Origin of the sequence: Helicobacter cetorum MIT 99-5656 (assembly GCF_000259275.1) — a bacterium.
Lineage (GTDB): Bacteria > Campylobacterota > Campylobacteria > Campylobacterales > Helicobacteraceae > Helicobacter > Helicobacter cetorum.
The window spans coordinates 1,036,909-1,267,594 of record NC_017735.1; the positions used below are offsets into that span (position 1 = coordinate 1,036,909).

Genomic DNA, 230,686 nt, shown 5'->3' on the forward strand with positions numbered 1-230,686 from the left:
GCAGGTAAATTTGATGAACTGATTATGATGCTCAAAGAGAGTTTGCAGCTTACGGTAGTGATGATTACGCATGATTTAGACACTGTGCATGATTGTGTGGATAGATTTATCATGCTTAAAGATGGGTTATTAGAATTTAATGGAAATTTAGAAGAATTTGTTAAAAAAGCCCAAAGTGAAGGGCTAGATGAAGGAAATTTATTCAATTCAACACGAGGAGAGAAATTTTGGAAAGACATGTAAATTATACTTTAATCGGTGGACTCTTCTTTTTATGCTTAATTTGTATGGTAGGTTTTATTTTATGGCTAGGTCATGTGGGCTTAGAAGATGGAAAATACCAAAAATATGTAGTCTATACAGACAAAGACTTAGGAGGGATTGCAGCCAACTCGCCCATAAATTACAAGGGCATTCAAGTAGGCAATGTTGTCAAGGTAGGTTTTGCAAAGGGAAGAGTAGGAGTGGTGCGTTTGGATTTAATGATTGATTCTAGCGTTAAAATTCGTAAAGATTCAAAAGTGGCTGTTTCTTCTCAGGGGCTTATGGGGTTAAAGTATTTAGCCTTAGAGCAAAGTAAAAATGAAGCGTTTTATAGCGGTAATGACAAAGAAGAAAGGGTTTTAATCTTTAAAGAAGGGCTTATGGGTCGCTTAGCTGGGGACGCTAATCAAGTGGTTCAAGAAGTGGTGAAAGTGATTAAGAATATAGATAAAATGCTAGATAATGAAAATGTGGAAAAGGTTAAGCACATCATTGCTTCAGTGGATAATGTGATGGCTAATTTGGAAGCGAGAAAATCTCAGTTTGATTTGTTGATTAAGAATGCTAACGACCTAGTTTTAAATGTGGGGAATGTGGCTTTTAATGTGGATAAACGCCTAAAAGAAGGGCAATATGACTTTAAGGCGATGTTTACCCCTTTGATTACACAAGCAGAATTGAGCTTGAGAAATATTGATAATTTTGTTCAAAAGGGTTCTATATTGATAGATAAATTTGAAGCTGACCCTTACAAAACCATTTTTGGAGAAAGGAAATAACATGAGAGCTGCAATGATAAAGGGGATTTTACTCTCATTAGTTTTAGCGGTAGTGCTTGGGGGTTGCTTAAACTTAAATTTAAGGCAAGTGTTACCTGAAATTAAAATCTATGATTTGAATGCAAGTTCTTTTGAAAGCACGCCATGTTCAAAGCCCCTTGCTGAAGTGGGGTTAGTGAGCATTTTGAGCGTGGATTTATTCAATACTAAAGAAGTTGTTTTTAAAGCTAAAGATGGGCAAATCACTTATGGGAAGCATCAAAAATGGGTGGATTTACCCCGCAACATGCTAAGAACCATGTTTATGCAAGAAGCACAAAAAGCGTGTTTAAGCGTAGCACTACCCCCATATGGCATGAACGCTCCACCTTATGCGGTGCGTTTTACGATTTTGTCTTTCACACTTTTAGAGGGTTCTCATAAAGCGGAGTTTGTGTTAGGCTATGATATTAGTGTGAAAGGCCATTCGCATTCTGGGGTTATCATTAAGCATGAAGATGTTTCTCATTTGGGGAATAAACAGGCGGGTGCGAGCAATAAGCAGGAGTTTCAAGAGGGTGTTATGCAATCGCTTCAGCATGCCAGTGAGCAAGCCATGCAAGAAGCCCTTTCTTTAATCAAGAATACTATTGAAGCACAAGTTATAGACTAAGGCGTTTTTGGAGCGTTTAAGGAATGTTGTTTTGAATTTAAGACTGATGGTGATGAGTGTTGCGGGGGCTTTTGTTTTTTCAGGGTGTTTTTTCTTAAAATGGTTTGATAAAAAAATTTCTAGTAATAATTGGCACATTCAAAAAGTAGAAATGGGTAACAGAACTTATGATATTGATACCATGCTGGCTGATAGCGCTTTTAGAGAAAATGAAGAAGAGCAAGACTCACTTGTTAACACCGCCTTACCCAAAGATAAGGCTATAAGTGATGCTAAAGAGTTAGAAAGAAAGGAAAAAAGAAGGCATTGGTATGAACTCTTTAAAAAGAAGTCCAAACCTAAAAATGCTATGGGGGAGTTTGTATTTGACCAAAAGGAAAATCGTATTTATGGAAAGGGCTATTGCAACCGGTATTTTGCAAGCTATTCGTGGTATGGGACTCATCATATTGAAATTGAAGATAGCGGCATTTCAAGGAAAGTGTGTAAAGATGAGGTTTTAATGGCGTTTGAATTGAAGTTTATGGAAAATTTTAAAGGTAGCTTTATAGTAACTAAGGATAAAAACACACTCATTTTAGACAACGAAAAAATGAAAATTTACTTAGTAACGCCATAAGGATTATAGAAGATTTTATTCGTATAATCCTAATTATAATTTAATGTTTTTAACAGGGCTAAACTTAAAAAATCAAACTAGGATAGATTGCCTATCTATGTTATTATATTATAAAAAATAATTTATACTACAAAAATATTTTTCACGCTATTTTCTATCATTTCTAATAAGTTAAAGCGTTTTCTATAAAAGGAGCGTTTTTTTGAAGGATAGTCATTCAAATCTTTATGCGTGTGCAATAAATTAAAATAGGTTTTCTTGCCAATAGTAATGTATTCAGCTTTGCACTCTTTAAAAAAGGCGTCGTAGTCTTTTATGTAGCGGGTATCGTTTTCTTGTCTGTGTTGCTCATTGCTCGCTTGAAATTCATTTAAAATACCTAGAGTTTTATCGCATTTAAAAAGCCTTGTGAATATCTTTTGTAACTCTATGAGTAAGAAATGCGGTTGCATATAACAATTTTTGGTCAAAAATTTAATGTGCTCTTCATATGCATAGTGTTTATTGCCTTGCACGCTAGTGATAAGCCAATGATTTTCAAATAAGCACATACTAGAGCGACAAATAATATTTCTCTGTTCGTTTTTGATATGACAAATAGTTGTTTCTATAAAACCTTCTGTAAAGGTTCTGTTGTAAGCGATTTGAAAATAAAAACGATATACATCATCGTTGTTGCCTTTTGTCTCAAAAAAGCAAACTTCTCTAGCGCTTGTTAGTGATTTAGGCTGTTTATCTATTTTGATAAAAATGTTTTGCAAAAACAATAAATTTTTCAAAATCAAATCACGGCGTTCATCAATAGTGAGCCTTGAATCACAAAAATACTTTTGGGCTATCAAAAAGCGTGATGTATTATTGTAAGGCATATATTTTTGATTGATAAGTTGGTAGATGGTGTGCTTTTTGAGTTGTTTGAATGAGCGGTTTTTGGATAATATTTTTTTACAAATTAAGTAACAAAAAATCTTCTCAATATATATATATATATATATATCTGTTTATAAATAATTTTTCATAACAATATTGCAAGCTTTTGAGAATAAAAAACATTTTACGCTCCGATTAATGGGTGTTTTAAGGTTTAAGAATGAAAATATTTTATCAAAAAAGATAAAATATTTTATTAAAAATAAGACTAATAAACAGGTTTTGGGGTTTTATCTGTTATTGCAGGAAGCTCTGGGTAGGTGATTTTTGGTTTTTTGCCCTTTAAGGCACCAAAGAAAACTTCAATTTTTTTAGCTTCTTCATCACTAATTTGAATGCCTAACTGAATGGAACCCATCTCCTTAATCGCATCTTTGACATCCCAAAATTGTCCGTTATGGAAATAGGGCATGGTTTCTGTGATATTTCTTAGAGTCGGCACTTTAACAAGCCCATTTTTATCGCCTTTGAAATCGCCCACATTAGCGAATTTATAAGGTTTAACCACGCCAAAGGCTTGCATAGAACCACCTAAATTAATACCATTATGACAACCCACACAACCCTTTTCAATAAATACTTCTAAGCCCTCTTGTTCTGCTTTGCTTAAGGCTTTTGCATTGCCTCTTAAGAAATCATCATAGCGGCTTGGGGTTATTAAAGTCGCTTCAAACATGGCGATGCTATCAGCAATAAGCTTGAAATCAATTTTTACTTTGGAGCCATAAGCTTTTTTAAAGAGTTTCACATAGCCGGGCATAGAATTAATTTTTTCTACTACCACTTTGGGGTCAGCACCCATTTCAAAAGGGGCTTGAATAGGTCCTTGAGCTTGCTCGCCTAAGCGTGTAACTCTGCCATCCCAAAATTGCACATCATTAAAGACTGAGTTATACACGGTTGGAGAGTTTAAAAAGTGAGGATTACTCTTCCATTGAGTGCCTACAGCTTTAGGGGCTAAATCCACGCCACCAAGCCCTAGATTGTGGCAAGTGTTACAAGATACTAAGTAAGAAGTAGAAATTCTTGGGTCAAAATAAAGCATTTTGCCCAATTCAATTTGAGCTTCTGTCATTATTTCTGCGTTTTTAGTGCCAATACCCACATCTTTAGTTTTTTTGATTTGATATTCTCTAAGCGCTTTACCTATAGGCATAGGCTCTAAATGATTTTCTCTAGCCTTCTTAATCAATCCCAAATCACTGATTGCATGCACACAAGAAAGTGCCACGCAAAACGCTGTAACACCAAACAAAAGTGATTTTTTCACTATAAACTCCTTAAAATAACTTGAAATAAGAAAAACTTTCTTATTATGGGCATCATTATACAACAAGCCATAACTAAAACACCTTATAAAGGGTTTTTTAAAGAGCTATAAGTATAATGATTGAAGTATTAAATCCAAATAGGGGTTACAAGATGAAAGAAACTAAAGCGTTCACGCATTTACACTTACACACTGAATATTCGCTTTTAGATGGGGCTAATAAGATTAAAGTCTTAGCCAAACGCATTAAAGAGCTAGGCATGAAAAGTGTGAGTATGACCGACCATGGGAATATGTTTGGAGTGATTGATTTTTATACGAGCATGAAAAAAGAGGGCATTAAGCCTATTATAGGCATGGAAGCCTATATTCATAATGATGAAAATCTCTCTAGCAAAGAGAACAAACAGCGTTTCCATTTGTGCTTGTTCGCTAAAAATCAAGAGGGTTATGAAAACTTGATGTATTTAAGCTCTATGGCATATTTAGAGGGGTTTTATTATTTTCCACGCATTAATAAAAAGCTTTTAAGAGAGCATTCTAAGGGGATTATTGCTTCTAGTGCGTGTTTGCAAGGCGAAATCAACATTCATTTAAGAATTAATAATAATGAAGTAATTCGCAAGTATGGGGCTAAAGGCTATGATGAGGCTAAAAGAATTGCTTGTGAATACCAAGAGATTTTTGAAGAGGATTTTTATTTAGAGATTATGCGTCATGGTATATTAGACCAGCGCTTTATTGATGAACAAGTGATTAGAATGTCCTTAGAAACGGGGCTAAAAATCATTGCTACAAACGACACCCACTACACCATGCCAAATGACGCTAAGGCTCAAGAAATTGCGATGTGTGTGGCTATGGGTAAAATTTTAAACGATAAGGGGCGTTTAAAGCACTCTGTGCATGAGTTTTACATTAAATCGCCTGAAGAAATGGCGAAATTATTTGCTGATATTCCAGAAGCTCTAGCTAACACGCAAGAAATTGCTGAAAAATGCACCTTAGAAATTGATTTAAAAGATGATAAATTTAACCCCCCAACCCCCCCAAGCTTTAAATTCACCAAAACTTACGCTCAAAATGAGGGGTTAGATTTTGAAGATGATGCGAGCTATTTTGCTTACAAGGCTAGAGAGGGCTTAAAAGAGCGTCTAAAATTAGTGCCAGAAACGGAGCATAAAAAATATCAAGAGCGTTTGGAAAAAGAAATTGAAGTTATTACTAACATGAAGTTTCCGGGCTATATGCTAATTGTGTGGGACTTTATCCGCCATGCTAAAGAAGTGGGCATTCCTGTGGGACCGGGTAGGGGGAGTGCGGCAGGAAGTCTAGTCGCCTTTGCTTTAAAAATCACTAATATTGACCCCTTAAAATACGATTTGCTCTTTGAAAGGTTTCTCAACCCTGAAAGAATAAGCATGCCTGATATTGATACGGATTTTTGTCAGCGTAGGCGTAAAGAAATCATAGAATACATGATTGAAAAGTATGGCAAATACAATGTGGCTCAAGTAATCACTTTTAACAAGATGTTGGCTAAGGGCGTGATTAGAGATGTCGCAAGGGTTTTGGATATGCCCTATAAGGAGGCTGATGATTTTGCCAAACTCATTCCTAATCGCTTAGGCATTACGCTTAAAGGCTATGAAAAAAATGGCGAGTTTGTGGAAGGAGCGTGGGAATTAGAGCCTAAAATCAAAGAATTAGTAGAGAGTAATGACTTAGCCAGACAAGTATGGGAGTATTCGCTTAATTTAGAGAATTTAAATCGTAATGCTGGCGTGCATGCTGCAGCGTTAGTGGTAGATAGCGAGAAAGAGTTATGGCATAAAACCCCTTTATTTGCGTCTGAAAAAACCGGCGGTATTGTTACGCAATATTCTATGAAGTATTTAGAACCGGTGGATTTGATTAAGTTTGACTTCTTAGGGCTTAAAACCTTGACCGTGATAGATGACGCTCTTAAAATCATTAAAACTCAGCATAAAATTGATTTGGATTTCTTATCGCTAGATATGGACGACCCCAAAGTTTATAAAACCATTCAAAGTGGCGACACGGTGGGGATATTCCAAATTGAATCGGGCATGTTTCAGGGGCTTAACAAACGCTTAAGACCATCAAGTTTTGAAGATATTATTGCAATTATCGCACTTGGAAGACCCGGGCCTATGGAATCAGGCATGGTAGATGACTTTGTTAATAGAAAGCATGGCATTGAGCCAATTACTTATGCATTTAAGGATTTAGAGCCGATTTTAAAGCCCACTTATGGCACGATAGTCTATCAAGAACAAGTTATGCAAATCGTGCAAACGATTGGAGGGTTTAGCTTAGGTGAGGCGGATTTAATTAGAAGGGCTATGGGTAAAAAAGACGCTCAAATTATGGCGGACAATAAGGCGAAGTTTGTAGAAGGAGCTAAGAATTTAGGGCATGATAGTAAAAAGGCGGCTGATTTGTGGGATTTGATTGTTAAATTTGCCGGCTATGGGTTTAATAAATCACACTCCGCAGCCTATGCGATGATAACTTTCCAAACAGCGTATCTAAAGACTTACTACAAGCATGAATTTATGGCAGCCATGCTTACAAGCGAATCTAATAAGATTGAATCTGTGGCTAGATATATTGATGAGGTTAGGGCTTTAGAAATTGAAGTTATGCCCCCCCATGTTAACACTTCTATGCAAGATTTCAGCGTTACAGAATTTGAGAATGAAAAGGGCGCACTAGAAAAGAAAATCGTGTTTGGATTAGGAGCGATTAAAGGGGCTGGGGGTGAGCCGATTAAAAATATTATTGAAGAGAGAGCTAAGGGGGATTATAAGAGTTTAGAAGATTTTATTTCACGAGTGGATTTTTCTAAAATCACTAAAAAATCCTTAGAACCCTTAGTCAAATCAGGGAGCTTGGATAATCTAGGCTACACCCGAAAAACCATGCTCGCTAACTTAGATTTAATCTGTGATGCAGGGCGTGCTAAAGACAAAGCTAATGAGATGATGCAAGGAAGCAATTCGCTCTTTGGAGCTATGGAGAGCGAAGAAAAAGAACAAGTCGTTTTGAATATGACTGATTTAGGCGAACATGACGCTAAAACACTTTTAGAATATGAATATGAGATTTTAGGAATCCATGTTTCAGGAAATCCTTTAGATGAGTTTAAAGAAGAGATTAAGGGCTTTAAAAACTTAGTCAAAAGCATTGACATTGAAGAATTAGAAATTGGCTCGCAAGCTTATTTGCTCGGTAAGATTATGGAAGTTAAAAAGAAAATTGGCAAACGAAGCGGTAAGCCTTATGGCACAGCAGATATTTTAGACAGATATGGCAAGTTTGAGCTTATGCTTTTTGAAAAGCAATTAAACGCCCTAGAAGAGTTGGATATTAATAAACCCTTAGTGTTTAAATGCAAGATTGAAGAGCAAGAAGAAGTCGCACGACTAAGGCTTTTTGAAATCTTGGATTTAGAGAGTGCTAGAGAAGTTAAAATTCCAAAAGCTCGTTATAAAGACCCTAACAAGGAAAAAGAAGATGTGCGTGAAATACCGCCTGTTGAGATGTTAGCATCTAGTTCTTGTTCTTTGGCGATTGTGCTAGAAAATGATGTGAAAAAAGAGTTTTTAAAGCAAATCAAAGAAAGCGCTTTAAAGCATCAAGGCAAGCATCCTTTGTGCTTGATTGTAAAAGATAAGGGCAAGCAATTCAAGTTTCAAAGCGATTTGTTGGTAGATGAAAGCATTAAAGAAGAGTTTAAAGAATTAGAGTGGAGGGATTTAGCGTGAGAATTAATCAATTTTTAGCCCACTATACTAAGCATTCACGAAGAGAGGCTGAAAAACTTGTCTTAGAAGGGCGTGTCAAAATCAACCATGAGCATGCTAAACTTACTAGCATTGTGAAAGAAAATGACAAGGTATTTTTAGACAAACGCCTAATCAAGCCTTTAAAAAATAAAAAATTTAGCGTGCTAGTTTATCACAAGCCAAAGGGCGAGTTAGTGAGTAAAGCTGACCCCTTAAATAGGCGTGTGATTTATGAAAGCTTGGAGAAAAAATACGCTCATTTTGTGCCTATTGGGCGTTTGGATTTTGCGAGTGAGGGGGTGCTACTCTTAAGCGATAGTAAGGCGGTGGTAAGTGCTTTAATGCATACGAATTTAGAAAGAGAGTATTTAATCAAAATTCAAGGTGCGATTACAAAAGATATGCAACTTGCTATGCAAGAGGGCTTGAAATTAGAGAATGCTACTAAGGGCGCACATAATAAAACTGCGATTAAAAGCATGGAATTTGCCCCCTTTATTCATTATGAAATCATCAAAAACCATGCCAAATATTCTAAGCTTAGGGTGGTTATTAGTGAGGGGAAAAACAGAGAATTGAGGCGTTTTTTTGCACATTTTAATGCTGAAGTGTTGGATTTAAGGCGTGTGCGTTATGGTTTTGTGAATTTGAATGCTTTACCGGTAGGGAAAATGCGTTTTTTGAACCGCCAAGAATATAATGAGTTGCATGCGTTTATGCAAGAGGGATAAAAACATAAGAATGACCGAATAGATTTGGAAGCTATACAAACAAGTAAAAAGGGTTCTATCCATAAAGTATTGGTGACAAAATTCTCATAAGAATAGGGATTAAGAATGAAAAACTATTCTTTAAACCAACATTTACAAATAGAACCTAAAAGAATTTAGTGCTGGCTTATTGACACAAAAAGGAAGAATAAATTTTATATTCTAGTGTCTTAATCGCTTAATGCAAGATAGCACACAAGGCGATTTAAAAGTTTTTGATAGTCATAACTTTTTTAACAAGTTAAATGAATTTAAAGGCGGCGTTTTTAACACCCCAAAGGCTAAGGAATATATAGACATAGCTAACGGCTTTCATAAGCTTTTTAAAAATGATTCACAAATAGCTAACAACCTAAAAGCCGCTACTACTAAAAACATTAACCAAGGACTAGCCACCACCCTAAGCGGGGCGGCGAAGTTTTTATGGACTAAGTTTGCTTTAGGGACACTCTATAGAAATGCCCCCGATAGATTTCTAGGGCTAAAGCTACCCAAAGCCCTAAACGAAAGCACCGCAGGAGCCGCTTTAAAATACCACATTAAGCGAGCTTTAGAGAGAAGCTCAAGCGTTGATGAGTTTAGTAAAAACCTTGAATTAAGCGCTAAAAATTCTAAATTTTCAAATGATACCCTTAAGATTATAGATGAATTACAAGGCGGTTTAAATCAAGCTAAACAAGATTTTAAACAAGCCAGCGAGCCAGCCACCCAAGATGCCCCCCTAAATACACAAGAGCCATTAAGACAAGCCACAAATGATGCCCATCTAAATCAAGCCACCCAAGAAGCCCCCCTAAAACAAGCCACAAACGATGCCCCCATAAATCAAGCCACCCAAGAAGCCCACCTAAATACACAAGAGCCAGCGAGAGAAGTTACAGAAAAAGCCACAAAAGAGCCAAGCAAAGAAGCCCTAACCAAGCACGAAAAAGCCTTGAAAGAATTAGAGAATATAGACACAACAAAACTCACCAAAGAGCAACAAGAAGTCTTAAAAGTGTTTAAGGGGGAGCTACCAGAAACTACGATTAAGGGTAGGGATTTGCATGGCCTTTACACTTTAGAGCAAGGCGGTAAAAAACACGGAGCTATCAAAATATTAAAACGACACTATGGAGAAAATAAGACTGGAGCTGTAACAAGCGATGAGCTACTTAACATGGGAGAAGTGATTAAGAATGGAAGCGTGCTATTAGATAGTTTTGAAAAACTAAAAGATGGATTTAGATACGCTTATGAGTGGGACAATAACGGCGTTAAGCTTAGATTAGTGGTTGATGATTTAGAAAGTAATAACAAGATTTTTAATTTTTATAGTGATAGAAACACAAGCAACGCCGGGCCAATCCGGAAACCGATGCTTGCTAATGAAAATAATACAACAAAATTATTAAACAAACAAGAAATACAAGTTTTAAATACCGATGATTATTTAAAAAAAATCATTCAAAGCGATGAAAAGTTAATAGCAAATTACCAACACAATAACCAAGCCGTTATAGATTATTATAATAACGGAGCTTATAAAGAGAAACCTTTTCACAATAAAGATGAATACAATCCAAACTCTACAGAAAGAGAATATTTTAAATTAAGGCAAGAATTAAGAGACATTATAAGAGCAACAGAGCATGACAAAAAAGTAGCTAGTGTTTTTGTTAAAACAGAAGAATATAAAAAGCTTTTAAAGGAGCGTATGAAAGAAAAACAAGAAAAAATAAACGCTAAAGCTAAAGAGCTACAAGAATTTTTAAAAGAAAATCCTACTTTTATAAAGAAAAGCGATTTTTATGAAAATAAAATCAATAACGATTATATAGAAAAACAACAACAAGAATACACGCACAATAGGCATAGGATAAACGGCAATATACCCTACAACGAACAAGAGAAAAAACTAAATTTTATTGATGATTTTTTGAAAGTGGATTTTTCAGAATTAAGCGATAAAGAAAAAGAAAATGCAGTGGGCGCTTTTACTTTAAAAAAAATCGTTAATAAAAAATATGAAAAACCTAACGGCACAATAATTACATATAAAGATTATGGAAACGAAAAACATTATTATTTAAGCGAAGATGGAAAAATTTATTCAACTGAAACCGATTACCCTATTTTTACAGATGACCTAATAAAAGAAGTTAATAAAAATAGGTTAATCGCAGAAATAAGACAAAAAGATATAGCTTTAAGCGATATAAGCATAGAAAACTACCTTAAACAAGTAGAAAAACAAATCGCACAAAAAGCCAAAGAGCCAGCGAGAGAAATCACAGAGCAAGCCACAAGAGAGCCAGCCACAAGAGAGTGGGGGACAAATTACAGCGAGTTTAAAGGGAATGGAATAGGAGCAATTGAGAAGCTACTAGAAACTAAAGAAGGCTATATAGCGGGGGCATTTCATAAGGAAGGTTTAGGGGATATTGATTTAGTATGGGGCAAGAGTGGTAAAAGCGGTTACGGACTAGCACATATTTTAGAGCGTAGAATAGACAAAAAAATCGCTCAAGGAATGAGTGAAACAGAAGCTAAAAACTACGCTTTAAGCATTATTAAGAATATACCTGAAATTTTAGAGAAAGGCGTTAAGGACACAGACAAGTGGGGGCGTGTGTTTGTAGAATATGATAATAAGAGAGTGGGATTAAACAATGAATGGAATAATCAAAAATTAGAAAATCATTGGGTAGTCAGTAGCTATGAATTGTATAACGAGAAGCAAGCGTTACCTTCTACTCCGCAAGCAATTACAAAAGAAAAGCCATTTAATTCTTTAAACTCTAACGGAGCTAATCCTACCCAAAAAGAACTAATAAAACAAGAAAAAGCCCTAACACCCCTACAATTAGCAGAGCAAGAAAAACTACAAAAGCAAGCCCTAGAAAAAGAAAAAGCCTTACAAGATTATGAGAGCTACAAAGAAGATGCCCTTAAAAGAGAAGAAGCCCTAAAACAAAAACTAGCATTTGAGAGGGGTAATGCCGGCAATTTAGAGAGCGAGACTAAAATTGAAGTGGGGCAAGATATACCCTTAAAAAAACTAGATTTAGCTAAGAGCAGAGTTAGGTTAAATGACGGCGAGATTTTTGACCTAGATTATGCGATAGTTAAGGCTAAAGACTTAAAACCCAGTTTTACCACAGGCGGAACGCAAAAACGCACGCATATGAATGAAGAACAGATTAAAAACATTGCAGAGAACTTTGACCCACAAAAGATTTTTGGGAGCGGGGGCTTTGAAGATTTGCCGATTATTTTACAAGACGGGCAAGTGATAAGCGGTAATCATAGAATACAAGGCATGCTAAATTTTACGAATAAGAGCCGAGCCGCCTACGATAAAGCGATACAAGACTATTATAATATCACACTAAAGCCAGATGAACTCCTAATTAGAGTGCCACACAAAAACCTTAATAATACAGAGGTTAACAACTTAGCAGCAGGAAGCAATGCGGGGCGATTTAATAGTGAGAGCGACAAGGCGTTGAGCGTTTTAAGCCACTATACACCTAAATTAAAAGAGCTTGATAAAAAGCTAAACGCAGACACCATCCACTCCTTAAAGCGTTTAGTTGCTAGAGATTTAAACTTTGACAAAGCCACAAGCCCAAATGTTAGCGATAGTAATTTAGCTTTGCTAATGTATAACATGCCACGGAGTGAAACCCAAGGCATAGAATTATTAAACAAGTGGCACAAAGAATTTAAAGATGACCCCAAGAGCTATGAAAAAGTTAAAAAAATGTTTATAGATAATGCAGGGAGTTTTCACAATCTAATCCACGATTTAAATTTTCCTAAACTGAGTTTAAACGCTTATTTAAGCGATACACTAGACAGAGCCTTTAAATCTATCAAAGACTATGAAAGCACAACAGAGAGCTTAAAAGCCCTTGCTGATAAACACAGCGCAAGTTCACTAGGTTTTACAGAATATGAAAAAAGCCAGCACAAGAGCGATATAAGCGAAATTTTAGGAGCGGCCTTAGCGCGATTTGCTAGACTTGATGACCCAAGCAACGCCTTATTTGAAGCCCTAAGAAGTGATAACATTAAGAAAGGTTTAAGAGAGCATAACATAGCAGATGATACAAAAGACTTGTTAGGAAGCGATAGAAAGGTTTTTAATGATATTGATATCTACGACTTCACGCATTATCTCTTAAAGCACGATAGAAAACCCAACGAAAACAACCAAGCCCTAAGCCAGCTAACAAGAAACATTAAGGGCTTACAGAAAGATTATTATAAGAGTTTAGAGAAAGAGAGCAAGGCATTAAAATCGTATAATTCAAGCTTAGAAATTCAAAACAAAGACAACATAATGAAAAAACTCTCTTTTGATGAGATTAAACAATTGATTGATACCACGCCACGAACAGGAAGTGGCATGTTAATTTTAGGGGGGGATAATTTAAAACCTGAAGTAATAGAATATATACAAAAAAAACATAAACGAGTAGCCGTTGAAAAATTAGAACCTGAAGTAATAGAATATTTAGGATTACCACACAAAGACGCAAGGGCGGTTATTGATTATCAAGCTATCAACCATATTTTAAAAGACCACCCAAATTTAGATTACAAAGACCTAGCTAATTACAGAGAATTAGCTAAAAACGCTCAAGAGACCTTAAAATCAAAAGACAACAAAAATAGACCTGTAATAGTGAGTTTTAATCAAGTGAATGGGTTTTTTGTAGTAGTAGAGCAAATTTCAAATGCCAAAAATGAACTCATGCTAAAAACGATGTATAAAACTAAGGGAAATTATAAGCAAAGTTTAGTCTATAGAAAGGCATTAGCAAAATCTCAGAGTAGCGATTAAAAATCGGTTATAAGCCGAGTGCTAAACATACTTGATAAAGCTAATGTCACTCTTAGAGTATATCCAAAAAATAAAGTAAATACAAGGAGCGATGAATGGAGCAGAACAAAAGCCTTTTAAATGAAAATCAAACACAGCAAGAAATACTTAATCAATATCTTTTAATGGTAGAAGAAGCAAGACACATAAGCGACAGACGCACTAATACTAATTTTTGTTTTATAGCTTTTCATTTGATTTGTTTAAGCGTAGCTTTAATTTTAGGGGGGTTTAAGGCATGCGTGTTTATAAGCGTGGGCTTAATTTTGTGTATCGTATGGTTAGAGATATTAAAAAAATCAAAAGCCGTTAATAGCATTAAATTTGAGATTATTACGCAGTTAGAGAATAGTTTAAGCGTTAATCTATTTAGTTATGAGTGGTATTTAATGCAAGAAAAAAATAAAAATTTTAAACTATTTTTTACTATTGAAAGCAAGATGCCCATCTGTTTTTTTGTGGCATATTTGTTTAGTTTTTTAGTATTAACTTTTTTTGAAAGGAATTAACATGGAAGAAAGACAAAAGCAATTAAACGAGATTAAAAGCATAATTAACGGCACACAAGGGGACTTAAGCAATTATTTAATAGATAGCACAGGCGCATTAAATAATAGCACCATAAAAGAGCCACAAGCCACAAACGATGCCCCCCTACCACAAGCCACCCAAGATGCCCCCCTAAATACACAAGAGCCATTAACAAAGCCTTTAAATATCCTAAACAATCAAAACCAAGCCACCACAAACGATGCCACCCTACCTAAGACAGGAATCGCAAGGCTAGACCAAAAAATCGCACAAAATAAGCTCGATGCATTAGATTATTTAGTGGCTAAGAAGTATTTAGGAATAGATTTAAATGTTACACTAAACGGCAATTTAAACCTAAAAAACGACATGACCCTAAAGAACCCCTCTAAACCTATTGAAGCCATTAACGCCAACGCAGACAGCATAGATGGTGCGATTAGATTTTTAAAGACCGCAGACAATCAAGCGGGCATCTTATATGGGGCTAACAAGTTTTTAAATAAGATTAGCTACGGCTTATTAGGCATGACGCATGGCAACTCTAAGCTACAACAAAGCGAAAATAATATGGTTGCATTAGTCGCAAAGTCTAACGCAGGCGGAAAACCGCCCAGCGAGTATGACAAAAGAGATGCAAAGGATAGCATCGCCTTATGGTTTAGGGGGCAAAAAGAGTTAGGAAGCAAAACCGCCCAATTATTACAAGCCCTAGTGGATAAAAATAAAAACGCCGATACAAGGCTATTAGCGCTAAATGGTATTAACCCAAAAGAGTTTCAAGCTAAAAACTACGCAGCCCTTAAAATTGTAGAAATGCTAAACAAGAATGAAGGCAACTATAACACCAAAGAGCTAGAAAATACTTATAACAACGCATACTCTAACTACATGAAAGGCAACTAAATGAATACAACAAGATTTATAAGAAACTTTTTAACCTTCAAAGAAGCTTTACAAACGCAAAACTTCAATAACAAGGAATTAAATACGATTTGCTTACAGGCCGCTATTCAAGGCGAACAAATCGCTTTACAAGAGAGCCAAAACAAATTTGCAAAAGAGCAAGCCAAGGCTAGAATGGAATTAGAGTTTTTAAGCATGCAAATGCAACTACAAAGCCAAAAAGCCCAAACATTAAACGCATTGATACAATGTCAAAGCATGCTTAAATCTCTCAAAGACAACGCCGCTATAAACAGAGCCAACGCTTATGTAAGCTTGTTACAAGTAGCAGGAAGCGTGGGGGCGAATAATTTCGCTAATGTAGTTGAAACTATCAATCAAATCGGCATAGAATACACCCACTCAAGCGTGAATAATAATGGCATACAATACAACGGCACAGCAGAAGAAAACGAGCTTAATACAATTCTTAATAAGCTTAGTAATGAACTAGACAAATTAAACGCATTAGGGGATAAAGAGAGCATTCAGTTATTCAGTAATGAATTAGAAGTGCTAGTGAATGAACCCACAGAAATCTGGGGCTTTTCTACTTTAAACAATGCGACTGAAGGCTTTTATAATGCGAATAATGAATTACTAGCAAGCGGTAACTCCTTTTTGTTTAGTAGCAACATAGCAGGACAGCATACAATAACCTTCAAAGCAAGCATAGGCCAAGCGAATGTATCAAAATCTATCACAATAAGCGTTATACAAGACAAGTTAAGGCAAAAACAATGAATATTATTAACCCCCCAACTATTGAATTAAGCCCACAAGATTTGACTAATAAGGAAGTGCTAGATAACACAATTGACCCCCTATTAGAAAGAATGAAAAAAGCCTTAAATAATTCCACAGACTGGAAAGAACAAGTCTATTTAAGCCTTGATGGAATGAATAGAATCTTAACCACCATAGACATTGCATTTAATTTTGATAAAGAGATACGCCTAAATAATGAAAATTTTAAGGCTAAACAGCAGTGGGTATTAGATACCTTTAAGCAGCTACAAAATGCTTTTAATGAATATAAAAGCTATTTTGAAAGCTTTAACCAAACACAACAAGAAAACGCCACACAAGGCGTGCAAGAGTTACAAAATAAAATAAATGAATTTGAGGGCGTTTTAACGCAAAAAAAACAAGAATTTGAGGGCGTTTTAACGCAAGCTCAAAACAATGTTAAAGCCACACTAACCCAAGAATTAACGCAAGAATTAACCCAAGCAAAGACGCAAGCTATACAAGAAGTAACAAGCGCCTCAAGCTTTAAACGCTAAAATTGAAGTCAACACGAATAAAAGCACTCAAAACTTTTTATGAAATACATGGGGGCGGGCAAGGCTTAAACGCTATGATACCAGAGAATGGTGGCATAAAAGCGCATGTGGAAAGTTTAGAAAATTTAAACGCACAGCAAGTCAAAGAGATACAAGCATTAAAACAACAGAATATAACCCTACAAAGCGAACTCAATACTTTAAAAAATTATCGTTCTATAGTTTATTATGTTTTAGGACAATTCTATGTAAGCACAGGGGGGCAGAATTTTATCACTAAATTATCCAGCACTAGCAGTGGTAACTTTGTAATGAATAGCACGAAGTCCTATGAAATAGAAGTCTTTTTTCAATACAACAACGCCGATAGTAATGTAAATCCTCAAAGCTCCTTAGCTTTAAGATGCGACCAAGGCTTTATTATGCCAAGTTTTACCACCACCACCGCCCCCCAACAAACCCAAATCTATCATGTGAAATTTTTAGCTACAGGAATAAGCGGGGACTTAGAATTATGGGGTAAGTATTTTAAGGGCTATATCAATGTATGGTATGGGGTTAGTTATGGGAGTAGTGCGAGTTTTAGCACTAAAAGAATAACCACCATTATAAGAGAAATACCGCCTATTACAGACTATGTATTCGTTATGCCAGCAAATAATGGGACTTTCTTTCCACATTCCTATAACATAACACAAGCAGATTTTACATGGTATTTAAGTTAAAAACAAAAGGACAAAAAAATGATTTTAGAAAACATGGCTAAGTATCAAAAGTATTTAATCTTAGTTTTAGAGGAGTTGCATCTTTTAGGCTCTTTTAGAGTTGAAGAAAACAATATTAACCTAGAACTAAATACCACCACCTACGATGAAACTAAAAAGCAAGAAGTAACGCTTGAACTACCCACTAAAGATGCCTTAATGGCTAAATTTAAAGAAGTGGCTTTAAAAACTAAAAAGCAAGAAATAGAAAACGAGATTAACGCTATTTGTAAGCACAATTTATTGAAAGGTTGCTCTAGTAATGCGTTAGGGAGTTACCACAACTACGATGCCACCTTAGAAGACCAAAGCAACCTAATTGCCCTAGTGAGTGCAAATATTGATGCACCTTATAGATGTGCAGAGCTTAATGCTAAAGGCGAAGTGGGCATTAAAATGTATAAACCACACACCAAAGAGCAACTAAAACAAGTCTTTAACGATGGCTTAAGATACAAGCAAGGCATACTAAGTTTTTATGGAGCAGAGAAACTACGACTAGCAGAGATTAACGACTTAACAACATTAGAAAGCTTTAAAATAAGCGAACTTGTGATTTAAAAGGAGTTAGAGAGAGTAAGGAGTAAATCTCTCTAATGAGTTTTGTATGTAGGGGAGGATTAGTATTATACTAAAAAGAGATAAAAATAAACATAAAAGATTAAGGAATAAGCATGGGATTTTTAGAAAATTTATGGAGTGGCATTTTAGATATTTTCGGAAGCAACAAAACTAACAACAACACCACAGGCTACCACCCTCAAACCATAAACCCTAATCAAAGCACAAGACCACCTGATGCAGACACACCAAACATCACACCAAACATCACACCAAACTATAACCCAAATTCTATTAACCCAGATAGCATTCACTTAACGCCACAACAACAACAAGAGTCTAAACAACAATTAATTAATGATATTTTTAACAATAACCCTAATTTAAGAAATGAAATCATAGACATTAAAAGGAGCTTGAAAAGACTAGAAGAATTAAAGCAACAAAACAAAAGGACTAAAGAGCATTTTAAAAAAGAATTTAAAGTCCTAGGGCTTAATCTTACCAAGCAAGAAAAAGCCCCTAACATGCCTTTTAAGAATTTGTTTAACCATAACAACATAAGAGTGAGCGATGTATTTCTAGCAAACCCCTATGCGATATACCCAAAGGGGGTTATATATGAATACTTTAACCCAGGGGGCAACAATTATGACCCCTTAAACGCTTACAACCCTATGAAAGGTATTAACAACGATTTTAAATTTAACTATTTTAATGAAATGCTAAACAATACCTTCCACAAGAGACTCGCCGGTAATGATAGTTTCAACTATTTTAATAACATAAGCTTTAATAAAGCGTTAAAGCCCTATGAAGTCGTGTTTCAATTTAAAAGCGATATGCAAGCAAGAAGCAAATTTTTATTTTTAAAGCAACAGAGCTATTATGCTAATGGCTTAAAATTAAAGATATTCAAAGACCCTTATAAAATCTCACAAGGCATTGAAAATAGCCAAACTAATGAAATAAACCGCATGCAAAATAGCATAAACCAACAAAACCAAAATATAACAAAAGAGATTAACCAAGAAGTAGACAAGCTTATTGACCCATTCCAAAAAGATCTAAACCAGCAAAAAATAAACGCCACACAACAAGCAATTAAATCATGGGTTTTTGACTCTGTAAATTAAAAAAGCAATATAACCATTTTTTTAAAATGGTTTTTTTGCTTTAATAAGAAATATTTTTTTAAAGGCAGGATAATGGATAAAGAGCTACAAAAAAAGAAATAGAACTAGAAGCCCTAGAGAAAGAAATAGAACAGGTTGCTAATAGCTATGAGAACGATTTTGCAGAGTATATGGCAGAACATACCGATGAAAAGCTAGAGAACCTATTTTTTGAAAGTAAGGTGGATTTTTATAAATATGTTTTGACAAGCCAAAACAATTACTTAAAAGAACGCCTAACAGACAAAGTGGATAAAGCCAAAAGCCTAAGCGAAGAAATACACACTTCAAAGAAAAAGCAAGAAGTAGAAACCGCTAAAGCCGAGTTTTTAAAAAAACATCCGGACGCAGACATGGAGGATTTAATAGAATTTTATAACAATGAAATCCCACCTAAATATAAGAAAGAAATTGACACCTTAGAAGGCGAGGCGTTTTTTGAAGCGATTTTAACCCTCTTTGAAGCTACACAAGAGCCAGCGCAACAAGACAAACAGCCACAAAAAGAACAGCCCCTTCCTAAAGAGCTACAAGGAAACGGCGTAGCCAGCACAAACAGCGCATTAAATAGTAGCGTTGTTAATAGATATTAAGAAAGGATAAAACATGTTAAATTTAAATCAAGTAGATTTTAATAACATTTCAAGTAACCCACAAATCGGTAGAGAAGTTGCATTACAAATTGAAAATGCGAGTTGGAAAAAATCATTATTTGAAAGCATTACAGGAAAGGGCGAAGACAGAGCGATTCGAACCTATACCACAAAAACGCAGAACCCCTTTGTGCCTAGATTAAAAACACCGCTAATGGGTAGGGGCGTGGTAGGTAATACTGATTTTATAGCTAATTTAGATAATTTAGAGATACTAAGTCAAACCATTTACCCCGAAGCGTTTGGAAATAGTGCGAAGTCAAAAATTAAGGCTTATGAAGATTTAGAGAATACTGACTTTATCAAAGAAACATGCGACAGCTTGTCAAACTGGATGGGGCTTGAAAGAGATAAACGAATCATCGCAGCCATGACTAATGATTTCTCAAATGTGCTTTACACGCCTCAAATGAATGTGGCAACGATTAGAAAGGCGATTTTTAACGCAAGGAACGGACTAAAAGCAGACGGCACAAAGACCTTCCCTATTAAGCCGATTATGGCAAGCATGGAAGATGCAGGTAAGGGGGTTATAGCACAAAATAGCTCCTATATCGTGCTACTAGATAGCTATCAAGCCTCACAGCTAAAAGCCGACCCAGAGTTTAAAGACATTCAAAAGATTTACGCCTATGCAGGGCTAGACAGAGGGCTATTATATAAGGGCTTTTGTGGCGTGATAGATAATTGCGTGATAATTGATGCAGGCATTTGGACCTCTTTAAATAGTGGCATGCCCAATTCTACTATTGATGCGAAAGAGTTTAGCTCTTATATCAATAAGGCTAATGTAGAAAGCATTGTAACGCCATCTGATTTGAAAGCGACATTAAAAACAAAGAATGCAACAGAGATGGGCGAGAGTGAAATATCTATCGGTTGCTTAATCGGAGCTAGTAGTGTGCTAATGGCACACAGCCCAGAGATTACTTTTTACATAGATGAAAATCAAGATGCAGGGCGTAAGTCATTAGTTGGAATTGATTGTATTATGGGCGTTAGTAAGGCAAGGTTTGTAGGAAATGGCAATGCGGCTAATAACCTTTACAATAACCAAGACTTCAGCGTTATCGGTTTAGTAACTAATATGCAAGAGCCAAGCAAAGCAGCGGCTAAAAAATAAAGGAGCAAGACATGAAGCAATTAGTAAGAAATGTTAGCTATATGGTAGAAAGTAGATTTTTTTTAAATAAGCCAACAATTGAATTAGCAGCTATACCGCAAGGGGCGGTTATAGTTAAGTGTAATGTAGAAATAATTACGCCTTTAGAGAGTGGCACAACGACATTAAGCGTGGGTATTAAAGGAAGCGATGCGTTATTTTTAAACGGCATTAAGGTTTTAAAAACAGACCCAAAATACTCACAATTTAATGAAAGTAATGTTCTATATGAGATGCCTACCACGCAGACCATAAACGCAAACATTACAAATCCAGATGCAACTAACAAAGCCGAGGCTATTTTAAGGGTTTGTTATTTCTTACCTTCAAAAATTCAAGTGGAGTATGATTAAAAAGACTTAAACGGCTTTGAATAAGAAAGGAAAGAGAGATGGATAATCAAGTCATTATTCTTGCACTTTGCTTTTTTATGGCATGTTTAACATGGCATTTATATTTTTAAAGGGTTTTAAATGGAATTTGATATTAAAAGCATTTACACACAGCCAACTCTCTATAATACAAGCGACTTTTTTAACAAACCTTTATTACAACAGCAAACGCCCCTTACAACTCAAATAAAAAACCAGCCCATGCTAACTAGCATGAACGCCCCACAATTAGAGACCCCTAATCAAGAGGGCGGTTTTAAAGGCTTTATGAATAGCATCGGCGGTTATGGCGGGGCGGGCATGCTTTTAGGTGGTGTAACAGGGCTTGTCGGTTTAGGAGTGGATTTAGCTAATTTTTTTGAGAACAGAAAGCAAGCTAAAAAAAGCATGCAGATGGCAGAACAGCAATACCAAAAAGAGAACGAACGCTATGAAAAGCGAGAAGCCGAAAGGCTAAAAAACCAGCAAGACATAGAAGTAGCAGCTAAAAAATACATCCCATTTACTAGCCCAGTAAACAGACAATAAAAGGAAAAAGCAATGGCTAACTATTACCCAGATATAACAGCAGGCAGAGGGGGTCTAGCGCTTTATAATGAAAGTTTAAATCATTTTAGAAACTTAAACGCTAATTTAAGCAACTCTATCGCTAATCTAAGTCAAAGCATAAGCAATTCGGGCGCTTTTATTGATAACGCTAAACTAAAACAAGATGCCCTAAATTATCAAAAACAACAAGACGCATTAAAAGCCTTCAAAGAAGAAAGGGCTTATAACGATGCCTTGAATTTACAAAATAAGCAGATGGAGTTTGCTAAAAATAGACAAGCCTTTGACAATTTAAAAACCCAAGCTCTAGTGAATAACTACAACGCCAGCACACAAGCATCTAATCTACAAAACAGAGTTAATCAATTAGAGGTCAAGCGTTATGAGGAACTACTTAAACCATTAGCTAAAGTAAGCCCCACTAATAAAGACACAAAGCCTTCGCTATTGATACCTACTAATAGAATGTAAATGGCTATTTATTTAAACGCTTTTAAATTTTTAGCGCCTTATATTGTAGCTCTTGTTTTGTTTTTTATGGTTTTACATTTAAAAACGCACAACGCTATTTTAAAAGAAAAGCTATCGCAAACTAATGCCACAATAAAACTCCAAAATGACAGCATAGAAAAATTAAAACAATCAAGGCAAGAATACCTAAAAACAAAACAAAAAACCATTATTAAAATACAAGATAAATATATTAAAATACCTATAAATAACAGCACATGCGAAAAAGAGTTAAAAAGCTTCAAGGATATTTTAGGGGCGTTTTAGGAGTTATTGACAATTTGTAGCTAATTAGCTACAATACATTATGATAATCAAGCAAACTAAAATTTTTAATGAATGGTTAGAGAATTTAAAGGATAAGAAGGGTGCTGTTATCATAAAACGGCGTTTGATTAAAATTGAAACATCAAATGCGTTAGGCGATTTTAAAGCTTTAGGTTCTAATCTTTTTGAGTTAAGATTTTTTATAGGAGCTGGTTATAGAGTGTATTTCACTTTTAGGGGGAGTGAGATTATCTTACTTTTAGCAGGTGGGGATAAAAGCACGCAGCAAAGAGATATACAAAAAGCAAGAGAAATTTTAAAGGGGTTTCTTAATGGATAACTTAGAATTATGCGATTTTGATAGCGCTGAACTCTTTAAAAATAGAGAGGATATAGTAGAATTTTTAGGAGAGATTACGAACGATTTTAACACGCATGAGTTTTTAAACGCTTTAGAGAGTATCGTGCGTTCTGTGGGCTTTGCTAAAGTTTCGCAATTAAGCGGATTAAATAGAGAGAGTTTGTATAAGTCTCTCAAAAAACACAAAAAACCTAGATTTGAAACCATTATCGCCATTTTAGATGCTTTAAATCTTGGCATTTCTATTGTGCAAAAAAATTCTAAAGTTTTAAAGCCGTTAGATAGGTCTTAAAAATCTTTGTTTTCAACATTAGCATTTGCTAGTGCCATGAGTTCGTTCATGTTTAGCTTAGTAAAATCTTTTTGTTGGCTATTTTCCTCTCTCACTTGTATTTGCTCTTTACCGAATAAAGACACGCCGGCATCAATAAATAGCTTTGATACTTTTTCTGCGGCGACAATTATGGCCGCCATGTCTTTTGGCTCATAGCTTCCTAGCTTTAACATCTTAATTAGCTCCCCCCTTGCTACAATGGCACAAAATAGAATCTGCTTTTTTATGTAAGCGGTATTCATAGCTTTTAGTAGCAATTCATCACTACTTGTTTCTACAATACACTCTAACACGATGGGGTCTAAATCTAAGCCTTCTAAACTCTCTCTTAAACTTTGTTTTACTTCATCTTTTTTTGTGTCTAAAAACAAACCGATATTTTTTTCAGTGATTTTATCTTTTAGGACTTCTTGCTCTACTTTGTCAAAGACTTTAGCCTCCTGCCAGTTGCCCTCTTTCGCCCACTTTTTAATAGTAGCTTCAGTTACATTAAACATGCCGCTTAATTCTCTAAAAGATATGTGGTGCGTTTCATAATAAGCACGCACACTATCCTTGTTGTTTTTAGCTTTCCATTCGCCTGCTTGTATCCATTTAATAAGAGTGTAACGGCTTATGTTAAATTTTTGCGCCACTTGTGCCTGTGATAAGCAATGGCTCTCATAAAATACTTGCACCTTTTTTCTAAAATCGCTTGTGTATTCTTTGCTTTTTTTGTATTCCATCTTATGCTCTCTAATGGTTTAAATAAATATGTTGAATCGGATTTTCTTTCAAAAGCTTTGCCTGCTCTTTTTCATAATTGATTAAATTTTGTAATTTAAGGGCGTTTAATTCTTCACATTGACATTGCATGAATACATTTTGAAGGGTTTTAATTTTGTTGATTTCTAGCAATGCCTGCAGATATAACTCAGCTTTTAATTCGGTTTGTTTTATTTTAGTTGTGTTTAGCTCTTGCTCTATTTGTGATTGTATTTTTTCCTCAGTCTTTTGTAAAAGCTCAGTTTCTATAGTAGAAATTTTAAGGGGGATTTGCTTAAATTCATCTTGTAGTTGGTTTTGCTGGTAGAGGGTAATCTCTTTTTTTAAAGCTTGACATTGTTTGTCTAGCTCTTGTTTTAAGAAGTCTTTTAAATTGTCTTGTGCGTTGTTAACGGCTTTTTGTTGTGTTGTTTGTAAGGTTTCATAAGTGCTTAAAAATTCTTGTATCTTGTTATACAAATTCATTAAAAACGCCTTTTTGTTTAGTATAGCATGTTTATTTGTTTATCACACTACACTAATACTAAACGCCCAAACGCTTTGCCCCCCCTTTTTTACCCCTATGATAATGCCCCCCTTTTTTTAAAGAGATAGATTAAAATTGTTGATAGTTTTATTTTGTGTTTTAATTTAGCTAAAAATCAAAAACATTTTTTAGAGTGATTAGAATTGTGTAAAAACGCTTGCATGCCGCACATATGCAAGCGCGAGTAATCTCTGTCGGCTGTGTTTTTTAGGTGTAGTATATGGTGCTAGAATGCCCTTGTATGCGTTGCTAGAGTGGTATTAAAAAATTTTAAAAGGACTTGACAAAATAAGCAAAAAAAAGCTAAAATTCAAGCGTTCTTTTTAAAAGTGTTGTTAAGTGAGACAAGCAAACAAAACTAAAAACGCCTTATTTAGGCATCTTTGTTGGGTTTGTATGGGTGAGTAAATTTATATGATAAACTTTACAAAACAAAATAACACTTCAAAGATTAAGGCAATATTTTAAATAATGGCAAATGAACGCTCAAAATTAGCTTTTAAAAAAACTTTTCCTATCCTAAAACGCTTCATGCAGTCCAAAGACTTAGCCCTTGTCGTTTTTGTGATTGCGATTTTAGCGATTATTATCGTGCCACTACCGCCTTTTTTACTGGACTTTTTGCTCACCATTTCCATCGCTCTATCAGTATTAATCATTTTAATTGGACTTTATATTGATAAGCCTACGGATTTTAGTGCCTTTCCTACTTTGCTACTCATTGTAACCTTGTATCGCCTAGCTTTAAATGTCGCAACCACTAGAATGATTTTAACACAAGGCTATAAGGGGCCTAGTGCAGTAAGTGATATTATCACGGCATTTGGGGAATTTACCGTTAGCGGAAATTATGTTATTGGAGCCATTATTTTTAGTATTTTGGTGCTAGTGAATTTATTAGTCGTTACTAATGGTTCTACTAGGGTTACTGAAGTAAGAGCTAGATTTGCCCTAGATGCTATGCCAGGAAAGCAAATGGCCATTGATGCGGATTTAAACTCAGGGCTTATTGATGATAAGGAAGCTAAAAAGCGACGCTCTGCTCTAAGTCAAGAAGCGGATTTTTATGGTGCGATGGATGGTGCTTCCAAATTTGTTAAAGGTGATGCGATTGCTTCTATTGTCATTACACTCATTAATATCATTGGGGGCTTTTTAGTGGGCGTGTTTCAAAGAGATATGAGCATGAGTTTTAGTGCCAGCACCTTTACCATTCTAACCATTGGTGATGGGCTAGTAGGACAAATTCCTGCACTCATTATTGCTACAGCTACCGGTATTGTCGCCACTCGCACCACACAAAACGAAGAAGAAGATTTTGCATCCAAACTTATCACCCAGCTCACTAACAAAAGCAAAACTTTAGTGATTGTTGGAGCGATACTCTTACTTTTTGCGACCATTCCTGGACTTCCTAGCTTTTCTTTAGCATTTGTAGGAGCGTTATTTTTATTTGTTGCATGGCTTATTAGTAGAGAGGGAAAAGATGGCTTACTTACTAAATTTGAAAACTATTTAAGCAAAAAACTAGGCGTTGATTTTAATCCAAAATCTCCTAGCACTAAAACACAAGCCCACACCCCTACAACTAGCAAAACTAAAAGTCAAGAAGAGATTAAAAGAGAAGAAGAACAAGCCATTGATGAAGTGTTAAAAATTGAATTTTTAGAACTCGCCTTAGGCTATCAGCTCATCAGCCTAGCTGATATGAAACAAGGTGGGGATTTGCTAGAAAGAATTAGGGGTATTAGAAAAAAGATTGCAAGCGATTATGGTTTCTTAATGCCCCAAATTAGAATTAGAGACAATTTACAACTTCCCCCAACGCATTATGAAATCAAGCTTAAAGGCATAGTGATTGGCGATGGAATGGTTATGCCAGACAAATTTTTAGCCATGAATACCGGTTTTGTGAGTAAAGAAGTTGAAGGTATTCCTACCAAAGAGCCAGCCTTTGGCATGGACGCTTTATGGATTGATGCCAAAGATAAAGAAGAAGCTATTATTCAAGGCTATACCATCATTGACCCTAGCACAGTTATTGCTACTCATACCAGCGAATTAGTAAAAAAATACGCTGAAGATTTCATTACCAAAGATGAAGTTAAATCGCTCTTAGAACGCTTAGCCAAAGACTATCCTACTATCGTAGAAGAAAGTAAGAAAATCCCCACCGGTGCGATTCGCTCAGTATTGCAAGCCCTATTGCATGAAAAAATTCCTATCAAGGACATGCTCACTATTTTAGAAACCATTACCGATATAGCCCCCTTAGTGCAAAATGATGTGAATATCCTAACCGAACAAGTTAGAGCAAGGCTTTCTAGGGTGGTTACTAACGCCTTTAAATCCGAAGATGGCTGTTTGAAATTCTTAACTTTTTCTACAGAAACTGAGCAATTTTTGCTTAATAAATTGCGTGAGCAAGGCTCTTCTAAGAGCTTATTATTAAATGTAAGCGAATTGCAAAAACTCATTGAAATCGTTTCTGAGGAGTCTATGAAAGTCTTACAAAAAGGCATTGCTCCAGTTATTTTGATTGTAGAACCCAACTTAAGAAAAGCCCTTTCTAGTCAAATGGAACAAGCTAGAATTGATGTCATAATCCTAAGCCATGCTGAATTAGACCCTAACTCTAACTTTGAAGCCTTAGGCACAATACACATTAACTTTTAATCATATTTAAGGAAAATTATGCAAGTTTATCACCTTTCACACATTGATTTAGACGGCTATGCATGCCAGCTCATTTCAAAACAATTTTTTACAAAAATTCAATGCTATAACGCTAATTATGGGCGTGAAGTCTTAGCACGAATCTATGAAATTTTAAATGCAATCGCTCAATCTAATGAAACAAAAATCCTTATTTTAATTAGCGATTTGAATTTAAGCTTGAACGAAGCACAATATTTGCAAGATAAGGTTCAAGAATACCGCTTGCAAAATAAAGACATTCAAATCCAACTACTAGACCACCATATTAGCGGTAAAGAAGTGGCGGAGAGTTTTCACTGGTATTTACTAGATGCAAGCAAAAGTGCGACCAAAATCACTTATGAATTTTTAAAACAACACTACGCTATCCTAGAGCCTAGCCATATTGCCTGGCTAGATTTACTTGTAGAAATGGTCAATTCAATAGATATTTGGAATACGCAAGGTTATGGCTTTGAATTAGGAAAAGTTTGTATGCGTATGATTAGTCAAAGCACTGAGTTAAACCGCTTCATGTTTGATGATGAAAACCGCAACTACAAATTAAAGCTTTTAGAAGAAGTTAAAAACTATTTATTTTTAGAAAATAGCGCTGTGGCCTATGACAATGATTTATTTAAACTTAAAAAAATCGCTTTGGGGGGTAACCCTACCACAGAAACCATGGATAATATCTCTTCAAACGCACAAACACGCTTGCTTTCTCAAAAGAAAGAAGAATGTTATGTTTCTTACCAGGATAAAAAAGGGTTCTTAAGTTATTCTATGGGGGGCATTAGTGTTTTAGCGAATCTCTTTTTAGTGCAAAATCCAGAGTTTGATTTCTATATAGATGTGAATCCTAAAGGAAATGTAAGCTTGAGAGCTAATGGAAATTGTGATGTGAGCGAATTAAGTCAAGTTTGCTTTAATGGGGGGGGGCATAAGAATGCTAGTGGAGGCAAAATAGAAAGGTTTAGAGAGAGTTTCAATTATGCGGATATTAAAGAGCAAGTAGAAGAAATTTTGAATAATACTCAATAACCCCTTTGAGAAATTTAACTTACAGGAAATAAAGAGCTTCTTAATTACAGAAGCGACAAAAAGACTTTAAAAAAAGTCAAAGATTTTACTCTTCACACATAGGCTTTGGGTAACAAAAGCGATAGCCCCTACGCCTTACGGTTTCTACCGTGGAAATATTTAAGGGCTTATCCATTTTTTGGCGGATTTGATTGATGGCTACCTCAATCACATTAGGGGTAACCAACTCAGGCTCCTCCCAAATAGCATCTAAAAGCTGTTCTTTAGAAACAATTTGGTCTCTGTGTCTAGCTAAATGCGTGAGAACTTCAAACGGCTTTCCTTTGACTTCAACCTCACGCCCCTTATAAATGATTTTCTCTTCATCAGGACTGATGATTAAATCCCCAATTTCAATGACATTAGAACCCCAAAATCTTAAACGAGCCTCAATTCTTGCTACCAATGCCTTAATGCTCCGATAAGGCTTAGCAATATAGTCATCTGCACCCTGCTCAAACGCACTAATTTCTTCCTCGCTTGTGGGGTTATTAGAAGAAACCAAAACAACAATAGAAGCATGTCTTTCTTTGATTTTAGAAACTAGGCTAAAGGCATTTTTATCACTAACCATGACTAAATCGTAATTCCTAATGCCAATGAGATACTCCCCATCTTCCAAGCTCTCAGCCACATCAGCCATAAAACCTCGCTCATTCAAGCACTTCCCAATTTCTTCACCTAAAACAGAGTTGTTTTCAATAAGTAGAACACGCATAGTGTATTGACCTCTACATTTAAGAGTAATTTAAGTATTGATTATATCATAATTTTAAGTTGGTTTAAGAAAATATTAATTTTTATTTTTGCTCGTATCAAACACTTTCTGGTGCGTTCTGTTTCTTTAAAATCGCGAATAAAAATTTTAAAATTATTTGACAAAAATCACAATTTCTGTTGTATAATTACAAGGTTCAACCATTCCTTATGGTTTGGTTGGCACCACTAGAGATAAAGAGTCACCTCCCCCTCCTTTCTCTTTGTCCTAGTGGGTTGTTTTGCCATTGCCGACCAATCGTTAAGGTTCGTCTTCTGTAATCATGGTTCCGATATTACCGTTTGTTTAAGATTTCTTAGGATAGAGCTTAAGATATGCAATCTCACTAGGGGCTAAAAACCTTAAAGGAACTCCCCAATACCCCGCCCCACTACTCACATAAATCTGTGTCGTGTTACTATGCTTGTATAAACCATGCAAATAGGTTTGAGCCAATTTGACTAAAAGACTAAAAGGAAAGATTTGACCCCCATGCGTATGCCCTGAAAGCATTAAATCTATAGAATGATTTTCTTTGATACTTTTAATTTGTTTGGGCTGATGGGCTAAAAGAATGGTAGGCTTATTTGTATCACGATTTTGCAAGGCTTTATCAATATTTGGGGCAAAATTTTGATGCTTTCGTGCATAATAGTCATACACCCCACACAAATTAATTGCATTCAAGTTCGCACACTCATTACCCAAAATCGTTATATTAAGAGTTTTAAGAAACGATAAAATCGGCTCTATGCCATGATAATACTCATGGTTTCCTGGCACATAAAAAGTACCATAAGTGCTTTTGAGATTGTTTAAGGGCAGTAAAAAAGATTTGACTTTTTCAATATTACTATCTACTAAGTCCCCTCCAATTAAAACCATATCCACTTCTTTTTGATTGACTTCTTCTACAATGTAAGTTACAAATTCTCTTTGTAATAAATGCCCTACATGCATGTCTGTTAATAAAATAATCTTTAATTCTTTATCTAATTTATCTAAATAAATGGGGGTTTCTTTGATTTTTGGGCGAGCAAGCCCTTCATAAAACCCACGCCAAAAATAGCCTAGTAAGGCTAAATAAAACCCTAATTTCAAAAAGTTTTTTAAGCTTTTACGCCTTGAGTCTAAAAAATCTATTTCTTCTATGGAATAAGAAAAACCATAAAAGCTCAAAGCAAAAATAAATAAGATAAAAGTGATAAATGAACAAGCTGAAGTTAAAACAAATAGACTACTTGGCATAGAATTTCTATAAAAAGCAAAAATCCCTTCCCCCACACATAAAAGGACAAAAAACCCCAAATAAGCGTATTGAGATATTTTCTTTAAAGTCAAAAACGCCCTTAAAAGCTTGAAAGTAGCGTAGTTTAGCACACATAAAACCAAGAAAAAAACGATTGAGATAAACATGCTATCCTTTTTTACAATGAGTTTTTTATCTTAGCATACAAACACCAATTTATCCCTTAGCTAGATTCTTGCGACTTACTACCCCAATTTCTGATAATTCTTGATTTCAGAAAATACTTTGCAATAATCTTGGTCTTTTGGTTCTTGTTGATAAAAATTATCTAATATTACGAAAAGATTTTCGTAAGTAATATCTTTACTTAAAACCACACCTAAAATATCTGTATCTAAAGATAAGATTTTCATGCTATTAATACTTTTCTTGTCCTTTTGATAAGGCATGATTTTTCTATATGAAAAATCGCTCACTACATTAGGGTCTAAATAAGTGCTAATAAAGATAGCATAATCATTCAAATTCTTTGTTTTAATCAGATGATTACCCAAATGCCTGCTAACAGGTTCTAATTCCATACGCCTTTGATTATCTTTAGTTGTCAGCGTAACTTCTAATAACAGACAATGCTTGTGATAAAAAGGCAACTTAGGGGCATATTCAAAAATAATATCAGCCTCTCCCCCTTTTGCATGGGTCTTTGGTAATAAAATTAGGTTGTAAGGAGAGTTTTAAAAACACAGATAAATCGCCCTCAAATTGAGAGATTTTATACCAAATAATGCCTATAATGTATTCAAAAATAGTAGGTTATTTATTATAATAACCTACTCACAATTCAAACATAAGATTGTTTTAGTATAATAAAAATTCCGTAAGGTTGAATATGAATTATTAGACAAAACTAAGCATAGAGTATGCTAATCAACGCTCCTACCTAGATGACTTGTTTCAAGTGTATCCTATAATTCCAAAAGGTTTAAGAGAAATTGATTCAAAAACTTGGTCTAATATTGAATATCATTTTAAACAAAAAGACAATTTAGCCTTAATAATAAGATTACTTCACTTAGATTTATTCCCTATCAAAGGTAGTGATATTGCCTATTTGAAACGAGATGGAAGTGCCTTAAAACGCAATCCAAGAACAATCAATCGTATTTGTGGCAGATTATATGAAATGGAACTTAATAAAATTTTTGAAAAATGCAGTGAGCCAAAAGAAACAAACCGCCAAGCTTAATAATAAACCTTTAGGTGTTGGGTCTGCAGACTTAAAATACCCATACATAACCAATTATTTTCATACAATTAGATAGCCTAACAATAACTACCTAATGTTAAATTATTTGTCTTAACTAGACTACTTAGTTTAATTACACTAAATTATCTAATTAAATACAATTATATTATTTGATTAGTTTTATTGAAATAATTATATTTTAGATAATTATAATTATATAAAAGTAGAATAACTATTAATAATTTAATTACCATATACTAACCATATAAAACTATCAAATTATTTTTTATTTGTATTCACTATAGAAACAATATTATCTCTATAGTTTAAAGTCTTTTAAAAGCCCCCTCTTGCTAACCAACTCCAAACCTAATCAATTTTTAACCCCCTTACTTTTTATTCTCTATCAAACTATCAAATACAAGAGCCACTTTCTTGTTATGCTCTTGGGTAGTATGGATATAAATCTTAGTAGAGAGTAAAGAGCTATGCCCTAACGCCCTTGAAGTTAAAACTAAGTCTTGGGTTTCTTGATAAATAAGAGTTGCAAAACTATGCCTAAATAGATGTAAGCCTGTGCCATATTGCTTATAGTGTTTGATTTGAGCTAGTTTGAATATTAAGGGGATAAAGTTATAAAGCGTTAAAGAATTTTGTGCTTTTTGCTTGTCTTTTTTAACATTTAGACAAAATCCCAAATATCTTTAATGTTTGAGATGTTTGTCTTAGTGCCACAAGGCACTATAAAAAATAGTAAAGTTAGCCTTGATTTTCTATATACGCTTTGATAGTTTCAGAGTTAGTCTCAAGGGTAGAACAAGCAAAAATCCATCAGTGAGAAAATGTTTTAACTTTTGAGAAAAGTGTTTTTGTAACAAGGGGACAAATCTCTTATCTCGCCAAATCCTATAAGTAGTGATTTATTTTATCCCAACAAAGCGAAAAACTCCGTCCTTTAGGGCGGAGATGTAAGCGTCAATAGCCGTTAGGCTATTTTTTAGTGTCATTTAACCTAAAAACAAAAGGTTAGCAAATCTAATGTGGTGTTTCTTGCTCTTGGATATATTGCTTAATGATTTCTAAAGGAGCACCCCCACAGCTTCCAGCAAAATAACTAGGCGACCATAAATGATTGCCCCACAAAGTAGCTTTAACATTTTTAAAATTTTGTTGTCTAACCAAACGACTACTAACACCCTTTAAAGAATTAACTAACCTACTAACACTAACTTTTGGTGGATAATTGATAAGTAAATGCACATGGTCGCTTTCCCCATCAAATTCTACTAACTCGCTTTCAAAGTCTTTGCATACCTTAGCAAATACAGAACCTAAAAAGTCTATAACTTCTTTGTTGAATGCTTTACGCCTATATTTAGTTACAAATACTAAATGCACATGCATTAAAAAAACACAATGTCTGCCATGTCTAATATTATCAATTTGTTTCATAGACCAAGTTTAACTAAATTATGCTAAAATCTTTCTATGAAAGTAAATAAGGGCTTTAAATTTCGTTTGTATCCTACCAAAGAGCAACAGACCAAATTACAACACTCTTTTTTTGTCTATAACCAAGCCTATAACATTTGCTTAAATCTACAACAAGAGCAATACGAAAAAAACAAAGATTTACCCACTAAACAAAGAAAATGGCAAAAATCAAGCGAATTAGATAGTGCGATTAAGCACCATTTAAAAGCTAGGAATTTAAGTTTTAGTAGTGTAGTCGCTCAACAATCACGCATGAATGCAGAAAGAGCCTTAAGAGATGCCTTTAAAGTCAAAAATAGGGGCTTTCCTAAATTTAAAAACTCTAAATTTGCTAAACAAAGTTTTACTTGGAATAATCAAGGCTTTTCTATCAAAGACTTTAACGAACGCTTTAAGATGTTTAACTTAATGAAAATGCCCTTAAAAATGCGTATGCATAGAGACTTACCCCTTAATGCTAAGATTAAACAAATCGTAGTCTCTTGCTCTCATCAAAAATATTTTGTTAGTTTTAGCATAGAATACGAAAAAGAGCTTAACACTATTAAAGAGCCTAGAAATTGTGTCGGTGTGGACTTAAATATCTATGATATAGCTTTAAGCGTTGATTTAAAAGAATATGAAAAACTAACCGACCTAGAACAATACCAAAAAGACATGAAAGAACTAGGTTTAAAAGTAGATGAAAATATCAATCTAAAACGACTTATTCCTACTTATTCTAAACTACATTCTTTTAAAAAATACTCTAAAGAATTTAAAAGACTACAAAGAAAACAAAGCCGTAGGGTTTTAAAATCTAAACAAAATAAAATCAAACTAGGAGGTAATTTTTACAAAACTCAAAAAAAATTAAACAAAGCCTTTGATAAATCAAGCTATCAAAAACTAGACAGATACCATAAAATCACAAGCGAACTTTCAAAGCAATTTGAATTGATAGTAGTTGAAGACTTACAAATTAAGAACATGACCAAAAGAGCCAAACTCAAAAATGTTAAACAAAAGAGTGGGCTTAATAAGTCTATACTAAATACTTCATTCTATCAAATCATCTCTTTTTTAGACTACAAACAACAGCATAATGGCAAATTGTTAGTGAAAGCTCCCCCACAATATACGAGTAAAACTTGTCATAGTTGTGGGCAAATCAACCACGAGCTTAAATTAAATCATAGAGAATATCTGTGTCAAAATTGCGGATATATAGAGCATAGAGATATAAACGCCGCAAGTAATATTTTAAGCAAAGGGTTAAGTCTTCTTGGGTTAGGAAATAGCCTTGCAGACTTTAAAGAGCAAAGCCTTTCGTATTAGCATTCAGTAGGGTGCTTTAGTTAGGAAGCTCCTCGCTTTAGCGAGGGGTGTTTCACCTATCTTGTCCCAATCTATAATGCGTTTGATTTCTTTTTTTAAAATACAATCTAGCCACATTCTCATCGCCCTACCATTACCCTCTAAGAAAGGGTGGGCAATATTCATCTCTACATATTTTTCTATTATTTCATCAAAGTTATTTGGGGCATGCTCTCAATTTTAGGCAAGATAACATCTAAATACAAAACATTATGAATGTCTAGTAAGCCCTTAATGGTGCTTACTTCAAAACTATCTATTATCCCCTTTTGAATAAGGTTTTTAGCCATTTTAAGGCTTTGTTTATCTATTTAAGTTCAAGGGCTAACCTTAATAAAAATTATCTTTCTAAAAACAAATCTTTTTCTTGGATTTCATTTTCTTCGCTTAAAATCGCCGCCCTTTCTACTACGCCTAAAAGTTCTCGCACATTGCCATGCCAAGAGTATTCTAAAAGGCGTTTAATGGCGTTCTTTGAAAAAGATTTTTGCCCTAGATGATAAGCATTACACACTTCTTTAAGCTTAATCTCAGCAATAGGTAAAATCTCTTCTACTCTCTCTCTTAAAGGCGGAATAGCTATAGGCACAATTTGTAAGCGGAAAAACAAATCTTCTCTAAATTCTTTTAAAGCGATTTTTTCTTTCATGTTGGCGTTGGTGGCCGAAATGAAACGCACATCAATTTTTATGCTCTTATTATCGCCAAGTCGTGTAACTTCCTTTTCTTGAATGACTCTTAAAAGCTTGCTTTGTAGCTGAATTGGCATTTCAGCGATTTCATCTAAGAATACCGTTCCTTTATTCGCGCTTTCAAAAAGCCCCATTTTAGGGGTGGTAGCGTCAGTAAACGCCCCTTTTTGATACCCAAAAAGCTCGCTTTCTAATAAATGCTCTGGAATGGCGGACATATTAATTGCCATAAAGGGGTGTTTAGCACGATTAGAATTTTGGTGGATAAAATGAGCGAAAACTTCCTTGCCTACGCCACTTTCGCCTAGTAGCATGACATTGGCGTCAGTGCTTGCGACTTTTAAAGCTTGGCGTTTGACTTCTTCTAGGGCAGGGGAAGTGGCTAAAAAGCTGTGTTTTTGAGTGGGGGTTTTTTTAAGGGGTTTTTCTAAGGGGTGTTTTTTTTGAAATTCTAAAACCTTTTTGGTGCGATAAATGGATTCTAAAAGGAGTTCTGGTTTGAAAGGTTTTTGGAAAAAGTCTTTCACGCCTAAGCGGATAGAATCAATGGCTTTATTCAAGGTCGCATTGCCGGTGATGACAATGGATTCGTATTTGCCTTCTAAAAGGCGTAAAAATTCTAAGCCATCCATATGGGGCATGTTAATATCTGTGATGATTAAATCAAAGCTTTCATCTAATTTAGCTAGGGCGTCTTTGGGGTTTTTGAAACTCACAATTTCTAAGTCATCTTGGAGCTCAAAAAAAAGCTCTAGGCTTTTACGCATGTTAATATCATCTTCTACAATGGCGATTTTCATTCTTCTTCCTTTCTAAAAATATCTAAGGACAGCACATTTCCTGCTAGGCTCGCTCTAACGCTTAGGGCTTTAAGATTGAGTATGCTTGTGGTGGTAGTGCCATTTTTATAGCTATTGTCATAATGTGTGATAGCCACTTGGCTTTTTAAAAGGCAGTCTATGATTTGCTCTTTTTCTTGTTTTAAGGCTCTTTCTAGGAGCGAATTTTCTAAGCGTGCTTGGAGTATGGGGTCTTTAGTTTCTGTTGTGGGTAAATCTTTCGCCACGATTAAACAATGATAGTCTAAGACATAGGGGGCTGTTTTGATACGGCTTGCTATGGGTTTAGAAATGGAGTATTCTTCGCCTATAACTCTTGCGTCAACGACTTTTAAACGATACGAGATTAAAAATTCTTGGTTTTCTAGGGGGCTAAAAGCTTGCAAGAAAGCCCCTATCAAGAAAGCCCCTAGCAAATAAAAGAATAAAAAGAAGCGCATTAGTCAAACAAATTTTGCTTAGGAGAGTTTTCTAAATTTTCTGGCTCTTCTTCTTTGGGGCAAGAATTGACATACACGACTTTATCAGCGGTGTCTATGAGTTTCACCCCACTAGCATTTCTTCCGGTCTCTCTAATATCTTTGATAGAAACTCTAATCATTTTCGCACTTGCAGTGAGTATCATCAAATCTAGGTTTTCATCATCTACGCTGATAATGCCTACTAAATTGCCGGTTTTTTTAGTGAGTTTCATGCCAATCACGCCCTTACCCCCACGAGATTGTTCTCTATAAGACTCTGCTAAGGTTTGCTTGCCTAGCCCATTTTCACTCACGCTCAAAAGCTTGTTATTGTCATCATAGATAACGACTGCACCCACAACAAAATCATTTTCAGCAAGTCTTATGCCCCTAACCCCACGACCAACTCGCCCGATTTCTCTCACATCTTCTAAAGGGAACTTAATAAAAGTGCCAGAATGTGAGGCAATGAGTAAATGCTTAGAATTTTTATCCACAATTTTTGCGGTTACTAATTCATCATCTTCATCTAAATTAATCGCTTTGATACCGCTATAACTTCTATTGCTACCAAATTCGCTTAAATTCGTGCGTTTTACGACACCATTTTTAGTGAAAAAAGCTAGTGAGCGTTCATCGCTAAAGTCTTTGGTGCTTAAAGTTGCCATAATCTTTTCATCAGGGGCTAGTGAGATTAAGTTAACTATAGCTTTACCCATAGCGGTTCTACTTGCTTCTGGGATTTTATAGACTTTCAAATGATACAACTGACCTTTATTGGTGATAAAGAGCAAAATATCATGCGTGTTAGCCACAAAAAAGCTCTCAATAAAATCATCTTCATAAGTGCTGCCAGATAGCTTGCCCTTACCGCCACGATTTTGCCTCTCATAGACTTTTAAATCCACTCTTTTAACATAGCCTTTATGGCTCATGCTCACCACCATAGGCTCATTAGCGATTAAATCTTCTATATCAATATTTTCATAAGATTCTTGAATTTCAGTGCGTCTTTTGGAAGAAAACTGCTCTTTAACTTCTAAAAGCTCTGTTTTTACGACTTCATTTAAGCGAGTTTCACTCTTTAAAATGCCATTTAAATCATCAATGAGTTCTAGCAAGTTTTGATACTCTTCTTTGATTTTATCTCTCTCTAGGCCGGTTAAGCGTTGCAAACGCATTTCCAATATGGCTTTGCTTTGAATTTCACTCAAACTAAAACGCTCCATTAAAGCGTTTTTAGCTACTTCGGGGCTCTCACTTGTTTTAATGAGTTGCACGATTTCATCAATATTATCTAATGCTATTAAGTAACCTTCTAAAATATGAGCTCGTGCTTTGGCCTTTTCTAATTCAAATATGGTGCGTCTAATGACTATGGTTTTTCTATGGCTTAAGAAAAGGTGTAAGAGTTCTAAAAGTGTGAAAATCTTAGGTTCTTTATTATAAATGGCGAGCAAGATAATGCTAAAGGTGGTCTCCATAGTGGTGAGCTTGTAGAGATGGTTTAAGACAATTTCACTCATCGCATCTCTTTTTAACTCAATCACCACTCTAATGCCCTCTCTATCAGATTCATCACGCACTTCACTAATGCCCTCAATTTGTTTGTCTCGCACTAAATCGCTGATTTGTTCTACTAATTTGGCTTTATTGGTTTGATAGGGCATTTCATCTAAAACAATGATGTCTTTATTCTTAGTCTTTTCTACATGCACTTTGGCTCTAACTTTCACACGCCCTCGCCCTGTTTTATAAGCCTCAATAATACCCACCTTACCATAGATGATTCCTCCAGTTGGGAAATCTGGCCCTTCAACAAATTCTAAGATTTCATTCAATTCAGCGTTAGGGTTTTCTAGCACATGCACTAAAGCGTCTATGATTTCATCAATTCTATGCGGCGGTATAGAAGTAGCCATACCTACTGCAATACCATTAGCCCCATTGACTAAGAGATTAGGCAGACGGCTTGGTAAAATATCAGGCTCTTTTAAGGTGTCATCATAGTTAGGCACAAAATCTATGGTGTCTTTGTCAATATCTCTTAAAATTTCTTCACTCGCTTTTGTCATGCGAGCTTCGGTATAACGCATAGCAGCGGCATTATCGCCATCAATAGAGCCAAAGTTTCCTTGCCCATCTACTAATTCTAAACGCATAGAAAAATCTTGTGCCATTCTAACTAGGGCATCATAAACGGCAGTATCGCCATGGGGGTGGTATTTACCAATAACATCACCCACAATCCTAGCACTCTTTTTGTAAGCGACTTTAGAAGTGAGACCTAGCTCATTCATCGCATATAAAATACGCCTATGAACGGGCTTTAAGCCATCTCTAGCATCAGGTAAGGCACGCCCAATGATGACGCTCATGGAATAAGCTAAATAACTCTCTTCAATAGAAGAATCAATTCCTACTTCTATAATATTTTTGTCTTTCTCAATCAAGCTATCTTGCATGTTTCTCCCTAAAATTTAATTACTTTGATAGAGCATTAAAAGATAACGCCCCCAAATAAAAGCCCAAAAAATTAGCCCTATGAGCTGGGCTGAACTAGCAATATCCTTAGCCTTTTTAGCTAGGGGGTGAAATTCTGTGCCGGTATAATCTACAGCCTTTTCAATAGAGCTGTTAAAGAGTTCAATAACCACCGATAGGAAGCAAGGCAAAATCAATAGCCCCCATTCTAAAAAATCCTTAGCAAGATAGCTTGCTAGAATGATACAAATTAGAGCTAAGATTAATACTTGTCTAAAAGCGCTCTCTTCTATCCATGCACATTTAAGCCCGTCTTTAGAATAAAAAAAGGCTTTAATAATGCGTTTAATGCCTTTTGCTTTTTGGGGCTTTAGGGGCGGATTTGTATTCATCAAATTATTTAACACTAAACTCGTAGGCATTAAAAAGATTTTCTTTAAGGCTTTCTAGCATGGCATTAAAGCTAAGTTTAGTCGTGTCTTTAACTTGAGCGTTAAGCATAATCTCAGAGCGTTCATTCTTAGCCATTGCTTTAAAAGCGTTTAAAAACTCTTTCAAACTTTTTTGAAAAACATTATCTTTAAAATCCAAATGAGTGGTGCTGGTTTCTTCTAAAAAATCAAGCGTAGTGTCATAGCTGGTATGGAAAATGCCTTTGTTCTCATTATAAAAAGGCTCTAAAAGGCTTTTAAGATGATGAGCTTGGATAGAAAAACCCCATTGAGAGATTAAAAAACGCATACTCTCTTGTAGTTTTTCTATAGCTTGAGTGTCTTTGGAAGTCAAAGTTTTTAAGATGTGTTTAAAAGACAAGTTGTCTTGTGTAATCATAATGCCTTTTTGTGAAAAAGTGTAAGTAAGGATATTTTGTGGATTAGTCAAATGACATTTTAAATCGTTGTTTAAAGTCTTTTCATCTAAAGCATTGAATTGCAAAGAGCAATTTAAATGCGTGGGCTTAGCTTTTTCAAACAAACTATTGAGGTCTTTCAAGGGCATTTGAGCGGCTTTTTGATTGACTAATTGCTCTAAAATAGGGGATTTTATCTGAGATTTTATAGAGAGTGCAAGAGAGCTTTTGTCTAAAGAATTGATTTTAACACTCAAATTTTTAAAATCTACAAAAGGGGAATTTTTAGAGAGACTGAGTTCCTTTAAATTGCATGAGATTTTAAAAAGCCCTTCACATTCAAAAGGGGTGCTTGTGATAATAGGGTGGTGTTGCTCCAAAAGGGCGTTGAGATTAGCACTCAAAAATTTCTTAACCGACATGCTGGTAAAGAAAATAAATACTCCTAAAAGCACACAAATTAAAGCCCCAGCAACTAAGCTAAAAGACATGATTTTTCTAGTCAAAAATACCCTTTATTTCTCAAGCATGATAAACTAGAATTGTAGCATAAAACCCTAAATATCATCTACAATCAAAAAGCAAAATTCAATTCAAAAGTGCCAATTTGATGGTGCTTAGGTTGGGATTGAAAGGTTTTGCTAATATCCGTGAAAGTAACCGCCATTCTAAAACCCCGCCACATCATTGCTACACCCATTTCGCCACTATAAACAAAATATTCTAAATTAGCAATGCCCCTAGTCTCAGGACTATTGCCTTGAATGAAGATGTTAAAGGGTTGGAAGCGCCCAAAAGCCCCTACAAAAAAGTAGAGTGAAAACTTATCGCTATAGGGCATTCCACCGCTAAAATCAGTATTGACTTTATTTACACCATAATCTGCATCTAAGTTATATCCAAATCTAAAGAGTGAGCCTAGTTGGGCATAATCTCTTGCGTTACCAAGTTCTAAATTAAATCCGGGCATAAGTTCCATAGAAAAAAAACGAGTGGTTAAAAGGGGGACTTTTTTAAGCAATTGATAGTGTAATTCAAAGATAAATTCGTTTTTGAGTTGCCTACTCCAGCCATAAAATTGTGGGTCTTTTAAGCCTTGATGGACAAGGTGCTGGATTTGAGCGGCTAAAGAGTGTTGTCCTGTTGTGCCTAAAGAAAGCGTGAATAATTCCATGAAAGTTTTATGGCGGTTATACACATTCAAATTCACTCTTAAATACCCCCCATAAGGGTGGTTATGATACAAATGCGTTAATTTCCTGTTTTTGAGCGTTGGAGTGTACATATCCTGTGCCAAAGAGATTCCAAAGCGAGTAACCCTAGGGCTTTTATTAAAAAATCCTAAATATGAAGCCCATTTCATATATTTGTTTTGAGATAAGTCAAACTCTTTAGTGGAAAAGCCTATTTGAGTGCCGGCGGTATAGTATTCATCAGTGGGCTTCATGATAGGTTTTAGGACATAAGCATCATTTTCAGAGAGCAAATTAATAGAATAGCGTTTGGACGGAGTTAGGGGGTCTGTCAAATCTTCTTTTGCCCATGCAAATATTCCTAAAAATAAACATAAAATAAATTTAAAAAACAAAACACTTCCTTAGATTATTATGATTAGGGGTTATTCTAATAAGAAGGCTCTATTATAGAGCGTTTTAGCTTATAGTAAAGTTATAAGAATTTTTTAGATTTTCTAAACTCACATATGCACAATATTTAATAATCTTTTAGATAATATAATTTAAAGGGTAATGCTACATTCTTTTTCGCAAAGTTTCATACCATTTTAGAGCTTTTTCTTCTCCCTTATAAAGTTTTAAAGTGTCGTGAAACACCCCTCGCTAAAGCGAGGAGCTTCCTAACTAAAGCACCCTACTGAATGCTAATACGAAAGGCTTTGCTCTTTAAAGTCTGCAAGGCTATTTCCTAACCCAAGAAGACTTAACCCTTTGCTTAAAATATTACTTGCGGCGTTTATATCTCTATGCTCTATATATCCGCAATTTTGACACAGATATTCTCTATGATTTAATTTAAGCTCGTGGTTGATTTGCCCACAACTATGACAAGTTTTACTCGTATATTGTGGGGGAGCTTTCACTAACAATTTGCCATTATGCTGTTGTTTGTAGTCTAAAAAAGAGATGATTTGATAGAATGAAGTATTTAGTATAGACTTATTAAGCCCACTCTTTTGTTTAACATTTTTGAGTTTGGCTCTTTTGGTCATGTTCTTAATTTGTAAGTCTTCAACTACTATCAATTCAAATTGCTTTGAAAGTTCGCTTGTGATTTTATGGTATCTGTCTAGTTTTTGATAGCTTGATTTATCAAAGGCTTTGTTTAATTTTTTTTGAGTTTTGTAAAAATTACCTCCTAGTTTGATTTTATTTTGTTTAGATTTTAAAACCCTACGGCTTTGTTTTCTTTGTAGTCTTTTAAATTCTTTAGAGTATTTTTTAAAAGAATGTAGTTTAGAATAAGTAGGAATAAGTCGTTTTAGATTGATATTTTCATCTACTTTTAAACCTAGTTCTTTCATGTCTTTTTGGTATTGTTCTAGGTCGGTTAGTTTTTCATATTCTTTTAAATCAACGCTTAAAGCTATATCATAGATATTTAAGTCCACACCGACACAATTTCTAGGCTCTTTAATAGTGTTAAGCTCTTTTTCGTATTCTATGCTAAAACTAACAAAATATTTTTGATGAGAGCAAGAGACTACGATTTGTTTAATCTTAGCATTAAGGGGTAAGTCTCTATGCATACGCATTTTTAAGGGCATTTTCATTAAGTTAAACATCTTAAAGCGTTCGTTAAAGTCTTTGATAGAAAAGCCTTGATTATTCCAAGTAAAACTTTGTTTAGCAAATTTAGAGTTTTTAAATTTAGGAAAGCCCCTATTTTTGACTTTAAAGGCATCTCTTAAGGCTCTTTCTGCATTCATGCGTGATTGTTGAGCGACTACACTACTAAAACTTAAATTCCTAGCTTTTAAATGGTGCTTAATCGCACTATCTAATTCGCTTGATTTTTGCCATTTTCTTTGTTTAGTGGGTAAATCTTTGTTTTTTTCGTATTGCTCTTGTTGTAGATTTAAGCAAATGTTATAGGCTTGGTTATAGACAAAAAAAGAGTGTTGTAATTTGGTCTGTTGCTCTTTGGTAGGATACAAACGAAATTTAAAGCCCTTATTTACTTTCATAGAAAGATTTTAGCATAATTTAGTTAAACTTGGTCTATGAAACAAATTGATAATATTAGACATGGCAGACATTGTGTTTTTTTAATGCATGTGCATTTAGTATTTGTAACTAAATATAGGCGTAAAGCATTCAACAAAGAAGTTATAGACTTTTTAGGTTCTGTATTTGCTAAGGTATGCAAAGACTTTGAAAGCGAGTTAGTAGAATTTGATGGGGAAAGCGACCATGTGCATTTACTTATCAATTATCCACCAAAAGTTAGTGTTAGTAGGTTAGTTAATTCTTTAAAGGGTGTTAGTAGTCGTTTGGTTAGACAACAAAATTTTAAAAATGTTAAAGCTACTTTGTGGGGCAATCATTTATGGTCGCCTAGTTATTTTGCTGGAAGCTGTGGGGGTGCTCCTTTAGAAATCATTAAGCAATATATCCAAGAGCAAGAAACACCACATTAGATTTGCTAACCTTTTGTTTTTAGGTTAAATGACACTAAAAAATAGCCTAACGGCTATTGACGCTTACATCTCCGCCCTAAAGGACGGAGTTTTTCGCTTTGTTGGGATAAATAGCCTGTATAAATTCATGCGTATTTTGAAAAACAAAGGCTTTATTAGTTTTAAAAGCACCGCTAGGGCGTATATTGTAAATCATACCCCTTTTTACTTGTGTTTTTAAAGGGTAATAAGATGAACGCCCTGCAATTTCATAAATTTTATGCAAATAAATTTTTTTAATTAAAATATCTCCATTTTCTTGCATTTCATAGGCAAAAATCAGATAAAATATGTCTAAAATTTTTGGATTTTCTAGTAGCCTATCACAATAAGACTCAAAATTTGCAATATCAAACGCAGGGGATTTTTCGTATTGAAAAGCTTTAACTTCTAGAAATTCCCAAATCTGTAATTCTTGATTAAACAATAAAAAATCAGGAAAACTCTGTGAATTTTCTAGCTCTTTAAACTGATAGTTAGCTTGAAGCATAAAATCCTTAAGCCATTCTTGCTAAACAAATCCCACCGTATCTTTAGCTTTTAGGGTGGTAGAAATATTAGCTAAACAAAAGGTAATTTTTCCTTGTGTTTTACCCCATTCAATCTTTTTTAAATCTTTATAAAGTTTTGTTGTGCTAATAACCTATCCTTTATGATAAAATAAGCTAGATTATAGCTAAAAACCATTATAATAATCCCATGACAACAGAGCAAAATCTTTTTACACCCTTACTAAAACCTAAAAATTTTAAGCCTTATCTCACAGATTATAAAAACCAAATCGTGCGTTTTATGGATTTATTTGCAGGTCTTGGAGGATTGCGTTTGGGGTTTGAGCAAGCTTTATCTAGCATAGGGTTAAAATCAGAATGTGTTTTAAGTTCTGAAATTAAAAAAAGTGCCTTAAAAGCCTATGCAAATCATTTCAAAGAGATACCGCAAGGCGATATTACTAAAATTGATACAAACAATATTCCTAATTTTGATATTTTACTAGCAGGTTTTCCTTGTCAGCCTTTTTCTAGCGCTGGGAAACGAAGAGGGCTAGAGGATACAAGAGGAACTTTATTTTTTGAAATCATGCGTTTTTTATTAACTAAGAAACCTAAAGGATTTTTACTAGAAAATGTCCCTGGACTTCTCACGCATGATAAAGGAAAAACCTTTTCTATCATGTTACACCACTTAGAAGAATGCGGTCATTTTGTAAATTACAAACTTTTAAATGCCAAAGATTTTGGGGTTGCACAAAATAGGGAACGCCTTTATATTGTGGGTAGTTTATCTTGTCATATTGATTTAGATAATTTTCCTATTACAAAATGCGTTTTTAAAGATATTCAAGAACACCACCTAGAACTTCTAAATACTCCTTTCACACAAAAAATCTTATCTCAATTTACCCCAAATGAGCTTTATGGTAAGGCTATCAAAGATAAAAGAGGAGCTAGTAACAACATTCATTCATGGGATTTAGAACTAAGAGGAGCAGTTAATCAAACCCAAAAAGACTTGCTTAATCTCTTTTTAAAAGAAAGACGCAAATCTAAATACGCCATACTTTGGGGAACACCCAAAAAAGATGGTGTGCCTCTTAGTTTAAAAAGCATTCAAGATTTTTTCAATCATGCAGATTTAATCAGTTTATTAGATGACTTGGTTGTTAAAGGCTATTTGAAACAAATTAAAAACCCTAAAAATAATGAATTAGGCTTTGCCCTTAGTGGCGGAAAACTTTCTTTTGAGTTTTCTAAAATTCTACATCCTAATGAACCTACACCAACCCTAGTAGCGAGTGATATGCATAAAATAGGGGTAATAGATTTTAAAGATAAAAAAGCAGGGTTACGGCGTTTGAGCATTCAAGAAGGGTTAAGATTATTTGGTTTTCCTAAAAACTATACTCTAAATACACCTTACAAAGAGAGTATGGATTTACTAGGCAATAGTGTGTGTGCCTGTTATCCAAGCTATCAGCAAGAGACTTATAAAGATTATATAAAAAGGATTTGAAATGCTTTTAGAAAATACATAATTGATTTTAAAGCTCGGTTTCTATTCTGTATTGTTTTCTTAAAAATCTAAAGAATTTTAAGAAAATTCCTTAAGTTCTTTTTCTAAAGCATTAATAAACACGCTAGAGTAGGGCTTTTCTTTAGGAAATTTTTCTAAAAAATCACTGAGTAGCCCAAGGTATTGCTCTGTATTTAAAGCCCCTTTTAGCACTTCGTATTTCAAAAAAAGCCAATAGGTATTGAGCACATCGCTTTGACAATAATTTTCAATAGTGGTCTTTTTTTCAACTTCGCTTAAAGTAGTGTCATAATAAATCGCATGCACTAAGTCCCCACTCACATCAAATTTGCCAGGAATATTAGTCATAGCACAAATGCCATTTAAATTCAAACCCCTAACTGAGCCATAATGGCTCAAGCTATCCATTAAGTCCAAATGAAACTGTTCACTATAGCGTGAGCGATAATTCTCCCATTTATTTTCTTGATTATAGAAAGCATCTAAAGTTAAATTGTATTTGAGAGCTTTTAAAGTGAGTAAGGGTATATCAAAACCCCTGCCATTAAAACTCACAAGTCTTGGTTTTTTAGCATTAAAATAATTGAAAAAATCTTCTAAAAGCTCTTTTTCACTTGTAAAACTCTCTTTATTTTGACCAAAATTCCCCACCTTGATAAACTTCCCATAATCATCGCCTATTACAGCTGAAATAGAAATAATTTTATGCAAATAAAGGGGTAAAAATTCACTCCCACTTTTTTCTTTTTGCTTTTCAAAACTCAATTCACAAACTCTTAAATCGCTTTCTTCTTCTAAATGAAAATGTTCTTTACACAAGCTTACATTAGGAGTGGTTTCTATATCAAATACGCACAACATCACACGCCCTTAAAAATTTTAATATTCTTGGTTTATTTATAATAATTAGTCTTAGTTTAGAATGCTATAATACCAAATTTAATTTGAGAACTATATTAAGATTGAAAAATAACTTTATTTGGAGAGTCAATTAGGAATGAAAGAAATTATTATCGCACTTGTAGGACAGCCTAATGTGGGGAAGTCATCTCTGATTAATGCACTCAGTAACGCTCATTTGAAAGTAGGGAATTTTGCCGGAGTTACCGTGGATAAAATGGAAGTGAGTTTGATTCACAAAGAGCATAAAATCACTATCATTGATTTACCCGGCACTTACGCACTCAATGACTTCACTACTGAAGAAAAAGTTACTAAAGACTTTTTAGAAAATGAAAAATACGACTTAATTGTCAATGTAGTAGACTCTACTAATTTAGAGCGTAATTTAGCCTTAAGCTTTCAACTACTAGATACGAATAAAAAAATGTTGCTTGCACTCAATATGTGGGATGAAGCACAGAAGGAAGGTATCAGTATTGATATAGAAAAACTTTCTGAAGAATTAGGGGTTGTATGTGTGCCTACGAGTGCTCGCTCCAAAGAGACTAGCTTAAATACAGAGCATTTATTAGATGAGATTGTAACGCTTTATTCTCAAAATATATTAAATAATGAAAATATAAAGGTCCAATCCCAAAGCTTTAATCAATGCTTGGAATATAGCAGCTTAGCTAAAAGGGCGGCTAACTTAGTTACTAATGAGCATAAGCACAATGTGAGTTTTGAACGCACTTATAAGATTGATAAGATTTTAATGCATGAGCGTTATGGCATTTTGATTTTCTTGGGGTTTATGCTAATCATTTTTTCTTTGAGCTTTTTAATAGGGGGGGCGTTACAAGAAGTGGTGGAAGTTGGGTTTAATTTTTTAACTGATAGTATCAAAGAGCATGTGGCTAATGAAGATTTAGCGTCTTTAATAGGCGATGGGATTATTGGGGGAGTGGGGGCTACGGTTTCGTTCTTACCTTTAATCGTAGTGCTATATTTTGGAATTTCTTTACTAGAGACCACAGGCTATATGAGTAGGGTGGCGTTTTTACTAGACGGAATATTGCATAAATTTGGCTTGCATGGAAAGAGCTTCATACCTTTAATTATAGGTTTTGGTTGCTCTGTGCCAGCTTACATGGCAACAAGAACTTTACAAAATCATAATGAACGATTAATCACGCTTTTTGTGATTGGTTTTATGAGTTGTTCTGCAAGACTTCCTATTTATGTGTTGTTTGTAGGCTCGTTTTTTCCCTCTTCAAGCGCAGGATTTGTGCTGTTTTGCATTTATGTTTTAGGGGCGATTGTGGCACTAGTGATGGCAAAACTATTAAAACTAAGCGTGTTTAAAGGACAAACAGAATCTTTTATTATGGAAATGCCAAAATACCGCTTTCCTAGTGCTAGAATGGTTTGGTTTAGCATCTATACCAAATCGCTTTCTTATCTCAAAAAAGCTGGGACTTATATTTTAATGGGAGCGATTTTGATTTGGTTTATGTCTCAATACCCTAAAAATGATGTGGCTATGAAAACTTATAAACAAGAAAGCTTATTGATTAAAAAAGATACTAGCCTTTCACAAGAAGCTAAAGAAGAAAAATTAAAAGAATTAAAAATAGAATTAGATAAAAAGAATTTAGAAAATAGCCTTGTGGGAAGAGCAGGGGTGTATTTAGAAAAAGTCTTTATCCCTATGGAGTTTGATTGGCGTTTGAGTGTATCACTTGTTACTGGATTTATGGCTAAAGAAGTGGTGGTTTCAACTCTTGGGGTGTTATTTTCTTTAGAAGATGAAGATGAAAAATCTAGTGCCTTTAGAGAGATAATTAGAAAAGATGTGAGCGTGCCTAGTGGGATTGCCTTTATCGTGTTTGTGATGTTTTACATTCCTTGTTTTGCAGCTACGATTACTTTTGGAAGAGAAGCTGGAGGGATAAAGTTTGTGGCGTATTTATTTGTGTTTACAACGGTAGTAGCGTATGTGTTCTCGCTCATAGCTTTTTATGTAATTAAAGTCTTTTTTTAAAGAAATCTAAGATTTCTTTATGTTTATTTGGTGTGAAGTTATTAGAATGGTTTTTTAGAGAGTATAATTTTAGCTAATAAAAGTTATCACTTGTTTTATTTTTAGAGTGAAACACCCCTCGCTAAAGCGAGGAGCTTCCTAACTAAAGCACCCTACTGAATGCTAATACGAAAGGCTTTGCTCTTTAAAGTCTGCAAGGCTATTTCCTAACCCAAGAAGACTTAACCCTTTGCTTAAAATATTACTTGCGGCGTTTATATCTCTATGCTCTATATATCCGCAATTTTGACACAGATATTCTCTATGATTTAATTTAAGCTCGTGGTTGATTTGCCCACAACTATGACAAGTTTTACTCGTATATTGTGGGGGAGCTTTCACTAACAATTTGCCATTATGCTGTTGTTTGTAGTCTAAAAAAGAGATGATTTGATAGAATGAAGTATTTAGTATAGACTTATTAAGCCCACTCTTTTGTTTAACATTTTTGAGTTTGGCTCTTTTGGTCATGTTCTTAATTTGTAAGTCTTCAACTACTATCAATTCAAATTGCTTTGAAAGTTCGCTTGTGATTTTATGGTATCTGTCTAGTTTTTGATAGCTTGATTTATCAAAGGCTTTGTTTAATTTTTTTTGAGTTTTGTAAAAATTACCTCCTAGTTTGATTTTATTTTGTTTAGATTTTAAAACCCTACGGCTTTGTTTTCTTTGTAGTCTTTTAAATTCTTTAGAGTATTTTTTAAAAGAATGTAGTTTAGAATAAGTAGGAATAAGTCGTTTTAGATTGATATTTTCATCTACTTTTAAACCTAGTTCTTTCATGTCTTTTTGGTATTGTTCTAGGTCGGTTAGTTTTTCATATTCTTTTAAATCAACGCTTAAAGCTATATCATAGATATTTAAGTCCACACCGACACAATTTCTAGGCTCTTTAATAGTGTTAAGCTCTTTTTCGTATTCTATGCTAAAACTAACAAAATATTTTTGATGAGAGCAAGAGACTACGATTTGTTTAATCTTAGCATTAAGGGGTAAGTCTCTATGCATACGCATTTTTAAGGGCATTTTCATTAAGTTAAACATCTTAAAGCGTTCGTTAAAGTCTTTGATAGAAAAGCCTTGATTATTCCAAGTAAAACTTTGTTTAGCAAATTTAGAGTTTTTAAATTTAGGAAAGCCCCTATTTTTGACTTTAAAGGCATCTCTTAAGGCTCTTTCTGCATTCATGCGTGATTGTTGAGCGACTACACTACTAAAACTTAAATTCCTAGCTTTTAAATGGTGCTTAATCGCACTATCTAATTCGCTTGATTTTTGCCATTTTCTTTGTTTAGTGGGTAAATCTTTGTTTTTTTCGTATTGCTCTTGTTGTAGATTTAAGCAAATGTTATAGGCTTGGTTATAGACAAAAAAAGAGTGTTGTAATTTGGTCTGTTGCTCTTTGGTAGGATACAAACGAAATTTAAAGCCCTTATTTACTTTCATAGAAAGATTTTAGCATAATTTAGTTAAACTTGGTCTATGAAACAAATTGATAATATTAGACATGGCAGACATTGTGTTTTTTTAATGCATGTGCATTTAGTATTTGTAACTAAATATAGGCGTAAAGCATTCAACAAAGAAGTTATAGACTTTTTAGGTTCTGTATTTGCTAAGGTATGCAAAGACTTTGAAAGCGAGTTAGTAGAATTTGATGGGGAAAGCGACCATGTGCATTTACTTATCAATTATCCACCAAAAGTTAGTGTTAGTAGGTTAGTTAATTCTTTAAAGGGTGTTAGTAGTCGTTTGGTTAGACAACAAAATTTTAAAAATGTTAAAGCTACTTTGTGGGGCAATCATTTATGGTCGCCTAGTTATTTTGCTGGAAGCTGTGGGGGTGCTCCTTTAGAAATCATTAAGCAATATATCCAAGAGCAAGAAACACCACATTAGATTTGCTAACCTTTTGTTTTTAGGTTAAATGACACTAAAAAATAGCCTAACGGCTATTGACGCTTACATCTCCGCCCTAAAGGACGGAGTTTTTCGCTTTGTTGGGATAAATGTGCTAAGATTAAGCAAAACTAAAACAAAGAATGGAGTTGTATTTGTGTCAAATTTACCCCCCCCCCACCAATAAAAAACAAAGAAAACAGAAAGAATTCTTTGTTTAAAAGCGAGAAATACCCCCATATTCCTATTGTTTTTACCTTTGATAGGAATTATCTTTTTACAGCTGGAGCATGTTTTTATTCGCTCTTGGATAGCATTAAAAAGGCAGACAAGAAAGTATATTACACCTTACATGCCTTAACGATTGGTCTTACTGATGAAGATATTGCCAAATTGCATCAAATTGTGGAGCCCTTTAAAGAGTTTGCTACTCTGCAACACAAAGATATCTCGGATTTCTTAAACACGCTTAAAAACCCTTTTAGTGAACGTTTTTTAAAGCGTTTTGCCAAAATCGTATTAGTTAAATATTTTTTGAGCGAGTTGTTTTTAGAGTATGAAAAGGTCGTTTTTAGTGATGTAGATGTTATTTTTTGTCAAGAATTTAGCGATGATTTTTTAAAAATTGATGAGAATGACACAAATTATTTCCATGGCGTATTCTCTAGCCAGCATTTTCCTCCAGCAGACAACCATATGTATGAGGGTTTTTTGTTTTGCAACTTAGCTTACCAACGCAAAAACCATTTTGCACAAAAAGTTTTGAATATTTTAAATAACCAAAATATTCGCACTGAGCCAGAACTTACAAACCATTGCTGGCCACATATCGCACGATTGGGTGTAAAATATTGTGTAGCACCAAATTATTATGATTTTTATAAAAACAACCAAGAGTCTTTATGGGCGTGCTTGTATAAGGGGGATCATCCTCATATTAAGGAAGCCCTAGATAATCCAATTATTATTCACTATGACTACAATTATTTCACGGCAGCAGGCAAACCTTGGAATAATCCACTAGAGCTTAAGGCAAATTTATGGCTAAACGCTTTAGCTAAGACCCCATTTTTTAACGACTATACTTTGCTGTTGAATGAAAATTCAGAGTATTATAGCAATATCATTGCTACAACTTATTGTTTTGGTCCTAGGAGAGTAATGACTGGAATTTTATTTGACATGCCAAAATGGTTTTTTAGACATTATTTTAAATATGTGTTTGTCCATAAAGCTGTGATAAAGAGTGAAAGCTTAAAATATGCAAACATGTATATAGATGACAGAATCCGCTATTTTAAGTCTTTGAAGCCTTATTGTTCGCGTTGGGGGTTTAAATTTGTATTTTTTGAAACCCTTAAAGTTTTAAAAATCCATGCACCGTTAAAGAAAATCTATAGGCTAATCAAAAGGCGTTAATTTTAAAGTAAAAGCTTTTTGATGCTCAAGCCTTTATATACTAGATGCTATGGTGTGTGAAGTTAAAATCAAAAACAAAAAAGTTTTTATATAAAAAACATAGATGTATGAACAAATAAGATTGAATAGTGCGAACAATTTGCAAAAGATAGAGCAGAAAAAAGAAAATCTATGAGCAACGCTAGGATTTAATGATGAAAACGCTAAAAAAGGCTATTGTAAAAAAGAACTAAGAGACAACAAAGAAGAGTGTGTTACTAATGGCACGCTTAATATTAAACGCTTGAAAGATAAATTTGATGAACTCAATTTGGAGTATAGTCAAGCTATCGCTAATAAAAAAGGCGGAGCAACAGCACAAGTATTTAATGACTACAAACACAGATTTCAACAACTAAGCCTAGAAACTACTTTAGAAATCGCTCAAAATCTAAGCTTTATGAATAAAACTCTAGCCCTAATGAAGCAAATGCAAAGCTTTGCTTTCAAACAACAAATGGGGTATTTTGAAGATGTTATTCCTACCAAAGAGCTAATGAACGACAAAACACACCAAGATAAACTAAAACAAGCAAAAGAAAAAATAGAAAACACTTACAGAGCTAAATTGAATGCTTATGGCTTTCCTACCAACAATCTAAAAGAGACAAGTAGCAACGCTAAAAATAAAGATGATGATGTGCCAAGCTCTGATAATATCCAGTCGGTTAATCCGTATTAAACTAGGGGCTAATATGTTAAAATTTAATCAAATAAATTAAAGGTTTAAAATGATTAAAGGTGTTTTAAAGCTGATAATAGCAGGGGTTATAGTCGTAGGGATTATGGGGTGTGAGAGCGAAAGTAAAAAATCACAAGACTGACAGAATTTTATATAAAAACCATTTTTTAAAGATGATTTATGGTAATTATTGCTGTGCTTTGATAGGGGTTAAAAGTTTTTGCTTTTTAACCCTTTATTTCATGCTGTTTACAATACCCTTTCTCTATTAATCCATATAAGTTATGGCTTAATACCTTTAAACTACTAAGTCATTTTAAAACTCGCTACTAAATTTTCTGTCAATAAATTAAACCCATCTACTAAAATAAACACTAAGATTTTAAAGGGTAGGGAAATCATTACAGGTGGGAGCATCATCATACCCATTGCCATTAAAATAGAGCTTATAACCATATCAATCACTAAAAAAGGTAAGTAGAGTAAAAAGCCGATCTGAAACGCCGTTTTTAATTCGCTTATCATAAACGCTGGGATTAAAACACTCAAGCTCACATCATTAGGGGTTTTGGGATTAGGCAAGTTTCTAATCCTAAAAAAAAGGGCTAAATCCTTTTCTCGTGTGTTTTTAAGCATAAATTCTTTGAAGGGTAAAGCGCTTTTTTCAAACGCTTCAGTATAAGAAATCTTTTTATCCATGTAGGGTTTAATGCCATTTTCATAAGCCTTTTTCAAGCTAGGTTCCATGATAAAAAAAGTTAATATTAAAGAGAGTGAGACTAGAATTTGAGTGGGTGGGGTTTGTTGCGTGCCTAAAGCGGTTCTTAAAAAGCCAAAAACCACAATCAAACGAGTGAAACTTGTCATCACTAAAATCAGTGATGGAGCTAAAACTAAGAGTGTGAGTAAAGCGACTACATTAAGCGTGGTTACAAGTTGCTTAGGCTCTGTGGGAGCGTTTAAAGAAAGATTGACACTAGGCAAGGTGCTATCTGCACTCATTAAAGGATAAATGATAGCAAGTATCAAAAGAATGATTTTTAAGAAACGCAAAATTCTAGCCTTAAACATTTGATTAAAAACACAAGCCAAATTATAAGACAATGCATGTTAAAATTCCCTAAAATAACCCCCTAAATTTAAGGATTTCAATGCTTTCTGTAATCATACTAGCCGCTGGCAAAGGCACTCGCATGCATTCTAGCTTGCCTAAGAGCTTACACACCATTTGTGGAGAGCCTATGTTGTTTCACATTTTAGAAGTGGCTTTTTCAATGAGTGATGATGTGCATCTCATCTTGCACCATCAAAAAGAGCGTATTAAAGAAGCGGTCATAAAGCGTTTTGATAAAGTCATTTTTCACACTCAAATAATAGAAAAGTATTCAGGAACAGGTGGGGCTATCATGCTAGAAGATAAAACGCCTATTCCCACTCAATATGAAAAAATTTTAATTTTGAATGCGGACATGCCCTTAATCACTAAAAACGCTCTAGCCCCTTTATTAGAAAGCAACCATAACGCCATAGGCATGCTAAATTTAGCTCATCCTAAAGGTTATGGACGCATTGTTTTAGAAAATCATCAAGTTAAAAAGATTGTAGAAGAAAAGGACGCTAATACTAAAGAAAAAGAAATTAAAAGCGTGAATGCTGGAGTGTATTTGTTTGAAAGAAAGTTTTTGGAAAAATATTTGCCCAAGCTAACTAATCAAAACGCTCAATTAGAATATTATCTCACGGATTTAATCGCACTAGGCATAAATGAAAAAATCAATGCAATTTTATTAGAAGAAGAATGTTTTTTGGGGGTAAATTGCCAAGTAGAAAGAGCTAGGGCTGAAGAGATTATGTTAGAGAGATTGAAAAAGAATGCTATGGATTTAGGGGTTATTATGCAATTACCAAGTAGCATTTACTTAGAAAAAGGCGTTAGTTTTAAGGGCGCATGTATCTTAGAACAAGGGGTGCGCATTAGTGGGATTTGTCAAATAGAAAACGCTCACATTAAAGCTTATAGCGTTATAGAAGATAGCGAAATTATCAATAGTAGCATAGGACCCTTTGCCCATGTGCGTCCTAAATCTGTTCTAAAAGAAAGTTCTATAGGCAACTATGTTGAAGTGAAGAATGCAAAACTTCAAGGCACAAAAGCAGGACATTTGAGCTATTTAGGAGATTGCGAGATAGGAAAAAATACGAATGTTGGAGCTGGCGTGATTACTTGTAATTATGATGGTAAAAACAAGCATAAAACCATTATTGGCGAAAATGTTTTTATAGGGAGCGATAGCCAGCTTGTTGCCCCTATCAACATCGGCTCTAATGTCTTAATAGGTAGTGGCACAACAGCAACTAAAGATATTCCTAGTGGTTCATTGAGTCTTTCACGCACCACTCAAACCAACTTTGAAAATGGCTATTTTAAGTTTTTTAAAAAGTCTTAAGCGTGAATTTTAATTTAAGCACTTTACTACTATAATGCCAAGCTTTTAAAAAGTAACGATTTGATTTAAGGATAAATTTTGATTACGGTAGTTAAACGCAATGGGCGTATTGAACCTTTAGATATTACAAAAATTCAAAAATACACTAAAGACGCTACAGACAATTTAGAAGGCGTGAGTCAGAGTGAGCTAGAAGTAGATGCAAGGTTGCAGTTTAGAGATAAGATTACTACCGAAGAAATCCAGCAAACCTTAATTAAAACCGCTGTAGATAAGATAGATATTGATACACCTAACTGGAGCTTTGTGGCATCAAGACTCTTTTTATACGATTTGTATCATAAAGTGAGCGGATTTACCGGCTATAGGCATTTAAAAGAGTATTTTGAAAACGCTGAAGAAAAGGGGCGGATTCTTAAGGGGTTTAAAGAAAAATTTGATTTGGAATTTTTAAATAGTCAAATCAAGCCTGAAAGGGATTTTCAATTCAATTACTTGGGTATTAAGACTTTGTATGACCGCTATTTATTAAAAGATACGGATAATAACCCTATTGAATTACCCCAACACATGTTTATGAGTATTGCAATGTTTTTAGCTCAAAACGAAGAAGAACCTAATAAAATCGCTTTAGAGTTTTATGAAGTTTTAAGCAAATTTGAAGCGATGTGTGCAACCCCAACTCTAGCAAACGCTCGCACTACAAAGCACCAACTAAGCTCATGCTATATTGGTAGCACGCCTGATAATATTGAAGGGATTTTTGATAGCTATAAGGAAATGGCGTTATTATCCAAATATGGTGGGGGCATTGGCTGGGATTTTTCTTTAGTGCGTTCCATTGGAAGTTATATTGATGGGCATAAAAATGCAAGTGCAGGCACGATTCCATTCTTAAAAATCGCTAATGATGTGGCTATTGCAGTAGACCAGCTAGGCACACGAAAAGGTGCGATTGCGGTGTATTTAGAGATTTGGCACATTGATGTGATGGAGTTTATTGACTTAAGAAAAAATAGTGGCGATGAGAGAAGAAGGGCCCATGATTTATTTCCAGCCCTTTGGGTGTGCGATTTGTTTATGAAAAGGGTTTTAGAAGATGCTATGTGGACTTTGTTTGACCCTTATGAGTGTAAAGACTTGGCTGAACTTTATGGAGAAGAGTTTGAAAAACGCTATTTAGAGTATGAAAAAGACCCCACAATCATTAAAGAATACATTAACGCTAAAGACTTATGGAAAAAGGTTTTAATGAATTATTTTGAAGCGGGCTTACCTTTCTTAGCCTTTAAAGACAACGCAAATAGGTGTAATCCAAACGCTCATGCAGGTATCATTCGTTCATCTAATCTCTGCACTGAGATTTTTCAAAATACCGCCCCAAACCACTACTACATGCAAGTAGAATACACTGATGGCACTATGGAATTTTTTGAAGAAAAAGAATTAGTTACCACAGATAGCCATATCACTAAAACGGCTAACAAGCTCACTAGCACAGACACCCTTAAGGGCAAGCAAATCTATATCGCTACTAAAATTGCAAAAGATGGGCAAACGGCTGTGTGTAATCTAGCAAGTATCAATTTAAGCAAGATTAACACTGAAGAAGATATTAAAAGAGTTGTGCCGATTATGGTAAGGCTATTAGATAATGTGATTGATTTGAATTTCTATCCTAACCGCAAAGTCAAAGCCACAAATTTACAAAACAGAGCGATAGGGCTAGGGGTTATGGGCGAAGCTCAAATGCTTGCAGAAAATAAAATCGCTTGGGGTTCTAAAGAACATTTAGAAAAAATTGATTCTTTAATGGAGCAAATCAGCTACTATGCGATTGGTACAAGTGCGAATTTGGCTAAAGAAAAGGGGGTTTATAAGGATTTTGAAGGCTCTAGTTGGAGTAAGGGTATTTTTCCGATTGATGAAGCGAATAAAGAAGCCTTAAAACTTACAGAAAGAGGGCTTTTTAATTACACTTGCGATTGGCAAAGTTTAAGAGAAAAGGTCAAAACAAATGGCATGCGTAATGGCTATTTAATGGCGATTGCTCCCACTAGCTCTATCTCAATTTTAGTTGGCACCACTCAAACTATTGAGCCTATTTATAAGAAAAAATGGTTTGAAGAAAATTTGAGCGGACTCATTCCTGTAGTTGTGCCTAATTTGAGCTTAGAAACTTGGAATTTTTATACATCTGCCTATGATATTGACGCCAAAGATTTAATCAAAGTTGCAGCGGTGCGTCAAAAGTGGATTGACCAAGGGCAAAGCACTAATGTTTTCTTACGCATAGAAAATGCAAGCGGTAAAACCTTGCATGAAATTTACACGCTCGCTTGGAAACTAGGACTAAAATCCACTTATTATTTACGCTCTGAAAGTCCCACTTTAGATGAAAAAAGTGTCTTAGACCGCTCTGTTGAGTGCCATAATTGTCAGTAATACAGGCTAAAAATGGGTTTTTTGAGAGCAGGAGTCCTTTAAAAACCCTTAAACACCCTGTATTTAAGCTAATCTTTTGCTAACATAGAATAGGTTTTTGAAAAGATTTTGTTAGATAAGGAATATTAATGCTTTTTGCTATGATTGGTTCTGGGGGCTATATCGCTCCCAAACATTTACAAGCCATTATGAATACAGGTCATTTTTTGGATTGTTCTTTTGATATTCATGATAGTGTGGGGATTTTAGATGAATATTTTCCGCAATCAGAGTTTTTTACCAATCTTGAAGATTTGGAAGAGTATTTAGAAAAGTCTAAAACTATGGGTAAAGAAATCAGTTACTTGAGTGTTTGCACACCTAATCACACACATTTTGATTATATTCGTTTTGGTTTGCAACACGGCATGCATGTGATTTGTGAAAAACCTTTGGTTTTAGACCCTAGCGAAATACAAGATTTAAAAGATTTAGAAGTTAAGCACCAAAAAAGAGTGTTTAGCATTTTACCTTTGCGTTTGCATTGTGGTATGTTAGCTTTAAAAGAAAGAGTCAAAAAAGAATTAGAAAAAAATCCTAATAAAGTCTTTGATATTACCCTAACTTATATTAGTGTGCAAGGGAAATGGTATTTTTCTTCATGGAGAGCGGATGTTGATAGGAGTGGGGGACTAGCCACTCATATGGGGGTTAATATTTTTGATATGTTATTGCTCTTGTTTGGAGAAGTCAAGGATAAGGTGCTTAATAAAGATGAGCCTGATTGTGTGGGTGGGATACTCTTTTTAGAACATGCCAAGATTAGATGGTTTTTTTCAGTCAACCCAGAACATATGGGGGTAGCCCAAGAGAAAGTTCATCGTAGTATGATTATGGAAGGTGAAGAGCTTAACTTAATGCAAAACCCTAGTGACTTACATACAGAAAGTTACAAACAAATTTTAACTCAAGGGGGGTTTAGCTTAGATGATGCTATGGCTTCCATTAAGTTGGCTTATGAATTGAGAAGCCTCTCTCTTAGTAAGCCCTGTGAAGACTCACACCCCTTGTGTTGTAAAAGTGTAGATATATAAGGGTTGACTGGGCTGTTGTATGGGTATTTATGGATTGTATGTAGCTATTGGGCTGTTTACAGGTATTTTGTCAGGCATTTTTGGTATTGGTGGGGGCATGGTCATTGTGCCTGTTATGCTTATTATGGGGCATTCTTTTGAAGAAGCGGTCGGTATTTCAATTTTACAAATGCTCTTTTCATCTCTTGTTGGCTCTATTTTGAATTTCAAAAAAAAGACGCTTGATTTTTATTCAGGCTTGTTTGTGGGGGTAGGGGGGTTAGTGGGTGCTAGTTTTAGCGGACTGATTTTAAAAATAGTGCCAACTCAAATTTTAATGATAATTTTTGCTTTTTTAGTGCTGTATTCTATCATTCAGTTTATTTTGAAACCAAAATATCAAAATTCTAAGCTTTGTGTCCAACGCTACTATTTTCAAGGTTTAAAACTGATTCTTATTGGCATGCTTACAGGGTCGTTTGCTATTACCCTAGGAATTGGTGGGGGGATACTGATGGTGCCTTTAATGCATCGTTTTTTAGGCTATGACTCTAAAAAGTGCGTGGCATTAGGATTGTTTTTTGTATTGTTTTCTTCCATTTCTGGGACATTATCCTTAATGCACCATCAAATTATCCATAAAGAAATTTTATGGGTAGGGGCTATAGTGGGTTTAGGCTCGTTGGCTGGGGTGAGTGTCGGTATCAAGCTCATTCTAGGACTTTTGAGCGAAAAAATGCACAAGCGATTGATTTTGGTAGTTTATAGTTTTTCGTTGTTAATAACTTTATATAAAATTTTCTAAATTGGGTTTGCATGTTTTTACACCACTACTATTTTAAGACCCCTAAGAGTTTTCCTTTAGAGTATTTGCATTTGTGTGCCAATGGTAGCCATTTGTTAAGATTGGATTTTGATATAGTAAATTTCTCTCACAACACTACTATTAATACCCCACTAAAACTGAGCATACAAGCTTTGGAGCGTTATTTTTTAGGACAACTTTTTGATTTTGATTTGCCTTTAGATTTTGTAGTAGGGACTTCTTTTCAAAAGCAAGTTTGGCTTGTGCTGCTAACAATTCCATATGGTGAAACAAGAAGTTATGATGAAATCGCAAAGCTCATCAATAATCCTAAATCATGCAGAGCCATTGGTAATGCAAATCATAATAACCCTATTTCTTTGATTGTGCCTTGTCATAGAGTGGTGCGTAAAAATGGTGATTTAGGTGGGTATGGTGGGGGGCGTAGAAGTCAAAAAGTGGTTGTTAGAATTTGAACGCAAAAATTTAAGACTAAAAAAGAAGTTAAAAAATAAATAGGAATTAGCTAGAATGAAAAAAGATGAATATGAAATTATCAAGGAATTTGAGAAAAAACTAGATTTACCTAATCAAACTGATGGAACTCGTTGTATCTATAAAAAACCAATTAGCAGACATGTTTAGGGCTTCAAAGATTAACAAGCAAATTAATGTGCCTTTCATAGGGGCTTGTTTATTGTGTATGCAATATGGTATAGATGTAGATACCACTTCCACAAAAACCATTATTCGCTCTATACAAATGGGTTTAGAAACGATTATAGATAACAAGCAACCATTAACACGAAAACAAAAGAAAGAATTTTTAAAAACCACGCTAGGAGACCCTACTTTAAATAAGGCTAAGGATACAGATTTACAAGATATTCTTAGAGAGATTAACACGATTTATCATTTTATCAACACTTCTTATAAAGATGCGTTAGGGCATGATATTATGAGTAACTTCCTAAGGATTTTTAGGCGGTGGAACTCTGTTGATGCAAATGAAAAGGGTGAGGTTTTTACGCCTGAACATATCGCTGATTTAATGTATGATTTGGCAGAATGTAGTTGTGAAAACTTTATTTTAGACCCTGCATGTGGGAGTGGGACTTTTTTAATCACGGCAATGAATCGCATGTTTAAAGAAGTTAAAAATATTCCTAATGGTGATGAATTAGCCAAAGATATAAAACAAAATCAACTTATTGGTATAGAAGTCAATGATTTTAACGCTACTTTAGCAGGGCTTAATGTGATGTTGCATGGTGATGGGGCAAGTTATATTTATAATGAGGATTGCTTTAAAAAGCTTAAAACTCTTATCAATATTTATGATAGAGTGCTAATGAATCCGCCTTTTGCTCTAAGCAACGAGAAAGAGCTAGAGTTTGTCCTAGAAACTTTAAAATATCTAAAAAATGGTGGGGTATTAGCTAGTATCTTGCCTAAGACTTGTTTAAAAGGTAAGGATAGTAAGGAGTTATTAGATGAATGTTTAAAAATAAGCGATTTAAAAATGGTAGTCTCTTTGCCAAGCGATTTATTCCAGCCTAATGCTGGTGAATGCACGGCAATTGCTATTTTTCATAAAACCGAAAAGTTCCACAACTCTAAAACCTTATTGATAGATTGTAGTGATGATGGCTTTAAGCTTAAAGATAGCAATAGAGAATGTAGTCCTTTTTGGTCTCAAATTAGGCATGAAGTTTTAGAAGCAGCTAAAGGGAATTATGACGAATTAAGAGCGATTGAAGTAGAAATTAAATCTAGCGATGAGATTTTATTTGAAGCGTTTAGTTTGCACAGACCTTTAGATATTTCTAAAGATACCTTTCAAAAATATTTGAAAGAAAAAATAGCCAGCTCAATTCTTTGTAATGAAGCTTTAAAAGAAAATGATTTTAAGCTAATCTCAAATTTAAAAGAAAGCGAATATAAACGCTTTAAAATTAATGATTTACTTGTAAAAATTAGTAATGGCTGTGAGAAAAAATCCATTGAGCGGACGCTAGAAAACAAATTTATTCAAGGTGTGCCGTTAGTAATTGCCAAAAAAGATAATAACGGCATTGGGGGGCTTGTTGAAAAACCAAGCGTTATATTTAAGGATAAGTTTTGCATTGTTACAAAAGGCAATGGGGGTGGGGGCAAGACTTTTTATTTAGAAAAAGAATTTTGTGCGACAACATTGATAATGGTTTGTGATTTAAGAGAGTCTTATTCTTCTATGGATAAATTTGCAAAATTTTATTTAAGTGTAGTGGTTAGCGAGCGTTTATTTAAAACCGTTAGTGAGGGTCGCACTATTAATGAAGTTCCTATCATTGAAGTTAAACTTCCTATTAGAGAAGATGGCAACCTAAATGTGGAATTCATGAGTGATTTTATTAAGCAATTTGAAATGGCTAGGTTTTTGTAAAAAATTCTTGTTTTTATGGTTAAAAGACTATCCATAAGACTTATCTTAATAATGAAACTTAAAGTTTATTCGTATTTTATCAACTCCTTTCCCAAATGCTCGCCGCTTCTTCTAAACGCTCTTTATCAAAATGCGTATAAATCCTACTCGTATTCAAGCTCGCATGCCCAAGAGCTTCTTGAACTAAAATCAAATCATGGCGTTTTTGATAAAGCAAAGTCGCAAAAGAGTGGCGTAGCATATGCGCCCCATTTTTTTCTCGCCTAAGTCCTGCAAAATTGATGATGCGTTCTACTTGTTTATACAAATAAGCCTGCGTTAAAGCTGTGCCTTTTTGATTGCAAAATAATAAATCATCTTTGATAGGGTATAGCTCTCTTTCTGCTAACCATTCTTTTAAAAGGCTCTCAATATGAAAGGCTTTGAGCATGACAACCCTGTATTTATCCCCCTTACCTTTAATGGCAATCGTATAACAACCATTTTCTAAAGTAAAATCTTTGATTTTTAGCCCTAAGGCTTCACTAGAGCGAATGCCTGTAAAAACAATGATTTTAATGAGTAGGCGATTTCTAGCTCTCACTTTTGCTGACATCTCTATTTTATCAATACTCTCTAAAAATTTGTCTAATTCTTCGTTATTTAAATGAGTAGGGAGCTTATTGCCTGAGCTTTGACTCATACCACTGATATTTTTAAGCGTGATATTATAAATATAAGATTTTTCATTTGCATCTTGATTGTTTTTATCTATATAACCAAAAAGTCCTAACAAAGCAATCCTATAATTCTTTTTAGTAGCTAAACTCAAACCTCCTGTATAAACACTCAAAAATTCAGCGAGCATGACTTCATCTATGCTTTTAAGCGATTCTAAAGAAAGTTTTGTGGCATATTCGTAGAATTTAAATAATGGTCTAGCATAGGTGTTGATACCTAGTAATCCAGCGTTACGAGCTTTTTTGCAAATTTTTTCTAAGCATTCTAAGTTATGCACTTGATGAAATTCGTTTAGGCATTCAAAAACCTTGTTTTGGTCTTTGACTTGGGAATTAGACAAGCTCGTGCATTTGTAACGCAAAAAGCGAGCTATCCATAGCAAAAGGTTCTCTATAGGGTCTTGTAGCTCTTCTAGGGGGTGTTTCATAATGATACTAACTCTGCAAGATAAAAGTTTAATTTAGTTATGAAAACTACACTTTTCAAACTTTTATGTAATAATGTTAAATACTCCATGGATGGTAGGAAAATCCCCTTACCATTTACCATTTTGCATAGTATTATCTTTTTTGCGATAGATTTTCTACAAAACGAGCGATTCGCTCAACGCCTTGTTCAATCTGTTCTTCTGAGCATGCAAAGGATAAACGCACATAACCTTCTAACCCAAAGGCTTTTCCAGGCACCAAAGCCACACCTTCTTGTTCTAACAACTCATGGCAAAATCGCATAGAATCCCCATTACAAAGACTACCGATATTGATAAAAAGATAAAATGCTCCCTCTGGTTTTAAGGCATTTAGAGAGCTAATGGCGTTGATTTTGGCGTAGGCTAAATCGCAACGCTTCTGAAAAGCTTGACGCATCATTTCAATTTCTTTATCCACCAAGCCTTCAAGAGCAATAATGGAAGCCATTTGCGTTATGGAGTTGATGTTAGAAGTGCATTGACTTTGCAAATTATTCATCAGTTTGATTAATTTCTTATCTTTGCTCGCTGCATAACCCATACGCCAACCTGTCATGGCTACTGATTTGCTCAAACCATTGATGGTGATGGTGCGGAATTTCATATCTTCACTGACTGCTGCACAGGAAACAAACTCACCTTTATACACAAGCTTTTCATAAATCTCATCGCTTAATATCCGCACTTTGGTATTTTTTAGAACTTCACCTAAGGCTTCTAACTCGGCTTTATTGTAGAGCATACCGGTAGGATTTGACGGAGTCGTAAGAATAAGCATTTTGGTTTTAGGGCTTAGAGCATCTTCAAGCTGTTTAGGCGTAATTTTAAAATGATTTTTTTCACTAGTTTGAATAAATTTGCTCACTCCCCCACTATACTTTACAAGCTCAGGATAAGTTACCCAAAAAGGCACAGGAATAATCACTTCATCGCCTTCTTCTACTAACGCCTGAATGGCGTTAAACAAGCTCTGTTTAGCCCCATTACTCACTAAAATTTCGCTTGGCTCATAATCCACATGATTTTCTCGTTTTAATTTATTAGCGATAGCTTTTAGTAATTCAGTGATTCCAGCTACCGGAGTGTATTTGGTGAAGCCATTATTTAGGGCTTTTATGGCTTCATCTTTAATCGCTTGTGGGGTATCAAAATCCGGCTCGCCCGCTGAAAAACTCAAAATATCTTTTCCTTGTGCCTTCAATTCTTTAGCAAGTGTGCTAATAGCGATAGTAACAGACTCAGAAAGTGATTGTATCTTAGAAGAATATGGCATGCTCAACTCCTTGTAAAATTTGGGCTATCATAACATAATCAAAAGGCTTTGATGGATTTTTTTAAGAAATGTTCAAATGTAAAAGCAAAACTTGTGAAAAATCCCTAATTGAGAGCTGTTTCAATTAGGAAAAACCGGTTGCTGGTCAAAAGCTATAGCGATAGCCCACATAAAGGGCGTATTGACGCCGATAAGTGAAACTCAAACCACCCCTATTAAAATAATTGACATTAATGGTAGGAATCTTCACGCCAAAATCAAAGCCTTGATGCTTACCGATATGGGTGCGAATCCCCACATTAAAAAGAAACTGAAAGATGCTAGGAGTAAGGCTTGCTGAACTATGCCTATAAGGACTTTTGGTCTCCAAAAAGCCTCCTGTGGTATTCCCCCAAGAGTTACCTGCAATCTGAGCCCCAAGAAAGAAGCCAAAACTCACATCTTCTTTGCTAATAACATTATACAGAGTGTCAATCCCACCACCATAAGTGAACATGTCTGAGACATTACCCATAGTCCCTACTTTTGTGGCACATGGTTTATTGAGTTCACACGCTCCGCCACTATCTGAAGTCAAAGCATTAGCCCCAAATATCGCATGCCCATAATCCATGAAAACATAGTAACGCATACCAAACCAGCGTTTATCCCCAAAAAATTGCTTGTAGCCTATAGTGAGTCCTAAGCCCTGCATAACAGCTAAATAATCGGTTTTTCCTACAGGAAACTTAGGGTAATTAAAGTGGCTACTTTTAGGGGGGTTTTTAACACTTTCTGAAGCCTGACCCACCTGATAGCTCATTCCTACATACCAAGCGTTTTTCTCACCTTTCACTGCTTTATGCTCTTTTGACATATCAAGTTGCTTTTCTACATTGCTTTCTACCGCTAACAAATTGCCACCTAATACCGCTGACAAACAGAGCGCCCTAAACACTACAAACTTTTTCATACAACATTTTCCTTCTAAAAAGTCTATTTCCTATAATAATAACATAATAATTTACAAAAAAACTAAATCATTAAAGAAAAATGTCCTTTTTAAAACCCAAAATTTAATCTTAAAAAATTTAAAATTAAGGGTTGCTTGTCTCTTTTAGGGCTTTAGCGATTAATTCTAGGGGGTGTAAAAACTGCGGGCTTTTATTTTTATCTAAAGTTTTTAGGGCGTTATTAAGTTGCATATGACATGCCCCACATTCTGCACTCACAATCTTAGCTTGAGTGCTATTAATGTCTTTAGCCCTAAGAAGTCCCGCTTTTGAAGATAATTTTGAATGATTGGTTTGCAAGCTAATCCCCCCAAAGCCACAGCATTTTTCATTATCTTGCATTTCCTTGATTTCATAATGAGTGCTTAATAAGTTTCGCACTTCTTGATAGGCTTTTAGGGTTTTTCTCGCATGGCATGGGTCATGATAGGTAATGCTCTCTTGCTTTCTTTTTGGGGTTTTTTCTAAAAGACTTTTTAATGGCGTGAATTTATCTAAAAACACGCTTGAGAGATAAATCTTAGGCGTGATTTTTTCTAAACGCTTTAAATACTCCTTTTCATCTTTTTGCTCCAAAAAGAGTTTAGGATAATCTCTAATAAGCATGCTCGCACATGTAGCTTCAGGCACGATAATGGCATTGACTTCTTCTAAATAGCTTTCAAAGAGTTCAATGTTTTTTTTAGCTAAAAAAAGCGTGGTATCTTTATCGCCGGTAAAAAACGCCGGAACCCCACAGCATTCTTGCTTAGGAATAATGGCTTGAATGTTAAGCCTTTCTAAAATATAGAGCAAACTCTCGCCAACTTGTTGGTAGTGGTAATTACTCAAGCAACCGATAAAAATCGCTACTTTTTGAATGGGATTTTCTAAAGGCTTGGGTTTTGAGTGCGTTTGTAAAAAACTTTTTTTGTTTAAGGGGGGAAGTGTGCTTTTATTAAAGCGTTTGAATAAGCTTTTAAACGCCATTCTAGGTTCTAGGCTATCCCCTGACTGCTTAAACGCACAAGGGGCTAAAAAATGTGCTATAGAAAACACCCTATCCATTCTTTGTCTGTTTTTTAAGAGTGAAAAATAAGATTTTTTATACCAAGCAATGCCATATTTTTGAGCGATTTTTTCTCTAGCTTTTTCTATTAGGGTATCTATGGGTAGATGAAAGGGGCAAGTTTCTACACAAGCGGTGCATAAAAAACAAGTTTCTAAAATGGTTTTTAGGTTAGTGTCTAATTTAAGCTTATTTTGAGCGTTTAATCGCATTAAATCCAAAAAGCCCCTAGGCGAAGTGCTTTCATCTTTATGAATGCGATAAATGGTGCAAGTTGGCACACACTTAGCGCATTTAACACAAGTCTCCCCTACTTTTTCAAAAATATTCTCGCTCATAGGGTTTTGCTGAATTGCTCTTCTCCCCCACGCAAATAAGCATCAAATTCCATAGCAATATTTCTTACAAGCATGCCACCGGTTCTTGTCATCTCAAACCCCTTAGAATCAAAACAGAGTAAGCCCACTTCTTCATAAGGCTTTAATTTTTCTAGTTCTTTCTCAAAATGTGTTTTAAAATCAATATGAAATTTCTCTTCAATCTTAGAATAATCTAATTTTAAATTACTCATCATTTGCATAATCACTTCTTTTCTTAGCACATCTTCTTTGGTGAGTGCCACCCCCCTTTCTACCGGTAAATGCCCTAAATCAAGGGCTTTTTCATAATCTTGCATGTCTTTATAGTTTTGCGTGTAATAATCGCCCCCTTCACCAATGCTTGTAAGTCCAATGCCAATGGTCTGAGTGAACTTCTTAGTGGTATAGCCTTGAAAATTACGCCGTAACTCTGATTTTTGAAGGGCTAAATACAATTCATTATCGCTTTTTGCAAAATGGTCCATGCCTATCATTTTGTAATTTGCCTTTTCCAAAAACCTAATCAAAGCTTCCAAAATCTCTAGCTTAGTTTTAGGGCTTGGTAATAAGGTTTCATCAATTTTACGCATCGTTTTTTTAACCCAAGGCACATGGGCGTAGTTAAACACCGCTAATCTATCGGGGTTTAACTCTAAAACTAATTCTAAAGTTTTTAAAAAGCTCTCTTTGGTTTGATTAGGTAAGCCATAAATCAAATCAAAATTAATGGATTTAATGCCATAATCTCTAGCGAGTTTCACAGCGTTTTGCACCATTTCAAAAGGTTGGATACGATGGATTGCTTTTTGGACTTCAAATTCAAAATCTTGCACCCCAAAGCTTAGGCGATTAAACCCCTTTTGAGATAAGGTTTGCATATGCTCTTTAGTAAAATGCCTAGGGTCAATCTCGCAACTCATCTCAATATCTTTGCTAAAGTTAGGAAAAACTTCTTGAATGCTTTCTGTAATCTCATCTAATTGAATGGGTGAGAAAAAGGTCGGTGTGCCACCGCCATAATGGAATTGTGCGACTTCCCTATTCGTATTCATAGCGTTTTTTAAAAGGCTTAATTCTTTTTTAAGATAGCTAATATAGCGAGTTTTCTTGTCTTCTAGGCTTGTATAAATGACTGAGCATGCACAAAAATAGCACGCACTCCTACAAAAGGGTAAATGCGTATAAAGTGATAGTGGCATGGGATTTTTAAGATTGTCATGGCAAAAAAACGCCGTTTTTAAACTCTCTTCATTAAAACCTTCTTTAAACTCCACGGCGGTAGGATAGCTTGTATATCTAGGTCCTGGCTTTGAGTATTTAGAAAACTTTTCAAAATCAATACTTTCCATTGTTTGCATTAAAAACTTTCCTCATCGCTATTGTCAAAATTACTTTCATTGAGATTAGGTTGTTTAAACATATTATCAAAGTTAAAAAATAAATTAGGGTGTTCTTTTTTAATCTGCTTGACAAAATTTAGCGTGTTAATATTGGGCAAATTCCCATCTTTTTGGCGTAAATTTTCTAATAATTGCAATGAAACCTCACGCACATCTTCAAAATCAATAGGTGCTTGGGTGATAATATCTCTTTCTAATTCCGCTCTAAGCCTTGCTTCAAACGCTTTTTTAGCGTTATCTGCCATAATGCTAATCACATTATCTGGCACTAAAACATAATTTTTATTCTCTTCATCAGAAATAAAGTAGGCTTCATTATTTTTAAACGCCCCTTTTTCTAACTCTAGAAGCATTTCATTAGGGCTGATTTTTTTAAGCAAGGCTTTATTTTTTTGTGTTTTGAGACTATTAATGAGTTTTTGCGAAGTGAATTTTGATAGATTTTGTTTTTTAGGTAATTTTTCCACTCAATATCCTTTCTTAGAATTGTATCCAATTTCGTTTAATTCTCATTATAAATCGTTTTTAGATGCTCTATTTTTGAGCCTAAATTGAGTAATGCCATATCTGCTAACACTAAAGCAAGCAAGCTTTCACACACCACACTACCCCTAATAGCAATACAAGGGTCATGCCTACCTTCTAAAAGGCATTCGCATTCATTATTATGAATATCTATAGTTTGCTGGGGTTTAAAAATGCTTGGTGTGGGTTTAAAATACACCTTGATAATAATTTCTTCTCCATTACTCATTCCCCCTAAAATCCCCCCACTATGATTACTCAAAAAACCCTTTTTATTAATTAAATCATTATATTCTGAGCCTTTTAATTGAGAACTTTCTATACCTTTACCAATTTCTACAGCTTTAACCCCATTAAGCCCCATCATCACTCTAGCGATTTCAGCGTCTAATTTAGCGTATAATCCTTCGCCAAGACCAATAGGAAGTTTGTGATTTTTTTTCACACTTCTAGCTTTAATGAGAGCCACTCCCCCAATGCTATCATGATTTTTTTTGGCGTTTTGAATGATTTCTTTTTGGGCTATCTCTTGGTTTTTATCTAGGGCAAAAATTTCACTTTTTAAAGCGTGGTCAAAATCATATTTTTTTGCTTTAATGCCCCCTATTTCAACAATCCCACTTTCACAAACAATGCCGATTTCTTTTAAAAGCATTTTAGCAAACGCCCCTGCTGCCACTCTTATAGCACTCTCTCTGGCTGAACTTCTTCCCCCACCCCTAAAATCCCTTATGCCATATTTGTGAAAATAAGTAAAATCTGCATGGCTGGGTCTAAAAAGGTTTTTAATGTTTTCATAATCCTTGCTTCTAGGCCTTTTATTATGGATTAAAAACCCTATAGGTGTGCCGGTGCTAAAATTTTCAAAAACCCCACTTATTATTTCTACTTTATCATCTTCTTTTCGTGGCGTAGTGAAAGCGTTACGCCCCCCTTGACGGCGTTTCATTTCATTTTCTAACCATTCAACATCAATCTTAATCCCACTAGGCATGCCATCTAATACTCCCCCTATTATAGCCCCATGCGATTCTCCAAAGGTAGTGAGCCTTAAATAATGCCCTAAGGTATTCACTCTTGTTCCTTGAGTTTGTTAAGTCCTTGTAAAGCACATTGTTGCTCGGCTTCTTTTTTGCTCTTGCCCTTAGCTTTAGCATAGATAGTATTGTTGATAAAAAGAGCTATTTCAAATTCTTTATGATGGTCTGGCCCACTCTCTTTAAGCAATTCGTATTTAGGAATAACTCCAAATTTCGCCTGTGTAAGTTCTTGTAAGGCAGTCTTGTAATCAGCAAATAAATATTCTAAATCTAGGCGTTTATATGCACGATTGAGCAATCTCTCTGTAATTTTGCGTGTTTTATCTAATCCGGCTTCCAAATACACTCCAGCCATTAAGGCCTCAAAAGCACTTGATAAAATGGATGGCTTTTCCCTTCCTTTAGAAACTTCTTCTGAAGTTGACACACGCAAATAATCATGTAAAGAAATGGCTTTTGCAAGTTTGGTAAAACCCTGTTCGCTCACTATAGAAGCCCTTAATTTGGAGAGCTTTCCTTCATTGTATTGATAAAATTTATGGTATAGCAATTCGCCTACAATCAAATCTAGCACCGCATCGCCTAAAAATTCTAAGCGTTCATTATTCAGAGCAAGCCTACAAGATTTATGCGTTAGAGCCTGTTCTAACAAACGCTTGTCTTTAAAAGAGTATCCTAACGCTCTTTCTAAAGTTTCATAAGGATTGTTCGCATGCTTAAGGTGTTTTTCTTTCATAATCATTTCCTTATACAAATTCACTTTTTAAGTTTCTGTGCCTCTAATTTAGCTAGACTATCACAGCGTTCATTTTCAACATGCCCATTATGCCCTTTAACCCAAATCGCAACAATAGAATGCGTTTTTGACACTTCTAAAAATTCTTGCCATAAATCTACATTCTTTACTTTAGCAAAATTTCTCTTTTTCCAACTATCTAGCCAAGCATTAATCGCTTGGCATACATATTGCGAATCGCTATAAAGCGTGATTTTGCAAGGGGATTTTAAAACCTTTAAGGCCTCATTTAATGCCCTTAATTCCATGCGGTTATTTGTGGTTAGACTTTCGCCCCCACTCACAATTTTTTCTTTATCTTTATAGCGTAAAATCGCCGCATAGCCACCTGGACCTGGATTTCCCAAAGATGAGCCATCGCAAAAAATTTCAATTTCTTGTAACTTCATAAAAAGTTTCCTTATAAGTTTCTTTAGAAATTTTACACACAACTTCCATAAAAGCTAGTTGATAACACATGGGGCATCTATGGCTCTCAAAAGGTAGGATTTGCTTGCAATTTTTGCAACGGTATTCAAAAGTTAGGCTTGCTTTTGTAGGACTTTTTCTCAAAACACGCATGATTTCTAATTCAAAAATATTACAAGGTTTGTCATCTAAAAGTAGCCCTTTAGCTCGTGCAATTTCTTGTAAAACGGCATGTTTTTCTAAAATAAAAGAAGGAATATTTTGCATGCCCCATAAAAGGTCTAGTAAGTTTTCCAAACACTTCGTTTTATCTATCTCTTGCCAAAAAAGTTCCAAATGGTGTGTTTTCAAATAGGCTAAAGCGATTTTTTTCAAGGCTTGATGGTTATGAGCTACATATAAAATTTTATCCCCACTCTCTTTATTTTCTATCAAATACATCATGTATAAATAATTCTTAGTAGTCTCAATTTCTGAAACTTGCAATTCTTCTAGGCATTCTAAAGTTTCTAGGGCTTTTGAATAGTCTTTTTCTAACTCATACACATGCATAAGTTTCAATAATGCTTCTATGTTTCTTGGAGAAAAACGCAAAATTTCTTTCAAGGTATTTTGTGTTTTCTGTAAATATCCCATACTGAAATAACTTTTAGCTAACAAATCCAAAACAGCTATTTTTTCTTCATTTTCTAAAGAGCGCGTCAAAAGGTCTTTAAGGATTTTAATACTCATTTGAAAATCAGCACCTTTAAAATACGCCTGAGCCAAAAAAAATAGACTAGAAAAATTTGCATGCCTTAAAAGCTCTTCTAAAGCTTTGTTACTAGCATAAGCGTTTTGAGCTTTAGCAAATTTTTGCAAAAACCGCTGGTTTCTCTTTTGAGCATAATAAGCCCTAGCCTGTTCTAATAAAATTACAAGGGCAATAATAAAGGTTAATAACGCAATAGAGAAAAGAGAGTCTTTATAGAGAAAGCTAAAATGTTGCACAATCTAACAAGCTACTCTCTAATCATGACAATTTTAGCTTTGATACGCAATTTCTCAAAATGCTCTTCCAAAATTTTATCCTTAGATTCTTCCACTAATTTTTGTGCAATAAATTGCTTAGCTTGGCTAAAACTCACTTCATTTTTACCTATTTTTTCCTTGATATAAAAGGTAATAAACTGCCCCCCCCCACCATTCATAATGGGCGTAAAAGAGCCTTGTGCATGCGAAATAAAGACTTGAGCGATTTGGGGGTTTAGGGTTTTCATCTCTATTTTTTCATTAGCTTTACTCACGCCTGGAACTTCCAAATTAGGGTCTGTCATAGCTCTCTCTAAATCTTGCTGATTGCTTGAGGTGTAACGCACGGTTTCTACTTGAGTAGGAATACTAAACTGCTCTCTGTGCTGATTATAATACTCACGCATTTTAGTTTCAGAGCTGGTATCTACATTTGTAAGCAAAATATTACGCAACAATTCTTGCATTTCCAAATGCTCTTTAAGTTGCTCCCTATAAGCTTTATACTGCCCCTCACTCATAATCATTTGCTTGAAATGGTCTAAATCCATGCCTTGCTGTCTGGCTATCATATCCATTTCTTGGTCTAATCTGTCATCATCTACATGGATTTTTAAACGCTCAATCTCTTGGTTTTTAATCCGCTCTGCTATCAAATGGTCTCGTGCTTGAGCTTTGCTAACTTTAGATTTTTCTTGTTCTTCTTGAATTTGATAAAGTGTAATAGGTGAACCATTCACCAAAAGTGAAATCCCCCCCACCACCTTATCTTCAGGCGTGTTGCTCATAGCGTTATTAGAATGACCAAAAATTGAATTGAATTGAGAGCTAGGGCTTTCATTCTCGCTCTCTTTAGTTACTTTGTCTTTCCCACTAGGCTTTTTCACTAAGTTTTGAGTGCTTTGAGTGGGTTTTTGAGCTCCCTTTGCTTTGGAAGAAGTCATTTTTTGCGTGTTGTTTTTTACTTCAACATGATGAACTTCCGCTTTAGCCTTTATTTTGGGCTTCACTCCTTTAGTTTTTGTTTCTTTAGCTTTCATCTCTTGGCGGATTTTTTTATCCAAAGAACTCTCTGGTTTTTTCCCCTGTAAAGCTTCTACTTTAGGCACTCCATAGACCATCTCTAAAAACAATAAAAAACAAGAAACATAAGAAAAAATTTTTCTCATGAATTTAATTTCTCTTTCAAAATAGTATTCACGACGCTAGGATTAGCCCCCTTGAGATTTTTCATGGCTTGTCCTACAAAAAATCCAAAGAGTTTATCCTTACCGCTTTTGTATTCAGCGACCTTATCGCTATTGTTTTGAAGCACTTCATCTATGGCTTTTAAAATCTCTGCTTCATCATTGACTTGAGACAAGCCTAATGTCTCAATAAGCAAGTCCACATCGCCCCCATGTTGTTCTAGCAACCTATCTAGCAAATCTTTAGCACTCTTGCCTGAAATCTTGCCTTCATCAATGCGCTTAGCCAAAGTGCCTAGCATTAAAGAAGTAATCCCACAATTTTCTAAGGTAGCTTCAGCTTTCAAACGCCCTAATAGCTCTACACAAAGCCATGTTACGCTTGTTTTAGCCTTAGCCCCAAAATTGAGCATATCTTCAAAATATTGTGCTAACAAAGGCTCACTCACTAATAAATTTGCATCATCTTCTCTAACATCAAAGTCCTTCATGTAGCGAGTTTTTTTAGCACTAGGCAATTCATTAATCTTTTTGCTTTCTTTTAAAAGGGCTTCATCAATAAAAACAGGATATAAATCAGGCTCTCTAAAATAGCGGTAATCAGCGGACTCTTCTTTATCACGCATAGAAATAGTTATTCCTTTTGTGGTATCAAAAAGGCGTGTTTCTTGAACCACTTCTTCATTATAACGCCCATTCTCCCATGCAATACTTTGGCGTTCTACTTCATATTCAATCGCTTTAGCAATAAATCTAAAACTATTGAGATTTTTAATTTCTACTCTAGTATAAAGCTTTTCATCACCCTTTGGTCTAATAGACACATTCGCATCGCATCTGAAATTCCCTTCTTGCATGTTCGCATCAGAAATGCCAATAAAACGCACTATGGCATGAAGTTTTTTCAAATACGCTATGGCTTCTTCAGGGCTATTCATATCAGGTTTACTTACAATTTCTAATAGCGGGGTGCAAGCACGATTCAAATCCACTAAAGAATGGCTACCTTCATGGATATTCTTACCGGCATCTTCTTCCATGTGAGCCCTTTCAATACGCACCATTTTGATGCCCTGCTTTGTTTCAATCTCTAGTTGCCCATCACTCACAATAGGAATTTCAAATTGCGAAATTTGATAGGCCTTAGGTAAATCAGGGTAAAAATAGTTTTTTCGTGCAAAAACTGAATTTTGATTAATATTTGCTTCAATAGCCGTGCCTAGCTGAATGGCTTTTTTTACCACTTCTTTATTCAATACCGGTAAAGCTCCAGGCAAGCCTAAGCATACAGGACAAGTATTGCTATTAGGGGCTTCTCCAAAGCTTGTAGAACATGCACAAAAAATCTTAGTTTTAGTATTGAGCTGGACATGGACTTCTAATCCAATTATGGTTTCAAATTGCATCAATTATCCTTACTTGCATGCGAAGGCGTTTTAAGATTTTTATTAGTAACAATGGCGAAAGTCAAATCATTGATTTCTGCATGAGCCTTAATAAAATCGTTGATTTCCTTTAAACTCATTTTTTGAATTTGCTCTAGTATGGTTTTATCAAAATCCAAAGGCAACCCTAAGTAAAAATGATTGAACTTAGTGTGTAAGCGGCTTGACATCGTCTCATTACGCAAAGGCTCAGAACCCAGCAAAAACTTCTTAGCATCATCTAGTTCTTGCTGGGTAATGCCCTGTTGCGTAAACTCCTTAATGATTTTTTTAACCAAATTAACACTTTTAGCCTGAGTGCTTAACTTCGTTTGTAAATAGCCACTAGCAAAATAAGCCGTTTTAGAAAGATTAGAGTGGATATACACACTATAAGCCAAGCCTTCCTTGACTCTGATTTTTTCCATTAGGCGAGAGCCAAAGCCCCCCCCAAGCACAAACATCATCACCTTAGCCCTAGCTAAATCTTGTTTTAAATCCTTCACTTTAAAGGGTGCACCAAAATACACATAAGCTTGTTGCGTGTCTTTGTAAAGGATTTTTTCTTGTTTTTTATCGCTAGTTTCAAAATAGGGTTCATCATAAATCTTACCTTTTGGCAAGAAATTAAGAGCGTTATCTAAACGCTTAAGAGTTTGCTTAATCTCTAAATCCCCCCCAAGCACAACCACCAATTTACTTAATTCAAAAACCTTAGAAAATTGCTGTTTCAAATCATCTAGCTTGATTTTTTGAAGACTCTCTTTGGTGCCTAAGGATGCATTCGCTAAAGGGGTTTTAGCAAAAAGCTCTTGTTTTAGGGTAAGCTTAGCCAAATAATCAAAATCACTCTCTTTTTGTAAAAGTGCAGCCAACATTCTAGTTTGGACTTTTTCTAAGGCACTTTGAGTGAAATTAGGGGATTTTAAAAGCTCTTTTAAGCGTTCTATGGCTTCTTCTTCATACTCTTTTAAAAATTCCAAAGTAATTTGCAAATCTTCTGTGCTAGAATCCACGCTCAAGCTAATGGCTTTTTGCTCCAAAATTTGTGCAAATTTCACTGAGCCAAGTTCCTTAGTGCCTTCGTTTAAAATTTGTGCGAACAACTTAGCTAAGCCTAGTTGATTTTTATCACCCAAGCTTCCGCCCCCCCTAAATACCAAATGCACAAACCCCATAGGCAACAAATGATTTTCTTCATAAATCACAGGGACTTTAGTTTGATTGATCTCTTGATGCATTAAAGCACTCGCTTGTAAGCCCATGATAGCTCCTAATAATAAAATGATAAAAAATTTTTTCATGCCTATGCCTTTTCTTCAATAGGGTAGCGTTTTAAAATTTCATAAGCCGTATTGCGTTTAGCTGGAACACTTCCTATATCTTTGATGAGATTTATCATCTCGCATTCATTCATGCAAAAACTCGTTCCAGTGGCCTTAACAACATTTTCTTCCATCATCACACTTCCTAAATCATTCGCTCCAAACAATAGGGCAAGCTGGCCTATCATAGAGCCTTGAGTAACCCAAGAACTTTGAATATTTTTAACATTATCCAAAAAAAGCCTACTGCATGCTAAATAACGCAAATACCGATTAGAACTAGCCTTTTTAATGCTAGGAATCTCAGCCTTTAAAGGGGTATTATTAGGCTGAAAGCTCCATAAAATAAAGGCTCTAAACCCCCCTGTTTCATCTTGAAGATTACGCACTCTTTCTAAATGCTCCACTACATCTTCTTCATTATCCACGCTTCCAAACATCATCGTAGCCGTGCTTTTAATCCCGCAAAGATGAGCCATTCTATGCACTTCAATCCACCTATCGCTGCTCAACTTCTTAGGGGCAATCACATCACGCACCCTATCACTAAGTATCTCAGCCCCAGCTCCCGGAATTGAGCTTAACCCTGCATTTTTCAATCTTTCTAAAACTTCTTTTAAAGACAATTTAGAGATTTTAGAAATATAATCAATTTCAATCGCACTAAAACCATGGATAGCAATACTAGGGAATTTTTGTGCAATATGGCTGACTAAATTTTCATAATAATCTATTTTAAGTTGCGGATGCACCCCCCCTTGGAAGAGAATTTGCGTGCCTCCAATTGCGATTAATTCTTCAATCTTCTTATCAACTTCTTCATAACTAAGCACATAGGCATCTTTTTCTTTTAAGGTGCGTTTGAACGCACAAAACTTGCAATCCACAAAACAAATATTAGTATAGTTGATATTTCTATCTACGATAAAGGTTGTCAAGTTTTCAGGATGTAGGCGATTTTTAACTTCCAAAGCCCTTTTACCTAATTCTTTTAAGGGAGCGTTTTGCATTAAATCTAAAATTTCTTTACTACTTACTCGCATATTAAAACCTTGTTCCCATAGAAAATTCAAAGCGTTGGGTGTAATCTTCCATGTTAGGATTGTAGCACAGCCCTTTACACTTCTTGCCATTGCCATTACCCCACTGATTAAAGAATGCGATAGGGAAAATCAATACCAAGGGTCCCATAGGCGAAATCCATTCAATCTGTAAGCCAGTAGATGCTCTCCAAGTCGCTCGCTCATACCCAGCCCCTATAACACCATAATCCTTAAAGTTTGCCGTAGTTCTAGGGGCATTGTAAAAGAAATCTCCCTTGTTTGGGGTTTTGAAAGTCAAAAAGCCAAAGTCAAAAAACCATGCCAAACGCATTTTAGCCGCTTTTAAAATCCCATAACTCAATTCCGTAGAAGCGGTAAAAATACCATCGCCTCCAAGCCACAAACCAAACTCATCTTTAGGGGTAACGGAGCCATTTCTGAAGCCTCTTACGGTGGTTACACCTCCCATGTAGAAAGTGGAGTTTAGGGGTAGATAATCCTGTGTGTTATACCTAAAGATATAACCCCCTTGCGTTTTAAAACGAGCGATTAAATCCAATAACAAATACTTTTTTAAATCATGATAGGCTGCAAATTTACCATAGACTTTGGTGTTACGCACATTCCCACCCAGTCCGTTCCAAGAATTGAGCGTGCCAGGACCTGGTAAGCCAGCCATGGTTGCGTAAGAATTGAAAATAATCCCATTTCTAGGAAAATAATAATCATCGGTATTATCATAGCTAATATCAAAAGTAAAAGAGCTTGTCATGGGGGTGTGGTAATCCCTATCCCAAAGACCTGTAACAGGCTTAGTATGACCTACCACGATAGAATCAGGACTTGCACAACTTTGCACATGCTTGATACCCAAGAGCAACCCCAAACTTGATATACAGATAGGTTGAGATGGAATAATTACTTGATTCACAGAAGAATAATACCGGTTATATGCAGGGCTACTAAAACCTATAAGTTTCGTAACATTGAAATTATATCCCAAACTCACATGGGTTCTATTACCTAGCATTCGCCCCAAGTTCAAGCCAAAACCTCCGCCTTGTTGCACATACTGATAGCTTACTCTATAATCCGCATAAAGATTAATCGTAGAGCTATACCAACTATCAAAAAGCCTTGGATTTCTCAAACTTAAATTCCCTGAAAACATACGCCCCGCACCCTTTGGCATGCCTGGATAAGATTTTCCCCCACCTGTAGCAATATTTGCATACAAGCTCACGCTTTGACCCGTACCAAAAAGGTTTCTCTCACTCACGCTTCCATTTAGCATAAGCCCTCCATAAGAGCCATACCCTAAACCGAATTGTAATTGTCCGGTGCGCCCCTCCTCCACACTCACTAACAAATCCATAAGTGAGCTATTAACCCTTTTTTCTTCAATCTTAACCTTAGAGAAAAATCCCAAACGCCTTAAAGAGTTTTCTGAATTTCTTAGTTTACTCAGACTATACTTATCCTTAGGACCTAGTAAAATTTCACGCCTAATAATTCTGTCGCTTGTGCGTTGATTCCCTGAAATAATCACATCGTTGATATGCACCATATCGCCCACTTCAATGCGATAAATCACTTTCACAAGCCCATTTTTTTCGTCCTTATCTAGGTCTGGCTTTACTACGGCAAACGCATAGCCCTTGTCTGCTATTTCAGTTTTTAAAACCTGTGCATCGGCTCTTAAATGCTCAATGTTAAACACATCTTTTTTCTTAATTTTAAGCACTTTTTGAAGTTTTGCTAGTGGCACAACAGGATTATCAATCTCTATTAAAATATCTGAAACCTTGTATTGAATCCCTTCTTTCACTTTATAGTGAAGCTTAGCATCACGAGTAGAAAAATCAGTTTTTAAGAAAGGCGAAGAAATATTAGCGTCCAAAAATCCCCTACGCATATACACATCTTGAATACGCATGGAGTCATACTCTAATTGGTCAAGGCGTAACTTCCCATCATTTAAGCCCCACATCCAGCCCATAAAATCTCGTTGCTTATTCGCACTTAGAGATTCAATCACACGGCGTTTGAGTTTAGCACTCCCCTCATAAATGGATTGTTTGATGTGAATATTCCCCCCTCTATTCACATCAAATACAATCAACAACGCTCCCTCATTGACCTTTTGTGTGCGCACTTCTACCACGCTTCCATAATAACCTTGGCCTTCTAAAGCTGTTTTTAAAGCAACCTTAGCATGCTCTAATTTTTGTTCATCAAAAGTATCACCCTTTTTGATTCCCATTTGCGATTTTAGGGTGTCCTTTTCCTTTTCGCTCCCATAACCCTTGATTTCTACTCCAGCAATTCTAGCTTTTTCATCAAAATGAAACTCTAGCATGCCATTCTCAAAAGTCGCATAAACATCTTTAAAATACCCTTGATTAAACAAGGCTAGGACAGCAGAGTCTATTGTTTTGGAATCCAAAATACTACCCACACGAATCTTTACAATCTCATTAGCGAGCATATCAGACATGTATGAAAGTCCGATATAAGAAATGGATTTGACTCTCATTTCTTTTTGCTTTTCTTTTTGTGTTTCTTTCTGAGAAGTCAAACCGCTTTGTTTAAAGCCTTGTGATACAGGTTGCGTATTCTTCTCTAAAGCTCCAACACTTACATTTCCACATACAAAGACAAGAGAAGTTAGAACAAGTTTTTTAATGTTGATTTCCTTAATAGGTTTGGCTTAAGTGTTTCTAGTAGCGTTATTATAACCACTCATTCTTAAAAACACTAAAAATCCTTAAAATTTCTGTATAAAATTATACAGACTATCCCTTTCTACCGCAATAAAACCTGCATCCTTGATTTGATGGATTAAATCTTCTTTTTCTAAACCATGCCTACTTTTAGCCCCAGCGGCACTTTGGATACTCTCTATTTCTATAGTGCCATCTAAATCATTAGCGCCAAATTCTTGGGCTACTAAGGCTAAGTTTAAGCCCAAAGTCGCCCAATAAGCTTTAATATGGGGGATATTATTTAAAAGGATACGAGATATGGCTATCGTTTTTAAGATTTCTATCGCACTAGGGGATTTTTCTACTTTCAAATAGTTGTTTTCTCTTTGATAAAGTAAGGGAATAAACGCATTAAAACCCCCTTCTTTATTCTCTACTTTTACTTTGGGGCTTTGAATGTTTTTTAATCTTAGCATATGGTCTATGCGATGAACTTTATCTTCAATATGTCCAAAAAGCATGGTTGCATTACTCATTTTGCCTAGTTTGTGCCAATAAGAATGGATTTCTAACCACCTAGTAGAGCTGACTTTTCCATTACAAATTTTTCGCCTAACTTCTTCATCAAAAATTTCAGCTCCACCACCGGGCATAGAATCTACTCCAGCCTTTAGCATATCTTCTAGAACTAATTCAAAAGGCTTATTAAATTTGGTGCTTAAAAAATTCACTTCAGCGGCAGTCATTGCCTTTAAGTGTAAAAGGGGCATCTCTTGTTTGATGGTTTCAAAAACCTTTAAATACCATTCATAAGAGTAGTTAGGGTTATGAGCACTTACAATATGAACTTCTTTAATCCCCTTAGCGTAGGAATTTTTAACCTTCTCTACGATTTCTTCTAAACTCATCTCATAGGGGTTAGGGTTCTTCCTATGAGCTGAAAACGCACAGAATTTGCAAGAATCCGCACAAATATTGCTGGGGTTTAAATGCCTATTGACATTAAAATACACGATTTTTTGATGCAAATTTTGACGCAAATTATCAGCCACTTCGCCTAGTGTGTATAAATCATAGCCATAAAGCTTGACTAATTCCTTAGGGTCAGTTACTTGATTGTCTAATACTTTTTCTAAAAAGTCCATTATTAATATCACCCTTTCATTTCAAAAACAAGCATTGTAGCATAATTAAGAATGCTGTTAATGTATTTATTATATTACTTAAATAGCAACGCTAGAATTAGTCGCACGCTTTTTCTTAGTAATATAGGTCATATAATAATCTTCATTGAGTATTTTTAATAGCTCCGTAATATCTTTATTTTCTTTTAAGGGTTTAAATTTTTCATTTGTATACAAGGGGCTTTTAAAATTCCTAGCATAATTTTTAAAATCATCATAAAATTCACAAAAAATATCTAATTTACTCTTATTGTTGTTCTTTTCATCTTTTTTCAACAAAAGATTGATTTTTTTAAGATTTAATGGCTTAATATCTTTATAATCCATAGTTATTTCAAGACCTAAGGTTTTAATTTCCTTAGTGAATGTATTTAGCTCGTTCTCTGTGGCTTCTTTGTAATACTCTATAAAATCCTTATCTAATGCTGTTAGAATTTCAAATTTTTTAAAATAAATCGCATTTTCTCTTAAATCAATAATTGCATCAACAGAATTTCCTAGCTCAATACCATTTTCATACAGATTACATTGATATTGCACTTCGTCCCCATTGAAATCAAGCCATGCAAACCAACGCTTTTCAATCTTATACTTGGGGGTTATTTTTTGAATGTTTAATATAGACTTATTATAAACAAAGGCTAAAAAACTTAAATCCTTAAAATTAGGTTTAGCATTATCGCATTGTTTTAAACACTCTTTAATGCGTTTAAAAAAAGATAAATCACTATCTTTAATCACAAGCCATTCATGGCTTTCTTTAGGATAAAAGTCTTCATTCCCTTTAAACTCAATTGCTGTAATAGTATTCAAATCAAACTCTGTAAAAAACGGATTGTTTTTTAAACTTTCTGAATTATTAATGCCTATTTTGTAGGCGACTTTGATTTTATCCTTTTGTTTCACAAATGCTCTTAAACCATTATCTAACATGATGATTTTCCTTTTTTTCTTTGATTTCTTTTTCGTTGATTTCTAAAATAAACCAAGTGTGTTTGTCTAATCCCACACGAAAAACTGCAAATTTTTTATTTTCTTCATTATATAGCTCTTTGTATATATTATCATATAGACTTTTATGCATAATAAAAATATAATTTGTGCCTAAACTCTCCACTCTATACACACGATAAGAAAGGCAATACCATATGGGGTTAAGATAACTCACATTATGCAACATAAATAAGAAAAAAAGAAAGAGAGTGATACCAAGAAACACCCAACCATTATAACTTTCATAAGGTTTCATGCTAAAAGCAACCACACAAATAGCAAAAAATGCTGGTATTTGTTCGCTATGGATAGGATAAATTTTTTGTATTACAATAGGGTTTTGTTCATGTTCGGGGTCTTTAGTGGCTTTTTTAATCCAAAATAGCAACAATAAAAAACTCACTAAAACAGCTACAATAAGCACGATAACAGCGTAATAATAAGGAAATCCATTGTTATTGTTGACACTTATTGTGTTGTTTAAAACATACGCCCAAACAACCCATATAAAAGTTGAAAAGTTAAGGCATAACCTAGGAAACATTTTTTATTGCTTTTATCTAAATACTAGTCCATCTTTGAAAAAGATTAAAACAAAGGGTTTCTGCATACTTAAATAACTGTCATTTGTATGAATACCTCCTTTGTGAAATCCATTAACCTTGATACGCTTTTATGGCACTCTCTAAAACCTTAATTGCACTCTCTTTGTTTTCAAACCCCTTGACCTTCACCCATTTATTAGGCTCTAAGTCTTTGTAGGTCTCAAAAAAATGCTTGATTTTATCTAAAGTGTGTTGAGATAAATCATCAATGTCTTTGACATAGGAATGTGTGGGGTCAACTTTATCTACAGGTAAAGCAAGCAATTTTTCATCTACCCCACTTTCATCTTCCATGTTTAATACCCCAATCAAGCGGGCTTTCACCACACTTCCAGCTTGAAAAGCTACATCACTTAATACAAGCACATCTACAGGGTCGCCATCAGCCCCTAAAGTGTTAGGCACAAAGCCGTAGTTTGCCGGATAGTTTTGCGCTCCATAAAGCACTCTATCTACCATTAAAGCCCCACTCTCTTTATCTAGCTCATACTTAATATTAGAATGCTTGGATATTTCAATCACAACATGCAATGCACTAGCATTATGGCTTACTTCTAATTTATCTAAATTCATTTTAATCTCCCTAATTTTGTTTAAATGGTATTAATTGAGCTTGGATTTTATCATAAAATGCTTATGATTTGAATTGATTAATGGTGGCGTCTAGCTCATTTGTGGCGTTGCCAAGATTAGTAGCAATTTCCATAATCGTAACGCTTTCTTGCGAAGTTCTTAAGTTGATTTTTTTAATATCTACAATTTCTTTGGCGATGTCAAAAAGATTATGCCCTATTTCTACAAAAGCATCAATGGTAACATTTGCATCTTGGATAGCAACACCTAAATCCTGTCCCATTTGCTCAAATTACCATTGAACTCCTACACTCACTTCGCTTAAATGCTCCATTTTTAAAAAAGCCATTCTTTAGTATGGACTGCAATCACTAATTTGCTTGAATAAATCTATAGTATAAAACAACTGCAAGTATACAATGCCTACGATATAGATAGAAACACTTTTAGCGTTTTTCATGATGTCCTTTTTTGTCATAAGCTTAGGGTCGTATTTGCTATAAGCAATTTTAGGCTCTAGCATTCCCCCATCAATTTAGGCATTTTAATAATAGGTGTAGCCCCCTTGAGTTTTTAAACACAATTCTAGACCCATCTTTCAATGTTATTTTATTGTTTAAAAAATAATCATTAGTTTATGAATATTATAAAAAATTTAAATAAGCCATACCCCAAACGATAAGGGTAAGCCCAAATCAAAGGAAAAATAAAAAATGAGTGTTTGTGAGATTAAGTGTGAGATTCTAAGTGGGCGTATTTTTCATAAAATTGCTGGAAGGCTTTTAGGCGTTTTTTGGCGTTGGTAGCATAACTGAAAAGCCGCTTCAAATACGCTTTTCTAGGGGGAGTGGGTAAAACAATTTTATAGCGTTTTTTGTTTTCTTTCTTATTGCCTTGATGTTGGCTTTGGATGGTGCTATTAAAGGAATGCCCATTCAAAGACAAGGCACAAGGCACATAAGTCAGGCTAGCAACATCATGGTAGGTAGGATTATCCATAAACATATCTACCGGCTCTATGATTTTAAATTTTTTTGTGGCATCTATAAAAGTTTTTGCTCCCTTTGGCGTGAGATAGTAGCCTGCTGTAGTAGCAACATACACGCTTGTAAGATAAAAATGTTCTAAGAATAACGCTTCTTTTTCTCGTTTGCTAAAATATTTTCGCTGAAAAAGTTCTGCTGTTTTTGTAGGGATACGGATAATAATCTGAGATAAGGGGATAGATTTAAAAAGATTTTTTAACCTGCTTTTTATGTAGTATTTAAAATTTTTTTCCGTATTGGCTGTTTGCGTAAACAAAGTATTAAAGTCTGTGCTATGAAAATACCAATAATCACCATAGAGTCTTACAAAATCAAAAGGACTTTTTAAACAATCTTCTAGGGCTTGGATAAAATTGGACTCTAAGGCTACATCATCTTCTAAAACAATGACAGGTTGATTCAATTTAGCACACTCTTCCCATAAAAAATAATGGCTTAAATAACACCCTAATTCAGGTAAACTCAAGCCATTACCCACACTAGAACAAAACCAATCGGATTGCAACAAGCTTGAAGCATCATAAAGCTCTTTAACTAATTTTTCAAAATCTTCGTGTTTAGGGCTAATAGCATCAAAAATATGAAAAACGCAATGCCCCCTAAACTTTTCGTTAGATTCTAAAACCAATTTTTCAGTATCCAAACGCCTTTTACTATCTTTTAGAGAAATAATATAGACAGAAATCATAACCAGCTCTTTTTGATAATAAGAATCAAATCTTAAAACATAAGAATATATTCTTGTATTTTATTAACCACTCTCTCACAATATTTCTTCCGCTACTATATCATTTTTCCAAACCATATAAAACCATTTGGGTGTCCTTAATAAAGCATCTATTTTATCATAAAACATAGCTTTTTGCCCTATTGAGACTTGTTTAGGTTTTTAAATGTGCATATTTTTTGCTGTATTTTTGAAAGGCTTTTAAGCATTTTCTTGCATTCAATTTATGATAAAGGAGATTGTTGTAATATGATTTTTTGGGAGGCTCTAATGAGATATTAGACTTCTCTACATCTTGAATAGTGCTAATTTCATAATGTTTGCTTAAAGAAACAGGACAAGGCAGATAGGTAAAATTAGCAACATCATGGTAAGCAGGATTATTCATAAACATATCCACTGGCTCTATGATTTTAAATTTTTTTGTGGCATCTATAAAAGTTTTTGCTCCCTTTGGCGTGAGATAGTAGCCTGCTGTAGTAGCAACATACACACTTGTCAAATAGAAATGCTCTAGGAATAGTGCCTCCTTTTCAATATCAGTGCGAGATTCTCTAAAAGTCTCTTTGATGCTTATTTCCTTTGCTAATAAGGTGTCATATTTCCCCATGAGATTATCATATTTCCCCATGAGATTATCATATTTCCCCATGAGATTATCATATTTCCCCATGAGATTATCATATTTCCCCATGAGATTATCATATTTCCCCATGAGATTATTGTATCTTTCTGTCCGAGCTAAAAGATTCCCAATGACATGATTAAGTTTTCTTTTAATTTTTTTGAAAATCACTTTATCAAAAGACATTTTGTAGTGCGCTGTTTTACAAGGCCGAGATAGTTCTTTAGGGGTTAATTGTGTATCAATAACAGGGTTTTGCTGTATTTCTTGTGGTGAATGGGGGGGGGGGTAACCTTATCGTTTTCAATGGGTATTTCTCCAACGGATGCCCAAATATCTGTATATAAAGGAAGTGCGTTAAAATTGGTTTTATGGCCTCCCCAATAATGCCCATAGAGTCTTACAAAATCAAAAGGACTTTTTAAACAATCTTCTAGGGCTTGGATAAAATTGGACTCTAAGGCTACATCATCTTCTAAAACAATGACAGGTTGATTCAATTTAGCACACTCTTCCCATAAAAAATAATGGCTTAAATAACATCCAAATTCTTGGGGCAATAATTCTTTAAAACAATAATCAGAATGAAACCAATCAGATTGCAACAAACTTGAAGAATTATAAAGCTCTTTAACTAATTTTTCAAAATCTTCGTGTTTAGGGCTAATAGCATCAAAAATATGAAAAACGCAATGCCCCCTAAACTTTTCGTTAGATTCTAAAACCAATTTTTCAGTATCCAAACGCCTTTTACTATCTTTTAAAGAGATGATATATACAGGAATCAAATTACCCCCCCCCCCCAACAAATTGTGAAGGGCATCCACAAGTTCCAAAAGACAAAATGTATGCTTGCATTTCACTCACAATTTCTTCAATACTTCTTTCGCCATTGATAGTTTTATGCAAGTTCTTGGCCTTGTAGAAGTTTTGAATATCTGCTAAGGGGTCTACAAACACTCTCATGCGGTTATTAAACACCACTTCGTTATCATCAGCTCCTCTTGAGCGCCCCAAAACTCTCTCTTTAGCAACCATTTCACTCACTTCTACTTCAATCACGCTTTTTAAAACCACTTCATCTTGAGCGTTTAATTCCTTATCTAAAGCGTTCATTTGCTCTACGCTTCTAGGATAACCATCAATTAAAATGATTTCTTTACTAGAGCTTTTAATCGCTGAAAGAATCGTTTCTACCACAATTTCTAAAGGCACTAATTCACCTTTAGAAGTAAAACTTTCAATAAGTAAGCCCCTCTCTGTCTTTTTAGCGCTCTCAGCTCTTAGTAAATCCCCAGTAGAAAAATGAGCGATTTTCTCGCTGCTATTCTTAGCAATCATCTCTGCATCAGTGGTTTTACCACTACCTGGGGCTCCAATAATCAAAAATAGTTGTTTCAAATAGTATCCTTTCTTTATTTAGGGTTTCTTAAGCGAATGTGTAATTCTCTCAATTGCTCTTCGCTAATAGAACTAGGTGCATCAGTTAATAAACATGAAGCTTTTTGCGTTTTAGGAAATGCAATCACATCTCTAATGCTGCTAGACTTTGTCATAAGCATAATCAATCTGTCAAAGCCTATCGCAAAGCCACCATGGGGGGGTGCACCAAATTTTAACGCTTCTAGCAAAAAGCCAAATTTATTCTTAGCTTCATCTTCATTGATATGGAGCTTTTCAAAGACTTTCTTTTGAATTTCTTCTTTATGAATTCTAATGCTTCCCCCACCAAGCTCCACACCATTAAGCACCACATCATACGCATAAGCTTCAATCTCTTCTATATTCTCACATTCTATATTTTTGGGCATAGTAAAGGGGTGGTGTGCGGCGTGATAGCCATTTTCTGTTTTTTCAAACATAGGAAAATCCACTACCCATAAGAAATTTAAGGCATCTTTATCAATTAAATCAAGCATTTCAGCTACTTTCAAGCGCAAGCGCCCCATGTAATCTAATACGATTTTCTTATCCCCTGCTCCAAAAAAGACAATATCCCCAACTTGTGCGTTAGTTCTCTCTAAAATGGTCTTAAGCCCTTGTTCACTTAAAAATTTAGCCAAAGGCCCCTTAATCTCATTGTCTTTAATTTGCAAATACGCTAACCCTTGCGCTCCGAATTTACGCACAAATTCTTCTAATTCTTTCAAAGTGCTACGACTAAATTTTTCATCAGCCCCCTTGACATTCAAAGCTTTAATGCGTTTATTTTTAGAATCTTGTGCGATACTAGAAAAAATAGGGCTTGAGCTATCCATAAAACAATCCCCTACTTCTACTAAAGGTAACTCAAAACGCAAATCCGGTTTATCGCTCCCATAATTTTCCATAGCTTCACTATAAGGCATGCGTTTAAAAGGCGTAGAGATAACATGTCCAGTTGCTTTAAAAATCTCTTGTAATAAATCTTCTACCACGCCCATTACATCATTTTCATCACAAAAACTCATTTCGGCATCAATTTGCGTAAATTCTGGCTGTCTGTCTGCTCTCAAATCTTCATCTCTGAAGCAACGAGCGATTTGAAAATACCTATCCATTCCCCCTACCATTAAAAGTTGCTTGAATAATTGCGGGCTTTGAGGAAGGGCAAAAAATTCGCCATCATGCACCCTACTAGGCACAAGATAATCTCTTGCCCCTTCAGGCGTGATTTTAGACAACATAGGGGTTTCAATCTCTAAAAAGCCTTTTTGAGCCAAAACATTACGAGCAATAAGGGCTACCTCACTACGCAATTTAAAGACTTCATAAGACTCTTTGGAGCGTAAATCCAAATAGCGGTATTTTAAGCGTAAGTCCTCATTCACGCTTTTATCACCAATTTCAATGGGTGGAGTCGCACTCTTATTTTCAACCACCAAATCTTCTAAAACGACTTCAATTTTTCCTGTTTTTAGCTTAGGGTTTTCTAGCCCTTGCCCTCTTAAGCGCACCTTTCCTGTAGCTACTAGCACAAATTCATTACGCACTTCCAAAGCTTTCTCATAAGCTTTTGAGCTAGGGTCACACACTAATTGCACCAAACCACTCTTATCTCTTAAATCAATAAAAATTACGCCCCCATGGTCTCTATAAGTGTTGCACCACCCAGCAACTTTGACTATTTCATCAACATCTTTTTCGCAAATTTCTGCACATAAATGACTTCGCATGCTTTTATCCCTTTAAATTTAATCATTAAAAATTGAATTTTATGAAAGCGCTCTTTTAAGCATTTCATGGATTTCAAGAATGTTAGATTTTACCACAAAACCATCTGCTTCTAAAGATTTAGCTAATTGACGATTAGAATCGCTACTCATAGATGAATTGATAATCACAGGAATGTATTGAGTTCTCTCATCAGCTTTGATGGTTTTTAACACTTCAAATCCTGAAGTTACAGGCATTTCTAAATCCGTAATCACAACGCCTACTTTTTTATGATTATCCTTTTCATACAAATAATCTAACAATTCCTTTCCATTTGAAAAGGCTAAATAGCGTAATTCTAAAGTTTGAACGATTTTTTCTAAAGTCTTAAGGGCAGTTAGGGAGTCTTCAGCAATTAAAATAAGCTTTTGACTTTGGATAGCTTCCATACAACGCAAGGTCAATGCATCCAAATCTTTCATGGTAGGAAAAACATCGCCTATCATTCTTTCTACATCTAAAATTTGCATAACCCTTTCATCATCAAAACGAGTGATAGCTGTAACCTTTCCATCAGCACTAATGCCTTGTTTGTCTCCGGCACTAATTTCATTCCAATTTTTATGAATGATTCTCTCAATCTTTAAAACCTTTAGAGCCACTAGGTGGTTAGAAAAATGACACACAATAACAAGATTATTTGTATCTGTAATGCCATATTCTTTTAAATCACGATTAGAATAACTAGCATCATAATGTAGCCACCGCTTCACATCTACTAAAGGAATGGATTCACCCCTAACGGTGAGAAATCCAAGCATCATGCTATCACTTCCCCCCATAGTCTCTGTAATCTCCCCATCATAATGAATGATTTCTCTAATCTTAAAAATATTCATGCCATAAAGTTGAGCATCTTTTTCTTCATCTACCCTAAAACATAAAAATTGTGCTTCATTATTTAAGTGTAAAGAAGTCGTCTTATCAATGTCTTTTACCACTTGTATTCCCCTAAGCCTTGCAGAGATTAAATGTTATAATACTACCCTAATTTAGTTTAAAAGGTTTTTAGAATATGCTAGAAAGCCAAGAAGAATATTTAGAAAGAATTGAATATTTAAATACATTATCACACCATTATTACAATCTCAATGAACCCATAGTGAGTGATGCCACTTATGATGAACTCTATAAAGAATTAAAAGATTATGAAGAAAAAAATCCTAGCCAAGTTCAAGCTAATTCCCCTACTCAAAAAGTTGGGGCTACTACGCTAAATCAGTTTAATAAAAACCCCCATTTGGTGCGGATGTGGAGCTTAGATGATGTGTTTAATAATAGCGAATTACAAACTTGGTTGCAACGCATTTTAAAAGTCTATCCTAACACTAAATTTGTGTGTTCACCCAAACTTGATGGGGTCTCTTTAAATCTTTTATACAATAAGGGCAAATTAGTGAGTGCAACTACTAGGGGCAATGGCTTGGAAGGCGAATTAGTTACCATGAATGCAAAAAATATCGCTAACATTCCCCACATTATTTCTTATGATGAAGAAATAGAAATTAGGGGCGAAGTGATTATCTTTAAAGATGATTTTGAAACTTTAAATAAAGAACGCTTAGAGTCTAACGAATCCCTATTTGCTAACCCTAGAAATGCTGCTGCAGGGAGTTTGAGACAGCTTGATAGTAGTATCACAAAAAAGCGTAAATTGCAATTTATTCCTTGGGGCGTGGGTAAGCATTCTTTAAATTTTCTAAGCTTTAAGGAATGTTTGGATTTTATTGTCTCTTTGGGTTTTAGTGCGATTGAATATCTAAGTTTAAATAAAAACCACGAAGAGATAGAACAAAGCTATCACATGCTTATTAAAGAAAGAGATGAGTTTAAAGCCCTTTTAGATGGCATGGTAATCGTTATTGATGAACTAAGCACACAAAATGAGCTAGGCTACACCCAAAAATCCCCTAAATTTGCCTGTGCGTATAAGTTTCCAGCCCTAGAAAAACACACGAGGATTTTAGAAGTGATTAACCAAGTAGGGCGTAGTGGAGCTATAACTCCTGTAGCTCTTTTAGAACCTGTAGAAATTGCTGGGGCATTGATTACTAAAGCGACTTTACACAATTATTCTGAAATTGAAAAAAAGAATATTATGCTTAATGATATGGTCGTAGTTATTAGAAGTGGTGATGTGATTCCTAAAATCATCAAACCTTTAGAACATTATAGAGATGGCTCACAACACCCCATTATTCGCCCTAAATATTGCCCTATATGTTCGCATGAGCTTTTATGTGAAGAGATTTTTACTTATTGTCAAAATATTAATTGTTCCGCAAGACTTAAAGAAAGCTTGATTCATTTTGCTTCTAAGGACGCATTAAATATTCAAGGCTTAGGCGATAAAGTCATAGAACAACTTTTTGAAGAAAAGCTTATTCTTAATGCCCTAGACTTATATACTTTAAAATTAGAAGATTTAATGCAACTAGACAAATTTAAAATCAAAAAGGCTCAAAACCTATTAGATGCCATTTTTAAGAGCAAAAACCCACCCTTATGGCGTTTAATCAATGCTTTAGGGATTGAGCATATCGGTAAGGGAGCGAGTAAAACTCTAGCAAAATATGGTTTGAATGCATTAGAAAAAAGCGAAGAAGAGTTTTTAAAGATAGAAGGTTTTGGGGTTGAAATGGCACATTCTTTGGCGAATTTTTATGCGAGCAATAAAGAATTTGTTAAAGCTTTATTTAACTTATTAAACCCTATTGTTGAAGAAAAAATAGAGATTTTGAGCCACTCTATTTTTAGCCATAAAACCATTGTTCTAACTGGCACGCTTTCTAAACCAAGGCAAGAATACGCTCAAATGCTAGAAAACCTAGGGGCAAAAATTGCTTCAAGCGTGAGCACTAAAACAGATTTTCTCATCGCTGGAGAAAACGCTGGCTCAAAACTGGCTCTAGCACAAAAACATGGTGTTACTATTTTGAATGAAGAAGAATTGCTAAAATACCTTTAAAAATATGGGTTTAAAAAACAAATTTTAAACATTTAATTTTTATTTCATTAATTATCCTATAATAAGAAAATGATTGAATTTGTTTATGTAAAAGACCCTAAAAACCCTAATATTATATTGCATGACCACATCAGCATAGAAGAAACTTCTAATATAGAATGCGTAGTGTGTAATGTTGAAAATCCTAAAGCTAAAGTCATTGCTAAAGAAGTGGATTTTTTAATCCAAAATTCCACACAAGATGCTTTAGAATTAGCTCAAAGTTTGAGTGTTTTATATGAAGTGAATGCTCTTAAATTTGATTTTGATAACACTAAAATCAGCTTTATAGAAAAGCAAGAGCAAGAATTCCAAGAAGTAAGAGAACATTTTAGCTATAACGCAAATATCTGTCAGTATCATAAGCGCCAAACTGAATGCTGTGCCAAATGCACTGAAGTGTGTCCTAGCCTAGCTATCACAAAATTAGATAAAGAAATCGCTCTTAAAAATAATCTAACATGCGAAGATAACCGCCATTTGGTTATTAATCATAGTGCTTGTATAGATTGTGCTAAATGTATAAGCGTGTGTCCTAGCGGGGCGTTAGTGGATAATAAAATGAATTTAGAAAGCTTTCAAGAAATTTCTAAATTATACAAAGGATACACTCCCCTACTTTTAGACAGGTTTGAAGACTTAGAAAATTTAAAAATCAATCTTAAAAAAGAAGTTTTGCCCCTATGTTTAAACCTTAATGTGTTAGAGCAAACCTACTTACTCACACTTTTACAAGAAAGTGGCTCTCAAATCGTGCTTTTTGCCCAAGAGCTTAATGAACTAAGCAGTGGCACAATAGAAAGCATTCGGCTTTTAAATGAAATTTATCAAGCTATCTATAAAACAGACGCTATTTTAGTAGCGAGTGATTTAGAAAGCTTACAAACGCATTTAAATAACGCTCAAACTTTGCCACAAACGCATTTCACACCCCCTATTACTATACAACACACTAAAAGAGATAATTTTTCTCAAAGGATTAGTTTTATAGTAGGTCAAACAAACTATAAAGAAAAAACAAGTTGTGGAGAATTTATCCGCTACGGGCATATTGAGATCAAAGATAATTGCACCTTGTGCTTATCATGTGTAGGGGCGTGTAATACAAATGCCTTAAGCATTGATGGCAATAACTACACCCTAAGCTTTAATGGAAGTCTATGCACCACTTGTGGGTATTGCGAAAGTATTTGCCCTGAAAAAAATTGTTTGACTTTATTTAGAGATGGCATTAGTTTAGAGCCAAATTACTTTAAGCCTATTGTCCTAGCTAAAGATGAAATTTTTCAATGTAAAATGTGTTCTAAGCCTATTGGCACGCAAAAAAGTGTCTTAAAAATCGCTAATATGATGACCCCCATTTTTAAAGATGATAAGAGAAAAATCGCTGCGCTTTATGCGTGTGCTGATTGTAAGGTTAAGATTATGCTAGAAGATTTTTTAGATATTAATTCTATTTTAAAGTGAAGATATGCAAATAGATGAAAATGTATTCAAAGCTAGAGCGTTGTATTATAGGTTTTGGCATTATTTAGTGAGTTTCATAGAAGAAGAAAAAGATTTTTTAGTCTTACAAGAATTAGTTAATCATTTATCATCATTTAGTTTTGATGAGACTTCACAAAACGCATGGCACAATTTAAAAACGCACTTAAATTTTGAAAATTTTAAAAACGAGCAGAATTTAGTGTTATTTTCGCCTAGTTATAACCTTGTGCCACTAAGCGCGTCCTTTTATATAGACAAGCAAGAAAACGCCCTTTCACGCTTAAAAGCGATTGAGATTTTAAAGCTTTCACAACTAGAAATCACTAGCCCCTTAATCAAGCAAAAAATCAGTGAAGATGATTTGAGTTTTTTAAGCCTTTTAATGAACGCCTTATTATTTGAATGTATAAACAAGGACAAAAAAGCCTATCTTTTATGCGAACGCTTGTTTAAAGAGCTTTTTCATCTCTTTTGCGATGATTTCTTACAAAATTTACAAACGCACCCAAAGAGTGTTTGTTATCTTAATTTTGCTAGTATTTTGAGAACCTTTATAAAACATGAAAGATTGTTTTTTAATCTTAATTGAAAGGAAAAATATGCAAAGACGCAACGCACTCAAAAAAGCTCTGCTTGCTTTAGGTGGCATTGCCTTAGCAAGTGAGAGTTTAAAAGCCACTATGCCTAGCAAAAAATTCACCAACACACAAAGTGATAGCAGTGGTGTAGTTATCGGTAAGAGCAATAAAAAAGAAATTCTTTATCATAAAACCCAAGCGTGGGAAGATTTTTATAAAACCGTTTGGTAATCTTAAAGAAAGGAAATAGCATGGAACAAAAGCCTTTGAGTAGACGCTCTTTTTTAAAAATGGGCGCTATAGGAGCTGGTGCGAGCGTAAGCCTTGCATTTGGAGAAAATCAGGTCAAAAAAACGGACAAGATAATAGACCCAAATGCCGGAGTTAAGAGAGTAAAGACTATTTGTAGTATTTGCTCTGCAGGATGTGGGATTATTGCTGAGGTTAAAGATGGGGTTTGGATTAGACAAGATGTCGCCCAAGACCACCCTATTAGTGCAGGAAGTCATTGCTGTAAGGGGGTAGACCAGATTGACTTAGTCAAATCTAAAATGCGTCTTAAATACCCTTTGAAAAAGGAAAATGGCGAATGGAAGCGCATTAGCTACGAGCAGGCTATTAATGAAATTAGTGAAAAAATGCTAAAAATGAGACAAGAGCATGGTCCAGATAGCATGATGTTTTTAGGGAGTGCAAAAATGAACTCTCAGCAAGCTTACTATTGGAGAAAATTTGCAGCCTTTTATGGGACTAATAATATTGACCATGTAGCAAGGATTTGACACAGCACAACAGTCGCCGGTGTGGCGAATACTTGGGGGTATGGTGCGATGACAAATCACTTTGGAGATATTGTAGGGCATTCTAAAGCTATTTTAATGGTGGGCTTAAACTCTGCGGTGAGTAATCCTATTGGCTTTAAACATATTTTACAAGCTAAGGATAGAAACAACGCTAAGCTCATTGTGATAGACCCAGTTTTTACAAAGTCTGCAGCTAAGGCGGATATTTTCGTGCGTATTCGTTCAGGCACAGATATTGCCTTTGTTTATGGCATGTTACATTTAATCTTTAAAAATGGTTGGGAAGATAAAGAGACTATTAGAACTCGTGCCTATGGCATAGATGAGATTAAAAAAGAGGCTATGCACTACACCCCAGAAGTGGTAGAAGATATTACAGGCGTGAAAAAAGAGTTGCTTTATCAAGTAACCGAGCTTTTTGCTAAAACTAAGCCCGCTACGCTTTTATGGGCGTTAGGGATTACCCAACATAGCGTAGGTAGCTCTAACACACGCATTTTGTCTATTTTACAGCTTATTTTAGGCAACATGGGCAAAAAAGGCGGGGGCTGTAATATTGTAAGAGGGCATGATAATGTGCAAGGCTCAACGGATATGTGCTGTGTGGCTGATAGCTTACCGGCATATTATGGCTTAGGCGAGGCGAGCTGGAAATATTTTGCAAAATGCTGGGGCGTGAGCTATGAATATTTACAAAAACGCTTTTTTTCGCCTGAGTGGATGCATAAAAAAGGCTTTTCGCTTTCTATGTGGTATGAGGGCGTTTTACAAGAGACTAAGACCTATTCAAGTGCGCCTATTAAGGGCTTATGGGTTCAAGGTAATGGCGTAACTAGCCTAGCGCATAACACCGATATGGCAAGAGCGATTGAAAAATTAGATTTAATGGTGATTGCTGAACCTTTTTTAAATGAGGCGGCAATTTTGAGCGATAAAAAAGACAATATCTATGTCCTACCCATAGCCACTCAGTTTGAAAATGAGGGTATTGTGGTAGCGACTAATAGAGCGGCTCAGTGGCGTTCTCAAGTAGTCAAGCCTTTATATGAGTGTAAGCAAGACCATGAATTGATGTTTTTAATGGCAAAAAAGTTTGGCTTTTATGAAGAGTTTACTAAGGCTTTAATGTGTGATTTTGATAGTAATGGCGAGCTAGTCAAAACTAGAGATGCCTTTGATTTTGCTACAGATGCGTGTAAGGAAATGGCACGAACGCTTAAAGTGATTGGCTTAGGGGGCTGGACGCCAGAGAGATTAAAAGCCCAACAAGAAAATTGGCATATGTTTGATTACATTAGCCTAGAGGGTAAGGGGGCTATGAAAGGGCAATTCTATGGCTTGCCATGGCCAGCTTGGACGCCTAAGCACTCTGGAACGCCTATTTTATACGATGTTTCTGTGCCTACAAGTGCTGGGGGCATGGGCTTTAGAAACCGCTTTGGACTTGAGCATAATAGGCATGATTTATTAGCGGATAAAAGCGTGAGTGTCAAAGGCTCTCATATTAAAGGGGGCTATCCAGAACTTACTAAAGCAAATATTGAAAAAGTGCTAGGCATTAAACTAAATGAGCATGAGAAAAAAATCATGGGCGATAACTGGAAAGTAGATACAAGTGGTCTCATTCAAAAATACGCTGATGAAAAAGGCGTGTGCGTCTATGGCAATGCAAGAGCGAGAATGATTGTGTGGGATTTTAACGACCAAATTCCTAAGCACAGAGAGCCTTTACACTCTCCACGCCCAGATTTAGTCAAAAAATACCCCACATTCAAAGACCAAACGAATAATTTTAGGGTAGATGTGCGTTATATTAGCGAGCAAGAAAAACAAGTTTGGGCGAAAGATTTTCCTATTATCATTGCTAGTATGCGTTTGGTTAATTTAAGTGGGGCGGGCATGTTAGAGAGAACGAGCAAGTATCTTTCGCATATTACGCCTGAAATGTTTTGTCATATCCATCCGGATTTAGCCCTAAATCATGGCATTAAAGATGGCGATATGATGTGGGTGCATTCCCCACAAGGCACTAAGATTAAAGTGAAAGCCATTCATAGCTATTCAGTAACCGCTGATAGGATTTGCATGCCTTATAGCTTTGCAGGAATTTTACAAGGCGTGGATTTATCTCATCGCTACCCTAAAGGCACTAAGCCTTATACTATCGGTGAAAGCTCAAACACCATTACCAACTATGGCTTTGACCCGGTTACGCAAATTCCGGAATTTAATGCCGGATTATGCAGAATTGAAAAAGCTTAAAAGGAAGAATTATGGCAAATCTTGTGTATAAAGACGCTCCTAAAACTGAGCCTATACCAAATCGCATGAAATTTTATTGCGATGATAATCGTTGTATTAGTTGCTATGCGTGTAGCGTGGCTTGTAGCCATTCTAATGAATTAGAAGTGGGGCTAAATCGCCGTAAAGTCGTAACGCTTTATGAAGGCATTGAAGGCAAGGAAAAGTCCATTTCTATTGCATGCCAGCATTGCACGGACGCCCCTTGTGCTCAAGTGTGTCCGGTAGATTGCTTTTATATTAGAGAAGATGGCATTGTGTTACATAATAAAGAAACTTGCATAGGCTGTGGGTATTGCCTGTATGCATGCCCTTTTGGCGCGCCACAATTCCCACGAGATGGGGCTTTTAGCGTTAGGGGGGTTATGGATAAATGCACCATGTGTGCGGGAGGCCCCGCAGAAACTAATTCAGAAAAAGAAATGAAACTTTATGGGGTCAATCGCATTGCAAATGGGCAAGTGCCTATGTGTGCGGCCACTTGTGCGACTAATGCCCTATTAGTTGGTGATGCAAATAGCGTGGCAGAAGTCTATAGAAGAAGAGTGATGAGTAAATATGCTAACGCACAAGATTTTAAAACTAAGCTTAAACACCAACTTGAAGATGCGAGTTCGTCCAAACGCCCCTAAAACCACCAAAAAGGATTAGCATGAAAAAGATTAAAAGCGCTCTTTTATTTTTAGGGGGGTTATGCCCCTTTTTAAGCGCTACGCCCCTAGATACAGAAAGGGTTTTAGGTATTTTAAACTACGGACAAACCCACACCAAACAATTAGGCGCAATATGGACTCTTTTACAAGGGCAATATTTTATTTGGTTGTATGTAGCGGTGTTTTTTGGCGTGATTTTAGGCTTTGTGGCGCATTATTTAGCTATTGGAGCAAAAACTTTTAATCATAGCGCAACAAAAATCACTTTTTTTAATCTTTTTAATCGCATTATCCACTGGGTTAGTGCTGTGGGCTTTATTTTATTAGTGCCAACCGGACTGATTATGATTTGGGGCGATTTTTTTGGTGGTGGGGCGTTTGTTAGGGCGTGTAGAATCTTACACTCTATTGGGTGTGTGATTTTTACCATAGCGGTGTTGCCTATGTTTTTAATGTGGGTTAAAGACATGTTTTTTAAAGTAGCGGATTTACAATGGCTACTCATTATGGGGGGCTATCTCTCTAAAGAAAAAAGAGAAGTGCCGGCTTATAAATTTAATGCCGGACAAAAAATGTGGTTTTGGGTAGCGACTCTAGGGGGCTTAGTAATGATTGTTAGTGGAGCGATTTTGTATTTTAATAACCTTAATTTGAATTTTCTAGCTTCTAGCTTAGGTGTGTATCAAATTTCACTCTTAAGATTAGTTGCCCTTATTCATAATCTCTTAGGCTTAGTGGTTGTGGGGCTATTTATCACGCATTTATACATGTCTATTTTTGCCATTAAAGGCTCTTTACATTCTATGATAAATGGTAAAAAAGAAGTGGAAGAAGTTAAAATTTTGCATAGTTTGTATTATAAAGAAAGGGTTCAAAAATAACCCCTGATTAATCATGCATAACATCATAAACCACACTAATACCATTTTTTAAGATATTAGGGTTTCTCGCATCAGTGATTTGAATAAAACGCACCCCATCAAGCAAATTAAGAGCGATTTCTTGCTGTTGGTGCTTTTCAGAAATAATTTGAATGATTTTTAAATGGCTGTCATAAAAAACAATTTTTGGTTTCCATAAAGGGTTGTTAGAGCTAACTTGTAAATATGCATTTTGATTGACACTAAACCAATACTTCCCACTCGCTTCCTTAAGCTCCATAGGCTCACTACTCAAAACCAAGGCTCTAGCATTAGGAAGCTTAATCTCTTGTAAATTAAAGTCGTATTCCCATTCTTTCAGAGACACTCGTCTAATATCCACAAAATTAAATCCATGCTTACTCATAGTCTCTATTAAAATATTCGGGTCTAGGACATATTCAGTTTTAAGCTCATATGAAAAGGTGTTAGTGCCCAAATCACTTTGCATCTTAATCGGCAAAACATACGAATACCCCATCATGCTCAAAGAATCATTAATGCTTTTAGCAAACACTAAGGGGTTGCTTTGAGCTTTGAAAGTAACTTTTAGCACACTTGGCTTGTCAAAATTAAAAGATAAAAGCCCATTTTCTTTCAAAGTATTCAGTAGTTTGAGCGAATTTAAACGCCCTGATTGATAAAAAGCACTGCGATTTTTAAACAAGCGCTCCAAAAAATGCTTGTTAACATGATAGGCTCGCTCCCCCATCAAGCTCTCAATTTTAGCGTCCAAAGCATCAGCTCTTAAAAATCCCCCTATAATAAGGACTAAAAAAAAGTATCTGTAGCTCATTGTTGAAGCTTTTTATATTGAGACTCATTAATCAATTCTAGACCTTTAGCTGGTTCATATAAAAATCGTTTGGTTTTATTATCGCTAAAAGTTTGCAATTCCCCACGACTTTTAAGGGCAAGATTTCCATGTCCAAAATGCAATAACAAGCGGTGCTTATTTGTCGCTAGAGAGTAATTTTCTTTTAAAATCTTTTGAAAAGAGTTTTTCTTTTCATCTAAATCAATCACTTCTACCCAAACATCTTGCTTGGGCATGATATAGATAGCTTCAAGCTCTTCTTCTTTGTCAAGCTTTGTGCTTTTGTCCTGCTGTGGCTCTAATGTGGCTTCTTCTGACAAATTTGAATCTGATGAACTCTTAGGGTTAGCTATAGGGCTTTTTTCTAATTCTTTATGGCTCTCTTCTTTTAGAGAAGGGTCATTAGAAAGGCTGTTTTGAGCAACAAAAATAATCAAAATCAATACAAGGATAATGCCTATTAAAACAAATACTTTCCATTTTGAAGACTTTTTAGACAAAGAAATATTTGCTTGGTTGATGCTGTAATCTAATTCAATCTTATGCTTATGAGTTGCTTTCTCTTCAAGACTTGCTTCTTGATTTTTAGTAAGATTTTCCCCTACGCCTTCTTTAAAAATACACACCTTATCAAATTCTATCATCCACGCACTCAAATCAATCTTATATTCACGCTCTAAAATCTGTATAAAGCCCCTAGCATGCACCCTTGATAAAGCTTCATAACGCTTCTCTAACAAATAATTGATATTTTTAGAAGCGATTTTGGTGGCTTTACAGATTTCTTGCACTCCGATGTCTCTCAAAATCTGCAAATTCTTGTCCAAAGTTTTAAGCGATAACTCTTCTAAAGTCGCACCAGAAATATTTTTAGAAATTTTTTGAATATCCTTAGAAATATCCAAATCTTCTAAATTCTTTTTATTCTGCTCCATTTTATCCACCACCTAGCTGATTTTATCCATTAGGATTCCTGCCGCCACACTCACATTAAGCGAATCAAAATCCCGCCGCATTTTAACACCCATAAGCACATCCATTTTAGCAAGAATTTTTTTTGACAAGCCTTCATGCTCGCTCCCCAAAAAAAGAGCGTATTTTTGATGATTTGATGTTTCTAATTGCGTAGAACCTTCTGCTGTAGCCCCTATACATAAAAAATGGCTGGTTTTTAACTCATTGATTAAATCTAGTGTATTAGGCACAACACTAAAAGGCAAATCATACATAAGCCCTAAACTAGAGCGCACAATTCCTTCATAAGCAAATTCTTTAGCAAAATCTAGGATAATACCATCAATTCCCAAACAATACGCACTTCTAAAAATCCCCCCAATATTACCCACATCAGTAATGCTACAAAGTACCAAAAGCTTTTCGCCTTTTTTGATTTCTTTTAACGAACAAGCTAAAGGCATTTCCACTTTGGCTAAAACCCCTTGATGATTCCCCCCCCTAGCAAGAGCTTGTGCTTTTTTATTATCCACTTTGATAATATTAGGGCATGCTTTTTTAAGGGCAAAAAAAAGCTTCTTATCTATTTCTTTAGAAAGATAGATTTCCTGTAGTTTTTTCCCATGAGAGTTTAAAACATGCGAGATAACTTGCTTACCATAAATAACTGCTTGCATATCTAAAAGCCCTTTGAATTTAATATGGTTTTCAATAATTGTTCTTAACTTGTGCTTCACTTGTTTTTGCAAACGCCTGCTGGTAAAGCTCTTTAGCGTTTTTATGAGTCATTATCGCTTCAATCTTAGCCTTGATTTTAGGGGGTAAATCTAGCTCTAATAACGCTGATAACCCCAAACAAGGCTCAATCATTCGCTCATTCAAAAGCACTAAAACCCATTCCCCCTGAATATTACCCTTTTGAATCTCCAAAAAAACTTCAGAAACCCTACCAAAATAATACCGCTGGTGGAGTTTTGTAAGCTCCTTAGCGACAAATAAGCACATTCCTTGGGCTAAACTTTCTAAATCCCTTAAAGTCTCTAAGATTCTGTGAGGGCTTTCATAAAAAACAATGGGGGTTTTTTCTTCCAAATAGGCCAGGGCATTTAAAATTTTAACGATTCTCAAACGCCTTTCTTTGCTCTTGTGGGGTAAAAACCCTGCGTAAAAAAAACGCCCTTCCAAAAATCCGCTCGCACAAAAGGCCGTAGTGAGTGCGTTAGCCCCAGGTAGAACATCATATTTAATGTTATGTTTCAAAGCATAGACCACTAAGCTCATGCAAGGGTCACTCAGACTTGGCATGCCCGCATCACTCATTACAGCGATTTCTTTGTCAAAAAAAGAAAGCTCTACTTGCTCCAAAAACTCTTGGTCATTGTGCGAATGAAAAGCGATAAACTTTCTCTCTTTGGTAGCAATTTTAGGAAAAGAACTACAAATAACAGGATTTTGTGCGAGCAAATGCAATAACCTCTTGCTAACCCTTGTGTCTTCGCACAGCAAAACTTCAGAGCGTTCTAAAACTTCTAAGGTGCGTAGCGTAATATCAGACAGATTACCTATGGGAGTGGGCAAGAAATACAACATCAACAAGCCCCGCTTTTATTTGTGAAACTATTTCAAGTTGTAGCGTTGCTTAAACTTCTCCACTCTTCCTGCAGTATCAGCGATTTTATCACTACCAGTATAGAAAGGATGACAAAAACTAGAAATATCAATACGCATTTCAGATCTTGTGCTTAACACTTCAATTTCTTTGCCACTGGTTACACAAGTTACTTTGCAAGGAATATACTCTGGGTGAATGCCTTTTTTCATTGGTTGCCTTTTTATATTTAATCTAAACTTTGGATTATACCACAAATAGAACACAAATGAATACCTTTCTAAGAATGCTAATTAAAACAAAGAAAAAATTTGACTTTTATAAAAATTTTATGATAGCATGACAAAGTCATTACGAATCAGCTTGTGGCATTACCACTTAATAGTATCTTTTGATTACACCATTTTAAGAATGCTTTATTATATATTTTAAAATTTAACTTTTTTAATTATCGTTATGTTGAAAAAACGAGAAAATCTCTTTTGAAACTAAAGGAAATTTAATGAACGAAAACGCACCTACGCATAAAGGTTCGCATAAACTTAAAACACACACGCCAGTAAGTGGGTATCGCATTGAAGATTTACGCACCTATCCTACCGAAAAGCTTTTAGAAATTGCTAACAAGCTCAAAGTAGAAAACCCCCAAGAATTTAAACGCCAAGACTTGATGTTTGAAATTTTAAAAACCCAAGTAACTCAGGGTGGATACATTCTTTTTACCGGAATTTTAGAAATCATGAATGATGGGTATGGGTTCTTAAGAGGCTTTGATGGAAGTTTTTCAGACGGACAAAACGACACTTATGTAAGCCCTTCTCAAATCAGACGCTTTGCCTTGAGAAATGGCGATATTGTAACCGGTCAAGTGCGCTCCCCAAAAGACCAGGAAAAATACTACGCTCTTTTAAAAATAGAAGCCGTTAATTACTTGCCTTTAGATGAGATTAAAAATCGTCCTTTGTTTGACAACCTAACCCCCCTATTTCCTGATGAACAAATCAAATTAGAATATGAGCCTACTAAAGTAACCGGTAGAATGCTAGATTTATTTAGCCCTGTGGGCAAGGGTCAAAGGGCTTTGATTGTCGCACCGCCTAGAACCGGTAAAACAGAACTCATGAAAGAACTCGCTCAAGGGATTACTTCTAATCATCCTGAAGTAGAACTTATTATCCTTTTAGTAGATGAACGCCCTGAAGAAGTAACTGACATGCAACGAAGTGTTAAAGGTCAAGTCTTTAGCTCCACTTTTGATTTGCCCGCAAGTAATCACATAAGAATCGCTGAATTAGTGTTAGAAAGGGCTAAAAGAAGAGTGGAAATGGGTAAAGATGTCGTGATTTTATTAGATTCTATTACTCGTTTAGCAAGAGCCTATAATGCTGTAACGCCTTCAAGTGGTAAGGTCTTAAGTGGGGGCGTAGATGCTAATGCCTTGCATAGGCCCAAACGCTTTTTTGGAGCCGCAAGAAATATTGAAGAGGGCGGAAGTTTGACTATCATTGCAACCGCACTTATTGAAACAGGCTCTAGAATGGACGAAGTGATTTTTGAAGAATTTAAAGGCACTGGAAATAGCGAAATTGTCTTAGCTAGAAATATTGCAGACAGACGCATTTATCCAGCCTTTGATATTTTAAAATCAGGCACACGAAAAGATAATATCCTACTTGGTAAAGAACGCTTGACTAAGGTTTGGGTATTAAGAAATGTGATGCAACAAATGGACGATATAGAAGCCTTAAGTTTTGTATATTCTAAAATGCAACAGACCAAGGACAATGAAGAATTTTTGCATTTAATGAATGAAAAATAAAATCTGATTAAACTAAAAATAGCGTAATGAAAATAGGCGTTTTTGATAGCGGTGTGGGTGGTTTTAGCGTTTTAAAAAGTCTTTTAAAGGCACAATTATTTGATGAGATTATTTATTATGGCGATACTGCTAGAGTGCCTTATGGCACTAAAGACCCCATAACTATCAAACAATTTGGCCTAGAAGCTTTAGATTTTTTCAAGCCACACAAAATTGAATTATTGATTGTGGCATGCAACACGGCGAGTGCTTTAGCCTTAAAAGAAATGCAAGCACATTCAAAAATCTCTATTGTAGGTGTGATTGAGCCAAGTATTTTAGCTATCAAACAACAAATCAAAGATAAAGATGCCCCCATTTTAGTGCTAGGAACAAAAGCTACTATTCAGTCTAACGCTTATGATTATGCCCTAAAACAGCAAGGCTATTCTAATCTTTCACATTTAGCCGCTTCTCTTTTTGTGCCTTTAATTGAAGAAGGCATTTTAGAAGGCGAGCTTTTAGAAACTTGCATGCACTACTATTTTGCTCCATTAAGCGTTTTACCTAGGGCGATTATTTTAGGTTGCACGCATTTTCCTTTGATAGCTAAAAAAATTGAGAGCTATTTTATGAAGCATTTTGCTCTCTCGCCCCCCCCCCTACTCATTCATTCTGGTGATGCTATTGTAGAATATTTGCAACAACAATATGCCCTTAAAAAAAATTTATATGAATTTCCTAAAGTAGAATTTTTTGCAAGTGGCGATGTCGCATGGCTAGAAAAGCAAGCTAGAAAGTGGCTGAAACTCTGAGTTTGGTTATTCAATAAACTTTGCAAATTAATAAATTCTAAAAACGCCCCATTTAACAACGGCATAAAGACACCAATTTAAATGCTGGGTAATCCTACGAAAAATGCTGTTTTATAGGTTTGCATAAAACTTTTAAATGAAAAACTTTTAAACGCCATTAAGAGTAAAAAGTCTAAGCTTCACTAGAAAATATCTTTTTATTTTTCTACCACAATAGACATCTTATCATTTTTAATCTCTACATAGAGCTCTTTCCTAGAATTAGAGCTATAAGAGAGCCTTTCTTGCTGGTATGCCTTGTAATCCTGGTCAAACACCACATAAAATAAGCGTTTATTTTCAGAATTTGGATAAGGGGTAACATTGATAGAGAAAAAAGCAATGTTCTTCCTTTCTTTTTTGGCAAATACCCTTTTTTTATACTCTTTAAAAGCGTTGATTTTCATGCCATCATAACGAGTGAAACTAGGGTCATAAAATCCCATATAACGCTCAAAATCGCCCTTAGCCCAAGCTTCTTTCCATTGAAAGAGTGAGCTTAAAATCATGGCTAATTCTTCTTTGGTGCTGGGGATAAACTTGTTCTCATAAACAATTAAGAGAGCTTTTTTACCTTTCAATAAATTATCATAAGAACTTAAAATCTGATTTTCAATCGCAATACAACCCTTCGTGTTTAACTCATTCCTATCGCCATTTAAAGGCATTCCATGCACCCAAATGCCATGCCCTGTGCGTTTTTTCAATGTATCATACAAATTAGGGTAGTTAGTTACAAAGGCTAAAGGACCATAATACTGGTCTAAACGCTCTAATTTCTGTGTGATACGATACACCCCAATAGGCGTAGCTAAATCGCCTTCTAAAGTTTTATCACCCTTTTTAGAACCTACAAGGGCTTTAGAACTATTGATTTTTTTAAGCATATTATCTTGAACTTCATAGAGTCTCAAATCGGGTTTAGATTTGTCCGATACAAATAAAAACTGCTTGTTTTCATAATAACCAAAATCAGTATCCTTGTTTTTAAGTTCTTCTATCCAAAAAGACTCATCTCTTAGGTAAGAATCAAGTTTTTTACCTACAACTTGTAAGCCTTGCTTTTGATAAAGGCGTAAAATATCTAGCAACCGCTCATCAGCATTCAATAAAACCATGCTGATTAAACTCATTATAAAACCAAACCATATTTTTTTCATTAGTATTCCTTTGAAGGGATAGTCATGGCTCTTTTTTAAACGCATAACCATAGCCCAATTTCTGCAAGCTTTTTTCTTGCTTGCTCCATGATTTTTGAGCCATAACTTGCAAATTCAAAAAGACTTTTTTTTCGCCCAATTCTTGCATTTTCAATCGTGCATTAGAGCCAATGCGTTTGATATTAACTCCGTTTTTACCTATCACAATTTTTTTTTGACTTTCTTTTTCTACAATAATGTGTGCATACACCTTGTCTATTCGCTCTTCTTCTATGAATTTATCTATAACAACATCGCTTTCATAAGGAATTTCATCGCTCAAAAATTTAAACAAACTCTCTCGCAATGCTTCTCTATACAAATCACGCATTTTTTCATCGCTCAACAAATCCTTTTCATAGAGCCACGCACCAGGGCTCAAATGCTTACTAATACATTCTAAAAGCATGTTTAAATTTTGAGATTTTTTCGCACTCAATGGCACGAGAGCTAGAAATTGAGATGAATACACTTGATATTCTTGTAACTTTTGTAAAACTTGCTGATGAGTTGCTGTATCAATCTTGCTTAAAGCAAGGATATGGGGTTTTTTGCACAAACTCAAAAACTCTTCATAACCCTTTAAATTATCATGCACAGAAGCCAAGAAAACGCATAATTCACAATCACTCATCGCTTTTAAAGCACTAGAAAGCATGCATTGATTGAGTAATTTCTCTTGATGATGAAGCCCTGGAGTGTCTAAGAAAATAATTTGGCTTTGATAACCTTCTTTATCTTCAAAAGGCACAATGCATTTCATCAGCTTTCTTGTCGCATTAGCCTTATGCGAAACCAAGGCTAATTTAACATTTAATAAAGTGTTTAATAAGGTGCTTTTTCCTGCATTTGGTTTGCCTACAAGAGCTACAAAGCCTGCCTTAGTTTTCATTATAGAATATACTTTACTAAATTTTCATCAGCGACTAAATTTTCTAATTTAGTAGCCACTAATTCTTTAGTGATGGTAATGGTTTGTCCGGCGTAATTTTCAGCTTCAAAACTAATATCTTCTAACACTTTTTCAATCGTGGTGTGCAACCTTCTAGCCCCTATGTCTTCGCTGTTTTGATTAGCATTGTAAGAAAGTCTAGCTAACTCTTTAACCGCACCATCTTCAAACACAATTTCTACACCTTCTACTTTCAAAAGGGCTTGGTATTGCTTAATAATAGATGTTTTAGTTTGAGTCAGTATCATATACATGATTTCTTCAGTCAAACTCTCTAACTCCACCCTTAAAGGAAAACGCCCTTGTAATTCGGGAATTAAGTCGCTTGGTTTAGAGAGATGGAATGCCCCTGCTGCGATAAATAAAATATGCTCCGTTTTTATCAAACCATACTTAGTATTTACCATACTGCCTTCTACAATAGGAAGCAAATCTCGTTGCACCCCTTCTTTACTTGGGTCTTGACGAGTGCCTTCTTTAGAACTTATAGCAATTTTATCAATCTCATCAATAAAAATCACGCCTGAGCTTTCTGCACGCTTCAAACCTTCTGTTTTAATGGCTTCATTGTCTAAAAGCGTGTCGCTTATCTCAGCCTTTAGGGCTTCTTTGGCTTCTTTAATGCTTAAAGTTTTCTTGATTCTGTCTGGCTCCTTATGAAAAACTTTAATCAAACTCTCTTGAACTTTTAAAATTTCAGGCGGCACATTTGAGTCAATCTCAATGCTTTTTTTACGCACATCAATTTCAATTTCTTGATTATCCAACTCGCTTTGAGCAATTTTTTGTTTCATCTTTTCAAGGCTGTTTGTGTATTCTTGCTTTTTTTCTTCACTCACTCCATTAGGTAGGGGCGGTAAGAGTTTTTTGGCAATCTTTTCTACAACAGCTTCTTCAATCTTATCTTTTAATCTCTCTTTATGCTCACTCTCTACAAGGGCTATGCTATTACTCACTAAATCTCTAACCATAGACTCTACATCACGCCCTACAAAGCCCACTTCAGTGTATTTGCTCGCTTCCACTTTCACAAAAGGGAGTTTCATAATTTTTGCCATTCTTCTGGCGATTTCTGTTTTACCCACACCAGTTGAACCAATCATCAAAATGTTCTTAGGCGTGATTTCTTCTTGCAAGGATTTTTCAAGTTGCAAACGCCTATAGCGGTTTCTTAAGGCAATAGCGATAAACTTCTTAGCTTCCTTTTGCTCAATGATATATTCATCTAAATAGGCGACAATTTCTCTTGGGGTCATATTTAACTTAGGCATCAAAGCTCCAAAATCTTGATATTAGTATTTGTATAAATACAGAGATTTCCTGCAATTTTTAAGGATTCTTCTACGAGTTTTTTAGGCTCTAAATTTGCAAAATTATCTAAAGCCCTAGCCGCACTCAAAGCGTAATTTCCTCCGCTTCCAATAGCAGCAATTTTATTATCTTGTGCTTCCAAAACATCGCCTGTGCCACTTAAGATAAAAATATGCTCCAAATCAAGCACTATCATCATCGCTTCCAAACGGCGTAAATACTTATCCTTACGCCATTCTTTGCTAAAATCCACTACACTTTTAAATAAATCCCCTTTTTTACTCTCTAAAATGCGTTCAAACATATCAAACAGACTAAAAGCATCAGCAGTGCTTCCAGCAAATCCGCTCAAAACTTGATTATGATACAAGCTTCTAATTTTAGTCGCATTTGCTTTGACTACACAATTACCCAAAGTTACTTGCCCATCGCCCCCAATGATAGCAAATTTCTTGCCAGAAATCTCCCCCCTATAACCCAAAATCGTTGTCGCTTCAAACATTTTCTACTCAGCCATTACATCAATCTTAAATGCACCTACAATCCCAGCCCCAAGCTTGACTTCAATTTCATAAATTCCGGTGCTTTTAATAGGATGCTTGAGTTCAATATCTTTTTTATCTAAACTTAAGCTCGCATGTTCTTTGAGTAAATGTTCTACAATCTCTTCTTTAGTAATCGCTCCAAACAATGAGCCATTTGCCCCTACTTTTTTAGTAATTTTAAGCGTAATAGTTTGCAAAGTTTCTACCATTTGCATTTTTTGAGCTTTTTCTAAGGCCTCTAATTCGGCTTTCTTTTTAACTTCAGCTTTATATTTATTAATCACTTCATTAGTGGCTAATTTGGCTTTTTTATTGGCGATTAAAAAGTTATTCCCATAACCTTCTTTCACTTCACACACTTCGCCAGCCTTGCCTAGATTTTTCACATCTTCTAGTAATAGAACTTTCATTTTATCCCCTTTAAATTAAAGTCATATAGTAAGTTTGAAATTATACCTTGTATTTTATAATAAAGAAAAGTTAGAAAGAATCTCCCCCAAAAAGAGAGACTAAGTGCGGTATTCTTTAATCTTGCTATCTAGTAAAGCAGTATTTTGATGCAAGCTTTCTGCAACCTTAACAATTTCATCTAAATGATTGGCATTTTCTTTAGCGATACTAGAGACACTCTCTACATTCTTAGTGGCATTGGTAATCTCTTCAGTAATGCTTTGCTGGTTTTGGATGCTTTCATTGATAGCGACAACAACATTGCTTAAGGTATTCACTACCTCATCAAACTGAGTCATGGTTTCATTAGAAAGTTGCGATAAATTTTCCATAGTTTCTACATTCGCATTCATACCAGAATTTATATCAGCGATTTCTTGGGTTAGCACTTGAATGGTTGTAGAAATCTCGTTTAAGGACTTTTGCGTATTTTCAGCTAATTTACGCACTTCATCAGCCACCACCGCAAAGCCCCTACCATGCTCGCCCGCTCGTGCTGCTTCAATGGCGGCGTTTAGGGCTAAGAGATTGGTTTGTTTAGCGATATTGTCAATAATTTCTAACACCGCCTTAACATTTTGAGTGCTTTGATTAAGGGTGTCAATTTTCAAACCTAAATCCCTTTCTATTTGAGCAGAATTGGCTACTTGACTGGCTAAATTCCCTAATGAACTTTGAGAATTTTGTGTAGAAATCCTACTAGCTTCTAAATCAGAAATATTTTGCTCGGCATTATGGGCTAGTGATTTAAGTTTTTCATTGGTTTGTTCAAAGAAAACGACCAAATCTTGAACCTTGTGGTTTGTTTCTGTAATGCCTTCTTTAGCTAAATGAGCGTTCTTATTCAACTGATTAGAAGAATTGAGATTGGATAAAGAATTTTCCTTAGCCCCTATCATAAAGGTTCGTATACGCTCAATAAAGGTATTAATCCCTACAGCCATTTGATTCAATTCGTCATTTCTAGCACTTTCTTGTAATTTTAAAGACAAATCCCTATCGCCCTCACTTAGATTATTCACATTCCTTACCATAGCACTAGTGCGTTTGACAATGCCTGTATACACAATAAAGAGTGCCACTCCAAACGCTAAAATTAATAGCAAAATAATCTCAGTTAGAAAACTTAGGGTTGTTTTATTCATCAATTCTTGGACTTGTGCCTTATTAGTTGCATAATTCTTGTCTAAATCCGAATAATACGCCGTAACTGCAATCACCATTTGCGTTTCTTTCTCTAAAAAAGCATAGGCGATTTTAGGCTCTGGAGCAGACCCTGCTAATTTAGCCTTGTAGTATTTAACATAGCCACCACCTCTTTTGGCATGCTCTAAATATTCACGCACATAATACACACCATCTTCACTTCTCTTATTAGAATAGTTTTTGCCCACGCTCTCAGGCACACTGGAATCAAAAAGCACCACCCCATTTGTATCAGCAATTACCAAATAGATTTGTCCTTTGAGATTATTAATGCTTGCTGCACTCTCAATGATATGCTCACGATTTTCTTTGAGACTGATATTAGGGTTATAAATTTGTTTAATATCTATCTTAATCAAATCCGCACTCGCTTTCAAAAAACCTTTGGCATTATCATCAGTTCTTATTTGAGCTTGGTTATTTAACGCACTTAAAAGCGTGTTTTGGTTATACCGGTATAAGAAAAAAACCACCAAAATAATCAATACAGCCAGAGCAATTAGCACAAATAATAATTGTGTGCCGATACTTTTAGCCCTACTAGAAGAAGACATGGTTTCACCCCTTTGTTGAAATATGAAACCTTATTTTAGCATTTGTAGAGTAATTTTTAATACAAAAGAATAAAAAATAAGGTCATTTTTACAATCTTTATTTAAGTGATAGTTTTTCTTTTTTAACGCCATAATGCTATAATCACCGCTATATATTGACAGATAAAATTATTTTAAAGGTATTTGATGAAGACCCATAATAGCAACGATAAAATTAAAGACTTTTTTGAATTTTGTAAAGAAAATGAAGTAGAATTTGTAGATTTTAGATTTAGCGATATTAAAGGCACTTGGAATCATATTACCTATTCTTTCAGCGCTTTAAGTAACGAAATGTTTATAGAAGGCATCCCTTTTGATGCGAGCTCTTTTAAGGGTTGGCAAAGCATTGAAAACTCCGATATGATTTTAACCCCAGACCTAGTGCGTTATTTTATTGACCCCTTCAGTGCAGATGTGAGCGTAGTCGTATTTTGCGATGTCTATGATGTATACAAAAATCAGCCCTATGAAAAATGCCCTAGAAGTATCGCTAAAAAATCCTTACAGCTCTTAAAAGATTTGGGCTTAGGTAGCGTAGCCTATTTTGGTGCAGAGAATGAATTTTTTATCTTTGATTCTATTAAGATTAAGGACGCTTCTAATTCACAATACTATGAAGTGGATAGCGAAGAAGGTGAATGGAATCGGGATAAAAGTTTTGAAAGTGGCGTAAATTATGGGCATAGACCGGGCAAACAAGGAGGCTATTTACCTGTGCCACCGACTGATTCTATGATGGATATTCGCACTGAGATTGTTAAAGTCTTAAATCAAGTGGGGCTAGAAACTTTTGTTGTTCATCATGAAGTCGCACAAGCACAAGGTGAAGTGGGCGTAAAATTTGGGGATTTAGTAGAAGCTGCCGATAATGTCCAAAAACTTAAATATGTGGTTAAAATGGTCGCTCATTTAAATGGAAAAACCGCCACCTTTATGCCAAAGCCTTTATATGGAGATAATGGAAGTGGGATGCACACTCATGTAAGCATTTGGAAAAATAATGAAAATCTCTTCAGTGGCGAGACCTACAAAGGCTTGAGCGAATTTGCTCTGCACTTTTTAGGGGGGGTTTTACACCATGCTAGGGGACTAGCTGCCTTCACTAACGCTTCTACTAATTCCTATAAACGCTTGATTCCAGGCTATGAAGCCCCTTCAATTTTAACTTACTCCGCACATAATAGAAGTGCGAGCGTGCGTATTCCTTATGGAATTTCCAAAAAAAGTGCAAGGTTAGAATTTAGATTTCCTGATAGCTCATCTAACCCCTACTTAGCTTTTGCAGCCATTTTAATGGCGGGCATTGATGGGGTTACAAATAGGATTGAACCAGGCAAAGCTATGGATATTAATCTTTTCAAACTGACTTTAGATGAGATTAGAGAAAAAGGTATCAAACAAATGCCTCACACCCTAAGAAGTGCGTTAGAAGAGATGTTAGCTAACAGACAATATTTAAAAGAAGGGCAAGTCTTTAGCGAAGAATTTATTCAGGCCTATCAGTCTCTTAAATTCCATTCTGAAGTGTTTCCTTGGGAGAGCAAACCCCACCCTTTTGAATTTATCACTACTTACTCTTGCTAAATAGCGGTTTTAAACCGCCCCCCATTAAACAAAAGGTATGCAATAAAAAATGTAAGGCGTGAATAACCATGTTAAAAGTTCCTACTAGTCAAATTAAACATTTAAAAAACTCAAATAATTTTTGATAATTTTCTAAACAAAAATAAATATCTGAGTTAGTGTTATTGAAACAAAGCTTTATTTTCTGCATTCTAGTGGATAGAAAAGACCATAAACTAGCCACATAGGTTTTAATGTCAAAAGCGATTAAAAAAATGGGTTTTTGGAGCAGGAATGGATGTGCTAGTGGATTTCATCACTCGCTATGAAAATAAAAAATTTTTAAGCTCTTTAGGAAGTTTTATCGGTTTAAGGGGTTTGTATAGCAACTACGATTTTCTAAAGCAAAGCAAAAATACAGGAAATGTGGATTTAATTACAAGAATCAATTACCGCCATAAACACCCCAAATACTCTGTAGGTGTTACTCTTCCCTTGATTCAAAAATCTATTCGTGCAACTTATGAAGATATGAATAACACACTCAAAAGCGTGAGCCTCAAAGAAGGAATTAGCCATTTTAATGTATTTTTTTAATTATGGCTGGATATTTTAGGGGGTAATTATGAAAAGATTAGCTTTTTATACTCTAAGCATGAGTATGTCGTTTGATAGAGTGGCTATTTAAAGAAGCTATGCAATTTACAAGCACTACGAATAGTTATAGTAACCGCTTGTCTTCGCCCACATGGGCGTTGATTCGTGAAGTGGTGCAACGCACATCAGAATTTTGGAAAACTTACTATAGGGTGTCCCTTTCAACAACAAAGTGAATGCAATAATAAACAAATGAGTTTGTTTGCAGCAGGCTTAGATGGACGCTACTGGTATGATGAGCCACAAGTTGCCTTAAAAGATTTGTTACCAAACGCCATTACTAAAAGCGAACAAACAGCCAGTGCCAAACAGAAATTTCTAGTCCTAGAGCCTATGGCTCAAAAAGCCACTAATCTAGGCTCTCTCATTACCACACAAGCTCAAAACCTTGAAAATCAAATCCATACCATTAAAACGCTCACTCATAACCGACTAGATTTATCTTCTTCTATCAATCTCGCTCCCTTTTACATGCCTTCTGTAGTCTATGATGAAAGAAAGCAACAATTATTGCAAAAAAATGCGTCCATTTTAGAGAAAAACCCTTTCGCTCATTTTAGCCCTATCACTTCTCAAAATGATTATGGTCTCTTAAATGGGCTAGGACTTATGGCAGGCTATAAACAATTCTTTGGCAAAAAGCGTGCGTTTGGAATAAGGTATTATGGTTTCTTAGACTACAACCACACGCAATTTGGCTTTTTTAATTCTGGTGCCAACATTATCACTTATGGAGTTGGCACTGATTTACTCTATAATTTTATCAATGACAAACGATTAAAAAACGCCCTTCTTTCCATAGGGCTTTTTGGTGGTATCCAAGTCGGTGGCACTTCATGGCTTAGTCATAACACAAGCTCTTTAACCAATCAAGGTTCTTTTTTTGAAACTAAAACACAAATTAGCCATTTTCAAGTGCTAGTCAATACAGGCATACGCTTTAATCTTACTTCTTCAAATAAAGGAACTTTCCAACATGGCTTTGAATTAGGCGTGAAATTCCCCCCCTTAAAAACCCCGCTGTATTCCTTTTTAGGGACTAAACTAACAACCCAAAGGACTTTTAGTGTTTTTATCAACTATAGCGTCGGCTATTAGAGAAAACATTTTTAAAACGCTAGACGCATTCCAACATTTCCTGTAATGTTTATCATTTCATAGTTCAAGCCAAATCTTGCTCCCACTCCAGCGTTAGCATAAAAACCTTTAAACAATCTCACTTCTCCGCCTGTGGTAATACTCGCAAAAGTATTGTAAAGCTCGCCTTTTCTGTAGCTCAAGGTATTATCACCAATAAAACGCACGACTTTATCCCCCATAGAATTGACAAATAAATCCCTCCCAATACCAGTAATCGCATAAAAATAAGAATTTTTATTGAAATAATGGCGGTTTTCAAGGGCAAAATTAATGGTTAAAACCGATTTCTTAGAAGGGTCAGCATTCGCCCTAAATTGATTATAGAGGGGATTATTCATCATGCCTTCTAAACCGGTTATGCCAATATAATAATAGCCTAAGCCAATTTGGGGTTTAAAAATCACGCTCTTATTTTTGAACATGAAATCATAGCCATAATTGAGTTTCGCACTCGTTGTCCATGTGTTGTAGTTATAGGACTGGTTAATCATAGACAATAAAGAATCGTTAGAATTGATTTGGGTTTGATTAGCCCCCCAAGTTTCATTGACACTAAAGGTCAGCTCGCTCTTTTTAATAAAGGCTCTAGCATATAGCCCCACATTCACATTATTAGAACCAGAATAAGTGATGCGGTCATTAAAGCCACTATACGCATAAGCCGCATACCCCCCTATAATTACGCCCTTAATGAACCTATCATAGCCTACATTGATACCATAGAGCGTTCCTGTGCCACTTTTAACAAAACTCACACCCCCAACACCAGTTACCCAAAGATTATTTTTTAATTTATCTCTTTGAGAGTATTTTAAAACTACATCCATAGCATTAGGCGTTGCATCAGCAAAACGCTTGTTCTTAAGACTACTCAAGCGTTCGCTAAAATCCGATGATGCAAAAGAAGCAAAACTAGAGAGCTTGGCTAAACGCCCCATTTGTTGCGTATAAGTATTGAGCTGCAAAGAATCGGTGGAATTATTTTTCAATCTAGGATTAGAGAGCATTCCTAAGGCACTTGTAATATCTTCCATTAAAGTAACAATGTGTTTAGTAGAATGGTCTTGTAAATAATAAGGAGCAAATAATGGATTACCCCCTTTAGCCTGAAAAAGCTCATCTAACCACATAAGGGCGTTACTACCGCCCGCTTTATAGATAGCACTCAAGCTCTTACTACCTTGAATGTGGTTGATATAGTAGGCTAAATTAGGGGCTTGAATTATAATAGGCTTATCAGAAATGGTAATTTGAACCTTATTATAAAGGATAGATGAATACACCATTTGCCCTTGAGCGTCTTTAAAGCTCACCACAAAGCCCCCATCTTTCACATCAACCGGTTTGTTATCATAGCTTAAGGTATTGCCATTTAATTGCATGCGTTTGCCATTAAAATCAATGAGTGTATAAAGTTTGAGATAATCGCTCAAGCTTCCCCCATTAATCTTTTTATTATCATAGCCATAGACCATACGCTTAGCGTCCATAAGCGTGTAAGTGCCTTGTTTGAGCTTAGTATTAACATCAATGAAGGCTTGATTATTATTAGACATAATAGTAGAAGTGCCAGCGATATTAATAATTGCTTTATTTGTTTGGTTATTGAGATTAAAAATCAGTTGCCCTTCACTATAAAAATTACCGCCCACACTCAAACCATTTTCATTTGTGCTTAGAGTCGCCCCCTTAAGCAAGTTGAAATTACCACTAATACTAGCCCTAGAATCAGATTGATTATTAAAAGCGGTGTTAATACTCAGATTATGAGCTTTAAGGGTGGCATTTTGCTCCAAATTCAAAGTCCCAATAAGCGTATCTTGTAGGACATGTGAGAAATCTAGCCCCCCATTAGCCTTAATCGTTCCTAAGAAGCTGAAATTATTCGCATTCACTTCTAGTGTTTCATTCGTAGGGGTTATCGCATTTGAAGAGCTTGTTGAAGCGATATGAGTGTTTTCTTTAGTGCTAGAATTAGTCGCACAATCCAAAATATTCACACAAATTTGTCCTTGCTTCACACTAATATTATTTCGTGGGGCATTAAGAATCAAACCATTTGTGGCGTTTAAGGTGTTGATTGAAATATTAGACACATCTTTAGAAATGAATGAGAGCATGCCTTGATACCCAGTAAAATTAATGGTGTTATTCCCATTAAAGATAATAGACTTACCTGCTATGAAATTCAACTCCCCACCTGTAGCGTTACTGAAAGAGCTGTTATTCACAAAGACATAATTTTTCGCTAAGAAATTAAAATTCCCTTTTTGCCAAAAATTATGCAATCCCCTAGAGCCTAGTAAAGACCCCATGCCAAATTGCTTCAACTCATCTTGTAAAGATTTAGGTAGTATAGAGCCTAGACCTTGATTATAAACTCCCCCTAAGCCCTTATCAGCGATAATTTTACTAATCATTTGCCCTAGGACTTGATTGTTCATGATTTTTGTTACCACGCCTTGACCGAGCAAATCATCTAACACTTTTTCACCCACGCTAGAAATGGTGCTAACTAACTCCTTACTTGGATTAGTGATATTCTCTAAAGCGATATTGATTAACACGCTCAAATCCTGTGGACCAAGCCAAGTGATGAGTTTATTAATTAAAGGGGTTTGAGCAAGCATTTGACTTAAAATATCCCCAAAAGTCGTTTTATCCAAAAAGCTTTGTAGGGCTTTAGCATCAGCGTCAGAGCCTATTTTGTCAAGGGCTTGATTTAATCCCCCCGGCACAAAATTATTCGCAAAAGAACTCAAGCTTTGCTTTCCATACCAGTTATTGATAAAGTTTTCTACATTATCAATCCCTAAAGTTTTAACCATAAATTTTTCAAAACCTGAAGAATGGGCTTCAATTTGCTGGAGCAACATGGTATCAATTTCTTTTCTTTGAGCAGAGTCTAGGGCATTTAAAAGCCCATTAGGTCCAAAAACATCTCCCACCGTTTTAGTGTTTAAAATCTCCATAATCGCATTTTTGAAAGCACTCATGCCTAGGAGATTATTCACTTCACTAGGATTTAGTAATGAACCTAAAGTCTTAGCCCCCAAATCTTTAGGTAATATATCGCTCAAGCCCTTTGGAATCGCATTATTATTCAAGCTCTCTTCATAAATAATATTAGAAAGCACATTCCCTAAGCCCTTTTCCCCAAAAATCTTCTCTATGCCACCTTGCCCTAAATAAGAAAAAAGTTTATCACTCCCTTGAGCCTTAATGGTGGCTTGATTAAGCACTAAATTAGTGCCACTATCAAAAGACACATTCGCACTTCCGCCACTCCCAAAAGCATTCCCACTACCGATTGTTCCGGTAATATAAATGTTTTTAGCCTTAAAGTTAGCGTTAATGTAGCCTAAATATGGCGAAGTAGAATGGAGCAATTGCCCTAAGTTAGTCTCTCTAAACATTTGGCAAGTGCTATCCCCAATTGCACATGGCTCTTTATACCCATCGCCCCCAAACCAAATTACGCTATTAGTATTGGTCTGCCCTTCTTTAGTAGCCCCCACAACCAAATTGCCTTGAGAGAAATCCTGATTAATCGTGTTAGAAAAGCCATTGATAATATGTAATAAGCTCTTCCAATCAGTACTGCTTAGAGTGATATTATATTCTTTTAAAATATTTAAAATAGTTTCAAAACTACTAGGACTATTCAAATTAAGACTATCTAAAACCCCTGAAGATAGAAGCTTAGCTATTTTAGGTAAAAACTCTTTGCCTAAATTTGCAATCGTTGTTAAATCTTGCTTAGTGATAGCCTGATTATAGATGTGTAAGGCTTGCAAGCGTTGGTTAAGTGCATTATAAGTTCCTGGCGTCTCATTATTCTTATTCAAACCTTTAATGTTGCTCGTTAGATAATAAGTGCCGACTTTGTCGCTGACATTATTATAGGAATTAGTGCTTTCATCATAAGCGTTTTGTTTGTAGTTATACAAACTAGGGGCTAGATTAAACATCACGCTGGAATTAGTGGTGCCATTTTGAGCAATCTGAATCTTCAAACGATTATTGTGTAGAGTTTCTGTAATGGTCTCTGAAGTGTTGAGCGGATTAGTAAAACTCCATAATTGTTTGCCATTGTTATTAGAATAACTAGCTTTATCAATTTGCATGCCATAAAAACGGATTTTTTCATAGCCACTCGCCCCACCCAAACCATCAATACTTTGAGCCTGTAAAATCTGATAAACCTTGTTCTCCCCACCAAATAAATTCACATAAGACAGGTTTAAAAGCCCCTTAGTCCCAAAGCTAAAATTCCCACTCGCATTAATAGCTAGAGTATTGCTACCACCCCCTAAGAGATTTAAAGTGCCATTTAACACGACTTTTTGAAAATTTAGAGTGCTGTTTTGTCCCAAATCAAATAAGACACTGGAGTTAAAAACCGCTTGATTAGTGAAAGAGATTTGAGAAGCATTAGCATAGAAACTTGTAGGAGCGTTAAACGAGCTAACTCCATTAAAATTCAATTGGCTTGAGCTATTGAGATTAAAATTCGTTGTCCCTTCTACATTGAGAGTATTAAAGCTTGCTTGAGAACTTTGAGCTAAATTCATAATAGAATCATTTTCAAAAGTAGAAGTGCCTTGAAAATTCAAGTGGATATTTTTAGCCCTTAAATTCAATGTGGATTGATTAAAAGTCGTGTCCCCTGTAAAATTAATAAGACGCACAGAATTACCAAAATTAGGCGTTTTACCAAATAAAGGAATGCCATAAAAGGTTACATTAGCGTTATTAAAATCCACTTGATTAAAACTGATTTGAGCGTTAGGGTTTAAATTCAAATACGCTACGCCCTCAAAGGTGGTTCTCCCATTAAAATGTGCCACGCTGTCATTATAAAAAGAAAGGCTTGATGCGTTTTCTAAAATGGTTTGAGTTTGATTGTCTCCAACGCTTATAGAAGCGTTTGGTTTAACAGTGAGTCTAGAGTTATTGAAAGTAACATTCCCACTCAGTAGCGACTGATTCACATTCTTAGACACATCAATAACCATTTGAGAGTTATTAAAGATAATATTACTGGCTCTCAATTCATAGTGCATGCCCCCACCCAAAATAGAATTAGTGAAAATCAAATCCGTATTAGCTATGGCTCGCATATACGATGAGCCGCTTTCAGTCGCTCCATTAATATTTGTCCAACCGCTAAAAGTGGAGTTTTCAAAAGTCATACGCCCTGAATTGAAATTAAAGCCCCCCCAAGTGAAATCCCTGAAGTTAGAATTTTTAATATCCATAGAAAGCTTAGAATTGAAATTTGCCCATGAATGCTGGCTACTACTTGTTTGTAACCCTAGAGCAACGGTTTGAAAATTCGTATAATTCAATCCATCAGCATTCAAGGTTTCATCAGCGTTAAAATTAATCGTTGCCCCTCCGCCTGCGTTAGGATTTCCCACATTAAAATTATTCGTTAAAAAGATATTAGTCGCATTAAAATTACCATGCAAATACAATAAATTATTCTTACCAAACCAAATAGAACCCCCATTGTCATTCGCTTGTTCTTGTGCACTTCCTAAAAGCAAAGTCCCTACCACCGTGGCTCCAAAGTTAGTCGACCACGCTAAAGCTGTCGAACCGATAAGGTCTTGATTTTTAGATGGGGCGATATAACACACTCCAGAACAAACGGCTATTTTTCCTGGAATAAAATCAAATTGTTTTTGGATTTGCCCCCAAATATCTTTAGAGCTAGTGCCTATGTGGATGGGTGAAGAATCAATGGTAAAATATTTATAGGTGATAGAGCCGTGATTAAAAGTCTCTTCAAAGACAAATTTTTGACCATTACTCTGCGTGAATTGCACAAAATAAGTGTTGTTATCATTCCTTAATAAAGTCCCCTGTTCGCCATCATAATGAATAATATTCCATAGGCTTTTTGAAAAAACATTATCAGCCAAACTCTCATTATTGTATTTAATGGCACTCCCACTTAAAAGCGTGTAAGTGGTGTTATTCTTTAAATCCCTTTCAATATTAAAAATGCTCTTATTCTCAATAGCGATTGAACCTTGAAGATGCTTAAAAGGGTCGCTATTAATCAGCGTGTTCGTGCCTTTAAACGAGATGTTTTGAGCGTTATTAAACGAATAACTTCCCCCATTAAAAGTGTTGTTGTCAAAAATGAGCTTTTGAGCCTTTGTATTGATATTATAGGAATTAAACGAATTGTTTTCTAGGGTTAAAGAATTGCCGGCATTATTTTCGCCCCCCTTATAAATCAGAGTGCCATTGCCACTAAAAGTAACATTCTTAATCACAGCACTCCCACTAGCATTAGTGTTATCCACGCCAAAATTCCCACCCCCACTTACAGACCCCCCATCCCAAGTAATACTATTTGCTTTGAGATTAAAGCCCCCTTGTGGGGTTTGGTTGCTAAAATGAGCGTTTTTTACATTCAAATTACCATTATCCACAATGAACTTCATCCATGAATTTTGCAAACCAGCCTTATCGCTGTTGAGATTTGCATTAGCGATATTCAAACTCTTTTGGGCGTTAAAGACTAAAGTCGCTCCCCCACCGGTTTTTGCCCCATTACCAGAACGAATAGTGCCGGTAATATCAATTTGATTTGCTTTAAAAGTGCCGTTGATATAACCCACTAGCCCCCATTCAGCCCCTGAAGTTTTTCCAAAACTAATCACACTATTTGAAGTCGGATTTGCTCCTTCTTCAAAAGGGGTAGTTTGATTGAATACCAAAACACTATCAGCACCACTATAATTTTGCGTGAAAGTGCCTATGCCAGCATTCTTCCAAGTGGTCATGCCATTGAGATAAAATACGGTGCTACTAGCACTATCATTAATATCTTTGAGCCAAAATGCATTTTCATGGATATTCACACAATGCGTATATCCTAGAGTGCATAAACGAGTGAGTGTAATGCCTTGCGTAAAATTCTCTCTAATATAGTAAGTCAAACCATTATCTGTGAATTTGACATTATAGATTTTGGCATCATTAGGCGAACTAGTGTTATTCTTTTCAGGAATAAGCGTGCCACTAGGATTACTTCCACTAGTCCAACGCAACATTTGGTATAAGTTAGTGCTATTGCCATAGTTAATACTATTAGCTCTCGCTAATTTATAACTTGTGCCAACATTTAAACCACTCAATAATCCTTGTAAATTAAACACCACGCCACTATTAAAAGTGAAATTTGTATTCGCTCCATCTAAAATAAAGCCGTTTTTGACATTAAAAGTGTCATTAGAAAAACTCACGCTAGGGGTCTTGTTGAAATTAAACACACCCCCATTGAAAGTATTCCCATTAAAGTTTACTTGTTGAGCGTTAAAACCAAACGAGCCGTTATTAAAAGTGTTGTTGCTAAAAGTGTCTGTTTGTTGCGTGTGGCTGAAGTTAAACGAGCCATTATTAAATGTGCTAGAGTTAAAAGTGTTGTTAGCTCCATTAAACAAATAAGTGCCATTGTCTAAAACAGAATGATTTTCTATGGTTGTATTGCCTTGAAAAGCAAAATTTCCTGCTAAAAACTTCGTGTTTTTGAAAGTGTAAGTATTGTGAGAGCCTTGAAACTTATAATGGGCTTGATTGAAATTCACGCTATCAAAGGTGCCATTACCTGTAAAATCATACCCCCCATTGCTCCAGTCATAAAAATTAGAATGCGAAACATTAATTTTACCGCTACTAGAGCCGTTATTTCCCATACTAGTAAAAGTCATGTAGGATTGTTGTGAAGTGGTCTTTAGATTTTTAAAATCAGCTCCAGCGATATTAATTTCAGTCGCACCCACGAAGCGTAAAGTCGCTCCCCCACCAGTCTGTGCTCCATTACCGCTCATCATGGTGCCAGTAATATAAATCTTATCTGCTGTGAAAGTGCCGGTAATATAGCCGGTTTTTCCCCAATTGACTCCTTCATACCCTCCAAAACGCACCATGCTATTAGAATTAGGGGTTGTGCCATTAGCCCAAGGGGTAGTGGCGTTAAAAACTAAGGCACTATTTTTTCCACTATAAGTTTGAGTGAAACTCGCATTCGTGTAATTCCAAGTAACCATGCCATTGAGATAAAACACCGTATTATCTTGATTATTGTTGATAGTTTTTAAATTAAAAACATTGTTATAGATATTCACCCCATGCGTGTAGTAAATACCATTTGCACCATAATAAATGGATTGTAAAATAATGGAATTAGGGCTAAAGACTTCCCTAAAATTATAGAGCGTGCCACCTAAATTGTAAGTTACATAATAAGTGTGGGTGCCATTAGCAGAGCTTGTAGCATTGCTATTAGTGTCTTTTGTAGCTTGTGTGTTTTTAATCCTAATGATATTCCACAAATTACCCACATCATTGTAACTGATAGTGCCACTTTTCATGCTAAAAAGTGTGTAAGTGCCTCCTAGACTAGGCGTGTAATTTTGAATGTTAAAGAGTGCATTAGGATTAATTTTAACATTCCCACTCATATTTAAAAAAGGTGAAGTAGGGTTATTAATCGTAGTTGTGCCTTGAAAATTAATGTTGGCATTTGGCTTACTAAAAACAAACCAGCCCCCATCAAAGGTCAAGTTATTAAAAGTAATATTATTTGCATTAAGGGTATAAGCACTTCCTATGGTATTTGCATTTCCATTAGGCACACTCCCTAAAGTGCTGTTATTAAAGGTAATATTTTCAGCATTAAGATTGAGTGTGTAATGATTAATATTAGAATTAGTAAAGGTTATGCTCCTCCCACTACCATTTCCCCCCTTATAAGTGAGCGAACCATTATTATTGAAATTCACCCCACTAATGGTAGTTGTGCCACTACTATTAACATTATCCAAGTCAAAAGCCGCACCACTGACCGTTCCGCCACTATAATTGATACTTTGAGATTTGACTTTAAAGCCCCCATTAGGGGTTTGATTGCTAAAATTTGTGTTTTTTAGATTAATACTCTGATTTGAAATTAAATTTATCCAAGAAGTCTGTGTCCCAGCCCTATTATTTTGGAAATTAGCCCCATCAGTTGTTAAAGTGCTTGAGCTTTCAAAAACAAGAGTTGCACCCCCACCGGTCCCCCAAGCATTACCAGAACCTATAGTTCCTGTCATATAAATATCTTTAGCCATAAATAGCCCAGTGATAAAGCCCACATAACCGCTTTGAGCGTTACTCCCCCCAAACCATATACTTGAAGAGTTGTTGGGGGTCTGAGTGGCATTATTTGTGCCAATAAACAAGGAATTATTGCCATAATTTTGCGTAAAGCCTCTATTCCCCCCAGCATAAGTGCGTAAATGCCTAACATAGTAAGAAGTGTTGCTTCCAGCCTTGTTTTCATTCCATAATTCCCAAACGCTATGGGTCATATCTTGAGCGTTTTGAGCACTCAAAACTGAGATTAGCCCAAGTCCTAAGAATATTTTCTTGTTTATAGGCATAGAAAGGCTAGAATAAGTTTTAAATGAGTTACTATAAGAGCGTTTAGCCCTGTATTTCTTAGCGATTTTCTTTTTTATACCCCTAAAAGAGTGCTTAAAATTTTTATTAAAGTGTTTGTTTCTTAAGATAGTTTTTCCATTTCTATAAACCATAACAATAACCCCTTCATAACTCTTAGTTCTAACTTAACATTATACAACTAAAATACCTCCATTATGGTAACAATCCCTTTATGCCAAAATTGACATCAGCTCGGTGTTTCTTATACCCAAATAGTATACTACTCAACTAAACATCTCTTTAATCTCATATTTTTTAGCTTTTTTATCTTTGAGCCATAAAGCGACTTCTAAAGCCCCCTTAGCAAAGATAGAACGATTTGTAGCTGTATGGCTAAGCTCTATATATTCGCCTTGCAAATAAAATCCTATCGTGTGCTTCCCCGCTACATCGCCCCCCCTTAGTGCGACCACACCAATACTCTCTTTGGAGCGCAAGCCTTCTCTGTTTGTCATAAGAGCCTTCTTCTCATCATAACCCCTAGCTTTTACACAGGTTTGATACAAGCTTAGTGCAGTGCCACTTGGAGCGTCTTTTTTAAGATTATGGTGTGTTTCTACAATTTCAATATCTGCATCTTGTAGTTTCAAAGAAGCCAAAAAGGCTAATTGATTTAGTATCGCAACACCTAAAGACATGTTATGGGCATGTAAAAGGGGCACTTTTAAAGCTAGGCTTTGCATTTTTTCTAGCGTTTCTTTTTCTAGTCCGGTTGTGCCAGAGACGAGAATCTTGGGGCATTCTAAAAGAGTGTCTAACAAACTATCCACACCTTTTGGCAAAGAAAAATCAATCACGCATTCACACGCTTCTACAAACGCTTTTAAGTCGTTGGTTACTAGGGGAGTGTGTGAAAAATGGCCAAAATCCATTTCACATTTCTGTCTTGCAAACACGCTGGTTAAAACAAGTCCTTTATAACCCCCCTTTAACTCTTCTAAGAGTAATTGTCCTACACGCCCACTCGCTCCATAAATGCCAATTTTCATACTAATAACTCCTTTATTTTTATTTTTGATTTAAAAAATTAATCTCTTTCAAGCTCCAAAGCATTAAAATTATTATAAAACTGCCTATTAAGGAAGTCATAATCATCATTAGACTTTTTCAATACAACTCCATCAAATCTTATAGGTAACTCTGTTTTTTGATTATCTGTAATTTGATAAGTATCTAAAGTAGTGCTATCAATTTTTTTAACATCTTTAGTATTAATAATAGGTTCAATTTAACAAAAAAATTTTATTTTCTCGCATTTAGTAAAACCTAATATTAAGTTTTCCTTATTATACTATAACCCACACTCACAATAAAAATTCTCTCTTTTTTAATATTGCTACTATCTTTTAAAAACATTCTCTCTATGATATTGCATATAATTTTCTCTTTGTATATCCAGTTGCAATTCTTTAATGATTTTATTTTCACTAAGGTTTAGGCGTTTTATATTCATAGGCGAAAGCCAAGGGGAGAGTAAAAGTCTTTTATTTTCATCAAATGAGATAAAGCCTCTATCAAATAATTTGTCATAGGTTGGTGTGAGAATAATTCCATTTTTAGGGTCTATTTTTTCCTTATCATCACATTTAATCCATGGCTTAATGTGTGAAGCAATCAACAAATGCTCATCATTAACCATTGTAAAAGGACAAAACGGGCATTCTAATAAAAGTTTATGGCGGTATTCCCCTTGACCCATTCTAGCTTGAGTAAGTGATACTTGTTTTTTAGGCATTTTTATTTTAGGAGTATTGTGTTGATAGCACAAAATCTCTGGATTGTAGTCTATAAATATTTTAAAATAAAAAAGAATTTCTTTTGTATTTGTCTCTAATTTAAGCACAGACAAATAAGAAATGTTAGCTAACCCAACAGAACGCATAAAGTCATAATAAAGCGATGGAGAATTTGCATAAACTCTCGGCGGTTTAACGCCTACTCTATAAAGCTCAAATTCTAAAAAAGTCTCATCAAATTGCTGACACTGAGCTAAGAGTAATAAAAATTTCTTCCCCATTTCATTCTTGTTTTGGTAATTTTACTCTGGGCTTTCAAATTCATTTTGGGCTAATTTTAAATATTTTAAGAAATCTTTTTTAATAAAGAAACACTTTAAAGGTTTCTTAAAATCTCCAAAGAAATGATAAGTGCGTTCATTTTCATTGCCAACATACAACTTAGCCTCCCCATGCCCAGTGCCAATTTTATTTTTTACAAAGCTATCTGTTAAAGGAATAAATTCTAAGGTATCTAATATTCTAAATGATTGATTATGTAATCTTAAATCACTCATTATGTGCCTTTAACTTAGGATAAGCCTTAAAAATTTCTTGCATGATATGGATTAGCACATCTACAACCAATGGAATTTCCTGCTTGTTGATACATAGCCGTATCAGAGACTACAATTTTAAAACTATCACAAAAACCCATTAAACGCAAACACTCTCTTGGGAGTTAATTTTCTCAAACGCCCTTGAGTATTAACATAATTATCTACCCCAGCCCTATGCATTTTATGCATAGTTGTAAGCAAAGGTCTAGCAATATTTAAATCCACTTTAGGTTTAGAGAAAAACCCTTTTGTGCCGCTTGATAAAACATAGTCTTTAACTTTTTGTGAAAGAAAATATTTTTCTAAACTCTCTTGAATAAAATCACCATGCCAGTTGTATTGCTGGTTTTTCTTTTGACACAATGCGATTTTTCCATTCACTTGTGTGTATCGCTTAGTTAAATTCTTTGATGCACAAACAAAGTCAATGCCTTTTTGTTTGAGATAATACTTATCTTGCACATTGTCCAATAAAAAATCTTGCATGCTTGTTGTTAAGAGAATAGGTTTAGGAAAACAAAAATCTTTTACCCCCAAATCCTTTCTAAACCCTACCACAAATAAGCGTTCTCTATTTTGAGGTATTCCATAATCTTTAGCATTCAAAACAGCTTTATATCTAGTATATCCTAGTGCATCAAAAACTTGCTCCATAATCTTAAAAGTCTCTCCACGATTATGACTTAACAATCCTTTAACATTCTCGTAAATAAAAACTTTAGGCTGTATTTCTTTTATCAATCGTGCGTATTCATAAAAAAGCGTGCCTCTTGTATCTTCTAATCCCCTTTGTTTCCCCACCAAACTAAAACTCTGGCACGGACTACCCCCAACCAATAAATCCACTTTTTTTTGATAAAAACTTGCATCTAGAAAACAGACATTTTGATGATAATGTTCTTTAGAAAGGTTATAGTTAGCTAAATAACTCTGCATCACTTTGTTGTTTTTAAGTTTATTACTATAGAGATTATCTATGAACTCTTTTTTTTCTTGAAAACTATGTAATGTTTTTAATTGTTGCTTGGTTTGTAAAATTTTCATCTGTTCCATTAGCATACCTACTTGTATGCCATATTCTTTAAGCTCTTTAGGACTTAAATGCGTTTCTTTTAATTTTTGTAATAAAAATTCTTTCTTGATTTGCAAGTTAGAGTCAATGATTTCAGTAGAATTTAACATATTTCCCAAATAATCAGAGCTTAACTCAGCGATTTTTGGCGTGAAAATATCCACATCGCCATTATCGCAAGCAAAAATAATTTCGTGTTTTACTTGCATTCGCTCTAGAGCATGCTCTATAGCTCCAATCCCACTAAATACAGTTGCTATTCTTAGCATAAAATCCTTACAACCCCATTTTAAAAGGGTTTAAAATATTGTTTGGGTCAAGGGCTTTTTTAATCGTTCTAAAAAATTGCATTTCTTGTGTGTTAAAAGCTAGGGGCATAAATTTAGCCTTAGACAATCCTATACCATGCTCCCCACTCAAAGTCCCTTCCAAACTGATAGCTATTTGAAAAATCTCTTCCATAGCTTGATGGCCTTTTTCTAAATCTCTCTCAGGATTTTCTACCATAACATTCACATGCACATTGCCATCACCTGTATGGCCAAAGCAAGGGATTTTAAAGCCATATTTTTCACTAATCTTTGCAACTTCTTTTAATAAACTTGGCAAACTTGCCCTTGGCACAGTTACATCTTCATTCAACTTCTTTTTGCCATAAATACTAATACTTTGAGATGCATTACGCCTTGCAAACCACAAATCTTGCTCTTCTTGTTCATTTTGAGCGATTTTAAAATTTTTGCAACCATTTTCTTTAAAATGCTTTTCTATTTGCTTTAATTGCCATAGGATTTGTTCTTGCACCACACCATCAACTTGAGTGATGAGTATCGCCCCAGCACTCTTGGGCAAGCCTTTAGAAAATCTTTCTTCAACAGCCCTAATGCTTAAATTATCCAAAAATTCCATAGCCACAGGCGTAACGCCACTACTCATAGTCCTATAGACTGCATTCATAGCATCATCAATATGATTAAAAACTCCCATCGCACTCTGTTTTAAAGGCGGTTTAGCTAAAAGTTTTAAAGTAATCTCAGTAATTACGCCTAAACACCCCTCACTTGCAATCATCAAGCCTGTTGTGTTAAAGCCTGCAACATCTTTAATCGTTTTTTTACCCGCTCTAATAATTTCGCCATTAGCTAGCACCACTCTTAAAGCCATGACATAATCTTTTGTAATGCCATATTTTGCTGCACGCATGCCACCGGCATTTTCTGCGACATTCCCCCCTAAGGTGCTTTGATTTTCGCTCGCTGGGTCTGGGGGGTAGAATAAATTTAATTTTTCCACTTCGTTTTGAAAATGCTTGTTAATCACACCGGGTTCTACTCGTGCGATTAAATTTTTAGTGTCAATCTCTAAGATTTTATCCATATGCTTTTCTACACTTAAAATGAGTCCCCCACTCACACTCAATGCCCCACCTGTAAACCCACTACCTGCGCCTCTTGGCACAATAATAATTTTATGCTCGTTACAATATTTTAGAATCGCACTAATTTCTTGCTCATTTTTAGGAAAAATTACGCCATCTGGTAAATAACGCTCTCTTGTAGCGTCATAAGCATAAGCGTTCAAATGGGCTAAATCGGTGAAAAAATCTTCTTCCCCCACTAAATTTTTAAAATATTTAAGATGTTGTTTGGCTAACATTATTGTTGCCTTTTGCTTGCCTCTAGGGCTTTTCTTCTTTCTTCAAGCTCTCTTTCATCTTGCTCTTCTTGTTCTCTTTGTCTCTCTTCAAGCTCTTTGGCTCTTTTTTCAGCTTTAGCTTTGCGCTTTTCATCTTTTAAGCGACGCCTTTCTTCCTTAGAACTAAGCTTATGCTCTTCTTTTTGGTAATTCTTTTCTTCTAAGGTAGGAGCGCTTTCTTTAGTATTCTCTAATGTCGTGTTATTTTCTGGCTTAGGCTCTTTAGTCTTAGGTTCTCTAATGGCTTCTTGCTTGATTTCACGCTTATTTTCTTTGGCATCAATTTTCTCTTCTCGCTTTTCAATCCTCACTTCTTTGCGTCTTTCCTTGCTAATTAATGCATCATAATAAGTGAAGTAATTCTTAGAGTGATTACCTGAAAAAAGCTTCCCTAATGTGCCAGTATCTATGCCTTCAACCCTAGAGAAAAAAGGTCTAGAAGTCTTTTTTACGCTACTTGTATCTATAGCTCTTTTTTCTAAAATTTCAAAACTCTGACAATCTAAAATATTAAGTGTGTTTGTAGTTACAAGATAGATAATTCCTACGCTATAGACATTGCAAGCCTTTCTTAAATTAGTCGTTTTGGGGTCAAAGCCATTTAAAAAAGTAACGAGCAAATCGGAGCTAAGAAAACTAATGTCTGTATTGGTGGCTTTGATTTGTTCATAAATTTCATCATTAGGAGCGATTAAAAACGCTTGATTGTTAAATTGTCTGAAATAGACTAAATCACCCTTTTTAGCAACCATTCTTGGGGTGGGTAAATGGCGTTGCTTCATAGAATCAAACGATTTGAATTTGGCAGTTGCTACGCCATTTTCAACAGCAATAACCACCACTTCAGAGTTAACGACTTCATAATCTGAAAGTTTAGTCATCACAAAACCAAATTCCCCCACTTTCAAATCATTAGCCGGAAAACGCATGATTTTCTTGGGTAAATCCACAAATTCTATGCTCACTCTTAAGGGTTCTTGCCATGGGGCTGATTGTAAGCTTACAAAACTTACTAGAAGAAGTCCTATCAAACGGCTTATCATAAAATTCCTTTTAAATATTTTTAAATTTTTTTAAATGCCATAAAATTGCCAAGCTTAATCCAGTGGTCTTAGCGTATTGAAAATCTGTAATAAAATCAAGGGCTTTTAATCTTTTTAAAAACAACACTTCAATCTTTTCTGTATCAATTCCCCCACCTTCTGAAACTTTCAAACTCGCACAAACCTCAGCGTAATAGAGTGTCTGCAAGCTCCCACTTAACCCTGTCGCACTATAAAATTCACCTATTTTTTCTAAGTTTTTAGGCTTAATTTGATAACCGCATTCTTCTAACACTTCTTCGCAAGCAATTTCTTCTAAACTCTTATTAGGTTTATCTACAAGTCCCGCACACAATTCATAAGTGTATCCATCAATAGCTTGCTCAAAATTAAGATGGCGTGCATAAATCGCTGGGCGAAATTGCTTCACTACTACAAAGCAATTAAGCTCTTTTTCGTAGAGTAAAATCGCTACGCTATCTAAGGACTTAATAATATCCCATGACTTCTTAACACCTGCTTCATTATAATGCATGCGTTGTGGCTCTATATACGCAGAGTGAGAACAAGACTCTAAACGCACACTAGAAGCATTGACCAAAGATTGTTGTTTCAAAAAATTCTCAAAATAAGGCATTAAAAACCTTCTAAAAGATAAGATGAATTTCTTTCAAAAGAATGGGTTTTAAAAAGCTCTTCTAATCTTTGTTGAGAACGCCTAATTCTTTCTAAAAAAATCTCTTTTTGTTTGCCGTGTAACTTGCTTTTGGTGGTGCGGATATGCCCTAAAGGATTAATGGGGCGAGAGTTTTTATACACCCCAAAGTGTAAATGCGACCCTGTGCTTAAACCAGTGCTTCCTACTCTACCTATAATTTGTCCTTTTTTAACCAGCATGCCCCTTTTTAACCCCTTAGCAAAAGCACTCATATGAGCATAAACTAATCGCAACTCGCCCATATAATTGATTTCAACCACTTTTCCATACCCTCCCTTAACCCCTACAAAACTCACACGCCCATCTGATGCTGAACGAATCAATGTGCCATGTTTTGCTGCATAATCCACGCCATAATGGGGTCGTTTGACTTTCAAAATAGGATGGAATCTCCCATAAGAAAAATGCGAAGAAATACGGGTGTATTTTACAGGGGTTTCTAATAAAAATCCAGCCACTTCTTGTGCTTTTGAATCGTAGTAACGGCCATTTGAATGAGAAAAAATATAGTATTGATGAGAACGAGTGCTAACCATTGCCATTTTAATAGCCGGTTGAGAAAACGCTTGACCCACACGATAATCCCTTGTATAAACGATAGCAATTTTATCCTTTCTTGCTAGGCGTTTAAAAGGCACGCTTTTTTTATACGCATTGATGAGTTGATGGGCTAAAAGGGTGTCCTTAGTGGCTTTGATAATATCTTCATAAGGCGAAGTTTGTAAAGAAAGAATAAGGGTTCTTTCCTTACGAGTATAGACAATAGGAATAAAATCTAAAAAATATTGCTCCCCTTTTTTATACAGATGAATCTGCAAATCTTGGCTGATAGGAATGAGAGCTTGAATAAGCGTATTGTTTTCATCTCTCAAAGTATAGTAAGTAACATTGCTTTGGATTTCTGCACTCAATTCCTTATCTTGAGAGCTTAGGTTGTAGTAGAGTTTTTGTGGCACATGATTACGCTCCAAAAACCCTAAGAGAGTGAGCCTATTATCCCATAATAACCTTTCACCTTTTAAGGTTTTTGTTAGGGTGTTTTCAGAACTATTGAGTATGGCTATAAAGCAACACAAAGTTAAGAAACACAAGGCTTTAATGCGACACATTTTTAATTGATTTTCCATTATTTATACTATACCAAAAATTTAATCCCTACTATTTTAAAAGTGTTAAGTATAGCATAAGCCCCACTCATAACTTCTTAACAAGCGCCTGTTTTTAGATTTTTATACAAGTTTTAGAGCGTAGTCTTGTCGTGGTTTACATTGTGCGATAATGCTTGCTTGAATGCCATTATCTACAAGTTGCTTGCATAATACTTTGGCATCTTTTTCATTCAAGGCAATGAGTAAGCCCCCTGAAGTTTGAGCGTCATAAAAAATCAAATCATTCCCCTTAAAATGAGATTGAACAAAAGGGCTTAAAAATTCTTTATTTTTCCTACTTCCCATAGGCACTACATCGTTTTCTAAAAATTCCATAGCCCTATCAAATACAAGCACTTCATTAGCCATCACTTCAATAGAAATACACTCATTTAACATTTCTTTTAAATGCCCTAAAAGCCCAAAACCGGTTACATCAGTGCAAGCACTCACTTCAAATTTCTGAGCGATTTCTTTAGCTTTTAGATTCAAGCTTGCCATAGATTGCACGACTTCTAGTGAGCTAGAATACTCCATTAAGCCCCTTTTTAAGGCGGTAGTGAGTATCCCACTTCCTATGGGTTTAGTTAGAATTATGCTATCGCCTATTAGCGCACTATTATTACGCCAAAAAATCTCATCTTCTATAATGCCTGTTACGCTCAGTCCGTATTTTTGCTCTTTATCCACTATGCTATGCCCCCCTACTAAAGCACACTTAGCTTCATCTAGCTTAGTTTGAGCCCCTTCTAAAATGGCTTGAATGTCTGTGGTTTCTAAATGTTCTTTATCCCACATGAGTAAGCTCATAGCCGTTAACGCCCTAGCTCTTTTAGCAAAAACATCACTTAGGGCGTTCGCACTTGCAATTTGTCCATACATAAAAGCGTCATCTACAACAGGCGTGATAAAATCCACGCTTTGAACTAAAAGTGCATTATCTTTTAAACGATAAATCCCACAATCATCGCTTTCTTTAAAGCCCACTAATAAATTTTTGTCATCAGTTTGTTTGAGATTGGCCATTAAATGTGCTAGGTCTTCCAGACCTACTTTGGCCGCTCAACCCGCACAGCTAACAAAATGCGTTAACTTCTTTTTACTCAAAAACTATCCTTGAATTTAAAACTAGCTTAATTATAACCAAAATCAATTCATTGTTTTAAAAATGCTAAAATCAGTCCCCTTTGAGAGCTAAATATTCTATAATAAAGGTTTTAATGAATTTCAAGTTTAAAGATATAAAATGCCACACATCTTAAAAGAAAGATTTTTGAAGCACCTTGTGCCTGCTTTTTTGACCTTTTGTGCGATAGGTTTAAATGCAAAAAGCTATTTATTCTCTCCCTTGCCCCCAGCACACCAGCAAATTGTCAAAACAAAGCCTTGCTCTTTAGAGTGCTTGAAAGACTTAATGCAAGAAAATAAAATCTTTTCGTTTGTGTCTCAATATGATTATCATACCCAAGATAAAACCTTAAAAAATTACTATCAAGAAATACTTAATAAGCTCAACCCTATGTTGGTCGCTTCTCAAACTTCCCATAAGAATAATTACCAGCCTAGAATTGAATTAGCCATTTTGCTACCCAAAGTAGTCGTGGGGCGTTATGCGATTTCTGTAATGAATACCCTTCTAGCCTATTTGAATACTAGAGACAATGATTTTAATATCCAAGTCTTTGACAGCCATGAAGAAACCCCCGAAAAATTAGAGCAAGCCTATAAAGAAATTGAAAAAGAGAAATTTCCTTTTGTCATCGCTTTATTGACTAAAGAAGGGGTAGAAAATTTGCTCCAAAAAACCACCATCAGCATTCCTACTTATGTGCCTACCGTGAATAAAACGCAGTTGACAAATTATTCTCAGCATTCTTTAAGTGAGCGGTTGTATTTTGGGGGAATTGATTATAAAGAGCAATTAGGCATGTTATTATCCTTTATCCGTCCTGATTCGCCCATTATTGAATACGATGATGATGGCTTGATGGGTGAACGCTTGAGACAGACCACAGAAGCCTTAAACATTGAAGTAAAACACCAAGAAAGCATCTCTTATAGGCGAGCTACAAGCTTTTCTAAAGACTTCAAAAAAAACGATGAGTTTTTTAAAGATGCCACCTTGATTTTAAACACCCCTACGACAAAAAGCGGACTCATTCTTTCTCAAATCGGACTTTTGGAGAATAAGCCTATCAAAGTGCTTTCTACTCAAATCAACTTCAACCTTTCCTTGCTCCTACTCACACAACCTAAGGACAGAAAAAACTTGCTCTTAGTGAGTGCTTTACAAAATAGTGATGCAAAACTCATAGAATACGCATTATTATTAGAGAGTGATTTAAGGCATGACTGGGTGAATTATTCTAGTGCAATAGGATTAGAAATGTTTCTAGGCATATTAGACCCAAAATTTGAGAGATTTTTCCATGAAAATATAGAAGATAATCAAGTCCATTACAAAAATCAAATCTATCAAGCCCTAGGATATTCTTTTGAACCTATAGAAACAAAAAAATAAGACACGAGCAATAATTTTAATATTTTCATTTTTAGCGATTTTTTAAGAAAAATACATTAAGATATAAACAATGATTAAACATGGGGTCTATTCATGCTAAAGTTCCGCAAATTGCCATTATTTATTGTTTCTATTCTTTACACTTACACACCTTTACAAGCTTTTGATTATAGGATTAGCGGTATAGCAGAATCTTTTTCTAAAGTGGGGTTTAATCATTCTAAGCTCAATTCTAAAGAAGGGATTTTTCCTACAGAAAGCTTTGTAACTACTACCATTAAACTTCAAGCTGATGCAAATCTACTCCCCAAAAGAATTGAAAATCATAACCTAAAAATAGGAATCGGTGGGATTTTAGGAGGAGTAGCTTATGATTCTACCAAAACAATTATAGACCAAGCCACTCATCAAATCTATGGCTCAGAAATCTATACTTATATAGGGCGTTGGTGGGGGTATTTGGGCAATGCTCCTTGGAAACACTCTCGCATAGAGTCTAATACCCACACTCGCAATTATGTGCTATACAATGCCTATTTATTTTACTCTTATAGTGATAAATTTCATCTCAAGCTTGGGCGTTATCTGTCTAACATGGATTTTATGAGCATGCACACACAAGGTTTTGAATGCGATTATAAAATCAATTCTATAGTAGCGTTAAAATGGTTCAGCTCTTTTGGAAGAGCTTTAGCTATGGGGCAATGGATACGAGACTGGTATTCCCCTATTGTTACAGAGCATGGCAACAAAGCTAGTAATAATGGTATTCATGCCGCACAAATCAATTTTTCTAGCAAGTATGTCAAAATCATACCTTATATTTATTTCTCGCCTAAAACCTACGAAGCACCAGGCATTAAACTCCATGTTGATAGCAATTCTAAATTCAAAGGCTTAGGACTACGCTCTCAAACGATTATTAATGTTATTTTTCCTATTTGTGCATCAGATTTGAGTGGTGCATATTGGCGTAACGCTAAAGTAGGAAAGTGGGCTTCTTCATTACTCATCCACCAACGCTTTGATTATAATGAATTTAACTTTGGCTTTGGATATTATCAAAATTTTGGCAACGCTAATGCAAAAATTGGCTGGTATGGCAACCCACTTCCTATTAACATAAGAGACAATAGCGTTTATGGTGGGGTTTTTAGCAATGCCATTGCTCCAAATGCCATTAGTGGGTATATCTTTGGTGGGAGCGTGTATAAGAGATTTTTATGGGGCATTTTAGCCAGATACACCCATGCGACTAGAGCGAGCGAAAAATCACTCAATCTCAATCTTGGCTATAAATGGAATGATTTTTTTAGTATTGATGTGAATTTAGAATACCATACCGTGAGCATGCACACCGGCTACAAGGTCAATGACTTTACTAGCCCTTTCAATAAAGCCTTTAAGGCTAATGAGCAAGACAGAAGCAACCTTATGACCACAATGAAATTCTTTTTCTAACTTTTAATTAGGCTTTTGAGAGTTGAGCCATTTTTCTTGATAATCAATCGCTTTTCTTAGAGAGCTTTCTAGTTCACTCAAAATGTCTTTTAAAGGCTTAATATCTATGTTAGCTTCTTTGTTGTAAACTTCTAGTTGCTTATCAATTTGAGTGGCAATTTCTAACGCACTTGAAGGGTCTATGGGACTTCCTAAAGCCTTTTTTATCGCTTCGCCTATTTCAATCACTTCAGGACTTTCATGGTCTTTTAAATTAGGATTATTCTTTTTATCCTTAGGTTTAGGCTCTAAGCTTAAGCGTAAATGCTTGATTTTTTCATGCAAGTCATTAAGCTCTTTAAGTTGCTCAGCATTTTGCCCCCTATCAACCGCCTTTTCTAAAAGCTTATCGCTCAAACTCACTAACGCATCGCTTAATTTAACGCTATTAGCTTGAGCTTCAGTCAGCTCATCAACATCTATTGCCATTAAAACGCCCACAAGAGTATAAGGCAACACCCATTTTTTAAAACGAGAGAAAAATTTTTGCATCTACTTTCCTTAAAAAACACAAATAAAAACTAATCTTTATTTAAACATAATGGTGGAGCTGTGGGGAATCGAACCCCAGTCCAAAAATCTTGTTCTAAACACAAACTTCTACATGCTTAGAAAATTGATTGGTTTTTTAGCCTTAAAACTACCTTTGGTTCAATTTTCTAAAACCTTAAGATAATCCTAAGAGTTCTTTAATCTTAATTTAAAAAGCGAACCACTTTTTAAACGCATCTAGCTTAGGGTTATGGAGTGATTAAAACGCTAGAAATTTCAATCAGTCCAGCTCCAAATGGAGATTAACTTACGCAGCTTTAGCGTAAGCTGGAGCGTAATTTGTATTGTTTACAGTTATTTTTGTTGCTATTTTTACAAGTCGCACTTGGCATGCTATCTATGCAACAAGAATCTTGTCGAAATCCAAAGCTCAGCCCCACAAGTCCTATGAAAACTCTCTCATTCTAGCTAATTTTTGCTAATAAAGAGTTTAAAATTATTGACGCACGATGTCAATATTGGTGTCTTTAGGCTCAAAAACAAAAATTGCATCAGAAATTTTAGGATTAATTTCTACTTGAGAAAAAGTAATCTTTACAAGATTATCCATCTCATCTTTAAACTCTAAAACAAAAGGCTTACCATCCTTAAACACCAAACGATAGGTCGTTTTATCAATCGTAGCGATGAATGAATTATCTGGTTGTTTTTTCAATTGTTTGAGAATGCTAAAAAAATCAGCTTTTCTTTGGAGTTTTGAAATCGTTGCTTGAAACAAACTAGGTTCATAAATCACCACTTCTTTAGCGTTCATATAGATTTCTTTTTTCAAAGGTTTTTCATAAATCCATAAAGCTAGATTAGGGGCTTTAGCCTTTAAAACCCCATGATAGACTAAGGGGCGTTCATTTTTTAAAACTTGCTTAAAACTTGCACTAAAACTCTGTAAGTTTCTTAAAACCCTTTCTTCTTTAGAAAGTTCTAGAGGGGTCTTGGCACAAATAACATCAACTAGCATAAAAACCATAAAAATCTTTAAAAAAATCATGTGTATCACAATAAAGCCTTAAGAAAATTGTCTCTCACTCTGTCAAAATGAGTTATTTTACAAGACTTTTATCCTATCCATGCTAAAATTCACTCAAAAACGAATGCTTTGTGTTTGAAGCACTAGTCTTAAAAGGTTATCACTACTATGATAAAAGCAATAATTGGAAAAGTCATTGGAACTAGAAATGATAGGTGGATAAAAAAATACAAAAAACAAGTCCTAGCTATCAATGAATTAGAGCCTACTTATGAAAAGATGAGCGATGATGAACTTAAAAACGCTTTTGAAGAACTAAAAATTTATGTTCAATCTCAACAAAAAGATTTACAAGAAAAAACCCTTTTGGAAGTTTTATCTAAGAGTTTTGCTATTACAAGAGAAGCAAGCAAGCGTGTGTTAAATATGCGTCATTTTGATGTGCAACTCATTGGGGGCATGGTCTTAAATGATGGCAAAATTGCTGAAATGAAAACCGGCGAAGGTAAGACTCTAGTAGCCACTTTAGCAGTGGCCTTAAACGCTCTTAAGGGCGAAAGCGTGCATGTCGTAACCGTGAATGACTACCTAGCTCATAGAGATTCTAAAGAAATGGAGCCTTTATACAATTTCTTAGGTTATAGCGTAGGCACTATTACAGCAAATGTGCGAGATGAAGATGAACGCTTAGAAATATACTCTAAAGACATTGTTTATGGCACTAATAACGAATTTGGCTTTGATTATCTAAGAGATAATATGAAGTATTCTTTGGAGCATAAAGTGCAAAAATCTCATGCATTTGCCATTGTTGATGAAGTGGATTCTATTTTAATTGATGAAGCAAGAACCCCCTTAATCATCTCAGGGCCTGTGGATAAACGCATGGAGAATTATAACAAGGCCGATGAAGTCGCTAAGAACATGCAAGTTGAAGTTGATTTTACTATAGATGAAAAGAATCGCACCATTTTAATCACTGAAGAAGGCATTAAAAAAGCTGAAAATCTCTTTGGAGTGGATAATTTATATAAAATTGAAAACGCCGCTTTATCGCACCATTTAGACCAAGCCCTAAAAGCTAATTATCTCTTTTTTATAGACAAAGATTACATTGTAGCTAATAATGAAGTGGTGATTGTAGATGAATTTACAGGGCGTTTATCTGAGGGAAGACGATTTAGTGAAGGCTTGCACCAAGCCTTAGAAGCTAAAGAAGGCGTGAGTATCAAAGAAGAGAGTCAAACCTTAGCAGATATAACTTTTCAAAACTATTTTAGAATGTATTCAAAGCTTTCTGGCATGACAGGCACCGCTCAAACAGAAGCCACGGAATTTTTAGAAATTTACAATCTAGAAGTGGTGTCCATCCCTACGAATCTAGTAATTAAACGCAAAGATTTGAATGATTTAATCTATAAGAGTGAAAAAGAAAAATTTGATGCCGTGATTCTTAAGATTAAAGAATTGCATGCTAAGGGTCAGCCCGTTTTAGTTGGTACAGCAAGCATTGAAAAGAGCGAAACCTTGCATGCCTTACTCAAAAAAGAGCGAATCCCGCATACCGTTTTAAACGCTAAACAACACACCAAAGAGGCTGAAATCATCAAAGACGCTGGGCTTAAAGGAGCGGTTACGATTGCGACCAATATGGCAGGGAGGGGCGTTGATATTAAGCTTACTGATGAGATTAAAGAGCTTGGCGGATTGTATATCATTGGCACTGAAAGGCATGAGAGCAGGAGAATTGACAATCAATTAAGAGGGCGTAGTGGAAGACAAGGAGACCCGGGGGTTAGTCAATTCTATTTGAGTTTAGAAGATAATTTGTTACGCATTTTTGGAAGCGATAGGATTAAGGGGGTTATGGAAAAATTAGGGCTTAAAGATGGCGAACATATTGAGTCAAAGCTTGTAACAAGAGCAGTTGAAAACGCGCAAAAAAAGGTTGAGAACTTGCATTTTGAAAGCCGAAAGCATTTGCTAGAATACGATGATGTGGCGAATGAGCAACGCAAGAGCGTGTATAAATTTAGAGATGAATTGCTTGATGTCAATTATGATATTAGCACTAAAATTGCTGAAAACAGAGAATACGCACTTAATCAAATCTTTTCTAAAATCAAAGCCTTTGACAATCAAGATTTATCTCACGATGAACTTTTGGGGCTTAAAAATATCTTAAAAGAAGATTTTAATGTGAATGTTGAGCTAGAAGATTTAAAACAAGCCACTAATATTGAAAACTTTGTAGCTCAAAAGCTAGAGAGCGATTATGAAAATAAAATGAAATCTTTAGATAACGAGCAACGAAGCAGGATTGAACGCATTGTGTATCTACAGATTTTAGATAATGCATGGCGAGAACATCTCTACACTATGGACAATCTCAAAACCGGCATTAATTTAAGGGGCTATAACCAAAAAGACCCCCTTGTAGAATACAAAAAAGAGAGTTACAATCTCTTCTTAGAACTCATTGAAAGCATTAAAATTGAAGCGATTAAAACCTTTTCTAAAATTCAATTTGAAAGCGAAGAATATTCTAGTGATGCAGAGCGTTATTTGGATAATTTCAGTGAAGAAAGAGAGCATGAGAGTGTAACTTATCATCATGAAGAAGCCTTAGATGAAGATTTGAATGTTCCTATGAAAACTTTTGCTAAAACCCCATCAAGAAATGAAATGTGCTATTGCGGTAGTGGGGAAAAATACAAACATTGTTGTGGTAAAAGCGGTCCTAAGAAAGGTTTATTTGCCAAGTAATTCGCATCTGCTCATCTTTTTTCTTATCAAACGATATTTGCGTTTTGATAAAAGCCAGCCCTTTATTAGCATTACCGCCCTACTAGCCTTCTTTGGAGTGGCTATCGGAGTTATGGTCTTAATTGTAGCTATGGCGATTATGAATGGCATGAGTAAGGAATTTGAAAAAAAGCTCTTTGTGATGAATTACCCCTTAACGCTTTATGCGACAAGTCCTTATGGAATCAGTGAAGAAGTGGTTCAAAAATTAGAAAAAGAGTTTCCTAACATGCTTTTTAGCCCCTATTTACAAACCCAAGCACTCCTTAAAAATAAAAGTGCTTTGAATGGCGGAATGGTTTTTGGAGTGGACTTTCTCAAAGAAAAACGCCTTAATGAAGTTCTCAATGACGCTCTAAACGAAATCAATATTAATGATTTGTTGGAAAACCCTTTTAGTTTGGTTGTAGGAAAGAGTTTGAAAATACATTTGAATATCAATAATCAATCTAAGGTTGATATGTTTTTCACTGAATTAGAACCCACAGGCTTGACGCTCTCGCCGATTATGAAACGCTTTGTCATAAAGGGCGGCTTTGATTCTGGGCTAAAATCTTATGATATGAGCTACATGTATACTAGTCTTCAAGCAGTAAGTGCGATTAGAAGGCTACCTTTAGGGCTTTATGATGGGGTGCATGCATATTCTAAAACGCCCATGAAAGATATAGCATTATTGCGTAACGCTTTAAAAAAAATCAATCATCATGGCATAGGTATTGAAGGCTGGTGGCAACAAAACGGAAATTTTTTCTCAGCTATGGAGTTAGAAAAAAGAGCGTTATTTATTGTGCTTATGCTAATTATTCTAATGGCATCTTTAAATATTATCAGTTCGCTTTTAATGGTGGTGATGAATAGGCGAAAAGAAATCGCCCTACTTTTTAGCATGGGAAGTAGCAAGCAAGAAATTCAAAAAACCTTTTTTTATTTAGGTAATACTATAGGAATTAGTGGGGTTCTTCTAGGTGTCATTTTAGCTTTTGTAGTTATGGAGCTGCTAAGCGTATTTCCTATTATCTCTTTACCAGCTGATGTTTATGGTATCAATCAATTACCTTTAGATTTATCTCTAATAGATTTTACGCTTACCTTAATAGGTTCTATAATAATCGTGGCCTTTTCTTCCTATTATCCAGCTAAAAAAGCTTCTAGCATTGACCCTTTGAGCGTGCTAAGGAATGAGTGAGTATTCACTTAATTATTTTTATTTAAAATATGTTTTGCTTAACCCCCCCCTTTTTTTTACTTTGCTTTGAGAACATTCTCATCTCTTAGAGATAATTAAAATTATTCAATTTCATAATGTATAATTTTAAATTCTTAGAGTTTTCTTAAACCAAAAGCTCAATAATTTATTTTTGTTTCAATTTATAACCTATTAAAGATTTTATTCTCAAAATTACCAAAAAACACAATAATATTATGCTAACATTAAAGCACGACTTAGTTAAGAGTTAACCTTGCGAGTCAAACTTTGTAGCAAAAGGAGCGAAGAATGAACGGATTGATTAGACACTACCACTATATAAAATCTATAAGAAGCGTATCTGTTTTTATTGGTGTTGGTCTGCTCTATCAATTGGGATTTTTTAGTTATTTAATATAAAGGTTAAACATGAACTATAAAGTTGCATCTGTCAAAAATATCGCAACGCTTCTTTTTTTAATCTCTTCTCAAGGCCAGGCTTTTGATTTGGGTAAAATTGCCAAAGTCAAAGCGGGTGCTGAAAGCTTCTCTAAAATCGGTTTCAATAACAAGCCTATCAACACAAATAAAGGGCTTTATCCTACAGAAACCTTTATGACCGTTATGGCTTACATGCAGCTAGATTTTAGCGAACTACTATCAAAAAACGCCACGGCCAATGGGCATCATTTAGATGGGAGTCTTGGGGGTTGGGGGGGTGCTGTTATTTATGATAATACTAAGGACTTTATTAACGAAGTTACTGGTAAAACCTATGGGCCTATGGCCTGGAATTATGTGGGGTATTGGGGTGGACTTGTAGGGCAAAAGCCATGGGCAAATTGTGGGTTAGCCGCAGGGAATTTGACACAGAGCAAATATGACAATATGACACAAGCTCAAATGACACAAATGGCTGATAAAGAAGCCCTTGAAGCTTCTACTTGTGCAAAAACTATGGCTAATCATACTAGAAATTATGTGATTTATAACGCCTACTTACGCTACAACTACAAAAATATTTTTGAAATTAGGGGCGGAAGATACGAATCTCCAGCGGATTATATGAGTGGCTATACACAAGGCTTGGATATGACCTTAAACTTAGGGCATTTCAAATTTTGGTGGTTCAGCTCTTTTGGCCGTGGCTTTGCTTATAATGAATGGCTTTATAATTTCTATTCACCCAAAACCTACACCCTTAAAAACGGAAAAACCATAAATCCTGGGGTGCATGCTTTTTATGCCATTTGGAATTATAAGGGTTGGAGCATTCAGCCTTTTTTCTATTTTTCACCCTTTAATGAATACAGCCCTAATTTCACTATCACTTATGATAGCAACCCCCACTTTAATGGCTTAGGGTTTCGCTCACAAACTGATATTACCGTGCTTAACCCCATCTATCCTAAAAGGTTTTGGGATACCTATCAATTTGGTATGCTAGCAGGTAAAAATGGGCATAACTTGATGATTAAACAAAAATTTGAATGGAATGAATACAATTTTGGTCTTGGCATTTACAAAGCCTTTGGGAATGCTAACTGGATGATAGGCTATCATGGAAACCGCTTAGGCTTTGACTTTTGGACTAATAGTGTCTATGCAAACACAATTAACTCTTTATCTTACATGATGGATGCGAATGCCTTCACAGTATTTGCCTTTGGCGGTGGGGTGCATAGAAAACTTGTATGGGGTTTGTTAGGGCGTTTGACTTACGGGCCAAGGGCTAATGAACAAAGCTTGTCGCTCAATTTGGGCTATAAGTTTTCTAAAAACTTCTCAGCAGACATTAAATTTGAATACTACAATGTCTTTATGCATCAAGGGTATAGAATGGGCTGGAATGGTCCTAAGCTAGATAGTCAACCTGCAACTGACCAAGACAGAAGCCATATCTTTACTGAATTAGTGTGGAAACTCTAATCACCCTTTCTCAATAACAAACCTTTTTAAGAAGGGTTTGTGATACTAAAACACCCACCCATAGTTAAAAAACACATTAAAATGACTGATTCCTTCTTTCAGCAGAACATGTCCGTATGTATTTATAGTCTCAAAGGCTGTTTTTATGTTCCTTTGAATTAAGGGTAAAGAAACCCCTATAGAATATTTAGACTTGTTATGCCAAAAATTAAAACCTCCTACAAACTCAATATTGCCAGCATTTTTAATCTGTTTTAAAAGATGGTATTGATTATATAAAGCCCTAGCCCCACTAAACACACCAAAATTTTTAGTGAAATCTAATAAAATTTCAGCACCTACACCCAAACCCACTTGATTGACTTGTTGGGCGATGTTACTGAGCTTAGTATAATTGTATTTTACTATCCCATAATAAGCTAATCCAAAGTGGTTATTAAAATATTGTTGGTAACCTAGTTTGAAATTAAAACCCACCATAGAAGAGTGGTAATTCTTGCTCGTGGTAGTAGAACGATTACCTATATGAGCGTTAGTAAGACTAGAGACATTAATAGGGCTAGAAGAATTAGTGGCACTAGCAGGATTATTGGTGTTAGAGTTAGGAGCATGAGAAATAACTTGTTTTATTGTATTGACAAAGCTATTTGCAAAGGACTCATTCACACTCGCACCTGGATTAAAGCTCTGACCTATTGTCTTGTAATTGATAGGAAGTTTGTCTGCTCTACCTAATTCTTGCCATGTATTTTGCGTAACTCCTATCATACCTGGATAATATTTTTTACCATGATGCCATTTAGGTTTATCAGATTTACAAAAATCCATAACAGAACCATTAGGACATGTTAAATTTCCCTCATGGTCATAGCCTTTCACATGCCCAAATTCATGCACCAAAGTGCCAAAATCACTACGAGCTTTGTTTATATTTTCATCAAGCCCTTTTAAAAAAGGATTAATTTTAGGGTCAAAAACTTTATCCATTAAAGCAAATAAAGCACAATTCTCTTTTAATCCTTGTATAGGACAATTTCCTACAGCTCCTGCTTCTGCACCTCTATTGGAAAAAACACTTAAATATAAATCCACACTTTTTCTATACTGAGTTATCAAAGTTTCTGGGCTAATTGTTTGTCCTTTATTGGTAAATGGTTTGGGAAAATTTTTAACTGCATCAGCCCATGCCTTAGAGCTTAAGACATAGGCATAATCTAAAAATATATTTGTAAAATCTTTAGCCTGTTCTACATTCACTAATCCCCCCATGCTTGTATTATGCATTTTGCCAAAAAACCCATTAATATCTACGCTAATCTTACTCAAGCTTTCAAAAACTCTTTTTGTATTTTCATCCGAAAAACTAGACGGCTCTATTTTCAAAGTAGCGTTAGGGTTATTTTCTAGAGCATCTATCAATGATGCATTTAAACTAATCCTACTAAAAGCGTCAATGGTTGCTAAACCAGCAATAGTTTTATTGTCCATCACAATTACAACATTATACAAATCATAGGGCAAAAAATTTTTAATATTCAACGAATTAGTAGCCTTGTCAAAACTAACCTTAATCATATTAGTGGTGCTAAATCCATTAGCATTATCATGCACATTTTGTGCAGTCCATAAGGCTTGAGTATCTTTTTTAAGCTCAGCGTTAGAAAAATAGGCTTTCTTTGGGGTTTGTAATAACTGATTTAAAAATATCAATGGTGTAGCAACTGCTCCTTTTTGAAGTTCTCTTTTTATCTCTTTACTTTCTAGCATTCCGGTTTCAAACCCCCCTTCTACAAAAAACCCGCTTTTTGGGTGGGCTTCACATTCGCTTAAAAAACTCGCTACAACCAAACATGCATTCTTGCTAATTTTTTTCAAAAGTTTCCTTATCATTAGTTTCCTATATTTAATGTTTATTAACTTTCATAACATTCAGTTATGCTAATTATATTAGCAAAATTTTAAAATATCTTTTAATTTAAGTAATTTTTAAAAATAATCAAGCGTTCTAAAACACCCACCCATAGTTAAAAAACAAATCAAAATGGCTCACCCCCATATCAAAAGACACGACACTTAAAGTATCAAGTCTAGCCAAACTCAATTCCATCGCTTGCTGGATTAAAGGCAAGGACGCTCCAATGCTGTATTTAGAATGCTTGTAACGATAATTGAAACCAAATACCATATTCACATTGCCCCTATTTTTAATCTCATGCATTAATTGGTAATTATTATAGAATGCCCTTAAGCCTACAAAACTCCCTAACGAACTGACAAAATTACCAGTTAGCCCCCCTGTGTAAGTGTTTAAAAAATCCACTAATAAATCTGTCCCCACTCCATAACTATATTGATTGATAGTGCCAATATTGTTTCTAGCATTGGTGTAATTGTATTTGAAAATCCCATAATACGCTAATCCAAAAAAGTCATTGAAATATTGTTGATAGCCCATTTTCACATCAGCCCCCACAACACTATTGGTGTTTTGGGTAGGATTTAAAACCATGATTTTAGGCAAGCTCACCCCAAAATTTGAACCATAAACAGGCACATTAAAACCATATTTAGGGGTTTGCTGGCTAGAAAGGGTGGCATAATTAATAGGCAATTTATTTTCTTTAGCTAATTGCATTAAAACTTCTTCGCTCAAGCCCGCATAACCCGCATGCACTTCATGGCAATTAGTGTGGTTACTCCCTTCACAAATCTTATACATGCTCCCACCTGTTGGATAGGTCATATCCCCATTATGGCTATAGCCCCTAGTGTGTCCGTATTCGTGAAAAATATCATATAAAGGCCATTCATCTTTCCAACTCCATGTGTGCCAAATTTTAGCGCTTTGTTTTAAAAAGTCTTCATCTAAGCCCAAACTCCCATACCACCCACGCCCATAGACATTAGCATTGGTATTAATCACGCCCAAATTCAACTTCACACTCCCAAAGTCAGTGTTATTAGTATCTTTCAAATTCCCTTGAATATTCAAGCAATCATCAAAACTATGAGCCGTATTTTCGGTATTAAAACCACATTGATTGGTAAAATTCTCCCACACTTGCTTAGGTGTCCATACATGACAATCTTTTTGATTATCCGTTTTACACCATGCTGGGGCTTGTCCATAGATGTTAGGGTCAGCATTAGTCTTACAAGTATCAAAATCCGCTCTATCCTTAGCACAATTTCGTGGGTCAAAGGGGCTAGTAGCATTCACAAAAGCAAAGGGGGCATCTTCTAAAGCTTTTTTCCATTCTTTAGAACTAAACAAATACGCCACATTTAAAAGCACATCAATATAATCTCGTGCTAGTTTTCCTGTAACAGGCACATAATCACTTACCCATTTAGTCTTACCATGTTCAGTTACTGGGTATTTATCACCAGTAGGCTCATTGCTAAAAGTGCCAATAATATTGACCTTAACTAAATTAATGGCTTCTAAAACCCTTTTAGTCTCCAAAGAAGAATCTTGAGTGAACTCCACACTAAAAGAAACATTTCTATCATGCTCATATGGCTTTAAAATAGGGAACATCTCTAGGCTGAATTTTGCTTGACTGAATTGTGGAAGCTCCTGTAAATGCGTGATAACTATATTTTTACCATTTATATGCATAACCAAATTCACATTGGATAAATTGTAAGGCAAAAAGTTTTCAACTTGTAGAGTATTATTTTTAATGCTTGTTTCAATAATGTTTTTTGTGCTAAAGGTTATGCCAGCAGCATTCTTGCTAGGGTCTAGTAGCTCGCTTGCATGCGATAGGTAGTAGGCATTACTCATACATAAAACTTCATCGCACAGATTTTTTGGGTGTTTTTCAAGGGGTTTTTCTTGGCTATGCTTTGGTGTAGGAATTTCATGCCTTTGAAATTCACTATGTTCTAGCATACCCGTTATTAGCCCCCCTTCTACAAACAAACCATCTTTTTGATGGGCATTCAAAGAAGCTACAATTAAAACGCATGAAAAGACAATCACTTTTAAGCACAAGGTATACAAATCTTTTAAACCTCCTGTTTTCATTAAAAATCTTTTGATGCTACTTTAATATATTATTAAAACACCCACCCATAGTTAAAATAAATATGCATATTCTTTGGAGTTTCATTAAGTTCTACTTCGCTAATGGTTGTCTCTTGTAAAAGCCTAGCTTTTATATTTTGCTTCATTAATGGAATGCCTAAACCAATAGAAAACTTAGAATGCTTGTAACGATAATTGATTCCGGTTGTAAAATGGATATTGCCTATGTTTTTATTAAGCCTAATCAGTCCATTGCTCTTATAATTATTCCATAAGCCCCTAAACCCTCCAAAAATCCCAAAAACATTTCTCACGCTATTGTTGTCATAGCTTGTATAAAAATCTAAGAGCAAATTGCTCCCTACTCCCAAACCTAATTGTGAAACTTGATTTAAAGCACCCTTGAGATTTGCATTATTGTAATTAAAAAAGCCATAATAAGACAACCCTATATAGTCATTAAAGTATTGCTGATAACCTAGCATGGCATTAAATCCTAGCATAGGGGCTTTAAGGGTTTGGCTAGTGGTGTTGTTAAGGGAGTTATTGTTATTGAGTTGGTTAGAGAGAGTGGCAAAAGCGTTGTTTAGATGCTCTTTAAACATGGAGCTTAAGCTTGAATTGATAGAGCTTTCGGCAGTGTTTTGAGTGTTTGGGGTTTGGAGATAGTGAGAAACTACACTAGCTTGGGCGGTTACTGGAGATTGATAATAAGGATCTTTAGCTTTGTGTTCAGGTCTTTTGCCGGGTGAACTCTGAATGGTTGGTTGTATAGCATTTTTTCCTGCACTATCATAATAAATAGGTAACTTACCACTTGCCCCTAATTCAAACCATGCCTCTGTAGTAACGCTTGGAAAGCCATCAGAATACCAATGGGTCATATTCCCTCTGTGGTTGTAAGTACGGGCATAACCTTTTATATGGGCGTATTCGTGTAAAAGCGAACCAAAATCACGGTATTTTGTCCCACATTCTGCAGCTTGTTTCCTATTCCAAAGGTAATCTTTAGTATCTACATTGCTATCACAATGTTTAAAATTTCTTTGAAAATCTACTTGCGTAGGGTCTATAAATTTAGATTGCAAAGCCAACAATCCTCTTCCCCCTAACCCTTGGGTATGGTTTTTGGGATCACTCGTAAGGATCTTAAGTATTAAATTAGAGGTATCTGATCTAAATTTTTTTATAATCTCATCTTTTGGAATAATTTTTCCATCATCATGAAATTCAAACTTTGCGTTTTTAATAGCCTCTTCCCATGTGCTTGAATCTAAAACATAAGCTAAATTTAACAAGGCATTGCTAAAATTTTGAGCGTCTTGTTTTGTAATCTTGGCAAAACAATTATCCGTGTTACACCACCATCCCTTGCCTGATGAACTGTCATTAAATACCCCTGAAATATCAGTTGTAATGCTATTAACTGCTTTTAAAATCCTTTCTGTATTTGCATCTGTGCTACCATTAGTCCCTGTTCCTGCTTTCATTATAAAATCTTGGGGGTCAATGTTGCCATTAAAATATTTTTGCAAATCAGGAAACTCGCTAGAATTAAGCGTAATTTCTTTAAATCCCCCTAGTTTGTCAATGGTGGCAATTTTTACAAGTTTATAATGCTCTTTATTATGGTCTATTTGGATACCTTGTGCATCGCTCTTAGCATTGTCTGTTGTTAAGGCGTTATCATCTTGCTTAGTGCTATTATCAGTATATTTCACATACACATCTACATTATTTAAATCATAGGGCAAGTAGTTTTGAATGCTAACTTGCTGTGTGTTTTGTGTGTTTTGTGTGTTCGTTGTATTTGTGGTTGCAAAATTAGAAGTGGTTTCTTTGTTTTTGGGGAGAGTGATTTTAACAGGAGCTGTGGTAGAAACTTTTCTTGATGGGCTTGTAATATTACTATCTGTAAAAAGTTCTGTGGTGGTGCCTGTAGCTGTTTTGATTTCTTTAGGCGTTTTAGATAGTTCTTCAATATTTGCATTAGCCTTAAGCGTAGGATATTTTGGTGTGGGTTTTTCTTCTTTTTTAGGGGTTTCATCAGCCTTGGGTTCATCGCCTTGCATATTATCCGAGCTTGAAGACACGACCGCTTGAGGCTTTTCACTCTTTGTTGATTGAGTGCCATTTTGTGTTTTATTTTCATGATTCTTTTGCGTGCTAGAATTAAGTCCTTGATTTAACAAAGAATGCGAATTGCTACTATTGCTTTCTAAGAACAAGACTCTTTCTCTTTGATTAGCCTGTAGTTCGCCCGTTTCAAATCCAGCTTCTACAAAAAAGCCATCTTTTAGATGAGCTTCACATTCTGCAAATAAACTCGCTAGAATTAAAGCGGTGTTTTTACTTAGGCGTGTGAGATTAGTCCTTAAATTTTTCATGGCGTTTCACCTCTCTCTCGTTTAGACATTGTTTATTCTCAATAATATATGGTTTCCAAGATATTATTATTTTATCATTAAATTTTGCTTAAATCCTAGCCCTTTAAGCTCTCATAGCACGCATAGAATTTGCTAGTGCTAAAAGCGTAACCCCCACATCGCCAAAGACCGCTTCCCATAAAGTGGCAAATCCCATAAGTCCTAGCACGATAAAAACCGCCTTAATCCCTAGAGCAAACATTATATTTTGCCAAATAATGCCCTTAGTCTTTTTAGCAATCGCTATAACTTTAACTAATGAGCTTAAGGAATCATTAGTAATCACAATATCCGCACTTTGTTTGCTTAATTCTGAGCCTTTTCCCATGCCAATCCCCACATCAGCACTCGCCAAAGTCGGAGCGTCATTGATACCATCGCCTACAAAAATGGCTGGAGTTTTATAGCGTTCTTTGAAGGCTTTAAACACACTCGTTTTTTCTTCAGGCAATAAACTTGCATAATATTCACAGCCTAGAGTTTGGGCAATACTTTCAGTCGCACTCTTTCTATCCCCACTCAAAATACAGAAATTTTCTATCCCTTGAGCTTTTAAATCCTTCAAGCACTCTATAGCGTCATCTTTAATCTCATCACTAATCACAATATAGCCTATACAAGTATGATTAAAAGCCACATGCACCACTGTGCCATTTTGTGAGCAAGGGCTGTGTGTGATATTGAATTTATCCAGCATTTTTTCATTCCCAGCGATAATCAAATCTGTATGACACTTGGCTTTAACGCCCATTCCGCTTAACTCTTCGTAATCTAAAATATTGTGCTTATGATTATCATCTTTTAGTTGCTCTTCACAAGCCTTTTGAATAGATAGAGCAATGGGGTGTGTGGATAATAGTTGCGAACAAGATGCATAACGCAACACTTCTTCTTTAGAATACCCCTTTTCAGGCACAATATCCACTACCTTAAACACTCCTTTAGTCAAGGTGCCGGTTTTATCAAAGGCAATGCTTTTAGCTTGAGTTAGCACTTCTAAAACATGCACACCTTTCATTAAAATGCCTTTTCTACTCGCTGCTCCCACGCCCCCAAAATACCCTAAAGGCACAGAAATCACTAACGCACAAGGACAGCTCACCATTAAAGCGACAAGCCCCCTATAAATCCACTCATCAAAGCTCCCCATAGAAAATAACGGCGGTAATATGGCAATCATTAACGCAATGAATAGAACGCTTGGGGTGTAGTAGCGCGAAAATTTAGTGATAAATTTTTCTGTTTCACTCTTTTCATTCGTGGCTTTTTGGACTAAATCTACCATTTTAGCAATAGAAGAATCTTTATAGACTTTCTCTACTTTAATTTCAAGAACAGCTTTTAAATTCAAACTTCCCCCAAGCACTTTAGAATTTTCTTTAACATTCACAGGCATACTCTCCCCACTCAATGCCCTTTCATCTAATAAGCTCTCACCCTTTAGCACCACGCCATCAACTGGCACTTTTTCGCCTACTTTCACCACTACAACATCATTAACTTGTAAATCTTCAGGCACTACACTCACTAATGCATCGCCCTTTTTTAAGTATGCCAAATTAGGGGCGACATCTACTAGAGCCTTGAGAGATTTTTTAGAGCGTGAAATTGCAAGTTTTTGTAAAAATTCACCAGCGGAGTAAAACACCATAATAGACACGCTTTCTTCATACGCCCCCACACAAAAAGCCGCAATGGTAGCAATTAGCATCAAAGCGTTTTCATCAAAAAATTGAGCTTTTTTAAACCCACGAAACGCCCCTAAAATAACATCTTTACCGCTGATAAGATACACTAAAGCTAACACCACGAACATAGCCTTTTCAATTAAAGCGTTAGAATTAAGATGTAAGACTAAAAGCGTGCTTAAAAAGATAATAATCGTAGCAATAAGCGGAACAAAACTCAAGGGCTTTTCTACAGCTTCCTTAAAAGATAGGCTCAAATGCGGTTCATTTTGTTTGATAAAAGCCTTGACTTTTTCAAAATCGCTCGTGTCTAGAAATAACTTATTGGTGCTAAAAACTACCTGAGCTTTTTTAACATAGTCTAGCTTGTTGAGTGCCTTTTCTAACTTAGCCGCACAATCTGGGCAATCCAAATTATGGATATAGTATTCTTGCATTCTCTCTCCTTTTTATCTAAAAACGCTTTTGATTATAAAGTAAAGCGTTCGTTTTGTTTAGTGTGATTTTAAGAAATTTTTCTAAAACTTAATGCCTTAAGCATGTGAGATTTTTCTATATTTTCACAAGCATTTAAATCCGCAATCGTTCTAGCGACCTTTTTAACCTTATTGACAGAACGCATAGACAAACTAAACCTTTCAATCGCTTGTTCTAAGAGCCTTTGAGTTTCTGTGTTTAAAGGGCAAAATTGTTGTATCTGTGCTTCATTAAGCTTACCATTAAAAGTGCTTTGCTTTCTTAATTTTTGCTGCCTGAAGGCTAATAATACCAGCTTATGCATCTCTTTTGAAGTCCAAGAATAAGATGAAGTATCTTTAATGCTTGCTTCTTCCATTTGCACAAACAAATCTATCCTATCCAAAAACGGCTCAGATAAGCGGTTTTTATATTGCGTGATTTCTCTATCTTGACAGCGACACGCTTTAGTTTGACTGAGTAAATTCCCACATAAACAAGGATTTAAAGCCCCTACAAATAAAAAAGAAGTTTCATATTCAATCTTGCTATGCACCCTTGAAATCACTAATTTATTATTTTCCAAAGGCTCTCTTAAAGCTTCTAAAATATCCTTTTTAAAATGGGGTAATTCATCAAAAAAAAGCATGCCATTATGAGCTAGTGCGACTTCGCCAGGTTTTGGCTCTTTTAAGGAACTTGAGCCTAAAATGCTAGATTTTGACGCACTTTGGTGGGGGTTTCTAAAGCTTCTTAAGGGATAATAAGTGCTATCTTGTTCGCTTAAAATGCGTAATTTTGTCGCTTCCAAAATTTCATTCAAGCTTAATGGGGGTAAGATATAACGCATGCGATTTGCTATCATGCTTTTTCCACAACCTGGGCTTCCTTCTAAAAGCAAGTTATGAAACCCAGCACTAGCAATCAAGGCGGCTTCTTTAGCGATAGCTTGCCCCTTAACTTCTTTAAAATCTAAGGCATAAGTTTCAGAAAAATAATACTCTTTATTGTCAAGTTCTATCGTTTTAAAAGGTAAATTTTTGGTATAAGCGTGTGCTTTTATTTCGGGGTTTTGTAAAATTTCTAAGGCTTCTTTAAAATGCTCCACAAAAAAGCATTGCAAATTAGGAATGAGTGAAAAAAGCTCTTCATTAGCCTTAGGCACAATCACTTTTGCATGGGGGTGTTTAATGGCAATATCTAAGAGCATAGGAAAAATATTTTGGTTGTGTTTAATCTTGCCATCAAGTCCTAACTCCCCAAAAGCAAACCATTCTTTAAAAACTAACTCTTGTTTCTGTAAGGCAATTAAAAGAGCGATGGGCAAATCAAAATGGCTCCCTGATTTAGGCAAATCAGAAGGCGAAAGATTGATAGTGATTTTTAAGGGTGGGAAAGTGAAGCCGTTATTTTGCAAGGCGGACTGGACTCGCTGTTTGGCTTCTTGAATAGAATTATTAGCTAGACCTGAAATCACAAAGGCAGGTAAGGCTCTGGTGAAAGTCGCTTCCACAGCTACGATTTCTGCTACTCCTTTTTGCATGGTTGCACAAAATATCGTGTTAATCATTATGGTTATTTGTGTTTTTGTTTTTTCTTTAATTCTTTTTCAAATTTCTTACGCTTAAGAATAGATAATTTATCTACAAATAACACACCATTAAGATGGTCTATCTCATGCTGAATGGCTACAGCTAACAAACCGCTTGCTTCTAAAACCTTCACTTCAGCAAAGCGGTTTTGATATTCTATTTTAATCTTTTCAAAACGCTCCACTTCTTCATAAAACTCAGGCACAGACAAGCACCCTTCTTTATACATCACCACCCCCTTAGTTTCTACTAATTTAGGGTTTATGATTTCTAAACAATCTTCTTTATATTGCAAATTGTCTTCTCGTGGAATATTGATGAGCAACATTCTCAAGGGTAAGCCCACTTGAATAGCGGCTAGCCCTATCCCTTCACCTACTATCATAGTCTCATACATATCTTCTAATTGCTGATGAAGTCTAGTGTCAAAAGAGACCACTTCCTTAGAAATGCTTCTCAAAATCTTAGAAGGATAATGAACAATCTCTAATAATGCCATAAAATTACTTTGAGTTTTTCTGTAGCACTTTATCAATCAAGCCATATTCTTTAGCTTCTAAAGCACTCATATAAAAATCCCTATCAGTGTCTTTAGCGATTTGCTCTAAATCCTGTCCTGAATTTTCTGCCATGATAGAATTTAACAAGCCCTTAAGTCTAATAATCTCTTTAGCGGTAATCTCAATATCACTCGCTTGTCCTTGAGCCCCCCCTAAAGGTTGGTGAATCATAATCCTTGAATGGGGTAATGAAAAGCGTTTACCCTTAGCCCCGCAACTAAGTAAGAACGCCCCCATAGAAGCCGCTTGACCGATACAAATAGTGCATACATCAGGGCGGATAAAATTCATGGTATCATAAATACTAAAACCGCTTGTTACGACCCCACCTGGAGAATTGATATACAAGCTAATATCTTTTTCAGGGTCTTCTGCTTCTAAAAACAAGAGCTGAGCCACAATTGAAGATGCTACACTATCATTAATCTCACCGCTTAATAAAATAATGCGGTCTTTTAAAAGGCGTGAATAAATATCATAGCTACGCTCCCCACGCCCTGTTTTTTCTACTACATAAGGAATATATCCCATAATCTCTCTGTCCTTGACTACTTGGTTGCTTGGGTATTTTGAGTGTTAGGTCTCATTTTTTCTAAAATTTCTTGTTGCTCTTTAGACAAGTTTTTATCCAAGAAATAAGTTAGCACTCTATCTTCAATCATAGCCATTTTTACCGCTGGCAACATGTTATTTTGGCGGTATTGCTCAATGAGATTTTGTGGGTTTTGCCCTGTCATCATCGCTTCATAATACAAGGTTTGAAAGACTTCATTATCATGCACGCCAATTTTTTCTTCTTTAGCTAAAGCGTCAATAATGAAAGTGATTTTTACGCTTTTTGTAGCGTCATCTCTAAAACTCTCACGCTTTTCTTTGGCTCTTTCTTGATTTTCTTGAAGGGGTTTGACTTCATCTTCTTGCATAGAATAAAGAGCGTTTCTAAACAACAAATCCATTTCTTGCTCTACAATCGTCTTTGGTAAATCAAAAACCACTTTTTCATCTAAATTTTCAATCAACTTTTCTTTCAATTCTTCATTATAGAGCTTAGCCTTGTTTTCTAAAAATATTTGTCCCTTGACTCTCTCTTTTAAAAGCTTTAAAGTCGCATTTTCTTCATTAACTAAGACGCTTTTAGCCAATTCATCATTGACTTCTAACACTTCACGCACCTGAATTTGGTGTAATTTCACTTTAAAAAGGGCTTCTTTGTTTGCCAAATGCTGTGCGTGATAATCGCTAGGAAAAGTCAAAGAAAATTCCTTCTCTTCGCTCGCTTGCATGCCTAAAACAGCCTTTTCAAACTCTTCTAACATTTGCTTACTACCCAAGATAAAACTAAAATTTTCAGCCTTACCCCCTTCAAAAGGCACATTGTCTATAAAGCCTTCAAAATCAACCACTACTTTATCATCGTTTTGAGCCTTTCTTTTTGTGTCAGTATCAATGAATTTCGCATAGTCTTTGGCAAGTTGCTTTAAACGCTCATCAACCTTTTCTTCACTCACAGCTTCTACTTCAACGCTAGGCACACATTCTTTAACCTTATCTAAAACAATAGTAGGCTTCAAACCAATATCCGCTTCTATTTCAAAATGCGTGTCTTTCCTTTCAAATTTAGTAAGATTTGGGTTACCGATTAAATCCTTAGACTCAATTTCCAATTCTTTAAGAGCGTTTTTTAAGATTTCTTGAATCATTTCTTCTTGAGCATCTTGTTCAATTTGAGCTTGATAACGAGTTTTTACTAGATTAAGGGGAACTTTACCCTTTCTAAAGCCATCAATTTTAACTTTTTTAGCGACTTTTTGAGCGATTTTAGTATAACGCTTTTCTAAATCTTCAACAGAAGGCTTAGCACTCAAATGGGCGTTAGCGGTGTCAATCTTTTTTACTTCAAGGTTCATCTCTTTCCTTAATGGTTAAAAAATTAAAGGTTTATAAACTTAGCATTATAGCTGAATTTATTTTAATGTAAGTTTAGAAGAAGCAATTTAAAAGCCAAATTCTAATAACGCTTATAAATATCTCCATAGTAGCAAAAATCTTGGGCTTGCTCTGTGCTTTCAATACGCTCTAGGGCATTAGAATGCTCGGCTTTTTCTCTCTCTAACTCTAAATTTTGATAGCTAAAAGCCATATGAATTTGAATCACTTCTTTTAGATTTTCTAAACTCTTATAAGCCTTTAATTCATCTTCTAAATTCTCACTCTCAATCACCACAATCAATTGACAATCTTTTTCTAATTCCACACTACAAAAGGGTATTGCTTTAATTTTAGCCTTCAAGCATTCTAAGTTTTTAAACTCACATTCTATAACCACGCTACTGACATTCATCGTTTTTCCTTTTTCAATAAATCCACTAAATTAAAACTTAAGGCATTATCCTTACACACTTCAATACAACACCCACATTTAATACACTCCCCACTTTTCACTTTCTCACTTCTCTTACCCACCATGTTTAAAACTTGTTTTTCTGGGCATATGGCTAGGCATTTATAACATTTAGTGCATTGATTCACATTATGAGAAATTTTTAATAAAGAAAAGCGTGAGACAAGAGCATAAAACGCCCCTAAAGGACAAATCCTAGAGCAAATCAAACGCTCATTTAAAAATAAATCCACACAAAAAATTATTAATCCCACCATAATCCACAAGAGCGAACCAAAAATAATGCCCCTATGAATAATGCCAATGTAAGAGACTTCTTCAAACGCAGGAAGCCCCAATACAAACGACAGAATTAAACTCAAAGTTAACACATAATAACGAGTGCTTTTTGAAATATTAAGGATTTTAGAGCGTTTAAAAAGAGTTTTTTCTCGCATAAAATACGCCAAATCAGTAATCATATTAACAGGACATACCCAAGCACAAAACGCCCTACCAACAATAAGAGCATAAAATCCTAATACAATTACCGCCCCTATAAGAGCCTTAAACCCTATGCTAAAACCCGCTAAATATAATTGTAAAATGGCAAATGGGTCGCTTAGTGGGATTTTAGAAAAAATAACTGAAGAGCTTAAATTCCCCTTAAATCCTATCCCCAAAACAAATAAAATTAAAATCGTAATTTGTGTTACTCTTCTTGCTATCAAATAACACATTACAATTCCTTGTTTAAATAATCAAGGGTTTTTTCTTGATTGTCTTTAGGATTAGAAATGTTAGGATTTTTTAGGCGTTGTTCATCTTGTCTATCCCACCCTTTTATATAGTGATTACCTACTTCACCTAACACAAACTCTCTAGGTAACACCCTGATGGCTGGTTTTTGAGTGATACAAGCTCTCTCGCATAACCCACACCCTACGCACTTGTCATGCTGGACTACAGGAAGCAAATACACATGCCTATTGGTGCGAGCATTATGCTTTTTCTCTAAAACAAGAGCTTCATCTATTAAAGGACAAGCCCGATAACACACATCACATTGTATCCCCCAAAACGCTACACAGGATTTTGTATCCACAATGGCAATTCCCATTTTTAAAGAACGAATACCTTGATTTTTTTCTAAAGGTTGCTTTTTTAAGGCATCTGTAGGGCATGCTCTTATGCAGGGTAAATCAGAGCATAGATAACAAGGGATATTTCTTGCTTCAAAATAAGGTGTGCCATTATTGGCAAAGTCTAAAAGAGTGGCTAATTTTAAAGTGTCATAAGGACAAGCCTTCACGCATAATCCACAGCGAATACAAGCACTCAAAAAACGCTTTTCATCTCCAGCACCTGGGGGGCGTAAGAAATACTTGTCCTTACTCTTTAAAAACACACTTCCTAAAAACCCCACACTCACACAAAGACTAGCACCCTTAATAACGCTGTTTAAAAAAGTGCGTCTTGTAGAAACAGAATCTTCGTGTTTCATGCCCACACTCCCTTATTACTCTAAGTAGTAGTGGCCTTTGTGATTTTTACAGCACACTTCTTATAATCGGTTTGTTTTGAAATAGGGCATGTTGCATCCAAACAAACCTTGTTGATATAGACATTTTCATCAAACCAAGGCACATACACCAATCCCATAGGTGGTTTATTACGCCCCCTTAAATCCACTCTAGCTTTAACCTTACCACGGCGTGATTCAATCCAAACTAACCCACCATTTTCTACACCTAAATTCTTAGCGTCATTCTCATGCATATAACATCTAGCTTCAGGCACCGCACGATATAATTCTGGCACTCTCATAGTCATGGTGCCACTATGCCAATGCTCTAATACACGCCCGGTAGCTAGCCAGAAAGGATATTCTTTACTAGGGCGTTCAGGGGCTTTCATAAAGGGTCTAAAAAAGATTTTAGCTTTATTATCTAATTTGATTTTAGTCCCAACTTTTGGGGCTTTTAAATCGCCTTGTGGGATTTCTTTAAAAGCCTTCCCATAAAAAGCAAAATCGCTATTTGGACTAGCCTTTTTAGCATAAATGTCATACTTGGTGTTAAAACGCCATAAAGTTTCCTTACCATTCACTACAGGCCATCTCAAGCCCCTAGCTTTATGATAATCATCAAAATAGGCTAAATCATGCCCATGCCCTATACCGAATTTGCGGTATTCTTCCCACAAATATTTTTGAATGAAAAAGCCATAGCCCTTAAAGACTTTCCCATCGCTACCTTCAACGCTCCGCTTATCGCCAAACACTTCGCTATTTTTAGCTCCCTTTCCCACTACATCATTAGCTAGAAATTTCTTAGCTTCCTTATTAGCAAACAACACTTCATAAAGCGTGGCGTTTTCATTAAAGCCCATTTTTTTAGCTTCTTCTAAAACACTTGGCAAAGTGAGTTTATCATCAATTTTTTTCTCACCCCAAACTTCTTTGAGCTTAAAGCGCTTAGAAAATTCTAAGATTTGCCATGTATCACTCATAGCTTTTCCTACAGGTAAAACTTGTTGTTTCCAATGCTGAGTGCGTCTTTCAGCATTTCCATAAGCCCCCCATTTTTCATAAATCATGGCTGTTGGTAAAATCAAATCCGCTACCTTAGCACTAATGCCTGGATAACAATCACTCACCACAATAAAATTATCCATTTCTCTTGCAACCTTTATCCAATGGTTTGCATTAGCACTATTTTGCCATGGGTTATTGACCGCCACCCAAATAAACTTAACCTTCCCATCTTCTAAAGCTCTCATCATAGAGACAAAATGGTGTCCCGGTTTAGGGTTTATGGTATTACTTGGAATGTGCCAAATTTTTTCAGCAATTTCTCTATGCTTTGGATTGGTTACGACCATATCAGCGGGTAAGCGAGTGTTAAAAGTGCCTACTTCTCTAGCTGTCCCACAAGCACTAGGCTGACCGGTTAATGAAAACGCTCCGCTACCGGGTTTAGCTTGCTTGCCTAGTAAAAAATGCACCATGTAAGCTTGCTCATTCACCCAAGTTCCCCTAGTGTGCTGGTTAAAGCCCATAGTCCAAAAACTCACTACCTTTCTATCTTTTTCAATATAAAGTTTCGCTAATTCTACTAACTTCTTTTTAAAATCTTCTAGGCTCTCGTTTTTATCCCCCTTAGCTACTTGTGCGACATAATCTAAAGTATAAGGCTCTAAAGCTTTTTTAAACTCTTCAAAAGAAATTTCCCAATGTTTTCCGGCGTCTTTTTGGTGTTTCATTTCCAATTTATCGCCTTTTTTAACCCCTAAATGTTTTAAAGCGATAGCTTCTTCATTATCTAAGATGATTTCATTTTGCTTTCTCATCGTTTCTTTTTCTTTATCGCTGTATTTTGGGTGGTTAGGATTATCTCGCATGCCATAGCCAATATCAGCAAAACCGGTTGCAAAAATAATATGCTCTTTCAAAAATTCCTTATCCATAGCTTCAGGGTGGTTATACACAATTTCTCTAGCAATATAATTCCATATCGCTAAATCTGTGCTAGGCTTAAAGATAATCTCAATATCTGCAATCCCTGAAGTGCGGTTAGAATAAGTGCTTAAATTAACTACCTTAACTCTATCTGGATTATTCAATTTTCTATCGCTTGCCCTAGACCATAAAATGGGGTGCATTTCTGCCATATTCGCCCCCCAAGTGATGATAGTATCTGTTAATTCAATATCATCATAACACCCACTTGGCTCATCAATTCCAAAAGTTTGCATAAACCCTGCTACCGCACTTGCCATGCAATGTCTGGCGTTTGGGTCAATATTATTACTACGCCACCCAGCTTTAAGCAATTTAACCGCCGCATAACCTTCCAAAATAGTGTATTGCCCAGAGCCAAAAATACCTACCCCACTTGGCCCCATTTCATTATAGACTTTCTTAAATTGCTTCTCCATTTCATCAAAAGCTCTTTTCCATGAAACAGGCTTGAATTTGCCTTTTTTATCAAACTCGCCCTTTTCATTCACTCTTAATAATGGTTCAGTTAGCCTATCTTCGCCATACATAATCTTGGCGTTAAAATAGCCTTTAATACAATTTAACCCACGATTAACCGGAGCGATAGGATCACCCTTCACAGCTACAATCTTATCGTTCTTAGTGGCTATCATAATGCCACAGCCTGTGCCACAAAACCTGCAAGGGGCTTTATCCCACTTCCAGCCTTGTTGTGTCTCATTAGCTTGAGCTTCTAAATGAGTGGGTAATAACATGCCAGCACTACTAGCCGCACTTGCGATGGCAATAGACTTGATAAAATCTCTACGAGAATATTGTTGGTTAGGATTAGAAGGATTGTCTTGCTTACTCATAATAACTCCTTAACTTAGGACATAAATTCAACTCATAAACAAACCATTTCATTATAACCTATTTTCTCAAAAAGAAAGAATATTGAACCAAGTCTCTCCTAAATACCTTAGAATGTTAAAAAGTTTGTGGATAAATCACAGAATAGTCTCAAACAAGCCGCTTAAAAAGAGAGATAGGCATTTTTTATTAAGCCCTTAAGCTCTTTTTAGGACTTATTTTTCTTATTTTTCAACTCTTGGGCGTCTTTTTGGTAGGCTTCTAAATTATTTTGAGTAAGTTTTTTATCCACCTGTCCCATAATATCCACAAAAACTTTGTTCAAAGCGTTTTTAATTGCATCGTTTGAATTGTCAAAGCCCTTAACCATAGCCCCAGCTAGTCCCCCACTATGGCTAGAATGGGTGGTGCGTATAAATTTTTCATGAATATCCAACTCACTCAAATCAAGCATAAAAGAGTCCAAAACTTCCCCACTCATAGGCTCTATGAGTAATATTTTAATAAATCCGGCTGAAACCAAAATCCCTTCCATTTTGTCCAAACCGGTAGAAAATAACAATCCGGGTTCTGATTTTTTCTGTGTGGTTTTTTTAGGGTCAGGGCGTAAGACAATTTCACCGCTCATAGCAAGAGCCAAATACCCTTCTTTCTTCTGTGAAAAAGACAAATCATCTTTCTCACTACTATCCAAACTCACAACCTTGTAGCCTTGATTTTTTAAAATCTCTTCAACTTTAAGGGCGACTTGGTCTTTAAATTTATTTTCATATTCCTTAGCAATGTTATCGCTATATTGAAAGGCTGGTTTTAAAAGTAAAATCTTTTTGTTCAATGCCTGTGCATTATGTGAGCTTGGTTGATAGCTCAAATTCAAAGCAACCTTATTTGCCTCAATAATCTTAGGATTACAGCCCACTAATAAGGCCACAACACTTGCACCTAAAAGGCATTGTTGCCATGTGTTTTTAAAGCCTTTCACAAGATATTTGCTCGCTTTCATATTTGTCCTTTTTCTATCCTTGATGGTAATATTTAATGATTTTCTAAGCAACACACACCCTTTATTGATTTAAAACTCTATTTTATCCTAACATCTTTAAGCCACAAAATTTTTTTATTTCTTAGCGTTATAAATGCCACTCTTTCCCCCACTCTTATACTCTAACATTACATCACTAATAACCATGCTCTTATCTATCGCTTTTACCATGTCATAAATCGTTAAAAGTCCTATGCTTACACTCATTAGAGCTTCCATTTCTACGCCTGTTTTGGCTTGAGTTTTCACTCTTGCATAAATTTTAAAACTACAAGTCTCTTCCTCTTCTAAAATATCAATATCCACTCCATTCAATACCAAAGAATGACACATAGGAATTAACTCACTTGTTTTTTTAGCCCCCATGATGCTCGCAACAATAGCGGTTTGTAATACAGGACCTTTTTTGACTTGTTCCTTAATGATGGCCTCATAGGCTTCTTGGCTCATGCTGATTTTTCCGCTTGCTAAAGCAATGCGTTCAGTCACTTCCTTATCCCCCACATCTACCATTTTAGGCTGATTTTCTTCATTTAAATGAGTGAGTTTCATGGTTTTTTCCTTTTTAAGATTGTTTGGGGCGAAAAGCTTGAATATTTTTTTCATTCACTTCCATGTAATTTCCTAAAATCAAATCTATGCAATAAGGAATGGCTGGAAAGATTGCTTCTAAACATTCTCTAATGCTTTTTGGCTTACCAGGAAGATTGACAATCAAACTCTTATTTCTAATGCCAGCGCTTTGGCGCGATAAAATCGCTGTAGGCACATATTTTAAGCTAGCCATTCGCATGAGTTCTCCAAATCCAGGAAGCATTTTTTGACACACTTTTTCTGTGGCTTCTGGGGTTACATCTCTTAGAGCGGGGCCTGTGCCACCAGTTGTAACGACCAAATCACACTGATACTCATCACACATTTTTATGAGTGCTTTTTCAATCAAATCTATTTCATCAGCTAAAATTTCATAATGAAATTCTAAAGGATTGAGCAAATATTCACCCAACACTTCTTGTATCGCTTGACCGCTTAAATCTTCATAAATCCCTTTTGATGCTCTATCGCTCGCACTCAAAACGCCTACATGAATGGTTTGCATACTAACTCCTTGTTAAGCTAAAAGCCCACTCCCTTTTAAAGGGTGGCTTCTTTCTTTGGCATAAATGCGTTCATTATTGACTAAATCGTATTTCCAAATGGGTGCGTTATGCTTAAAATCTTCAATAAAATTTTCATATAACTCTAAGGCGTTCTTTCTATTTTTTCCCATTAAAACGCATAAAAACGAGCTTTGTCCTATTAAAACATCGCCGTTGCTATGTGCCATTTTCAGCACCACTCCTAAATCGTTAGCTTTAGTGTGCCATTTTTCAAACCAAGTCTTTAATAATGCTTCATAAATATCAAAGCTCAAGCCTTGAATGTTATTTTCTTCTCTCACAATGCCAACAAACACACAAAACGCCCCAAAATTTTTTGCACAAGCTTCTTCTTGATAGACCTTTAAAAGCTCTTGTGTGTTTAAAGCCCCCTGAATAATCTCTAACATCTAACCCCCACAAACCGGCGGCAACAAACTAATGACATCGCCTTCTTTTAAGGGCGTATCCAAATTATCTATTAAAGTATCATTGAGTGCTATAGCACAAACACTCAACCACTCTTTCACACTCTCTTTTTCTTGTAAAATCGCTCTTAATTCTTTTAGATTGCTTGCTTGAACTGAAAAATTTTCTTCTTTTATGGGCCCAAAAAATCGCACTTCTACCATAAGCTTATCCTTATTTTAAGTTAAATCCATAAAACGCATAGCCTTTACAACGCTTTGTGCTTCAAACTCTAGCACGCCTTCATCTAATAGTATAACCCCATGCTCGCTAGGATTTTTATAAATACTAGGCTCTAAACTCGCATGCCACACGCCATTTTTAAGCTTCAATGCACAAAAACGAAACTCCAAGCGAGTGTCTTTCCTTGAAATGGGGCTTTCTAAAACAGCTTGAATAATGGGGCTAGTCGTAGTGGTTTGTAACAAATGATTTAAAATCACTCTTCCAAAAAGATAAAATCCCATTAACGATGCATTAGGATTTCCAGGTAGTGCCAAAACTGGTTTAATCCTTTCATGCTGGTAATAAAGAGCGAAAGCTACAGGCTTTCCTGGTTTGATACGCACCTTTTTAAAACGCATTTCACAAAGTTCTTCTAAAGCGGTTTGCGTGAAATCATAATCCCCCATACTCATGCCCCCTGTAGTGATAAGCATGTCATTTTCTAGTAACGCAACTTGCATCTTCTCTTTGAGTGTGTGCAAATCATCGTTTATAAGCTCATATAACACACCCACTCCCCCCATGCTCTCTACTAAGGCTTTTAAAAGATGGTTATTTGTGCTTCGTGTGGCATTTTCATTTTGTGTGTTTTGCCCCACTTCAATAAGTTCATTACCGGTGCTTAAAATCGCAACTCTAGGCTTTCTGATTACCTCAACAAACACTTGATTAAGTTGTGCTAGAAGCCCTATGCCATAGGCTGAAATCTTTTGCCCCTTAGTCAATAGCTTGTCATTTTGATGATAATTTTGCCCACTCAAACGCACAAAATCATTTGGTTTGGGTAGAGCCACTCCTTTTTTGACAAACAGCCTGTTATTTTTTACTTCAGCATGCTCTACAATCAAAAGCGAATCGCAATTTTGTGGCATATTCGCTCCGGTAAACGACTTCAATGCATAGCCTTTTTCTACTACCATTTCATGCAAATTTCCCACAGGGTTATCGCTAGGGTATAATTTCAAACCTTCTGTGATTAGAAGCTCAATATCCTTGCTACTAAACGCATAAGCATCCATACTTGAAACATTATATTTGGGATCATTACAAGGGGCTAAAATATCCGTAGCTATCACTCTATGAAGGGCTTCACTAAAAACAATTTTTTCTTTTCCTAAAGGCGTGATACAAGCAAGCTCAATAATTTCTAAGGCTTCTTCTAAACTGATTAAAGCTTTCACAATAAATGCCCCATTTTTAGCTTTTTCACTTCTAAATACCTTTGATTATGCTCATTAGCACACACAATCAAGCTCTCTCTTTCAATTTCAGCGTATTTTTCTAAAGCCATGATTTTTTTGGGGTTATTAGTGAGTAATCGCATTTTTTTAATGTGGTAGTATTCTAAAATCTCCCCCACAATACTATAATCTCTCTCATCATCTTTAAACCCTATCATCTCATTAGCTTGAATCGTATCATAGCCCTTATCTTGCAGTGCGTAGGCATTAACCTTATGAAACAACCCTATCCCACGCCCTTCTTGACGCAAATAAATCACTAGCCCCCCTTCTTTAGAGCTAATAATCCTTTCCATTGCCATTTGTAATTCCCCCCCACAATCGCATTTTTGAGAACCTAAAGCATCACCGGTCAAACATTCTGAATGCAGACGCACCAAGGGGTTTTCAGAAAAATTAGGGGTAAAAACCACCAAATGGTCTTTAAAACCACACAAGTCCTTTTCTCTAAAGGACTGGATGTAGAACTCTCCAAATTTAGTCGGCAATTTGGCTTTATTAGAAACTTCTAAATGCTTCAAGAATACTCCTAGAATTAGCTTAACACATCTTAGCTACAGCGTTAAAAAGGTAATTTTATCAAAACTCTTTGTAATTTTCTTCAAATTTTAAACTCTCAAAATTTGTAGGTCAAATTCAAACCACCTGGGCTTAAACTAGAATGCCATTCATTTTTATTATAAATCCCTAAAGCTTCTCCAAGTCCCAAATCCCTGATGATAAAGCCTATAGGGTCCATTAGAGCTATCATTAAACGCCCCAAAAACAACGAATTAAACAACTTCCCACCATTTTTTTGAATGTAGCGAGTGAGCTGGTAAAACCCTTCTCCTAGTATGGAGCCAACTAAAGGCGTAATGATTAAATCTTGCCAGCTAGGCACTTCTACAAACGCTTCTACCCCATACTCCCAAAAAAGCGTAGAAGAAATGAAAGAAAAAAAGACTGAAGTCATCCAACTAAACCCAGCCATGCGTGGTTGCATATAGTAAATAGCTCCAAAATAAGGGTGTAAAACCTCATTAAAAATAAAGCTATCTCTATCTAATCTAGGTCCCACACGCACATCTTCAAACCAACTTCTAATACCAAACCTTTCTTTATCCCAATTCGTTACGCTCTCTGGCATAAGGTACAACCCCACAATGCCTACTACAAAAGAAACCCCTAAAATGCCTATACTAGTGCCTAAATATTTCCACCGACTACTAGGGGTATAATAAAGCGTATTACTTCGTTTGAATTTTTCCTTGAAATGCTTCCAAGCGAAATTTTTAGGGTGGTGCTTAAGCATTTCTTCTAATTGGGTGCTTTTAGCATTTAAAAAATTTAAATGAAACAATAAAACAACTATACAAACCACCCAAAGGAGTGTTTTAAATAAGTGTAGCATGAACTCAATTGTAGCTCTCATTGTGTTACAAACTTTTTATTTTTATTAAAAAGGGCGTATTATATCTTAAGAAATACCATGAATCAATGCAATCATCTCACGCTAAAATTAAAGATTGATGGTTTCTACAAGCTTAAGCCCAAAACCACTTAGTGCCTTATATTCTTTATCTTCAGAAGCACTAAGCAATCTAAAACTCTCTATCCCAAGGTTTTTCAACACTAACGCTCCGATACCAAAATTTTTAACCACATTGCTTTCTTTAGAATGGGTGTTCATAAAAATCAAATACCCCCCTTCAAGCTTTAGGTATTCTAAGGCTTTGAAAAACACATCAAACGCACTAGAAGTCAAAAAATCAAAATCTTCTTTGATAGGGTGGAAACGCACTAAAGGAGCTAAATCATTAGGCTTTGAGCCTTTAAACTTAAAAGCGTAATGGTTTTTTTGCTGGTGGTCTAAAAAAGTGTAGCATTGTGTTTGATGTTTTAAAAATTCCTTTTCTTCTTGACAAAACATCTTTAGCAAATTCTCATTTTCTAAACGATAACTAATCAAATCAGAGACATAAAGGGTTTTGAGATTATGCTTAGTGGCAAAATCGCTTAAGAATTTATCGCCCCTTCTAGCCATAGAGCCATCTTCTTTCATGATTTCACAAATCACGCTTACAGGCTTTAACCCAGCAAGCTTGCATAAATCTACGCTAGCTTCTGTATGACCTGTGCGTTCTAACACCCCACCATCTTTAGCAATCAAAGGAAAGATATGCCCTGGACGCACAAAATCGCTAGGCTTTGTGGTTTCTTTACAGAGTAAATCAATTGTCAAATGCCTTTCAAAAGCAGAAATCCCCGTTTTTGCTTCTTTAGCATCAATAGAAACTGTGAAGGCGGTTTCATGATTAGAATCATTCACGCTCACCATAGGGGGTAGTTCAAATTGCTTGGCTAAATCTTTGGTTAAAGACACACAGATTAGTCCCCTTGCATGCGTTGCCATAAAGTTAATTTTCTCAGGGGTAGAAAAAATCCCTGCTAAAACTAAATCGCCCTCATTCTCTCTGTCTTCATCATCCATAACAATTAGCATTTCGCCATTTCTAAAAGCTTCTAAAGCTTCATCTACTCGTTTTAAAAACATATCACTCCCTAAATGTTAGGTTTGGCTTCTCTTTGAAAGAATAAAAACAAGAAATATAGCATGTTTTAACTCTCTCTATGGTTTGATTAAAAACTAAACTTTAAAATAAAAAGTGATACAATAAACCATCTCAAAATCGCAAAAAGGAAAACCCCATGAAAAACATGTTTAAAACATTAATTGTGTTGTTGCTGTTGTCTTCAAGCACTCTGTTAGCAAAAGATTTAAACATCGCTGCTGCTGCTAATCTCACGCATGCTCTAAAAGCTCTTATAAAAGAGTTTCAAAAAGAACACCCAGATACTAAGATTAGCACTAGCTTTGGCTCTTCAGGAAAGCTCTACACTCAAATTGCTCAAAACGCCCCTTTTGATTTATTCATCTCAGCAGACAAGGAGAGACCTAAAAAACTTTATGATGAAAAATTAACTCCCTTTAAAGAAGAAGTTTATGCTAAAGGGGTGTTAGTTTTATGGAGCAAGAATCTTAAAATTAATTCTTTAGACATTCTTAAAGACCCTAAGATTAAGCATATCGCTATGGCTAATCCTAAGTTAGCTCCCTATGGAAAAGCGAGCTTAGAAGTTTTAGAGCATTTAAAACTCACTCCTAGCCTTCAACCTAAAATCATTTATGGCACTTCTATTTCACAAGCACATCAATTCGTTCTCACTAACAACGCTCAAATAGGCTTTGGAGCCTTATCTCTCATAGATAAAAAGGATAAAAATCTCTCTTATTTCATTGTTGATAAAGCCCTTTATAACCCTATTGAACAAGCCTTAATCATTACCAAGCATGGGGTTAATAACCCTTTAGCCAAAGTTTTTAAAGATTTCTTATTCAGTCCTAAGGCTCAAACTATCTTTAAAGAATACGGCTACATTGTAAATTAAAAAAATAAAGAAAGGGTTTTATAAAGAGTGGATAATGAATTTTTAATTACCATGCGTTTGAGCTTTTCTTTAGCTTTGATTACCACTCTTATTTTGTTGCCCATAGGCATTTTCTTAGGCTATTTTTTAAGCTTCAAACGCAATCTTTTAAGTAGCTTGGTAGAAACGCTTGTATATATGCCTTTAGTTTTGCCCCCAAGTGTTTTGGGATTTTATCTTCTTTTAGCTTTTTCGCCTAACTCGTTCTTAGGGGCGTTTTTACAAAATACCTTAAATTTAAAGCTTGCTTTTAGCTTTCAAGGACTTGTTATAGGGAGTGTGATTTTTTCCTTGCCCTTTATGGTAAGCCCTATTAAAAGCGCGTTAATTTCCTTGCCTACTTCTTTAAAAGAAGCGAGCTATAGCTTGGGTAAAAAGGAATGTTACACCCTTTTTTTTGTCCTACTTCCTAATATCAAGCCTAGCCTACTGATTGCTATTATTACAACCTTTATCCACACTATAGGGGAATTTGGCGTGGTGATGATGCTTGGGGGTGATATACTAGGCGAGACAAGAGTGGCTAGTATTGCAATTTTTAATGAAGCTGAAGCACTTAATTATGCTAAAGCCCATCAATACGCCTTAACGCTTACTCTCATTAGTTTTAGTCTATTATTTATCACTCTATTTTTAAATAAAAAACAAAGCTCGTTTTTATGATAAAAGCACGGTTTAAAAAACCCCTTTTAGGGACTAAGGGTAAATTTATCTTAGATATAGACCTAGAAATTGAAGAAAAAGAGATTGTGGCTTTATTTGGAGAATCAGGGGCGGGTAAAAGCACGATTTTAAGGGTTTTAGCCGGACTTGAAAAGGTAGATGAAGGCTATATTGAGGTCAATCATTCCATATGGCTAGACACTCAAAAAAAGTTTTTTTTAAAGCCACAGAATAGAAAAATCGGCTTTGTGTTTCAAGATTACGCCCTATTCCCACATTTAAATGTCTATCAAAACATTGCCTTTGCTAATCCTAAAGACAAAAACAAAATCAATGAAGTATTGCACCTAATGCGTTTAGAAAATCTAAGCAAACAAAAAATTTCTCAACTCTCTGGCGGACAAGCCCAACGAGTTGCTTTAGCAAGAGCAATTATAGGGGCAAAAGAGTTTTTATTCTTAGATGAAGCTTTAAACGCCCTAGACCCTACTTTAAAAAACGATTTACAAACAGATTTATTGCATCTAATCCAACGCTTTTCTCTGAGCGTGATTTTAGTGAGCCACAATCAAGATGAAATCCTTAAACTCGCTCATAAAGTGCTTTTGCTCAAGCATGGAAAAATCACCTCCACAAGCACAGATTTCTTTACCCCCACTATCCATTTTCAAGCCCAACTGCTCCACACTGATGAAAACCATGCGTATTTCAAACCTGTAGAACCCCTTAAAATCCCCAAGAAAAACCTTAAAAATTTAAACCCCATTCAAAATCTAAAGATACAAATCTAACGCCCTTTTTCAAAACCACCTACTGAATATTTTAACCACCCCTTTGTGTAAAGAGCGACCTATTCTAATGCTTAAGGATAATTTTTTAGGTCTTTGTTTTTCTGTATTGGAAGCTTTGGTATTTATTTCATCGCAAGTAATAGCAAACTCCTCTAACACATAGTTCTTTACCCCATGCCAATAATACCTATCCATCACGCAATCTATAGGCATAACCCATTTTTTAGCGCTGTATTTTAATAATTGATGAGCAGCTTTTGGGGCTAGGACATAGCCTTGAGTGCCAATGCCATCTTTAAAATGCAAGATTTTAGAAACCCCCTTAATAGAAGTCTTTTTTTTAGCCACATTCTCTTCTAAATGCATCAAACGAATATAGCCTAACTCATTGATATGTTCTTTACAGAACTCCAAACTCTCTTTAAAATGCTCTTTTAAAGAAACATCATCTTCTAAAATACAAATTGCTTCATTGAGCTTGACACATTTTTGCCACAGCAAGTAATGGCTCGCATAACACCCAAGCTCTCCAAATCCCATTCTCTTCCCACAATGCATTAGGGCATAAAAAAAATCTTTCAACGCATAAGCAGAATTCTCTTTATTTTTGCAAAAAGCTAGTAAATCTTCAACAACAAAGCAAGGGTGTAAATGCTCCAAAACCAAGGGGTGTAATTGAGTTAAAGAACCTTTAGAATAAATCGCATCAAAAATTTCATAAGAAATTCCCTGAAGTTTAAGGCTCTCTAAAAGGGGAGTAATATGAGTTTCTTGCAAACAAAAATCTTGGCAAGTCTTCTCGCTTAAATGGATAATAAAAACACGCATGCTGGCCTTAATTTCAAAATCAATAAAATAAGTGTAAAAATCCTTAGATTCTATCACAAACTTGAGTAAAATGCTGTCATGTTAAGCGATATTCCTATTATCATTCAAAAGAATAAGAAAATCAAAACCCTAAGTTTGAGTGTAACGCCTACTTTAGAAGTCATTCTAAAAATGCCTTATTATTGCTCTCAAGTTAGAGCTAATGCTTTTTTACAAGAACAGGCTGTGTGGCTTAAAAATGCCCTTGCTTCTATGCAAGAAAAACATCTTGCCCTAAGCACTCGCCTAGCAAATTATAAAGATAAAATCCTTGTGTTTGATGAAGTAAGAAACGCAAAAGATTACACCCTAACAGAGCTTAAAAAAATCCTAAAAACTTATTTGGAACAAGAACTCCCCTTAATCGCTCAAAAAATGCACACTTCATATACTGGTTTTAGCATTAGAAACAACCATAAGGTCTTAGGAAGTTGCTCTTATAACAACCGCCTGAGTTTTGCTCTGTTAATTATTGGTGCTAAAAAAGAAGAGATTAATTATGTAATAGTCCATGAACTCGCCCACACTATCCACAAAAACCATTCTAAAAATTTTTGGCATTGCGTAGAAACTTTTTGCCCAAACTACCGTACACTAAGAGAAAACTTGAAGCAAAATGTTGCTCTTTATGCCAAGCTCTTGGAAAACTTAGCAAAATCTTAAGGATTATTGTAATAACTAGGGGGCATAAACAAACGCCCATAATTAGGATTTATGCGTAGCAAACGCTCCTTAAAATTCCCATAATTACGACAACTTGACTCAAAACCATTATCACATGCATAGGAGAATAAGTCTAAAGCTCTTTGGTCATCTTGTGGCACGCCTAAGCCCTTTTGATACAATACACCTAAATTATTGCAACTCCCTAAAATCCCCCCATCGCATGCGATTTGAAAATACTTGGCCGCATAGTGGTTATTCACCGGAGCTCCCAAACTACCATTAGCATAAATCCAGCCTAGATTCGCACACCCCATCATATCCCCCGCATTACAAGCTAAGTAATTCAAATCCACTTGACTAAGCTGTGCCTTATCTACGCCATAGATATTATTCACATTAGACATCAGACCTAAGTTATAGCACCCCATATCATTCCCATTTTCGCATGAAAATTTATAATAACCCATTGCTTTGTAATAATCTTTTTGAACCCCACTCCCATTAGCGAACATCCAGCCTAAATTATTGCATGCAAGCATATCCCCCCCCTGACAAGCTACCGCATAAAGCTGGAGAGCATTTTCTTTGTCGCTCACACTAGCATTTTTCTTATTTTCATACATTTGAGCTAAATTCGCACAAGCGGTTGCATCACCCCCACTACAGCCCATTTCATAATAGCGAGCGGCTTTAAGTTTATTTGCTTGTATGCCCACCCCATTTGAATACATTGCCCCCACAGCAAAGCATCCAGGAGCATTACCTTCATCACATGATTGAGAAAAGAGCTTGAAAGCCCCTTCATAATCGCCCTTTTTGGCTAAATCAATGCCTGCTGATAGCTTAGTCTCAGCGTTTTCAGGCGAACCTAGTTGGTCTAATAGATTGGAGTTTTCTTTAGGGTTGATTTGCGTACTAGGGTCAGCAATATTAGAACCAGGTTCTTTAGGGTTTTCTTCAGCCCCACAAAGACCAAGCACCAAAAGAGCCAGCAAGAACAAACTTTTTTTCATCATGACACATCTCTCTTTAATGTAATGACTGATTAAGGGCGATTTTTTTCACGCTTCTAAAGGCAATAAGCTTGCCATTTTGGCTATTCAAGCGAAAATGCACGCCATTTTTTCCTGAAAGCTCTTTGCCCTTATAAAGATTATTAGCATGTTTTTCCAAATTACTATTCACTTCAATGAGCTTTTTAAACTCATTTTCTTCAATTTCTATAACACTTCCAGCTAGTATGGCAATACCTGCATCAATAATACAGCCATCGCCTAGGCTAATGCCTGTAACACTATTAGCCCCTAGCAAACAATTTTTTCCAATGCTAATGGGATTGTTATTTCCCCCACTTAAAACGCCTAAAATACTCGCTCCCCCACCAATATCAGTGCCTTCGCCAACAACTACTGATGAAGAGATACGCCCTTCATTCATACACACTCCCATCGCACCTGCATTGAAATTCACATAACTAGCTCCGGGCATTTGGGTATAACCACCCGTTCCTAAATACGCTCCAAAGCGAGTTTTAGAGCTATCTAGTAAGCGGATATTATCAAATTCAGGAATCACTTGCATGAGATAGCGTGGGAATTTATCCACAAAATCAATGCCAGGAAAACATTCTCGCATTTTTAGGGCTATTTCATTCTCTCTAAGCCATTCTAATTCATAAGGCTTGTTACCACTCCAAGCCACATTAGAAAGTTGAGAAAAAATACCATCTAAATTCAAACTTCTTAAAGGGGCTTTACCTAAAGATAGAGCTAAGAGTTTCATATACGCACTCTCTACGCTCTCACAAGGCTTATCTTCATAGAGAATAACCAAACGATAGAGATACTCCCCATGGCTATTTTTCAAACGATTTTCTTCTAAGGCTTTTTGAAGTTCTAAGATAACTTGAATATTTTTATGAGCTGTCTTGCTAGAATAAGCTTCATTCAAAAAAGGCGTATAAAATTCTAGCGCTTTTAAAACAAAACTCTCATCTATCTCTACTACGCATTCACTTATGCTCTCTAAAATCACTCTTTCTTTAGAAAATGAATTGCAAAACACCGCATAAGAGCCTAAATTTTCATCTTTCCAGTTTAGCATCGGATAAGTCGCACATAAAATCTTTTTTGAAATAGGGGCAATATCCACTCTCGCAATACCAAAGCCTAAAGGCTCTTTATAGTTACTAGATTGCTGGTAATTACTCACAAAATTTTTAAATTTATTAGTCATGTTTTTTCCTTTTAACTTAATTTTTCCCTTTCTTTAGCTAAATTTTCCACTTCTACTACAAAAGTTTCAAACAAATCCTTTTCAGCTAATTTGTGAATGACTTTTCCCTCTTTAATAATCAAACCACTACGATTTCCAAATGCAATCGCCATGTCTGCATGTTTAGCTTCGCCTAGGGCATTGACTACACAGCCCATCACACTAATATCCAAAGGGGTTTTAATATGGCTTAGGCGTTTTTCTACTTTATTAGTCATCTCCACTAAATTGGCCTCAATTCTCCCACAAGTAGGACAAGATATTAAATTAATCCCTTCTTTCAAACGCCCACTATGGCGTAAAATCGCTCTAGCCACTTTGATTTCATTTTCCAACTCCCCTGTGATAGATACTCGCATGGTATCGCCAATGCCTTCCATTAAAAGCCCGCCTAAAGCCATAGCACTCTTTATGCTTGAACTAAAGAGATTACCTGCTTCAGTAACGCCTAAATGAAAAGGGTAATTCACTAAGGGGCGTAGCATTCTATAAGCTTGCATAGTGCGTTCAACATCACTTGCTTTTAAAGAAATCTTAAAATTGGTAAAATCAAAATCTTCTAAAAGCTTTGCGTTATACAAAGCGCTTTCTATCATGCCTTTTGGAGTTGCCCCATATTTTTGGTCAAATTGCTTTTCTAAACTTCCAGCATTCACGCCAATTCTTATAGGAATGTTTTTTTCTTTACAAGCATCAATTACTGCTTTAATCTTGTCTTTAGAGCCGATATTTCCGGGATTAATTCTAATAGCATCTACACTTTCACTTGCAATCAAAGCGAATTTATAGTGGAAATGAATATCTGCAATTAAGGGTAAAGAAGACACTTTTTTTAATTCTTTTAAAGCGAGTGCATCCTTTTCATTACTCACCGCCACCCTTACTAAATCAGCCCCGGCGAGTTTGAGCCTATCAATTTGATTTTTAGTGCTTTCTATATCAGCGGTTTTGCTAAAGGTCATGCTTTGCACACTTATTTTGGCATCACCCCCTATAGCAACATTACCAATAAAAATTCGCTTGGTCTTAACTCTGTTTTCTAGCATTAAATCTCTCTAAGGTAAATTCTAACTTGGTATTATACTCTTTATTGGTTGTTTCATAATGATAAACGCTAAATTTTGGGTAAGATTAACTATTCAATTTTAAGATTAAAGTAGTAGTATGACATTTGAGCCTTATCCTTTTGAACGATTAAGAGCCTTGTTTAAAGATATTACGCCTTTAAAAAAAGGGCTAGATTTAGGCATAGGTGAGCCACGATTTGAGACGCCTAAATTCATTCAAGACACTCTAAAAGAACACGCTAACTCGCTTAATATCTATCCTAAAAGCGCGTTTGAAGAGAGCTTGAGAGTGGCTCAAAGAAGTTTTTTTAAACGCCGTTTCAATATAGAATTAAAAGAAAATGAATTAGTCTCTACGCTGGGTTCTAGGGAAGTACTCTTTAATTTTCCTAGTTTTGTTTTATTCAATCATAAAAACCCCACTATTGCCTACCCTAACCCCTTTTATCAAATCTATGAAGGGGCAAGCAAATTTGTTAAAGCAAAAAGCATTTTAATGCCTTTAACTAAAGAAAATAATTTTACTCCAAGCTTGAATGAAAAAGAGTTAGAAGAAGTCAATCTAGTCATTTTAAATTCCCCTAATAACCCAACCGGAAGAACCCTTTCTTTAGAAGAATTAGTCGCTTGGGTCAAACTTGCCTTAAAATATAATTTTATTTTAATCAATGATGAATGTTATAGTGAAATCTATGAAGATTCGCCCCCCCCTTCGCTTTTAGAAGCTTCTATTCTTGCTGATAATAAAGAATTTAAAAATGTTTTGGTTGTCCATTCACTCTCCAAACGCTCTAGTGTCCCGGGGCTTAGAAGTGGCTTTATTGCAGGAGATAGCCACATTTTAGAAAACTACAAAGCTTTTCGCACTTATTTAGGTTATACAAGCGCTAATGCCATCCAAAAGGCTAGTGAAGCCGCTTGGCTAGATGAAGAGCATGCAAAATTTTTCCGCAACATTTATGCAAACAATCTTAAACTAGCACGAAAAATTTTTAAAGACACACTCATTTATCCTAATAGCTTTTATGTGTATTTGCCGGTTAAAAATGGCGAAAGTTTTGCCAAAATGCTTTATCAAAACGAAGGCATTACAACCTTACCAGCCTTGTATTTAGGGCGTAATCATATCGGCACTGATTATGTGCGTTTAGCCCTTGTCTATGACACCCCCCTTTTAGAAAAACCTTTAGAAATGATAGAAACTTATAGAGAAAATCATGCTTGAAACCCCAAAAGTTTTATTAAAAAACCTACAAAATTGTAAAATCCATTTTATCGGCATAGGGGGCATTGGCATTTCAGGTTTAGCCAAATATCTTAGGGCTCAAGGAGCAAGAATTAGTGGCTCTGATATTGCTAGTAGTCCTAGTGTAAAGGCTTTAAAAGCCTTAGGGGTAGAGATTAATATTCCGCATAATCCAAATGCCTTAAAAGAACAAGATGTTGTGATTCATTCAGCCATTATCAAAGAAGACAATATAGAAATACAAAAAGCTAAAGAATTAGAAATCCCTATTTTGTCTCGTAAAGACGCTTTATATTCTATCCTTAAAGACAAGCGAGTTTTTAGCGTGTGTGGAGCTCATGGTAAGAGTAGTATCACTGCCATGCTTAGTGCCATTTTTCCGACTTTTGGAGCCATTATTGGAGCGCATTCTAAAGAGTTTGGTTCTAATGTGCGAGAGAGTGCGAATAATAGCTTGGTTTTTGAAGCTGATGAAAGCGATTCAAGTTTCTTGTTTTCTAACCCCTATTGTGCGATTGTGCCAAATACCGAGCCAGAACATTTAGAGCATTATAACCATGATTTAAAGCGTTTTTTCTTCGCTTATCAATATTTTTTAGACCACGCTAAAAAAAGAGTGGTTTATAAAGAAGACCCCTTTTTAAAAAGCTATTCTAAAAACGCCATAGTTTTAGAAAAAAAAGACATTAAAAACATTCAGTATATTTTAAAAGATGATGAGCCTTATACTTCATTTGAGTTAAAAAACTTGGGGACTTTTCTTGTATGGGGACTAGGCGAACATAACGCTACTAATGCGAGTTTAGCGATTTTAAGCGCGTTAGACGAATTAAATTTAGAAGAAATTAGAAGTAATCTATTAAATTTCAAAGGCATTAAAAAACGCTTTGACATTCTGCAAAAAGGCGCATTAATTCTCATTGATGATTACGCCCACCACCCTACAGAAATAAGTGCGACTTTAAAAAGCGCTTCAATCTATGCGAATTTGTTAAACACACAGGAAAAAACTATAGTCATTTGGCAAGCACACAAATACTCTCGCTTAATGGATAATTTAGAAGAGTTTAAAAAATGTTTTTTAGAACATTGCGACAGATTGATTATTTTACCTGTTTATAGTGCGAGCGAAACTAAGCGAGAAATTGATTTAAAAGAGCATTTTAAGCACTATAACCCTACCTTTATAGACAGGGTGCGTAAAAAGGGGAATTTTTTAGAACTTTTAGTTAATGATAAGGTAGTAGAAACTATCAAAAAGGGTTTTGTTATAGGCTTTGGAGCGGGGGATATTACCTATCAATTAAGGGGTGAAATGTAATGGGTATAGCGGTTGTTTTATTATTAACGCTGTTTTTATTATTCTTAGTGTTAAAAGATTTTGGTTTGGTTAGTCCTAAACAAAAAATTTTAGCTTTTTTAATCGTAGGCATTGTAGGTCTAGGAATAGGCATTTACACTTATAAGCAAAACAAACAAAATAAGCGAGAAATTGCTTTGCAAAGAGCGTTTTTAAGGGGAGAAACCTTGTTGTGTAAAGACATTAAAGTGAATAAGAAATATTTTAATTTAGTGAGTGGGACTTTGAGCTTTTTAGGTAAAAAGCAATCGCCTATGCAAGATGTTTTTGTAGATTTAGATTTTTGCCATGTGTTAAATGATGACCCCTTGATACAACCCCAATGAATACTTCACAAAAACCCCTAGAAGAAAGCCTAGATTTAAAAGAGTTTCTCGCTCTTTTTAAAACTTTTTTTGCAAAAGAAAGTGGTATTACTTTAGAAAATGATTTGAAACAAGCTTTCACTTACTTAAATGAAATAGATACTATCGGTTTGCCCACTCCAAAAAGTGTGAGGGAGAGCGAACTTATTTTTGTAAAACTCACCAAGTTTGGCACACTCCATTTAGATGAAATTGATGAGATTGTTAAAAGATTACGCTACATTGTCATTCTAAAAAACACTTTTAAAAACTTCACGCATTTAAAATTTTATGAACGCCTTAATGCCATTGTTCTACCCGCTTTTTTTGATGATTTAATGCACATGCTTGATGATGAAGGAGCTATCAAAAAAGGGGCTAATGCCACACTAGATGCTTTAAATGAAAGCTTAAATCGCCTTAAAAAAGAGAGCGCAAAAATTATTCAAAATTACGCCCATTCTAAAGAGCTTGCCCCTTATTTAGTGGATACTCAAAGCCACCTTAAGCATGGCTATGAATGCCTTTTATTAAAGAGTGGGTTTTCTAGTGCGATTAAAGGCGTTGTGCTAGAAAGAAGTAGCAATGGTTATTTTTATCTCTTGCCTGAAAACGCTCAAAAAATCACGCAAAAAATCACGCAAGTTCATAACGAAATAGAAAGTTGCACCCTTGAAATTTGTCAAACTCTAAGCAATAGCCTACAAAAACACCTTTTATTTTTAAAATTCATTTTCAAAGAGTTTGACTTTTTAGATAGCTTACAAGCTCGGCTAAATTTTGCTAAAGAATATAATTTAGAATTTGTCATGCCAAGTTTTACGCAAAAAAAATTGATTTTAGAAAACTTTTCACACCCCATTTTAAAAGAGCCAAAGCCCCTAAACTTGAAGTTTGAAAAATCAATGCTTGCGGTAACAGGTGTGAATGCTGGCGGAAAAACCATGCTTTTAAAATCGCTTTTAAGCGCGGCTTTTTTAAGCAAGTATCTCATTCCTATGAAAATTAATGCTAACAAGTCCATTATCCCTTATTTTAAAGAAATTCACGCCATTATTAATGACCCCCAAAATAGTGCGAACAATATCTCTACTTTTGCTGGCAGAATGAAACAATTTAGCACTCTTTTATCCAAAGAGAACATGCTCTTAGGCGTTGATGAAATTGAGCTAGGAACCGATGCTGATGAAGCAAGCAGTTTGTATAAAACCTTGCTAGAAAAGTTGCTCAAACAAAACAATAAAATCATTATTACCACACACCACAAACGCCTAAGCGTTTTAATGGCAGAAAATAAAGAAGTGGAATTACTAGCCGCTCTTTATGATGAAGAAAAAGAACGCCCCACTTACACCTTTTTGAAAGGTGTTATAGGCAAAAGTTATGCGTTTGAAACGGCTCTTCGCTATGGTGTGCCAAGCTTTCTGATTAAAGAAGCTAAGGCATTTTATGGCGAAGATAAGGAAAGATTAAATGTTTTGATTGAAAATTCAAGTGCGTTAGAAAGAGAGCTGAAACAAAAAAATGAGAGCTTAGAGAACGCCTTAAAAGAGCAAGAAAATTTGAAAAATGCATGGCTTTTAGAAGTTGAAAAACAAAAAGAAATGTTTCAAAAGAAAAAACTTGAATTAGAAAAATCCTATCAACAAGCCTTGAATTTATTAAAAAGTGAAGTTGCTTCAAAAAATACCAGCTCTATGCATAAAGAAATCCAAAAAGCTAACGAGATTTTAAACCAGCATCAAAAGAGTTCTGAAAGAGAAAAAACCATAACGAGTTTTCAAATACACGAAAAAGCACGCTATAAAAATGAAAGCGTGCTTATTATTCAAACGCTAGATAAAGGCTATTACTCCATAGAAACAGAGCTTGGCATGCGTTTGAAAGTGCATGGAAGTTTATTAAAAAAAATTCAAAAACCCCAAAATAAGATTAAGCAAAACAAGATTAAACCAACCCCAACGATTATTCCTAAGCCCAAAGAAGCGAGCTTACGCATTGATTTAAGGGGACAACGCACTGAAGAGGCTTTGGATTTATTAGACGCCTTTTTAAATAACGCTCTTTTAGGGGGTTTTGAGGAAGTGCTAATCTGTCATGGTAAAGGAAGTGGGATTTTAGAAAAGTTTGTGAAAGAATTTTTGAAAAAACACCCCAAGGTTAGTAGCTTTAGCGATGCCCCTATAAATTTAGGCGGTAGTGGGGTTAAAATCGTTAAATTGTAGTTCCTGTGAGATGTCCAAAAATCTTTTTTCATTTGTCAAATACTACAGAATAAATTTTAATCTCCTAGATAAAGAAAAACATTTTTTAAAACTCTATCTTAAGATATAAAAATACATCACATGGTATAAGAAATAATTTTCAACAAAAAAGTTCGAAGATAAAAAACAGCTTGTTTTAAATCAAAGAGATTACAGCAGTGAATTTTGATAAAACTAAATAACCTTAATTACAAAAACCGCCACCATTTTAAATATTTGAAATGACATTCTCTCATCAAAGCAATTTTAGGACTATAAGGCTCTTCTGTGCGACTTATTGTAGAAATTTGATTATCATCAGCGATTGCAAAAGATTTTAACACCAAATTTCTCACTCCATGCATAAAAGTGGCATCCATCAAAGTATCCACAGGAATAACCCATTTTTGACTATATCTCAAAAAGACTCTAGCCACTTTGGGTGTAATAACATATCCTTGAGTGCCTACTCCATAACTATAAGCATTGATAACTTCTATGTATTTTTGTATTTCTTGATTTTCGCTGATTAAAAACTCACTTCTCACGCTTGAGTCATATAATAAATACATTAAACGCACATAACCTAATTCTTGAATGTGTTTTTGCAAAAAATCCAAGCTCTCCTTAAAATTCTCCTTTAGGGTGATGTCATCTTCTAAAATACAAATAGGTTCATTTAATTCTATGCACTTTTTCCACAACAAATAATGGCTTGCATAACACCCAAGCTCTCCTAAACTCATAAACTTTGCATGGTATTTCAAAGCGTAATAAAATTTAGAAATATCGCTGATTAAATTTGTCTTAACGCCCATATCTTTCACATTTTGCGTAATAAAATAAGAGTGTAGATGTTTTTTAGCTAATGGATGCAACCCCCCATTCCCAAGAGTTTTAGAATAAATCGCATCAAAAACCTCTGCATAGTGGTTGGTTACATTAATGGTGCTAAGCAAGGTAGTCGTGTCCCTAAAAACCAAACCAAACTCATCGCACACCTTTTTATCTAAAGAAATAATAAAAACACGCAACTAAATATCCTAAATTGAAATTATAATTTTTCTACAGCACAAAAGACAACTTATTTTAAATACAAAACTCTAATTGACACACTTTTCAAGCCTAACAACCCCCTCTTTTTTGTCCGTACCGCTTTAATTCAATACACACAAAACCCCTATTAAAAAGCATCGTAAAACAAAAGCCTAAGAAACTCCAAGAAAAAGTCCACAGGATTAGAAAACCAAAATCTTAGTGATTTTCCAAGTAAGAAATCGCTCCTAAGGCCGCAGTAGCACCATCACTCGCTGCACAAACCACCTGCTTAGGTGCAAAAATACGAATATCTCCTGCTGCAAATAGCCCTTCAACATCTGTCTTCATGGACAAATCCACAACCATAGAGCCATATTCATCGCACTTACATAGCATTGAACCATCTTCTTGTTTTAACACAGCATTATTCACATCATAACCGACAAAAACAAAGATACCTGGCACAACTAATTCTCTTGTTTCATTAGTAGCTGTATTTTTGATGCTTAAAGAAGACACACCAGCATTATCGCCCTTGATTTCTTCTACCACATAAGGGGTTAGAAACTCAATTTTATCATTCTTTTTAGCATGCTCTAAAGTAATGGGTGCACACCTAAAACCATCTCTTCTGTGAATGAGATAAACTTTTTTACAAATGTTAGCCAAGTAAATCGCTTCTTCTACAGCGGTATCGCCCCCACCAAGCACGGCTACTTCCTTATTTTTGTAAAAAAAGCCATCGCATGTGGCACAAGTGCTTACGCCTTTACCCCAAAATTCTGACTCTCCTTTAATGCCTGTGCGTTTAGGACTGCCACCAGTAGCAATAATCACACTCTTAGCTTCAAAAGTCTTGCCATCTTCTGCATAAACAACAAAATGAGAGTCTTTTTTAGAAACTCTTTGAATGGCTACCATTTCATGCTTTAGACCAAAGCGAAAGCATTGTTCTTGCCATGGTTGCATAAAATCTAGTCCGCTCAAAATTTCCTTAACACCCGGATAGTTCTCAATCTCGCTACTGCCTGTGATTTGCCCACCGGGCATGCCCTTTTCAAACAGCACGACATTTTTAACCCCACCCCTAGTAGCATAAAGCCCTGCACTCAAACCTGCAGGACCACCTCCAATAATAGCTAAATCTAACATAGCTATTAGCCTAGAAGCTTGTCTAATTGCTCTTTTAAAGCAACTTTAGTTTGTGCACCAATAAGCTGATGGACTACTTCGCCATTTTTCATAAATAAAATGGTAGGAATGCTTCTAATACCAAATTTTGCACTCAATTCTTCTTGCTCATCAGTATTGACCTTACAAATTTTAGCCTTACCTTCATACTCACTAGCTAGTTCATCAATCACAGGGGATAACATCTTACAAGGTCCACACCATGGAGCCCAAAAATCTACCAATGCAACGCCTTCTTTAATAGTGCTTTCAAAATTTTCTTGAGTTAATTCAATATAATGACTCATTAGTTACTCCTAATTATTTTATGTTTTTGGTTAACGAGAGTTATCTTAGCTTAAGAATGTTAATATAAGGGATTTTATTTTTTAATAAATCTAAAAAGTGATATTTTCTAAGAGTTCAAACTTACTATTTTTCACAATGAGAGCGTCAATGCAAAAATCACTATTAGGGTCATTTTGAGACAAATAATAGCGAATGGTTTTGATTATTTTTCTTAACTTACTCGGCGTAATCGCATAAATAGGCTCAAAATTTTCTCCGCTTTTAACTTCAATAAAATGCAAGACCCCTTTTTTAAAAGCGATAACATCAATTTCTCCAAATTTTGAAAAAAAGTTTCTCTCTATGATTTCAAATCCTAGCGTTTTTAAAAAAATACAAGCTTCTTCTTCAGCCTTTAAGCCCTTTTCTTTATGCTTGTTGTTAAAAAATCGCATTCAGTTTTCCAAACGAATCATTTTGGGGGTATCTAATACACTCGCTAAATTTCCAAGCTCTTTAAGAGCATTTGAAAGGGATTTTTCGTTAGTTATATGCGTAGAAAATAAGATTTTAGCCTTGTTAGCTTGCGAGATTTCTTTTTGTAAGACATTATTGAGCGAAATATCATTTTGAGCTAAAATCGCACTGATTTGAGACAAAACCCCTTTTTCATCATCCACTAATAAACGCACATAGTAAGCACATTGTATTTCTTCTTTAGGTTTTAGGGGTAGTTTTTGGGGGTTCTCAAAGCCTAGCATTAAAGAGCTTTTTTTTCTTGCAATTTCTATAATATCGCTAATGACCGCACTCGCTGTAGCCTCTCCCCCAGCTCCAGCTCCATAATATAAAGTCTCGCCCACCTTATCCCCTACTACACTTATGGCGTTCATCACACCATCTACTTTAGAGAGCATGCATTCATTTTTTATCATGCTAGGATGGACTCTTAATTCAATACAATCTTGGTGTTTTTTAGCAATGCCTAAAAGTTTAATGCTATAGCCAAACTCTTTAGCAAACTCCATATCATCTTGCTCTATTTTTTCAATGCCTTCAATTAAAATTTCTTCAGGTTTAGCATCAATGCCATAGGCTAAAGAAGCTAAAATCAACAGCTTGTGTGCAGCATCAATGCCCTTAATATCAAATTCAGGGTTCAATTCGGCATAGCCTAAATTTTGAGCGTCTTTTAAAGCGTCTTTGAAGCTTGCTTGAGCCTTAAACATCTGGCTTAAAATATAATTGCTTGTGCCATTTAAAATCCCTTTTAAAGAGAGAATGTGATTTGCACTCAAGCCGTCTTTTAAAGCCTTAATAACAGGAATACCCCCACAAACGCTCGCTTCAAAACCTATAGGGGTGTTTTGAGCAATTTGCTCTAATTCATAGCGGTGATACGCAAGCATAGCTTTATTAGCCGTAACCAAGGCTTTTTGTTTAGCTAAAGTTTTTTTAGCTAAACTATAAGGCACTTCAACCCCACCCATAAGCTCCACCACAATATCTATCTCTGTATCTTCTACTAAACTTTCCAAATCATTACTGATTTCAAAAGGGTAGTCTTTGTATTTTTCAACATCTCGCACCACCGCTTTTTTAATCACAATTTCTACACCGGCTCTATCTCTAATAATTTCTTTATTTTCTTGTAAAATTTTAGCGACCGCACTCCCTACACACCCTAAACCCACAAGCCCTATACACAATCTTTTTGACATTTTTTAATTCCTTAGTATTCGTTTTCTTAAAACAGCGTTTTTTTCTTGCTCGCTCGCTTTTTCTATCGCTTCAAAACTTCCAAAATAATCTAATAATTTTTTCACACTTGCTTTTCCTATGCCCTTTTCTTCTAAAAGAGCGATTTGTTTAACGCTTTTAAGTTTGGTAGAACGATGAAAGCTTATCGCATACCTATGGCTTTCATCACGCAATTTTTGCACCCATTGCAAGCGTTTATCGCTCGGTAATAGAGTCAGAGTTCGTGAACTGGTATGAATAATATCTCTAGCCCCCCCTTTAGAGCGATACGCTTTAAAATCTCTCTTTTCCTTAGAAATGGCAACCACTTCTACAAAACTCCCGCTACTTTTTAGAACTTCTAAAGCGATTTTTAACTGGGCTTTACCCCCATCTACTACCCACAAATTAGGCGGTGGCTCCTTAGCAAATTTCAAGGCTCTTCTAGTGAGTAACTCCGTCATTTGAGCGTATTCATTCACCCCTTCTAAATGATAACACCTATAAGCCTTTTTTTGAAAAACACCATTTTCATACACGACCATTCCCCCTACGCATTGACTGCTTGCATGGTGGCTTGTGTCAAAGATTTCTACCCTATAAGGCATGCATTCTAAGTTTAAAAGCGAACGCACTTCTTCAAGGATTTGCTCTTCATTATGGGTCTTTTCTTGGTTAAAAATCTCTTTGGCATTTTTCATAGCGATTTCTACTAAAGCAAGTTTATCGCCCTTTTTAGGAATACTAAGGGTGATTTTTTTGGAGTATCTGGCGTTTAAAAAAACTTGCAACTCTATAAGCACTTCATTAGAGCAAGCACTCAATAGAATTTGTTCTGGTAGCAAAGGCAAATGAGCTTTATAGTGGTTGATTAGGGCTTGTTTGATAACTTCTTCTGTATCAAAACCATTAACAGAGTGGATTTTTTCAAACGCTGAAGAAATGATTTTACCCTTACGCATAAACATTTTCACTAACACCGCTTTATGATTTTCACTATAAAAAGCAAAAATATCCAAATCATAGAGCTTGGCTAAATCCATGCGTGTAAAAGGGGCGATTTTTTGGATTTTAGCCATCCTATCTCTATACACAAGGGCTTCTTCAAAACGCAAATTTTGAGAAAACCGCTCCATTTTTAACGCAAGCTCTCTAATGAGCAAATCTTTATTTTCAATCATCTCTAAGGCTCTTTGAGCGATTTTTAAATACTCTTCTTTGGTGATTTTATTTTCACATGGGGCTTTGCAGCGTTCTATTTGATAAAACATGCATGCCTTTTTAGCCTTGATGCAATTTTTCTTTTGGACTAAAGGAAGCAATTCATACAAACTATCTAAAATATCTTTTGCTCCACTAGTAAAAGGGCCAAAAACCTTTATATTAGGTTGTTTTAGCACTTTTCGTGTGATTAAAGGAATGGGAAAATCAGATGAAAAATCCATGTAAATATAAGGGTAAGTTTTATCATCTCTTAGTAGCACATTGTATTTAGGTTTGAGTTGTTTAATCAGCGAATTTTCTAAAATCAAAGCGTCTTGTTCATGCTCTACAAGAATAGTTTCTAAAAAAGCGATTTGAGCAACCATCATTTGAATGCGTAAGCTGGTGCGGATATTTGGCATAACTTCACCATTACGAATAGAAAAGTAGCTTCTCACGCGCTTTTTTAAATTCTTAGCCTTACCGATATAGAGCAACTGATGGTTTTTATCAAAATATTGATACACCCCACTACTACTAGAAAGATTTTTCAAACTCAGCAATAAACTAGCCATTCACTTCTCAAAAAAACTTCGTTGATAGCCTATTAAAGAACGCACTTTTTCAAAACATTCATACAGATGAGTGTCCTTAATAGGGTTATGAAACACCCCTAAGGCACTGGGGTAATAAAATTGAGCTTGCTTTTTAATAGGGGCGTAAAAATCCGCCTTTTCTAACAAATCTTTAGGCACATAAGCTTGAATTTCTAACAAACCTAATCCACTAAACCCATAAGCATGCCCTTGTGTGGCTAAAAAATGGCTTATTTCTTTAACAAATTGCTGGTTAAATTCTTTACAAGCCCAAAGTTCTTTAAAAGCAAAAAGCAATTTATTATTTTTTACCACAATAAAAACCAAATTTTCTTGTAAACTTAAAGGCAAGAAAACTTTAAGCCTTTTGAGTTTTGAAAGGGTTTCAAGCTTTTTCAAATTATAAGACTTTTTTTGAACTAATAGGGAGAAAATATTTTGTTTCATAAACTTATCTTAGCATGCTTTTTTTCACTTGTTATTATAACCTTTCAGGCTTGCGGTTACAAAGCCCCACCCTTTAATAAAAAACCAGCCCCACAAGCCCCAAGCAACATCAATTCTTCTATGCAAACCCCTACTAACAACACCACGCCAGGATTCCTTAAACAGCCCTAAAACCTTAATATCTCTGTAGAAAGCTTTTTAGCTTCGCTCTCATCATGCGTTACCATAATAAAGGTAGCTTGGGAGTGTGTGTGCATATCTTTAATTAAATGTTGTAAATTCTTACGATTAGAGCTATCCAAGGCACTAAAAGGCTCATCTAATAAAATAAGTTCTGGCTTATGAATAATACCTCTAACAATACCCACCCTTTGGGCTTGACCTCCGCTTAATTCATTAGGAAACTTGTCTAAAATACTCTCATCTAAGCCCATTTTTAACGCTAAAGTTATAGCTTCTTTTTGAGCGACTTGTTTGTCTATGCCCTGTAAATTCAAGCAAAAAGTCATGTTTTGCAACACATTTAAATGGGGAAACAAGGAATTACCTTGAGCGATATAACCGATTTTTTGTCTTAAATTAGTGTTCTTTAAATCAAGAGTCTCATTAAAAACCTTAACACTTCCTAAACTTGGTTTCAATAGCCCCAAAATCAAAGCTAAAAGCGTGCTTTTACCGCTCCCACTCTCTCCTAAAACACATAAAAAATCCCTTTCTTTAATGCTTAGATTAAAATCTTTAAAGATAACACGATTTTGATAGCTAAAAGACAGATTTTCTATTTTAACCACTTCTTTCATCTGTTATAACCCTATACTTTCTAAAAAACTCTCAGCCACAGCCTTAGGGCTTTTTTTCAACACTTCTACTTGGTAATTTAAATCTTGCATTCTCTCATCGCTAATTTTTGCATTTAATTGTTCTAAAATCTCTAAAACTTTAGGATATTTTTTTATAACTTCTTTTCTTATAACAACGCCAGCTTTATAGTTAGGAAAAAATGCTTTGTCATCTGTAAGCACTTTTAAATGCAATTCTTTAATTTGAGCGTCCGTAGTAAACACATCTAGGGCGTTGATTTTTTGAGACATAAAGCTTTTATAACGCAAATTAATATCCATTTCATGCAAGCTCTTAAACTTAAAGTTGTAGGCTTTTATTAAGCCCTTAAACGCATCATCTCTTTCAAAAAAGTCAAATTCCGCCCCAAAGTCAAAATGCTCGCTATAAAGGGCTAAATCGCTGAAAGTTTGAATAGAGTATTTTTGAGCATTTTCTTTAGAAATGGCTAAGGAATAGGTATTATTAAAGCCCAAAAGCCCCACCCATAAAAGATTAAATTCGTTCTCATAACGCCTTTTAATCGTCTCAAAATCCACTTTTTCTTTCAAAGGATTTTTGAGCGTATTCACCCATGCGGTGCCGGTATATTCCACATACATATCAAAATCACCCTTAAGCAATGCCGGATGAATATTAATAGTCCCCCCACCAATGCCAAAGGCTCGCTTAATAGGAATATGGGTGTGTCTTTCTAATAATTGAGCTAAAATTTCACCCAAAATATATTGCTCACTACTGAGTTTGGTCGCTACGACTAAAGGCTTTTGCTCTGTCGTGTTCTTAGGCATTAGCCATAGCAGACTTGCTATAAGCAAGAATACAAATAACGCTAAATTAGTATAGACCTTTATCTTTTGTTTTTGAGTAGCGTTTTGTGATAAAAGGCGTTGCAAGGCGTTTTTATGCTGAAACACGCTTATAAACTTATCTGCTAAAACACTAAAAATTGCAATAATTAAACTACCCATAACTAAAAGCATGGTATTTTGAGTGTTTAGCCCTCTAAAAATGGCTTGTCCTAAGCCCCCTGCCCCAATTAAAGCTCCAATTCCAGCCATAGCCACTAGCATAACTACAGCAATTCTTAAGCCCACTAAAATTTGTGGGATAGCAAGCAAGAATCGCACCCTAAAAAACAACTCTTTTTGATTGCACCCTAGCCCAATAGAAGCCTTAATCACTTCTTCTCTCACATCTTTTAGGGCGTTATAGGTGCTATGAACAATCGGTAATAAGCCATATAAGACCAATACCACAAGAGCGTTTTTTAACCCCACACCAATTAAAGGAATGAATAATGCAAATAACGCAAGCGAAGGAATGGTATAGAGAAAATTCACTATAGGAAGTAAGAATATTCTAGCCTTTGAGCTATAGAACACAAAAACCCCAATCAAAACCCCAAAAACTAGCACCATTAAACTAGAAAGTGAGACAATCACAAAATGCTGTGCGATTAAATCTATAAAGTAAAACAACCGCTCATAAAATTCTTGTATAAAATGTTTTAAAGCACTCATGCGTAATATTATAACTAAACTTCTTATAATCAAAACCATACTAAGCCATATGAAAGTGATTTTTAAGCCTTTTAAACCACTCCAATTGAAACATATAAGCTTTCTAATCAAAATATTTTGAATTTTTAAGCTAAAAATAATGTAAATAGTCTACAATATAAAGAATTTTAAGAAGGAATTTATATTTTAAGGGTTTATTAAACTTTTACGATGATTAAATAAATTTAAATTACTCCGCCCCTTTTTTAATTCCAAAATTAAATAAACAAGGATTTTAACCACAATGAAAAATTTCATTTTTAAAAAACTCATAGGGTGTAGCTTAGCATTAAGCTCTCTAATGGCTGAAGATGATGGGTTTTTTATAGGGGCAAGCTATCAAACTTCACTCGCCATTCAAAGAGTGGATAACCCAGGGTTAAATGTAAGCCATGAAGCTTCTAATTATATCCGCCAAAATGCAGTAGCGATGAAATCTGCGGCTGTGCCTTTAGCCTACTACTTAGACGCTATGGGGCAACAAACCAGAGTTTTAATGCAAATGCTATGCCCTGACCCTTCTAAACGCTGTTTGCTCTATGCTGGGGGTTATGTCAAACAAGAACAAGAACAAGGTAAAAAAACTGAAGGCGCACAAAATCAGGGTAAGAAAGGCGAAGGCGCACAAAACAACAGCACAGGCAACAATCCCCCAAGGGGCAATGTCAATGCCACTTATGACATGCAATCTCTAGTCAATAACCTTGACAAACTCACTTCTTTAATCGGAGAAACCCTAACACTCAACCCAAAAGACCATGCTAATGCTAAGACGCTTAAAGTCAAACTCGGTAACCAAAACATTACCATTGCTCTACCTGAAGGCATTGCGAGTGTTATGGACGCTTTAAACAATGATATTACCACCGCTTTAACCACGCTTTGGTATAACCAAAGCTTAACCAATAAATCTTTTAACGCTGTAGAAGCACCCAAATTTAGCCCCCAAGTTTTACAACATCTCTTAAAAGACGGATTAGCCAATAGTAATGGTAGTGGTTCTGGTGGTAGTGGTGGTTCACAAACTTGCAACAATCAAAGTCCCTGTGCCACAGAACAAGCTAACTCTATTGCTTCTAACGCCCAGAACATCTTCCAAGCTTTAATGCAATCTATTATCCTAGGCGGAATCCCTAATGAAAAGCAATTTGGTTTCACTTATAACACACCCCCTAATGGCGCTAGTGGTTACCAAAGCTTTAGCGGACCAGGTTATTACACCAAAAACTCTGCAGATAATGACGGACAACAAAATCAAACCCCTATCGGCATAAAAGATTTACCCGCCGGAGCTGTTGTAGGAACAGGTACAGGTCAATACACCTACCACCCTAGCTCAGCAGTCTATTATGTAGCGAGTAATATCATCAAAGATGGTATCACCGCTTCCATGCTCTTATCAGGCATGCAAAGCTTTGCGAATAAAGCCGCTCAAATGACAGGCACTTCTAGCTATGAGCAAATGAAAGAGACCATTGATTTTGGAGAGAATTTGATGCATGCCACTAATGGCTATGGGCAGTTCATCACCAATTGGGTAGCCCCCTATTTGAATTTAAAAAACAAGGATTTTAATTTACCCAGTTATGGGGGACAATTCGTTAAGCCCACTCAGTCTGGTTCTAGTTCTACTCAAACAACTCCAACCCCACAGCAAATCCAACAAGAGCAACAAAAAGTCATGCAAGCATTACAACAAGCTGTAGCTGACCCCACTAATCAAAAAGTCCAAGAGATTTTAAAAAGCCCCTATTCCCCTACAGCAAGAGCTTTAATGAGTTATGGTCTGTATCGTTCTCAAGGCGTGATTAGTGGTGTGGTAGATGAAATGAAGGCTAAAGTCAATAAGGCTTATCAAGTGGGCTTTGCAAGAAACTTCTTAGTCCATAACTCCAATTCCAACAACATGAATGGCTTTGGAGTGAAAATGGGCTACAAACAATTCTTTGGTAAGAAGCGTATGTTTGGGCTTAGATACTATGGCTTTTATGATTTTGGGTATGTCCAATTTGGGGCTAATACCACACAAGTTAAAGCCAACCTTTCTAGCTATGGGGGTGGGATAGATTTACTCTATAATGTCTTCACTAGAAAAAGGGGGACTGAAGCGATGGATATAGGCTTTTTCTTAGGCACTCAATACGCAGCTCAAACTTGGAAAACTAATTTTATCAACCAAGTGGATGGTTACCATACAAAGCCTATGAACACTTCGTTTCAATTCCTTATTGATATGGGTATAAGAACCAATTTTTCTAAAATCGCTAAACAAAGAAAGTCTCGTTTTTCTCAAGGGGTGGAATTTGGGCTTAAAGTGCCTATTCTTTATCACACCTATTACAAATCAGAAGGCGTTAGCGCTAAGTATAAAAGAGCCTTTAGTTTCTATGTGGGCTACAATATAGGTTTTTAAAAAAGAAAATGATGAAATACACCCTATTAGAAACAGAATATGAAACAATAGATGTTAGAACCAACAAGCACACAAGGTTCAATATAGAACATAAAGTAATGAAACAAAGAAACCTAAAAACAGAATGTGAAATGAATAATGATGAAAAATAAAACCATAAAACAAAGAAACCCCCATAAGGTCAAGGTCATGAAAAAAATCAAACCATTCCAATCCCTCTTCTTAGCTGGCTCTTTATTGACTTATGAAAATTTGCTCGCTGAAGACAATGGCTGGTATATGTCTGTAGGCTATCAAATTGGTGGCACTAAGCAACTTATCAACAACAAGCAGCTTTTAGACAATGAAAAAACCATTGCAAGCATCACTCAAAGCGCGATTAACATCGCAGGCCCTACCACAGGCTTAATCACGCTCAGTTCTCAAACCGTAGCAGACGCTCTAGGCTATGGAGTGAGTAATGCAGTGGGCAACCAGTTAGAAGGTGTTTCTAATATCCTAGATAAAATTGGCAGAACCAGAAAAGACTTCTATTCTAGCAGACAAATCTCTAGTATTTCCCAACAACTCGTAGGCCTAAAAGGCAGCTCTAACCCTTTAAGAGCCCACTCTGCACAAATTACAGCTAAACTCTTAGCTAACACTCAAAGCGCGTTTGAAGAAGGCATTGTTTTAAGCTCTAATATCACTAACACCGTTAATAGCCTTAACCCTAGCGATAACACCAAAGAAGTCAAAGCCCAATTACAAAACACCGCACAATCTATGGCTAAACTCCTAGAACAAATTGAAGGCAATATTTCTAAGACCACCACCACCACTTATGTTCAAGCTTTACTCACTAATTTAACCGCTGCAGTCAACAAGAGCAATAATGAAGCTAACACCACAGCCTTACAAGCAGCTTTAAACACTTTTGGGGTAGGCGTTTATAAAACAGGCACTACGGCTACGCACACGGTATTAAACCCCCCTTCAGCTCCTGTTGGGCTTTTTAACCCCATGCCAAACTCTATCTTAGGGCTTACCCAAACTTCTTCTAACAACACAGCTTACTACAACGACACCCTTTTAATGAACACCTTAACAGGTAGTTTGAGTGAAAACCAGCAAAGTGGTAGTAATGGTTGCAGCCAAACTAATCAGGGTAACAACCAACAAAACTGCCAACCACAAGGTCAAATAGGATATTTAGAACAATTCATCAAAGATTTAAACCCCCTAGCAACCTATGGTAGTAACACCACTAAAGAAGGCAAGCAAGCAACACCAAACAACCAAAATCTAACCGCTAACCAACAACAAATCCAAACTATCGCTCAAAGGCTTCAGAGCATCGCTTTAAACACTTTAGACAATAACGCTATCAATATTACCACTTACAATCTCAACAACCTACACAACGCTTTGAATTTCCAAGCGTATAAAAAAACGATAGCAAACTACAATAAAGTTTTAAAGAGTATTACTTGGAATGGTAGTTCAGGGTTCAATGAACCCAAAGACTTACTCAAAAACACTTCCAATAACAACCAAATTGGCACCGTTACCAACGCTCAAGGGCAGAATATCAGTGCATATGATTGCACTACTATTGCTAATAACCAAACCGGAAATGACGCTCAAGGCCAGTTCTCATGCAAAGTGCCTAATAATGGCACTATAGGAGAAGGGCAACAACTCCAAAATAACACCACTAACCCCAGCACAAACGCCTTAATCGCCGCTTCAAAAATCACTAAAAGCCATCAAATCGGCGTGAACTCCTTCAACCTGGTGTCTCAAGTGTGGGATGTTTATAGCTCTTTAAAAACATCTGAAGAAAACTTGACAAAAAATGCCAAGATATTATGCGCACCAAAAGAAGGGGGAACCCAAGATTGTAACGGAAACACCAGTCAAAGTTCTTCAGGGGGTTTGAGTATCAGTGGGAATGGGCAATTGCAGACGATTTTAAGCACTTCTAGTATTACTAATGGCAGTAGTAATCCACCCGAAGAACAAAAACTACAGCTACAAGCAAGAGTGGGAGTCAATAGCGAAAATGCTAAAACACAGCTTTTACAAGCTTTAGGGGGTAATAGTGGGGTTGCTAATGGGAGTTCTGTAGGCAGTAATGGAGTGAGTGGGGCTAGTGGGGTTCAAGTGAATAATCTCGCAAGCAAAGGCACTACTACAACCACTACAACCCCCCAAGCTAACACGGTAGTAGGAGCGTTAGATAATGTTCTAGCGAATGTGAATCAATTTCAAAAAAGTATTTCTGAAGCTTTTAAAAACCAAGAAAGCAATATTCAAAAATGGGCGAATGCGATTTATTTTATCAATGGCACTAATGGTAAAGGTAGTGAAAGTCAGCAACAGCAACAAGGGGGGCAACAAAATTCACAATGTAATGGCAGTGGTAGTGGAACTAATCAAGATTTATGCATTCAGTTAAGAGCGAATTTTTACCAATTGATTAACACCATTAACCAGCAAGTGCCTACTTCAGTTCAGGCTATGGTTGACCAAAGTCCGCAACAAACACAGCAAGTAGGCCAGCAATTGAGTGTAACAACCACTAATGGCTCATGTGCGAATGGAACTAGTAGCGGACAGAATAACAATTGGTGCCACCAGCAATGGTCAGACCCTAAGAATTATTATAGTGGGTTACAACAGGCTTTGGGGTATTCTTTAACGAAAGAGAAAGAAGAAAGCAAAGGAAATAGCACAAGTGGGAATAACAACCAAATAACCTACAATGTTCAAAAAATAACGCTTACTAGCAATGGGTTATTACAACAGATTATCGCACAACTTAAAAGTTTTAATGGTAGTAATGGCGAACAAGAAAGTGGCAAACAAAACAATAGCGGTAACATCGGCACAGCCTACCAAATGTTGATAGATGCGAGCGAAGGGAAATTGGGGAATTATACCCCTAGTAGTAATCAAGACGAGAAAGGTGGGAGTGGTGGTAGTAACAATGGCTATACCCCATGCACTAGAACTCAAGGAGCGAGCATGGTTCAAAGTGAGGGTGGTAGCCATAGTAGTTGCTACACCCCTAATAAAAACACCACTCAACAAAAAAAAGCTGTAGAACTAAAACAAGAGAACCAAAACAACAACCTACAAAAAATCTACGATGACGCTAAAAAAATAGCCGACATTATCGCTAGTTCTGGGAATAACAAAGGCGTTGAAAACGGCTTAAAACAATTCTTTGAAGCGTTAAAGGGTGGCAACGGACAACTGAGTAATTTGTGTAGTAATGGTAGCAGTTCTGGTGGTGGCGGTGGCGGTGGTTCACAAAATGGTTGCACCGGTGGTCTTATCAATCTCTTAGGGGCTATCCCTACAAGTGGGGTGAGTGATACCAATAATTTAGTGGTTTTACTCACAGAATTTATTAAAACCGCTGGGTTTATACAAAATCAAGCTAGTAATCAAACAGACCTTAAAACAGCTTTTAACACTATCACTCAAGCTATTTCTAAAGGGTTTCAAGCCTTACAAAACGATATTAGCCCTAATGTGATTTTAACCTTACTCCAAGAAATCACTTCTAACACAACCACTATCCAGTCTTTCTCTCAAACCTTACGCCAGCTTCTAGGGGATAACAAGTTTTTTAGTGTCCAGCAAAAATTACTAGAAGCCATGGTAAATGCAAGAAATCAGGTTCAAAACGCTTACGCACAAGCTAGTAGTTATGGGGCTAACCCCATTTTAAGCCAGTATGTAGCGGGTAAAAGCACTCAACATGGTATGAGTAATGGTGTGGGAGCGAGTGTGGGCTATAAATACTTCTTTGGGAAGGCTAGAAATCTGGGTCTTAGGCATTATCTCTTTGTGGATTATGGCTATAGTGAAATGGGTGTGGCAAATCAAAGCGTGAAAGCCAATATCTTTGCTTATGGTTTAGGCACAGATTTTTTATGGAACTTATTTAGAAGGACTTATCATACTAAGGCGTTGAATTTTGGGTTGTTTACTGGGATTCAACTAGGTGGCACAACATGGCTTAGTTCTCTTAGACAACAGATCATTGATAACTGGGGGGATGCTAACAACATTCATCTAGCGAATTTTCAAGTGGCGTTGAATTTTGGGGTGCGGACAAATTTTGCAGAGTTTAAGCGTTTTTCTAAGAATTTTCATAATCAAGGGATTTTAAGTCAAAAGAGCGTAGAATTTGGGATTAAAGTGCCTTTTATTGACCAAGTGTATTTAAAGAGTGCTGGGGCTGATGTGAACTATAGAAGGCTTTATACTTTTTATATCAATTATATTACGGCGTTTTAATCCTTTTAAACAGGATTTACATTTTAGTGTTATGATGTTTTCATGGGATTAAGACTATTTGATTATAATAAAACAGAAAGCGAGAACAAAGAAATGGAAGCTTTAAAAGACAGACCTGAATTAGCTAGGGAACTTATGCAAAATAGACGAGATATTAACAGAGACAAATGGAATAGGATAATGATAGGTTTTATCGTTGCAGTTGTGGGAGCTGTGGCTGTAGCGTATGCTTACATTCTAACGCACTAAGGAACTCACCCTTTTTAAAAGAGTTAAAAGAGTGTTTTACTTGTAATTTGGCTCTCTTGGGAGCTATAACCCCTAGTTTTTCTTGTGCTAATTTTTTTTAAAAAAGCGTTGTTGCTTGTCGTTTTAATAAGATTTTTTTCTGTGCTAATTTTTTTTAAAAAGCGTTGTTGCTTGTCGTTTTAATAAGATTTTTTCTGTGCTAATTTTTTTTAAAAAAGTAGGGTTTTTGGGCTTAGCCCCCCATAAGCCTTTTTATACTCAGTTAAACACACAAGCCCCTATATAAATTTTATTTTTGTGTTTTTTAGATTGCTTGAAAATATTTGCAAAGATGAGCCGTTTTGTTAAAACTTGTAGCCCTTCAACCCTAAGCTATAACTTAGAATTGAAAAGTGCGTTTGCCTAAATTAGTGGTAACTTCTATCCATAAAGGCTGGTTTTCGCATAGGATTTCATAGGCTACGCTTTGATTTCTGACTAAAGAAACATTTTTGGGCGTAGGGTAAAGCGAGCAAGAACGGCCTTGATTAATATCAATTTTTAAGATAATCACACTCTCTATTACAGCACTCACCTTTAAATAATATGATTCTCTAGCCCCTTGCCATTCTAAGTAGGGCGTGCTTTGGGGGACTATCTCTAGGGTAACCAAAGGATTTTGAGCCATTTTTAAACGGGTTTTTCGCTCTTGTTCATCTAATGCCTGTTGTTTTGTAATGCCCCTATCAATCAAATCAAACAGATTTGAAGAAGCGTCCTTGTCTCTTGCCATAAGGCTTGCTAGACACAGCAAAAGGGATAAAAGAAGTTTTATTGTGTGGTTCATTTGGAAGGACTGAATTGCTGGTCTAAAATAGAATGGATTTTACTCAAATCATTCGCATCAGTAGAAAAAAAGATTTCAACACGATTATTCTTCATTCTGTTTTCTACAGAATCATTAGGGGCGATAGGATTTGTAGAGCCATAAGAAGAAAAGGATAGTTGTTTGGGGCTTACTCCATATTGTATAAGAACTTTCATCACTCTATAGGCACGATTTGCAGCTAATTCGTAATGGTTCTTAAAGCGAGAGTGTGCTTGTAAGGGGGTATCATCAGTGAAACCTTTCACATTGATATGCACTCTTTTAGGAAGCTTTTGAATGATTTTAGCGATGCGTTCAATATAGAGCATCATATCTTGATTAATGGCATCTGAATTTGCATCTTTAAAAAGCAAATTAGAAGGGAGCTTCAAAACAGAGCCTTGGTCAATTTGCTCTAAAACACTTCCTTCGCCCTTGCGAGTGATAGTGATTTTAGTTTCAGTATTCTGTGAAGAAGGTCTGGATCTTTCATTTACGGTTTGGTCTTGTTCTTGTCCAGAATCAGGTGGGATCAATAAAACCGGTTGCATAGTCTCTGGCTTTGGAGCGTAATTAAAAATCTTAATAAATTCCGTTTTGAGAGCTTCTATTTTAGATTTATTGACCGCTGAAATCGCATAAAGAGCGATAAAAAGTGCGAGCAATAAAGACAAAAAGTCCGCATAAGGAACCGCCCATTTTTCGCCGGCGGGGCATTCGGTGGGTTTGTTTTTCTTAGCCATTTTTAGCCTTCAAATTGAGACTTTTTAGGCTCGCCAGGAGCGATGTAATTTAAAAGCTTGTTTTCTAAATCTCTTGGATTTTCTCCATTAGCAATGCCTAAAATTCCTTCTAAAAGAACGGTTTTTTCTTTGATAATATCCTTAGACTTAGCTTTAAGTTTATGCCCAAAAGGACCAAAAATCGCATAAGAACACATAATTCCGGTAACGGTTGCGGTAAACGCCCCTGCGATTCCTGCCGCCATTTCTGCTGGATTGTCTAGTTTTTGAAGAGCGAGCATTAGCCCCATAACCGCACCTACCAAGCCCATAGTAGGGGCTGTCTCACCGGCGGTCTCCCAGTAATGGGCGGCTCCGTGGTAATACTCTTCCATTTCTTCAATGCTAATTTCTAAGCTTTCTTTAACGGATTTCAAATCTTTACCATCTATTATCATAGACAAACCATTACGAGTAAAATCATCTTCAATTTGAGCGACCCGCCCCTCTAGGCTCAACACCCCATCTTTTCTAGCTAGAGTGGCTAATTCTATTAAGTTTTTAATGGTTTCATTCAAATTGATTTTAGGGTTTAAAAAAACAATCTTAATCTCTTTGTAAGCGGCTTTTACATAGCGTGCATGCGTGCCTGTCATAGCTGCAAATAACGAAGTAGGAATAATGATAATACAAGAGCTTAAGTGAATGATATGCAACGGATTGCCATCTTCTAAAATATCGCCTAACGAAATGGAAGCAACCGCTAGCACTAAGCCTAATATAGTTGATAAATCCAAATTTTACCCCTTTATCTAAATTTCATAATCTTGTAAATGCGTGATTTTATGTGTGCCGCAAACCCTACATTCAGGGTTTTTCATCACTTGAACTTTTTTAAAATCCATCGTTTTAATATCCGCTGTAAGCAAGGTGTTTGTGAGTAAAGTCTTTATGCCTAAGAAATATTTAATGGCTTCACTGGCTTGAATACACCCTAAAACTCCAGGTAAGACCCCAAAAAGCCCCGCCTTAAAGATAGGGTTTAATTCCTTTTTAGGGGGTCTATCAAATACACATGCTAAGCATGCACTACTAGGTAAAACGCTCATGCTCTGCCCCCTGTATTTTAAAACACCCGCATGCGAGTAGGGCTTATGAGCTAATACACAAGCATCATTAATCAAAAATTTAGCGTTAAAATTGTCTGTAGCGTCTATGATAAAATCATAAGGCTCTATGAGAGAAAGAGCATTACTCGCATTAAAACGCTCTTCAAAAGTTTCTGTTTTCACATCAGCGTTGAGTGTGTTTAAGCGAGCTTTTGCACTAGAGACTTTGGATTGATTCAAAAAATCTTGCGAATGAATGATTTGGCGTTGCAAATTACTTAAATCCACTTTGTCAAAATCCACAATACCTATTCGCCCTATACCAGTGGCACACAAATACATTAAAACCACTGAACCAAGCCCCCCAGCTCCAATGACTAGAACGCTAGATTCTAAAAGCTTCAATTGACCTTCTTCGCCCACATCTTCTAACATGATATGGCGTAGGTAACGCTCTTTTTGTGGCTGGCTTAACATTTTCTAAGCTATCCTTGAAATCCAAACTTTAGAATGCTCTCTCTCAGCAAAAAAGCTTGTTTTATCTCCATGACCTGGATAAATATCTAAGTCTTTAGGAAAATCTAAACTTTGAAATCTTAGCAAGGACTCTTTCATGTCTTTTGCATTAGAATAAGGGAAATCATAACGCCCAATGCTACGATAAAAAATAAAATCTCCGCTAAAAATCACCCCTTCTATTTCTATGATAGAACAACCTGGTGTGTGTCCGGGAAAATGCCAATACTTAATAATAGTATTTTCTATCTCTAAAGTCGTGCAACCTTTATTGCAAGGCACGCTAAAAGTGGGGCTAAAAGCTGGCATGCCTAAATTAAAAATATCATTTTCTAGCATAAACACATCATCTTTGGGGGCATAAATCGGAGTGTTTTTAAGGATTTTTGACAAATTAGCACTATCCCAAACATGGTCATAATGCCCATGCGTGATTAAAATCGCTGTAGGGTTTGTGGTATTTTCTAACACCCACTCGCTACTAGAAAATCCGGGGTCTATGATAAAATCCTTACCATTACTCAGCTTAACAATATAAGCGTTCTCTTCCACCGCCCCACAAGCTCGTTTTAAAATTTTCAACTCTTAAACCACTCTCTTTCAATGTCAAACTAGCTTCAAAAATAAAGCCATAATTACTTAGTATGATAGCACAAAAATAAAGTAATTTTTGTAGAATGTACTAGGTAGTTTGGTTCTAGCCCAAACTTATTTTTGAGTCTTAAAGGAAAAAAGTGCGTTCATTTGGAAATTACATGCAAGAGTGGCTCTATGGCGAAAAAGGGTATTACAGAAAAGCAACAATTGGTCAAAAAGGGGACTTTTACACTTCAGTGTCCTTAAGCAAGTTTTTTGGTGGCACCATTGCATTTTATATCATCAAACTTTTAGAAGAAGAAAAATTAGGCTTACCTTTAAAAATTGTAGAAATCGGCTCTCATCATGGGCATTTCTTAAGTGATATAGCTGGTTTTTTAAAAACTTTGAGCGTAGGTGTTATAGAAAAATGCGAATTTATTAGCTGTGAGCCTTTAAAAGAATTGCAAAGCATTCAACAAGCAACTTTCAAACAAGCTACGCAATTAGATTTAACAAGCTATAGCTTAGAAGAGCTTGATTTTAAAGAGCATGAACATGTGTTTGTCATCTCTAATGAATTGTTTGATGCGTTTGCTTGCGAAATTATCAAGGATAATCAAATGCTTTTTATTACTCCTAAGCATCAGGGTGTTTGGAGTGATATTGATAAGCCTACAAAAGAACTTCTCAAAACCTTGAATTTGCAAGTTGGGTGTGTGCCATTATTTTTGAACGCTTTTATTAGGGATTTGTTAGAAAAGTTGAATAAGGCTCAATCTTGGGTGTTTTTAAGCTTTGATTATGGCGATGAATTACAGAGATTAGACATGCATTTAAGAGCCTTTAAAGAACATCAAGTGCTGGATTTTAAGGATATTTTAGACAATCTTTCTAGTTTGTATCAGCAAAGCGACTTGACCTATGATGTCAATTTTTCTTTGGTGCGTTTCTTGCTAGAAAAATATCAGGGGGAATTTTCATTCTTAAAACCACAGGCTAAAGCCTTGCTGGATATGGGGCTTATGGAATTGTTAGAAAAATTTTCTCAAAGCACAAGTTATGAAAGGTATTTAAAAGAAGTCGCAAAAATCAAGCCCTTGATTAGCCCTGGAGCTTTAGGGGAGCGTTTCAAGGCGTTAGAATTTATCAAACCAGCTCAAAAGCCATCTTTTTAGCATTAATGAAGCCTATTTTAAATGAGTTAATCCAAACTAATGAAAACAGACTTTTAAAAAAATAAAGATAAAAATCTCTCAATAAATCCTAAAACCATAGGTGAATGTAAACATTATGTGGCTTCTATCAGAATAAACATTGTGTTTTAAGGGTTGTGTTCCAGGTCCGTTTGGGTCAGCAGGAACATACATGCCACAATAACCAATACAATAACCTTGCTTGGTAATATTGCCATAGTATTCAAGCTTTAAATCTAATTTGATATTGTATCGGCTAGAAAAATAGCTCAAAAAGAGTGCAAGAGTTCTCTCATCAGCCCTCGGACTATTAGTCCAACGCCCTAAAATCTTCCAATTGAAACGCCTATAATGAGAGCCGACATATAAGAACCCATTAATGGCGTTAGCACCAACAATGTTATTGATTTCAGCATCATAGATACTATTTGTCCAAATGTTATAGCCCAAAGGGTCTCCATAAATACCTATATCACCATTAGCATTACCCACATTTTTATAGATACTACCCCCAAATTGCCATTTATTGTAATAAAAGCGTGTGCGTAAGAAATAAGTTTGCCCGCTCTTTCCTAAGGGCTGTTGCTGAAAAAGGATAATATCATACGCATTAGCTGGAGTCGCAAAATAAGGAAAAAGCCCTACAAAAGTGCCTACAAAGCGAAAACCCTTATCATTGAAATTAGGATTAGTATCATAAGTGATATTGATTCCGGGTGCATACATTCTTTGAAAAATAGCATAGAAATAAGGGTTGATTTTTAAGCCATTCTTTTCGTATTTCAAATCAGTAATCATTAGAGCCTTGCCACTTGTATAGTAACGCCCAAAATACCAAAACCAGTCGCTTGATGCTGAAGCCCTAGCGTCAGAATACATCACTCTTAATTTAGTATCTTTATACTTAATATAGCCTTCAACCCCTTGACTAAAAGAAGTGAACCAATCATAATCTTCAGCTTCATAACGCCCCCCTTTGATTCCAACGCTAAACTTGTCTTTTTTGTAGTTATAGCTCAAAAAAGCGTTATGCACCATCGCATAACGGGGTCTTTGCACATGCAAACCGCTATGCCCTGCATACCAGCCAATATATTGCCAAAACATACCTGTGCTAAAGGGGTCAGTCCTAGAACCGGGCTGCCCATTAGGAATATTATTACCCTGATAGGCGGTAGAGTCATAAGGAAGCGTTGCCATCATTGCCCCCACTTCAGCTCTTAAGCCCTTGTATAAACCCATGCTGAGATTCAACTCACCCAGTAAAGAAGTGTAGCTACCGGTTGGATAAATATCTTTAGAAGGCTGGTATTTTTGATTATTAAACCCATACTTCGTATAGCTACTCATTTTGCCGGTAATATTCATGTTGAAAGCTTGAATCTGAGAGACAAAGAGATTCAAAAGGAGCAAAAAGGATAAGGGATAAGAAAAAGACTTTACATTTTTCAAAACCCTACTCCCAATAAGATATTAAATTAAGTATATCAAAATCATATCTAAGAGATGAAAAATAACCCTCTTAGAAACTATAACTAATATGAGTCATCAAATGGCTTCTGTCTTGAGTGATAGTTTTTGCAATACCGCCTATGTTTTGGGGGCCTTGAGCGAATGCGGAAGACTCAAACAAGCCGTTATTCAAGTTAAGCGGTTGACCATTTGGTCCAAGAAAACCTGTTCCAGGGTTGTAACCTGCACGAATTTGGAAATCTAACCATACAAGCTTAAGACCGGCTTTAATATGTTTGCTGAATTGATAATCTAAATACATACCAATACCATATTCCATAGCTCTTGGAGCGGTTGTGAAACGCTGATAAACGCTCCAGCTGAATTTACCATGCTTACCACCACCCTTAAGATACTCTGTGAAAGCATCAGCTGCGGTAATATTATCAATACTCGCAAAACCTAAACTATAGATGCTACCAACCCATTGTTCGATACCATCAATAGCGATAGGGTTACCCCAAGTTCCTAAGTTCATGTTAGGGTTACCAATATTGATATAAACACCCCCAACGACGAAGTAATTATTAATGTCCACATGGTGGCGTAGTAAGAGAGTCGCACCGCCAGGACCTTGTAAGCCACGCCATTTACCATTATCTAAGAAAGGATCCCAAGTGTTATAACGAGCAGGTGCGTAGCGGCCAAACTCAGCGTTATTCCAGCGGTAGTCATACATCGCATAAAAAGTGGTCTTATTCCTAACACCCCTACCACTGAAATTAGGGTCGGTATCATACTCTACTTTAATACCAGGTAGTGTGCCTACCTTTGGAATCACATAGATATAGGGGTGGATCATTAAATGCGAAGTAGGACGATAAATCAAACCGGCCTTATGAATCCCCCAAGGCTTCTCACGATAATCTGCAAACAGCCATTGACCATCAGCAATTCCACGACCCCAAGAGCTGAGCAACTGGAATTTTAAATTCCTAGTGAGCTTGAAAGTTCCATAAAAACCTTGTAGCATTTGATACATCCAATCAATTTGCTCTTGTTCGGTTACATCAAAGCGTCCCATTACCATATGGATTCTATCGCTATGATAGGTTACATTCCCCTTGTAAATCATGTAACGCCTAGAATGTCCTGGCAAATAGGCATTAGCTGGATAGTAGTTAGGCCACAAACCATTCCACTCACCAATATACATGTAGCCAATACCTCTAGGGTCAATGATACCCCCAGGCCCTTGCTGCTCCCACATCTTAGTGGCATTCATGCAAAGCTCTGAAGAATTAGTGCCACACGAAGTCTTATCCCAATAACTTGGGGGTGTGAAATCTTTTGCCCACCTATCATACTTGGTGCTATCATAAGCTTGTCCGCCTAAAGCACCACCCAAATTCACACTCCAGCCCTTACCCAAATGCAAAGAACCTTCTAACTTACCCGTGAGATTGACAAAAGTCTCTGTAGGATAGATACCCTTAACGGGGTTAATCGGTGAATGGTTAAAGCCCACTTTGGAGAAATTGATAAAATCTCCATGCACTTCATAAGTGAGTGCCCCTAACGATGTCGTAGAAAACAGAAGCGGCAGGGTAAAACGCTTCAGCAATGTAGCGGTAACTTTTCGTTTTTTTAGTTTCATTCCTCTTCCTTACTTTAAGAATAGAAAACATTCTATAAGAAAAAATTCTAGCATAAAAGAATGTATAATTAGCTTAAAATTAAGCCGATTTTCCTTAAAAAATCATTAAATTAAAATTTAAAATGCAAGTTTGTCATTAAAAAACTTCTGTCTTGAACACTGGCTTTAAAAACAGGGTTATATACAGAGCTAAAGGATTGTCCCACTTCATAACCATTATGCAAATGAGCCCGATAATATTCTAGAGTTAAAGATGCACTAACCCAATGGCTAAAATTATAACTTAAATCTAAGTTTATGGCTTGTTCATTCGCTCTAGGACTCGTAGTGATACGCCCTAAAACTTCCCATGAAAGTTTTCTCACATGCCCGCCTACTTTGGCATGAAGGGTAAAAGCGTTGGCATTCATGTTAGCCGCACTCAGCCAGTCATAAACGGTGTTAGTCCAAAAGTTAAACCCTATTAACTCAGGGTCAGTATAAGGGGTATAAGCGTTTGCATTTCCCCAAGTCTTATAAATGCCATAGCCCACATAAAATTTGTTGATAGTAAAGCGTTGCTTGAATAAAAACATTTGTGCGTTAGTGCCTGCATAGGAGCTATAAAAGATATTATGCGATAGGGCTGGATTATAGTAAGGAAAAAAGCCCATAGCAGTAGTGTAAATAGAAAGGTGTCTGTGGTTTTTTAAAGGAATATTATAAACATAGGTAGCTTGAATGCCCGGAGCGATGTAGGTATTAGGCGAAAAGTAGAAAAAAGGGTTGATAGAAAGTCCCTTTTTATGCCATGTGATACTCCCTGAATGGATGCCTAAATTGACCTTTTTACCTTGCTTGTTTGTGGTTACAATGGGGGCGAAATAATCATAAATCCATTCATCATAAGTCCAAGCCATACCATAGGAGCTAAACCACCAAAAGGTGAAATCTTTAACATTGAGTGTGGCTTCAAAACCCTGAGTATAGCCATCCATAAAATACGCATTCCCGACATAACGCCCCGCTTTAATTCTAAAAATGTTTTTATAGCCATACTCCAAATAAGCTTCATTCACTACGAATTGATGCGTGTTAGCACTCATCCACTGATTGCCCACATTATTCCAAGTAGCACAAGGAATAGTCCCGCTTGCCACACACCCCCCATTACCCACATTATTAATCCCATTAGCATTATTAGTCCCCCACCCTGAAGCCCCATAATACCCATGCCATGCTCCATAATACATCCACATCATAGAGCCAAAGGGTTGGTTATTAGCTTGATTGATAATATTTTTTGTGCCATCATAAGCAACCCCACCACCCATAAAACCTAATTTAGCCGTAAAAGAATGGTCTGAAATATGTTTGGGCAGTAAATCCGCTTTTGCATTCAAAAAACCTGTTACAGCACTAAAAGTTTCTGTGGGGTAGTAGCCGGTTTTTGTATTAAGGGGCTTGTTATTAAAGCCGATTTTGGAGAAATTTCCAAACGAACCGCTCACTTTATAACTAAAAGCATTTAAAGAATAAACAAGACAAACTGAAAGGAAAAAGGCTTTTTTGAAACTTAACATAAAACTCTCCCTAAACTTAATCTTAAAGACAAAATTTTTATGCAAGTTATGGCCAAACTTGTTATGTGATTATTATAATACCAATAATCTTAAGAAAAATTAAAAATCCCCTATCGGCTATATTTTTTATTTAAATTAATTGTAAATAGTATTTTAGAAAATTAAAATTTCATTGTAATGTTAGTCATCATGTAACTTCTATCTTGATAATTAGCGCTAAAATCACCATCAGGGTTATTGAACTTAGGTGCACCAAAATAACCTACCTGATAGCCTTCATGAATTTTTGCACCATAATAAGCAATTCTAAAATTCAGAAATACGACTTCGCTAAACGCATAGCTCGCATTGAATTGCAAAGAATATTCATTAGCCCTCCCCATATGCCCTGATGCGTTTCTATTCGCCTTAGAAACACGCCCAAAAATATGCCATGCAAAACGCTTATGAATCCCCCCAACAGAAGTGTAAAAGGTAAAAGTATTTGCATTTGTAATTGCATCAGCTAACCCATCATAAGCGGTATTATCCCAAAAATCATAACCAATCATGCTTGCATGCGTTGTTGTAGCACTAATATTGTTTCCTATGTAGGAAGTATTATTACCTAAGGGCATGGTATGAGAGCCTAAAAAGGCATCGGAGTTACCAAAAGTGTTGTAAAACCCAATAGACCAATTGAAATTATCCCACCAAAAAATTTGACGGATATTTAAGGTTACACCCTTTCTACCCAGTAATGAGCCATGTGGCGTGCTATCTTCTATACTATAGCTGTGAGTTTCTGGATTATACCACCCTTTGTAATATAAAGGAAAAGTGGTCATTATCATGCTTTGAGAGCGAAAACCCACATTTTTAAAATCTCTATTAGTGTCATAAACGAGCTTAAAACCTGGGGCGTTATAAGTCTTAGGCGAAAAGTAGTAAAAGAACTGAGCGTCTAAGCCCTTGTAAGAATAAGTTGTAGTGATTCCATGCCAGCCATAATTTATCCAATCATTGCTATTATTTGGATTTCCCCCCTTTTTTAAATAAGGCGTTGTGGCATAAAACTCATAGAGCCAAGAATTAAACGCCAAACCCCTTCCATAAGAACTCCACCACCAAAATTTCAATTTTTGCGTCTCGCTTTTAAAGGGCTGATAATACACTTCCCACCCCTGATTAGAACCGCTCATAAAATCAATATTAGCCTCATAACGCCCTAGTTTAAAACCAACAATATCTTTATAATCGTATTGTAAAAAGGCGGTATCCAACACATAAGGTCTTGCATGATAGGCGGCCGCATTAGCTGTGCCTGTGTAAGCGGGCCCTAGATATTTATTAAAAAAATACCCATGATAACCTCCAATAAAATTCTCTACAATAGAGCCATAAGGCTTTCCATTCGCTTGGTCAATATCGTATTTTGTCTTGTCCCAAGGAACTGCCGCTAGAGTGCCTCCTAGAGAAAAAGAGAGTTTGTGATTAGCGGTGTGTTTAGGAAGCAAATCCAACTTAATTTGCGCCATACCCACAATATCTGCAAAACTCTCAGTCGGATAAATCCCTTTTTTAGAATTGATTTTAGAATTGTTAAAACCAATCTTAGAAAAACTTTCTAAAGTGCCATTGAATTGATAATCAAAAGCCCCCAAACTACAAAACAGAAAAGGCAAAAGCGATACAGAATAAGCAAGAAAACACTTTCCTTGTTTCATGACATTCTCCCTATATTTAATATAGTATAACCTTTTCTCTAGTTATAAAATACAATCAAAAAATAATATAAAATTAAGACATCAATTAAAACTTATGGCTACTATTTTAATTTTTTCTGTTTAGATGTTTCATTATTTTACAAAAAATACCCCTTTATTATAAATTTGTTTAAAATTACTAAGTATTAAAATAATATATTTGTTACCTTTAACAAGGTATGTTTAACTTGACTGCAAAATGAAAATCAATACAACTTCCATTAGGACACATTTAAAAGGCAAGGAAAAAACCCCCATTGAATTATCGTTGTTGCCCATATTCTACTCAAAAATACTCAAAACATTTATTTTTGTTCGTTTTATAAATAATTTTCTGTTAATTATTTGTTAATTATCAATAGAATTAAGCAACCAAAAAGTTATAACTAAATACCAAAATTGCCTTATATTGAGATATTTAAGACAAAGTAAGGATTTAACCTTATGATATTTAGGAGATAGCGTTGAAACATTTGTTAAAGTCTGTTAGTTGTTGTTTGAGTTTAAGCTTGAGTCTTTTAACACCTAAAATGCTGCAAGCTTTTGATTATCAATTCAGTGGTTTTGTAACCCAAGCTTCCAATATTGGTTTTAATCAACATAAAATCAATAGAGCAAAAGGAATATATCCTACACCACAATACGCCACTATTTCTGGCTATCTTGGGACAAATTTTCATCTCATCAAAAATGATAAACATATCCTAAAGGGGGCTGTTGGGGGTATGATAGGCTCTATCTTTTATGATGGCACCAAGAAGTTTGAAGACGGCTCTGTAGCCTATGACCTTTTTGGGTTTTATGAAGGGTTTCTTGGCGAAAAGGATAATGTTTTAGAAACCGATACCCTTGAAATTGAAAATTTCAAAAAAAATCAAAATGTGCATAACTATGTTTTAAGCGACGCCTTTTTGGAATACCGCTATAAGAATCTCTTTGGTTTTAAGGCTGGTCGTTACCAATCAAGTGCACTTTTTAAAAGTGCTTGGACTCAAGGCTTTGAAGCTTTTATCCAGCATAAGGATTTTCGTTTGTGGTGGTTTAGCTCTTTTGGCAGGGCTTTTGCCTATGGCGCGTTTTTAATGGATTGGTATGCTGCTAGAAAGACTTATTCCAAAGGTTATGTTAAAAATTCTCAAGGGGGATACACTCCTAAAGGGCATAAAACAACCTTAGGCGTGCATGCTTTACAAGCCACTTATAAATGGCGTTCTTTGTTTATAGAAGGGTTTTTTTATTTTTCCCCACAAACTTTCAACGCTCCGGGCTTCAAACTAGAATACAACACTAGTCCTAATTTTAGTGCTGTAGGGTTTCGCTCCAAAACAACCCTTATAGCCCTTTTTCCTATTTACTATCCTTGGATGCTTGTGGAAGAAAATGGAACACCTGTTTATGAAAATGACACTAAAGCCACTCAAAACGGACAGACTCTTTCTATCCAGCAACGCTTTGATTACAACCAATTTTATACTTCGCTCACGCTTTACAAGGTCTTTCAAAACGCAAATACTTGGATAGGAAAAATGGGAAACCCCACAGAAGTGCTATTAGGGGGGAATAGCATTTATGCGGGCTATTGGGGAACAGGCATCAAGGCTAACGCCATTACCATTGCCCTTGCTGTTGGGGGAATCCATCTTAATAAAAAATTTTCATGGAATTTTATCGCCCAATATTCAAGTGCACCCGTTTCCTATGAAGCACGAGCCGTATTGTCATTATTCTACACTATCACGCCTTATCTCAAGGCTTCTGTAGAGCTTATTTATTATGGCATACACACTAACAAAGGCTATAAAGCTGGTGCAAACGAAGCCATTGCTAGCGATTTTCCCGCCCTTTATTCTGATAGAAGCGGAGTAAAAACAAACTTAGTCATGGAGTTTTAAGCTCATCTCTTTTAACAGAGATAAACCCCACATCATTTTTTGGGGGGGGGGTTAAAACTTATAAGACACTTCAAACCTAGCATTAAAACCTGGTTCTGCCATGCCCATTGCATATTTATCCTGATTAGGCTCATCAGGGCTCATCACAGGGCTTGCCTGATTGATATATTGTTTGTTAAAAATATTATTAAACACCGCATTAAGACTTAGCCCCTTAAGTTTTTTATAAGTTGGCTTATAAGTAATAAAGAAACTACTCACCCCATAACCAGGTTTATGCACATGGAAAATGCCAGGCTTTTTAGCACAATTACTAGGGCGTCTGTCAATATCTGTAGGACTATTACGATAAGGGCTATAAGCACAATAATCTAAATTAGTAACAAAGCGTGAAAGCCATGTAAAACTAAGACCAGTGCGTGGAATCGTATAACTTGCCGTTAAAATAAATACATTACCCGTAGTGGCTGCTAATTCGTATACATCAGCTAACATACGACCTTTTATGCTAGGCCATGAGCGTGCCACGCTTAAACCTAAAGAAAAGCCTTGATATTTAGCTGTGCCTGAAACTTCATAACCAGGGACATAGATAATATCTTTTTTAGGTAGGTTTGTTACATACAGCGTTGAAGAGAATTGGTTAATATAATTAGAAATCAATTGGATAAAACCAGCAGCCCTAAAATCAAAATACTTACTACTATATTCTGTATTAAATTCTGCATTTTGTCCAATCTCAGGTTTTAAATGCCTGTCGTAGCGTAAATTATCTTGACGCATCCATACTAAACCCCCAGGCATAGGTCCTCTTGTTACATACGCATAAGAAAGCCTGAAATTTAAATTTTCTAAAGGCGAAACATTTAAGGCCGCACTTGGACTGAAGCCTTGCGTTACATGCAATTGCCAATCTTTATCCACCAAAGTATAAACATCATAACGAGTTCCTGCCCCCAAAGTTACCATAGGATGTAAAGTGTAGTTAGCTTGTGCATACACTCCAATTACATTGGCCGTAGCACCATTTCTTTGACAATGCCCATTCATATTAGGGTCATTAGGCCCTTTAACTTGTAAGCAAGCATCAGGAGCATCGCCAGGTCTTACTAACTCGCTATTAGGGATAGCCTTATCAAAAGTAGTTAGATTTTGATAGTTCAGCCCGTATTCAAAAAGGTTTTCGCTGTTATGATTAATGGTGTGAATCACATTAGCGTTAAACCCAGAGTTAATAATAAATAAATCCTTTTTAGCTACCACAGAACCTCCGCCAAGATTTTTAAAAGTAATGGAGCAAGTTTTATTAATCGCATCATAAATACCACCTTGTGCTACACATCTATTTTCTTTATCTGTGGGAAGTTGTGGGTTTGGGGTGAAAGGAATAATAGTGGCAATATCTGTGGGTCTAAAAAGGGGCTTAATATTTACATTTCTCACACTCGCATACGCATTCATTTTTAATTTAGGGTCGCCAAAATGATTCCCCCCTTCTCTCTCATAACCTAAACTAAGATTATGCACCACATTAATACTATGGGTTTTAAACAATTTCGCATCATTTTCAAACAAACAATCGCTAGGGTTTTGCTCGTTAGGAAAAGCGTTAAAATCACCGCAAGAATAAGGTAAAAAAGTCCCAGTAAAATTCGCTCTTAGGGGGCGATTTGCACTATCTCTTGTCATGTTATAGCTTAAAGTTAAGGTATCTCTTTCACTTAAATAGGCGTTAATTTTAGTCATTACATTGTTTTGCTCGCTTGGGCTTCCTGTAACCTTGTTATCCGCTTTGGGGTTAAAAAGGTTTTTCATCGCATTATTACCATCACGATAATAGAATATATTTTGGTGCGTATAGTATAAAAGCACATCAAAATAATTGCCACGATAGGCTGCTATAGCTGTTTCTCTATCCCCAAAATTCGTCAAAAAGGTTGCGGCCGCACTCATCGCATAATCTTTGCCTTTAGGCAAAAAATCGCTCGCACCTTTAGTTTCCATTTTAATCGCACCAATTAAAGCCATAGGCCCTGCACTCGCTTGAGCAGCACCCTTAGTTACGACCACGCTTTTTAGCATACCAGGGTCAATAACGGTATTTCCTTGATGCCCATAGCTTGCTCCCATTTGTGCCGCACCATCTACAGTAACTCTAGCAAGCCTATCTTCAATGCCACGCACATAAATTTTTTGTGCCATAACCGCACCACCGCCTACATTGATATTAGGGTTTCTTCTAAACATATCACTGATTTGATTAGCCTGTCTTCTTTCTAATTCTTTGATAGAAATAGTGGTTTTATTGTTGTAATTAAAGATTTTAGCCGCTTGAGTGGTAACTTTGCCTAAAGTATGCTCGTTTTTGCCTTTTCTTTCTGTCTTTCTCTCTTCTTTAGCTTCTAGTTCACTCATCGTCAGTAAGACCAAAATCATAGAAGCACTGCAACGGCTTCTAAAATGCTTAGTGTGATTGCTCATATTCAATCCTAGTTATAATAATTATTGTTTCTAAAAAACAAAATGTTATTGTAACAAAAAAAATATTATCCTAATCTTAAAAAGAACCACCTATTTTTACAAACAAACACTAAACACAAACTGCATTCATAACTTAATAGCACTATTACGATGATTTCTCTGTGCTATCTTATTCTCACTTTTTTACACTTATAGAGTTTAAATATCTTAGAGCTAGTGCTTTCAAATAAGCCCCTTTCATCGCTTATGACTACATCAGCAAGACTGAAAGCCACTTCTTTATCATAAGCTTGTTGTGTGAGATTAGCCGAAGTGCTATAGAGCGTTTTAAAACGCTTCAAAAAATCCCTATGCCTACCACTAATTACACGAACAGCCTTTGAATTAGGGTAAATAAAGGTCGTTTTAGTGCTTCTTCTAACGAAATTTTTAAACTTAATAGGCACACGCACCAAGCTTTTTAAAGTGCAAAAGTCATGGCTTTCTATTAAAACGCCTTTATCTTTGGGGCGTTTTTTTAAAGTATTGAGCCTTTCACTATCTTTAGAAAGTAATCCAATCGTTGTATCGCTTTGGGCTAAATACACTAATGCCATAAGACTAATTATTCTAAATAATCTTGCAGGGCTAGCAACTTGTCTTCTTTAGAACCTTTTTCTAACGCTAAGAGCAAGACCTCTATTGCACTTAAAGTGGTGAAATAACTCACATGGTTTTTAAGCACAGAAGTGCGGATAAGTTTGGCATCGCCTTGAGATTTATTATCACTCGTATTAATCGCCATGCTGATTTCTCCATTCATCATTAAGTCTATAATATTAGGGCGACCTTCTGAGATTTTAAGCACTTTTAAAGACTTTACTCCGGCTTTTTCTAAGGCTTTATGCGTGCCTTCTGTAGCACATAATTCAAAGCCTAATTTAACTAAGCGTTTCAATAAATCGCATGCTTTTTCTTTATCCTTATCTTTTATGGAAACAAAAATAAGCCCCTTGTTTTGAATAGGGTTAAAACAAGCCATTTGAGCCTTGAAAAATGCCTGCCCCAAAGAACTCGCAATTCCCATAACTTCGCCTGTGCTTTTCATCTCAGGCCCTAGAATTAAATCCGCTCCATAGAGTTTATTAAAAGGAAAAACTGCTTCTTTTAAAGCCACAAAATTTGGCATTTTAGGTTTATAAACTCCCTTAGAATACTCCACAATACCCTTTTTATCATAAAATTTAAGGGCTTCTTGTAAGTCTTCTAACACCATAACCCTAGTAGCCACTTTAGCCAAAGGAATGCCTAAAGCCTTGCTTAAAAACGGCACCGTTCTACTTGCCCTAGGATTAACTTCAATCAAATAAAGCGAATCATTATAAACAGCAAACTGAATATTTAATAGCCCTACTACGCCTAAATGAATAGCGATTTTTGCGGTCGTTTGCTCAATCTCATCTAAAATCTTAGAACTTAGAGTTGAAGGGATAAAGCATGCTGAATCGCCTGAATGAATGCCCGCCTCTTCAATATGCTGTAAAATGCCCGCAATATAGACATCTTTTTTATCACAAATGGCATCTACATCTAACTCAATCGCCTTTTCCAAAAACTTATCAATTAAAAGCGGATTTTTAGGGCTAATCTCTAAAGAATGCGTAACATTTTCTAAATAATGGCGTAACTCTTCAATATTTTCTAAAGTTCGCATATATTGCCCCCCTAGCACATAACTAGGACGCACAATAATAGGAAAACCAATCAAATTAGCAATGCTATAGGCTTCATCAATACTCTTTGCCATGCCATTTTCAGGCTGTTTGATATTAAGCTCTTTTAAAAAGAGTGAAAATTTTTCTCTATCTTCTGCAATATCAATCACTTTAAAAGGCGTGCCAATAATAGGGGCTTGCATTTTAGCTAAATCTTTAGCGAGTTTTAGGGGTGTTTGTCCCCCAAAATGCACGATAATGCCATCTACAAGCTCTCTTTCTATAATCGCTTTCACGCACTCAAAGTGAATGGGTTCAAAATAGAGTGTATCACTTGTATCATAATCAGTGCTTACGGTTTCTGGATTACAATTAAGCATGACACTTTGAATGTTTAAATCTTTTAGAGCAAAGCTTGCATGCACACAGCAATAATCAAACTCAATGCCTTGACCAATGCGATTAGGCCCAGAACCTATGATGAGAATTTTCTTTTCTCTATTTTTTTGAATGGATGCTAGTTTTAAAGCATTAGGGGCATAGGTAGAATACAAATAAGGCGTAAGCGATAAAAACTCCGCTGCACAAGTATCCACTTCTTCAAAATTAGGGGTAATTTGTAAGGTTTTTCTAGCTAATTCCACTTCAAAAGGGCTAACTTCCAAACATTCATTTTCTTTGATTTTAGTTGCAATTCTAACATCGCTAAAACCTAAGTTTTTAAGCTCTCTCAATTTTAAAGCATTCGTTAAAACGCTAGAATTAATGCTTTCTTCTACTTCTACTAACTTCTGAATTTGGTGTAAAAACCACTTATCAATCCGACACAATTCAAAAACTTCATCAACAGAAACTTTCAATCTAAACGCATCAGCGATATAAAGCAATCGCTTGAAATTTGGTCGGCGGATTTCTTTTTTAATGCTCTCTAAGTCCTTGCTTAAGGATTCAAACCCTAGCCAATTATTTTCTAAAGAGCATAACGCCTTTTGCAAAGCCTCTAAGAAATTTCCCCCTATTCCCATCACTTCGCCAATGCTTTTCATAGAAGTTCCTAGAGTGCTTGAAACGCCGGCAAATTTTTCAAACGCAAAGCGAGGAATTTTGACTACGATATAATCCAAACTAGGCTCAAAACTCGCTGGAGTGTTGGTAATATCATTTTTGATTTCATCTAGGCTAAAGCCCACTGCAAGCATGGTTGCGACTTTTGCGATAGGAAAGCCGGTTGCTTTTGATGCTAAAGCAGAGCTACGACTCACTCGTGGATTCATTTCAATCACAACCATTCTTAAAGTTTCTGGATGGATAGCAAATTGCACATTACTTCCGCCGGTATCTACACCAATCTCTCTTAAAATCGCAAAGCTTGCATCTCGCATGCGTTGGTATTCTTTATCTGTTAGGGTGAGACTAGGAGCAATCGTTATGCTATCGCCGGTATGAACGCCCATAGGGTCAATATTTTCAATACAGCACACAATAATACAATTATCCTTGCTGTCTCGTATGACCTCCATTTCATATTCTTTCCACCCTAGCAAGGACTCTTCAATCAAAATTTCACTAATAGGCGATGCTTCTAAGGCACTCTTAGCTAACTCTTGAAACTCTTCAATATTATAAGCTACCCCACTCCCTCCGCCTGCTAGAGTGAAACTCGCTCTAATAATAGCTGGAAAACCAATTTCTTTAATCGCCTCTAAGGCCTCTAATTCTGTGTAGGCATAACGCCCCCTAGGCAAGTCCATGCCAATTTTTAGCATAGCCTCTTTGAAGGCTTGCCTGTCTTCGCCTTTTTTAATCGCATCAATCTTAGCCCCTAAAAGCTCTACGCCCTCTAACATGCCCCTTTCATGCATTTCTAAGACCACATTTAAAGCGGTTTGTCCGCCCATCGTGGGTAAAATGGCATCAATTTTTTCATTTTTAATAATTTCTGCGATATTTTCTGGGGTAATGGGCTGAATGTAAGTTCTGTGTGAAAATTCAGGGTCAGTCATCACGGTGGCTGGATTGGAATTGATTAAGATAACTCTATAGCCTAAGGATTTTAAGGTCTTGCAACTTTGAGTCCCTGAGTAATCAAACTCACAAGCTTGTCCAATCACAATAGGGCCTGAACCTATAAGTAGAATATTAGAAATATCGGTGCGTTTAGGCATAATCAATCCTTAAGAATGTGAAGCGAAGTGTCATAAATACTTTAAGATATTTTTTAAGTTTTTAAAATAATGCGTTTCACAACGCATTATTTTAGTCCCCCCCCCTACCTTTTCAAATTATCTGTCTCTATCTGAAAAAATACCGATGAGCTGCAAAATAGAAATAAAGACATTTAAGAAGTCTAAATACAAGCTCACCGCCGCATCAATAGGACTATCATACATGCCCTTAACAATGTTTTGAGTGTCATAAGCGATATACAAGCTAAATAAAATCGCACTCGCCCCAGCAATGACAACTTGAAACATAGGATTACCCAAGAACAAGTTAATGAGCGAACACACCACTACCACGATTAACGCAATAAAGAGCATTTTGCCCATATTAGCTAAGTCATTTTTGGTCTTTAAAGCATACACACTCATTAAAGCAAAGACAATGGTCGTCATGCCTAGTGCTTGCCAAATTGCCCCTAAACCAGCTTTTGCAATGACCATACCAAGTAATGGAACTAGAGTAACCCCTGATAAAGAAGTGAAAGCAAAGAGCATAAACAGGTTCAACCCAGGCTTAGATTTAGAAAACATCAAACCAAAAAACGCCGCAATTTCAGCGATGAAAAACACCCATTTATACTGCACCACGGCTTGAAAATTCATCAAACCTAGCAACGCTCCGATTGTGGCTAATAACAAACTGCCAGCAAAGAATTTATAAGTTGTCTTAACAAAACTCACCAGCTCGCTTTCATGCAACACGCCGACTGAACTTTCTGCGTATGCGTGAGAGCCTGCCCTATTATACAACGCCATAATTAAGCTCCTTTGTATTAAATTTTTAAAAACATTTTAATTAACCCTAAAAAGGTCAAATATAATAACACAAAATGTAGTAAAATACCAAACAAAACTCCCTAAAAATTGAGACTGAAATCATAAAAATAGGATAATGGTTACGATGAAAATTTTCATTAATGGATTTGGTCGTATTGGACGATGCGTATTAAGAGCCATCATAGAGCGTTATAGTGGTGCGATAGAAGTTGTAGGCATCAACGACCCTGCTAATTGGGAAATTCTAGCTTATCTTTTAGAGCATGACAGCACGCACAGATTGCTTGCAAACGAAGTAATTTACCATAGCAATAAGCTCATCATTGACACCCTAGAAATCCCTACTTTCAACACTATACAGGACTTAAAAGGCGTAGATGTTTTAATAGAGTGTTCAGGAAAGTTTTTAGAGCCTAAAATGCTAGAAAATTATCTCTTGCTTGGGGCTAAAAAAGTCATTTTATCCGCTCCCTTTATGGGTGAATACGATGAAAACAAATACCCCACTTTAGTTTATGGCATTAACCACACGACTTATAAAAACCAAAACATCATCTCTAACGCATCTTGCACTACAAACGCCATTGCCCCTATTTGTGCTATTTTAGATAAAGCGTTTCATATACAAGAAGGTACACTTACTACTATTCATAGCTATACTAGCGACCAGCATTTAATAGATTTAGCCCATCATTTTGATAAACGCCGCTCAAGAGCGGCTGCAAGTAACATTATCCCCACCACCACTAAAGCCGCTCTAGCCCTACACAAAGTCCTACCTAATCTCAAAAATAAAATGCATGGGCATAGCGTAAGAGTGCCTAGCCTTGATGTATCCATGATAGATTTAAGCCTATCCTTAGAAAAAAAGGCTTCCAAAGAATTGTTGAACGACTTATTAAGAAAAGCGTCCAAAGGGGGGTTAAAGGGCGTATTAGATATAGATTTAAAAGAGAGAGTAAGTTCTGATTTTATTTCTAATCCTCATAGCGTTATTGTTGCCACTGATTTAACTTTCACGCTAGAAAATATGGTAAAAATTATGGCGTGGTATGATAATGAGTGGGGGTATTCTAACCGCCTGATTGATATGGCACAATTTGTGCATAACTATGTCTATCAAATAATTTAAATTAAAGAGATTGTATCTGTATTCATATTAAAAGAGTATAGTAAGCACACTTTTAAGTATCGGAGTTTTAGATGATACACAAAAAAGCTAGATTGATTTTTAAAAGAAAATCAGCTCAAATTTCTAAAAGCTTTAAAAAACGCTTTCTTAAGAAAAAGCCCTTAAAATGTGCGAAAAAGACTTTAAAAATCATTAAAAATCAAAGCAAGATATTAAAAAGTTTAAAAATATTATCCATTTTAAAACCTAAAAAAAGAGTTTAAAAAAATATCATTGCTTGAAAACTAAAAAAATTAAAAGATTTAAAAATCACATTCAAAAGCCTTTTAAACTCCCTTTAAAAGCAGTTAAGACAAACATTAAAAAATCTTTTTTTGATAAAAGAGCTTTTTTAAGGGCTTCAGTTTTTGTGGTAGGAATACTTGGGGAATTGCATGACTTAAAAGCTGGTTGCACAACTTGGTCATGGTCGACTTGGAGCAATGTGGATAATATTGAAAAGGGCGCTAATTCACCCACGCATAACTCCTATTGTCTTTTTAGCAGCACTCAAGGTTCTGGAACTTATCATTTAAATAGTCTTACCACTTATAGTAGCTCTGGGGCAAGTTTTACGCAAAAATTCAATGGGGGCATTCTTGATGTAACAGGAAGTATCCTTTTTGGAGATGTGGGCTATTTAGGATACATAACAGGCACTTATGACGCCCAAAACATTAATTTTAATTCTAGCCATATTACAACCGGAAATCAATGGTCTAGTGGTGGTGGAGCTACGCTCAATTTCAATGCATCAAATAGTCTCACAATAACTCAAGCAAATTTTAATAATAGCAAGGCTGGGTCGCAACACTCCTATATGAATTTTAGCGGTTCTAGTATCAATGTAAGTGGCTCTAGCTTCACAGACAACACTAATGGGGGCTTTAGTTTTGGTAGCAATGGGAGCAATAGCGCTAGCAGCACCTTTAATCAAACCCATTTTAATGAAGGGACTTATAATTTTAAAAGCACTAACGCTACTTTTCAAAATTCCACTTTCAATCAAGGGATTTATAGTTTCAATGATAGCACGAGTCTAAGCTTTAATAACGATACTTTCAATCAAGGCACTTATGAATTTAATGCCAGCAAGATTAATTTTTCAGGCACTAACACTTTAAATTCAAGCTCGCCTTTTGCTAACCTTAAGGGTAATGTGTCTTTTAGTTCTAGTTCTAACACTATTTTTAACATCAATCAAACCCTTAATAATAATCAAACCTACAATATCCTTACCACAAATGGGACAATTCAGTATGGGGTTTATCAAAGCTATTTGTGGGATTTAATCAACTATAAGGGCAATAAAGCAATCAGTCATAGCGAAATAAGTAGTCATGTCTATGATGTAACTTTTAATATTAATGGACAAAAAGAAACTTTACAAGAAACTTTTAATCACAACTCTATCAGTACTCAGTTTTTAGGAAATTTACAAAATCAGGCTCAAAACACCGCCACAAAGGATTTGACTGACACGCAAAATGCCTTAAATAATGCTAATACTGACAATGCCACCACCCATTCATACCACTCTTATGAAAACAGCAAAAATCCTACCATAGCCCAAGCGGATAAAACCCTAGAAGAAACCAATTCAAAAATTAAGCAAGACAAAGAAAATTTACAACAAGATTTAGATAATGTCAAACAACTAGCTAACGCTAAAGATTTTAATGAAGAAGCTTTTAACCAAGCCCAAGCTAAAGAGCAACAAGATTTAAAAACATTAGAAAAAGATGAAAACGCTTTTAATAAAGACAAACAGGAATTAAATGAAGCTATAGCTGATGCTAAACCTATAAATCCTACCCCAACACCACACACCCCTAAAGTAGAACCAAAGCCTATAGCACACAACACGCCAAGCCCCACACCTAAGGCAGAGCCTACACCACCACAACCATCGCCCCCCACTCAAAATTTACCCACAATAAATGTTTGGGGTGGGGTTTATGAACTCAATAATCAAACCTATTCCAAGAAAGGCATCTATTATATCAATCCTAACAATCAAACCCTAAGCACCTATACAGCTAACTTGCTAGGAAGAAGTTTTGATGTGAATATCACTCAAGGCACTCTGATTATAGGGAATAACACAGAAAGCGTGAATACCAAGGGTTTGATTTGGATAGGGCATGGGGGCTTTGGCTACATTACCGGAACTTTTAGTGCGACTGATATTTACCTGACCAATCATTTTAAAACCGGCGAAGGTGTTTCAGGTTCAGATGGTGGGGGAGCTACCATTACCTTTAATGCAAGTAATAATATCACTATGGATGGCTTGGATTATAACAACGCTAAAACCGTTACCAAAATGATTCAAACTGAGGCTAGTCAGCACTCTTATACCAATTTTAACGCTACAAATACTATTAGTGTAACTCATTCAAGTTTTAGCGATATGACTTGGGGGAAATTCAGTTTTATAGCTAATAATATCTCGTTTTCTAACACTTCGTTTAATGGCTTCACTAACCCCGGTGGCTCAAGCATTATCAACGCCCATGCCACAAATTCTTTGAGCTTTGCTAATTCCCATTTGAATGGCGGAGCGGTTTATGAGCTACAAGCAAAAAATATTATTTTTAATAACACGCAAGCGGTTTTTAATGTCTTATCTTCTAGGGGGACAAGTAATTTTAGCGGTAATACAGAACTTCTAGGCAACACGAATTTTCAGCTTAATTCTCAAAGCTTGCTGAACTTTAACAATAATACAACCTTACAAAATAATGCGAATATCACAATTAGCGATAAGAGTCAAGTCGCTTTCAAAAACGCTTTAACCCTTAATGATAACACTAATTTAAGCCTAGATAATCAAGGTGTTTTAAATGCGAGTGGCACAAGCACTTTTAATCATCAAGCAAGTCTCAACATCAATAATAAAAGTCAAGCGACTTTTAATCATCTCATCTTTAATGGGGGGACACTCAGTCTCAATACTAACAGTAAGCTAAATGCTACTAACGCCACTTTTTCAAACAACACCACTATTAATTTAGTCAATAGCACTTTATTAGCGAACAACACAAACTCATTAAACGCTAACATTAATTTTCAAGGCACAAGCCAAGCCACTTTTCAAGGAAACGCTACTACTAATACAGCAAGTTTTACTTTTGATAGCACAAGCTCATTGAATTTTGGTAGTAACCTTACGGCTAATGGGGTGCTGAATTTTAAGGGTTATGGGGGTTCTTCAGCCAAGGCTTTAATGAATGTTAGCGGACAATTTATTTTAGGAAATCATGCAAATATTGATTTATCTAACATTAATATTTTTGATAATATTAAAAAATCTGTAACCTACAATCTATTAAACGCTCAAAAAGGTATTGCTGGCATTAGTGGGGCTAATGGCTATGAAAAAATCCTTTTTTATGGCATGAAAATCCAAAACGCTACTTATAGCGACAATGATAATATCCAAACTTGGACTTTCATAAACCCCCTTAATTCTTCTCAAATCATTAAAGAGAGTATTAAAAAGGGGGATTTAGCCATAGAAGTTTTAAACAACCCTAGCCCTGTCTCTAACACTATCTTTAATATCGCCCCTGAGCTTTATCATTACCAAACTTCTAAACAAAATTCTACCGGCTATAGCTATGACTATAGCGATGATAAAATAGGCACTTATTACCTAACTAGCAATATTAAGGGTCTTTTTACTCCTAAAGGCTCTCAAACTTCTCAAACCCCAGGCACTTATAGTGCGTTTAATCAGCCTTTGAGTAGTTTAAATATCTATAACAAAGGCTTTTCTAGTAAAAATCTAAAAACGCTTTTAGGTATTCTCTCTCAAAATTCTAGCACTCTAAAAGAGATGATTAAATCCAATCAATTGGATAATCTCAATAGCGTCCATGAAGTGGTGCAAATCTTAGATAAGATTAAGATTACCCCTAATCAAAAGCAAGCACTCTTAGATACTATCAGTCATTTAAGCGTTGATATCAATCAAACCTTTGACAATGGCAACTTAGTCATAGGTGCTACCAACGATAACACCACGCATTCTACCAGCTCTATATGGTTTGGGGGCAATGGCTATACCAGTCCTTGTCTAGTAAGCTCCACTACTTGCTCTTCTTTTAGAAACACTTATTTAGGGCAATTATTAGACTCTACTTCAGCTGATTTGGGCTATATCAACGCTCATTTCAAAGCTAAAAGTATTTACATCACCGGCACGCTTGGAAGTGGCAATGCATTTAAGAGTGGGGGAAGTGCAGATATAACTTTTCAAAGCCTTAATAACTTAGTGCTAAATCAGGCTAATGTAGAAGCTCAAGCTACAGACAATATCTTTAATCTCTTAGGTCAAAAAGGACTTGATAAAATCTTTAATCAAGGGAATTTAGCGAATATTCTTAGTCAAGTCGCTATGGAAAAAATCAAGCAAGCCGGCGGTTTAGGGAATTTTGTAGAAAACGCCCTAAGCCCTTTGAGTAAGGAATTACCCACCAGCTTACAAAATGAAACCTTAGGGCAACTTATGGGTCAAAATAACTTAAATAATTTATTAAATAATAGTGGAGTGATGGGTGCAATCCAAAATATTATCAGCAAGAAACTAAGTATTTTTGGTAATTTTGTTACCCCAACAATGATAGAGAACTACCTTGCTAAGCAGTCTTTAGAAAGCATGCTAAATGATAAAGGGCTTTTAAATACTATCGGTGGGTATATGAACGCTTCGGAGTTAAGCTCTATTTTAAGCATAGTTTTAAAAGATATTACTAATCCCCCTACAAACCTACAACAAGACATTAACATCGTGGCGAACAGATTATTAAATGAATTTTTAGGACAAGATATTGTTAAAAAGCTAGAAAATCAAGGTTTGGTTAGTAGTATTATCAATAAGGTCATTTCTCAAGGCGGATTAGGTGGCATTTATAATCAAGGTTTAGGAAGCGTCTTGCCACCATCTTTACAAAATGTGCTAAAGGAAAATCATTTAAGCTCCATTTTATCGCCTAAAGGCTTGCATGAGTTTTGGCAAAAAGGGTATTTTAACTTTTTAAGCAATGGCTATATTTTTGCAAATAATAGTTCTTTCAGTAATGCTACAGGGGGAGGGTTAAGCTTTATTTCTAATCAATCCATTATCTTTAATGGCGATAATACCATTAACTTTAGCAAGTATCAAGGCACATTGACCTTCGCTTCTAATGATGTTTCTAACATCAATATTACAACCTTGAATGCCACCAATGGCTTAAATCTTAATGCAGGTTTAAGTAATGTAAGTGTTGAAAAAGGAAATATTTGCATCAATTTAGCCAATTGCCCTACAACAAAAAATAGCTCTACAAATTCTAATATACCCCCCACCAATGAATCCTTAAATGTCAGTGCGAATAACTTCACTTTCTTAGGCATCATCACTTCTAATGGAGCTATTGATTTATCTCAAGTAACCCATGATAGTGTAATAGGCACACTCAATCTCAATGAGAATGCAACCTTGAAAGCAAATAACTTAACCATTACCAAAACCTTTAACAACGCTTCTAACTCTATGGCTAGTATTTATGGCGATTTGACCCTGACCCAGCAAGCAACTTTAAGCACCAATGCTAGTGGCTTGGATATTGGGGGAAATTTTAGTAGCTACGGTGATTTAATATTCAATCTTAATCATTCAATCTCTCACGCCATCATGGATATTAAAGGCACAGCTACCATGATGACTAATGCTAATAGCCCCTTAATCCAATTCAACATGCCTTCAAAAGAAGTAGGCACTTACACTCTTCTTAACAGCTCTAAAGCCATTTATTATGGGTATAACAACCAAATTATAGGGGGCGATAGCTTAAGCGATTACCTTAAGCTTTACACACTCATTGATATTAATGGCAAGCACATGGTTATGACTAACAATGGCTTAACTTATAATGGAAAAGCCGTGAATATTAAAGATGGTGGTTTGGTTATAGGCTTTAAAGATACTCAGGGTCAAAATATTTACACTTCAATTCTTTACAATAAAGTAAAAATCATTATTTCTAATAATCCTATCAATCTACAAACCCCCACCTTGAAACAATATATCACTCAAATTCAAGGCATTAAAAGTGTGGAGAGCATTTATCAGGCTGGGGGAAGTGAAGCTATCAATTGGCTCAATCAAATCTTTGAAACTAGGGGAAGCCCTTTGTTTGCTCCCTATTATTTAGAAAGCCATTCAACAAAAGATTTAACTACGATAGCTAGAGATATTGCTAACACTTTAGAAGTCATTGCTAATCCTAATTTAAAAAATAATGCCACCAATATTTTACAAGTCAACACCTACACACAACAAATGAGTCGTTTAGCCAAGCTCTCTGATACCTCAACTTTTGCTAGTTCTGATTTTCACAAACGCCTAGAAGCCCTTAAAAACAAGCATTTTACAGAAGCAACTCCTAATGCTATGGATATTATCTTAAAGTATTCTCAAAGGGATAAAATTAAGAATAATATATGGACAACAGGTGTGGGAGGGGCTAGTTTTGTTAAAGGTGGCACTGGAACTTTATATGGTATTAATATAGGGTATGATAGATTTATTAAAGGCGTAATTGTAGGGGGGTATGTCGCTTATGGGTATAGCGGATTTCATACAAGTATCACCCAATCTAGTTCTAGCAATGTCAATATGGGTGTTTATAGTAGGGCTTTTCTCAAAAAGAGCGAATTAACCCTTAGCATGAATGAAACTTGGGGATACAATAAAACTTTCATCAACTCTTATAACCCCCTACTATCCATTATTAATCAGTCCTATAAATATAACACTTGGACAACCAATACGGATATTAACTATGGCTATGACTTCATGTTCAAACATAAAAGCGTGATTTTAAAACCCCAAATAGGCTTGGACTATTACTACATTGGCTTATCTAGTTTGAAAGGCACAATGAATAACCCCACTTACAATCAATTCAGGGCTAACGCTAACCCTAATCAAAAATCTGTTTTAATGATTAATTTTGCCTTGGAAAGTCGGCACTATTTTAATCAAAATTCTTATTACTTTGTTATTGCGGATATTGGTAGGGATTTATTTGTCAATTCTATGGGGGATAAAGTAGTGCGTTTTATTGGTAATAATACCCTAAGCTATAGAGATGGAGACAAATACAATACTTTCGCCAGCCTAACTACAGGCGGAGAAATAAGATTATTTAAAACCTTTTATGTAAATGCGGGCATCGGCACCAGACTTGGGCTTGATTATAAGAATATTAATGTTACAGGAAACATTGGCATGCGTTATGCTTTCTAATATGATTTCAAGCACTCTCTGTTAGAAAATGGCTCGCTCACTCAATGTTTCTATCAACATACAATGAAACAAAACTAAGACTTAGCTTTTTGTCTCAAGTGAAAAATACTCTCACCCCCAAAACCATAATTATTAGGATTAACTTCATCTATAATTACCACGATAGAAGCTTTGTTTTTATTCAACACCTTAACCATCAAATCTGAAACCCCTTCAATCAATTGCCTTTTTTGTTCAGTCGTAGGCTCTCCATCTTCTGGCACAAGTTTAATATTGATAAATGGCATATTTTTTTCCTTAATTTTGAGATACTTGATACTATAACGCTTTTAAAACTAAACTTTATGATAAAACAAAAGAAAATTTTGTCCAAACGCTTTATTTGTTACCTTTTAAATATTAAACTCTCTCTAAAAACGATTTATAAAAGCCCTTTTAGTGCCACTTAAGTGGAATTAAGTTTGATATACTAACAACATGAATACTTATAAAAATAGCTTGAATCACTTTTTAAATTTAGTGGATTGTTTAGAAAAAATCCCCAGTGTGGGTAAAAAATCTGCCTTTAAAATGGCGTATCATTTGGGTTTAGAAAACCCCTATTTGGCACTCAAACTCACCCACGCTTTGGAAAATGCCCTAGAAAATCTTAAAACATGTTCATTATGTAACGCACTTAGCGAGAGTGAGATTTGTGAGATTTGTTCTGATGAGAGTAGGCAAAACTCTCAGCTTTGCATGGTTTTACACCCAAGAGATGTGTTTATCTTAGAAGATTTAAAGGACTTTTTAGGGCGCTACTATGTGCTAAATTCCATAGAAGATTTGAATTTTAACGCCCTAGAAAAACGCCTAGTTGAAGAGAATATTAAAGAAATCATCTTTGCTTTCCCCCCTACTCTAGCTAATGATTCTTTAATGCTCTATATAGAAGATAAATTGCAAAAATTTCATCTCACTTTTACTAAAATCGCTCAAGGCGTGCCTACCGGAGTGAATTTTGAAAACATTGATTTAGTCTCACTTTCAAGGGCGTTTAATGCAAGGATAAAAGCATGAATTTAAATTTTATGCCCCTTTTACATGCTTATAATCATGCGAGTATTGATTTTGTTTTCAATTCTAGTGCGAGAGATTTTTGCGTGCATGAAGTGCCTTTATATGAGTTTAGTAACACAGGCGAACATGCCATTATTCAAGTAAGAAAAAGTGGCTTAAGCACTTTAGAAATGCTTCAAATTTTTTCTGAAATTTTAGGCATAAAAGTTAGAGAAATGGGTTATGCAGGTTTGAAAGATAAAAACGCACTAACAACGCAATTTATCTCACTCCCTAAAAAATACGCCCCCCTATTAGAGACTAATGCTAGTAACTTACAAGCAAGAAACATTAAAATCCTATCTCTAACTTATCATCATAATAAAATCAAACTAGGGCATTTGAAAGGGAATAAATTTTTTATGCGTTTTAAAAAAATGACCCCCTTAAACGCTCAAAAAACCGAGCTTGTCCTAGAAAAAATCGCTCAATTTGGCATGCCTAATTATTTTGGCTCACAACGCTTTGGGAAGTTTAATGACAACCATAAAGAGGGTTTAAAAATCTTGCAAAATGAAGGGCGTTTCAAAAATAAGAAATTAAATGCTTTTTTAATCTCAAGCTATCAAAGTTATTTGTTTAACTCGCATTTAAGCAAGCGATTAGAACTCAGTAAAATGATTAGTGATTTTAGCTTAAAAGAGAGTTTAGAGTTTTTTAAACAAAAGCATTTAAGTATCCCTTCAAACGCCCTAAAAGCCCTTAAAAACCAAGCTCACCCCTTTAAAATCTTAGAAGGCGATGTAATGTGCCATTACCCTTATGGGAAATTTTTTGATGTTTTAGATTTAGAAAAAGAAAGCGAGAGATTTTTTAGTCAAAAAGTTGTGCCTACCGGTTTATTAGATGGCAAAAAAGCTCTTTATGCAAAAAATTTGAGCCTAGAAATTGAAAAAGCATTCCAACACGAAGTTTTAAGTAATCATGCTAAAACACTAGGCTCTAGGCGGTTTTTTTGGGTGTTTGTAGAAAATTTGACTTCTAAATATGTGAAAGAAAAAGCACAATTTGAGTTGGAATTTTACTTGCCTAAGGGGAGTTATGCGAGTGCGTTACTTAAAGAAATCAAACATGAGAAGGAGGAATAATTAGCATGAATTTTGAAAAGATTATCGCACAAAATAGGCTCAAAACGAATGCGGTTTTAGCAACTTATTGCGTGATTTTTGCTTTTATTGGTTTGTTGGTAGATGTCATTAGAATCAATGCAAATGATTTAGGCATAGCTCTTTTTAAACTCATCACTTTTCAAATTTTTCCTACCATTACCATTGTCATGTTTTTTGTAGCTTTTGTGATTATTGTTATTTGTATTCAAAATTTTAGCTCTATCATGCTAAGTGGTGATGAATATACGCTCATTGACCCAAACAAGGTTTTAAGCTCTAAAGAAAATCAAATTTATGGCGTTTTTTCAGAACTTTTAGAAGAAGCTAAGCTTAATTTTGAGCCTAAGCTTTATATCATTAACGCCCCTTATATGAATGCCTTTGCAAGTGGGTGGAATGAATCTAACTCTCTTATCGCTCTTACAAGTGCTTTAATAGAGAGATTAGACAGAGACGAATTAAAAGCCGTGATAGCCCATGAGCTTAGCCATATTAGGCATAATGATATTCGCTTGACTATGTGTGTGGGGATTTTAAGCAATATCATGCTCTTAGTGGCTAATTTTAGCGTGTATTTTTTTATGGGGAATCGCAAGAATAATGGAGCAAATTTAGCCAGAAGTATTTTGTTAGTTTTACAAATCATCTTGCCTTTTTTAACGCTCATTTTACAAATGTATCTAAGCCGCACACGAGAATACATGGCTGATAGTGGAGCAGCATTTTTAATGCATGATAGTAAGCCTATGATTAGAGCCTTACAAAAAATTTCTAACGATTATAGCAAGAATGATTATAAAGAAATAGATACTAATAGCACTCGCTATGCGGCTTATATTTTTAATTCTGAAATATTTAGCACACACCCTAGCATTAAAAATCGTATTCAATCACTCACAAGGCGTGCATGATAATGGAGAATTTTTTTAATCAATTTTTTGAAAATATCGGCGAAGACAAAAACAGAGAAGGTTTAAAAGATACGCCTAAAAGAGTTCAAGAATTATGGAATTTCTTGTATAAAGGCTATAAAGAAGACCCAAAAATTGCTCTAAAAAGCGCGTATTTTCAAGGGGTTTGTGATGAAATGGTAATTGCTCAACACATTGAGTTTTATTCCACTTGCGAGCATCATTTATTGCCCTTTTTTGGAAGTATTAGTGTGGGATACATTCCTAATGAAAAGATTGTAGGCATTAGTGCGATAGCTAGACTCATTGAAATTTATAGCAAACGCTTACAAATCCAAGAAAGGCTTACCACTCAAATTGCAGAAACCTTTAATGAAATCATTGAGCCAAAGGGCGTAATAGTGGTCTGTGAAGCCAAGCATTTATGCATGAGTATGCAAGGGGTGCAAAAGCAAAATGCGATAATAAAAACGAGTGCCTTAAAAGGCTTGTTTAAAAAAGACCCTAAAACTAGAGCTGAATTTATGCAACTCTTAAAATCTTAGGCTATAATTTTACGCATGAATAATCCTAAATTATCCTTTTACCACAATGAATGCGAAAATTTTGAAAGCTTTTTAAATAACCATAATTTAAAGCTTAAGAGCTTTCACCCTTATCTTGAAAAAGCCTTTTTTGAAATGGTGCTTAATGGGGGCAAAAGGTTTCGCCCCAAGCTCTTTTTAGCCGTGCTCTGTGCCTTAGTGGATAAAAAACATTACCTTACAAAACAAACAGAATATTTTAAAATCGCTTTAAGCATTGAATGCCTGCACACCTATTCGCTTGTCCATGATGATTTACCTTGCATGGATAATGCAAGCTTACGAAGAAACCACCCCACATTACACACCAAATACGATGAGACTACAGCTGTATTGATTGGCGATGCTTTGAATACTTACGCCTTTGAATTGCTCTCAAGCTCGCTATTAGAAAGTCCTATCATTGTAGAATTAGTTCAAATCTTAAGCACTAATGGCGGGATTAAGGGCATGGTTTTAGGGCAAGCACTAGATTGCTATTTTGAAAACACGCCCTTAAATTTAGAGCAACTCATTTTTTTACACGAGCATAAAACCGCCAAACTCATTAGTGCGAGTCTCATTATGGGGCTTGTTGCAAGTGGTATTAAAGATACAGAGCTTTTAAAATGGCTTGGTGCTTTTGGGTTGAAAGTGGGCTTGTGTTTTCAAGTGCTAGATGATATTATAGATGTTACACAAAATGAAGAAGAAAGCGGTAAAACCACCCATTTAGATAGCACTAAAAATAGTTTTGTGAATTTATTAGGATTAGACAAGGCTAAAAATTACGCCAAAACTTTAAAAACAGAGATTTTAAACGATTTAAATAGTTTAGAATTTTCACACACTCTTTTAAAAGAGAATTTACAAGAACTTTTAAACGCATGGCTTAAAGGCGAAAAATGAAAAAAATTTTACTCACTAATGATGATGGCTATCATGCACAAGGTATTAAAGCCTTAGAAAAAGCCTTAGAACAAATGGCAGAAATTTATGTTGTTGCCCCAAAACATGAAAAAAGTGCATGCTCGCAAAGTATCACGATCACTGAGCCTTTAAGAGCAGAGAAAATTAAAGACAGGCATTATAGAATTGATGATGGCACACCAAGTGATTGCGTGTATTTGGCTATCAATGAGCTGTTTAAAGATGTTTCGTTTGATTTAGTGGTTTCAGGTATTAATCTTGGTTCTAACATGGGTGAAGATACAATTTATTCTGGCACGGTTGCTGGAGCGATTGAAGGCACTATTCAAGGCATTCCTTCCATTGCGATTTCTCAAATTACCTCTAATAAAGATAAAAGCATTCCTTTAAATTTTGATTTAGCTAAACAAACCATACAAGATTTAGTCCAAAGCATTTTCACACAAGGCTATCCTTTAAAAGGGCGTAAACTCTTAAATGTAAACATTCCTAATTGCTCGTTACAAGAATATCAAGGCGAACGCATTACCCCTAAGGGCTATAGAGTGTATCAAAAAGAAGTGCATAAACGCACAGACCCTAAGAATAACAGCTATTTTTGGTTAGGGTTACACCCCTTAAAATGGGAAGGGCGTGAAAATGAAAGCAGGCTCTCTGATTTTGATGCCATTTCTTTAAACTATGTTTCTATCACACCCTTAAATTTAGACTTAACCAGTTATGATGATTTGAAAAACTTAGAATCTTGGCATAGGGGTATATTGAAGTGAGTAAAAATTATCGCCTGACTTTTTTGGGGCTTGTTGTAGGGTTTCTTTTTCTCTTTAGTGCATGCCAGCACCGGTTACACATGGGGTATTATTCAGAAGTTACAGGGAATTATTTGTTTAATTACAACTCTACGATTGTTGTGGCTTATGATAGAAGCGATATGATGACTTCTTACTACGCTAACATTATTGTCTATGAGTTGCAAAAATTAGGCTTTTACAATGTCTTTACTCAGGCGGAATTTCCACTAGATAGAGCTAAAAATGTGGTTTATGCACGCATTGTGCGTAATATCTCCGCTGTGCCGTTCTACCACTACAATTACCAGCTTATTGACCAAATTGACAACCCTTGTTATTTCCTTGGAGGGCAGTTTTATTGCTCTTCTACCCCCACAGATTATTACGCCATTAATGGCTTTAGTGAGCAGGTTTTTATGAGTGCTAATTCACATTTTATTTTAGATTGGTATGATATGGTGCTACAAAAACGAGTTCTGTATGTAGATGGAAGCGTGAGCGGAAAGACTTGTGGCTATCAAATGCTTTATAGAGATTTGATTAAAAGCACGATTAAACGCATTGATTTTAACCGCCCTGAGCGTTACTACTACCGCTTAAGACTACCTTTTTACCAACCTTGCTATCAACAATGAGATTTGAATGATTATTAGAAGATTGTATAAATTCTGTGCTAGTCATGTAGTGCGTAATTGCTCCTCTTTAAAATGTGCTCAAAATATTCATGGGCATAATTATGAAGTAGAAGTCTTTATTGAAACTAATCGCTTGGATAATGCGTGTATGGCATTAGATTTCGGGCTTATGCAACAAGAAATGCAAATTTTCATAGACTCCTTTGACCATGCCCATCATTTTTGGGATAAAGAAAGTGCAGAATTTCAGCATTTTATAGAAACGCATTGTGTGCGCTATGTCAAATGCTCGTTTAATTTGAGTGCGGAAAGTTACGCTTTGATGTTTTTATACTACCTAAACTTAATTTTACAAAAAAGCGCTTTTTCTAATAACGAA

194 protein-coding genes, 1 other RNA gene and 9 pseudogenes (2 of these 204 running past the window's edge) are annotated in these 230,686 nt (G+C 35.6%); 82 read left to right on the forward strand and 122 right to left on the reverse strand.

All coding sequences use genetic code 11. The features are described 5' to 3' along the window. The 4 genes in view from HCD_RS04970 to HCD_RS04985 are tightly spaced (at most 31 nt apart) and all read left to right on the forward strand, a layout consistent with a single transcriptional unit that may run on beyond the window. Positions 1-243, forward strand: partial view of an ABC transporter ATP-binding protein gene (locus HCD_RS04970; RefSeq protein WP_014659497.1) — the end only. The gene continues 531 nt to the left of window position 1, outside the view; only the last 243 of its 774 coding nucleotides appear in the window; its start codon lies off the left edge, out of view; it ends in the stop codon at positions 241-243. Next, positions 228-1,043 carry an MlaD family protein gene (locus tag HCD_RS04975; RefSeq protein ID WP_014659498.1) on the forward strand — a complete coding sequence of 272 codons (816 nt, stop codon included), beginning with the start codon at positions 228-230 and terminating at the stop codon, positions 1,041-1,043. Before HCD_RS04970 ends, HCD_RS04975 begins: the two co-directional genes overlap by 16 nt. 1 nt (position 1,044) lies before the next feature. Next, a complete protein-coding gene (locus HCD_RS04980; protein ID WP_014659499.1) occupies positions 1,045-1,695 on the forward strand; it encodes a hypothetical protein in 651 nt (216 codons plus the stop codon). A gap of 31 nt (positions 1,696-1,726) precedes the next feature. After that, complete coding sequence (locus HCD_RS04985; protein WP_014659500.1) at positions 1,727-2,314, forward strand: META domain-containing protein; 588 nt, start codon at positions 1,727-1,729, stop codon at positions 2,312-2,314. 122 nt (positions 2,315-2,436) lie between these two features. On the opposite strand, the gene HCD_RS04990 is transcribed toward HCD_RS04985, so the two are convergent. Together HCD_RS04990 and HCD_RS04995 are read right to left on the reverse strand one after the other, a co-directional pair. After that, complete coding sequence (locus tag HCD_RS04990) at positions 2,437-3,183, reverse strand: DUF535 family protein (protein ID WP_014659501.1); 747 nt, start codon at positions 3,181-3,183, stop codon at positions 2,437-2,439. Between the two features lie 269 nt (positions 3,184-3,452). Next, complete coding sequence (locus tag HCD_RS04995) at positions 3,453-4,514, reverse strand: cytochrome-c peroxidase (protein ID WP_014659502.1); 1,062 nt, start codon at positions 4,512-4,514, stop codon at positions 3,453-3,455. Between the two features lie 152 nt (positions 4,515-4,666). Between HCD_RS04995 and dnaE the strand changes: the two genes are divergently transcribed. From dnaE to HCD_RS05085, 18 genes are all read left to right on the forward strand, one after another. Further along, positions 4,667-8,305, forward strand: a complete 3,639-nt coding sequence (gene dnaE, locus HCD_RS05000; RefSeq protein ID WP_014659503.1) for a DNA polymerase III subunit alpha — start codon at positions 4,667-4,669, stop codon at positions 8,303-8,305. After that, on the forward strand, positions 8,287-9,057 hold the full coding sequence (locus HCD_RS05005; protein WP_041594828.1) for a pseudouridine synthase: 771 nt from the start codon (positions 8,287-8,289) through the stop codon (positions 9,055-9,057). Before dnaE ends, HCD_RS05005 begins: the two co-directional genes overlap by 19 nt. Positions 9,058-10,093: 1,036 nt before the next feature. Then, a complete protein-coding gene (locus tag HCD_RS08955; RefSeq protein WP_411269453.1) occupies positions 10,094-13,927 on the forward strand; it encodes a DUF3519 domain-containing protein in 3,834 nt (1,277 codons plus the stop codon). 95 nt (positions 13,928-14,022) lie between these two features. Next, a complete protein-coding gene (locus tag HCD_RS05015) occupies positions 14,023-14,475 on the forward strand; it encodes a RipA family octameric membrane protein (RefSeq protein WP_014659506.1) in 453 nt (150 codons plus the stop codon). Position 14,476: 1 nt separating this feature from the next. Beyond that, a complete protein-coding gene (locus HCD_RS05020; RefSeq protein ID WP_014658752.1) occupies positions 14,477-15,403 on the forward strand; it encodes a hypothetical protein in 927 nt (308 codons plus the stop codon). Next, positions 15,404-16,186 carry a hypothetical protein gene (locus HCD_RS05025; RefSeq protein WP_014658751.1) on the forward strand — a complete coding sequence of 261 codons (783 nt, stop codon included), beginning with the start codon at positions 15,404-15,406 and terminating at the stop codon, positions 16,184-16,186. It begins immediately after the preceding gene. Beyond that, positions 16,183-16,728, forward strand: coding sequence for a hypothetical protein (locus HCD_RS05030; RefSeq protein ID WP_014658750.1), 546 nt, complete (start codon positions 16,183-16,185; stop codon positions 16,726-16,728). Before HCD_RS05025 ends, HCD_RS05030 begins: the two co-directional genes overlap by 4 nt. A gap of 2 nt (positions 16,729-16,730) precedes the next feature. Beyond that, the gene (locus HCD_RS05035) at positions 16,731-17,453 is read left to right on the forward strand and encodes a Med9 domain-containing protein (RefSeq protein ID WP_014658749.1); all 723 of its coding nucleotides are present in this window, start codon (positions 16,731-16,733) and stop codon (positions 17,451-17,453) included. Positions 17,454-17,471: 18 nt separating this feature from the next. Beyond that, the gene (locus HCD_RS05040; RefSeq protein ID WP_014658748.1) at positions 17,472-18,053 is read left to right on the forward strand and encodes a hypothetical protein; all 582 of its coding nucleotides are present in this window, start codon (positions 17,472-17,474) and stop codon (positions 18,051-18,053) included. A gap of 113 nt (positions 18,054-18,166) precedes the next feature. Further along, positions 18,167-19,189, forward strand: a complete 1,023-nt coding sequence (locus HCD_RS08770) for a hypothetical protein (protein ID WP_014658747.1) — start codon at positions 18,167-18,169, stop codon at positions 19,187-19,189. A 170-nt stretch (positions 19,190-19,359) separates the two neighbouring features. Further along, the gene (locus tag HCD_RS05050; protein ID WP_014658746.1) at positions 19,360-19,821 is read left to right on the forward strand and encodes a hypothetical protein; all 462 of its coding nucleotides are present in this window, start codon (positions 19,360-19,362) and stop codon (positions 19,819-19,821) included. A 13-nt stretch (positions 19,822-19,834) separates the two neighbouring features. Next, a complete protein-coding gene (locus HCD_RS05055; protein WP_014658745.1) occupies positions 19,835-21,004 on the forward strand; it encodes a phage capsid family protein in 1,170 nt (389 codons plus the stop codon). An 11-nt stretch (positions 21,005-21,015) separates the two neighbouring features. Further along, positions 21,016-21,396 (forward strand): hypothetical protein, encoded by a 381-nt coding sequence (locus HCD_RS05060; RefSeq protein ID WP_014658744.1) that lies wholly within the window; start codon positions 21,016-21,018, stop codon positions 21,394-21,396. Between the two features lie 120 nt (positions 21,397-21,516). Beyond that, a complete protein-coding gene (locus HCD_RS05065; RefSeq protein WP_014658743.1) occupies positions 21,517-21,963 on the forward strand; it encodes a hypothetical protein in 447 nt (148 codons plus the stop codon). A gap of 12 nt (positions 21,964-21,975) precedes the next feature. Next, positions 21,976-22,455, forward strand: coding sequence for a hypothetical protein (locus HCD_RS05070; protein WP_014658742.1), 480 nt, complete (start codon positions 21,976-21,978; stop codon positions 22,453-22,455). Further along, positions 22,456-22,761 carry a hypothetical protein gene (locus HCD_RS05075; protein WP_014658741.1) on the forward strand — a complete coding sequence of 102 codons (306 nt, stop codon included), beginning with the start codon at positions 22,456-22,458 and terminating at the stop codon, positions 22,759-22,761. Between the two features lie 40 nt (positions 22,762-22,801). Beyond that, positions 22,802-23,101: a type II toxin-antitoxin system RelE/ParE family toxin gene (locus HCD_RS05080; RefSeq protein ID WP_014659507.1), complete on the forward strand. Its 300-nt coding sequence runs from the start codon at positions 22,802-22,804 to the stop codon at positions 23,099-23,101. After that, a complete protein-coding gene (locus HCD_RS05085; protein WP_014659508.1) occupies positions 23,094-23,414 on the forward strand; it encodes an addiction module antidote protein in 321 nt (106 codons plus the stop codon). Before HCD_RS05080 ends, HCD_RS05085 begins: the two co-directional genes overlap by 8 nt. Here HCD_RS05085 and HCD_RS05090 read toward each other — a convergent pair. Both HCD_RS05090 and HCD_RS05095 read right to left on the reverse strand, forming a co-directional pair. After that, positions 23,411-24,181 carry a hypothetical protein gene (locus HCD_RS05090; protein ID WP_014659509.1) on the reverse strand — a complete coding sequence of 257 codons (771 nt, stop codon included), beginning with the start codon at positions 24,179-24,181 and terminating at the stop codon, positions 23,411-23,413. The two genes, HCD_RS05085 and HCD_RS05090, sit on opposite strands and share 4 nt — an antisense overlap. Before the next feature lie 10 nt (positions 24,182-24,191). After that, on the reverse strand, positions 24,192-24,686 hold the full coding sequence (locus HCD_RS05095) for a hypothetical protein (protein ID WP_014658739.1): 495 nt from the start codon (positions 24,684-24,686) through the stop codon (positions 24,192-24,194). Positions 24,687-25,218: 532 nt separating this feature from the next. On the opposite strand from HCD_RS05095, the gene flhA reads away from it, so the two are divergent. Beyond that, a complete protein-coding gene (gene flhA, locus HCD_RS05100; RefSeq protein ID WP_014659510.1) occupies positions 25,219-27,423 on the forward strand; it encodes a flagellar biosynthesis protein FlhA in 2,205 nt (734 codons plus the stop codon). Positions 27,424-27,441: 18 nt separating this feature from the next. Next, positions 27,442-28,488: a DHH family phosphoesterase gene (locus tag HCD_RS05105; RefSeq protein WP_014659511.1), complete on the forward strand. Its 1,047-nt coding sequence runs from the start codon at positions 27,442-27,444 to the stop codon at positions 28,486-28,488. An 85-nt stretch (positions 28,489-28,573) separates the two neighbouring features. On the opposite strand, the gene hsrA is transcribed toward HCD_RS05105, so the two are convergent. The 3 genes from hsrA to HCD_RS05120 form a co-directional block, all read right to left on the reverse strand. After that, complete coding sequence (hsrA, locus tag HCD_RS05110; RefSeq protein WP_014659512.1) at positions 28,574-29,245, reverse strand: homeostatic response regulator transcription factor HsrA; 672 nt, start codon at positions 29,243-29,245, stop codon at positions 28,574-28,576. A gap of 345 nt (positions 29,246-29,590) precedes the next feature. Then, positions 29,591-30,700 carry a metallophosphoesterase gene (locus HCD_RS05115; protein ID WP_014659513.1) on the reverse strand — a complete coding sequence of 370 codons (1,110 nt, stop codon included), beginning with the start codon at positions 30,698-30,700 and terminating at the stop codon, positions 29,591-29,593. 78 nt (positions 30,701-30,778) lie between these two features. Then, positions 30,779-31,249, reverse strand: a complete 471-nt coding sequence (locus tag HCD_RS05120; RefSeq protein ID WP_081482785.1) for an AlwI family type II restriction endonuclease — start codon at positions 31,247-31,249, stop codon at positions 30,779-30,781. Between the two features lie 197 nt (positions 31,250-31,446). On the opposite strand from HCD_RS05120, the pseudogene HCD_RS05125 reads away from it, so the two are divergent. Then, a pseudogene (locus HCD_RS05125) lies at positions 31,447-31,773 on the forward strand (restriction endonuclease); the annotation flags it as partial. Positions 31,774-32,168: 395 nt separating this feature from the next. Here HCD_RS05125 and HCD_RS05130 read toward each other — a convergent pair. The 3 genes and pseudogenes from HCD_RS05130 to tnpA (HCD_RS05135) form a co-directional block, all read right to left on the reverse strand. Beyond that, positions 32,169-32,459 (reverse strand): annotated as a pseudogene (locus HCD_RS05130) (tyrosine-type recombinase/integrase); the annotation flags it as partial. A gap of 79 nt (positions 32,460-32,538) precedes the next feature. Further along, positions 32,539-32,699 (reverse strand): annotated as a pseudogene (locus tag HCD_RS09555) (transposase); the annotation flags it as partial. 115 nt (positions 32,700-32,814) lie between these two features. Continuing rightward, the gene (gene tnpA / locus HCD_RS05135) at positions 32,815-33,231 is read right to left on the reverse strand and encodes an IS200/IS605 family transposase (protein ID WP_014658764.1); all 417 of its coding nucleotides are present in this window, start codon (positions 33,229-33,231) and stop codon (positions 32,815-32,817) included. Between the two features lie 36 nt (positions 33,232-33,267). Between tnpA (HCD_RS05135) and HCD_RS05140 the strand changes: the two genes are divergently transcribed. After that, on the forward strand, positions 33,268-34,590 hold the full coding sequence (locus HCD_RS05140; RefSeq protein WP_014658798.1) for an RNA-guided endonuclease InsQ/TnpB family protein: 1,323 nt from the start codon (positions 33,268-33,270) through the stop codon (positions 34,588-34,590). Between the two features lie 33 nt (positions 34,591-34,623). On the opposite strand, the pseudogene HCD_RS05145 reads toward HCD_RS05140, so the two are convergent. The 8 genes and pseudogenes from HCD_RS05145 to HCD_RS05180 all read right to left on the reverse strand — a co-directional run. After that, positions 34,624-34,919, reverse strand: a pseudogene (locus HCD_RS05145) (protein adenylyltransferase Fic); the annotation flags it as partial. Between the two features lie 50 nt (positions 34,920-34,969). Continuing rightward, positions 34,970-36,121 carry a sigma-54-dependent transcriptional regulator gene (locus HCD_RS05150; protein WP_014659519.1) on the reverse strand — a complete coding sequence of 384 codons (1,152 nt, stop codon included), beginning with the start codon at positions 36,119-36,121 and terminating at the stop codon, positions 34,970-34,972. Next, complete coding sequence (locus tag HCD_RS05155; RefSeq protein WP_014659520.1) at positions 36,118-36,600, reverse strand: hypothetical protein; 483 nt, start codon at positions 36,598-36,600, stop codon at positions 36,118-36,120. Before HCD_RS05155 ends, HCD_RS05150 begins: the two co-directional genes overlap by 4 nt. After that, complete coding sequence (gene gyrA / locus HCD_RS05160) at positions 36,600-39,086, reverse strand: DNA topoisomerase (ATP-hydrolyzing) subunit A (protein WP_014659521.1); 2,487 nt, start codon at positions 39,084-39,086, stop codon at positions 36,600-36,602. Before gyrA ends, HCD_RS05155 begins: the two co-directional genes overlap by 1 nt. Positions 39,087-39,101: 15 nt before the next feature. Further along, on the reverse strand, positions 39,102-39,497 hold the full coding sequence (locus HCD_RS05165) for a diacylglycerol kinase (protein WP_050854978.1): 396 nt from the start codon (positions 39,495-39,497) through the stop codon (positions 39,102-39,104). Between the two features lie 4 nt (positions 39,498-39,501). Next, positions 39,502-40,461 carry a hypothetical protein gene (locus HCD_RS05170; RefSeq protein ID WP_162097471.1) on the reverse strand — a complete coding sequence of 320 codons (960 nt, stop codon included), beginning with the start codon at positions 40,459-40,461 and terminating at the stop codon, positions 39,502-39,504. A gap of 68 nt (positions 40,462-40,529) precedes the next feature. Then, positions 40,530-41,543, reverse strand: coding sequence for a lipid A deacylase LpxR family protein (locus HCD_RS05175; RefSeq protein ID WP_014659524.1), 1,014 nt, complete (start codon positions 41,541-41,543; stop codon positions 40,530-40,532). A 291-nt stretch (positions 41,544-41,834) separates the two neighbouring features. Beyond that, the gene (locus tag HCD_RS05180; protein ID WP_014658798.1) at positions 41,835-43,157 is read right to left on the reverse strand and encodes an RNA-guided endonuclease InsQ/TnpB family protein; all 1,323 of its coding nucleotides are present in this window, start codon (positions 43,155-43,157) and stop codon (positions 41,835-41,837) included. Positions 43,158-43,193: 36 nt separating this feature from the next. On the opposite strand from HCD_RS05180, the gene tnpA (HCD_RS05185) reads away from it, so the two are divergent. Continuing rightward, positions 43,194-43,610, forward strand: a complete 417-nt coding sequence (tnpA, locus tag HCD_RS05185) for an IS200/IS605 family transposase (RefSeq protein WP_014658764.1) — start codon at positions 43,194-43,196, stop codon at positions 43,608-43,610. A gap of 106 nt (positions 43,611-43,716) precedes the next feature. Here tnpA (HCD_RS05185) and HCD_RS05190 read toward each other — a convergent pair. Then, positions 43,717-44,139, reverse strand: a pseudogene (locus tag HCD_RS05190) (NgoBV family restriction endonuclease); the annotation flags it as partial. 209 nt (positions 44,140-44,348) lie between these two features. On the opposite strand from HCD_RS05190, the gene dcm reads away from it, so the two are divergent. Beyond that, positions 44,349-45,662: a DNA (cytosine-5-)-methyltransferase gene (gene dcm / locus HCD_RS05195; protein ID WP_014659526.1), complete on the forward strand. Its 1,314-nt coding sequence runs from the start codon at positions 44,349-44,351 to the stop codon at positions 45,660-45,662. A 78-nt stretch (positions 45,663-45,740) separates the two neighbouring features. Here the strand turns inward: dcm and HCD_RS05200 are convergent, their stop codons facing one another. After that, positions 45,741-46,544 (reverse strand): 3'-5' exonuclease, encoded by an 804-nt coding sequence (locus tag HCD_RS05200; RefSeq protein WP_014659527.1) that lies wholly within the window; start codon positions 46,542-46,544, stop codon positions 45,741-45,743. Positions 46,545-46,680: 136 nt separating this feature from the next. Between HCD_RS05200 and feoB the strand changes: the two genes are divergently transcribed. Next, positions 46,681-48,609: a ferrous iron transport protein B gene (gene feoB / locus HCD_RS05205; RefSeq protein WP_014659528.1), complete on the forward strand. Its 1,929-nt coding sequence runs from the start codon at positions 46,681-46,683 to the stop codon at positions 48,607-48,609. Between the two features lie 162 nt (positions 48,610-48,771). Here the strand turns inward: feoB and HCD_RS05210 are convergent, their stop codons facing one another. Further along, positions 48,772-50,094 carry an RNA-guided endonuclease InsQ/TnpB family protein gene (locus HCD_RS05210; protein ID WP_014658798.1) on the reverse strand — a complete coding sequence of 441 codons (1,323 nt, stop codon included), beginning with the start codon at positions 50,092-50,094 and terminating at the stop codon, positions 48,772-48,774. A 36-nt stretch (positions 50,095-50,130) separates the two neighbouring features. Between HCD_RS05210 and tnpA (HCD_RS05215) the strand changes: the two genes are divergently transcribed. From tnpA (HCD_RS05215) to HCD_RS05225, 3 genes and pseudogenes are all read left to right on the forward strand, one after another. Further along, a complete protein-coding gene (gene tnpA / locus HCD_RS05215) occupies positions 50,131-50,547 on the forward strand; it encodes an IS200/IS605 family transposase (protein WP_014658764.1) in 417 nt (138 codons plus the stop codon). A 213-nt stretch (positions 50,548-50,760) separates the two neighbouring features. Beyond that, on the forward strand, positions 50,761-51,966 hold the full coding sequence (locus HCD_RS05220; protein WP_014659529.1) for a glycosyltransferase: 1,206 nt from the start codon (positions 50,761-50,763) through the stop codon (positions 51,964-51,966). 178 nt (positions 51,967-52,144) lie between these two features. Beyond that, a pseudogene (locus HCD_RS05225) lies at positions 52,145-52,687 on the forward strand (hypothetical protein); the annotation flags it as partial. Between the two features lie 306 nt (positions 52,688-52,993). Here the strand turns inward: HCD_RS05225 and fliP are convergent. Beyond that, complete coding sequence (fliP, locus tag HCD_RS05230; protein ID WP_411269454.1) at positions 52,994-53,758, reverse strand: flagellar type III secretion system pore protein FliP; 765 nt, start codon at positions 53,756-53,758, stop codon at positions 52,994-52,996. An 80-nt stretch (positions 53,759-53,838) separates the two neighbouring features. Between fliP and glmU the strand changes: the two genes are divergently transcribed. The 6 genes and pseudogenes from glmU (at position 53,839) to HCD_RS05260 (ending at position 61,861) form a co-directional block, all read left to right on the forward strand. Beyond that, complete coding sequence (gene glmU / locus HCD_RS05235) at positions 53,839-55,134, forward strand: bifunctional UDP-N-acetylglucosamine diphosphorylase/glucosamine-1-phosphate N-acetyltransferase GlmU (RefSeq protein ID WP_014659532.1); 1,296 nt, start codon at positions 53,839-53,841, stop codon at positions 55,132-55,134. A gap of 78 nt (positions 55,135-55,212) precedes the next feature. Then, on the forward strand, positions 55,213-57,579 hold the full coding sequence (locus tag HCD_RS05240; protein ID WP_014659533.1) for a ribonucleoside-diphosphate reductase subunit alpha: 2,367 nt from the start codon (positions 55,213-55,215) through the stop codon (positions 57,577-57,579). Positions 57,580-57,707: 128 nt separating this feature from the next. Continuing rightward, complete coding sequence (locus HCD_RS05245) at positions 57,708-58,652, forward strand: Gfo/Idh/MocA family protein (RefSeq protein WP_014659534.1); 945 nt, start codon at positions 57,708-57,710, stop codon at positions 58,650-58,652. A gap of 19 nt (positions 58,653-58,671) precedes the next feature. Beyond that, entirely contained in the window at positions 58,672-59,436 is a 765-nt protein-coding gene (locus HCD_RS05250; protein ID WP_014659535.1) for a sulfite exporter TauE/SafE family protein, read from the forward strand. 11 nt (positions 59,437-59,447) lie between these two features. Continuing rightward, a pseudogene (locus HCD_RS05255) lies at positions 59,448-59,955 on the forward strand (methylated-DNA--[protein]-cysteine S-methyltransferase). A gap of 79 nt (positions 59,956-60,034) precedes the next feature. Then, the gene (locus tag HCD_RS05260; protein ID WP_081482786.1) at positions 60,035-61,861 is read left to right on the forward strand and encodes an HsdM family class I SAM-dependent methyltransferase; all 1,827 of its coding nucleotides are present in this window, start codon (positions 60,035-60,037) and stop codon (positions 61,859-61,861) included. Between the two features lie 79 nt (positions 61,862-61,940). Here HCD_RS05260 and xerH read toward each other — a convergent pair whose 3' ends face one another. From xerH to HCD_RS05390, 27 genes are all read right to left on the reverse strand, one after another. After that, a complete protein-coding gene (gene xerH, locus HCD_RS05265; RefSeq protein WP_014659538.1) occupies positions 61,941-63,008 on the reverse strand; it encodes a tyrosine recombinase XerH in 1,068 nt (355 codons plus the stop codon). Positions 63,009-63,141: 133 nt separating this feature from the next. Next, complete coding sequence (locus tag HCD_RS05270; protein WP_014659539.1) at positions 63,142-64,323, reverse strand: pyridoxal phosphate-dependent aminotransferase; 1,182 nt, start codon at positions 64,321-64,323, stop codon at positions 63,142-63,144. A gap of 145 nt (positions 64,324-64,468) precedes the next feature. Next, on the reverse strand, positions 64,469-65,275 hold the full coding sequence (locus tag HCD_RS05275; protein ID WP_014659540.1) for an outer membrane protein: 807 nt from the start codon (positions 65,273-65,275) through the stop codon (positions 64,469-64,471). A 124-nt stretch (positions 65,276-65,399) separates the two neighbouring features. After that, a complete protein-coding gene (locus tag HCD_RS05280; RefSeq protein ID WP_014659541.1) occupies positions 65,400-66,701 on the reverse strand; it encodes a (Fe-S)-binding protein in 1,302 nt (433 codons plus the stop codon). Further along, positions 66,698-68,071 carry an oxygen-independent coproporphyrinogen III oxidase gene (hemN, locus tag HCD_RS05285; protein WP_014659542.1) on the reverse strand — a complete coding sequence of 458 codons (1,374 nt, stop codon included), beginning with the start codon at positions 68,069-68,071 and terminating at the stop codon, positions 66,698-66,700. The genes HCD_RS05280 and hemN overlap by 4 nt, the downstream gene beginning before the upstream one ends. A gap of 8 nt (positions 68,072-68,079) precedes the next feature. Further along, a complete protein-coding gene (locus HCD_RS05290; RefSeq protein ID WP_014659543.1) occupies positions 68,080-68,589 on the reverse strand; it encodes a DUF2603 domain-containing protein in 510 nt (169 codons plus the stop codon). Positions 68,590-68,624: 35 nt separating this feature from the next. Beyond that, positions 68,625-69,722, reverse strand: a complete 1,098-nt coding sequence (gene aroC / locus HCD_RS05295) for a chorismate synthase (protein WP_014659544.1) — start codon at positions 69,720-69,722, stop codon at positions 68,625-68,627. Beyond that, positions 69,719-70,423 carry a ribonuclease III gene (rnc, locus tag HCD_RS05300; RefSeq protein ID WP_014659545.1) on the reverse strand — a complete coding sequence of 235 codons (705 nt, stop codon included), beginning with the start codon at positions 70,421-70,423 and terminating at the stop codon, positions 69,719-69,721. Before rnc ends, aroC begins: the two co-directional genes overlap by 4 nt. A 20-nt stretch (positions 70,424-70,443) precedes the next feature. Then, entirely contained in the window at positions 70,444-70,872 is a 429-nt protein-coding gene (rnhA, locus tag HCD_RS05305; RefSeq protein WP_014659546.1) for a ribonuclease HI, read from the reverse strand. Beyond that, a complete protein-coding gene (locus HCD_RS05310) occupies positions 70,853-71,881 on the reverse strand; it encodes a tetratricopeptide repeat protein (RefSeq protein WP_014659547.1) in 1,029 nt (342 codons plus the stop codon). Before HCD_RS05310 ends, rnhA begins: the two co-directional genes overlap by 20 nt. 11 nt (positions 71,882-71,892) lie before the next feature. Then, the gene (locus HCD_RS05315; RefSeq protein ID WP_014659548.1) at positions 71,893-73,071 is read right to left on the reverse strand and encodes a SurA N-terminal domain-containing protein; all 1,179 of its coding nucleotides are present in this window, start codon (positions 73,069-73,071) and stop codon (positions 71,893-71,895) included. Next, on the reverse strand, positions 73,068-74,495 hold the full coding sequence (gene gatB, locus HCD_RS05320) for an Asp-tRNA(Asn)/Glu-tRNA(Gln) amidotransferase subunit GatB (RefSeq protein WP_014659549.1): 1,428 nt from the start codon (positions 74,493-74,495) through the stop codon (positions 73,068-73,070). The genes HCD_RS05315 and gatB overlap by 4 nt, the downstream gene beginning before the upstream one ends. Further along, a complete protein-coding gene (locus tag HCD_RS05325) occupies positions 74,495-75,817 on the reverse strand; it encodes a M16 family metallopeptidase (RefSeq protein WP_014659550.1) in 1,323 nt (440 codons plus the stop codon). The genes gatB and HCD_RS05325 overlap by 1 nt, the downstream gene beginning before the upstream one ends. A 2-nt stretch (positions 75,818-75,819) precedes the next feature. Then, positions 75,820-76,881: a dehypoxanthine futalosine cyclase gene (locus HCD_RS05330; RefSeq protein ID WP_014659551.1), complete on the reverse strand. Its 1,062-nt coding sequence runs from the start codon at positions 76,879-76,881 to the stop codon at positions 75,820-75,822. A gap of 1 nt (position 76,882) precedes the next feature. After that, positions 76,883-79,567 (reverse strand): outer membrane protein assembly factor BamA, encoded by a 2,685-nt coding sequence (bamA, locus tag HCD_RS05335; protein WP_081482787.1) that lies wholly within the window; start codon positions 79,565-79,567, stop codon positions 76,883-76,885. Positions 79,568-79,648: 81 nt separating this feature from the next. Continuing rightward, the gene (mqnE, locus tag HCD_RS05340; RefSeq protein WP_014659553.1) at positions 79,649-80,731 is read right to left on the reverse strand and encodes an aminofutalosine synthase MqnE; all 1,083 of its coding nucleotides are present in this window, start codon (positions 80,729-80,731) and stop codon (positions 79,649-79,651) included. Positions 80,732-80,809: 78 nt separating this feature from the next. Next, positions 80,810-81,703 (reverse strand): hypothetical protein, encoded by an 894-nt coding sequence (locus HCD_RS05345; protein WP_014659554.1) that lies wholly within the window; start codon positions 81,701-81,703, stop codon positions 80,810-80,812. Next, positions 81,693-82,307, reverse strand: a complete 615-nt coding sequence (locus tag HCD_RS05350) for a hypothetical protein (RefSeq protein ID WP_014659555.1) — start codon at positions 82,305-82,307, stop codon at positions 81,693-81,695. Before HCD_RS05350 ends, HCD_RS05345 begins: the two co-directional genes overlap by 11 nt. A 112-nt stretch (positions 82,308-82,419) precedes the next feature. Then, positions 82,420-82,941 (reverse strand): inorganic diphosphatase, encoded by a 522-nt coding sequence (ppa, locus tag HCD_RS05355; protein WP_014659556.1) that lies wholly within the window; start codon positions 82,939-82,941, stop codon positions 82,420-82,422. 61 nt (positions 82,942-83,002) lie between these two features. After that, positions 83,003-83,224, reverse strand: a complete 222-nt coding sequence (locus HCD_RS05360) for a hypothetical protein (protein WP_014659557.1) — start codon at positions 83,222-83,224, stop codon at positions 83,003-83,005. Positions 83,225-83,293: 69 nt separating this feature from the next. After that, positions 83,294-83,464, reverse strand: coding sequence for a hypothetical protein (locus HCD_RS09340; RefSeq protein ID WP_158308557.1), 171 nt, complete (start codon positions 83,462-83,464; stop codon positions 83,294-83,296). 206 nt (positions 83,465-83,670) lie between these two features. Further along, on the reverse strand, positions 83,671-84,675 hold the full coding sequence (locus tag HCD_RS05365) for a glycosyltransferase family 25 protein (RefSeq protein ID WP_014659558.1): 1,005 nt from the start codon (positions 84,673-84,675) through the stop codon (positions 83,671-83,673). 193 nt (positions 84,676-84,868) lie between these two features. Further along, positions 84,869-85,525, reverse strand: coding sequence for a glycosyltransferase family 25 protein (locus HCD_RS05370; protein WP_014659559.1), 657 nt, complete (start codon positions 85,523-85,525; stop codon positions 84,869-84,871). 44 nt (positions 85,526-85,569) lie between these two features. After that, positions 85,570-86,127, reverse strand: coding sequence for a glycosyltransferase family 25 protein (locus HCD_RS05375; RefSeq protein WP_041594916.1), 558 nt, complete (start codon positions 86,125-86,127; stop codon positions 85,570-85,572). A 1-nt stretch (position 86,128) separates the two neighbouring features. After that, positions 86,129-86,740: an adenylate kinase gene (locus HCD_RS05380; RefSeq protein ID WP_014659561.1), complete on the reverse strand. Its 612-nt coding sequence runs from the start codon at positions 86,738-86,740 to the stop codon at positions 86,129-86,131. A gap of 14 nt (positions 86,741-86,754) precedes the next feature. Beyond that, complete coding sequence (gene aspS / locus HCD_RS05385; RefSeq protein WP_014659562.1) at positions 86,755-88,494, reverse strand: aspartate--tRNA ligase; 1,740 nt, start codon at positions 88,492-88,494, stop codon at positions 86,755-86,757. A 39-nt stretch (positions 88,495-88,533) separates the two neighbouring features. Then, a complete protein-coding gene (locus tag HCD_RS05390) occupies positions 88,534-89,475 on the reverse strand; it encodes a chemotaxis protein (RefSeq protein WP_014659563.1) in 942 nt (313 codons plus the stop codon). A 74-nt stretch (positions 89,476-89,549) separates the two neighbouring features. On the opposite strand from HCD_RS05390, the gene ligA reads away from it, so the two are divergent. From ligA to HCD_RS05430, 7 genes are all read left to right on the forward strand, one after another. Further along, positions 89,550-91,502, forward strand: coding sequence for an NAD-dependent DNA ligase LigA (gene ligA, locus HCD_RS05395; protein ID WP_014659564.1), 1,953 nt, complete (start codon positions 89,550-89,552; stop codon positions 91,500-91,502). A gap of 69 nt (positions 91,503-91,571) precedes the next feature. Beyond that, entirely contained in the window at positions 91,572-93,008 is a 1,437-nt protein-coding gene (locus tag HCD_RS05400) for a 4Fe-4S binding protein (protein ID WP_014659565.1), read from the forward strand. Positions 93,009-93,012: 4 nt separating this feature from the next. Next, positions 93,013-93,618: a hypothetical protein gene (locus HCD_RS05405; protein ID WP_014659566.1), complete on the forward strand. Its 606-nt coding sequence runs from the start codon at positions 93,013-93,015 to the stop codon at positions 93,616-93,618. Between the two features lie 10 nt (positions 93,619-93,628). Continuing rightward, entirely contained in the window at positions 93,629-93,838 is a 210-nt protein-coding gene (locus HCD_RS05410) for a hypothetical protein (protein WP_041594830.1), read from the forward strand. A gap of 20 nt (positions 93,839-93,858) precedes the next feature. After that, positions 93,859-96,672, forward strand: a complete 2,814-nt coding sequence (locus HCD_RS05420; RefSeq protein WP_227624858.1) for a formate dehydrogenase subunit alpha — start codon at positions 93,859-93,861, stop codon at positions 96,670-96,672. An 11-nt stretch (positions 96,673-96,683) separates the two neighbouring features. After that, entirely contained in the window at positions 96,684-97,343 is a 660-nt protein-coding gene (gene fdh3B, locus HCD_RS05425; RefSeq protein WP_014659570.1) for a formate dehydrogenase FDH3 subunit beta, read from the forward strand. 20 nt (positions 97,344-97,363) lie between these two features. Further along, positions 97,364-98,245, forward strand: a complete 882-nt coding sequence (locus tag HCD_RS05430) for a formate dehydrogenase subunit gamma (protein ID WP_014659571.1) — start codon at positions 97,364-97,366, stop codon at positions 98,243-98,245. A gap of 7 nt (positions 98,246-98,252) precedes the next feature. Here the strand turns inward: HCD_RS05430 and HCD_RS05435 are convergent, their stop codons facing one another. From HCD_RS05435 to rpmE, 5 genes are read right to left on the reverse strand one after another with little or no spacing between them, the layout of a single operon-like run. Continuing rightward, positions 98,253-99,080, reverse strand: coding sequence for a hypothetical protein (locus tag HCD_RS05435; RefSeq protein WP_014659572.1), 828 nt, complete (start codon positions 99,078-99,080; stop codon positions 98,253-98,255). Further along, on the reverse strand, positions 99,077-100,036 hold the full coding sequence (locus HCD_RS05440) for a hypothetical protein (protein WP_014659573.1): 960 nt from the start codon (positions 100,034-100,036) through the stop codon (positions 99,077-99,079). The genes HCD_RS05435 and HCD_RS05440 overlap by 4 nt, the downstream gene beginning before the upstream one ends. Positions 100,037-100,048: 12 nt before the next feature. Next, complete coding sequence (rlmB, locus tag HCD_RS05445; protein WP_014659574.1) at positions 100,049-100,732, reverse strand: 23S rRNA (guanosine(2251)-2'-O)-methyltransferase RlmB; 684 nt, start codon at positions 100,730-100,732, stop codon at positions 100,049-100,051. Between the two features lie 31 nt (positions 100,733-100,763). Then, positions 100,764-101,645, reverse strand: a complete 882-nt coding sequence (rsmI, locus tag HCD_RS05450) for a 16S rRNA (cytidine(1402)-2'-O)-methyltransferase (RefSeq protein ID WP_014659575.1) — start codon at positions 101,643-101,645, stop codon at positions 100,764-100,766. Between the two features lie 27 nt (positions 101,646-101,672). Beyond that, positions 101,673-101,876, reverse strand: coding sequence for a 50S ribosomal protein L31 (gene rpmE / locus HCD_RS05455; protein WP_014659576.1), 204 nt, complete (start codon positions 101,874-101,876; stop codon positions 101,673-101,675). Positions 101,877-102,166: 290 nt separating this feature from the next. Between rpmE and rho the strand changes: the two genes are divergently transcribed. After that, positions 102,167-103,483, forward strand: coding sequence for a transcription termination factor Rho (gene rho / locus HCD_RS05460; protein WP_014659577.1), 1,317 nt, complete (start codon positions 102,167-102,169; stop codon positions 103,481-103,483). A gap of 26 nt (positions 103,484-103,509) precedes the next feature. Then, positions 103,510-104,277: a glutamate racemase gene (murI, locus tag HCD_RS05465; protein ID WP_014659578.1), complete on the forward strand. Its 768-nt coding sequence runs from the start codon at positions 103,510-103,512 to the stop codon at positions 104,275-104,277. A gap of 197 nt (positions 104,278-104,474) precedes the next feature. Here the strand turns inward: murI and csd6 are convergent, their stop codons facing one another. The 6 genes from csd6 to HCD_RS05495 form a co-directional block, all read right to left on the reverse strand. Then, complete coding sequence (gene csd6, locus HCD_RS05470) at positions 104,475-105,476, reverse strand: cell shape-determining L,D-carboxypeptidase Csd6 (RefSeq protein ID WP_014659579.1); 1,002 nt, start codon at positions 105,474-105,476, stop codon at positions 104,475-104,477. Positions 105,477-105,498: 22 nt separating this feature from the next. After that, positions 105,499-106,407, reverse strand: coding sequence for a GTPase Era (era, locus tag HCD_RS05475; protein WP_014659580.1), 909 nt, complete (start codon positions 106,405-106,407; stop codon positions 105,499-105,501). Continuing rightward, the gene (hslU, locus tag HCD_RS05480; protein ID WP_014659581.1) at positions 106,407-107,738 is read right to left on the reverse strand and encodes an HslU--HslV peptidase ATPase subunit; all 1,332 of its coding nucleotides are present in this window, start codon (positions 107,736-107,738) and stop codon (positions 106,407-106,409) included. The genes era and hslU overlap by 1 nt, the downstream gene beginning before the upstream one ends. After that, a complete protein-coding gene (hslV, locus tag HCD_RS05485; protein WP_014659582.1) occupies positions 107,738-108,280 on the reverse strand; it encodes an ATP-dependent protease subunit HslV in 543 nt (180 codons plus the stop codon). Before hslV ends, hslU begins: the two co-directional genes overlap by 1 nt. Positions 108,281-108,283: 3 nt before the next feature. After that, the gene (gene rplI / locus HCD_RS05490) at positions 108,284-108,733 is read right to left on the reverse strand and encodes a 50S ribosomal protein L9 (protein ID WP_014659583.1); all 450 of its coding nucleotides are present in this window, start codon (positions 108,731-108,733) and stop codon (positions 108,284-108,286) included. 99 nt (positions 108,734-108,832) lie between these two features. Then, the gene (locus tag HCD_RS05495) at positions 108,833-110,533 is read right to left on the reverse strand and encodes a methyl-accepting chemotaxis protein (protein ID WP_014659584.1); all 1,701 of its coding nucleotides are present in this window, start codon (positions 110,531-110,533) and stop codon (positions 108,833-108,835) included. 186 nt (positions 110,534-110,719) lie between these two features. Between HCD_RS05495 and glnA the strand changes: the two genes are divergently transcribed. From glnA to HCD_RS05510, 4 genes are all read left to right on the forward strand, one after another. Next, positions 110,720-112,159, forward strand: coding sequence for a type I glutamate--ammonia ligase (glnA, locus tag HCD_RS05500; RefSeq protein ID WP_014659585.1), 1,440 nt, complete (start codon positions 110,720-110,722; stop codon positions 112,157-112,159). A gap of 273 nt (positions 112,160-112,432) precedes the next feature. Continuing rightward, positions 112,433-112,735: a hypothetical protein gene (locus HCD_RS05505; protein WP_014659586.1), complete on the forward strand. Its 303-nt coding sequence runs from the start codon at positions 112,433-112,435 to the stop codon at positions 112,733-112,735. A gap of 71 nt (positions 112,736-112,806) precedes the next feature. Continuing rightward, positions 112,807-112,971, forward strand: coding sequence for a hypothetical protein (locus HCD_RS09345; protein WP_158308558.1), 165 nt, complete (start codon positions 112,807-112,809; stop codon positions 112,969-112,971). Between the two features lie 16 nt (positions 112,972-112,987). Next, positions 112,988-113,893 carry an outer membrane protein gene (locus tag HCD_RS05510; protein ID WP_144005854.1) on the forward strand — a complete coding sequence of 302 codons (906 nt, stop codon included), beginning with the start codon at positions 112,988-112,990 and terminating at the stop codon, positions 113,891-113,893. A gap of 11 nt (positions 113,894-113,904) precedes the next feature. Here HCD_RS05510 and HCD_RS05515 read toward each other — a convergent pair whose 3' ends face one another. From HCD_RS05515 to selD, 11 genes and pseudogenes are all read right to left on the reverse strand, one after another. Next, positions 113,905-123,534: a vacuolating cytotoxin domain-containing protein gene (locus HCD_RS05515; RefSeq protein ID WP_014659588.1), complete on the reverse strand. Its 9,630-nt coding sequence runs from the start codon at positions 123,532-123,534 to the stop codon at positions 113,905-113,907. A 132-nt stretch (positions 123,535-123,666) separates the two neighbouring features. Beyond that, on the reverse strand, positions 123,667-124,431 hold the full coding sequence (dapB, locus tag HCD_RS05520) for a 4-hydroxy-tetrahydrodipicolinate reductase (protein WP_014659589.1): 765 nt from the start codon (positions 124,429-124,431) through the stop codon (positions 123,667-123,669). A gap of 350 nt (positions 124,432-124,781) precedes the next feature. After that, entirely contained in the window at positions 124,782-125,459 is a 678-nt protein-coding gene (locus HCD_RS05525) for an HNH endonuclease (RefSeq protein ID WP_014659590.1), read from the reverse strand. Positions 125,460-125,480: 21 nt separating this feature from the next. Beyond that, positions 125,481-125,735, reverse strand: a complete 255-nt coding sequence (locus HCD_RS09560) for a hypothetical protein (protein ID WP_014659591.1) — start codon at positions 125,733-125,735, stop codon at positions 125,481-125,483. 26 nt (positions 125,736-125,761) lie between these two features. After that, positions 125,762-125,875 (reverse strand): DNA cytosine methyltransferase, encoded by a 114-nt coding sequence (locus HCD_RS09690; RefSeq protein ID WP_265101264.1) that lies wholly within the window; start codon positions 125,873-125,875, stop codon positions 125,762-125,764. Next, positions 125,862-127,118 carry a DNA cytosine methyltransferase gene (locus HCD_RS05530; protein ID WP_014659592.1) on the reverse strand — a complete coding sequence of 419 codons (1,257 nt, stop codon included), beginning with the start codon at positions 127,116-127,118 and terminating at the stop codon, positions 125,862-125,864. Before HCD_RS05530 ends, HCD_RS09690 begins: the two co-directional genes overlap by 14 nt. A gap of 7 nt (positions 127,119-127,125) precedes the next feature. Continuing rightward, entirely contained in the window at positions 127,126-128,505 is a 1,380-nt protein-coding gene (gene glcD, locus HCD_RS05535; RefSeq protein ID WP_014659593.1) for a glycolate oxidase subunit GlcD, read from the reverse strand. Between the two features lie 11 nt (positions 128,506-128,516). Continuing rightward, positions 128,517-129,605: pseudogene (gene pgbA, locus HCD_RS05540) on the reverse strand (plasminogen-binding protein PgbA); the annotation flags it as partial. Beyond that, positions 129,598-130,224, reverse strand: coding sequence for an NUDIX hydrolase (locus tag HCD_RS05545; protein WP_014659595.1), 627 nt, complete (start codon positions 130,222-130,224; stop codon positions 129,598-129,600). The gene HCD_RS05545 and the pseudogene pgbA, both read right to left, overlap by 8 nt. Further along, positions 130,224-131,432 carry a peptidoglycan DD-metalloendopeptidase family protein gene (locus HCD_RS05550; RefSeq protein WP_014659596.1) on the reverse strand — a complete coding sequence of 403 codons (1,209 nt, stop codon included), beginning with the start codon at positions 131,430-131,432 and terminating at the stop codon, positions 130,224-130,226. Before HCD_RS05550 ends, HCD_RS05545 begins: the two co-directional genes overlap by 1 nt. A 102-nt stretch (positions 131,433-131,534) precedes the next feature. Then, a pseudogene (selD, locus tag HCD_RS05555) lies at positions 131,535-132,503 on the reverse strand (selenide, water dikinase SelD); the annotation flags it as partial. A 196-nt stretch (positions 132,504-132,699) separates the two neighbouring features. Between selD and HCD_RS05560 the strand changes: the two are divergent. Together HCD_RS05560 and HCD_RS05565 are read left to right on the forward strand one after the other, a co-directional pair. Beyond that, positions 132,700-133,974: a DDE transposase gene (locus tag HCD_RS05560; RefSeq protein WP_014659598.1), complete on the forward strand. Its 1,275-nt coding sequence runs from the start codon at positions 132,700-132,702 to the stop codon at positions 133,972-133,974. A gap of 93 nt (positions 133,975-134,067) precedes the next feature. After that, positions 134,068-135,435 (forward strand): outer membrane family protein, encoded by a 1,368-nt coding sequence (locus HCD_RS05565; protein ID WP_014659599.1) that lies wholly within the window; start codon positions 134,068-134,070, stop codon positions 135,433-135,435. A 3-nt stretch (positions 135,436-135,438) separates the two neighbouring features. Here HCD_RS05565 and HCD_RS05570 read toward each other — a convergent pair whose 3' ends face one another. The 3 genes from HCD_RS05570 to lolA all read right to left on the reverse strand — a co-directional run bounded on the left by HCD_RS05570 (position 135,439) and on the right by lolA (position 137,014). Then, entirely contained in the window at positions 135,439-135,966 is a 528-nt protein-coding gene (locus HCD_RS05570; protein ID WP_014659600.1) for a hypothetical protein, read from the reverse strand. A 50-nt stretch (positions 135,967-136,016) separates the two neighbouring features. Beyond that, positions 136,017-136,404, reverse strand: a transfer-messenger RNA (tmRNA) gene (ssrA, locus tag HCD_RS08965). 58 nt (positions 136,405-136,462) lie between these two features. After that, positions 136,463-137,014 carry a LolA-like outer membrane lipoprotein chaperone gene (lolA, locus tag HCD_RS05575; protein ID WP_014659601.1) on the reverse strand — a complete coding sequence of 184 codons (552 nt, stop codon included), beginning with the start codon at positions 137,012-137,014 and terminating at the stop codon, positions 136,463-136,465. A gap of 147 nt (positions 137,015-137,161) precedes the next feature. Here lolA and secA point away from each other — a divergent pair, with 147 nt between their 5' ends. The 3 genes from secA to HCD_RS05590 all read left to right on the forward strand — a co-directional run bounded on the left by secA (position 137,162) and on the right by HCD_RS05590 (position 142,916). Then, the gene (gene secA, locus HCD_RS05580) at positions 137,162-139,759 is read left to right on the forward strand and encodes a preprotein translocase subunit SecA (RefSeq protein WP_014659602.1); all 2,598 of its coding nucleotides are present in this window, start codon (positions 137,162-137,164) and stop codon (positions 139,757-139,759) included. Continuing rightward, a complete protein-coding gene (locus tag HCD_RS05585; RefSeq protein WP_411269455.1) occupies positions 139,695-140,987 on the forward strand; it encodes an FtsX-like permease family protein in 1,293 nt (430 codons plus the stop codon). Before secA ends, HCD_RS05585 begins: the two co-directional genes overlap by 65 nt. A 429-nt stretch (positions 140,988-141,416) precedes the next feature. After that, a complete protein-coding gene (locus HCD_RS05590) occupies positions 141,417-142,916 on the forward strand; it encodes an outer membrane family protein (protein WP_014659604.1) in 1,500 nt (499 codons plus the stop codon). Between the two features lie 45 nt (positions 142,917-142,961). Here the strand turns inward: HCD_RS05590 and HCD_RS05595 are convergent, their stop codons facing one another. From HCD_RS05595 to HCD_RS05695, 21 genes are all read right to left on the reverse strand, one after another. After that, positions 142,962-144,791: an outer membrane protein HomA gene (locus HCD_RS05595; protein WP_014659605.1), complete on the reverse strand. Its 1,830-nt coding sequence runs from the start codon at positions 144,789-144,791 to the stop codon at positions 142,962-142,964. A 130-nt stretch (positions 144,792-144,921) separates the two neighbouring features. Next, positions 144,922-146,949, reverse strand: a complete 2,028-nt coding sequence (locus HCD_RS05600; protein WP_014659606.1) for an outer membrane beta-barrel protein — start codon at positions 146,947-146,949, stop codon at positions 144,922-144,924. Positions 146,950-146,981: 32 nt separating this feature from the next. Continuing rightward, positions 146,982-149,336 carry a porin family protein gene (locus HCD_RS05605; RefSeq protein WP_014659607.1) on the reverse strand — a complete coding sequence of 785 codons (2,355 nt, stop codon included), beginning with the start codon at positions 149,334-149,336 and terminating at the stop codon, positions 146,982-146,984. Between the two features lie 103 nt (positions 149,337-149,439). After that, positions 149,440-151,500 carry a heavy metal translocating P-type ATPase gene (locus HCD_RS05610; RefSeq protein WP_014659608.1) on the reverse strand — a complete coding sequence of 687 codons (2,061 nt, stop codon included), beginning with the start codon at positions 151,498-151,500 and terminating at the stop codon, positions 149,440-149,442. A 68-nt stretch (positions 151,501-151,568) separates the two neighbouring features. Continuing rightward, positions 151,569-153,089 carry a YifB family Mg chelatase-like AAA ATPase gene (locus HCD_RS05615; RefSeq protein WP_014659609.1) on the reverse strand — a complete coding sequence of 507 codons (1,521 nt, stop codon included), beginning with the start codon at positions 153,087-153,089 and terminating at the stop codon, positions 151,569-151,571. Positions 153,090-153,094: 5 nt separating this feature from the next. Continuing rightward, positions 153,095-153,610, reverse strand: a complete 516-nt coding sequence (gene def / locus HCD_RS05620; protein WP_014659610.1) for a peptide deformylase — start codon at positions 153,608-153,610, stop codon at positions 153,095-153,097. A 4-nt stretch (positions 153,611-153,614) separates the two neighbouring features. After that, positions 153,615-154,202 carry an ATP-dependent Clp endopeptidase proteolytic subunit ClpP gene (gene clpP / locus HCD_RS05625; RefSeq protein ID WP_014659611.1) on the reverse strand — a complete coding sequence of 196 codons (588 nt, stop codon included), beginning with the start codon at positions 154,200-154,202 and terminating at the stop codon, positions 153,615-153,617. Between the two features lie 17 nt (positions 154,203-154,219). Further along, the gene (gene tig / locus HCD_RS05630; protein WP_014659612.1) at positions 154,220-155,578 is read right to left on the reverse strand and encodes a trigger factor; all 1,359 of its coding nucleotides are present in this window, start codon (positions 155,576-155,578) and stop codon (positions 154,220-154,222) included. A 101-nt stretch (positions 155,579-155,679) separates the two neighbouring features. Further along, positions 155,680-156,012 (reverse strand): chaperone NapD, encoded by a 333-nt coding sequence (locus HCD_RS05635; protein WP_014659613.1) that lies wholly within the window; start codon positions 156,010-156,012, stop codon positions 155,680-155,682. Further along, the gene (gene napH, locus HCD_RS05640) at positions 156,009-156,791 is read right to left on the reverse strand and encodes a quinol dehydrogenase ferredoxin subunit NapH (RefSeq protein WP_014659614.1); all 783 of its coding nucleotides are present in this window, start codon (positions 156,789-156,791) and stop codon (positions 156,009-156,011) included. The genes HCD_RS05635 and napH overlap by 4 nt, the downstream gene beginning before the upstream one ends. Continuing rightward, entirely contained in the window at positions 156,791-157,555 is a 765-nt protein-coding gene (napG, locus tag HCD_RS05645; RefSeq protein WP_014659615.1) for a ferredoxin-type protein NapG, read from the reverse strand. The genes napH and napG overlap by 1 nt, the downstream gene beginning before the upstream one ends. Positions 157,556-157,575: 20 nt before the next feature. Further along, positions 157,576-160,407 carry a periplasmic nitrate reductase subunit alpha gene (gene napA, locus HCD_RS05650; protein WP_014659616.1) on the reverse strand — a complete coding sequence of 944 codons (2,832 nt, stop codon included), beginning with the start codon at positions 160,405-160,407 and terminating at the stop codon, positions 157,576-157,578. A 206-nt stretch (positions 160,408-160,613) separates the two neighbouring features. Next, the gene (locus tag HCD_RS05655) at positions 160,614-161,408 is read right to left on the reverse strand and encodes an HpaA family protein (protein WP_014659617.1); all 795 of its coding nucleotides are present in this window, start codon (positions 161,406-161,408) and stop codon (positions 160,614-160,616) included. 114 nt (positions 161,409-161,522) lie between these two features. Next, positions 161,523-161,999: a cyclic pyranopterin monophosphate synthase MoaC gene (moaC, locus tag HCD_RS05660; RefSeq protein ID WP_014659618.1), complete on the reverse strand. Its 477-nt coding sequence runs from the start codon at positions 161,997-161,999 to the stop codon at positions 161,523-161,525. Between the two features lie 13 nt (positions 162,000-162,012). Next, positions 162,013-162,546 carry a molybdopterin adenylyltransferase gene (gene mog, locus HCD_RS05665; RefSeq protein WP_014659619.1) on the reverse strand — a complete coding sequence of 178 codons (534 nt, stop codon included), beginning with the start codon at positions 162,544-162,546 and terminating at the stop codon, positions 162,013-162,015. Positions 162,547-162,558: 12 nt separating this feature from the next. Further along, complete coding sequence (locus tag HCD_RS05670) at positions 162,559-162,996, reverse strand: molybdopterin synthase catalytic subunit (RefSeq protein WP_014659620.1); 438 nt, start codon at positions 162,994-162,996, stop codon at positions 162,559-162,561. Then, positions 162,997-163,218, reverse strand: coding sequence for a MoaD/ThiS family protein (locus tag HCD_RS05675; protein ID WP_014659621.1), 222 nt, complete (start codon positions 163,216-163,218; stop codon positions 162,997-162,999). A gap of 15 nt (positions 163,219-163,233) precedes the next feature. After that, positions 163,234-164,460 (reverse strand): molybdopterin molybdotransferase MoeA, encoded by a 1,227-nt coding sequence (locus tag HCD_RS05680; RefSeq protein WP_014659622.1) that lies wholly within the window; start codon positions 164,458-164,460, stop codon positions 163,234-163,236. Beyond that, positions 164,457-165,041, reverse strand: a complete 585-nt coding sequence (gene ribA, locus HCD_RS05685) for a GTP cyclohydrolase II (RefSeq protein WP_014659623.1) — start codon at positions 165,039-165,041, stop codon at positions 164,457-164,459. Before ribA ends, HCD_RS05680 begins: the two co-directional genes overlap by 4 nt. 95 nt (positions 165,042-165,136) lie before the next feature. Then, positions 165,137-165,934 carry a DUF3943 domain-containing protein gene (locus HCD_RS05690; RefSeq protein WP_014659624.1) on the reverse strand — a complete coding sequence of 266 codons (798 nt, stop codon included), beginning with the start codon at positions 165,932-165,934 and terminating at the stop codon, positions 165,137-165,139. An 87-nt stretch (positions 165,935-166,021) separates the two neighbouring features. After that, entirely contained in the window at positions 166,022-167,056 is a 1,035-nt protein-coding gene (locus HCD_RS05695; RefSeq protein ID WP_014659625.1) for a bifunctional 3,4-dihydroxy-2-butanone 4-phosphate synthase/GTP cyclohydrolase II, read from the reverse strand. A 155-nt stretch (positions 167,057-167,211) separates the two neighbouring features. On the opposite strand from HCD_RS05695, the gene modA reads away from it, so the two are divergent. The 3 genes from modA to HCD_RS05710 are packed head-to-tail and all read left to right on the forward strand — an operon-like array spanning position 167,212 to position 169,445. Then, the gene (gene modA / locus HCD_RS05700) at positions 167,212-167,952 is read left to right on the forward strand and encodes a molybdate ABC transporter substrate-binding protein (protein ID WP_014659626.1); all 741 of its coding nucleotides are present in this window, start codon (positions 167,212-167,214) and stop codon (positions 167,950-167,952) included. 27 nt (positions 167,953-167,979) lie between these two features. Beyond that, positions 167,980-168,654, forward strand: coding sequence for a molybdate ABC transporter permease subunit (gene modB / locus HCD_RS05705; RefSeq protein WP_014659627.1), 675 nt, complete (start codon positions 167,980-167,982; stop codon positions 168,652-168,654). Continuing rightward, complete coding sequence (locus HCD_RS05710; RefSeq protein WP_014659628.1) at positions 168,651-169,445, forward strand: ATP-binding cassette domain-containing protein; 795 nt, start codon at positions 168,651-168,653, stop codon at positions 169,443-169,445. The genes modB and HCD_RS05710 overlap by 4 nt, the downstream gene beginning before the upstream one ends. A 9-nt stretch (positions 169,446-169,454) precedes the next feature. Here HCD_RS05710 and HCD_RS05715 read toward each other — a convergent pair whose 3' ends face one another. Continuing rightward, positions 169,455-170,273 carry a glycosyltransferase family 25 protein gene (locus HCD_RS05715; protein WP_041594922.1) on the reverse strand — a complete coding sequence of 273 codons (819 nt, stop codon included), beginning with the start codon at positions 170,271-170,273 and terminating at the stop codon, positions 169,455-169,457. A 78-nt stretch (positions 170,274-170,351) separates the two neighbouring features. Here HCD_RS05715 and HCD_RS05720 point away from each other — a divergent pair, with 78 nt between their 5' ends. After that, entirely contained in the window at positions 170,352-170,975 is a 624-nt protein-coding gene (locus HCD_RS05720; RefSeq protein ID WP_014659630.1) for a M48 family metallopeptidase, read from the forward strand. On the opposite strand, the gene HCD_RS05725 is transcribed toward HCD_RS05720, so the two are convergent. Genes HCD_RS05725 through ispG form a run of 3 tightly spaced genes read right to left on the reverse strand, consistent with a single transcriptional unit; the run spans position 170,972 to position 174,298 of the window. Beyond that, a complete protein-coding gene (locus HCD_RS05725; RefSeq protein WP_014659631.1) occupies positions 170,972-171,994 on the reverse strand; it encodes a tetratricopeptide repeat protein in 1,023 nt (340 codons plus the stop codon). The genes HCD_RS05720 and HCD_RS05725 overlap by 4 nt on opposite strands. Before the next feature lie 13 nt (positions 171,995-172,007). Beyond that, a complete protein-coding gene (locus tag HCD_RS05730) occupies positions 172,008-173,213 on the reverse strand; it encodes a 2,3,4,5-tetrahydropyridine-2,6-carboxylate N-succinyltransferase (protein ID WP_014659632.1) in 1,206 nt (401 codons plus the stop codon). Between the two features lie 11 nt (positions 173,214-173,224). Beyond that, a complete protein-coding gene (gene ispG, locus HCD_RS05735) occupies positions 173,225-174,298 on the reverse strand; it encodes a flavodoxin-dependent (E)-4-hydroxy-3-methylbut-2-enyl-diphosphate synthase (protein ID WP_014659633.1) in 1,074 nt (357 codons plus the stop codon). A 118-nt stretch (positions 174,299-174,416) separates the two neighbouring features. On the opposite strand from ispG, the gene HCD_RS05740 reads away from it, so the two are divergent. Genes HCD_RS05740 through HCD_RS05755 form a run of 4 tightly spaced genes read left to right on the forward strand, consistent with a single transcriptional unit; the run spans position 174,417 to position 179,494 of the window. After that, a complete protein-coding gene (locus tag HCD_RS05740) occupies positions 174,417-175,544 on the forward strand; it encodes a succinyldiaminopimelate transaminase (protein WP_014659634.1) in 1,128 nt (375 codons plus the stop codon). Next, a complete protein-coding gene (gene murC, locus HCD_RS05745) occupies positions 175,537-176,886 on the forward strand; it encodes a UDP-N-acetylmuramate--L-alanine ligase (RefSeq protein ID WP_014659635.1) in 1,350 nt (449 codons plus the stop codon). Before HCD_RS05740 ends, murC begins: the two co-directional genes overlap by 8 nt. Next, positions 176,886-177,251, forward strand: coding sequence for a hypothetical protein (locus HCD_RS05750; RefSeq protein ID WP_014659636.1), 366 nt, complete (start codon positions 176,886-176,888; stop codon positions 177,249-177,251). The genes murC and HCD_RS05750 overlap by 1 nt, the downstream gene beginning before the upstream one ends. Beyond that, positions 177,248-179,494, forward strand: coding sequence for an endonuclease MutS2 (locus HCD_RS05755; RefSeq protein WP_014659637.1), 2,247 nt, complete (start codon positions 177,248-177,250; stop codon positions 179,492-179,494). Before HCD_RS05750 ends, HCD_RS05755 begins: the two co-directional genes overlap by 4 nt. A 227-nt stretch (positions 179,495-179,721) precedes the next feature. Here the strand turns inward: HCD_RS05755 and HCD_RS05760 are convergent, their stop codons facing one another. The 7 genes from HCD_RS05760 to HCD_RS05790 all read right to left on the reverse strand — a co-directional run bounded on the left by HCD_RS05760 (position 179,722) and on the right by HCD_RS05790 (position 185,994). Beyond that, the gene (locus tag HCD_RS05760; protein WP_014659638.1) at positions 179,722-180,546 is read right to left on the reverse strand and encodes a glycosyltransferase family 25 protein; all 825 of its coding nucleotides are present in this window, start codon (positions 180,544-180,546) and stop codon (positions 179,722-179,724) included. A gap of 220 nt (positions 180,547-180,766) precedes the next feature. After that, the gene (trxB, locus tag HCD_RS05765) at positions 180,767-181,702 is read right to left on the reverse strand and encodes a thioredoxin-disulfide reductase (RefSeq protein WP_014659639.1); all 936 of its coding nucleotides are present in this window, start codon (positions 181,700-181,702) and stop codon (positions 180,767-180,769) included. A 5-nt stretch (positions 181,703-181,707) separates the two neighbouring features. Beyond that, a complete protein-coding gene (gene trxA / locus HCD_RS05770) occupies positions 181,708-182,028 on the reverse strand; it encodes a thioredoxin (protein WP_014659640.1) in 321 nt (106 codons plus the stop codon). A 90-nt stretch (positions 182,029-182,118) separates the two neighbouring features. Continuing rightward, positions 182,119-182,463 (reverse strand): YraN family protein, encoded by a 345-nt coding sequence (locus tag HCD_RS05775; RefSeq protein WP_014659641.1) that lies wholly within the window; start codon positions 182,461-182,463, stop codon positions 182,119-182,121. Beyond that, positions 182,464-183,729 carry a homoserine dehydrogenase gene (locus HCD_RS05780; protein ID WP_014659642.1) on the reverse strand — a complete coding sequence of 422 codons (1,266 nt, stop codon included), beginning with the start codon at positions 183,727-183,729 and terminating at the stop codon, positions 182,464-182,466. Positions 183,730-183,732: 3 nt separating this feature from the next. Further along, positions 183,733-185,526: an excinuclease ABC subunit UvrC gene (uvrC, locus tag HCD_RS05785; RefSeq protein ID WP_014659643.1), complete on the reverse strand. Its 1,794-nt coding sequence runs from the start codon at positions 185,524-185,526 to the stop codon at positions 183,733-183,735. Beyond that, on the reverse strand, positions 185,527-185,994 hold the full coding sequence (locus HCD_RS05790) for a hypothetical protein (RefSeq protein ID WP_014659644.1): 468 nt from the start codon (positions 185,992-185,994) through the stop codon (positions 185,527-185,529). Between HCD_RS05790 and HCD_RS09565 the strand changes: the two genes are divergently transcribed. Next, a complete protein-coding gene (locus HCD_RS09565; protein ID WP_041594831.1) occupies positions 185,986-186,165 on the forward strand; it encodes a hypothetical protein in 180 nt (59 codons plus the stop codon). The two genes, HCD_RS05790 and HCD_RS09565, sit on opposite strands and share 9 nt — an antisense overlap. Here HCD_RS09565 and egtV read toward each other — a convergent pair. Together egtV and egtU are read right to left on the reverse strand one after the other, a co-directional pair. Further along, on the reverse strand, positions 186,162-186,794 hold the full coding sequence (gene egtV / locus HCD_RS05800) for an ergothioneine transport ATP-binding protein EgtV (RefSeq protein WP_014659645.1): 633 nt from the start codon (positions 186,792-186,794) through the stop codon (positions 186,162-186,164). The two genes, HCD_RS09565 and egtV, sit on opposite strands and share 4 nt — an antisense overlap. Before the next feature lie 3 nt (positions 186,795-186,797). After that, on the reverse strand, positions 186,798-188,396 hold the full coding sequence (gene egtU / locus HCD_RS05805) for an ergothioneine transport permease/ergothioneine binding protein EgtU (protein WP_050854963.1): 1,599 nt from the start codon (positions 188,394-188,396) through the stop codon (positions 186,798-186,800). 244 nt (positions 188,397-188,640) lie between these two features. On the opposite strand from egtU, the gene HCD_RS05810 reads away from it, so the two are divergent. The 4 genes from HCD_RS05810 to HCD_RS05820 are packed head-to-tail and all read left to right on the forward strand — an operon-like array spanning position 188,641 to position 195,351. Then, positions 188,641-190,809, forward strand: coding sequence for an outer membrane protein (locus tag HCD_RS05810; RefSeq protein WP_014659647.1), 2,169 nt, complete (start codon positions 188,641-188,643; stop codon positions 190,807-190,809). An 11-nt stretch (positions 190,810-190,820) separates the two neighbouring features. Beyond that, on the forward strand, positions 190,821-190,961 hold the full coding sequence (locus HCD_RS09350; protein ID WP_158308559.1) for a hypothetical protein: 141 nt from the start codon (positions 190,821-190,823) through the stop codon (positions 190,959-190,961). 37 nt (positions 190,962-190,998) lie between these two features. Further along, complete coding sequence (locus HCD_RS05815; protein WP_041594924.1) at positions 190,999-195,102, forward strand: outer membrane protein; 4,104 nt, start codon at positions 190,999-191,001, stop codon at positions 195,100-195,102. 42 nt (positions 195,103-195,144) lie between these two features. Further along, positions 195,145-195,351 (forward strand): hypothetical protein, encoded by a 207-nt coding sequence (locus HCD_RS05820; RefSeq protein ID WP_014659649.1) that lies wholly within the window; start codon positions 195,145-195,147, stop codon positions 195,349-195,351. A gap of 379 nt (positions 195,352-195,730) precedes the next feature. On the opposite strand, the gene HCD_RS05825 is transcribed toward HCD_RS05820, so the two are convergent. From HCD_RS05825 to HCD_RS05845, 5 genes are read right to left on the reverse strand one after another with little or no spacing between them, the layout of a single operon-like run. Continuing rightward, complete coding sequence (locus HCD_RS05825) at positions 195,731-196,177, reverse strand: hypothetical protein (RefSeq protein WP_041594832.1); 447 nt, start codon at positions 196,175-196,177, stop codon at positions 195,731-195,733. After that, positions 196,174-196,941 carry a flagellar motor protein MotB gene (gene motB, locus HCD_RS05830; protein ID WP_014659651.1) on the reverse strand — a complete coding sequence of 256 codons (768 nt, stop codon included), beginning with the start codon at positions 196,939-196,941 and terminating at the stop codon, positions 196,174-196,176. Before motB ends, HCD_RS05825 begins: the two co-directional genes overlap by 4 nt. A 2-nt stretch (positions 196,942-196,943) precedes the next feature. Continuing rightward, on the reverse strand, positions 196,944-197,717 hold the full coding sequence (gene motA / locus HCD_RS05835) for a flagellar motor stator protein MotA (RefSeq protein ID WP_014659652.1): 774 nt from the start codon (positions 197,715-197,717) through the stop codon (positions 196,944-196,946). 15 nt (positions 197,718-197,732) lie between these two features. Beyond that, positions 197,733-198,506: a HesA/MoeB/ThiF family protein gene (locus HCD_RS05840; protein ID WP_014659653.1), complete on the reverse strand. Its 774-nt coding sequence runs from the start codon at positions 198,504-198,506 to the stop codon at positions 197,733-197,735. A 3-nt stretch (positions 198,507-198,509) separates the two neighbouring features. Beyond that, complete coding sequence (locus HCD_RS05845) at positions 198,510-199,127, reverse strand: MBL fold metallo-hydrolase (RefSeq protein ID WP_014659654.1); 618 nt, start codon at positions 199,125-199,127, stop codon at positions 198,510-198,512. Between the two features lie 152 nt (positions 199,128-199,279). Here HCD_RS05845 and HCD_RS05850 point away from each other — a divergent pair, with 152 nt between their 5' ends. Next, positions 199,280-200,299: an SAM-dependent methyltransferase gene (locus HCD_RS05850; protein WP_014659655.1), complete on the forward strand. Its 1,020-nt coding sequence runs from the start codon at positions 199,280-199,282 to the stop codon at positions 200,297-200,299. A 78-nt stretch (positions 200,300-200,377) separates the two neighbouring features. Here the strand turns inward: HCD_RS05850 and HCD_RS05855 are convergent, their stop codons facing one another. The 4 genes from HCD_RS05855 to HCD_RS05870 all read right to left on the reverse strand — a co-directional run bounded on the left by HCD_RS05855 (position 200,378) and on the right by HCD_RS05870 (position 206,694). Then, entirely contained in the window at positions 200,378-201,784 is a 1,407-nt protein-coding gene (locus HCD_RS05855) for an outer membrane family protein (RefSeq protein WP_411269456.1), read from the reverse strand. Between the two features lie 55 nt (positions 201,785-201,839). Beyond that, entirely contained in the window at positions 201,840-203,426 is a 1,587-nt protein-coding gene (locus tag HCD_RS05860; RefSeq protein WP_014659657.1) for an outer membrane family protein, read from the reverse strand. Between the two features lie 110 nt (positions 203,427-203,536). Further along, the gene (locus HCD_RS05865) at positions 203,537-204,988 is read right to left on the reverse strand and encodes an outer membrane family protein (RefSeq protein ID WP_014659658.1); all 1,452 of its coding nucleotides are present in this window, start codon (positions 204,986-204,988) and stop codon (positions 203,537-203,539) included. Between the two features lie 161 nt (positions 204,989-205,149). Then, positions 205,150-206,694 carry an outer membrane family protein gene (locus tag HCD_RS05870; RefSeq protein WP_014659659.1) on the reverse strand — a complete coding sequence of 515 codons (1,545 nt, stop codon included), beginning with the start codon at positions 206,692-206,694 and terminating at the stop codon, positions 205,150-205,152. 536 nt (positions 206,695-207,230) lie between these two features. On the opposite strand from HCD_RS05870, the gene HCD_RS05875 reads away from it, so the two are divergent. Continuing rightward, positions 207,231-208,625: an outer membrane family protein gene (locus tag HCD_RS05875; RefSeq protein ID WP_265101288.1), complete on the forward strand. Its 1,395-nt coding sequence runs from the start codon at positions 207,231-207,233 to the stop codon at positions 208,623-208,625. Positions 208,626-208,676: 51 nt separating this feature from the next. On the opposite strand, the gene HCD_RS05880 is transcribed toward HCD_RS05875, so the two are convergent. The 4 genes from HCD_RS05880 to HCD_RS05895 all read right to left on the reverse strand — a co-directional run bounded on the left by HCD_RS05880 (position 208,677) and on the right by HCD_RS05895 (position 215,778). Then, positions 208,677-211,106: a TonB-dependent receptor gene (locus tag HCD_RS05880; RefSeq protein ID WP_014659661.1), complete on the reverse strand. Its 2,430-nt coding sequence runs from the start codon at positions 211,104-211,106 to the stop codon at positions 208,677-208,679. 164 nt (positions 211,107-211,270) lie between these two features. Further along, positions 211,271-211,702, reverse strand: a complete 432-nt coding sequence (locus tag HCD_RS05885; protein WP_014659662.1) for a hypothetical protein — start codon at positions 211,700-211,702, stop codon at positions 211,271-211,273. 8 nt (positions 211,703-211,710) lie between these two features. Then, on the reverse strand, positions 211,711-214,965 hold the full coding sequence (gene carB, locus HCD_RS05890) for a carbamoyl-phosphate synthase large subunit (protein WP_014659663.1): 3,255 nt from the start codon (positions 214,963-214,965) through the stop codon (positions 211,711-211,713). A 117-nt stretch (positions 214,966-215,082) separates the two neighbouring features. Next, positions 215,083-215,778: a Bax inhibitor-1/YccA family protein gene (locus HCD_RS05895; protein WP_014659664.1), complete on the reverse strand. Its 696-nt coding sequence runs from the start codon at positions 215,776-215,778 to the stop codon at positions 215,083-215,085. A gap of 145 nt (positions 215,779-215,923) precedes the next feature. Here HCD_RS05895 and gap point away from each other — a divergent pair, with 145 nt between their 5' ends. The 3 genes from gap to HCD_RS05910 all read left to right on the forward strand — a co-directional run bounded on the left by gap (position 215,924) and on the right by HCD_RS05910 (position 224,270). Next, positions 215,924-216,931: a type I glyceraldehyde-3-phosphate dehydrogenase gene (gap, locus tag HCD_RS05900; RefSeq protein ID WP_014659665.1), complete on the forward strand. Its 1,008-nt coding sequence runs from the start codon at positions 215,924-215,926 to the stop codon at positions 216,929-216,931. A gap of 71 nt (positions 216,932-217,002) precedes the next feature. Next, positions 217,003-217,194 carry a hypothetical protein gene (locus HCD_RS05905; RefSeq protein ID WP_014659666.1) on the forward strand — a complete coding sequence of 64 codons (192 nt, stop codon included), beginning with the start codon at positions 217,003-217,005 and terminating at the stop codon, positions 217,192-217,194. Between the two features lie 14 nt (positions 217,195-217,208). Then, positions 217,209-224,270 carry a vacuolating cytotoxin domain-containing protein gene (locus tag HCD_RS05910; RefSeq protein WP_014659667.1) on the forward strand — a complete coding sequence of 2,354 codons (7,062 nt, stop codon included), beginning with the start codon at positions 217,209-217,211 and terminating at the stop codon, positions 224,268-224,270. Between the two features lie 74 nt (positions 224,271-224,344). On the opposite strand, the gene HCD_RS05915 is transcribed toward HCD_RS05910, so the two are convergent. Continuing rightward, entirely contained in the window at positions 224,345-224,557 is a 213-nt protein-coding gene (locus HCD_RS05915) for a 2-hydroxymuconate tautomerase family protein (protein WP_014659668.1), read from the reverse strand. A 190-nt stretch (positions 224,558-224,747) separates the two neighbouring features. On the opposite strand from HCD_RS05915, the gene recR reads away from it, so the two are divergent. The 8 genes in view from recR to HCD_RS05955 are tightly spaced (at most 15 nt apart) and all read left to right on the forward strand, a layout consistent with a single transcriptional unit that may run on beyond the window. Beyond that, the gene (gene recR, locus HCD_RS05920) at positions 224,748-225,329 is read left to right on the forward strand and encodes a recombination mediator RecR (RefSeq protein WP_014659669.1); all 582 of its coding nucleotides are present in this window, start codon (positions 224,748-224,750) and stop codon (positions 225,327-225,329) included. Then, positions 225,326-226,456, forward strand: coding sequence for a tRNA pseudouridine(13) synthase TruD (gene truD, locus HCD_RS05925; RefSeq protein ID WP_014659670.1), 1,131 nt, complete (start codon positions 225,326-225,328; stop codon positions 226,454-226,456). Before recR ends, truD begins: the two co-directional genes overlap by 4 nt. 5 nt (positions 226,457-226,461) lie before the next feature. Further along, positions 226,462-227,388: a zinc metalloprotease HtpX gene (gene htpX / locus HCD_RS05930; protein ID WP_014659671.1), complete on the forward strand. Its 927-nt coding sequence runs from the start codon at positions 226,462-226,464 to the stop codon at positions 227,386-227,388. Between the two features lie 2 nt (positions 227,389-227,390). Next, on the forward strand, positions 227,391-227,933 hold the full coding sequence (folE, locus tag HCD_RS05935; protein WP_014659672.1) for a GTP cyclohydrolase I FolE: 543 nt from the start codon (positions 227,391-227,393) through the stop codon (positions 227,931-227,933). Between the two features lie 15 nt (positions 227,934-227,948). Next, the gene (locus HCD_RS05940; RefSeq protein ID WP_014659673.1) at positions 227,949-228,860 is read left to right on the forward strand and encodes a polyprenyl synthetase family protein; all 912 of its coding nucleotides are present in this window, start codon (positions 227,949-227,951) and stop codon (positions 228,858-228,860) included. Further along, a complete protein-coding gene (surE, locus tag HCD_RS05945; RefSeq protein ID WP_014659674.1) occupies positions 228,857-229,651 on the forward strand; it encodes a 5'/3'-nucleotidase SurE in 795 nt (264 codons plus the stop codon). Before HCD_RS05940 ends, surE begins: the two co-directional genes overlap by 4 nt. Continuing rightward, a complete protein-coding gene (locus tag HCD_RS05950; RefSeq protein ID WP_014659675.1) occupies positions 229,648-230,307 on the forward strand; it encodes a hypothetical protein in 660 nt (219 codons plus the stop codon). The genes surE and HCD_RS05950 overlap by 4 nt, the downstream gene beginning before the upstream one ends. A 7-nt stretch (positions 230,308-230,314) precedes the next feature. Continuing rightward, positions 230,315-230,686: the 5' portion of a 6-pyruvoyl trahydropterin synthase family protein gene (locus tag HCD_RS05955; RefSeq protein ID WP_014659676.1), read on the forward strand. Its footprint extends 231 nt past the window's final position; the window shows 372 of its 603 coding nt (coding positions 1-372); it begins with the start codon at positions 230,315-230,317; its stop codon lies off the right edge, out of view.

Bases quoted from the DNA above. Each gene is read 5' to 3' on its own strand.
- HCD_RS05245 (WP_014659534.1), top strand. From the start codon at position 57,708: ATGCTTTTTGCTATGATTGGTTCTGGGGGCTATATCGCTCCCAAACAT.
- HCD_RS05085 (WP_014659508.1), top strand. From the start codon at position 23,094: ATGGATAACTTAGAATTATGCGATTTTGATAGCGCTGAACTCTTTAAA.
- ispG (WP_014659633.1), bottom strand. From the start codon at position 174,298: ATGCTAGAAAACAGAGTTAAGACCAAGCGAATTTTTATTGGTAATGTT.
- HCD_RS05750 (WP_014659636.1), top strand. From the start codon at position 176,886: ATGGGTATAGCGGTTGTTTTATTATTAACGCTGTTTTTATTATTCTTA.
- HCD_RS05840 (WP_014659653.1), bottom strand. From the start codon at position 198,506: ATGTTAAGCCAGCCACAAAAAGAGCGTTACCTACGCCATATCATGTTA.
- HCD_RS05060 (WP_014658744.1), top strand. From the start codon at position 21,016: ATGAAGCAATTAGTAAGAAATGTTAGCTATATGGTAGAAAGTAGATTT.
- HCD_RS05740 (WP_014659634.1), top strand. From the start codon at position 174,417: ATGACATTTGAGCCTTATCCTTTTGAACGATTAAGAGCCTTGTTTAAA.
- glcD (WP_014659593.1), bottom strand. From the start codon at position 128,505: ATGTTAGCCAAACAACATCTTAAATATTTTAAAAATTTAGTGGGGGAA.
- dcm (WP_014659526.1), top strand. From the start codon at position 44,349: ATGACAACAGAGCAAAATCTTTTTACACCCTTACTAAAACCTAAAAAT.
- HCD_RS05345 (WP_014659554.1), bottom strand. From the start codon at position 81,703: ATGTTAGATAATGGTTTAAGAGCATTTGTGAAACAAAAGGATAAAATC.
- HCD_RS05550 (WP_014659596.1), bottom strand. From the start codon at position 131,432: ATGGAAAATCAATTAAAAATGTGTCGCATTAAAGCCTTGTGTTTCTTA.
- HCD_RS05720 (WP_014659630.1), top strand. From the start codon at position 170,352: ATGTTAAGCGATATTCCTATTATCATTCAAAAGAATAAGAAAATCAAA.
- HCD_RS05510 (WP_144005854.1), top strand. From the start codon at position 112,988: ATGAGTTTGTTTGCAGCAGGCTTAGATGGACGCTACTGGTATGATGAG.
- flhA (WP_014659510.1), top strand. From the start codon at position 25,219: ATGGCAAATGAACGCTCAAAATTAGCTTTTAAAAAAACTTTTCCTATC.
- HCD_RS05505 (WP_014659586.1), top strand. From the start codon at position 112,433: ATGGATGTGCTAGTGGATTTCATCACTCGCTATGAAAATAAAAAATTT.
- HCD_RS05755 (WP_014659637.1), top strand. From the start codon at position 177,248: ATGAATACTTCACAAAAACCCCTAGAAGAAAGCCTAGATTTAAAAGAG.
- HCD_RS05635 (WP_014659613.1), bottom strand. From the start codon at position 156,012: ATGAATGTCAGTAGCGTGGTTATAGAATGTGAGTTTAAAAACTTAGAA.
- HCD_RS05180 (WP_014658798.1), bottom strand. From the start codon at position 43,157: ATGAAAGTAAATAAGGGCTTTAAATTTCGTTTGTATCCTACCAAAGAG.
- carB (WP_014659663.1), bottom strand. From the start codon at position 214,965: ATGCCTAAACGCACCGATATTTCTAATATTCTACTTATAGGTTCAGGC.
- feoB (WP_014659528.1), top strand. From the start codon at position 46,681: ATGAAAGAAATTATTATCGCACTTGTAGGACAGCCTAATGTGGGGAAG.
- htpX (WP_014659671.1), top strand. From the start codon at position 226,462: ATGAATTTTGAAAAGATTATCGCACAAAATAGGCTCAAAACGAATGCG.
- motB (WP_014659651.1), bottom strand. From the start codon at position 196,941: ATGGCTAAGAAAAACAAACCCACCGAATGCCCCGCCGGCGAAAAATGG.
- secA (WP_014659602.1), top strand. From the start codon at position 137,162: ATGATAAAAGCAATAATTGGAAAAGTCATTGGAACTAGAAATGATAGG.
- napA (WP_014659616.1), bottom strand. From the start codon at position 160,407: ATGAGTAAGCAAGACAATCCTTCTAATCCTAACCAACAATATTCTCGT.
- HCD_RS05915 (WP_014659668.1), bottom strand. From the start codon at position 224,557: ATGCCATTTATCAATATTAAACTTGTGCCAGAAGATGGAGAGCCTACG.
- rho (WP_014659577.1), top strand. From the start codon at position 102,167: ATGAACGAAAACGCACCTACGCATAAAGGTTCGCATAAACTTAAAACA.
- mqnE (WP_014659553.1), bottom strand. From the start codon at position 80,731: ATGGACTTTTTAGAAAAAGTATTAGACAATCAAGTAACTGACCCTAAG.
- fliP (WP_411269454.1), bottom strand. From the start codon at position 53,758: ATGTTTAAGGCTAGAATTTTGCGTTTCTTAAAAATCATTCTTTTGATA.
- rlmB (WP_014659574.1), bottom strand. From the start codon at position 100,732: ATGCAAGCAGTTATTTATGGTAAGCAAGTTATCTCGCATGTTTTAAAC.
- glnA (WP_014659585.1), top strand. From the start codon at position 110,720: ATGAAGACCCATAATAGCAACGATAAAATTAAAGACTTTTTTGAATTT.
- HCD_RS05810 (WP_014659647.1), top strand. From the start codon at position 188,641: ATGAAAAATTTCATTTTTAAAAAACTCATAGGGTGTAGCTTAGCATTA.
- tnpA (WP_014658764.1), bottom strand. From the start codon at position 33,231: ATGAAACAAATTGATAATATTAGACATGGCAGACATTGTGTTTTTTTA.
- HCD_RS05870 (WP_014659659.1), bottom strand. From the start codon at position 206,694: ATGAAACAAGGAAAGTGTTTTCTTGCTTATTCTGTATCGCTTTTGCCT.
- moaC (WP_014659618.1), bottom strand. From the start codon at position 161,999: ATGAAACTCACTCATTTAAATGAAGAAAATCAGCCTAAAATGGTAGAT.
- HCD_RS05570 (WP_014659600.1), bottom strand. From the start codon at position 135,966: ATGCAAAAATTTTTCTCTCGTTTTAAAAAATGGGTGTTGCCTTATACT.
- HCD_RS05715 (WP_041594922.1), bottom strand. From the start codon at position 170,273: ATGCGTGTTTTTATTATCCATTTAAGCGAGAAGACTTGCCAAGATTTT.
- HCD_RS05860 (WP_014659657.1), bottom strand. From the start codon at position 203,426: ATGAAACTAAAAAAACGAAAAGTTACCGCTACATTGCTGAAGCGTTTT.
- era (WP_014659580.1), bottom strand. From the start codon at position 106,407: ATGAAAACTAAGGCAGGCTTTGTAGCTCTTGTAGGCAAACCAAATGCA.
- HCD_RS05730 (WP_014659632.1), bottom strand. From the start codon at position 173,213: ATGACTAATAAATTTAAAAATTTTGTGAGTAATTACCAGCAATCTAGT.
- rnc (WP_014659545.1), bottom strand. From the start codon at position 70,423: ATGAAAGAAAAACACCTTAAGCATGCGAACAATCCTTATGAAACTTTA.
- HCD_RS05410 (WP_041594830.1), top strand. From the start codon at position 93,629: ATGCAAAGACGCAACGCACTCAAAAAAGCTCTGCTTGCTTTAGGTGGC.
- HCD_RS05515 (WP_014659588.1), bottom strand. From the start codon at position 123,534: ATGGTTTATAGAAATGGAAAAACTATCTTAAGAAACAAACACTTTAAT.
- HCD_RS05610 (WP_014659608.1), bottom strand. From the start codon at position 151,500: ATGCAAGAATACTATATCCATAATTTGGATTGCCCAGATTGTGCGGCT.
- murC (WP_014659635.1), top strand. From the start codon at position 175,537: ATGCTTGAAACCCCAAAAGTTTTATTAAAAAACCTACAAAATTGTAAA.
- HCD_RS04990 (WP_014659501.1), bottom strand. From the start codon at position 3,183: ATGCCTTACAATAATACATCACGCTTTTTGATAGCCCAAAAGTATTTT.
- hsrA (WP_014659512.1), bottom strand. From the start codon at position 29,245: ATGCGTGTTCTACTTATTGAAAACAACTCTGTTTTAGGTGAAGAAATT.
- HCD_RS05070 (WP_014658742.1), top strand. From the start codon at position 21,976: ATGGCTAACTATTACCCAGATATAACAGCAGGCAGAGGGGGTCTAGCG.
- HCD_RS05200 (WP_014659527.1), bottom strand. From the start codon at position 46,544: ATGTTGTGCGTATTTGATATAGAAACCACTCCTAATGTAAGCTTGTGT.
- HCD_RS05615 (WP_014659609.1), bottom strand. From the start codon at position 153,089: ATGATTAACACGATATTTTGTGCAACCATGCAAAAAGGAGTAGCAGAA.
- HCD_RS09690 (WP_265101264.1), bottom strand. From the start codon at position 125,875: ATGGGTTTTTGTGATAGTTTTAAAATTGTAGTCTCTGATACGGCTATG.
- rsmI (WP_014659575.1), bottom strand. From the start codon at position 101,645: ATGTTGTATTTCTTGCCCACTCCCATAGGTAATCTGTCTGATATTACG.
- HCD_RS08770 (WP_014658747.1), top strand. From the start codon at position 18,167: ATGGGATTTTTAGAAAATTTATGGAGTGGCATTTTAGATATTTTCGGA.
- tnpA (WP_014658764.1), top strand. From the start codon at position 50,131: ATGAAACAAATTGATAATATTAGACATGGCAGACATTGTGTTTTTTTA.
- recR (WP_014659669.1), top strand. From the start codon at position 224,748: ATGAATACTTATAAAAATAGCTTGAATCACTTTTTAAATTTAGTGGAT.
- aspS (WP_014659562.1), bottom strand. From the start codon at position 88,494: ATGCGAAGTCATTTATGTGCAGAAATTTGCGAAAAAGATGTTGATGAA.
- HCD_RS05405 (WP_014659566.1), top strand. From the start codon at position 93,013: ATGCAAATAGATGAAAATGTATTCAAAGCTAGAGCGTTGTATTATAGG.
- HCD_RS05825 (WP_041594832.1), bottom strand. From the start codon at position 196,177: ATGAACCACACAATAAAACTTCTTTTATCCCTTTTGCTGTGTCTAGCA.
- HCD_RS05155 (WP_014659520.1), bottom strand. From the start codon at position 36,600: ATGCGCTTCTTTTTATTCTTTTATTTGCTAGGGGCTTTCTTGATAGGG.
- HCD_RS05440 (WP_014659573.1), bottom strand. From the start codon at position 100,036: ATGGAGCAGAATAAAAAGAATTTAGAAGATTTGGATATTTCTAAGGAT.
- HCD_RS05365 (WP_014659558.1), bottom strand. From the start codon at position 84,675: ATGATTTCTGTCTATATTATTTCTCTAAAAGATAGTAAAAGGCGTTTG.
- def (WP_014659610.1), bottom strand. From the start codon at position 153,610: ATGGCATTATTAGAGATTGTTCATTATCCTTCTAAGATTTTGAGAAGC.
- HCD_RS05280 (WP_014659541.1), bottom strand. From the start codon at position 66,701: ATGAGCGAGAATATTTTTGAAAAAGTAGGGGAGACTTGTGTTAAATGC.
- tnpA (WP_014658764.1), top strand. From the start codon at position 43,194: ATGAAACAAATTGATAATATTAGACATGGCAGACATTGTGTTTTTTTA.
- HCD_RS05775 (WP_014659641.1), bottom strand. From the start codon at position 182,463: ATGCGATTTTTTAACAACAAGCATAAAGAAAAGGGCTTAAAGGCTGAA.
- HCD_RS05710 (WP_014659628.1), top strand. From the start codon at position 168,651: ATGATAAAAGCACGGTTTAAAAAACCCCTTTTAGGGACTAAGGGTAAA.
- ligA (WP_014659564.1), top strand. From the start codon at position 89,550: ATGCTAGAAAGCCAAGAAGAATATTTAGAAAGAATTGAATATTTAAAT.
- mog (WP_014659619.1), bottom strand. From the start codon at position 162,546: ATGCAAACCATTCATGTAGGCGTTTTGAGTGCGAGCGATAGAGCATCA.
- HCD_RS05025 (WP_014658751.1), top strand. From the start codon at position 15,404: ATGAATACAACAAGATTTATAAGAAACTTTTTAACCTTCAAAGAAGCT.
- HCD_RS09340 (WP_158308557.1), bottom strand. From the start codon at position 83,464: ATGCTAGAGCCTAAAATTGCTTATAGCAAATACGACCCTAAGCTTATG.
- HCD_RS05940 (WP_014659673.1), top strand. From the start codon at position 227,949: ATGAATAATCCTAAATTATCCTTTTACCACAATGAATGCGAAAATTTT.
- dapB (WP_014659589.1), bottom strand. From the start codon at position 124,431: ATGAAAATTGGCATTTATGGAGCGAGTGGGCGTGTAGGACAATTACTC.
- napG (WP_014659615.1), bottom strand. From the start codon at position 157,555: ATGAAACACGAAGATTCTGTTTCTACAAGACGCACTTTTTTAAACAGC.
- HCD_RS05370 (WP_014659559.1), bottom strand. From the start codon at position 85,525: ATGTCTTTTGATAAAGTGATTTTCAAAAAAATTAAAAGAAAACTTAAT.
- HCD_RS05655 (WP_014659617.1), bottom strand. From the start codon at position 161,408: ATGAAAGCGAGCAAATATCTTGTGAAAGGCTTTAAAAACACATGGCAA.
- napH (WP_014659614.1), bottom strand. From the start codon at position 156,791: ATGTGTTATTTGATAGCAAGAAGAGTAACACAAATTACGATTTTAATT.
- trxB (WP_014659639.1), bottom strand. From the start codon at position 181,702: ATGTTAGATTTAGCTATTATTGGAGGTGGTCCTGCAGGTTTGAGTGCA.
- tig (WP_014659612.1), bottom strand. From the start codon at position 155,578: ATGAACCTTGAAGTAAAAAAGATTGACACCGCTAACGCCCATTTGAGT.
- glmU (WP_014659532.1), top strand. From the start codon at position 53,839: ATGCTTTCTGTAATCATACTAGCCGCTGGCAAAGGCACTCGCATGCAT.
- rpmE (WP_014659576.1), bottom strand. From the start codon at position 101,876: ATGAAAAAAGGCATTCACCCAGAGTATATTCCTTGCAAAGTAACTTGT.
- HCD_RS05905 (WP_014659666.1), top strand. From the start codon at position 217,003: ATGATACACAAAAAAGCTAGATTGATTTTTAAAAGAAAATCAGCTCAA.
- gatB (WP_014659549.1), bottom strand. From the start codon at position 74,495: ATGCAATTTGAAACCATAATTGGATTAGAAGTCCATGTCCAGCTCAAT.
- uvrC (WP_014659643.1), bottom strand. From the start codon at position 185,526: ATGGCTAGTTTATTGCTGAGTTTGAAAAATCTTTCTAGTAGTAGTGGG.
- HCD_RS05315 (WP_014659548.1), bottom strand. From the start codon at position 73,071: ATGAGAAAAATTTTTTCTTATGTTTCTTGTTTTTTATTGTTTTTAGAG.
- HCD_RS05275 (WP_014659540.1), bottom strand. From the start codon at position 65,275: ATGAAAAAGTTTGTAGTGTTTAGGGCGCTCTGTTTGTCAGCGGTATTA.
- HCD_RS05560 (WP_014659598.1), top strand. From the start codon at position 132,700: ATGCCACACATCTTAAAAGAAAGATTTTTGAAGCACCTTGTGCCTGCT.
- HCD_RS05270 (WP_014659539.1), bottom strand. From the start codon at position 64,323: ATGCCATATTCTTCTAAGATACAATCACTTTCTGAGTCTGTTACTATC.
- HCD_RS05065 (WP_014658743.1), top strand. From the start codon at position 21,517: ATGGAATTTGATATTAAAAGCATTTACACACAGCCAACTCTCTATAAT.
- HCD_RS05670 (WP_014659620.1), bottom strand. From the start codon at position 162,996: ATGTTAGAGATTATTCAGGGGGCTTTAAACACACAAGAGCTTTTAAAG.
- HCD_RS05495 (WP_014659584.1), bottom strand. From the start codon at position 110,533: ATGTCTTCTTCTAGTAGGGCTAAAAGTATCGGCACACAATTATTATTT.
- HCD_RS05530 (WP_014659592.1), bottom strand. From the start codon at position 127,118: ATGCTAAGAATAGCAACTGTATTTAGTGGGATTGGAGCTATAGAGCAT.
- gap (WP_014659665.1), top strand. From the start codon at position 215,924: ATGAAAATTTTCATTAATGGATTTGGTCGTATTGGACGATGCGTATTA.
- HCD_RS05590 (WP_014659604.1), top strand. From the start codon at position 141,417: ATGAACTATAAAGTTGCATCTGTCAAAAATATCGCAACGCTTCTTTTT.
- hslU (WP_014659581.1), bottom strand. From the start codon at position 107,738: ATGCCTAAGTTAAATATGACCCCAAGAGAAATTGTCGCCTATTTAGAT.
- HCD_RS05260 (WP_081482786.1), top strand. From the start codon at position 60,035: ATGGAACTCGTTGTATCTATAAAAAACCAATTAGCAGACATGTTTAGG.
- HCD_RS05250 (WP_014659535.1), top strand. From the start codon at position 58,672: ATGGGTATTTATGGATTGTATGTAGCTATTGGGCTGTTTACAGGTATT.
- HCD_RS05050 (WP_014658746.1), top strand. From the start codon at position 19,360: ATGGCAGAACATACCGATGAAAAGCTAGAGAACCTATTTTTTGAAAGT.
- HCD_RS05525 (WP_014659590.1), bottom strand. From the start codon at position 125,459: ATGGGGAAGAAATTTTTATTACTCTTAGCTCAGTGTCAGCAATTTGAT.
- HCD_RS05725 (WP_014659631.1), bottom strand. From the start codon at position 171,994: ATGATGAAAAAAAGTTTGTTCTTGCTGGCTCTTTTGGTGCTTGGTCTT.
- HCD_RS05435 (WP_014659572.1), bottom strand. From the start codon at position 99,080: ATGAGCTACAGATACTTTTTTTTAGTCCTTATTATAGGGGGATTTTTA.
- hemN (WP_014659542.1), bottom strand. From the start codon at position 68,071: ATGGAAAGTATTGATTTTGAAAAGTTTTCTAAATACTCAAAGCCAGGA.
- murI (WP_014659578.1), top strand. From the start codon at position 103,510: ATGAAAATAGGCGTTTTTGATAGCGGTGTGGGTGGTTTTAGCGTTTTA.
- HCD_RS05695 (WP_014659625.1), bottom strand. From the start codon at position 167,056: ATGTTTTTAAAACGAGTAGATGAAGCTTTAGAAGCTTTTAGAAATGGC.
- HCD_RS05330 (WP_014659551.1), bottom strand. From the start codon at position 76,881: ATGCGAGTAAGTAGTAAAGAAATTTTAGATTTAATGCAAAACGCTCCC.
- HCD_RS05820 (WP_014659649.1), top strand. From the start codon at position 195,145: ATGGGATTAAGACTATTTGATTATAATAAAACAGAAAGCGAGAACAAA.
- HCD_RS05350 (WP_014659555.1), bottom strand. From the start codon at position 82,307: ATGTTTCCTAGGTTATGCCTTAACTTTTCAACTTTTATATGGGTTGTT.
- fdh3B (WP_014659570.1), top strand. From the start codon at position 96,684: ATGGCAAATCTTGTGTATAAAGACGCTCCTAAAACTGAGCCTATACCA.
- HCD_RS05115 (WP_014659513.1), bottom strand. From the start codon at position 30,700: ATGTTTATCTCAATCGTTTTTTTCTTGGTTTTATGTGTGCTAAACTAC.
- ppa (WP_014659556.1), bottom strand. From the start codon at position 82,941: ATGAATTTAGATAAATTAGAAGTAAGCCATAATGCTAGTGCATTGCAT.
- HCD_RS05600 (WP_014659606.1), bottom strand. From the start codon at position 146,949: ATGAAAACAGGAGGTTTAAAAGATTTGTATACCTTGTGCTTAAAAGTG.
- HCD_RS05885 (WP_014659662.1), bottom strand. From the start codon at position 211,702: ATGGCATTAGTGTATTTAGCCCAAAGCGATACAACGATTGGATTACTT.
- HCD_RS05430 (WP_014659571.1), top strand. From the start codon at position 97,364: ATGAAAAAGATTAAAAGCGCTCTTTTATTTTTAGGGGGGTTATGCCCC.
- rplI (WP_014659583.1), bottom strand. From the start codon at position 108,733: ATGAAAGTTCTATTACTAGAAGATGTGAAAAATCTAGGCAAGGCTGGC.
- HCD_RS09350 (WP_158308559.1), top strand. From the start codon at position 190,821: ATGAAATACACCCTATTAGAAACAGAATATGAAACAATAGATGTTAGA.
- HCD_RS05880 (WP_014659661.1), bottom strand. From the start codon at position 211,106: ATGAGCAATCACACTAAGCATTTTAGAAGCCGTTGCAGTGCTTCTATG.
- xerH (WP_014659538.1), bottom strand. From the start codon at position 63,008: ATGAAACACCCCCTAGAAGAGCTACAAGACCCTATAGAGAACCTTTTG.
- HCD_RS04980 (WP_014659499.1), top strand. From the start codon at position 1,045: ATGAGAGCTGCAATGATAAAGGGGATTTTACTCTCATTAGTTTTAGCG.
- HCD_RS05020 (WP_014658752.1), top strand. From the start codon at position 14,477: ATGGAAGAAAGACAAAAGCAATTAAACGAGATTAAAAGCATAATTAAC.
- surE (WP_014659674.1), top strand. From the start codon at position 228,857: ATGAAAAAAATTTTACTCACTAATGATGATGGCTATCATGCACAAGGT.
- HCD_RS05105 (WP_014659511.1), top strand. From the start codon at position 27,442: ATGCAAGTTTATCACCTTTCACACATTGATTTAGACGGCTATGCATGC.
- dnaE (WP_014659503.1), top strand. From the start codon at position 4,667: ATGAAAGAAACTAAAGCGTTCACGCATTTACACTTACACACTGAATAT.
- trxA (WP_014659640.1), bottom strand. From the start codon at position 182,028: ATGAGTCATTATATTGAATTAACTCAAGAAAATTTTGAAAGCACTATT.
- HCD_RS05095 (WP_014658739.1), bottom strand. From the start codon at position 24,686: ATGAATTTGTATAACAAGATACAAGAATTTTTAAGCACTTATGAAACC.
- HCD_RS05030 (WP_014658750.1), top strand. From the start codon at position 16,183: ATGAATATTATTAACCCCCCAACTATTGAATTAAGCCCACAAGATTTG.
- HCD_RS05325 (WP_014659550.1), bottom strand. From the start codon at position 75,817: ATGAAAAAATTTTTTATCATTTTATTATTAGGAGCTATCATGGGCTTA.
- clpP (WP_014659611.1), bottom strand. From the start codon at position 154,202: ATGGGATATATTCCTTATGTAGTAGAAAAAACAGGGCGTGGGGAGCGT.
- HCD_RS05140 (WP_014658798.1), top strand. From the start codon at position 33,268: ATGAAAGTAAATAAGGGCTTTAAATTTCGTTTGTATCCTACCAAAGAG.
- folE (WP_014659672.1), top strand. From the start codon at position 227,391: ATGGAGAATTTTTTTAATCAATTTTTTGAAAATATCGGCGAAGACAAA.
- HCD_RS05780 (WP_014659642.1), bottom strand. From the start codon at position 183,729: ATGTCAAAAAGATTGTGTATAGGGCTTGTGGGTTTAGGGTGTGTAGGG.
- HCD_RS05895 (WP_014659664.1), bottom strand. From the start codon at position 215,778: ATGGCGTTGTATAATAGGGCAGGCTCTCACGCATACGCAGAAAGTTCA.
- modA (WP_014659626.1), top strand. From the start codon at position 167,212: ATGAAAAACATGTTTAAAACATTAATTGTGTTGTTGCTGTTGTCTTCA.
- rnhA (WP_014659546.1), bottom strand. From the start codon at position 70,872: ATGAAGTTACAAGAAATTGAAATTTTTTGCGATGGCTCATCTTTGGGA.
- gyrA (WP_014659521.1), bottom strand. From the start codon at position 39,086: ATGCAAGATAGCTTGATTGAGAAAGACAAAAATATTATAGAAGTAGGA.
- csd6 (WP_014659579.1), bottom strand. From the start codon at position 105,476: ATGAAAAAAATATGGTTTGGTTTTATAATGAGTTTAATCAGCATGGTT.
- HCD_RS09560 (WP_014659591.1), bottom strand. From the start codon at position 125,735: ATGAGTGATTTAAGATTACATAATCAATCATTTAGAATATTAGATACC.
- egtU (WP_050854963.1), bottom strand. From the start codon at position 188,396: ATGGTTTTGATTATAAGAAGTTTAGTTATAATATTACGCATGAGTGCT.
- HCD_RS05080 (WP_014659507.1), top strand. From the start codon at position 22,802: ATGATAATCAAGCAAACTAAAATTTTTAATGAATGGTTAGAGAATTTA.
- HCD_RS05055 (WP_014658745.1), top strand. From the start codon at position 19,835: ATGTTAAATTTAAATCAAGTAGATTTTAATAACATTTCAAGTAACCCA.
- truD (WP_014659670.1), top strand. From the start codon at position 225,326: ATGAATTTAAATTTTATGCCCCTTTTACATGCTTATAATCATGCGAGT.
- HCD_RS05150 (WP_014659519.1), bottom strand. From the start codon at position 36,121: ATGAAAATCGCCATTGTAGAAGATGATATTAACATGCGTAAAAGCCTA.
- HCD_RS05815 (WP_041594924.1), top strand. From the start codon at position 190,999: ATGAAAAAAATCAAACCATTCCAATCCCTCTTCTTAGCTGGCTCTTTA.
- egtV (WP_014659645.1), bottom strand. From the start codon at position 186,794: ATGAAAGAAGTGGTTAAAATAGAAAATCTGTCTTTTAGCTATCAAAAT.
- HCD_RS05690 (WP_014659624.1), bottom strand. From the start codon at position 165,934: ATGAGAGCTACAATTGAGTTCATGCTACACTTATTTAAAACACTCCTT.
- HCD_RS05605 (WP_014659607.1), bottom strand. From the start codon at position 149,336: ATGAAAAATTTAAGGACTAATCTCACACGCCTAAGTAAAAACACCGCT.
- HCD_RS05565 (WP_014659599.1), top strand. From the start codon at position 134,068: ATGCTAAAGTTCCGCAAATTGCCATTATTTATTGTTTCTATTCTTTAC.
- HCD_RS05545 (WP_014659595.1), bottom strand. From the start codon at position 130,224: ATGCCTTATTTTGAGAATTTTTTGAAACAACAATCTTTGGTCAATGCT.
- HCD_RS05040 (WP_014658748.1), top strand. From the start codon at position 17,472: ATGATTTTAGAAAACATGGCTAAGTATCAAAAGTATTTAATCTTAGTT.
- HCD_RS05015 (WP_014659506.1), top strand. From the start codon at position 14,023: ATGGAGCAGAACAAAAGCCTTTTAAATGAAAATCAAACACAGCAAGAA.
- HCD_RS05865 (WP_014659658.1), bottom strand. From the start codon at position 204,988: ATGTTAAGTTTCAAAAAAGCCTTTTTCCTTTCAGTTTGTCTTGTTTAT.
- HCD_RS05400 (WP_014659565.1), top strand. From the start codon at position 91,572: ATGATTGAATTTGTTTATGTAAAAGACCCTAAAAACCCTAATATTATA.
- HCD_RS05360 (WP_014659557.1), bottom strand. From the start codon at position 83,224: ATGGGACAGGATTTAGGTGTTGCTATCCAAGATGCAAATGTTACCATT.
- HCD_RS05165 (WP_050854978.1), bottom strand. From the start codon at position 39,497: ATGAATACAAATCCGCCCCTAAAGCCCCAAAAAGCAAAAGGCATTAAA.
- HCD_RS05210 (WP_014658798.1), bottom strand. From the start codon at position 50,094: ATGAAAGTAAATAAGGGCTTTAAATTTCGTTTGTATCCTACCAAAGAG.
- HCD_RS05090 (WP_014659509.1), bottom strand. From the start codon at position 24,181: ATGGAATACAAAAAAAGCAAAGAATACACAAGCGATTTTAGAAAAAAG.
- HCD_RS05790 (WP_014659644.1), bottom strand. From the start codon at position 185,994: ATGAAACAAAATATTTTCTCCCTATTAGTTCAAAAAAAGTCTTATAAT.
- lolA (WP_014659601.1), bottom strand. From the start codon at position 137,014: ATGATTTTTTTAAAGATTTTTATGGTTTTTATGCTAGTTGATGTTATT.
- HCD_RS05075 (WP_014658741.1), top strand. From the start codon at position 22,456: ATGGCTATTTATTTAAACGCTTTTAAATTTTTAGCGCCTTATATTGTA.
- hslV (WP_014659582.1), bottom strand. From the start codon at position 108,280: ATGTTTGAAGCGACAACGATTTTGGGTTATAGGGGGGAGATTTCTGGC.
- HCD_RS05675 (WP_014659621.1), bottom strand. From the start codon at position 163,218: ATGGTAGAAGTGCGATTTTTTGGGCCCATAAAAGAAGAAAATTTTTCA.